The organism is Paenarthrobacter sp. YJN-D, from assembly GCF_015040335.1.
Lineage (GTDB): Bacteria > Actinomycetota > Actinomycetes > Actinomycetales > Micrococcaceae > Arthrobacter > Arthrobacter nicotinovorans.
The window spans coordinates 858467-1089152 of record NZ_CP053549.1 but is presented as its reverse complement, the minus strand read 5'-3'; the positions used below and the strand labels follow the sequence as shown (position 1 = coordinate 1089152).

Sequence of the window (230686 nt, the reverse complement as noted above, 5' to 3'; positions counted from 1 at the left end):
AACGAGGCCATGGAGAAGCTGGATGCCGCCGGCGACCTCGTCGCGATCTACAAGCTGGACCGGCTCCCCAAACGCGCCGCCGACCAGCTGGAGATCATCAGCCGGCAGGCCGAGCTGACGGTGGACGCAATGAGGAAGCTCGAGGACCTTGATGAACTCGAGGACTACTGGATTGAAATCCTCCGGCTCACCAAGCGTGCAGAACGCACCCATCGGATCTGGGTGGCCGAGATGCTCAAGGACATGAAGTCCGCGCAGTACGCGCGGCACCGGGACATCGCCAACCAGTTGGTGGAAGTGACCAAAGACATGCGGAAGGTCGCCACGCAGGTAGGCAGCATCATCGTCAAGGAATCATGACGTGACCATCGCCGCCCTGGTCCTGGTAGTTGCCTTGGCTGCCGGGTTCGCATTCCTCAACGGCTTCCGGGATGTCTCCAACGCCGTCGCGCTTTCCACCCGGACCCGGGCCCTTACGCCGTCCATCGCCGTGCTCCTGGCTGCCGTCTTCAACTTCGTGGGCGCCATGCTCAGCGGCACGTTCGTCCTCGCCTTCACGCAGTCATGGATCACCCTGCCCGATGGCACCAGCGGCCTCACCATGCTCGCCTCAGCCTTGGCGGCATCAATACTGTGGGGAGTTTATGCGTGGTGGCGTGGCATTCCTTTGTCTTCCACGAACTCGCTGGTGGGCGGCCTGATCGGCGCAGGCAGCGCGAGCATCCTGGTGGGCGGAAACTCCATCGGGGGCGTGGACGGCATCGTTGTCACACAGGTGGTCCTCCCCCTGGTGCTGTCGCCGTTGATAGCCTTCGGGGCGGCTTACCTCCTGGTGTGGCCGGTGACATGGGCCGCCCGCTACACGCAGCCGAACGTCGTCAACAGGCGCTTCCGGCGTGCGCAAGCCGTTTCCAGTGCGGCTGTTGCGTTCGGCCATGGCCTCCAGGACGGGCAGCGAACGGCCGCGGTCATTCTTCTGGCAATCGTGGCTGCCGGGTTCTCGGGCGGGGACGACGTCCCTCTGTGGATCCTGCTCCTCACCGCCGTCATGCTCACGGCGGGAACCCTGTTGGGTGGCTGGCGGATCTCCCACACGTTGGGGCACAAGCTCATCCGGGTTGATCCGCTGCGTGGATTCGTGGCCCAGACCCTGACGTCGGTGATGCTGTTTATCGGCGCGATCGGATTTCAGCTGCCGCTTTCCACCACGCACACACTCACGGCCTCGGTACTGGGCGGCGGCGTCAACCAACGCTTCCACACCGTCAACCGGCGCCTGGTCCGCAGGATCCTGCTGTTCTGGGTAGCAACGCCACTGGTCACCGCAATAGCGGCGTTCATCCTGGAGCTTGCGCTCTCCCCGCTCACACGCCTGTAACCCCAACTGGGAAGGACAACGGCCCAGTGAGCAGTCATTGGGTCGATATCTGCCCCCTCAGTTGGGCAACAAAAAACGACGGCGGCCGTACCCCCAAGGCGACGGCCGCCGTCGTTCTGTGCCGACTCCCCCCATAGAAAGCCGGAACCCGCGGAACCCTTATCCGAAGCGGCCGGACACGTAGTCTTCCGTGGCCTTCTGGGACGGGTTGTTGAAGATGCTGGTCGTATCGGCGAACTCGATCAGCTTGCCGGGCTTGCCGGTGCCTGCGATGTTGAAGAACGCGGTCTTGTCGGACACGCGGGCGGCCTGCTGCATATTGTGGGTCACGATCACCACGGTGTACTGGTCCTTGAGCTCGTTGATGAGGTCTTCGACGGCCAGCGTGGAGATGGGGTCAAGGGCGGAGCAGGGCTCATCCATGAGGATCACCTGAGGCTCAACGGCGATGGCGCGGGCGATGCACAGACGCTGCTGCTGGCCACCGGAAAGACCGGACCCCGGCTTGTCCAGGCGGTCCTTGACCTCGTTCCAAAGGTTGGCACCCACAAGGGACTTCTCAACGAGTGCATCGGCTGCTCCCTTGGAGATCTTCTTGTTGTTCAGCTTCACGCCCGCCAGCACGTTGTCGCGGATGGACATGGTGGGGAACGGGTTGGGGCGCTGGAAGACCATGCCCACCTGGGTACGGACGGTCACGGGGTCCACGCCGGGACCGTAAAGGTTGTCGCCGTCCAGCAGCACCTCGCCCTCGACGCGGGCGCCGGGAAGGACCTCGTGCATGCGGTTCAGCGTGCGGAGGAAGGTGGACTTGCCGCAGCCGGAAGGGCCAATGAAAGCCGTGACGGACTTGGCTTGGATGTTGATGTTGACGTCCTCGACGGCCAGGAAATTGCCGTAGTAGACATTCAGGTCTTTGACGTCGATGCGCTTGGACATGGTGTTCCTTTGTTCCTTGGGGGTTCTGGAAGTTTTGAGTGCCGGGCGTCCCGGCAGACCCGGCTAGCGGCCCGTCTTGGGCGCGAACATGCGGGCGATGAGGCGGGCTCCGAGGTTCAGGAGCATCACCAGGATGATCAGCACCAGCGCGGCGCCCCAAGCACGCTGGTCCGAGGGACCAGGGTTGGACGGCGACGTCGGGTTGAGGATCTGCGTGTAGATGAACGTGGGCAGCGAGGCCATCCAACCGCCGAACACGTTGTTGTTGATGGTGGTGGCGAACCCGGCGGTCACCAGGATGGGGGCGGTTTCACCGATCACTCGGGCGATCGCCAAGGTGACGCCGGAAGCGATGCCGGAGATCGCCGTCGGGATGACCACTTTGGTGATGGTGCGCCACTTGCGCACGCCCAACGCGTAGGAGGCCTCGCGGAGCTCGTTCGGGACGATCTTCAGCATTTCCTCGCTGGAGCGGACCACCACCGGGATCATCAGGACGGAAAGCGCGACGGCGGCCACCGCACCGGTCTTGGTGCCCGGGCCGACGATGGCGAAGAAGAACGCTGCCGCGAAGAGGCCGGCCACGATCGAGGGAATGCCTGTCATGACATCCACAAAGAACGTGATGGCGCGGGCCAGCGGACGGTCGTTGCCGTATTCCACGAGGTAGATCGAGGTGAGCAGGCCCACCGGCACCGAGATGACAGTGGCCAGGAGGGTTATCTGGATGGTGCCCATCAGGGCGTGGTAGATGCCGCCCAGCACGGGGGCGCCTTCTTCTGCCGCCTTGTTGTCGAACGCTCCGGTGACACCGTTCATGGAGGTGCCCAGGAATCCGGGTGTGATGAGCCCCGGGATGCCGTTGATCAGCACCGTGACGATCACCGAAATCAAGGGCAGGAGCGCGATCAGGAACGCACCCACCACCAGGCAGGTGGCCAGCTTGTCCTTGGCTTTGCGGGCGCCTTCAACAGCGCCGCTCCAGGAAACCAGGCCGACAGCGAAGAGGATCGCGGCGACAATGCCCCAGCCGAAGGCGTTGAAGCCGATCAGTGGCATGATGGCCGCTGCTACGACGAGTGCGACGGCCAGCACGATGTAGGGCGCGAACTTTGGCAGTTGGCCCTTGGTGAGTGCGGAGCGCTTGCGGGCTACTGTGGCGGTCATTTAGTTGGCTCCCGAGAATTCTTTGTGCCGTGTGATGATCCAGCGGGCGATCATGTTCACGCCGAGGGTGATGACGAAGAGCACCAGGCCGGCAGCGATCAGGGTGTTGACCTTCAGGCCGCTGGCTTCGGGGAAGTTCAGGGCGATCTCCGCGGCAATGGTCTGGTTGCCGGACTGGATGAGGCTCGCGGTGAGGACGCCCGAGGACAGCACCAGGGCAACAGCCATGGTCTCCCCCAGGGCCCGGCCAAGCCCGAGCATGATGGCGCTGATGATGCCGGGGCGACCGAACGGCAGCACAGCCATCTTGATCATTTCCCAGCGGGTGGCTCCCAGGGCCAGTGCTGCTTCTTCGTGCAGCTTGGGGGTCTGCAGGAAGATTTCGCGTGACAGGGAGGTGATGATGGGAAGGACCATGACGGACAGGACAATGCCGGCGGTGAGGATGGTCTTGCCGGTGGCCGAAGCGGGACCTTCGAAGATCGGGATCCAGCCGAGGTAGGTGGCCAGCCAGTCATAGGCGGGCGAGATTTCCTTGGCCAGAAAAGCCGCGCCCCAAGCGCCGTAAACAACGGAAGGGATGGCGGCCAGGAGGTCCACCACGTAGCCCAGGCCGGCGGCGAGCCTGCGCGGGGCGTAGTGCGAGATGAACAGGGCAACGCCGATTGCCACGGGGGTGGCGATGACCAATGCGATCACGGCGGCGATCAACGTGCCCACCACGATCGGGGCGATGTAGGCGAAGAAGCCGTGTCCGCCCTGGATGTCGGCGGGCGGTGCGGTGAGCGCGGGGATCGCCTGCACCACGAGGAACAACGCGACTCCGAAGAGAACCGCAAGAATAAGGCACCCTGCGGCCATTGCGGCCCCGGAGAAAACCTTGTCCCCGGCGCGTCCTGCGCCTTGGGAGGTTGTCAGGGAGTTGGTGGTCACTTCACGATCCTTCAGTCTGGAGTGAACTGGTCATACATGGCTAAGTTCCCTGCCCCGCCCGGGCGGCTCTGCGGCCACTCCGTGCGGGACAGGGAACTTCAGTGTTCAGCCGGGTTCAGCGAACCCGCCGGGAACCTTAGGCCTTGGCCTTGATGGATTCGATGGCGGTCTTTGCCTTGTCCTGCAGGGTCTTGGAGAGCGGTGCGGACTTCGCGGCGTCGGCAGCGGTCTTCTGTCCCTCATCCGAAACTACGTAGGTTTCGAAGGCCTTGACCAGGTCAGCAACTTCCTTGGTCTCGTAGGTGGTGCAGACAACGTGGTACGAGACGAGGACTACCGGGTAGGCACCCGATGCGGTGGTCTTGCGGTCCAGCTTGATGGCAACGTCGTTGCTGGCGCGGCCGTCAACGGGCTTGCCTGCTTCGACAGCCTTGGCAGCAGCGTCGGCAGAGATCTTGACGAACTCTTCGCCCACCTTGATGGAGGCGGTGCCCAGCTTGCCGGAAACTGCGGAGTCATCGGCGTAGGTCACGGCACCCGGGGTGTCGGTGACGGTCTTGACGACGCCGGAGGTTCCCTTGGCGTTTTCGCCCTTCAGGGATGCGGGCCATACGCCGGCAGCCTTGTCGGTCCAGACCTCGGGAGCAGCGGCTGCGAGGTAGTCGGTGAAGTTGGTGGTGGTGCCGGAGTCATCGGAGCGGTTCACCGGGGTGACCTTGAGGTCCGGGAGGGTGACGCCTGCATTGAGGGCTGCGATGGCGGGATCGTTCCAGTTGGCGATTTCGCCGCGGAAGATCTTGGCGACCGTTGCGGCGTCGAGCTTCAGTTCCTTGACGTCAGGGATGTTGAAGGCGACGGCGATCGGGGAGATGTAGACCGGGATGTTGATGGCACCCTCGGGGCCGCACTTGGCCTTGGAAGCCTTGAGCTCGTCATCCTTCAGGTAGGCATCCGAGCCGGCGAACTGTGCCGAGCCGTCGATGATTGCCTTGCGGCCCGCGCCGGAACCGTCCGGGGAGTACTGGACAGTGGCGCCCTGGTTTGCGGAGGCGAAACCGGCCTTCCAAGCGTCCATTGCTGCGCCGGTGGAGGAGGCGCCGATACCGGTCAGGGTGCCGGTTACCTTGGTGCCGGCTGCTGCGGACTGGGTGCCGCCAGTGGTGCCGGTTGCGTTGTCAGAACCGCAAGCGGTGAGCGCGAGTGCGCCTGCTGCGATGACCGCGATTGCCGCGTTGCGGCCGAAGCGAGTTGCCTTCACTTGGATGTACCCCTTCCAGGGATTTCTCAGATGCGTTCCGAACGGAGATTTCGGCGTGCGCGAGCTGTGGACCTTTTTGTTCCTTTACTGAAGGTAAGGAGCGCAGGTAACGGGATCTGCGGTGGCAGGTGAACGGAAGGTGAACGACGGCGGACCATTGGGTTATGTGGCGCGCGCCACCTTGAGTGGTTCCCCGGTTGCGCTCGTCGCTCCCCGGCAGATGGCGGGCGGGGAAATAGACTGAAGGACATGGCTGCCGCTAAGGGACTGAACGCAAGCAAGAGGTTTCTGCGGGCCAGAGTCAGGACCGGCCTGGTCCGGAGCCGGAACTCGTTGACGCCGGCCATCCAAATGACGGTTTGCGCGGTTGGCGCCTACGCTTTCGCCGAATACGTGTTGGGCCACCAGGGGCCTCTGTTCGCCGCAACGTCTTCCCTGATTGCCTTGGGTTTCTCACGCGATCCCAGGCTGCGCCGGGTGATAGAGGTAGGCCTGGGCTGCACACTGGGCATCGTGGTTGGTGATTTGCTGCTTCACTGGCTGGGCGCCGGGATCTGGCAGGCCGCCGTCGTACTTCTCTTCTCGATCCTGTTGGCCAGGTTCCTGGACAGCGGGACTATTTTCACCACCCAGCTGGGGCTGCAGTCGCTTCTGGTGGTGTTGCTTCCGGCGCCGGCCGGCGGGCCTTTTACGCGCAGCCTGGATGCCGTGGTGGGTGGCGTGTTTGCGCTGCTGGTGACCATCTTGGTGCCCAAGGATCCACGCCGGGAACCGCGGAAGGACATCCAGAAGATCCTGCACGAGCTCGCCGAGGTTCTTCGTGAGTGTGCCACGGCCATGATCGAAAGCGACTCCACCACTGCCTGGCACGCCCTGATCCGTGGCCGCAACTGCCAGCCTTTAGTGGACCGGATGCGGCAAACGCTGCGCGCTTCCGGTGAGGTGGCGACGCTGGCCCCGGCGCATCGCCGGCACCGCGATGAACTCGCCGGCCTGGAGCATTCGCTGGAGTACATCGACCTCGCACTGCGCAACAGCCGGGTGTTCGCACGCCGCCTCACCAGTGCCATCAACCACGCGGCTTTGTCCGACGAGGCGATCGAGAGCATCTCGGAGGTCCTGCAGGAAACTGCGGCCGCCATCGACGAAATGACCATCGGGTTGTCCGAGCAGAGCGAAGGTACGCGCAGGGTGCATCTGCGGCGGGCCAGGAACGACCTCTCGGACATCGCCGCCCGGCTGCACCCGAAGATGCTTGACGTCCAGCGGCTTGAAGGCGAAACCGTGGTGATGCTGTTCCGGCCGCTCATGGTGGACCTGCTGGAGGCCAGCGGGATGGAACCTGAGGAAGCCCGGGCGGTACTGCCCGCGCTGTAGCTTTCGCCCGGCGTTCCCAGCCAAGTCCCATTTACGCTGTGGATAATGGGCCGATGCTTTCTGCACCTTCTGCGCGTCTGGCCCTGCGCCCAAAACCTGCCCCTGCCCTTCGGGTGCGGCAGCGGGTCCTGTTCCTGTGGGCGGGCGGGTTGTTTGTTGCCGGGGACGTGGTCTTCTGGTTGATGTTCGCTTCCGTGTTGTCCTCGAGCGGCCTGGCGACGCTCGACGGAGCCGTTCACTCGGTGGTTGTCGATTCCCGCAACGCTTTGGCAACGGCCTTCCTGGCCGGCGTCTCGGAAGCCACCTCACCCACCATGATGTCCATCATCGGCGGCCTGGTCGCCGTGGCATGGGCCGTATGGAAGAAGGAACTGTGGCGTCCGGCCATCCTGATGGGCGCGATGGTGCTTTCCGTGGTGCTCGCGGCGGTCATCAAGCTGGACGTTTCCCGGTCGCGGCCGTCGTCGTCGGACTTCCTCCTGGGTCCCGATGACGCCCTGTCCTTCCCCTCCGGCCACACGCTCGGCGCCGCCGTCTTCACGCTTGTCCTGGCCTACTTGCTGGTGTCCCGTTCAGGAACACGCACGACGGCGGTGGCCGCCTACGCAGGGGCCGCCCTGCTGACGCTGCTGGTCGCCTACAGCCGGCTCTACCTTGGCTACCACTGGCTCACCGACGTGGTGGCGTCGATGGGTGTGGCACTGGGCGTGTTTGGCCTGGCAGTGTTCGTTGACGCGGTGCGCTACGGACGGGCTAATACTGTCAGTCCCCACGACTAGTCTGGAACGCATGGCTTCAAAGACATCGCGCGCATCCAAGACACCCGCCTACAAGTGCGCAGAATGCGGCTGGACAGCCATCAAGTGGGTGGGGCGCTGCGGTGAGTGCCAGGCCTGGGGAACCGTCGAGGAATACGGCGCCACTGTTGCGCGCACGACGGCGGCCGCCACCGTTTTGGAGCCGGCCCGCCGCATCGCCGAGGTCGACGGGACTACCGCCGCGTTCCTGCCCACCGGCGTGGACGAACTGGACCGCGTCCTGGGAGGCGGGCTTGTTCCCGGTGCCGTCATCCTGCTCGCCGGGGAACCCGGCGTCGGGAAATCCACTCTGCTGCTGGACGTCGCGGCCAAGTTCGCGCGGACCGGGCAGGACGTCCTTTACATCACGGGCGAGGAGTCGGCAGCCCAGGTGAAGCTGCGCGCTGAGCGGATCGACGCCGTCGCCCACACCCTTTACTTGTCAGCGGAGACCGACCTGGGGCAGGCGCTGGGCCAGGTGGAGAAGCTAGAGCCCAAGCTGCTGATTGTTGACTCCGTGCAAACGTTGAGCAGCGCGGATGTGGAGGGCGGCGCCGGCGGTGTTTCGCAGGTACGCGAGGTTGCGGCCTCCATCATTGCCGCGGCCAAAAAGCGCAACATGACCACCTTGCTGGTGGGCCACGTGACCAAGGAAGGCACCATCGCCGGTCCGCGTTTGCTGGAGCACCTGGTGGACGTCGTGTGCCAGTTCGAAGGCGAGCGCCATTCGCGTCTCCGCCTGCTGCGGGCCGTCAAGAACCGGTACGGCGCCACGGACGATGTCGGGTGTTTCGACCTCAACGAAACAGGCATCGAAGGACTGGCTGATCCCAGCGGACTGTTCGTTTCACGCACCCGTGAGCCGGTGTCCGGGACGTGCATCACGGTCACCATGGAAGGCCGCCGGCCTTTGCTCGCCGAGGTCCAGTCGCTCCTTGCCGAGAGCCCCAACTCCCAACCACGCCGCGCCACCAGCGGCCTGGAAAGCTCCCGCGTGGCAATGCTGCTGGCAGTCCTGCAGCAACGTGCGGGCTGCATGCTCCATAAGGACGATTCCTACGTGGCAACGGTGGGCGGCGTGAAACTTACGGAGCCCGCCACGGACCTGGCGGTGGCGCTGGCCGTTGCGTCGGCAAAGTCGCGGAAGGCCCTCCCCCAGCGGCTCATTGCGTTCGGCGAAGTGGGCCTGGCGGGCGAGGTCCGCCCTGTTCCCGGGATCAACCAGCGCATCCAGGAGGCCCACCGGCTCGGGTTCACCCACGCGATCGTTCCGGCGAGTCCTGCCGGGGCCGGGGTCATCCCGGATGGCTTCTCCGTGCGCGAGGTGGGGCACCTTGCAGAGGCACTGGAACTGCTGATCACTTAACACTTTCGGGGTGTCGGGCCACCCACCGACTTCCTTTGGGCAAGGATTGGCCCATGACCAAGAGAAATGTGCTTGTCGGGGGACGCTTCTTCTTTGGCCTTTTGACCTTGATAGCGGTGGGTACACAGCTGACGGTTCATTTGGGCATGGGCTACGACCTCTGGAACTTCTTCAGCTACTTCACCAATCTGTCCAACATCTTTGCTGCGTTGGTGCTCCTCATCAGCGGCTACCGGGTCCTGATCCGGAAACGCCCCTCGGAGGCCGACGACGTGACCCGCGGGACCGCCACCATCGCCATGGCGGTGGTGGGGCTGGTGTTCGGTGCCCTGCTTGCCGGCGAGGACCTCGGGTCCCTGCTCCCGTGGGTGAACTTCGTGGTCCACTACCTGATGCCTGTGGTGATGGTGGCGGATTGGCTGTTCCAGCCGCCCCGGACCACCCTCAAGCCCAAGCACATCTGGTATTGGCTTCTCTACCCCATCGGTTACCTGGTCTACAGCCTGATCCGGGGAGCCTTTGTGAACTGGTATCCCTACTGGTTCATCGACCCGGCGCGTGCTGGTGGCTGGACGGGTGTGGTGGTCTTCGCTCTGGCCATATCAGTCGGCTTCCTCGTAGTGAGCCTTGCGATGCTGTGGCTGGGAAACAAGCTCAAGCGGCAGGTTGAATACTGAGACCCATGGATGCACGGGCAGCTTCGGTCTCAGCCGGGCAATAAATACACCAACTTGTTATATGAGCCCACGTCAACGGGCCTCGTTCGTAAAGTGCGCCTGCCGGGCGTCGTCGAAAACCCGCCTCCGGAGCACTGCCGAACATAACGAAATGGCCCACTTTGGGGCTTGCTGGTGCGGTTAAGGGTGCGATGAAGCCCTATCATTGAGCTTGTCGTCACAAGGCCATTTTTCGGATGCGCCAACTGACACCGCATTCAGCATGTCTGCGAGCCATGGGCTTGCACCTTCGAAGGGAAACCCTATGGCCCGGAGCCCGGAAGAGTCGCTCAAGGCGACCCTGGCCAGAGTCGCACCCGGAACTCCGTTGCGTGACGGCCTGGAGCGCATCCTCCGAGGGCGCACAGGCGCTTTGATCGTGCTGGGATATGACCGCACCATCGATTCCATCTGCTCGGGTGGATTCGACATCGGCATCGATTTCTCCCCCACACGGCTTCGCGAGCTGGCAAAGATGGATGGGGCCATCATCTGCGACAAGGACGCCAGCAACATCGTCCGCGCCGCCGTGCAACTGGTCCCGGACTCGAGCATCGAAACCCAGGAATCCGGTACCCGGCACCGCACGGCCGAACGCGTCGCGATTCAAACAGGTGTTCCCGTCATCTCGGTGAGTCAATCCATGCAGATCATCGCGTTGTACGTGAACGGCCTGCGCCACGTCCTGGAAGGGTCGGAGAAGGTCCTGGCCCGCGCCAACCAGGCACTGGCGACCCTGGAGCGTTACAGCGCCAGGTTGGACCAGGTCACCAGTTCGCTTTCAGCCTTGGAGATCGAGGCTTTGGTCACGGTCAGGGACGTTGCCGTGACCCTGCAGCGCCAGGAAATGGTCCGGCGCATCTCTGAGGAAATTGCCCAGTACGTCCTGGAACTTGGCGAAGACGGCCGCTTGTTGTCCCTGCAGGTTGAGGAACTCACTGTGGGCCGCGGACCTGGCAGTGAAGTGATCATCCGGGATTACTCGGACCCCAACACCACACCCGAGGAGATTGAGGAAGCCGTGCAGGCGCTGCTCAACCTCGGACCCACGGAATTGATCGACCTCAGCCGCATCGCCCACATCATCGGGTTTGCCGGTGGCGTTGAGCAGTTGGACGCGGTGGTCCAGCCGCGCGGCTACCGTTTGCTGTCCGGTTTGAAGTCCGTGCCCAAGGCTGTCGCCGACCGTCTGGTGGACTACTTCGGCGGGCTGCAGAACCTGATGGCCGCCACTATTGACGATCTCATGACCGTGGACGGCATCGGCGATCAGCGTGCCCGTACGGTCCGCGAGGGTTTGAGCCGCATGGCCGAGGCGAGCCTGCTGGACCGGTTCCTCTAAGCCGCCGGCCGCCGTCGGACGCTTTCCGGCGGGTGTCAGTTCAGCTGGAAAACCGCTTTGGGACTGGCCTTGTTTCCCAGCCGCGCCTCAAATGTGTAGTAGGCGCCCCCGGCGCCGGGTTTGGCGTCGATCACGCCGCAGCCTTCCAGCGACCTGTTCCGCTGCCAGGGGAAGTTCGCAGTCTCGCTCTTGCCCGGTTGGATGGTCTTCACCAGGTCCTCCCCGCCGGTCTGGCAGTCCTTGGAGGAGAAAATGCGGTCGGATCCGCTCATCACCACGTATTCCATCTGGGACGTGCCCACGTTGACTTCGCAAGGTGCAGTGCCGCCGTTGGTGATTGTCATGGTGAGCAGCGGCTTTTCTTCCGCACCGTAGGCGGGCTTGTCGGTTTTCGCGGCGACGGTCATCAGGTTAAAGTCGCATACGGGACTGGGCGAAGCCGACGGCGACGGCGTCGTGGACGCTGCGCTCCCCTGCGTAGGCGCTTGCGCGGGTTCGGAGGTGGACACCGCTTGCGGCTCAGGACTCCCGGCGAAAGTCCCGGCAACAGCCAGCACCCCCACAACCACCAGGGCGATCACCAGCAGCAGGCCGCCGAAAACAACCTGCCGACGACGGCGGTACACGGCAGGGCTGGGCCGCCTCTTTTTCGCCGGGGTTCCGGAGGAGCCGCGGGCAGCACCCTTCGCCGGCGCTGTTGAGCGCGCGGTCGACTGCTGCTTACCGTTGGAGGCCATGCTTCTAGGCTAGGCTCGCGGTTGTCAGGGCACCTAACCTACACGCCGCAGGGCAGCAATCCGGGGCTGTGTGACGTCGGCCATGGGCGGGTGCGCGCGGTCGTTTCCACTACAGTGGATGGCAGTATGACACTTCCCGATTCCGTCCAGCTCGCCGGCCTCCACGACGCCCTGGACCAGTGGTTTTCCCGGACAGCCAGGGACCTCCCATGGCGCGAGCCCGACTGCAGCCCCTGGGGCATTCTGGTCAGCGAAGTCATGCTCCAGCAAACCCCCGTGGTCCGGGTCCTGCCCGTGTGGCTCGACTGGATGGAGCGCTGGCCCACACCCGCCCGGTTGGCCGCGGAGCCCTCCGGTGAGGCGGTCCGCCACTGGGGGCGCCTGGGTTATCCGCGCCGTGCGCTCCGGCTGCACGCTGCCGCCGTCGCCATCCGCGAGCAGCACGACGGCAGGGTTCCCGATACTTATCCGGAGCTCCTGGGGCTGCCGGGTGTTGGCAGCTACACAGCTGCCGCCGTCGCCGCTTTTGCCTTCGAGCGGCGGGAGACCGTGGTGGACACCAACATCCGCCGCGTCCACGCACGGCTGATCTCGGGGAATGCCCTGCCGGCGCCTGCGCTCACTGCGGCGGAAATGCGCCTCGCGGACTCGCTCCTCCCCGACGACCAGGCCATGTCCGTCCGCTGGAACGCCTCCGTCATGGAGTTGGGAGCGATGGTCTGCACGGCCCGCAATCCCAAATGCGCGGACTGTCCCGTCCGCTCCAGCTGCGCGTGGCTCGCGGCCGGTGAGCCGCCGCCGTCGTATACGCCCAAGGGGCAGTCCTGGCACGGCACCGACCGCCAGGTTCGCGGCGCCGTGATGGCCGTCCTGCGCGAAGCGTCACACCCCGTTCCGCGCGACATGTTTGAGCGGGCGCCCGCGGACCTTGGATTCGAGGCCTCGGGCATCGGCATTCCGCTGGCCGCCCTGCACCGGCTGAACTCGGCACCTGAGCAGCTTGAGCGGGCACTGGACGGGCTGTTGGCCGACGGCCTGGCGGAGATGCACGACGACGGCTTGCGGCTTCCGGCGTAGCGGTGCGGCCACCGCCGTCCTACTCTGAAGCATGGGGAAGATCGGAGTGGCTTTCACGCTGGCGGGGGCCGTGGCCCTGCTGACCGGCTGCGTTGCCGAGCCGGTCGCCTGCCCGGCGATTGGCCATGTGGCGGGAGTGTCCCTCACTGTGGTTGCCGAGTACGCGGACCAGGTCGGCTCCCTGCGGCTGAAGGCCTGCCAGGACGCCGCGTGCACGGAGAAGGACATCATGCTGAACCCAGGCGCCGTGACAGCGGACGAAAGCTGCACGCCGGACGGGGTGTGCTCGGCTACCTCATCTCCGGATGGCACCCTGCAGGGCTTCCTCGAGTTGCCGGCCCTGAGTGAGTCTCCCCTCGAAGTGACGGTGAACGGCACTTCCAAGACCGGCGCCCCGCTGCCCACCCGCACACTGGAGTTCACACCGAAGGGCGACTACCCGTACGGCGAGAAGTGCGGAAGGGTCATTGCGGCCGGCGTGTGGCTGGATGCGGCGGGGCTGCGGCAGCGCTGAGTCGGATTCAAATTGGGTTTCCGCATTGTGGAAACTTGCTTCCGATATTAAACATAGCGGGACCTTGGAATTAGCATCCCGGAAACAAGCCTTCCATAGCGTCTTATGTGATCCCGGACCGTGACCTTGCGCGGCCGTTTGCATAGATAGGCGCCATTGTGAAGATTCCAACATCCGCCACGGCTGTGAGCCCCGCGGCAAAGAAGCCCTTGTACAAATCCTTGTTCTTCCAGATCCTGGTGGCCGTGGTGTTGGGGATCGCCATCGGCTATCTCTGGCCGGACCTTGGTTCCGCTCTCCGCCCACTGGGCGACGGCTTCATCCAGCTCATCAAAATGATCATCGCCCCGCTGATTTTCCTGGTTATCGTCACAGGTATCTCCGCTGTGGGTGACGTGAAAGCCGTGGGCCGGGTAGGAGTGAAAGCGCTGATCTACTTCACTGCCGCCACGCTGTTCGCGCTGGCATTCGGCCTTGTAGTAGCCAACATCGTGCAGCCGGGTGCGGGCCTGAACATCGATCCCGCCACCTTGTCAGCGGATGCGGTGAACGCCAAGACCACCGCTGCTCCGCCCAAAGACGCGGGCCAATTCCTGCTCGGAATCATCCCCACCAGCGTGGTCGGGGCGTTCGCGTCCAACTCCTTGCTTCAGGTCCTGTGCTTCGCTGTGTTCTTTGGCGCCGCCATCGTGGTTGTCGGGCGCGAGAAGTGCAAGCCCGTCGTCGATGTCATGGAGACCACCCTGGAGCTCTTCTTCAAGATCATGGGCTGGGTCATGCGGGTTGCGCCAGTGGGGGCTTTCGGTGCCATGGCCTTCATCATCGGCCAGTACGGTCTCAGCTCGCTCAGTACCTACGCCCTGCTGATTGCGGCTTGCTATGGCTCAGCCGTGGTCTTCATAGCCTTGCTGTTCGTCGTCGCCTGGGTCTACCCTCGCGTCCCGCTGTGGCAGTTCATCAAGTACACCCGCGAAGAGTTCCTGCTGGCCCTGGGTACGGCCTCCACCGAATCGGTGCTGCCCCGCATCATGACCAAGCTGACCAACGCCGGCTGCTCCCGGGCGACTACAGGCCTGGTGGTTCCCACCGGATACTCCTTCAACCTCGACGGCGCCGCGCTCTACCTCTCAATCTCCCTCCTGTTCCTGGCGCAGGCCTTCGGACACAATCTGGACCTCGGGCAGCAGCTGGCCGCCCTCGGCATCCTGATGCTCACGTCCAAAGGCATGGCCGGCGTTCCCGGATCGGCCTTCCTGGCCCTCTCCGCGACGGCAGGCGCCCTGGGGATCTTCCCGGTAGCGGGAGTGGCCCTGCTTCTGGGTGCCGACCGGCTGATGGACTCCATGCGCGTCGTGGTCAACCTCCTAGGCAATTGTGTTGCCACGTTCGTCGTCTCCAAGTGGGAGGGGCAGTTCGATCGCGAGGCCATGCTGGCGGCATTCCGCGGCGAAACAACCAATACAGAGGTCAGTGAAGCCGCCGCTGAACCTTCCGTCCCGGCACTCACGACTCCCCGGCTGACCTCCGATACGTACTCGGCGTAAAGCCCAGATATTTCCGGAAGTCGTTCGTCAGGTGCGCATGGTCTGCGTAACCAAGTTCGACGGCGATCGCCGCAAGGTCCGCTGTTGGATCGGACCTTGCGCGCTCGGCGGCATCCTGCAGCCTGCGACGCCGGATAAGGGCCGAGGGGCTCAGGCCAACGTACTTCCTGGCAAGTCTTTGCAGGGTCCTCGGCGATACTGCCAGGCGGCGTGCTGCATCCTCAATCAGGAGCACGTCCGGTTCGGATGCGATGATGTCCACCATCCGGTTGGCGAGCAACGCCTCGTCGGACGGGACCACGTCCCGGGAAGCCAGCCAGCGAGCGAAAGCAGCCGCCGCACGCTCACGGCGGGCGCCGCCGTCGGGCTGAGCCTTTCCGGTAGGCGGCTCCATCGCTGCTGAGACAGCGGAGACAAGATCTTCCAGTGGCAAGGCCACTTCCTGGTCGCGCAAAGTCCCGGGATCGTCGGTGAAGAGCGGGACCGCAGCCGGGCGGAGCAGGGCGCCAACGGCCCAACCCTTGCCGGTGAGGTCCCGGAATGCCGCCCGGGTGGTGGGACCCGAAAACCCCGCAGCTCCGCTTTGCACCACCAGATTGGAGGCGGGGTAGGCGATCAGGTGCTGCCGGGAGGACCGGCCGGGCTCGATATCCCATTCGGGGATCCAGAACCACTGCACCAGATGGGACACCGCCTCGGGCGCTGGAACGCGATGGAAGGTGGGCAACCGCGCCGGATAGAGGACGCCCTTGAAGGAGCTCTCCACAGGACCTCCGTTCGGTGTGCTGCCGTCAGCGACGAATATACCGCCCCCGGCTGCCGACTGCAGGGGCCACCAGTGGTACTGCCATGGTGGAGCGCCAGAGTCCCGTCCCTCAAGACTGGAATTGCTGCTAGATTATTGCCGGAACTTTGGTACCAAGCGGCGGCCTGGGTGCTTTGCATCCCACGACTCTCCCGCACCGGAGTGTCCCGGGCTTCAGCGGGGAGGCCCCTGGTGCTTTGTTCTTGTTTGCGAAGGGCGGGTGGTTTTGTGCGTTCCGGGACCGCGGAGGACTGGTCGGATGACGCCAACAAGCTGGCTGATCTGATTGCCAGTGCCGAAGACATCAGGGCGTTCCTGAACGGGCTTACTGAACTGGGCGCGGCGGTAGCGTCCCGGTCCACAGGAACGGCAATTGAGTGTGCGGTGACGTTGGGTCGACGCAAACGTACTGCGACGATTGGAGGCAGCAGCGAACAGGCGATGCTGCTGGACCGGATCGAGCAGTCGCTGGAGCAAGGTCCCTGCATCGACGCCCTGGAGAGCGGGCGCCCCGTCCTTCTCGATGACGCGTTGTCCTCGCCGCAGTGGGACAAATACTGCCAGGAGCTGGCCGCCGTCGGAATGCGGAGCACTCTTGGCGTGCCGATGGAGCTGGAGCATGACTCTGCAGCTGTCCTGAACTTCTTTGCTCCCAAGCCCGGAACATTTACCCGCGAGGCCGTTGCTGACACGCTGACCTTCGCGGGAATCGCAGGCAAGGCCTTGCGGGTAGCAATCCGGATAACCACCCTGAACGAAACAGCGGAGAACCTTGACGCCGCCATGGAAACCCGGTCGGTCATCGACACTGCCAGCGGTGTGATTATTTCGCAGAACAGGTGCACCCCGGATGAAGCATTCCAGATCCTGAAGAAGGCCTCCAACGACCGGAACCAAAAACTGCATGAATTGGCCCGGGCCCTTGTCAACGGCGTCTCCGGCCGTCGACCATAGCCAGGACTGGACCCGCCGTGCACGGCGTCCTCAGCCGCCCTGCAGCCTCTCCGTGGCCCATCCAAGAAGAGTGAGCTCGAAGGCGGGAGGCCTGAGGGCTTCATGCACGTAGGCATCCAGCTCCAGGAGATCCGCGCTTCCACCTTCTGCCCAATACCGGATCCATAACCGCTCAATCGTCACGATATCCAGCTCAAGAAGATTCCGAGCTGATTGCCGTGGATCGTTCATCACTGTTCCCCCTAGGTCCGCGCGTATCGATCGTCGGTTCCGTCCTGCCGGCACCCGCAGGCGTGAAGCTGTCGCGAATCTGCAAGCGTCTCTGCCCGGCTGGCGCGTAGCGTCGTAGCCATGACCGACACAACAAGCACAGAACCAGCTACCGCAGCCAACGGCCATTACACCACCCATGGCGTACCCAACGGCCTGACCAGCCTCACGCCGTTCCTGGCCGTAACCAACGCGAGGGAAGCCATACGGTTCTATCGCGATGTCTTCGGAGCCCGTGTGGTGGGCGAGACGGAGATGGGTGGTGTTGTTGTCCACGCGGAGTTGGACTTCGGCCACGGCCATCTCCAACTCGGCGAGCCAAACCCCGACTACCACTTGGTACCGGCTCCGAATGGCGAGGACGATTGCTACTCCCTGGGCCTGTACTGCGCCGACGCGGACGGCCTGGTCAGAAAGGCCGAGCAAGCGGGCGCAACCGTCCGGGAACCGCTGGCCACCTTTCCTTCAGGTGACCGGTACGCCAGCATCCGGGACCCCTTCGGCGTTCGCTGGTCCATCATGACCCGTGTTGAGGACCTCTCCGAGGAGGAGAGCAACCGCCGGGTAGAGCAGTGGGCGGCCCGGCAGGGTTAGCTAAGGCAGAGGCAGAACGGGTGTCCGGCCGGGTCAAGGAGCACCCGGAATGTTTCCCCTGGCTGGTGATCCGCCTTGCTGGCACCGAGGGAGAGTGCAACTTCCTCGCTCTTGTCCAGGTCCTCCACAATCATGTCCAGGTGCATTTGCTGCGGGATGGTCTGACCGGGCCACACGGGAGCCTGGTACACGTCCACCTGCTGGAAAGAGATGCAGTTGCTGCCGTCACTTGGCCGGATATCGAACCACCCGCCCTTGTCCTCGACTTCCCAGCCGAAGAGTTCGGCGTAGAAGGCAGCCAGTGCGGCCGCATCGGGACAATCGATGACAACACTCGGGAATTTAGCTATAGCCATGGTTAAACCTCGTCAGCTGTCTTTTTCATGCGGGCCAGGGCACTCTTCGTGCCCCGTTGGGTGAGGACGTGGACAACTGCGCCAACGCCGGCGGACACAATGGCGAACACCAGGACGCCAGGCAAAGAGTCATTGAGGTCCGTGCCGTCCTTGGGCGCGGGCTTGCCGGTTTTCTTCTCCCAGAGGCCTTCCAGCGTCTTGTTGGCGAGCGCGCCAGCGCCCAGGCTCACGGCGAGTCCAAACAGCTTTACCAGTATGTTCACGAAGATCCTCCATCAAGTCAGCTCACTGCCGGAGCAGTATCTCGCACAACAAGACGGGGCCGCTGCAACAGCAGCGGCCCCGTCCACATTCCTAGTCCTTCTTGAAGGCGTCTTTCACCTTTTCGCCGGCACCCTTGAGGTCTGCCTTGACCTGGTCGCCTTTGCCTTCAGCTTCGAGGCCCTTGTCGTCAGTCAGCTTGCCGGCAGCTTCCTTGGCCTTGCCGCCGAGCTTCTCGCCGGCATTTTCCATCTTGTCGTCTGCACCCATGTCGCACCTCTTTCGTCGTAGGAACCTTGTACCTCTACAACATCACTAATCAGCATACTTAGCAATATTTGGCGGAAAATCCGCGCAAACTAAAGCTCACCGAAGCCCTCTTTCACCAGGCGGCCCACGTACTCGACCGCCTTCGAAGCATCCTTCCCCCGGGCTTCTACGTGGAGGCTGGAGCCCTGCCCCGCCGCGAGCGCCATGAGCGCCATGATGGACATGCCGTCAGCGCCGTTCACCGTCACCTCGGCGTCCAGCCCGGACAGTCCGCCTGCAATCTTTGCCGCCGGACGCGCGTGCATTCCCAGGGGGTTGATGAGTTCGAAGTCGCCGGTTGCATCCGGGTCGCCCAGGCCGCTGGCTTCGGCCGGCCCGTCGCGCCGGTCCGGCCCAGCCCCGCCGCCGCCGAAGCTGACCGCCTCGGCGGCCTTGCGCACATCGTCGACGCCGGCACCTCCTTGCGCAGCGACTGCAGCCGCCACGAGCCCTTCCACCAGCGGCGCATCCGCCAGCTGGACAGCGTCCGGATTGCTGGCGAACTCCATTGCCGACTCAGCCGTCATTACCGCCGAACCGAGGTCCGTCAGCACCACCACACCGTCACCACCGGAATCCACCAGGGACTGTTCGACGGCGGCCAGCACCTTCTCCAGGCTGGTCCCGATCCGGTCGTCGTCAGTGCCCCCGGCGGCGGCGAGCTCGACGTCGGGCGCCATCTGGGCGGCGAGTTCAACGGCCCCTTCAGCGATCTTGCTGCTGTGCGAAACAACCACGATCCCAACCGTCATCCGTCACCTGCTCCCGCGCCGTCGACTGGACCGGCCGCTGCTTCAGCGGCTGCCCGCAGCAGCAGCGCGGTTGACGCCGCGCCGGGATCACGATGACCGGCACTGCGGTCGCCCAGGTAGCTTGCCCGGCCTTTACGCGCCACCAGAGGGTCCGTTGCCTTGGCCCCGGCCTCCGCTGCGTCCGCGGCAGCTTCCAGCACAGCCAATGCTTCCAGGCCGCTGGCCGCAGCGTTACTTGCTGCCTCCACGGCAGGAGTCCAGGCATCGATCATTGTCTTGTCGCCAACTTCTGCCTTGCCGCGTGCCACGATGCCATCCCGCGCAGCGATGAGGGCCGCTGCGAGCGCGTCGGGATCGACGTCGGTGGCCTCACCCAGCGAGGTGGCCGCACGCAGGTACGCGGTGCCATAGAGCGGGCCGGCAGCACCGCCCACCTTGGACATGAGAGCCATGGCCGCAGCCTTCAACGCAGCTCCGGCGGTTTCGGGCGGGCTTTCATCGAGCTTCTGCAGCACGGCTTGGAAGCCGCGGTCCATGTTTTCGCCATGATCCGAATCGCCAATGGGCCGGTCCAGCTCAATCAGCTCCACCCTGTGCTCCGCCATCGCTTTCGCGGACAGCCTCAACCATTCCTGCGCCCATTTGACGTCAAGGCCCATGCTCAGGCTCCCCATCGCAGGGCGGCGGTGTGAACAGGGGCGTCCCAGAGCCTGGTCATTTCATCGTCAAGGCGCAGCACCGAGACGGAACAGCCCTGCATTTCCAGGGACGTCACATAGTTGCCCACCAAGGAGCGCTCCACGGTGGCACCACGCTCGGCGAGGACGTGCGCCGCCCGCCGGTAGACGATGTACAACTCACTCAGCGGCGTCCCGCCCATGCCGTTGACGAACAACAACACCTTGTCGCCGGAGGCCAGGGAAAGGTCCTCCAACACAGGTTCAAGCAAGCGGTCCGTGATGGCGTCGGCGCTTTCCATGGCGATCCTGTGCCGGCCGGGCTCCCCGTGGATGCCGATGCCGATCTCGATCTCGTCATCGGCCAGTTCGAAGCTCGGCGTTCCCGCGTGGGGCACCGTGCAACCGGACAGGGCGACGCCCATGGTACGGACGTTGGCAACGACACGTTCGGCGATGGCCGTCACGGCGTCGAGGTCGTCTCCGCGTTGCGCGGAAGCTCCCGCGATCTTCTCCACCAGGACGGTTCCGCCAACACCGCGGCGCCCGGCCGTGTACAGCGAGTCCTCCACGGCAACGTCGTCGTTGACCAGCACCGACCGGACGCGCACACCTTCGGCCTGCGCCATTTCGGCTGCGGTTTCAAAGTTCAGGACGTCACCGGTGTAGTTCTTCACGATATGCACGACGCCGGCACCCGAGTCGACGGCGACGGTCGCCGGAATGATCTGGTCCGGTGTTGGTGAGGTGAAGACAGCGCCGGGGACAGCGGCGTCGAGCATGCCGAGTCCGACGAAGCCTGCGTGGAGGGGCTCGTGGCCGCTGCCACCGCCGGAGACGAGGGCAACTTTGCCCGCAACCGGTGCACCTTTCCGGACGACGAACTTGGGGTCGGGGTGGACGTCCACGATGTCGGCATGCGCCATGCCGAACCCGTCAACGGACTCGTCCACCACGGCGCGTGGATCATTGATGAGCTTTTTCATTGGATGCTCCTGGCGTGCTGTGGCTGGTGCTCTGACCCTACTACCGGCAGCCGGGGCCCCGGTAGGCCTTACCGGGTGGGAAACAGTACTTAAATAGCGGCAGGAACAGCCCTGATAGCTGTCCCTGCCGCTGTCGATGACGAGCCCCTAGTCCTTGGTGGGCGGAGCCGTCACTCCGTCCGCCTCCGGCCTGGGATTGAACTCGGGCCAGAACGCCGAGTAGAGGTCCGGGTCCGAATTCCTGTCGCCGGTCCAGTGGACTTCATGCGGCCACGGCCCGTGGGGGAGGTCGATCTGGAAGGCGGAGAAATCCGGGAACGTGACCCTATGGTCCATTGTCCGCATCCCCTTCAGCTGTTCAGAACGGCGTCGCCGCCGGTGGCAACGTCTTCCAGCAGGACGGTCTGGTCGATGACCGGCAGCCCTACGACGTGCCCAAAGCTGAACATGTTGTGCGGATCCAATTCGGCCTTGGCCTTGCGGAGACGCTCACGGACGCTTGGTCCCCACGGACGCTCCCTGTCCTCGGCGTCCACGAAGTGTCCGTGCAGGTTGACGAACGTCCCGCCGCTGGAGGCGTCGCGCAGGTCCTCGCGAACGGCGTCGAACACGCCCGGAAGCAGCTCCGCCACAGGCGGGACAGCCATGCCCGCCATGAAGAAACTGAACGCGGCGTCGCGGGCTCCCACCATGTCTTCCCCGTCAGCGCAGACAGCCAAAGCCCCACCCAGGAGCCGGATTTCGGCCATCAGCACGGGACTTGGGACGTCGGGACCGAAGTGCCGCAGGATGGCATCCTTGGCGCCCTGGTCCAGTCGGTCCAGCAGGAAGCCCCGTTCCCGCACGGGCACTGGCTGCTCCGGATCCTGATGGACCATGTCCATTTGGGTGGATTCCAGGGGGCCCGTTCCGTCCATCATGAACGGAGCGCTCTTGCGCATTGGCTCCAGGAGCTGCGTGGCCACAGCGGCATCGCCTTGGTAGGCGTAGCGAAGGTGCACGACGAACTTGCCGCGCAGGGGCTCGGGGACGATGTCCATATCCGGCAGCCGCAGGAACGCCAACGACGCCGATGCTTCCGGTGGCAGCTCCGGTACCCATTCGCTGAACTGCTGCAAGACAGCGGCTGCATGGGCGCCGTCGTAGTAGAGGCCGCCGGCAAAGAGGTCCGAACTTGGGAACAAATGGAATTCCATGGCAGTGACGATGCCGAGATTCCCTTTGCCTCCGCGCAAGAGGTAGAAGAGTTCGGAGTTCTCGTCCTTGGTCACCCTGCGCTGGGTGCCATCGGCGGTGACGAGCTCAAAGGCAATGACGTGGTCCGAGGCGAAACCGTACTTGCGGCCGAGGATCGGCAAGCCGCCGCCCAGCGTGTAACCCACCACGCCGACGTCGGTGGTGGAACCGCAGAGTCCCATCAATCCGAAGGTCGCGGCGTGGTCCACCACCGCCCTCCAGCGGACGCCCGCACCCACGCGGGCCGTCTTCTCGATGGGATCGATGCTGAGTTCCAGCATGCGGCGGGTGCTGATCAGCAGCCCGCCTTCAATGGCGTTGGTTGCGCCGTGCCCGGTGGACTGTACGGAAACGGGCATTCTGCGTTCTGCAGCCCAACGGACCGCCGCCGCAACGTCCTCTGCGTCGAGGGCGCCGAAGGCAAGATCCGGTTGGTGCTGGGTGGACAAATTAAAGGCCGCTACTTCTGCGGCGAAGCCGGGATCGGCAGGCGTGAACACTGGACCGCGCACGCTGAGTTGGAGTTCTGAAACATCTGAAAAGGACGCGTGGGACTGCATGATCTTCTCTCAAATTGACCGAGTGGTGGAAGCTTCCCCAGCAAGCCTTGACCAGTTTATCCATCAACTGGATATATGAGAAGAGTTAATAAATCACCCATAATCGGGCAGGGTTGATCGCACGCCAAGTTGCGTGGATTTTTTTGTGGATCTTTTCGCCTGGATTTTTTCGGGAAGTGCCCCGTACGCCCTAAAGCTGCTTGATCATGCGGGTGTTGCCCAGGGTATTGGGCTTGACCCGGGCGAGGTCCAGGAATTCTGCCACACCTTCGTCATGCGAGCGCAGCAACTCGGAGTAGACCTGCGGGTCAACGGCCGACTGGTCCGCCATGACTTCGAATCCATGGCGCTTGAAGAAGTCCACTTCAAAGGTCAGGCAGAACACCCGGCTGACACCCAGCGCCTTCGCCTCTTCCAGCAGGTTCTCCACCAGCACATGACCCACGCCGCGGCCACGCCAGGAGTCAGCTGCGGCCAGAGTGCGGATCTCTGCCAGATCCTCCCACATCACGTGCAGGGCTCCGCAGCCGATGACCTCGCCGGCATCGGACTCGGCAATCCGGAATTCCTGGAGACTCTCGTAGTAAGCCACAGTCTCCTTGGCCATCAGGATCCGCTCCTCGGCCAAGGGTGCCACCAACCTCTTGATGGCTGCCACATCGCTGGTGCGGGCAGGGCGAAGGCTGAAGGACGAATTCACTCCCCCATCCTAACGAGGTGCGCGGAAGTGGGAGCTTCGTGACCACAAACGTGGGCGCCGCGGTCCTGCGCCAAGACTTATTGGCCTAAGAGTTGGTACGACAGCAATCCTCTTACGCACGGAATCGGCTTCCAGTCCGCAAAGTTCATCCAACGCCAGGCCACGGCCGCAAGCGCATCTGGCAGCACGGCGGAATACTGGAGATTCCCGACGCCTATGCCCCCGGCATCCGGCGGTTGCGCGGAAGCTGATCCGTCAAGCTGCCGGCCTGCATCAGACCCCCAGCTCCTCCGGCAGCGCAACGTCCTCACCCAGCACCTGCTTGGCCAGGAAGTGTTCCACCACGCCGTACCAGACCTTCGCGTGCTGCGGCTGCAGCACCCAGTGGTTTTCGTCCGGGAAGTACAGGAAGCGGTGCGGGCTCTGGCCATTCTCATCAGCGGGCAGCTGGGAGGAGGACAGGAGCTCGTACCAAAGACGCAGGCCTTCACCGATCGGCACCCGGTAATCCTTGTCTCCATGGATCACCAGCATGGGCGTTTTGATGTTGCCCACGTTCAGGTGCGGGGAATTGGCCATGGCCATCTCCACGGTCATTTCCTTCAGCCAGTACTGGGCCGCATCGGTGGTGGGGCCGAACTGGTCCAGCGCCCACAGGCTGGCGTGGGTGACGATCGCCTTGAACCGATCCGTCTGGCCGGCCACCCAGTTGGCCATGTAGCCGCCGAACGAGCCGCCCATGGCCGCAGTCCTTGTTTCGTCAATGTCCTGCCTGGCCACCACTGCGTCAGTGATGGCCATCAGGTCCGTGAAGGGCTTCTTTCCCCATTCACCCCAGCCGCGCTGGATGAATTCCTGCCCGTAGCCCGTGGACAGGGCGGGATCCGGCAGCAGGACGGCGTAGCCCTTGGCAACCAACAGCCACGGGTTCCAGCGCCAGGTCCAGGCGTTCCACGAGCCCAGGGGGCCGCCATGGATCCAAAGGAGCAGCGGTGCGGGGCTGTCTGCGGAGGCCTTGTCCGGGAGCGCCAGATAAGCGGGCACGCGTGAGCCGTCTTCCGCCGTCGTCTCCACACGCTCCAGCCTGCCCTTGTAGGCGGGACGTTCCGCCGGCGCCGGCAGCCGGACCACTTCTCCGGTGGCGAGGTCGATCCGCACGGCCTCGGGCGGGAACCCGTACGAGCTGCGCAACGCATACGCTGTGGTTCCGTCGGGTGAAACCACGACGTCGGTGTACGCCGCACCGTCCTTCGTCACCTGGGTAACGCCACCGTCGGCGACGTTGATCCTGAAAATCGGCGACGCGCCGTCGTCGTCCGCTTTGGCAAGGATGGCAGAGCCGTCCGGCAGCCAGGCGAGCGCAGTTGCCCATCGGTCCCACTGGTGGGCGAGGGGCTCCAGATCACTGGTTTCTCCGCCCGCAACGTTCAGCAGGTGAAGCTTTACCTGGGGCGCCTGGGTGGGCGTCGTGTCGCTTTCGCTCTCCACCACCAGCGTGCGGTTGTCCGGGCCGACCGGCCCAGGGAAGTAGCTCATGCCCTCATGGTCCAGCAGCACCTTGATGGCGCCCGTGGCGACGTCGACGGCGGCGAGCACCTCGCGGCTGTCTGCTTTCGCAAGCGCTTTGGTCATGCTTGTGTAGATGGTCTTGCCGTCGGGACTCACCACGGTTTTGGCCTCACGCAGCGAACCGCCGACACCGGGCGTCAAGTTGCGAAGCGTGAGCGGCGCGCTGGCATCCACGGTGGAAGGTTTGCCGGGCTCCTTCGCCTCGCCCGGCTCCACGGCGAAGAGCCGCGGCTCTGCGGGACCGAGGTCAGCATCCCAGTAGCGTACGGGGTAGCCCGTGTGCAGAATGGCGGAAACTTTTTTATCCTTGCGGGCCTTGCGGCGTTCTTCGTCGTTGTCCTCGTCCGTGGAACCGGCCAGGACCTCGGCATTGACGAAGGTCGCGTCTGCGTCCTTCGCGGCCATGACGGAACTGATCCCGCCGGCCCGGGAGTGCACCACGCGGGCTTCTCCTCCGTCCGCGGGGAGCAGCCATAGTGCGTTGACGGGGTCGGCGTCCGGGCTTTCCGGATCCGGGCGCGCCGAGGTGAAGTACAGGTCGCCATTGGCGGCGAAGACGGCGCCGGCCTCACCTTTGGCGCTTCGGGTGATGCGGCGTGCGTGGTTCCGGCCGCTGGGGTCGAGCTCCCAGAGGGCCGTAGCGAATTCTGTCGCCTTGCCGTTCAGCGTCGTCACGGTGGTGACAAGGCGCTTGCCGTCCGGGCTTAGGGTGAGGCCGGCAACCCGTGGAATGGAGAGGTAGTGGTCCAGATCGTGGAACGGTGTTTCGGGCTGTTCGCCCGAGGCATGAGTGTCAGCAGAGTCCATGCTCTGATTCAACACGAAATGTGCTCCTGATCACACATGTTTTCACTCAGAGTGAAACAGTACTTTCAGATATTCCCCAAGGTCTCAGAGGCGCCGCAAAGCCTCGACTACTGCGACGGTTCCATCTTCGGTAGCTATGCGCGCCGCGAGTTCCTCCGCCCGCTGTGCATACGACGGGGTGTTCACGGCTAGATTGATGGCCTCTCCGAGCCGTTCTGCAGTGAGCTTCTTGTACGGGATTGGCCCGGGTCCGGCACCGAGGGCGGCCACCCGGGAAGCCCAGAGAGGCTGGTCCGTGTAAACGGGCACGCCCACGGTCGGCATACCGGCACGCAAGCCGGCGGCGGTGGTTCCCGCCCCTGCGTGATGAACCACGGCAGCCATGCGCGGGAACAACCACTCATGCGGAACACTTCCGATGCCGATCGCGTCCGGACCCAGGGAACCCTCCACACCCTGCACCACAGCCCTCACCCCGGCGCGGCGCGTGGCTTCGAGGATGAACTCCGGGTCAATGCGTGCACTGCTGCCAAAGCCCACGAAAACAGGCGGCGGACCGTCGGCCAGGAAATCCACCAGGCCAGCAGGCGGTTGCCAATCCTGTTTGACGGCGGGCCACCAATACCCGGCCATCACCAAGCCGGAATGCCAATCGGCGGGCCTCGGGAGAACGGTCGGGCTGACGCCGTGCAGGACAGTGGCCGACGCCTTCCTCCGCCTCCGCTCTCCGGCCGCACGGCTTTCCTTTTTCAGCCCCAGCGCCTTTCGAAGGCGGGCGCTGGGGGCGTCATAGGGCGCCGGGCCAGCGGATGCGCGCTCACCAATGATCCTGTTCCCCAGCGAACCAAGACTGCGTGCCGAGTTCATCAGCACAGGCGGATAGGCGGCGCTTGGTTCGGTCGGCTGCAGGTGTGCCCCGAGGGCGGGAATGCCGAATGCCTCCGCAACGTCATACGCGTAGGGCGCCACCGAATTGGCCAGAATCACGTCGGCCCCAGCCTCGGCCGCCGCGAGAGTGCCGGTGGCGGCATCGTCCATGTACTCCCGGAGGTTTCTCCAGAAATCGAGCACGCTTGCACCCGGGGCCTTTGCCCCCGGGGTCGGGTGCCTGATCAAAGCCGCCAGGTCACCGGGCAGGAGCCTGAATTCGCACCCCGAATCCACCACCAAAGGCGCATAGGCAGGGTTGGCCGCAATCGCAACCTCGAAGCCCAGGCCCTGCAAGCGGCTACCTAGCCCGGCCATGGGGGCAACGTCACCCCGCGTGCCCGGAGCCACCATCAAAACGCGCATGAATTCCTTTCTCGGATTGCACAAAGCCCCGCCTGCTCCTTGCGGAGCGGGCGGGGCTTTGTGCTGTGAGGCTATGTGCCTTACGCGGTGGGAGCGATCTCCGGGATGCGCGGCTTGGCGTTCCCTTCGAACGTGAACTTGGCGTCGTCACCTTCGCCATCCACATCCACCACGACGATGTCGCCGGAGTGGATCTCACCGAACAGGATCTTCTCGGACAGCTGGTCCTCGATCTCGCGCTGGATGGTCCGGCGCAGCGGTCGGGCACCCATGGCGGGATCGTAACCACGCGTGGCCAAAAGTACCTTGGCTGCGGGCGTGAGCTCGATGCCCATGTCCTTGTCCTTGAGGCGGCGCTCCAGGCGGGTGACGAACAGGTCCACGATCTCGATGATCTCGTCCTGGGTCAGCTGCGGGAACACCACGACGTCGTCAACGCGGTTGAGGAACTCGGGGCGGAAGTGCTGCTTGAGCTCTTCCGTGACCCGGGCACGCATCCGGTTGTAGCCCGTCTGGGTGTCCGTGCCGGACTGGAAGCCCGTGGCCACGCTCTTGGAGATGTCGCGGGTACCAAGGTTGGTGGTCATGATGATCACGGTGTTCTTGAAGTCCACCACGCGGCCCTGGGAGTCGGTCAAGCGGCCGTCTTCCAGAATCTGCAGCAGGGAGTTGAAAAGGTCCGCGTGGGCCTTCTCTACTTCATCGAACAGGACCACGGAGAACGGACGCCTGCGGACCTTCTCGGTGAGCTGGCCGCCTTCTTCGTAGCCGACGTAGCCCGGAGGAGCACCGAAGAGACGCGAAACCGTGTGCTTCTCGGAGTACTCGGACATGTCCAGCGTGATGAGGGCGTCCTCTTCACCGAACAGGAACTCGGCAAGAGCCTTGGCGAGTTCGGTCTTTCCGACGCCGGTCGGGCCGGCGAAGATGAACGAGCCACCGGGACGCTTGGGGTCCTTCAGGCCTGCACGGGTGCGGCGGATGGCCTGCGACAGAGCCTTGATGGCCTCGTCCTGGCCGACGACGCGCTTGTGCAGTTCGTCTTCCATCTTGAGCAGTCGAGAGGACTCTTCCTCGGTGAGCTTGAAGACAGGGATGCCGGTGGAGTTCGCAAGAACTTCGGCAATCAGGTCTTCGTCAACCTCGGAAATGTCGTCCATGCCGCCGGACTTCCAGTTGCGTTCCTTCTCCGCGCGCTCGGCAATGAGCTTCTGCTCCTTGTCGCGCAGTGAGGCAGCACCCTCAAAGTCCTGGGCGTCGATGGCGGATTCCTTCTCCATCTTCACTTCGGCAATGCGCTCGTCCATGGCCTTGAGCTCCGGCGGAGCCGTCATCCGACGGATGCGAAGGCGTGCACCGGCTTCATCGATAAGGTCGATCGCCTTGTCCGGCAGGAAGCGGTCCGAAATGTAGCGTTCGGCCAGCTGCGCGGCTGAGGCGAGGGCGCCGTCGGTGATCGTGACGCGGTGGTGTGCCTCGTAACGGTCGCGAAGGCCCTTGAGGATCTCGATCGCGTGCGCGACTGAGGGTTCCTTGACCTGGATCGGCTGGAAGCGGCGCTCAAGAGCGGCGTCCTTCTCGATGTGCTTGCGGTACTCGTCCAGGGTGGTGGCACCAATGGTCTGGAGTTCGCCACGGGCAAGCATCGGCTTCAGGATGGACGCAGCATCAATGGCGCCTTCGGCAGCACCTGCACCAACGAGGGTGTGGATCTCGTCGATGAACAGGATGATGTCGCCGCGGGTGCGGATTTCCTTGAGGACCTTCTTCAGGCGCTCTTCGAAGTCACCGCGGTAGCGGGAGCCGGCAACCAGTGAGCCAAGGTCCAGCGTGTAGAGCTGCTTGTCCTTGATGGTCTCCGGGACATCGCCGCGGACAATCGCCTGGGCGAGGCCTTCGACGACGGCGGTCTTGCCGACGCCCGGCTCACCGATCAGCACGGGGTTGTTCTTGGTGCGGCGGGAGAGGACCTGCATGACGCGTTCCATCTCCTGCTCGCGGCCGATCACAGGATCGAGCTTGTTTTCGCGGGCAGCCTGCGTCAGGTTGCGGCCGAACTGGTCCAGCACCACTGAGCCGGCGGGGGTACCTTCGGGCTGGCCCTGACCGGAGCCGCTGCCTGCGGTCTCCTTGCCCTGGTAGCCGGAGAGCAGCTGGATGACCTGCTGGCGGACCCGGTTGAGGTCTGCACCAAGCTTGACCAGCACCTGTGCGGCAACGCCTTCGCCTTCGCGAATGAGGCCGAGCAGGATGTGCTCAGTACCGATGTAGTTGTGGCCGAGCTGCAGTGCCTCGCGGAGCGAAAGCTCAAGCACCTTCTTGGCGCGCGGCGTGAAGGGGATGTGACCGGACGGGGCCTGCTGGCCCTGGCCGATGATCTCCTGCACCTGCTCGCGAACGCCATCGAGCGAAATGCTCAGGGACTCGAGCGCCTTGGCTGCAACGCCTTCACCCTCGTGGATCAGACCCAAGAGGATGTGCTCGGTACCGATGTAATTGTGGTTGAGCATCCGTGCCTCTTCTTGGGCAAGGACGACCACGCGACGGGCACGGTCCGTAAATCTCTCAAACATTTCGCCACACTCCTAGCTACGACGTACTTTGATGCTACGTGCCCGGGCAACACTTTTGGAGCGTGTTCGCCACAGGGGAAACATGACGTCGTTGCGGAATAAATCCAGTTAGCAGCCTTGACCGGAAGCGCCGGCGGTGACACCCTGCCGCCCTGCCCGCAGGAGGAACCCGGGCTGTGGGTTTTCGGACCCGGGCCCCTTGGAATCGCGGTGAATCAAAAATGGGCTCTAAGGAGCCTTTCCACCCGGGCAGGGGATTCACAGAATATTCCCAGCCATGGGCTCGCCGGAGCCTAAACAAACCCCGCTTAAACAACGAATGCCCCGGCAGCATCTGCCGGGGCATTGAAGTGATGAATCAGGAATTGGCCTTTTGGTAAGCTTCCTGAATTTCTGCCTGAATACGACCACGGCTGTTGACCGTGTAACCGTTGTCACGGGCCCATTGCCGGATCTGCGCGGAATCCTGGTTACGGGCTGCAGTAGCGCGGCCCCGCGTTGCACGACCGGAAGTCTTCCGGGCCTTGGCTACGTATGGTTCCAGGGCCTTCCGGAGGGAAGCTGCGTTAGCGGTGGACAGGTCCATCTCGTAGCTCACGCCGTCCAGGCCAAAGCGGACAGTTTCGTCCGCGGCCCCTTCATCCAGGTCATCGACGAGGATGATTTTTACTTTCTGTGCCATGAGTTGCCTCTCATTCGGAGGGTTGGATAATCAGAAATTCCCCGGGTTTCTTTCTTGATTATCTGTCACGGCAAGCATGCACGTCAAAGCACAATTGGATTCCTCCGTTAGCGGAAGCCAATTGCGGGCTTATTTAGCCGCTGGACCTTCCGGAGCCGGACCCTGATTTCTCAAATTGGCCTCCTCCTGCGCGCGGGCTTCCGCTTGGCGCTCGGATTTATCCGCGTTGAAGATCGACTTCATGGCGAACCAGAAAATCAAACCGACCACCACGGACGGCGCCAGGACTGCGATGTACTCCATGATCAGTGCCCTTCAGGCTTCAACAAGGGGAAAAGAATGGTTTCGCGGATTCCGGCACCGGTGAACAACATGACCAGGCGGTCGATGCCAAGTCCGATTCCACCCATGGGCGGCGCGCCATATTCGAGTGCGCGGAGGAAGTCCTCGTCCAGCTGCATGGCTTCTTCATCGCCGGCGGCAGACCTGCGGGATTGCTCCGTAAGGCGTTCGCGCTGGATAACAGGGTCAATCAACTCGGAGAATGCAGTACCGCGCTCCATTCCGCCAATAATGAGGTCCCAGGCCTCAATCAGGCGGCCATCCTCGCGGTGCGGGCGGGCCAGGGGCTGGGCCGACGGCGGGTAGTCATAGACAAAAGTCGGGTTAAGGAGCGTGGGCTCGACGATTTCGCCGAAGAGTTCCACCACGATCTTCTCGGCATCCCATTTCGGGTCCACCTTGACGTCGTGCTTGGCGGCAATCGCCAACAACTCCTCCACGGTGGTATCCGGCGTAATTTCCACGCCCACTGCTTCGGAAATACCGGGGTATACCGCAAGCCAGGCCCACTCGCCGTCGAGGTTTATTTCCCCGGCTTCGGTCTGGATGGTGCGGGTACCCACAACATCTGCCACATTCAGGATGATTTCCTTCATGCGATCGGCCATGACGAACTGGTCAGCCCATGCCTCGTAGCATTCAAGCGTGGTGAATTCCGGACTGTGGGTGGAGTCCACGCCCTCGTTGCGGAAGACCCTGCCCATGTCGTAAACACGATCAATTCCGCCCACCACTGCGCGCTTAAGGAAAAGCTCCGTGGCAATGCGGAGGGTCATTTTCTGGTCGAATGCATTCATGTGCGTTTCGAACGGACGGGCCGTGGCGCCGCCGTGGACCAGCTGCAGGATGGGGGTTTCCACCTCCACGTATCCGTGGCGGTCAAGGGTGTCGCGGACCGAACGGGTGATGGCGGCACGCTTGTAAACCATCTCGCGGGCTTCGTCACGGACCATGAGGTCCACGTAGCGCTGGCGGACGCGGGTTTCTTCGTTCAACTCTGCGTGCAGCACGGGAAGCGGGCGCAGGGCCTTGGAAGCCATGGACCAGGAATCGGCCATCACGGACAGCTCACCGCGGCGGGAGGAGATGACCTCGCCCTTGATGAATACGTGGTCGCCGAGGTCGACCAGGGCCTTCCAATCGGCCAGTGCTTCTTCGCCTACGTTCGCGAGGCTCAGCATGGCCTGCACACGCACGCCCTTACCGTCCACGCCGCCTTCCTGGAGGGTGGCGAAGCAGAGCTTGCCGGTGTTGCGCACAAAGACCACGCGGCCGGTGATGCCTACGACGTCTCCGGTGGTCTCGTCGGCCTGGAGGTGCCCGTATTTCTCGCGGATTTCGCCGAGGGAATGGGTCCGTTCGACACCCACCGGATAAGCCTCTGTGCCCCGCTCGATCAGCTTGGCGCGCTTCTCCATGCGGATGCGCATTTGCTCGCTGGCATCGACGGGCTCTGCTGGGGTGTTCGGGGCTGGGGTGTTTGCGGAAGTCACAGTCCTTAAGTTTACCGGTGATTGCGGACCTTCATTTCCGGACTTCGCCCGACGGTGAAAAGCATAGACTCGGACGGTGGAGACATGGACAGTTGAAACGAACGACGGCGGCGGGCACCTTGAGGTGCACAGCTTCAGGCCCGCGTCGGCTGCCACAATCCCCGGTTCCAAAGCGCCCGCGGAAACGGCCGGCGTCGTGCTTGTCCACGGCACCCTGGTGACCGACGCCCTCTACTGGCCGTTCGCGCGTACCCTCAGCGTGATGCTGGGCCGCCCGGTCCACAGCTACAACCGCCGCGGCCGTGGCCATTCGGCCCCGCAGCCCCCGGGCTATTCCGTCGACACTGAGATCGCGGACCTCCAGGCAGTCATGGAAAAGAGCGGATCCACCGACGTCGTAGCGCACAGCTACGGTGGGTTCGTGGCGCTCCAGGCCGCACGGCGGACCACCATCAACCGGTTGGTCACCTACGACGCCGCGGTGTCGTTGTCCGGCAACCTGAGCAGCCGGTGGCGGCCGGAGCTGGAGGAAGCAGTCACCGCGGGCCAATTGGACCAGGCCTGGGCACACCTTGTACAGGGGTTGGGAACGGCCGGCCCGATTTCCTATCTTCCGATGCGGGCCCTGCGGACTTTGAGCGTGCTGTCCGCCCAAACCAGGCTGGGACTGGAGATGCGTTCCCTGCTGCCCACCGCCGTCGTGGAAATGCGGGCGGTCCTTGACGCCGACGCGCACATTGGGGACTTCACAAAAATCTCCACTCCAACCCTCATGCTCAGCGGCGGCTGGAGTCCGTCATACTTCGCCGAAACGGCCCGGGCGCTGGCCGGCGCGGTGCCCGCGATCGCATTCGCGCAGGTACCGCTGCAATTCCACGAAGGCCCGCTGCGCCCGGGACGGCGGCTTGCCGCACGGGTGGCCCGGTTCCTCTCGGGGAACCACCTCCCCGTAGGACAGGCAGAAGCCACCTAAGATGTTCCGGTGAAGGAACGCGGGATCAGGACACACGACGGCGGCAGGCTCGCCTTGTACAGCTACGGCGCCGAAGAGGCGCCCGGGGAGCGCAGGGTGGTGCTGATCGGGGGTGCGTTTCTGACGGCCCTCATCTACCGGCCGTTTTCCATCGCTTTGGCCAAGGGCCTGGGTGACGGCTGGGCCGTGGACGTCTACGACCGTCGTGGCCGGGGAAAGTCCACAGGGCAGCCGGACAACTACTCCATGGCGACGGAAGTAGAGGATGTCCGCACCGTCATGGACGCCACCGGTGCACGGAACATCCTTGGCCACAGCCTGGGCGGATCCGTCGCGCTAAATGCGGCACAGGACTTCGCCGGGACCGGCCACGAACCCGGCAAACTCGCTGTCTACGATGCCGCCGTCAACATCGACGGAAGCATGGACCTGGATTGGCTGCCCGGCTTCGCGGACGCTGTGGACAAGGGCGACATCAACCGCGCGATGGCACGGATGCGGCGTGGAATGGAGCCCGGAACAGCCTTGGCACGAGTACCCGAGCCCATCCTGGCAGGACTCATGGCAGTGGTTTCACGCACCAAGGTGAACAAGGTCTTCCGGGAACTCCTGCCCTCCGGTGTCGGCGAGCTGAAGGCCGCCTTCGAGGACGCTGACACGCCCCGGGACTTCGCTGTGCTGCCGTCGAACACACATTTCATGGTGGGCAAGAAGAGCCCGCAGTTCTACAAAGTCGCCGCAGCCAGGTTGAACAGGGCCGTCCCCGGGAGCACGTTGGAAGTCTCCCCCAAAGGCTTCCATGGCTCAGTACCCGCGGCAGTGAATGAACTGGTTTCGGATATCTCGGAGTACTTCAAGAGCTGATTCGGTATCCACATACGGGGTTGCCATGCGGCCGGCTGTCGGGTGGCTCGGCTAGGCTCAAGACATGACGCGCGACATCATCATGACCCACGACGGCGGACACCTCGAACTCCTCACCACAGGTGGTGACCTGGCAGCGGCAGGCTCCGGCGTAGTCGTCGTTCCTGCCTCCATGGTGACCGCCTCCGATTACACGCGTTTCGCCCAGAAGCTCAGTGAGGCGCTCGGCCGGCCGGTCCACACGTTCAATCGGCGTGGCAGGGGCGACTCATCGCCCCAAGCCGAGGACTACACGTTGGAAGCCGATATCCGGGACCTTCAAACGGTTATGGAGCACACGTCCAGCACCGACGTGTTCGGCCATAGCTTCGGCGGTGCGGTGGCGCTGCATGCAGCACGCACGCTCCCGGTGGAGCGGCTGGCCGTCTACGATCCCGCCGTGTCGGTCAACCACAGCGTCAAAGCCGACTGGACGCCCGATTATGAACGCGCGACGGCGGCAGGAGACTACGACCGCGCCCTCGCCGTCCTCATCAAGGGAGTTGAGACAGGCGGCGCTTTCGCGCGAATGCCGCTCTCGATGCTGACGCTGGCCAACAAGCTGGCCGCCGGCACCCCTGTCGGCAAGCAGATGCGGGAGCTCATGACCTGTGGCGTCCGGGAAATCAAGGCCGTCATTGCTGCCGACATGCCCGCCGAGCCGTTCCTGGCACTGCCGCTGGAGACCTTGATCGTGGTGGGTGAAAAGAGCCCCGCCTACTTCGGTGTTGCCTGCGGACAGATCCACGATGTCCTGTCCGGGTCCAGCTACACCATCCTTCCCGGCTTCGGGCACGACGGCCCCAACAAAGCCCCGGACAAGCTGATCTCAGAATTGTCCGAGTTCTTCTCCGGCTAGTTTCAGCGGGCAGTCCGGCTGCAGCCCCGTTGGGGCCTGGCTGGTGTGTTAAATGGAAGAGCCCCAACCGTGGTTGGGGCTCTTCGTTAATGGTTGTCCGGCGGTGTCCTACTCTCCCACACCCTCCCGGGTGCAGTACCATCGGCGCTGTGGGTCTTAGCTTCCGGGTTCGGAATGGGACCGGGCGTTTCCCCCACGCTATGACCGCCGTAACTCTGTTACCCGTCCCGACCCCCTGGTGTGGGGGTGGGTGGGAAGCTTTGTGGTTACAACTGTGGTGTTATGTAGTTGTTGTTGTTGTTGGTTCCTGGAACGGTTGTTGTTCGGGAACCACATAGTGGACGCGTGCAGTGTTTTGTGTGTGGTGTAAGTTGTTGGCCTATTAGTACCGGTCAGCTTCACGAGTCTTTAGTCCTCGCTTCCACATCCGGCCTATCAACCCAGTGGTCTGGCTGGGGGCCTCTCACACGTAATGTGTATGGAAATCTCATCTTGAAGCGAGCTTCCCGCTTAGATGCTTTCAGCGGTTATCCCATCCGAACGTAGCTAATCAGCGATGCACTTGGCAGTACAACTGACACACCAGAGGTTCGTCCGTCCCGGTCCTCTCGTACTAAGGACAGCCCTTCTCAAATTTCCTGCGCGCGCAGCGGATAGGGACCGAACTGTCTCACGACGTTCTAAACCCAGCTCGCGTACCGCTTTAATGGGCGAACAGCCCAACCCTTGGGACCTACTCCAGCCCCAGGATGCGACGAGCCGACATCGAGGTGCCAAACCATGCCGTCGATATGGACTCTTGGGCAAGATCAGCCTGTTATCCCCGAGGTACCTTTTATCCGTTGAGCGACGGCCATTCCACAATGTACCGCCGGATCACTAGTCCCGACTTTCGTCCCTGCTCGAGATGTCTCTCTCACAGTCAAGCTCCCTTGTGCACTTACACTCGACACCTGATTGCCAACCAGGCTGAGGGAACCTTTGGGCGCCTCCGTTACTTTTTAGGAGGCAACCGCCCCAGTTAAACTACCCATCAGGCACTGTCCCTGACCCGGATCACGGGCCGAAGTTAGATGTCCAAAGTGACCAGAGTGGTATTTCAACGATGACTCCACCCGAACTGGCGTCCGGGTTTCAACGTCTCCCACCTATCCTACACAAGCCACTCCGAACACCAATACCAAACTATAGTAAAGGTCTCGGGGTCTTTCCGTCCTGCTGCGCGTAACGAGCATCTTTACTCGTACTGCAATTTCGCCGAGTTTATGGTTGAGACAGCGGGGAAGTCGTTACTCCATTCGTGCAGGTCGGAACTTACCCGACAAGGAATTTCGCTACCTTAGGATGGTTATAGTTACCACCGCCGTTTACTGGGGCTTAAATTCTCAGCTTCGCCACAAGTGGCTAACCGGTCCTCTTAACCTTCCAGCACCGGGCAGGAGTCAGTCCGTATACATCGTCTTGCGACTTCGCACGGACCTGTGTTTTTAGTAAACAGTCGCTTCCCCCTGGTCTCTGCGGCCCACACCCGCTCACGGAGAGCAAGTCTCCATCACGGGGCAGGCCCCCCTTCTCCCGAAGTTACGGGGGCATTTTGCCGAGTTCCTTAACCATAATTCTCTCGATCGCCTTGGTATTCTCTACCTGATCACCTGTGTCGGTTTGGGGTACGGGCGGCTAAAACCTCGCGTCGATGCTTTTCTTGGCAGCATAGGATCACCGGATCCCCCCTTACGGGAGTCCCATCAGATCTCAGGAACGTGCTCGAAGCACACAGGAACGGATTTGCCTATCCCTGACCCTACATCCTTAGACCGGGGCAACCATCGCCCGGCCCGGCTACCTTCCTGCGTCACACCTGTTAATACGCTTACCTCCCGGGATCAGGTCCCGCGCTCGGCCAAAACCCACAACACCACAAGGGTGAGCGGGCAGGCTCCGGGCGGTTAGTATCCCCCGCTTGGCATGGGCGGTTTTTCGCCGGTACGGGAATATCAACCCGTTGTCCATCGACTACGCCTGTCGGCCTCGCCTTAGGTCCCGACTTACCCAGGGCAGATTAGCTTGACCCTGGAACCCTTGATCATTCGGCGGACGGGTTTCTCACCCGTCTTTCGCTACTCATGCCTGCATTCTCACTCGTGTAGGCTCCACCGCTGGTTTCCACCGCGACTTCACTGCCCACACGACGCTCCCCTACCACTCCACACCCCTGAACCACGAAGGCTAGGGTACTGTGTGAAATCCACAACTTCGGCGGTGTACTTGAGCCCCGCTACATTGTCGGCGCGGAATCACTTGACCAGTGAGCTATTACGCACTCTTTCAAGGATGGCTGCTTCTAAGCCAACCTCCTGGTTGTCTTCGCAACTCCACATCCTTTCCCACTTAGCACACGCTTAGGGGCCTTAGTTGGTGGTCTGGGCTGTTTCCCTCTCGACTATGAAGCTTATCCCCCACAGTCTCACTGCTGCGCTCTGACTTACCGGCATTCGGAGTTTGGCTGACGTCAGTAACCTTGTAGGGCCCATCGGCCATCCAGTAGCTCTACCTCCGGCAAGAAACACGCAACGCTGCACCTAAATGCATTTCGGGGAGAACCAGCTATCACGGAGTTTGATTGGCCTTTCACCCCTACCCACAGCTCATCCCCTCCATTTTCAACTGAAGTGGGTTCGGTCCTCCACGACGTCTTACCGTCGCTTCAACCTGGCCATGGGTAGATCACTCCGCTTCGGGTCTAGATCACGCCACTACACTCGCCCTATTCAGACTCGCTTTCGCTACGGCTACCCCACACGGGTTAACCTCGCGACGTAACACTAACTCGCAGGCTCATTCTTCAAAAGGCACGCCGTCACAGTAACAAGACTGCTCCGACGGATTGTAAGCACACGGTTTCAGGTACTGTTTCACTCCCCTCCCGGGGTACTTTTCACCTTTCCCTCACGGTACTGGTCCGCTATCGGTCATTAGGAAGTATTTAGGCTTATCAGGTGGTCCTGACAGATTCGCACGGGATTTCTCGGGCCCCGTGCTACTTGGGATACTCTCCAGGCGGCACACAACATTACGGTTACGGGGCTCACACCCTCTCTGGCCGGCCTTTCAAGACCGTTCACCTATGCACGCACTCTCACCTCACTGGCCCGGCAGAACCAGAACGGAAAGTCCCACAACCCCGCCCATGCAACGCCCGCCGGCTATCACACATGGAAACGGTTTAGCCTGATCCGCGTTCGCTCGCCACTACTAACGGAATCACTCTTGTTTTCTCTTCCTGCGGGTACTGAGATGTTTCACTTCCCCGCGTTCCCCCCACGCACCCTATGTGTTCAGATGCGGGTCACACAATCACCATGACAGCGTTGTGCGGGGTTTCCCCATTCGGACATCCTGGGATCAACGCTCGGTTATCAACTCCCCCAGGCTTATCGCAGATTCCTACGTCCTTCTTCGGCTCCTAATGCCAAGGCATCCACCGTGTGCCCTTAAAAACTTGACCACACAAACATGATCAAAAACTTACTCGAGAGAACCACGAGCCACTACGGCCCAAGGTTCATTCATAAGAAATTGCTGTATGGAACACACACACCAAAGCGTGTATGTCCCAGATGCTCGCGTCCACTATGTAGTTCTCAAACAACAACCCCATCAACCAACCCCCCAACCCGCCACAACCCACACACGCAGGCCGCAACACAAAGACCGGAGGAACCGGCTGCAGGAACAAAAGAAACACCAGAAGTGCCCCCCTGCATTGCTGCAAAAAGGTCCTGTTGCCTCAGGACCCAACAGTGCGCCAAACACAACCCCCACCAGCCGCACCCCGGACACGTTCCCAACAACCCACACCCCCACACAAAGCAGGAGCACGAACCGCCGTACTAGCACCAGGACACAACCACGAAAGCCATGCCAAAAAAATGATTCGTTGATATTCCACCCATGAGCACCCACCGCAGAACAAACGCCTGCGCAATGGGCAACACTGACAACAACCAGACACCCCATGCAGGGCACCAATCATTGCAAGCAGCTCCTTAGAAAGGAGGTGATCCAGCCGCACCTTCCGGTACGGCTACCTTGTTACGACTTAGTCCCAATCGCCGGTCCCACCTTCGACGGCTCCCCCCACAAGGGTTAGGCCACCGGCTTCGGGTGTTACCAACTTTCGTGACTTGACGGGCGGTGTGTACAAGGCCCGGGAACGTATTCACCGCAGCGTTGCTGATCTGCGATTACTAGCGACTCCGACTTCATGGGGTCGAGTTGCAGACCCCAATCCGAACTGAGACCGGCTTTTTGGGATTAGCTCCACCTCACAGTATCGCAACCCTTTGTACCGGCCATTGTAGCATGCGTGAAGCCCAAGACATAAGGGGCATGATGATTTGACGTCGTCCCCACCTTCCTCCGAGTTGACCCCGGCAGTCTCCTATGAGTCCCCGGCCGAACCGCTGGCAACATAGAACGAGGGTTGCGCTCGTTGCGGGACTTAACCCAACATCTCACGACACGAGCTGACGACAACCATGCACCACCTGTAAACCGACCGCAAGCGGGGCACCTGTTTCCAGGTCTTTCCGGTTCATGTCAAGCCTTGGTAAGGTTCTTCGCGTTGCATCGAATTAATCCGCATGCTCCGCCGCTTGTGCGGGCCCCCGTCAATTCCTTTGAGTTTTAGCCTTGCGGCCGTACTCCCCAGGCGGGGCACTTAATGCGTTAGCTACGGCGCGGAAAACGTGGAATGTCCCCCACACCTAGTGCCCAACGTTTACGGCATGGACTACCAGGGTATCTAATCCTGTTCGCTCCCCATGCTTTCGCTCCTCAGCGTCAGTTACAGCCCAGAGACCTGCCTTCGCCATCGGTGTTCCTCCTGATATCTGCGCATTTCACCGCTACACCAGGAATTCCAGTCTCCCCTACTGCACTCTAGTCTGCCCGTACCCACTGCAGAACCGGAGTTGAGCCCCGGTCTTTCACAGCAGACGCGACAAACCGCCTACGAGCTCTTTACGCCCAATAATTCCGGATAACGCTTGCGCCCTACGTATTACCGCGGCTGCTGGCACGTAGTTAGCCGGCGCTTCTTCTGCAGGTACCGTCACTTACGCTTCTTCCCTACTGAAAGAGGTTTACAACCCGAAGGCCGTCATCCCTCACGCGGCGTCGCTGCATCAGGCTTGCGCCCATTGTGCAATATTCCCCACTGCTGCCTCCCGTAGGAGTCTGGGCCGTGTCTCAGTCCCAGTGTGGCCGGTCACCCTCTCAGGCCGGCTACCCGTCGTCGCCTTGGTAGGCCATTACCCCACCAACAAGCTGATAGGCCGCGAGTCCATCCAAAACCACAAAAGCTTTCCACCCCCCACCATGCGATGAGGAGTCATATCCGGTATTAGACCCAGTTTCCCAGGCTTATCCCAGAGTCAAGGGCAGGTTACTCACGTGTTACTCACCCGTTCGCCACTAATCCCCCAGCAAGCTGGGATCATCGTTCGACTTGCATGTGTTAAGCACGCCGCCAGCGTTCATCCTGAGCCAGGATCAAACTCTCCGTTGAAGTGAAACAAAATCAAACAGACACAACCACACCCACCGGAAATAACGGCAAACACGGCTGCACAAAATTCGAAACCAGCTGAAAACCAGACCACCACACACGGGGGTGCGCAGCAACCTGGCAAAAATTCAACCAATCAATAAAACAATCGGTATCAACAAACTTGGCACACTATTGAGTTCTCAAACAACAGACCCCCCAAAACATCACCCCACCGGAACACCACACAAAGCAGCGCACCACAACAGGGCCATTGGAAAAGAAGAGTTATTTTTGGCCGCCTACCGAACCGTACACACCTTCCGGCTTTCCGTTTCGCACCCGGCGACTCAGAAAACAATACACGCCCCACAACCCCAACGCAAATCCACCACCCAACACCCCCACACCAACCCCCAAAACCCCACCAAACCGCCGTCGAACACCACCTACAACACGGCCGTGACGACACCGCCGGTGGGTGGGAGGATGGGACGCATGGAACTCCACATCACAGGCGAAGACGCCGCCGACCAGCTGCTCAGTCAAGACGCCTTTGCATTGTTGACGGGCATGCTGCTCGATCAACAGGTCACCATGGAATCGGCCTTTGCCGGCCCGGAGAAGATCCGTACGCGTCTGGGCACCCTCGATCCGGGCGTCATCGCTGGCCAGGATCCGGCCGGCTTCGTGGAGCTCTTCAAAGAGAGGCCCGCCGTCCACCGCTTTCCGGGCTCCATGGCAGGCAGGGTCCAGGCCCTCGCTGCCACGGTGCACAGTGACTGGGACGGAGATGCAGCAGCGATCTGGACGAAGGGTAACCCTGACGGCCCCGAAGTGCTCCGCAGGCTCAAGGCACTGCCCGGTTACGGAGAACAAAAGGCGAAGATCTTCCTGGCGCTTTTGGGCAAGCAATGCGGTCTCAAAGCCACCGGATGGCGTGAGGCCGCCGGCCACTACGGAGAAGACGGCTCCTACTTATCCGTGGCCGACATCGTAGACCCTGCATCCCTGGCCAAGGTCCGCGCCAGCAAGCAAGCAGCGAAAGCCGCAGCAAAGGCTGCAAAGACAAGCGGCTCCTGAACCCGCCGCCCGCCCGGCATATTCAATGTCGGGTGGGTTGTGTGGGTGGCCGTCTACGGCATTGCCATAGATTACGTTGACGCACGCCCGACTCTCCGCAGCAATAGCGGCCTCCGAGTTGGTGACGCGAAGCTCCCAGGCAACCGCAGGCGTGAGCCAGGAACGACTCCCGGCAATGCCCTAACGCGCATACTGCCATGAGAGGGCAGGGCCGGGTCCTGGCTTCCCGGTTGGCCGGCTTCTGGGCTGCGCGTTAGCGTTACGTGCTTTGTTAAATGGAAGAGCCCCAACCGTGGTTGGGGCTCTTCGTTAATGGTTGTCCGGCGGTGTCCTACTCTCCCACACCCTCCCGGGTGCAGTACCATCGGCGCTGTGGGTCTTAGCTTCCGGGTTCGGAATGGGACCGGGCGTTTCCCCCACGCTATGACCGCCGTAACTCTGTTACCCGTCCCGACCCCGCGTTGGTGTGGGGGTGGGTGGGAAGCTTGTGGTTACAACTGTGGTGTTATGTAGTTGTTGTTGTTGTTGGTTCCTGGAACGGTTGTTGTTCGGGAACCACATAGTGGACGCGTGCAGTGTTTTGTGTGTGGTGTAAGTTGTTGGCCTATTAGTACCGGTCAGCTTCACGAGTCTTTAGTCCTCGCTTCCACATCCGGCCTATCAACCCAGTGGTCTGGCTGGGGGCCTCTCACACGTAATGTGTATGGAAATCTCATCTTGAAGCGAGCTTCCCGCTTAGATGCTTTCAGCGGTTATCCCATCCGAACGTAGCTAATCAGCGATGCACTTGGCAGTACAACTGACACACCAGAGGTTCGTCCGTCCCGGTCCTCTCGTACTAAGGACAGCCCTTCTCAAATTTCCTGCGCGCGCAGCGGATAGGGACCGAACTGTCTCACGACGTTCTAAACCCAGCTCGCGTACCGCTTTAATGGGCGAACAGCCCAACCCTTGGGACCTACTCCAGCCCCAGGATGCGACGAGCCGACATCGAGGTGCCAAACCATGCCGTCGATATGGACTCTTGGGCAAGATCAGCCTGTTATCCCCGAGGTACCTTTTATCCGTTGAGCGACGGCCATTCCACAATGTACCGCCGGATCACTAGTCCCGACTTTCGTCCCTGCTCGAGATGTCTCTCTCACAGTCAAGCTCCCTTGTGCACTTACACTCGACACCTGATTGCCAACCAGGCTGAGGGAACCTTTGGGCGCCTCCGTTACTTTTTAGGAGGCAACCGCCCCAGTTAAACTACCCATCAGGCACTGTCCCTGACCCGGATCACGGGCCGAAGTTAGATGTCCAAAGTGACCAGAGTGGTATTTCAACGATGACTCCACCCGAACTGGCGTCCGGGTTTCAACGTCTCCCACCTATCCTACACAAGCCACTCCGAACACCAATACCAAACTATAGTAAAGGTCTCGGGGTCTTTCCGTCCTGCTGCGCGTAACGAGCATCTTTACTCGTACTGCAATTTCGCCGAGTTTATGGTTGAGACAGCGGGGAAGTCGTTACTCCATTCGTGCAGGTCGGAACTTACCCGACAAGGAATTTCGCTACCTTAGGATGGTTATAGTTACCACCGCCGTTTACTGGGGCTTAAATTCTCAGCTTCGCCACAAGTGGCTAACCGGTCCTCTTAACCTTCCAGCACCGGGCAGGAGTCAGTCCGTATACATCGTCTTGCGACTTCGCACGGACCTGATGTCCCCGGAATACTGCCATGGCGGCGAGCCTCTCCGGCACGGTGAGGTCATCAACGCGGGGGGAGTGGAAATCCGTGTGCTGGCAACGCCCGGCCATACCTCGGATTCGGTGTGTTTCCATCTCCCCGACGACGGTCCCCGAGGATCGGTCCTTACGGGTGACACCATTCTGGGCCGGGGCACCACTGTGTTGGACTACCCGGATGGCCGGCTGGGGGACTACCTTGCCAGCTTGGATAAGCTTGAGGCCCTTGGCGGGGCAACACTGCTCCCCGCCCACGGCCCTGTTCTTCCAGCACTGGACGGGAAGTGCCGCGAGTACCGTGAACATCGGCTGCAGCGTCTTGCGCAGATCAGGGCAGCCCTGGAACAGGTGGGCCAGGACGCAACGATCGCCCAGGTTACGGACGTGGTGTACGCCGACGTCGACCCCTCCGTCAGGTGGGCCGCTGAGACCTCCGTGGCCGCGCAGCTGGAATACCTTCGAAGCTAAGCCGTGACGGTAGGCTTGGGCCCATGCGTATCGCCCGGTTTGTAGTTGATTCTGATCCCCTTTACGGCGTTGTCGAAGGCGAGCCCGGCAGTGAGGAAATCACTGTCATCAACGGCGACCCTTTCTTCAACGGCGTTGAACGTACCCATGTGAAGCACAAGCTGGAGGACGTGCGGCTCCTTGCCCCCATCATTCCCCGCAGCAAGGTCATTGGCGTGGGCAGGAACTTCGCAGAACACGCTGCGGAACTCGGCAATGAAGTGCCGCAGCAGCCGCTGCTTTTCCTCAAGCCGAACACCTCGGTGATCGGTCCGAACGATCCCATCATTCTCCCTGAGTTCTCCGAGGAGGTCTCGTTCGAGGCTGAGCTGTGCGTCGTCATTGGCCGCATCTGCAAGGACGTTCCCGAGGACCGCGCGGATGACGTCATCTTCGGCTACACCTGCGGCAACGACCTCACTGCCCGCGATGTCCAGAAAACGGATCTCCAGTGGGCCCGCGCCAAGGGCTTCGATACCTCCGCGCCGCTGGGACCGTGGATCGAAACCGAACTGGATCATGAGGACCTCTCCATCCAGGGGCGCCTCAACGGTGAGCTCCGGCAGGACGGCAGCACCAACCAAATGATCCGTGGCGTTCGTGAGCTCGTATCGATCGTTTCCCACGCGTTCACGCTTCTTCCTGGCGACGTCATCATGACCGGTACCCCGGCAGGTGTCGGTCTCGTCAGCGAAGGCGACCGTTTTGACGTCGAGATCGAAGGCATCGGACGCCTCTCCAACCCCGTCGTTCGCCGCTAGGCGAGCGGACTGAGCAAAACCACGACGGCGGTGCTTGCCTTTCGCACGAAAGGCAAGCGCCGCCGTCGTGCGTCTTCGCCCGGGAAACCGAAGCAGTGGCAAGCGGTAAAGTTGGAACTACTATGACTACTGCTTCTGCGTCCACCGCTGCCTCCAGCGCCATTCCTGCCGTCAACGCCGAGACTCCGGTCCGAGTCCGTTTCTGCCCGTCACCCACAGGCACCCCGCACGTTGGCCTGATCCGCACGGCCTTGTTCAACTGGGCTTACGCGCGCCACACCGGCGGCAAGCTGATCTTCCGGATCGAGGACACCGACTCTGCCCGCGACAGCGAAGAGAGCTACCACCAGCTGCTGGATGCGCTCAAGTGGCTCGGCATCAACTGGGATGAAGGTGTGGAGGTCGGCGGCCCGCACGAACCCTACCGCCAGTCGCAGCGCGGCGACATTTACCAGGACGTCATCGCCAAGCTCAAGGCCGGCGGACACGTCTACGAGTCGTACTCCACCCCGGATGAGATCGAAGCCCGCCACCGGGCCGCAGGACGCGATCCCAAGCTGGGCTATGACGGATTCGACCGCCACCTCACGGAAGAGCAGCTCGCGCAGTTCAAGGCCGAGGGCAGGGAAGCCGTCCTGCGCCTCCGCATGCCGGACGAGGACCTGACGTTCAACGACCTGGTTCGCGGCGAGATCACGTTCAAAGCCGGTTCCGTCCCGGACTTCGCAGTGGTCCGCGCCAATGGTGCCCCGCTGTACACATTGGTGAACCCGGTGGACGACGCGCTCATGGGAATCACCCACGTCCTGCGTGGCGAGGACCTGCTGAGCTCCACCCCGCGGCAGATCGCCTTGTACCGGGCGCTGTACGCCATCGGTGTCGCCGAGTACATGCCGGAGTTCGGCCACCTGCCCTACGTCATGGGCCAGGGGAACAAGAAGCTGTCCAAGCGCGACCCCGAGTCGAGCCTGTTCCTCCACCGCGAACGCGGCTTCATTCCTGAGGGCCTGCTGAACTACCTGTCCCTTCTTGGCTGGTCCCTGAGCGCTGACGAAGACATCTTCACGGTGGAGCAGCTGGTGGCCAACTTCGACATCCACGATGTCCTTGGCAACCCTGCGCGCTTCGACATCAAGAAAGCCGAAGCCATCAACGGCACGCACGTCCGGATGCTTGCCCCCGCGGACTTCGAAGAGCGCTTGGTTCCGTACCTTCGTGCAGCCGGTTTCGTGGGGGAGATCCTTACTCCGCGCCAGGAAGAGATCCTCGCCGAGGCAGCCCCGTTGGTCCAGGAACGCATCACCCTGCTGGGCGAGGCTCCGGAGATGCTTGCCTTCCTGTTCAAGGCCGACGACGCCATCGACATTGCGGACGACGCCCGCAAGGGCCTCCCTGCCAACCTGGAGGAAGTTCTGGACGCGGCCCTCGCCGCTCTGGAACCCATCGAAGAGTGGACGGCGGAGAACATCCAGACCGCGCTCAAGCAGGCTTTGGTGGAGGACCTGGGCATCAAGCCCAGGGCTGCGTTCGGACCTGTCCGCACGGCCATCTCCGGTCGTCGTATTTCCCCTCCGCTGTTCGAGTCGATGGTGATCCTGGGCAAGGATTCCTCGTTGGCCCGCGTTCGCGCTTTCCGCGGCTAGGAGAGGCTCCTGTCATGGCGATTGCAACTGCTTTCGGCGCTATCCGCGGTGTCTTGTTCGACATTGACGACACTCTGGTGGACCTGGAATACGCCATGACGACAGCTTTGCGTGACGTCAGCGAACATCTCCTGCCCGGCCTTGACCAGGCCGGGTGGGTGAAGTTCGGCCGGATCTTCACGCACGAAACAACGCATTTCTACGACCGGTACCTTGCCGGTGAGCTGACCTTCAATGAGCAGCGGCTGCTGCGGGGCAGGGCCGCCCTGGGTCACTTTGGCGTGGAACTCGACGACGGCGAGGACGCGCAAGCGTGGGTGGCCGAGTATCACCAACGCCAGACAGCGTACGTTCGCGCCTTCTCTGATGTTGAAGGCGTGCTGGACGCGCTCGATGCTGCCGGGATCCCTTATGGGGCTGTCAGCAACAACGTGCACGATTACCAGCGTGCCAAGTTGGACGGCGCCGGCCTGTCGCGGATCGGGATCCTGGTGGGGACGGACACTGTGGGTGTCGCCAAACCTGACCCGGCAATCTACCTTGAGGGCGTGCGCCTTCTCGGCACGGAACCGGGGGAGACACTCTACGTAGGCGACAACCGGCTGCTTGATGCCGATGGTGCCGACGCAGCAGGGCTGGTGGGAGTCTGGCTCAACAGGACCGGCGAAGTGGTGGAAGAGTTCACCGGGCGCCAGGTGGATTCCCTCGCGCAATTGCTGGCCAAGACCCCGACGGCCGCCTGAGTTTTCCGTGTGATGCAGGTAACGGCCCGCCGATTTGTGCAGGTGGCGAGACTCCGGTAGAGTCATTACTCGTGCTGAGGGGCACGGAGGGAAAAGCTGAGGGAAACCAAGGCAAGGAACTCCGGTCCGAAAGTCACTTTGGGATATGGTGTAATTGGCAACACTACGGTTTCTGGTACCGTCATTCTAGGTTCGAGTCCTGGTATCCCAGCTCTGAAATTCCGCGTAAATACAAGGAAAATTCGGAACCTCCGATCCGCGAAAGCGATTTGGAGCGAAGCTGAAAGTATGAAATACTCATTCAGCTTGATCGCCGGAAACGGTGACAAAAAAGTGCAAGGCCCCATCGTATAGCGGCCTAGTACGCCGCCCTCTCACGGCGGTAACGCGGGTTCGAATCCCGCTGGGGTCACAATGAATCCCCCGGAACATGTGTTCCGGGGGATTTCTTTTTGCCCATTGAGCCTGCCCGGCGCTCGTGAACGGGACGGGGCTGGCATGATGATGCTGTGACCGAACACGCAGACCCGCCGGCAGCCCGGAGCAGCCCTGTGCCCCCGAGTGCGGCAGCCGCCGTCGAAACCCTTGAAGCTGCACGCGCCGGACTTGCGGCCACCACCCTTCCTTTGGCGGTGCCCGAAGTGCAGGAGGCCCGCCGATGGATACGGGAGTCCCTGGCGCAGCTCGATGATTACATCATTCCCCGCTACCGCAGCCTGGACGCGCCGCTGCTGGCCGTCGTCGGCGGTTCAACCGGGGCCGGAAAGTCGACGTTGGTCAATGCCCTGGTGGGGTTTCCGGTGACCCGCTCGGGAGCGATCAGGCCTACAACGCGCCAACCGATCCTTCTGCACCACCCCAACGATGCGGAATGGTTCGAAGGACAGAGGATCCTTCCGAACTTGCAGAGGATCCGGGGAACGGTCTCGTCAGTCCCCGTCCCGGCGAACCAGGCCGGCGCGGCCCCCGACGCCCAGGCGATCACCTCGCTGGTATTGCTGGGGCACCCTGCTGTGGCGCAGGGCATTGCCCTGTTGGATGCCCCGGATGTCGACTCCATTTCCGACGACAACCGCAGACTCGCGGGGCAGCTGCTCGCCGCGGCCGACCTTTGGATCTTCGTCACCACCGCCAACCGCTACGCCGACGCCGTTCCATGGCGTCTGCTCCTTGATGCGGCTTCGCGGGACATCACCGTGGCCGTGGTCCTGGACCGTGTGCCGCCGGCAGCTGAGGACGAAGTCCGGACCGACCTGCAGGCGATGCTGGACCGGCAGGGACTTGGGGAGGCGAAACTCTTTGTCGTGTCCGAAAGCGCGTTGGACGGGCTGGGAATGTTGCCGGAGGGAGCGGTGGAGCCCTTGCGCCTGTGGCTCGGTGCCTTGGCCGCCAATGCCGCCGGCCGTGCCGAGGTTGCCCGACGGACACTCAACGGTGCCGTCAAGGCCGTGAGTCTTCGCCTGGAGGCTGTAGCGGTCGCCACGGCGGCACAGGACGCTGCAGCCCGTGACCTGGAGGGCTCGTGCTCCGAGGAATACGGGCACGCACTGACCCGCATCCTGGAAGCCACCAAGGACGGGGCACTCCTCCGCGGAGAAGTATTGGCCCGTTGGCAGGATTTCGTGGGAACGGGGGAGTTCTTTCGGGCCCTGGAGCAGAACATCGGCCGGATGAGGGACCGCATGGGCGCCTTTTTCCGAGGCGAACCGGCACCGGCTGTAAAGGTGGAGACGGCGATCGAAACAGGGCTGCAGGCAGTGATCCTCGATGAAGCGGCCACTGCTGCTGAAAACGTTGACAGGCGCTGGCGGGCGGACCCGGCTGGCCGCCAACTACTGGGCCACGACGACCTCTCCGGAACCAGCGAAGGCTTCGATGCCAAGGCGGCCGCGGCAATCCGTACTTGGCAGGAAGGCCTGATGGAGATGATCCGGACCCAAGGACAGGGGAAGCGGACCCAGGCCAGGTGGCTGTCCTTCGGGGTCAACGGGCTTGGTGCTGCGCTCATGGTGGTGGTCTTCTCCATGACGGCTGGCCTGAGTGGTCTGGAAATCGGCATCGCGGGCGGCACAGCGGTGGTTGGGCAGAAGCTGCTCGAAGCGGTATTCGGCGAGGATGCTGTCCGTCGCCTTGCCCAGCAGGCCAGGCAGGACCTGCACACGCAGTGCCAGCGCCTGCTGGATGAAGAACGGCTCCGCTTCCTCACCAGGCTCGAGACCGTTCAGCCGGTCTCGGGTCCTGATCTCGCTCTGCACGCCAAGGCCCTCCGCCGGCTGGCAGGGACTGCATGAGCCGCCACAGTCTGGTCCGTGAGTCGTCCGCATTGCAGCGCAGGCTCGAAGCCCTCAATACCGCACGCGAGCTGGCCGAAGGCGTTCTTCCCGATCAGGAACTCCAGTCCGTCTACGACGTTCTGGAGCGGGCAACTTCCCGGCGCTCGTTGTCGGCAGGACATACCGTGGTGGGCTTTTTCGGAGCCACCGGGAGCGGCAAGTCATCCCTGTTCAACGCAGTTTCCGGCAGCGAATTGGCCACCGCGACTGCGCGGCGGCCCACCACCTCCGAGCCTTTGGCGGGTATCTGGGGTGAGGACGGCAGCGGACCCCTGCTTGATTGGTTGGACGTGAAGGACCGTCATGTACTTCCGCCGGTTACCGGCTTTGCCGAAGAGGACAGTGGGCTGGTGCTTCTGGACCTGCCGGACTTCGATTCCACCCGGGTGGAGAACCGGGAGATTGTCCAACGGATGGTTGGCATGGTGGATGTCCTGGTGTGGGTGATGGACCCGCAGAAATACGCCGATGCCGCGGTGCACAACGACTTCCTCCGGCCCATGGCTACCCACGGCGCCGTCACCTTGGTTGTCCTGAACCAGATCGACAAACTGGGCGCACCGGACGCCGCCGCGGTTCTGGACTCCTTGGAAGGGATCCTTGCACGCGACGGCCTGGGGACCGTCCGCGTGCTGGGCGCGTCGGCGCTGACGGGCGACGGCGTCTCCGCCGTCCGCGGGGCCATCAGGAACGTCGTGGTCCAGCGGGCAGCGACCACGCAGCGCTTGGCAGCCGACGTCGCCAAAGCTGCTGCCGGGTTGTCGAAAGCGTCGGGCGACGGTGAAGCACGCGGGATCAAGGCAAACGCACGGGCCCGCCTTGCATCGGAACTGGCGACGGCGGCGAACGTCCCTGTGGTGGTGGACGCGGTCCAGCGTTCGTTCCAAAGGGAGTCGGCGCGCAGGACGGGGTGGCCGGTCACACGGTGGTTGTTGCGATTCCGTCCCGATCCCCTGCGGAGGCTGAATCTGGGGCGGAGCGACACCAGGCCCGAATTGAGCCGCACGTCCTTGCCTCCGGCCGGTGCCCCTGAGCGTGCCCGCACGGATGCCGCCGTCCGGGAGTTCGCCGATGAGGCCTCGGCCGGCGCTCCGGGTCCTTGGCGGGCAGCCATTCGCGGGGCAGCGAGGGATGGCCGGGACCAATTGCCCGATGCCTTGGACCAGGCCATTGCCGGAGCGGACCTGAAAACGGCTAAACGTCCCCTCTGGTGGTTGTTGTTCAACACCCTGCAATGGTTGGCCCTCCTCTTGGCGGTCGGCGGGCTGGGCTGGCTCGGAGTCCTGGCAGTCTTGGGCTACTTCCAGATGCCCGTGCCTGAGGTTCCGCGCACGGAGGGGTGGCCGTGGCCCACGTTGATGGTGGCCGGGGGAGTGGCGTTGGGAGTGCTGTTGGCCATTACCGGCCGCATTTTGGGCGGCTGGGCGGCACGCATCAGGGCAGCCGGCGCGGCGAAGCGTCTGAAAGCGGCCGTGGCCGTGGTGGCGGAGCAAAGGATCGTGGAGCCCGTGGGAGTGGAAATCACGCGGTTGAAAGCCTTCAACGCTGCACTGAAAGCCGCGCGCCCGGACTAAGGTGCGCCCGGACTAAGAAGCGCCCGGACTAAGATGCGCCCGGCTAGAGAGCGGCCGCGGCGTCCCTGACTTTGACCAGCGTACGGAGGTTCCGGGTGGTGGTGCTTGCCTTGTAGCGTGGCTTGGCGGAGAGCTTGCTGAACGGGCTGTCCAGGGTGCCGCCTGCAGGTGCCAACCAGGCGGAGGCTTCAGGGCCCAGGCGCACTTGCGTCACGCCCCCCAGTTCTTCGGCTGCTGCAAAGAGCTCGTCAAGCATCGCGGTGTTCGAGGCCAAGGTGATGTAGCTGTGCGTCGACTTGTCATCCGCGGGGTACGGGCAGGCCTCCACAAGTTCGGCGACCCTCTGCGCTGTCAGGACCACCACCCAGGCGTCGTAGCCGAAGGAGTCCCGCAGGCACTGTTCGAACCGGGCCTTGACGTCCTTGGCGCTGAGGTCGCTTTGCAGCACCACGTTTCCGCTTGCCAACAGGGTCTTGACCTTGGTGAACGGGTAGTCGTGGAGCGCTGCCTTGAGGTCGGCCATCTTGATGTTGATGCCGCCCACATTGATTCCGCGCAGGAATACTGCGTAGCTTTCCATGGCTAGTCGTTGTTCTTCCGCAGCGCCTCAGTCAGGACCCGTGCGGCATTGCACACGACTTCGGCGTGCAGGCGTCCGGGCTGGCGGGTGAGTCGTTCTATCGGACCCGAGATGGACACTGCGGCGATGACCCTGCCGGAGGGTCCGCGCACCGGCGCGGAAACCGAGGCGACTCCGGGCTCGCGTTCGCCGAGGCTCTGACCCCAGCCCCGGCGTCGTACTCCTGCCAGGACGGTGGGCGTGAAGCGGGCGTTCTGCAGTCCCTCAAGGAGCCGGTCGTGGTCTTCCCACGCCAGCAGTACTTGCGCTGCGGAACCGGCTTTCATGGACAGCTGCGTGCCGACGGGAATGGTGTCGCGCAGGCCGATGGGACGTTCTGCCGAAGCCACGCATACGCGCCAGTCACCTTGGCGGCGGAAGATCTGTGCGCTTTCGCCTGTGGCGTCGCGAAGCTGGATGAGGACCGGGCCGGCCGAAGCAATCAACCGGTCTTCGCCGGCGGCGGAAGCAAGCTCGACGAGCCTGCTGCCCAGGACAAAGCGCCCTTGGATGTCGCGGCTGACGAGCCTGTGGTGAACCAGTGCCAGGGCGAGCCGGTGAACCGTGGGGCGGGCGAGCCCGGTGGCTGCTACAAGCTGGGCAAGTGTCGTTGGCCCGGCCTCGAGGGCATCGAGTACCTGGGCCGCTTTATCAATGACACCGACTCCACTAGAATTGTCCATGTAATGATATTGCCGTCTCAATATCTGAGATGCAAGTTGTTTCACTGGCCTATTTCGCAAGCGTGCTGGTTCAGTGGATGAAGAACAGTTCAGTGGATGTAAACCATCCGACCGCAGTGAAGGGAGCAAGGCCGTGGGAAAGACACTGGCCGAGAAAGTCTGGGACGCGCACGTTGTGCGCAAGGGTGAAGGCGAAGGAGCCAATGCCCAGCCCGATCTTCTCTTCATCGACCTTCACCTGGTTCACGAGGTAACATCCCCGCAGGCATTCGAGGGCCTGCGCCTGGCCGGCCGCAAGCTGCGCCGCGTGGACCTGACCATCGCCACGGAGGACCACAACACTCCCACGCTGGACATCGACAAACCGATCGCCGACCTCACCAGCCGCACCCAGATCGAAACCCTGCGCGCCAACTGCAAGGAATTCGGTGTGCGCCTGCACTCCCTGGGTGACAAGGAACAAGGCATCGTCCACGTCGTGGGTCCGCAGCTGGGCCTGACCCAGCCCGGCATGACCGTGGTCTGCGGCGACTCGCACACCTCCACCCATGGCGCTTTCGGTGCACTGGCCATGGGTATCGGCACGTCGGAAGTGGAGCACGTCATGGCCACCCAGACACTGTCCTTGAAGCCGTTCAAGACCATGGCCATCAACGTCGAGGGCACCTTGCGTCCGGGCGTCACTGCCAAGGACATCATCCTCGCAGTCATCGCCAAGATCGGTACCGGCGGTGGCCAGGGCTACGTCCTGGAATACCGTGGTTCGGCTATCCGTGCCCTGTCCATGGACGCCCGCATGACCATCTGCAACATGTCCATCGAGGCCGGCGCACGTGCCGGCATGGTCGCGCCGGACCAGACCACGTACGACTACATGCAGGGCCGCCCCCACGCGCCGGAAGGCGCGGACTGGGATGCCGCCGTCGAGTACTGGAACACGCTGCACACCGACGCCGACGCGACCTTCGACGTCGAGGTGGACCTGGACGCTGACACGCTTGAGCCGTTCGTGACCTGGGGTACCAACCCGGGGCAAGGTGTTTCCCTCTCGGCCAAGGTTCCGTCTCCCGAAGACTTCGGTGACGAGAACGCCAAGGCTGCCGCTGAGCGTGCCTTGCAGTACATGGGCCTGGAAGCCGGAACGCCCATGAAGGACATCCGCGTGGACACCGTGTTCCTGGGGTCCTGCACGAACTCCCGCATCGAGGACCTGCGCGCCGCAGCGGATATCATCCGGGGCCGGGAGAAGGATCCGAAGGTACGGATGCTGGTGGTTCCCGGATCGGCGCGCGTCCGCCTGGAAGCCGAGGCCGAGGGCCTGGACAAGGTCTTCAAGGACTTCGGTGCCGAATGGCGCTTTGCCGGCTGCTCCATGTGCCTGGGCATGAACCCGGACCAGCTGGAACCGGGGGAGCGTTGCGCCTCAACGTCCAACCGCAACTTCGAGGGCCGCCAAGGCAAGGGCGGCCGCACACACCTGGTCTCGCCCGTGGTGGCTGCAGCGACTGCCGTCCGCGGCACGCTGAGCTCGCCGTCGGACCTTGAGTCCGCCGCCACAGGCACTTTGACCGGAATCGCAGTCTAGGAGGATCCCATGGAAGCTTTCACAACCCACACCGGCATCGGGGTCCCGCTGCGCCAAAGCAACGTGGACACCGACCAGATCATCCCCGCCGTGTACCTCAAGCGAATCACCCGTACCGGGTTCGAGGACGCCCTGTTCGCCGCGTGGCGCAAGGACGAGTCCTTCATCCTGAACCAGGCCCCGTTCAACGCCGGTTCCGTGCTGGTGGCAGGCCCGGACTTCGGTACCGGCTCATCACGTGAACACGCCGTTTGGGCCTTGAAGGACTACGGCTTCAAAGCGGTCCTCTCGTCCCGTTTCGCCGATATCTTCCGCGGCAACTCCGGCAAGCAAGGACTCCTCGCAGCGCAGCTTGCGCAGGACGACATTGAACTGATCTGGAAGGTCCTGGAGAACGCTCCCGGTACCGAGGTGAAGGTGGACCTGGTCAGCAAGACGGTCGAGTGCGGCAATGTGGTGGCGCCGTTCGACATTGACGACTACACCCGCTGGCGCCTGCTGGAAGGCCTGGACGACATCGGCCTGACCCTCCAGCACGAAGAAGACATCACTGCGTACGAAGCCACCCGGCCGTCGTTCAAACCCCGGACGATCCCGGCAAAAGTCGATGCCCGTTAGCCGCTGACCCTTCATCGGAATTTCCGCTGGCAGAGGACCGCCGGACCCCCTTGTGAGGGTCCGGCGGTCCTTTTTTGCGGGAGTTCGGCCTGGGCCGGATCCGTACGGCGTGGGGCGGGTCCATTTCGGTTCGGTTACGTGAGCTTCTATGCTTAGCTGGAGCCTTTGTAAGTTTGGGGGGCGAGTAGTCGTGAGGAAACCGGTATAGATGAGTAGTGTTCTGACAATCCGCGGTGGGGTCCCGTTAACTGGACGAGTGACCGTTCGCGGTGCCAAGAACCTGGTGCCCAAGGCGATGGTGGCCGCGTTGCTGGGCAGCGAGCCATCGGTGCTGAGGAACGTGCCGGAAATCAAGGACGTCGAGGTCGTCACCAGCCTTCTGAAGCTGCATGGTGTGACTGTCGTCAAAGATCCGGAGTCGGGTGACCTCACCCTGGATCCGAAGGACGCCAAGACGGCCTCCAGCACTGCAATCGACGCACACGCCGGCGATTCAAGGATCCCCATTTTGCTGTGCGGACCGCTGATCCATGCGATCGGTGAGGCCTTCATCCCGGATCTCGGTGGTTGCAAGATCGGTGACCGGCCCATTGACTACCACCTGAATGTCCTTCGCCAGTTTGGTGCCGTGGTGGAAAAACGCCCCGGCGGCATCCACATTTCGGCCCCCCACGGCCTGCACGGCGCCAAGATTTCCTTGCCCTACCCGTCCGTGGGGGCTACGGAGCAGGTTCTGCTCAGTGCAACGCGGGCCGAAGGCATCACGGAGCTTATTGGTGCGGCAACCGAGCCGGAGATCATTGACCTCATCGCTGTCCTCCAAAAGATGGGCGCCATCATCAGCGTCCAGACTGACCGGACCATCCGCATCGAGGGCGTCAAGGACCTGCGCGGGTACAACCACCGTGCACTCCCTGACCGCAACGAGTCGGCTTCCTGGGCCTCGGCTGCGTTGGTAACCCGCGGCGATATCTTCGTTGAAGGTGCTTCCCAGCGGGACATGATGACGTTCCTGAACACCTACCGAAAAGTGGGCGGCGGAATGGACATCGGCGACGACGGCATCCGTTTCTACCACCAGGGTGGAAAGCTCAGCCCGCTTGTCCTGGAGACGGACGTGCACCCGGGCTTCATGACCGACTGGCAGCAGCCGCTGGTGGTCGCGCTGACCCAGGCCGATGGCGTGTCAATTGTCCATGAGACCGTTTACGAGAACCGGTTTGGTTTCACCGAGGCTTTGGCCCGCATGGGGGCAAACATCCAGGTGCACCGCGAATGCCTTGGCAGCGTGCCCTGCCGCTTCGGCCAGCGGAACTTCCTCCACTCCGCGGTGATCTCCGGCCCCACGCCCCTGAGGGGCACCGACATTGACATCCCGGACCTTCGCGGCGGCTTCAGCCACCTCATTGCAGCGCTGGCAGCAACAGGAACCTCCAAGGTCACCGGGATCGATATCATCAACCGCGGTTACGAGCGCTTCACCGAAAAGCTGGCCGCCCTGGGCGCCGATTTCGACATCACCACCATCAAGTAGCGGGGGATCCTTTGAAGGAATCGGCCACGAGCCGTGCCATGTTCATATTGCTGGCGGGCCTTGCCCGTCCGGCGATGAATATGTTGATGGCAAAGAAGTGGGAAGGCATCGGGAAACTTCCCGCGGGCGGTTTCATCGCCGTGCCCAACCACTGCACCGAGATTGATCCCATTGTTGTGGGGCACCTGGTGTACAACCAGAAGCGGCCACCCCACTTCCTGGCAAAAGCGGGGCTCTTCAAGGTGCCCGTATTGGGCAGCCTGCTGCGGGCCACGAAACAAATCCCGGTTGAACGCTCGACGGCGGGTGCGAACCGCTCGCTGCAACTGGCCAAGGAGGTGGTGGACGCCGGTGGCGCCATCATCATCTATCCCGAGGGAACCCTGACCAGGGATCCCGACCTGTGGCCGATGAAGGGCCACACCGGGGCGGCCCGCCTTGCCCTGCAAACAGGAGCACCGGTAGTACCCATGGCCCATTGGGGCGCACAGGAGGTCTTCCCCCGGTACGCCAAGCGCTTCCATGTCTTTCCCCGGAAGACCGTCCGCGTGCTGGTGGGTGAACCTGTGGACTTGAGTTCCTTCGCCGACCGGCCACTCGACCGGGCCACGCTTACCGAGGCCACGGACGTGATCATGGACGCCATCACAGCCCTCCTGGAGACGCTTCGTGGCGAAAAAGCGCCGGCTGAACGCTGGGACCCCGCGCTCCACAAACAAAGCAAGCATGGCCGTTTCGTTGAGGGGGCACCCTCCGAGACCCAGGATCCGGAGGCCGGCAAGTGACCGTGATCGAAAGCGCCGGTTTCGTTCCCGGCACTGTGGCCGTTCTGGGTGCAGGGTCCTGGGGTACTACGTTCGCGAAGATCCTGGCTGACGCAGCCATTGCGGCCGGTGTCGAGCGCAGCATCCGCATCTGGGGGCGCCGCGCCGAAGTAGTGGAGCAGATCAATACACTTCACCGCAACGAGCAGTACCTGAAGGACATTGACCTCCCGGCCTCCATCACGGCGTCCACGGATGTGGCGGAGGTGCTGAAGGATGCCACCCTCGTGGTGCTCGCTGTACCTGCACAGTCGTTGAGGCCGCAGTTGGGTGACTGGAAACCGCTGTTGTCGTCCGACGCCGTGGTTGTTTCCCTCATGAAGGGCCTGGAACTGGGCACGGACGCCCGCATGAGCGAAGTCATTGCGCAGGAACTTGGACTTTCGGATACCCGCGTCGCTGTGGTTTCCGGACCCAACCTCGCCATGGAAATTGCCAGGGAACAACCGACTGCCTCCGTTGTTGCTTGCAGCGACGCCGATACGGCGGCTGCTATTGCCCTGTGCTGCACAGCGCCCTACTTCCGCCCCTACACCAGCACGGACGTGGTGGGCGTCGAGATCGGCGGCATCGTCAAGAACGTGATTGCCCTGGCGGTCGGAATCTGCGAGGGCCGGCAAATGGGCGACAACACCAAGGCGTCAGTGATAACCCGTGGACTCGCGGAAACGTCCCGGCTGGCTCTCGCCCTGGGCGGCGAAGCCCACACCATGGCCGGACTTGCCGGACTCGGAGACCTCGTGGCCACGTGCTCGTCTGCGCTCTCCCGGAATCACACTGCCGGCCGCCTGCTGGGTGAAGGCCTCAGCCTGGTGCAAGTGGCCGAACAGATGACCCAGACCGCTGAAGGCATCAAGTCCGGCCCCGCCGTGCATGAACTGGCGGGGAAACTGAATGTAGAAATGCCCATCACCGCAGCCGTAGTGGCCGTGCTTGAAGGCAGAATGTCCGTTGATGACCTGGGGCCGCGCTTGCTGGCCCGGGCACTGAAGTCCGAAGGCGACTACTGATGGTGACTGAAGAACCCACACCCGTGAAGGCGAAACCCCGCGTGGCGATCCTCTTTGGGGGCCGCTCAAGTGAACACGCTGTCAGCTGCGTCACGGCAGCTGGCGTCATGGGAGCCATCGACACCAACAAGTACGAGGTCATCCCTATCGGCATCGCGAAGTCGGGCCAGTGGGTTTTGGCTTCGGGAGATACCAGCCAGTGGTCCTTGAGCTCCAGGTCGCTTCCCGAGGTGGCAGCGTCAGGGCAGACTGTGACGTTGGCCGAAGTCGGCGGTGAGCACCAATTGATCGTCACAGAGCCCAACGCCGTCCCCCGGGAGCTGGGCTCCGTTGACGTCGTGTTCCCATTGCTGCATGGCCCGTGGGGTGAGGACGGAACAATCCAGGGCCTCTTGGAGTTGTCCGACACGCGCTACGTAGGCGCAGGCGTACTGGCCTCCGCAGTGGGCATGGACAAGCACTTCATGAAGGTTGTCTTCGAAGCCGCCGGGCTGAAGGTGGGTCCCTACGTAGCCGTGACGGACCGCGAATGGGTGACCGACGCCGAGGCCGTGCGCAAACGCGTGGACAAGCTTGGTTTCCCGGTCTTCGTCAAGCCCGCCCGTGCGGGTTCTTCCATGGGAATTTCGAAGGTTGACTCCCTGGACGGCTTGGATGCCGCCGTCGAGGAAGCCCGCCGCCATGACCTGAAGCTCGTTATCGAAGCCGGGATCGTGGGACGCGAAATCGAGTGTGCCGTCCTGCAAGGACGCGGCACCGACGCTCCCCGCACGTCAATGCCCGGTGAAATTGCCGTGGCGGCCGGGGAACACGATTTCTACGACTTCGCTGCCAAGTATGTGGAGGACGGGGCCGCCGCACTCAGCTGCCCGGCCGACATGCCCGACGAAGCCATTGCCCGCGTCAGGGAACTGGCCGCCGTCGCTTTCGACGCCGTAGGCGCGGAAGGCCTCAGCCGTGTGGACTTTTTCTACACCCCGTCCGGCGAGCTGATCATCAACGAGATCAACACCATGCCTGGCTTCACTCCCAAGAGCATGTACCCGCAGATGTGGGCAGCCTCCGGACTGTCCTACGCCGAATTGATCGATGAACTGATCCACTTGGCGCTGACCCGGAAGACGGGCCTGCGCTAAGCTCACGATGCTTGGGCACTGCCTGCCTCGGCAGGCGGCGCCCAAGCATCGGCTATTTGCCTGTCGGCAGGTTCTGCAGGTCTTCCTGGCCTACGCACTTGCCGCTGGCCTTGATTTTTCCGACGGCGGCGGCGAGCTCGGTCAGGACAGTTGCGGAGCTGATGTTGGCAGCCTCCAGTTTGACCGGGTCGACCAGGATTTCCGTGGCGGGCTCGCGGCCGAACGTGGTCAGCGTGTACACGGGGTCGCCTTCCTTAATGACCCAATCGATGTTATTGACGCTGACACAGCGGTCCGTCGTGGGTCCGGGGACATTCACACCACAGCGCAGGATGATCTGGGACGGATCGCCCCATGCTGCCGTCGCCTGGCTGTTGGTCTTGCGGAGGGCGGCATCGCCGATCTTGTCGGGCAGGGCCACCATCATGGGGGCGCAGGCAGGGTTGGCGGCGTCCGCGGCAGCAGTGACGTCAACGGCAGGTGAACAGGCCGACAAAGCGAGCACGGATGCAGAGGCCAGGGAAATGGCCATGGCAGTCCTGTGGAGGGTCTTTCGATGCATCCTTCCAGCCTATCCCGCATGGACTGCCTGCCCGACGTGGGTAGCGCGGGTCACATTCCCGCGAAGCCGCCGCAGGGGCAGCCCGTCATTATTGTGTCGGTGGATCGCGATAGCGTAGAACCGTGCCCGCAGAACAAGTGACCGTCCAAGACCTTTCGGAGTCCGAGCTCCTCGCCCGGATCTTTCCCCGGCTGAATAGCAGCCCCGGCGTCCTGCTGGGACCCGGTGATGATGCAGCCCTCGTAGCGGCCCCGGACGGCCGCACCCTGATTTCCATAGATACCCAAACGCAGGACCAGGACTTCAGGCTGCAGTGGAACAACGGCTACAGGACAAGCGGATACGACGTCGGCTGGAAGGCCGCGGCGCAGAACCTCAGTGACATCAATGCCATGGGAGGCACTGCCACCTCGCTGGTGGTGAGCCTGACCATGCCGCCGTCCACTCCCGTCGATTGGGTGGAGGCTTTTGCGGACGGCCTCACTGCAGCCATCGTCGAGCTGGGGGCACCGGACTGCTCTGTTGCCGGAGGGGACCTCGGCCGGGGCCGGGAACTCGCCGTGACGGTCGCCGTCGTCGGAACTCTTGCCGGAATGGCGCCGGTGCTGCGCTCCGGCGCCCGGCCAGGGGATGTGGCGGCGGTTGCCGGCACGCTCGGCCGGGCAGCCGCAGGCTGGGCGTTGCTTGAAAGCGATGTCCCGCTTGAGAAGCTTGACGAGGAGCTGAGGGGCTTCGTGGGGAACCAGTGCAGGCCTCTGCCGCCGCTGGCAGCAGGACCGCTTGCTGCGAGGGCCGGCGCCACTGCAATGCTGGACATCTCCGACGGTCTGTTGCGCGACGGCGCCCGGCTGGCCACCGCCAGTGGTGCCGTGCTGGACTTCGATCCCATCGCGTTGAAAAAGTATGCCGCCGTGCTGGAACCGGCAGCTGCCTTGCTGGGTGCCGACGCCATGGCATGGGTCCTTGGCGGGGGAGAAGACCATGGCTTGCTGGCCACGTTCCCAGCCGGTATTCAGCTGCCGCAGGGCTTCACTGCGATAGGCTCAGTTCAAGCCGTTGTCGAGCCGCCAGGCAGCGGCGTCCGGATTGCCGGGCATGCTGCTGACACCGTTGGATGGGATCACTTTGCAGACTAAGATCGCCGCGAATGCGCACGCCATGAAACGTTGGCTCGGCAAGGCGGAGGTGGTCCTCGGAAACCACAGCGACCGCCTTAATGCGATCAACATCTTTCCCGTCGCCGACGGCGACACGGGCACAAACCTGTATCTCACGGTCCGTGCTGCCGTTTCTGCGTTGGATGGACCCACCGTTGCGGCGTCAGAATCAGGCCACGATGTTGGCGCGGTTCTGTCAAAGGCCGGCCAGGCAGCCATGGAGCAAGCGCGGGGGAATTCGGGAACGTTGTTCGCGGTCTTCCTGTGCGCGGCCGCTGAACCTTTGGCAGGCAAAACACGCCTTAGTGCCCCGCTCCTGGCTACCGCACTGAACAGGGCCCAGATACGTGCCTGGTCCGCGCTCAGCGAGCCCGTGGCCGGAACCATGCTTTCAGTCCTGGAAGCCGCCGCCCATGCCGCACAGCGGGTCGACGCAGAGCAGGACGGCGACGACAGCAACCATGCGCTGGGGTTGTCGCTCGATGCCGTGGTGGAAGCTGCCTACCAAGCCGTTCTTCGCACCGAGGATGAGCTCGCCCAGTTGCAGGAAGCGCACGTGGTCGACGCCGGCGGCGTGGGCATGCTCCTGGTATTGGACTGTCTTCGTTCCGCAGTGCTCGGCGAGGAACTGCAGGACGAAATGCTGGACAACCTGCACGGCTACAAGCTGCAGGATCCACACATCCATGAGCACATGCCGGCAGATGACGGCGTGGAGGTCATGTGCACCATCAGCCTTTCCCCGCTCAACGCTGCCATCCTGCGGCAAAGGCTGGATGAGATAGGCGACTCCGTCATCATGAGCCAGGTCGGGGGTGCCCGGAACGACGACGACGATGACGAGGAATCGCCGATGGAGGCCAGTTACCGTTGGCGTGTCCACGTCCACGTTCCGGATCCCGCTCCGGCCGTGGAACTGATCCGTTCGCTCGGGGAACCGAGCGATATCGCCGTCAGCCAGCTTGCCCTGCCCCGGCATGATTCAGACCAGCCACGGCATGATTACTGAACTGGAACTGCCCCTCGAACGCAGGATCGGTAAGCGGTCCGCGGCAGTTATCGATAAACACCTGGGCCTCAAATCAACCGGCGCCCTGCTGAACTACTTCCCGCGGCGTTACCTGAGCCGCGGAGAGCTGACGCCCATCAGCAACCTGCCGTTGGACGAGGAAGTCACGCTCATCGCCCGCGTCCTGTCCAACAGCACCCGCCAGATGCGCGCCCGCCGTGGTTCCATCACAGATGTCGTCGTCACCGATGAGGCCGGCGGAAGCGGTGTCGCGGGGACCCTGAAGGTGAGTTTCTTCAACGGGTTCCGCGCCAAGGCGGAGCTGCTGGCCGGTCGCCGGGCCATGTTTTCGGGGAAGGTGACACGCTACGGTGGGGCTCTTGGCCTGACCAACCCCGACTTCCTGTTGCTCGATGAGGACCCTGAAGCCGAAGGCTCCGTGGACCCTGCGAAGCTGGCCGCCATGCCTATTCCGGTGTACCCGGCGACAGCCAAACTGACCAGTTGGTCCATTCACAAAGTGATCACTGCGCTCCTGCAGACCATGGACCTTGACGGGCTGGAGGACCCGATCCCGGCGCATCTTGCCGGGAGGGACGGTTTGCTGAGCGTCGCTGAGGCGTATCGGCTGATCCACTCGCCGGAGACCCCCAAGGACTGGCAACGGGCGCAGGAACGATTCCGATACCAGGAAGCTTTGGTCCTGCAGACTGCCTTGGCGAGGAGGCGCGCCCAGCTTGCGGCCGAGGAAGCCACAGCCAGGCGACCGCTGCCCGGGGGCCTCCTCAGCACCTTCGACCGGAACCTTCCGTTCACGCTGACCGCCGGCCAGTCCGCCGTCGGAAAGACCCTGGCCGAGGAGCTGGGCCGGGATACGCCCATGAACCGGCTCCTGCAAGGCGAAGTGGGTTCCGGCAAAACAATCGTTGCCCTGCGCGCCATGCTCCAAGTCGTGGATGCCGGAGGCCAGGCCGCGCTCCTCGCACCCACCGAGGTCCTTGCCGCCCAGCATTTCGATTCAATCCGCCGGACCCTGGGCCCACTTGCCCGCGACCATATTTTTGGCGGGGCAGGCATGCTCGGCGGAGACTCCGGGCAGCAAGCCGTCCAGGTAACCTTGCTGACCGGTTCCATGCCCACCGCGGCACGAAAGCAGGCAATGCTTGATGCGGCGTCCGGAAATGCCGGGATCGTCATCGGCACGCATGCCCTGCTGAGTGACAAGACGAGTTTCCAGGATCTCGGCCTGATTGTGGTCGATGAGCAGCACCGCTTCGGGGTGGAGCAGCGCGATGCCCTCCGGGCAAAAGCACAACGTCCTCCCCACTTGCTGGTGATGACGGCAACTCCCATTCCGCGTACCGTCGCCATGACTGTGTTCGGTGACCTTGAGACCTCCATCCTCGACGAGCTTCCCGCCGGACGAGCCCCTATCTCCACGCATGTGGTGGGGCTCTCGGAAAACCCGGGTTGGGCTGACCGCATCTGGAAGCGGTCGCGCGAGGAAGTCGACGCGGGACACCAGGTCTATGTGGTGTGCCCCAAGATCGGATCGGACGACGACGGCGACTTCAGTCCCGGCGAATCGGAACCGAGCGAAGCGGAACTCCAGGACGAGGGCGGGGCGAGGGAGCTCGCGTCGGTGACTGCCGTCGTCGAGGGCCTCCTGCAGGAGCCGTCCCTGGCTGGTGTTCCAGTGGCACCCCTGCACGGAAGGCAGGACCCGCAAATGAAGTCTGAAACCATGGCCTCATTTGCGTCCAATGAGACCAAGGTCCTGGTTTCCACCACTGTCATCGAAGTGGGCGTGGATGTCCACAATGCCACGTTGATGGTGATCCTTGATGCTGACCGTTTCGGCATTTCCCAGCTCCACCAATTGCGGGGACGTGTGGGGCGCGGCGGGCTTCCGGGCACGTGCCTGCTGGTGACCACCCTGGAGCCCGGGCATCCGAGCCGGCGCCGCCTGGAGGCGGTTGCGTCCACTACCGACGGTTTTGAATTGTCGCAGGAGGACCTCAAGCTGCGCCGTGAAGGTGACATCCTGGGGGCTTCACAGTCCGGCGGACGCTCCACTTTGAAGCTGCTCCGGGTCCTTGAGCACGAGGACATCATTGCCCGTGCAAGGGCCGACGCCCAGTCCCTGGTGGCGGACGATCCCGCGTTGGCGGACCAGCCCGCGCTTGCCGCCGCGATAGATCAGTACCTGAACCCTGAGAAGGAGGCGTTCCTTGAACGCGGTTAGAAGCCCCGGCAAAGGCCCGCAAGGAGTATGCCTGTGAGCCGCATCATCGCCGGAGTTGCCGGCGGAAACCCTCTGGCAAGCGTCCCCGGCAATGCCACCAGACCCACGACGGACCGCGTCAAGGAGGCCCTGTTTTCGCGTCTGGAATCGTTGGCGGTGATCGACGGCGCGCGGGTCCTGGATCTCTACGCGGGCTCGGGTTCGCTGGGTGTCGAGAGCGCCAGCCGGGGCGCGCGCAGCGTGGACCTGGTGGAGTTCGATGCCAAGGCAAGCGACGTCTGCCAACGGAACGCGGACCTGGTCAACCAGACCCTGGGGTCCAAGAAGGTTTCCGTCCACCGTTCCAAGGTGGAATCGTTCCTGGAGCGTGCAGGCGATGCTTCGGTGTGGGACCTGGTCTTCCTTGACCCGCCCTACCCCCTGGACGAACCGGCGCTGGCTGCGGTGCTCGAAAAGCTGGCACTGCACCTGGACGATGCCGCCGTTGTGGTGGTGGAGCGCAGTTCCCGCAGCCCCGAACCGTCGTGGCCGGATGCCTTGGAGTGTTTCGCCGACAAAAAGTACGGGGAGACCAAGCTGTGGTTCGCTGAACCGGCGTGAGCACTGGTTCCGTTTAGCCGGTGATCCGGTCCAGGTCCACGCCCGTCAGGACGGCAGCCGGGTGGGGGCCGCGGGCCAATAGTTCAGCTGTCCATTCCGCGGGCCATGGCGTACGTGTGCCGACCAAAATTATGTTGCCCGGATAGCGGCCTTCAAACATGCCGGCCTCCGCGAACGCAGCAACATCCGGCATGGCCTCGCGCAGCGCTGAGACCTGGCTGCGGACAAGCGTGAGCGCCGGCTCGTCGCCCACATTGACGATGAGGACGCCATCGGGAGCCAGCCGGGCTGCTGCCTCTTCATAGAACTCCCGGCAGGCGATATGGGAAGGGGCCTCGGGCCCGGAAAAGATGTCAAGGATGACGACGTCGAACCCTGCCTCGGCGGGAAGCTGCGCCAATGCGTCGCGCGCGTCGCCGATATGGGAGGTCAGCCTTGTACCGTCGGGCATCGGCAGTTTCTGGAGGACAAAGTCCAGGAGTTCACGTTCCAGTTCAACGGCGTACTGTTCGGAGCCCGGTCGGGTGGCCTGGATGTAGCGGGCCAGTGTAAGTGCTCCGGCGCCCAGATGAAGGGCCCGGATGGGGCGGCCAGGTTCTGCGGCCAGGTCCACCACGTGCCCGATCCTGCGGAGGTATTCATAGAAGATCTCACCGGGCGCCGCCAGGTTCACGTGTGACTGTTCGGCTCCGCCGATGCTCAGGATGAAGCTGCCCTCCACGAGGGGGTCTGTATCGATCGTGGCGTGCTGGCCGCTGGTGCGGAGGAAGCGGGCGGCATGGCCGGAATCCAGGGAATTCACAGGCGTTCCTTGAGCGTAGCCAGGCGCCCGGCAGCTTCTTCCAGGACGTCGATCTTCTTGCAGAAGGCAAAACGCAGCAGGCTGCGGGTGCGTTCGGCGCCTTCCGGATGACAGAAGACCGGAACAGGGATGGCAGCCACTCCGACGAGTCCGGGCAGGTGCCTGGCGAGATCAACGGAATCCCTGATGCCCAGCGGCGCGGTATCGACGTTGATGAAATACGTGCCGCTGGGGTTGAAAACGCCGAAGCCCGCGGCGCGGAGGCCTTCGGCGAGGATGTCGCGCTTTTGCCGGAGGGTATCGGCAATGCCCTGGTAAAACGCGTCGGGAAGGCCCAGTCCGACCGCGATGGCGCCCTGGAAGGGCGTGCCGGAGCTGTAGGTCAGGAATTGCTTCACGGTGCGTACAGCTGCCACCAGGTGTGCCGGTCCGGTGAGCCAGCCGATTTTCCATCCGGTTAAGGAGAACGTCTTGCCGGCGGAGGAGATGGTGATGGTTCGTTCGGCGGCGCCGGGCAAGGTGGTCACCGGGATGTGCGGCACTCCGAAGGTGAGATGCTCATACACTTCGTCGCTGAGGATGATGGCATCGTATTTGACGGCCAATTCCACGATCCTGGCGAGGACGCTCTGCGGAAATACGGCACCCGTGGGGTTGTGCGGGTTGTTCAGTAGGACAATTTTGGTGCTGCTGCTGAAGGCTTCTTCCAACGTTTCGAGGTCCGGCAGGAAATCAGGGGCCAGCAGGGGAGCGGTGACATGCTTGGCGCCGGACATCCCGATGATGGCACCGTACGAGTCGTAGAAAGGCTCGAAGGTCAGGACCTCGTCGCCGGGTTGGACGAAGGCGAGCAGCGCCGCTGCGATGGCCTCGGTTGCTCCCGTAGTGACAAGGACTTCATTGTCGGGATCCGGGTCCAGGCCGTAAAACCGTTGCTGGTGGGTCGACACGGCTTCCCGCAATGCGGCAACCCCCTTGCCTGGCGCATACTGGTTCGCTCCTGCCGCAATGGCCGCCTGCGCTGCGTCCTTGATCTCTACGGGGCCGTCCTCATCGGGAAAGCCCTGACCGAGGTTGATGGCTCCGGTGGACACAGCCAGTGTGGTCATTTCTTCGAAGATGGTGACTCCCAGGTCCCCGGCAGGTGAGAGCAGGTTGGCTCCCATAGCGGCCCGTTTCCAAGGTGCCGGAGCGTCGGCTGAAGTTCCAATAAGGGGAGCGCTGCTGCCTGCTGATGCCATGGCAGCCATGGTATCCCGGCGAAGCCATGGGGTAGGTTCGTCTCATGAGACGCGCGGTATGCCCTGGATCCTTTGACCCCATCCACAATGGACATCTCGAAGTCATTGCCCGGGCCGCCGGCCTGTTCGATGAAGTCATCGTTGCCGTGTCCACCAATTACGCCAAAAAATACCGGTTCAGCCTCGAAGACCGGATGGAGATGGCACGCGAAACGTTGGCTTCCCTGCGCGGAATCATCGTGGAGCCCATGGGTGAAGGCCTGCTGGCCGAGTATTGCCGCCACAGGGGCGTTTCGGCGATCGTCAAAGGCCTGCGCTCGTCCTCGGACTTCGACTACGAGTTGCCGATGGCCACGATGAACCGCCAGTTGACCGGCGTCGAAACCGTCTTCCTGCCCGCCGAAGCGCACTACGTCCACCTGTCCTCCACCCTGATCAAGGAAGTCAATGTCCTGGGCGGGGACATCTCTGATTACGTCCCCAAATCTGTGTTGAAGCGGCTCCTTGCAGGCGAGCCGCCCACTGAAGCGCCCCGCAAGGGGTAGGCTTGTCGGGTACCTGCGCCCTCACGCAGAGTTCCCCAAGCTTAAACCAGCGTGCTTCTGTGCGCGCCCGGTGCCGGTTTGAGTCCTCAAGCGTGATCAGGCTAAGATGGTACGTCGGTCATATGTTCTACAGGAGTTCTCATTAAGCGAGATGCAAGTTCGCCCTTGGCGCTGGTAGTCAAGGACCTTGGACGCAGTCCAGGGACCATGCGGACACTCAACGAGCATGTACCTGCGCCAAGTGACCTTGGTGTGGCGCTCATTGGCGTAAAGGAAGGCTCGGATATCGAGCTGGATCTTCGTCTTGAGGCCGTACACGAAGGAATTCTGGTATCCGGATCCGCGATCGTCGAAGTAACCGGCGAGTGTGGGCGATGCCTGGATCCCCTTGCGTATGACCTTGAGGTCAATGTGCAAGAACTTTTCTTCTACGAAGGTGCTGAGCTTTCGGCCGAAGAAGACGATGAAGAGCAACGTCGAGTCGAGTACGATCTGATCGATCTTGAGCCGGTGTTGCGGGACGCAGTTGTCACTATGCTGCCGTTCCAGCCGGTGTGCCGGGAAGACTGCCAGGGTCTGTGCTCCGAATGTGGAGCGCGCCTGGAAGACGAGCCGGGGCACCACCACGAGGTCATTGACCCTCGCTGGGCTGCCCTAGCTGATCTGGCTAAGACTGACCGGCAAACCGATTAGTAAGTGTTCGTCTAAGAGAGAAATGAGATAGCCGTGGCTGTTCCCAAGCGGAAAATGTCTCGCGCAAATACACGCGCCCGCCGTGCCCAGTGGAAGGCAACTGCCCCCAACTTGGTCAAGACCATCGAAAACGGTCAGGTTACCTACAGCCTGCCGCACCAGGCAAAGGTCATTACTGACTCTGCCGGCACCGCGCTGTTCCTTGAATACAAGGGCCGCAAGGTCGCAGACGCCTAATCTGCCGTAGAGGCTGACTAAGGATGTCTTCAACTGAAGAGCTTCTGAAGCGTCTCGGTGTCTCCATTGACACCGAGACGCTTCGTCTTGCTCTCACACATCGCTCATACGCGTATGAGAACGGCGGGATCCCCACCAACGAGCGCCTTGAGTTCCTCGGCGACTCCATCCTGGGTTTCTCCGTGACCGATTCCCTTTACCGTGAGAACCCCACGCTGCCTGAAGGCGAGCTTGCCAAGCGCCGCTCCGCCGTCGTCAGTACGCGCGCCCTGGCCGGAATCGGCCGTGAGATCGGCGTCGGCGAGTTCATCTACCTCGGCCAAGGCGAAAAGCTTACTGACGGCAAGAACAAAGCCTCCATCCTGGCTGACACCATGGAGGCGCTGATCGGTGCCACTTATCTGTCAAACGACATCGAAACCGCACGCCAGCTGGTCATGCGGCTCGTGGGACCCCTCCTGAAGGACGCAGGTGCCCTGGGCGCCGGCACGGACTGGAAGACCAGCATCCAGGAGCTCACCGCCAGCCGGCAATTGGGCGCCATCCACTATGCGGTGGAAGGCTCCGGGCCGGATCACGCGCGAACTTTCGAAGCCGTACTGAACATTGGCGGAACACCCTACGGACGCGGTTCCGGGCACTCCAAGAAGGAAGCAGAGCAGGAAGCGGCCGCCGATGCCTGGCGTGCCCTGACTGCCCTGGACACGACCCCGACTGGTCCGGCGTCCGCTTGATCCATGCCTGAGCTTCCCGAAGTAGAAGTGGTGCGCCGTGGCCTTGCCCGATGGGTCAGGGGCCGGACCATCACAGCCGTCGAGGTGCTGGACCCACGCTCGATCAGGCGCCACGCCCTTGGGACCGAAGACTTCGTGGGGAATCTGGAACACGCCACGGTGCTTGACGTCGTGCGGCGGGGAAAGTTCCTGTGGATGCCTCTCTCCATGGACGGTGTGTCCGCCACCGGTGACGGGACCCTTCCCGAGGTCGCGACCCTGCCCAAGGTCGCGCTTATGGCCCATCTGGGAATGAGCGGACAACTTCTCATGCAGGATCCGGACGTGCCGGACGAAAAACACCTTAAGGTCAGGATCTCGCTGAGCCCGGTGGAGGGCATGCCGGAACAACTCAGGTTTGTGGACCAGAGGATCTTCGGCGGACTCTTCGTGACCTCCCTTGTGCCCACCCCGGACTCCGGGCCCGGTGGCCTGGGCGAGACGCCGCTGCCGGAGATCGCCGAGGAAGCCTCGCACATAGCAAGGGATCCGTTGGATCCGTGGTTCTCATTCGACGCGTTCTACCGGAACGTCAAGAAGCGGAAGACGGGCCTGAAGCGTGCCCTGCTGGACCAGGGAGTTATCTCCGGTATCGGCAACATCTACGCCGACGAGGCCCTGTGGAAGGCGCAGCTCCACTACGCACGGCCCACCGATACCTTGCGACGGGCAGATGCCGAGCGGCTCATCTCGGCCGTTAAGGATGTCATGGACGCCGCCTTGGCCGCCGGCGGGACCAGCTTCGACTCCCTCTACGTTAACGTCAACGGCGATTCCGGCTACTTCGCGCGCTCCCTCAACGCCTACGGGCGGGCCGGTGAATACTGCCTGCGTTGTGCCGGGAAGGGGCTTCAGAGTGTCATCAAACGGGAACAATTCATGAACCGTTCCTCCTACACCTGCCCGGTTTGCCAGCCCCGCCCACGGAATGGGCGCTGGTAGCGCCAAAACTGTTCCGGAATCGTGGCGTGAATGGCAGACTGTCCCCATGAAACGCTTGGTGCGGTACATCGCCATCGCACGGCCGAACGCCACCTCGTCGCAGGTGGCGTCACTTCTACCCGCCGCCCCTGAGTCCCACGCCGTAAATCCGCGGCCGGGCGGGGCTGTTCTTCCGGTCATGCCATGATGGCGCGGCGGCTGGTCATCGCAGGCATATGCCTTGCCGTGCTGATCGCCGCCGTCGCAATACTCTTTGACCAACTGGCGGTGAAGCCGGCCCCTTCGGCGCAGACGACGTCCTCGTCGTCGCCAAGCCCGGGCTCGACTGTCCCCGGGTCAACAGCTTCGGCGGGAACCACGTCGCAAGGCGCCGAGGTAACCGGCTCCGGTAGTTCGCCGTCGGATGCTTCAGCAAGCGGAGGTACTGAAAACGGTGACGACGGCGGTTCGTCACCGTCCGCCGGCCAGCCACTGGAAGTCCTTCCCCCTGTGACGGCAACACCGACAGGGCTGCCCGCGCCAACTGCTCCCGCTCCACTGATCACCGGAGCCTTGCCGGAGCCTGGTACCGCAGCCGGTGAAATGGTGGACGGCTGGCCCGCAGGGATCCTCACCTTGCCAGCGGGCTCGACCATCGGTTCAACCTCCGTGTCGACCTCGAGCAACACGCTCCAGGTCGCAGCTGACGGCATCATCGACAAGCCCCGTGCAGAGGTGCTTGGTTCCTTCCGGGACTCTTTGGTGTCCCATGGATTCTGGTCCGAAGACGCTCCGGCAGCGGAAGGATCCTCGGCTGCCCGGTTCGTACGGGGAACGGATACGGTCACTGTTTCGGTATCAACCACAGGGACCGGCAGCTCGCGGTTCCAGCTTCTGGGCAGCCTGCACACGGCGGCGGATTAGGGCACCCATGTATATTTCCCTTTCTGACCGCAGCGGCGGTAAGCGGGATAAACCGCAGGGCATGGGGACGGCACTATCCAGCGAGGTGCCGTTCCGCTTGTCCCCGGTGATCCTGTGGCTGGGCATTGTCAGTATGGTCACCGATGTGTCCTCGGAGTCGGTGTCGGCCATCCTGCCCCTGTACGTGACAGGTTTCCTGGGTTTGTCCACCATCGCCTTCGGCGTCATTGACGGCATCAACCAGGGTGCCAGTGCCATCGTCAGGATCGCAGCCGGCTGGGCTGCCGACCGCACCGGCCACCCTAAGCGGATAGCTGTGGCGGGCTATGGCTTGTCTATGCTTGCCAGGATCGGATTCCTTGTCGCCGGGAGTTTTTGGGCGATCGCGGCAATCGTCACAGCCGACCGCATCGGCAAGGGCATCAGGACGGCTCCGCGTGATGCGCTGATTTCAGTTTCGGCGCAGCCGCAGCATCTGGCGAGATCGTTCGGCGTGCACCGGATGCTGGACAACATCGGCGCGGCAGCGGGTCCGTTGATCGCCTTCTTTGTGCTGTTGATGATTCCCAACGGATTCAGCACAGTGTTCGTGGTGTCACTGGCTTTCGCGGTGATCGGTGTTGCCGTTCTTGCCTTGGTGGTGCCCGATGTCCAGGCCAAGGCCTTGAGAGGGGCCAGCGAACGGAAGGACCGCAGGCTTTTCGCATTTTCCTGGAGCCATTTGAGGGAACCGGGTTTGGGCAAGCTGCTGATCGCGGCGGGGATGTTGGGCCTGATCACGATTGGCGACGGTTTCATCTACCTGGTCCTGCAGGACAGGGATTCGTTCGCGGTCCAATGGTTCCCGCTGCTTTTTGTGGGCACCAACGTGGTGTTTCTTGCTTTGGCCATTCCGCTGGGACGGCTGGCGGACCGGGTGGGGAAGATCCCGGTGTTCGTCGCCGGGCATGTTGCCCTGCTTGCCACGTATTTGCTGGCGGCGGCACCTTTTGGCGGCCTGTGGGCGACGGTGGGCTGTTTGGTCCTGCTGGGTGCCTTTTACGCAGGCACTGACGGGGTCCTGGCCGCGCTGGCAAGCCAGCTGACGCCGTCGGGAAAGCTCGCCACGGGAATCGCCTCCGCGCAGACTGTGGTGGCTCTGACCCGCATGCTGGCCTCGGCCGGATTCGGTGTGTTGTGGTACGCCGTTGGTGCTTCCACCGCGATGCTCTTGGCAGGGGCGCTTTTGGCCTGTGCCGTTGTGGCTGTGGTTTTCATCCTCCGAGGTGCCAAGCGCGATGTCCCGGCCGACGTGAGCGACGGAGCATGAGGGAACGCGCCTCCGGGGGAGCTGCCGCGGGGAAGGTGCGGTGGGGTGTCCTCCTGATGGTCACTGTACTGGTCCTGGTCGCAGCGGGCGTCTACGCGGTGGGGGCCTACCAACGCTTTGAAGAAAGCCGGACGGCGGCCTCGTCCGTGGGGACCTCAGCCGGCGGACAGCTCCCCGGTGCTCCGTTCGTGCTGTTCCGGAACACCGCGTCAGGGCAGGGGTACGGGAACGCCGCAACTGTTCCGTTGTCGGATCCCGGCGGTAGCCGGGCCGTGAGCGGCCAGGAATGCGACCGGGTCTACGGCTCGCCGGAGCAGGTGGTGTGTTTGCGCACCAACCGAGGGCTGGTGACCTCTTTTGAAGCCGAGGTGTTCAACCGTAACTGGGAGCAGCAACGGGCCTGGCCGCTTCCCGGGATCCCCAGCCGGACCCGGATCAGCCCCGACGGCTCCAATATCGCCACTACGGTGTTCGTCACCGGCCACTCCTATGCGACAGCAGGATTTTCCACCGCCACCGAAATCAGCCTCCCAGGCGGTTCCACCGGCAACCTCGAGGACTTCGCCCTGCTGGTCAACGGCGAACGGTTGCAGGCTACCGACCGCAACATCTGGGGGGTGACCTTCGCACCGGAGCAGGCTGATGTTTTCTATGCCACTGCGGCCGCCTCCGGACGCATCTGGCTGGTGCGGGGGAGCCTGTCAGCAAGGACTTTGACGGCTGTCCATGACAACGTGGAGTGTCCTTCGATTTCCCCGGACGGGACCCGGATCGCGTACAAGAAGAACGACGGCGGCGCGCTGGCAGCGCACTGGAACGTCGCGGTTCTTGACCTCGCCAGCGGACGCGAGACCGTCCTTGCCGAAAAGCGCAGCGTGGATGACCAGATCGAGTGGCTCGATGACCGGAGCCTTCTCTACGGCTTGCCGGACGAGACAACGGACGGGGACAGCAACATCTGGAAGCTGGAAACGGAACCGGGCGCCCAACCAAGCATGTTCATTGCCCATGGTTGGTCGCCCAGCGTCGTTCGCTGACGTTGTTGCTTCAGCAGATCCTGAGCAAGCCGCAGACGAGTCCAGTCTGGGTCGGGCTGGGTGATGGACTCGGTGACGGGGTCGCTGTCGGTGACGGGGTCGGGGTCGCTGTCGCTGTTGCTGTTGCTGTTGGGGTTGCTGTCGGCGTGGCAGTAGGTGATGGTGACGGCGCCGCCTGCTGCTGGGCTGGAGCTGCGGTGGAGTACACCACATCCACGAAGTAGTTCGTGGCGTTCCAGGAACTGGTGGGCATCACGCCGCCTGAGCCGTACCGGTAGCGTCCGTTGTTGGGGCCCGAGGCCGTGAACACTCCGCTCGTCCATGTCTGGTTAAAGAATCCCTGCGTTGAGGAGTAGCGGCCGTTTGGCGCCCGGTAGGAGACCACATAGGTCTGTCCGGTAGACAAGGCAACCGGGGTTGCCAAGGTGGCGGTTTGCCAGCCGGTGGCCGTTTCGTTGGTGAAGGTCACCTGTGCCAGCCTGGTGCCTGCGGCGTTCCACAGCGAACCAACATGGGTGCCTGTGTTCCCGGTTCCCTTGTAGAAGCGGATCCCTGTGACGTTCCCCGCCTGGGACACCGTGAAGGCAGTTCCGAGCTCCACCGAAAGCGGGTCGGAGTTGGCGGCAACCTGGGGAAGCAACGAACCGAAGATCGTCGATTGCTGGACCGCTGCCGCCGCCGTGGTGAACTGCCAGGTGGTCGGGGGCAGGGATTGCCCCTGCGGGGTGGCCACGCCCGAGACGTTGGCGGATATCTGGGTGTTGGCGGGAAGGGCGGCCGTCGGCGTGAACGTGATGGTGCGGGCGTCAGCTGACAGTGCTGCCGTTCCTGCGACAGAGGATCCGTTCGCGGTCAAAGTGAACGTGGCGCCCGGATTGATGGCGGTGGAGAACGTGATGGATGGTTTCACGTCCGTGGGAATGGCGGCGGCTCCTGGAGCGGGCACCTGGGCACTGATGGACAGGGGAGGTGCGGCTACGGTGAAGACCAAGTCCACCAGGTAGCTGGCCGTGGACGCCGTACTCGGGAAGTCACTGGTGTAGGAGTACGCCCCCGAATCCGGCTGGGTCTTCAGCGGTCCCCTCGTGAAGCCTTCACCGAAGCCACCGGAGGTGTAGGAGTACTTGCCTGTGGGCGTCTTGTAGGCAGCTACATACTCGGTGTCCGCCTGGATGTTCACGGGCTGGCTGAACGTAGCAGTCTGCCAGCCGGTGCTGGATTCGTTCGTGAACGTCACGGTCGCCAGGACCTGGCCGCCCACCGTGTAGAGGTATCCGGTGTGGGTCCCGGTGTTGCCGGCCGACTTGTAGAAGCGCACACCGGTCACCTGGCCCGCAGTGTCGCTGGTGAAGCGGACACCCAAGGTCAAGGGCACGCCATCATCTACTTCGAGGGTCGTTGGCGTCACCGTGTCCTCGTACAGGGTGCACGGGCACGAACCGGGTGTGCCCGCGGCCTGTACTGTGGTGAACTGCCACGTCCCACCGGATGACATTGGTTGTCCGGAAACGGCCGTAGCAGTCACCGTGGCCGTGTAGGAAGTAGCCGCCGCCAAAGGTGCCGAGGGCGTGAAGGTCACCTTGCGGGTGTTGCTGTCATAGACAGTGGTCCCGGCAACGGCGGCACCTGCGGCCGTCTTGAGTGACAGAGCGACGCTTGAGGACACGGCTGCTTCCGAAAGAACCGCGCTGACCGTTGTGTTGAGCGGAACGCTCGAGGCGTTCGGAATGGGGGAGTGGCCACCAACGGTGAACGGAGGCGCCGAGACCACCACCACTACGTCCACCAGGTAACTGGTGGAGGACCTCGAAGCAGGGAAGTCCCCGCTGTAGCTGTAGGCCCCCGCGTCCGACACAGTCCGCAACGGTCCAACGCTCAGTCCGGCCCCAAAGCCGTTGGCGGTTGCCGAATATGCGCCCGTGGTTGACTTGTAGCTAGCTATGTACTCGGTATTGGCAGCCATTTGGACCGGCTGGCTGAACATGGCCGTCTGCCACCCGGAACTGCTCTCATTGGCAAAGGTGACCGTTGCCAGCTGCTGCCCGCCCGCTGTGTAGAGCGCGCCTGTATGGGTGCCGGTGTTGCCGGCTGACTTGTAGAAGCGGACCCCGGTCACCTGACCGGCGGAGACACTGGTGAACCGTACTCCCAAGGTCAGCGGGACTCCGTCCTGGATTTCCGCGATGCCGGGAGTGACGGAGTCGTCATAGAGGCTGCACGGGCACGATCCCGGCACGGACGCCGTGGCAGCGGTGGTGAAGGTCCACGTGCCGCCCGAGGTGACCTGGCCTCCCGTGCTGTCAGTGCCTGACAACGTTGCCGTGTACACGGTGCTGAAGGCCAGCTGGGATGCCGGAGTGAACGTTGCCTTGCGCGTGGTCGCGTCATAGCTCGTAGTGCCCGTTACCGTTCCGGCAGAAGACTTCAGGACCAGCTGGACGCTGGCTGGGGTCACTGGCTTGGAGAAGGAGGCGCTGACCTTGGTGGTCACGGGGACGCTGGACGATGACGGAATGGGGGACTGCCCGGACACCGTCAGCGGCGAAGTATCCACGGTGCTGAAAACTGCATCAACGAAGTAGTTGCCACCGTTGAAACTGGTGGTCGGGAAGCCTTGCGAGGTGTTGTACACGCCCGCAGGCTCCGCCCCGAAACCACCGGTGACCTTCAACGGCGGATCATTGAATCCAAAGCTCGCCCACTGGTAGTCCTTGGTGGCATAGTGCCCCCTGGGTGCCCAGTACGAGACCGTGTACTTTTGGCCCGCGGAAACTGCTACCGGCTGGCTGAACAGCACGCTCTGCCAGCCCGAGGCGGTTTCATTGGCAAAAGTGGCGGTAGCCAGGCGGGTGCCGGTGGAGCTCCACAACGAACCCGTGTGGGTTCCGGTATTGGCCGAGCTCTTGTAGAACCGGACCCCCGTCACGAAGCCATTCACTGAGGGCGTGAACCGCAGGCCCATTTCGTAGGCTCCGCCGTCTCCGGAGTCGGTGATGGCAGGGACAGTTTGGCCAAAGACGCTGTAGGGTCCGGTGAGGCCAAGGTTCCTCGTAGCCACGGCTCCGATGTTGGCGCTGTCATCCACGGCCCGAACCTGGATCGCGGCGGTGTCCAGGCCCTTCTGGATGTAGGTGTAGGTCCAGGAAGCCTTGCCCTGGGCCGGGTGCCAGGTAGTACCGCCGTCGGTGGAAACCTCGACGCCGGCCACAACACCGCCGGTGTCCGTGGCAGTTCCGGTGACCGTCACGCTGCTTCCGTGCGCGATGGTTGCGCCGTTGGCTGGAGCGGTGATGGTCGCCGTGGGGCCGGTCAGATCCGAGCTCGCGCTCGCAGCAACAAGCCCGGCCGCGCGGGTTGCCGGCTGAACGCCCATGTCCGCAAACAGGTTCACTTGAGCCTGCCGCATGCGCATATCGGCAGCGGCGCCGTCGCCGTCGTGCTCCTGATCCAGGCCCCAGGTCCACTGGACGCTGCCGGCCGAGAAGACAAGAGCCCCGCTGGCCGCCCGGTACAGGGTGATGTGATGCGTGGTTGTGCCGGGCTTGACCGTATTTCCGTAATCCTGGAGGTACTCGCTGACGCTGCCGACTGTTGTGGACAGCTGGATCAGACCTGACGGCCGGAAACCGTTATCGAGGTCCTCGTCGGATTCATAGCCCACTGTGTGCGGCGCCAAGGCAGCAGTGGAACCTGCGGGCAGGGAAGCCAGTGAGGTATTGCGCCACAACCGCGACTTTCCTTCAGCGGCTGACACCGTCACTGGAAGGTCGGTGTAGTTGGACATATACAGCGTGCCCGTCAATCCGTTTTCGGGCAGACCACCGCCATTGGCCTGGGATGCGTAGCGCGGATCCCGCCATGTTCCGGTCCATTGGCTGGTGGGGTCGATCTTTCCGTTGCTCCACGTCTCCTTGTAGCAGGTCAAGGTGCGGCCCGCGGCGCCGTCCACGGAGGAGGGCTCGAACCGCGTACGCCAGTACATTTCATTGCCCGAAAGGAACTGGAGGTTGACGCCCGCGTCGCGGGCCGCAGTAACGTTGGCCCTTTGGGGGCCGGACCAGTATTCGTCGTGGCCGACGGAAAGAAATACCTTGTGGTTCAGCAGCTCCGCACCATTGCGGTCAACGTCAAGGCCGCTGACGTAGCTGACGTCATAGCCGTTTTGTTCCAGGAACCGCACCATCGGATATTCGTTGGCGAAGTAGAAGTCCCGGCCTCCGATGCCGCCCCGGGTGTTCACGGGGCGGTTGTAGCTCACTTTGTAGGCGCGCCCGTTGACGGCCCCCTGGTAGAAGTCGGCGCCGCCATACGTGTTGTAGGCCTGCCAGGTCTGGTCCGCTGTTTGGAAAACGATCGATGAACGGTTTCCGTCGTTCCTGACGATGAAGGTGATGTGGCTCTGGCCGCCCGTATCCGGTCGAGTGAGAAGGGCGATATAGACCCCGGAGACCGCGGTCGCAGGTACCTGCCAGGTGGCCGAAACAGCCCAGGTACCGCAGTCATAGAGTTCGGTTGTCAGATCGTTCCTGCATGCGGGCTGCGTCTGGCGCAGGACCGATGGAGTGACGTCGGCAATCTTCCGCGCACCGTTGCCTCCATACCAGCCCGTGCGGTAGATCGCGATGGTGTAGCTGGGGGCCTTCGTGTCGATCTTGAAGCGGATGGGTTGTCCGGCATTGACGCTGATCTCGGTGGAGAAACCCTGGATTGTGTCATCCCCGGCCCCGTCAATGTCCCATTCCGAGGGCGGGCTGCCCGGTTTGGAATTCTCACACGCCACAGCGTTCACTATGGGGTCGCAGGGGCCCGCCGCCACAGCCGCGGGGGCGGTCAGGGGCAGCAACGCTGCCACCATTGCCAGCACCAAAGTGAAGAGCAGCCCCTTGAGGGCCCGCTGAGGTGGGGTTGCTGAAGGACCGGGCATGAGAACTCCTGGAGTGGTACGCCAATTGCTACGACGGGTCTGCGTCTTCACACAGCCCCTGCTTGCCGCTCCCCAGCCAGGGTCAAACCAAGATCTTCAGTTATGGAAACCACGGTGCCTTGTGGATAGGCGTTCCTACTACGGGACCGGATCCAGCCAAAGCCGAACAGAAGTTCAAGCCGAGGCCGGATCACCGGAACGAATCCACCAAGTAACCCTTGGCAGGAGTGTAGGGGTGCGGCATCCCTGCCGCAAGGCTTTCCCGCTGCAGATCCGCGGATTTCACGTAAACGGCAGTAGATTTAGGGGGACACAAACACCCGGGCCACCCAGGAGAACCGAAGCGCCTTGCATTTGAAAAGTTTGACCGTCCGCGGATTCAAGTCGTTTGCGTCGGCCACGACGTTCGACTTCGAGCCCGGCGTCACTGCCGTCGTCGGTCCCAATGGATCCGGCAAATCCAACGTGGTGGACGCGCTGGCCTGGGTCATGGGCGAGCAGGGCGCAAAAACACTGCGCGGCGGAAAAATGGAAGACGTCATCTTCGCCGGAACCTCGGGCCGCCCGCCACTTGGCAGGGCACATGTGTCGTTGACCATCGACAACGCGGACAACGCGCTTCCCATCGAGTACAGCGAAGTAACCATTTCCCGCACCCTCTTTCGCACCGGTGGTTCCGAATACGCCATCAACGGTGCGCCGTGCCGGCTGCTGGACATCCAGGAACTCCTCTCGGATTCCGGTCTCGGCCGGGAAATGCACGTGATTGTTGGCCAAGGCCAACTGGACCGCGTCCTGCACGCTACGCCCGAAGACCGCCGGGGCTTCATCGAAGAAGCCGCAGGCATCCTCAAGCACCGGCGGCGCAAAGAAAAAACAGCGCGCAAGCTGGAGGCCATGCAGGCCAACCTGGCACGGCTCAGTGACCTCACCGCCGAAATCCGTCGGCAACTGACCCCCTTGGGGAAACAGGCCGAAATCGCCCGCCGCGCACAAACCGTCCAGTTCGACGTACGCGACGCCCGCGCCCGTCTCCTTGCCGACGACCTCGTACAACTGACAACAACCCTGGAACAGGACGTCGCCGACGAAGCCGCGCTCAAGGAACGCCGCCAGGTAGTCGAAGCCGGGCTGGGCGTGGGACGGCGACGGCAAGCAGAGCTGGAACAGCACGCCGCAGAAGCAACCCCCCGCCTCAATGCCGCCCGCGATACCTGGTACCAGCTCTCCGCCGGCAGGGAGCGTCTGCGTTCGCTGGGTTCGCTGGCCGCTGAACGGCGGCGCCTGCTGGGCTCCTCCGAAACCGCACCCGAATCGGGGCGCGATCCGGAACACCTCGCGCGCCAGGCCGCCAGGGTCCGCGAGGAACAAGCAGCCCTGGAACACGACATCCTGGCAAAACAGGCCGCACTGCTTGAAGCCACTGTCGCCAAGGACGCAGCCGAAGCGCTCGCAGCCGCCGAAGACAAGCGCCTCACAGTCATGTTGCGAGCTGCAGCCGACCGCCGCGAGGGGCTTGCCCGTCTCGCCGGCCAGCTTGCTGCCGCACGGTCCCGGGCAGAGGCAGCCGAGGCCGAGCGCGGCAGGTTGCGGGAGTCGCTGGGGGCCGGAGATGAGCGGCGTAGAAAGGCGCAAAGCGAGTTCGCCGCCCTTGAAGCGCAAGTAGCCGGCGTCGAGGACGGCGAGGAAAGCCTGGATGCCGAATACGAGGAAGCAAGCGCGGCGCTGGACGGAGTACTTGCTGAAATTGAGGAACTCAAGGCTTCCGAGCGGGAGGCAGTCCGTGAGCGGGACGCCCTGACGGCCCGGCGGGATGCGCTTCAGCTCGGACTCAACCGCAAAGATGGCTCCGGGCACCTGCTGACGACCGAAGGAGTACTCGGTCCGCTGGCGGGTTTGATCAGCATCGAGCCCGGCTGCGAGGCCGCCATTGCCGCGGCCCTGGGCAGCGCCTCGGATGCCCTGGTGGTTGCCGGTGCCGACGCCGCCGTTGCGGCCTTGGGTCTGTTGAAGAAGGACGACGCCGGTCGTGCGGCGTTGCTCTTGGCCGGCGGTTTCGCCGAAGAAGACGACGCCCGGACCGCCGTCGAACTGCCTGCGGGATGCCGCCGGGCTGTCGACGTCGTAAAAATAGCCGACCCGGCGGGCCACGGTGCCCTCGGACTCCTGGCCAATACCGTCGTGGTTGATGACCTCCGCACGGCGGCGGCGCTGGTCGCGGACCACCCTGAAGTGAAGGCAGTCACCATCGACGGTGACGTTTTTACGGCCGTGACTGTCCTTGGCGGCTCAGCCACCGCACCATCGCTTCTTGAAGTCCAGGCCGCAGTGGACGACGCCGATGCCCGCCTTCATGAGGTCACCGCCCGGCTGGAGCGTGGCCGTTTCGCCCTCGCCGGGGCCCAGGCCCGCCGCGCCGAAGCGCAGGAACGTGCCGATGCCGCACTGGAAAGACTGCATGAGTCCGACGCGCGGCTTGCTGCTGTCGCCGAACGCCTGGGCCACCTGAATTCTGTTCTGCGCAGCGCAGTGGGCGAAAGCGATCGTCTGGCGGCCTCCATGGCCAAGGCTGAAGCAAATATTGCGGAGGCGCAGCTGGATCTGGAAGTTGCTGCCGAGCGCCTTGCTGCCGCCCAGGAAGTCCCTGACGAGGAACCCTCCACCGACCAGCGGGATGAACTTGCCGCTGAGGCGAGGACGGCCCGCGCCCTGGAGACGGAAGCCCGGCTGGCGCTTCGCACTGCCGAAGAGCAACTGGGCGCGGTCAGCAACCGGGCTGCCTCCCTGGAGCGGGCTGCAGCCACCGAACGCCGTGCGCGTGAGGAGGCTGCACGACGGGCCCAGCGTCGCAGGTCACAGGCCCAGCGTGCTGCCGCTGTTGTTTCGGCGGTCGAACAGACTCTGCGCTACGTGGACGTCTCGGTGGAGGTGGCTGCCGATGAACGGGACCAGGCCGAGCAGAAACGCGAACTCCTTGAAAAAGAGCTTTCGGACGTCCGCTCGGGCAACGAGGCCCTGGCACGCGAGCTTGCCGAACTGACCGATTCGGTGCATCGGGATGAGATGGCACGGACACAACAGCGGCTGCGGATCGAGGCCTTGGAAAGCCGGGCAATCGAGGAACTGGGACTTTCCGCTGAGCAGCTCATTGCCGACTACGGCCCGGACCGGCCGGTTCCGCTTCCCGCCGGATCCACCACGGACAAATGGGCCGAACTGCGGGCCCCCGTCGACGAAAACGGCGAACCTGTGGTGGAAGGTGTTCCCTTTGTCCGGGCGGAGCAGGAGAAGCGGCTGAAGAAGGCCGAGCGCGAGCTGGCAGCCCTGGGCAAAGTGAACCCGCTGGCGCTCGAGGAGTTTGCAGCCCTGGAAGAGCGGCACCAGTTCCTCAGCTCGCAGTTGGAAGATCTCAAGTCCAGCCGGAAAGACCTGCTGGACATCATCAAAGAGGTGGACAAACGCGTCCAGCAGGTCTTCACGGAAGCTTTCGCGGACACCTCAGCCCAGTTCGACCACGTCTTTGCCAGGCTCTTCCCCGGTGGCGAGGGAAAGCTGGTGCTTACTGATCCGGATGACATGTTGACCACGGGCATCGAGGTAGAGGCCCGTCCCGCCGGGAAGAAGATCAAGAGGCTTTCACTGCTTTCAGGTGGTGAGCGCTCCCTGACTGCTGTCGCACTGCTGGTTGCCATCTTCAAGGCGAGGCCTTCACCGTTCTATGTCATGGACGAAGTCGAAGCGGCGCTGGATGACACCAACCTGGGCCGGCTCATCACCATCTTTGAAGAATTGCGGGAGTCCAGCCAGCTCATCGTGATCACCCACCAAAAGCGCACCATGGAAGTGGCCGATGCCCTCTACGGTGTGACGATGCGCGGTGATGGCGTGTCAACCGTCATCAGCCAGAGGCTCGGTGCCGGGGCTTAGCTTTATGAGAAGGTAGGGGAGTGAACGATTTCCTACCCATAATTCTGTCCATTCTCGCTGCGCTCGTAGTGGTCGGCGGACTCGTGCCGGTATTGATGAAGGCCCGCAAATCGGGCGCAAAATACCCCGGAACGCGAGATGCGAACGATCCTTTGCAGTCGTCGGCAGCAGGCGGCGGAACCCTTGTGGAGGACCGCCCGGATGCGGCGAAGGCACCGGCCCCGACCTTTGACGGAACAGTCGAAGGCACGGATGTTCCGGACGACGCCGCAGGGCTCGAAACCATCGCCATCGACACCCCGGCGCCGGTCGAAGGGCGCCTGACCCGCCTGCGCGCCCGCCTGGTCAAGTCCAACAACATCCTCGGCAAGGGCCTGCTGGCCTTGCTGTCCGGCGACAAGATCGACGAGAACGTCTGGGATGAGGTGGAGGAAACCCTTCTCCTGGCCGATCTCGGCACCGAGCCCACCATGCAGTTGGTTGATGCATTGCGTGAGCGTGTCAAAGTCCTGGGCACCCGCAGCCCCGAAGACGTCAAGGCAATGCTCAGGGAAGAGCTCATCAAGCTGGTTGATCCCGGGATGGACCGTTCACTGAACGTCGAACGCAAAGGCGACCGTCCCGCCGTCGTGCTTGTTGTCGGTGTGAACGGCGTCGGCAAGACCACCACCGTGGGCAAGCTGGCGCGTGTCCTGGTGGCCGAAGACAAGGACGTGCTGCTCGGTGCTGCTGACACCTTCCGTGCCGCCGCGGCTGAGCAGCTGGCCACGTGGGGACAGCGCGTGGGTGTGCCCACGGTCAAGTCCGACATCGACGGCGCGGACCCTGCCTCGGTTGCCTACGAGGCCGTGAAGGCAGGCATCGACCAGGAGGTCGATGTTGTCATGGTGGACACGGCAGGACGCCTGCAAAACAAGACCGGCCTCATGGATGAGCTGGGCAAGGTGAAGCGGGTCATCGAGAAGCTGGCGGAGGTGGACGAGGTCCTGCTGGTACTGGACGCCACCACCGGCCAGAACGGACTCAACCAGGCACGGGTTTTTGCTGAAGTGGTCAACATCACCGGCATCGTGCTGACCAAGCTCGACGGCACGGCCAAGGGCGGCATCGTTGTCGCCATCCAGAAGTCCCTCGGCGTTCCGGTGAAGCTGATCGGCCTGGGTGAAGGCCCGGACGACCTTGCACCCTTCGAAGCGGAAAGTTTCGTTGACGCACTGCTCAACTAAACAGCGGAACAGCTGAAGAGCTCCAGCCAAACAGAACTCCCACTGGACTGGCCGGCAGCAGTGGTTGACCCGAAACCGGGCAACCTCGGCCGCCGGTCAGTTCCTGGGTTTAAGGGGTTCCCTTGCAGGCAGCCACGCTGCCGCGGTGACCAACAGCACCGCACCCGTCAGGCCGAACGCCCAGCCATAGCCCAAGCGGTCGGCGATCAGGCCGGCAACCACCGGGCCGATGATTGCGCCAGTATCGGCAGCCATCTGGAAGACGGCAAGCACCTTGCCGCCCGAGCGTCCCCTTCCAATGACATCGGCGACGGCGGCCTGCTGCGCCGGCCCCAGCAATCCGGAGCCGAAGCCTGCTATGGCGGAGGCGATGAAGAAAGCAGCCAGATCCGTGGTCAGGCCGATGAGCCCTGTGGCCAGTCCAGTGATGACCAGGCCAGGGATCAGCAGGCGTTTTCGTCCCCAGGCATCTGCCAGGCGGCCGGAGAACGTCAGGGCAAGTGCATTTCCGACGGCGAACACGGCCAGTGCCCATGCCGCGGTTTCCGGACGTGAATCCAGGACGGCCACAGCAAAGAGCGGGATGGTAGCCATGCGGACGCCGAACGTAACCCAGCCGTTGCCGAAGCTGGAAAAAACCGCGGCGCGGTAGGCGGAGTCGGACAGCGCCTCCTTCAACGCCATTGCGGGTGCCGGTCCGGCCTCCTGGGCGGCATTGCCGTCACCTCGGAGCATTGTCCTGACCACCAGGGCAGCAACAAGGAGCGCTCCGGCATAGGCCAGGAAGGGAACCCTCAGCCCGAAACCTGCCAGCAGGCCACCCACCACCGGCCCCAGGACGCTGCCAATCAGGAACGCCGAAGCATAGGCGCCGGATACCCGGCCACGCCGTTCCGGCGGGGCCAGCCGGATGAGCAGTCCCATGGCCGCAACGGTAAACATCACCGAGCCGGCCCCGCCGAGTCCGCGGAAAATCAGCAACTGCCAGTAGTCCTGGGCGAAGGCGCAGGCCGCCGTGGATACGGCAACGATCAAAAGGCCGGAGACGTACACGTTCCGTTCCCCGAACCGTCCGATCAATGCCCCGCCCGCCGGTGCGAAGACCAGCCGCATGAAAGCGAAGATGCTCACGATCACGGCAGCCGCGGTGGCACCGACGTCGAAGGTCGTGGCGAATTGCGGCAGAACGGGAGCGACCAGCCCGAATCCCAAGGCGATCAGGAACGCGGCAGCCAACATCACCTTGATGTCCCGTGGCAAGGGCGCCTTTTCCTGCCGGATCCTTGGAACTTTGGTGGATCGGGACGACTGGGTCATTCGGGGCTGGTCCTTCTGGTGGGTTTTTGGCACTTCTGCGCTGCGACGGGGTTGAGCTGGGCAATTCCTGTGAAGTCTGACGCCTGAAACATATCCGTAACATCGGAGATATGCACCATTTACGTTGGGGAGGTTGTTGTAACCGGCCCGCAATATAAATCCAGCGCAGGTGAAACACGGCGGCACAAAACTCTTAAGCAGGACGCAAAAGGCGTCAGGACAGCGGTTGAACCGCAGATCTAGCAAGAGAGGAACGTGCACCATGGAACTTACCGCAGGTCACGTATGGGTCATGGTGGCGGCGGCGCTTGTGCTGTTCATGACACCTGGTCTGGCATTTTTCTACGGCGGCATGACACGCGCCAAGGCAGCCTTGAACATGATGATGATGAGCTTCATCTCCATCGGCATCGTCGGGGTCGTCTGGGTGATGTGGGGCGCATCGATGAGCTCCGGGGAAGGTTTCCTGGAGATCGTGGGCAACCCGTTCGCTTCGTTCGGTCTTATCGGAGTTGAAACCACCCCGGACGCGATGATCAAGATTGGCTACGCAGCTACCTTCGCCATCATCACCGTCGCCCTCATCAGCGGTGCGATCGCAGACCGTGCCAAGTTTGGTGCCTGGAGCATCTTCGTTCCGGTCTGGGTCACCTTGGTCTACTGCCCGCTGGCCTACATGGTCTGGGGTGGAGGCTTGTTCGGCCCCGAAGGCGCAATCGGCAAGGCCCTCGGCCCGGCCATCGACTTCGCCGGCGGCACCGTGGTTCACATCAACGCCGGTGTAGCAGCTCTCGTCCTGGTCCTCATCATTGGCAACCGCCGCGGTTTCGGCAAGGACCCCAACCACCGTCCCCACAACATCCCGTTCGTCATGCTCGGTGCTGCAGTTCTGTGGTTTGGCTGGTTCGGCTTCAATGGCGGCGCAGCTACCACTGCGGAACAGGCGGGCCTGATCTGGATCAACACCCTGGCAGCACCCGCGGCAGCCATGATCGGCTGGCTCATCACGGAACGTATCCGCGACGGCCACCCGACATCGCTCGGCGCAGCGTCCGGTGTAGTCGCCGGTTTGGTAGCTATCACCCCTGCCTGCGCAAACGTTGATCCCATCGGCGCCCTGGCGCTCGGTGTGGTTGCCGGTGTGGCCTCTGCCCTTGCTGTCGGCCTGAAGTTCCGCTGGGGCTTCGACGACTCTTTGGACGTCGTGGGAGTCCACCTCGTCTCCGGAATCATCGGCACCGTGGCCCTGGGCTTCATCGCCAAGTCCGTGGACGGAGTTGGAGGCGGCCTCTTCTACGGCGGAGGATGGACCCAGATGTGGGCACAGCTTGCTGCGGCCGGCATTGCCATCGCGTTCTCGGCTGTCATGACGGCCATCATCGCCTTCGCCATCCACAAGACCATGGGCTTCCGGGTTTCCACGGAACAGGAGAACGTGGGCGTTGACCTCAGCCTCCACGCTGAGACCGCTTACGAGTTCGGCATCAACGGCCACGGCGGCAGCTTCCAGCCGCTGCACGAGGCCATGACCGGCAAGTCGGAAACCACCGCAACCAAGGCACCCGCAGAGGGCAAGGAGAGTGTCCAGGCATGAAGCTCATCACAGCGATCGTTCGTCCCGAAAAGCTTGAAGCGGTCCGTGAAGGCCTCGAAGCCTACGGAGTCCAGGGCCTGACGGTCAGCGCGGCCAGTGGTTATGGCCGGCAGCGCGGCTATACCGAGGTATACCGCGGAGCTGAGTACAACGTGGATTTGCTGCCCAAGATCCGGATCGAGGTTCTCGCCACCGACGAGCAGGCGGACGACATCCTGGATGTCCTCATTGCCAGCTCGAATACCGGACGCGCAGGTGACGGCAAGGTATGGACCGTGGACGTTTATGAAGCGGTCCGGGTTCGCACCGGCGAACGTGGCGCGGCCGCAATCTAGGACAACAACACAGTAGCCAGGACAGCAGGACCGTCCAGGTGATGGCAAAGCGGGCCGGGTACCCTTCAAGGTATCCGGCCCGCTTTGCGCTGCGCTGACCTAGTTGTCGACGGCGGTGGGCCAGCCCGCCGGCCCCTCGCTCCCGGCGTCGTATTCTTCCAGCGGCACCTCGCCGTCCGCCCAGGCCCGAAGGACCGGCTCGATGATCCGCCAGCAGTCTTCGGCGGTGTCGCCGCGGACGGACAGCAGGGGATCGCCGGTGAGGATTCCTTCCAGGACTTCACCGTAGGGCAGCATTCCCGCTGCGCTCAGTTCTGCCATGAGGGTCGCGCGGTCCAGCGTGAAGATGTTTCCGGGCCCATTGACATCGACATGGAGCTCCAAGGTGTCCGGCCCGAAACCAATCCGTAGTTGGTTGGGGGAGTCCACGCCCGTAAAGCCCACCGGCAGCTGGGGAACCGGCCGGAAGGTGATGACAGCCTCCTTCCGGCGTTCTCCCATGGCTTTTCCGGACCGGAGGATGAACGGGACACCCTTCCACCGCCAGTTATCAATGTCCACCTGGACTTCGGCCAGGGTTTCGGTGTTGCGCCCGGGATCCACGCCTTGTTCAGTGGCGTAGTCGGGGACTGTACGTTCGCCGAGGGTTCCGGCGGTGTACCTGGCCCGCCGTGTGGAGGCATCGAAGGGGGCTTTGACGCTGCTGGCGCGCAGCACGGTAGCCACAGCGTCACGGAGATCGCGTTCTTCGATGGTGGCCGGGGCATCGATGGCCAGGAAAGCCATGATGTGCAGGAGATGGCTTTGGATCATGTCACGCAGGGCTCCGGCAGCGTCGTAGTAACGCGCCCGTCCTTCGAGGGCCAGGTCTTCGTCGAAGACGATTTCCACCTTTTCGACGTGCTCACGGTTCCAGACGGGTTCCAGGAATCTGTTGGCGAAGCGTAGGCCCAGGATATTCAGGACTGTCGCCTTGCCCAGGAAGTGGTCCACGCGGTGGATGTGGTCCTCGGGCACCAGGGCCGCCAGGGTCTTGTTCAGTTCACGCGCTGATTCAGTGCCCGAGCCGAAGGGCTTCTCCATCACCAGGCGCGTGCCGGCCGGCACCTGCTCACGCCGCAGTATTTCGCAGGCCTTCTGGCTGACGTGGGGAGGCAGTGCAAAGTACACGGCGACCGGCCCCTCCAGCTGCGCCAGCAGTTCGGCCAAGGGGCCATCCGCTGTCACATCCACCTGGTGGTATTCGGTACTTTCGGCAACTGCGGCCAACGCCGCGCGTCCGGCAGTATCGGCGGACTCCGACGCCGCCTCGAAGGCGCCCTTGACCCGTTCCTGCCATTGATCCGGTGACCACGGGTCCGAACCGGCGCCCACCAGCCTCAGTCCGGGGGCACGGCCGGCCGCCAGGAGTCCGGCTAGTCCGGGCAGGAGCAGCCTGCCTGTCAGGTCCCCGGACGCGCCGAGGATGAGCAACGTTTTTACAGTTGTTTTACTGGTCACTGTGCCAGCATGCCACCTTGCCAGCGTGACTTGGTACCCTAGATAGTCGAGTCCCGTGGTTAACGCCGGACCGGCCACCATTCGTAGACCATCGAAAGAAGTGCGCGGCGCGTGTTCAATTCACTCTCTGACCGGTTGACAGCAACCTTCAAGAACCTCCGTGGCAAGGGCCGCCTCACCGAGGCTGACGTCGATGCCACCGTCCGGGAGATCCGCCGTGCCCTCCTGGACGCGGACGTCGCAGTGTCCGTGGTCCGCGAGTTCACAGGCCGCATCCGTGAACGCGCCCTGGGTGCCGAGGTTTCGGGAGCGCTGAACCCGAGCCAGCAGATCGTCAAGATCGTCAATGAGGAACTCAAAGAGATCCTCGGCGGCGAGACCCGCCGCATCCGTCTGGCCAAAACCGGCCCCACCATCATCATGCTGGCCGGCCTTCAGGGTGCCGGTAAGACCACCCTCGCAGGCAAGCTTTCCAAGTGGCTCAAGGCCCAGGGCCACAGCCCCATGCTGGTGGCGTGCGACCTTCAGCGCCCTAATGCAGTGACCCAGCTCCAGGTAGTTGGCCAGCGCGCCGGTGTCCCGGTGTTCGCCCCGCACCCGGGTGCCACCTCCGAACTTGAGCACCCCGCCGGTGACCCGGTTGCGGTAGCCAAGGCCGGCGTCGAGGAAGCCCGCCAGAAGCTTCACGACGTCGTGATCGTGGACACCGCCGGCCGCCTCGGCGTGGACGCCGAGATGATGGACCAGGCCCGTCGCATCCGCCAGGCGATCATTCCCAACGAAGTCCTTTTTGTCATCGACTCCATGATCGGCCAGGACGCCGTCAACACGGCGATGGCGTTCGATGAAGGCGTCAACTTCACCGGCATCGTGCTCTCGAAGCTCGACGGCGACGCCCGCGGTGGTGCCGCACTTTCCGTTGCGTCGGTCACCGGTAAGCCGGTCATGTTCGCGTCAACGGGCGAAGGCCTTGACGATTTCGAACTCTTCCACCCGGACCGGATGGCTTCCCGCATCCTGGACATGGGTGACGTACTTACCCTGATCGAACAGGCTGAGAAGGCGTGGGACAAGGACGAAGCAGCCCGGATGGCGAAGAAATTCGCCGACCAGGAAGACTTCACCCTTGACGACTTCCTGGCCCAGATGCAGCAGATCCGCAACATGGGCTCCATGAAGAAGATGCTCATGATGATGCCGGGTGCGCAGAACATCCGCCAGCAGCTTGAGAACTTCGACGAAAAAGAGATCGACCGCGTCGAAGCGATCGTCCGTTCCATGACCCCGCACGAGCGTGTGGCTCCCAAGATCATCAACGGCTCACGCCGCGCCCGTATCGCCAAGGGTTCAGGTGTCCATGTTTCCGAGGTCAACGGCCTGCTGGAGCGTTTCGCCCAGGCCCAGAAGATGATGAAGAAGCTGGCCCAGGGCGGCGGCATGCCGGGCATGCCCGGAATGCCCGGCCTCGGTGGTCCCGGTGGAGGACGAAAGAACGGGAAGAACGCGCCCAAGAAGAAGGCACGGTCGGGCAACCCGGCCAAGGCTGCCCAGGAGCTGCGTGACGCAGAGGCCAAGCGGGCCAATGCGGCCTCGGCGGCTCCCACAGGCGCGGCCTTCGGCCAGGGCGCAGCGGACTTCGACCCGTCCTCGCTCAACCTTCCCAAGGGTTTCGACAAGTTCCTCGGTAAATAACCGTGCCGACATCCCGGCCCCGCGTCGGAGCCGGGATGTCAGAGCCGTCGAATAGGCTGAACCAATGCATAAGCAGCGCGTAGTCTTCCTTCACGGCCTGGGCAGTTTTGGTGCTGCGGCCTGGCCGAAGCAGCACGGCATGGCGCTTGGCTATGATGCACTTTTTCTCCGGAGGCACGGTTTTGATCCGGTCGCGGAACCGGCGGAATCCAACGTCGCTGCCGACGTCGCCATCGTGATTGGTGCCTTGGCTGATTCAGGGGGCGGCCACGTCGTAGCGCACGAGCAAGGCGCGATCTCCGCCATGTTGGCGGCCGTTGAGCGCCCTGATCTTGTGCATTCGCTTTCCTTGGTGGAGCCCGCCTGTTTGTCCTTGACTGCTGAGCTTCCCGCTACCGCTTCATATCGGGCGCTGATGGAACCGCTGTTTGAGGTGCGGGGCCAGCTCAACGACGCCGATTACCAGCGTGAGTTTTTCCTCCGCGCGTTTTCCGCCGAAACGGGAGGGCTCGACTCTCCCGAGGCCCGGCGTTCTGCCCGCAGGCTCCGGCTCCAAGCTCCGCCGTGGGAAGCTCCGCTGCACATTGTTCCTGGTGTTCCCACCTTGGTTCTTACTGGTGGTTGGGAGCCGCTGTACGAGGAAATCGCCGCGTACCTCCAGGAGACCGGTGCCCTCCGCCGTGTGGCAGCAGGCGGGCACCGGCCCCAGGACTCACCCGACGGCGATCACATCATCCGTTCGTTCGTCGCAGAGGTGCGACGGGCCAGGTCAGTTCAGGCTTCCTGACTGCGTGGTCCCATCGATCGGCTCCGGCGTCCGTGCGGAGGCCACCTGGAGCTCCGGCAGGTAGACCTTTCCACCGGAGGCGAGGAACTCCGCACTTTTTTCCCGCATCCCGCTGTACATTCCTGCGATCGCCGCTTGGGATTCTGCTGAACCGTATTCGTCGCGGATGTCCTGGCTGATGCGCATCGAACAGAACTTGGGCCCGCACATTGAGCAGAAGTGCGCCGTTTTGGCGGGTTCGGCCGGCAGCGTTTCATCGTGGAACGACTCGGCCGTCACAGGATCGAGGGACAGGGCAAACTGGTCCCTCCACCGGAACTCGAAGCGCGCCTTGGAAAGTGCGTCGTCGCGCTCGTGTGCGCCGGGGTGCCCCTTGGCAAGGTCCGCCGCGTGCGCCGCGATCTTATACGTGATCACCCCTGTTTTGACATCGTCTTTGTTGGGTAGGCCCAAGTGTTCCTTGGGCGTGACGTAGCAGAGCATGGCCGTACCGTAGCGGGCGATCTCCGTGGCACCGATGGCTGAGGTGATGTGGTCGTAGCCGGGGGCGACGTCGGTGACCAGCGGACCCAGGGTGTAGAACGGTGCCCCTTTGCAGAGTTCCTGCTGCCGTTCCACATTTTCGCGGACCAGGTGGAACGGGATATGCCCGGGACCTTCCACCATCACCTGCACGTCGAATTCCCAGGCGCGCTGTGTGAGTTCGGCCAGGGTGTCCAGTTCCGCGAATTGTGCGGCGTCGTTGGCGTCAGCGGTAGCGCCGGGACGCAGGCCGTCGCCGAGGGAAAACGCGACGTCGTACTTGGCAAAAATTTCGCACAACTCGTCGAAGTGCGTGTACAGGAAGTTCTCCTGGTGGTGGGCCAGGCACCACCCCGCCATGATGGACCCGCCACGGGAGACTATGCCTGTCACGCGGTTGGCGGTCAGCGGTACGTACCTGAGCAGTACACCGGCATGGATCGTCATGTAGTCCACGCCTTGCTCGCACTGTTCGATCACTGTGTCACGGAAGATTTCCCACGTGAGCTTGTTGGCTTCTCCATTGACCTTTTCCAGCGCCTGGTAGATGGGAACGGTGCCGATCGGAACAGGGGAGTTGCGGATCAGCCACTCGCGGGTGGTGTGGATGTCGTCGCCGGTTGACAAGTCCATGACGGTGTCCGCGCCCCACTGCGTAGCCCACTGAAGCTTGTCCACTTCTTCGGCAATTGAACTGGTGACGGCCGAATTGCCGATGTTGGCGTTGATCTTCACCAGGAAGGCCTTGCCGATAATCATGGGCTCGGATTCGGGGTGGTTGATGTTGTTGGGAATGATCGCGCGGCCGGCGGCGACTTCGCTGCGGACCAGTTCGACATCGCAATTCTCGCGCAGCGCCACGAAGCGCATCTCAGGCGTCACCAGGCCTTGCCGTGCGTAGTGCATCTGGGTGACGGTCTTACCCTCGACGGCGCGGCGAGGCACCGGTTGCGCGCCCTTCCACTCGGCTGAGGCGGCCCCGCGGCGAACAGCCGACTTGCCGTCGTCGAGCAGGTTCCGTTCGCGGCCGGAATAGGCCTCAGTGTCGCCGCGGGACTCGATCCATGCGGCCCGGAACGGTTCCAAGCCCACGACGGGATCGCTGCCCGGGCCTGCCGTCCGGTACACCTGCAGTGGTGCGTTGGCTTGGCCATTGGGGGAGGGCTCCAGCGCGATTTCCGTCACGGGGACGCGGATTCCGGCGTCATGGTCTTCAAGCCATGCCAGCGAATGGGACCTCAGGGACTGCGTAACAGGCTCGTTTTGGGCAGGGCTGGACTCGCTTTGGGCAGGGCTGTGCTGTGTTTTGGTGGTGCTCAAAGGATTACTCACTTCCTTCGCCGGCATTACCCGGACAGGTTCAACGGTCGCAGGCTGCCTCAGCCCGATCTCAGCCCCTGCAAGGGCACCCGTGTGGTCGTAGACGAAGCTACCACAGCTGGCAGGGGGCGCCCAGTCACATCAGTCCGCCGAAGCCTGCCGCCCCCCAGCGGATTAGGCTTTTGCCATGGCCAACATCATTGAATTCAGCGGACCCGTGCTCGTGGCAGCAGATGACGTGCGCCAAGGAATGTGGTCTGTTGGGGGAGCGCTGACGTTTGAAAAGCCGTCGTCCCCTCCAGACAAGGTACTGGACGGTTGGGTCCTGCCGGGTTTCGTGGATGCCCACTGCCATATCGGCTTGGGCGCCGGTGGGGCCGTGGACGACGCCACCACCCTCGCGCATGCCCAGGCCGACCTCGCTTCGGGAACCCTGCTGATCCGCGACTGCGGATCTCCCAGCGACACACGTTGGGTGCAGCAGCGGACGGACTTGCCCCGCCTTATCAGGTCCGGCCGCCACATCGCCCGAAGCCGTCGGTACCTGCGCGGATTGGGCCATGAGATTGAACCGGAACAGCTGGTGGAGACCGTCCGTAAGGAGGCCCGCGACGGCGACGGTTGGGTGAAGCTCGTAGGCGACTGGATCGACCGGGGCATTGGCGACCTGGCGCCCTCTTTTCCGGCAAAGCTGGTCAAGGACGCCGTAGCTGCCGCCCACGAGGAAGGTGCCAGGGTCACGGCGCACTGCTTTGCGGAGGACACAATCGACGACATGCTGGATGCCAACATCGACTGCATCGAACATGCCACTGGCCTTCTGACCCGGCACATCCCACGGCTGGTGGAGCAGTCAGTGCCGATCGTTCCCACGTTGGTGAACATTGCGACCTTTCCGGAGATCGCCGCCCAGGCGGCGCCAAAGTTCCCCGGGTACGCGGACCACATGACGCGGTTGTGGGAGCGCCGGCGTGAGCGGGTCCTTGAGGCTTTCGAGGCCGGGGTGGCGATCTACGCGGGAACGGATGCGGGCAGCGTGATCAAGCACGGCCGCATCGCGGACGAAATGCATGAACTGCACGATGCCGGCCTGCCGCCCGCCGCGGTCCTGGATGCCGCTGCGTGGGGCGCCCGGAAGTGGCTGGGAGCCGACGCCATCAGCGAAGGCGCCAGTGCCGACGTCGTTCTCTGCCATGACGATCCCCGGCACGACCTACGGACGGTATCCGGGCTCAAGCACGTGGTCCTTCGCGGTGAACTCATGGGATGAGCGTCAAATGGTTGGGAATAAATTGAAGCTTCAAGTAATTTAGAGAAGTAGAACCTGCCGAAAGGCGGACACTTCAACACCGGGAGCTTCACATGTCCACATCATCCGCACGGGACCTTCTTCCTGCCGACCTCGCCATGGGCACTGTCATGCTCAAGGTCGGCGACATGAAAGTCATGAGTGACTACTACCAGCGTGCTTTGGGCCTTGTGGTCGTGGCCGAACAGGACGGCGGCCTCTACCTGGGCCGGGCAGGCAAGCCCGTGGTTCACTTGGCGCCGGCTGCGGGGCTCCAGATTCCGGGGCGGGGGGAAGCCGGGTTGTTCCACACCGCCATACTGTTCCAGGATCAGCCCTCACTGGCGGCCACCATCGCCACCGCTGCCGGATACGAACCCCGGGCGTTCGTGGGCAGCGCAGACCACCTGGTCAGCGAAGCGTTCTACTTCACCGACCCGGAAGGCAACGGCATCGAGCTTTACTACGACAAGCCCCGTGAAACCTGGCAGTGGGACGGCAAGAACGTCGTCATGGACAACGTGGCCCTCCCGCCGCAACGTTTCCTTCAGCAGCACCTGAGCGAAGAAGCCGTCACTGGCCAGCATCAGGCAGCGGCCGGTGTCGGGCACGTCCACCTTCAGGTAGGTGACGTCGCCACCGCCCAGGACTTCTACGTCGGGACCCTGGGCTTCGAGCGGACCGCGGGCTGGCACGGCCAAGCACTGTTCGTATCCGCCGGCGGCTATCACCATCACATGGCCATGAATGTCTGGAACAGCCGGGGTGCCGGCCCCCGCAAGGACACTCTTGGGCTGGGGGAAGTGTTGATCGAGGTTCCATCCAGCGAGGATGTCGGGGCCTTGGCGGACCGTTTGCGCGTTGCCGGGGTGCAGAACCATCACACCGGCGCTGAACTGCAGTTCGAAGATCCGTGGCGGAACAAGCTGCGGGTGGCTGTTCGCTAGGCAGCATCCCGCCGGAGTGCCCGTCGGTGCCCCATGCTGCACTAGGCTGGGCAGTGACGGTTCGGGACCCTGGGGGGCCTGCGCCGGACGTCCCGTCAGCACGAAGGATTGAGAGTACTTTCCATGGGCTTTGCCGAAATTTTTGTAGCCACCCACGATGAAGCACTCAAGCGGGCGGCAGCCCTGGGTAAAGGTGCCGATGCCGCAGGCCCTGCAGTCCGCATCAACGGCATAACGGACTTCGAGGTGGAACAACTGGGCGACCTCGCCGGCCAGGCCGTCCATGCCGCAGGCGCTGACTACGAACTCGCGCTGGTGGACGTCACCAGTGACGCGCTGCTTGGCGTTCCCGAAGCGATGGTGAGGGCCTTGGCCGAGTTGCTCACGTATGAGAGCGAAGGTGAAGCCAATGTCCTGGATGACGTTGCTTCCGCCTGGGCGGAACAAGAAGACATGCCGTTCGACGCCGCCCAGTCCCGGCAGTACGTTCAGCAACTTGCCGCTCTGGCCACGGACGCGGAAAAAACGGAGCGCGCCGGGCTTTACGTCTGGTCCGAATAGCCACCTCTCCGGCTGGGTCCTGTCACTGACCGGGCCTTGGTGTGACCAAGAACTCACCGACCCGGAGGGCTTGAGTCGTAATCTACCCGGGCATCTGGCACAATAGACAGGTACTCGATCGGTGCGGCCCCTCTCTCCGTGCTCGTATCTTGTCCTTCGAACCGTCTAGTATGGCCCGCCCCACGGGTGCAAAACGTCGGGTTCAACCCCGTTTCAGAAACAGGAGTGACCACAAAAGTGGCCGTAAAGATTCGCCTTAAGCGCTTCGGTAAGATGCGCGCACCGTACTACCGCATTGTCGTCATGGATGCCCGCGCCAAGCGCGATGGCCGTGCCATTGAAGAAATCGGCAAGTACCACCCCACCGAAGAGCCGTCGTACATCGAGGTCGCTTCCGAGCGCGCCCAGTACTGGCTTTCCGTTGGCGCCCAGCCGACTGAGCAGGTTGCTGCGATCCTCAAGATCACCGGTGACTGGCAGAAGTTCAAGGGCCTCCCGGGCCAGGAAGGCACCCTGAAGACGAAAGCTCCCAAGGAAGCTTTCGTAGCACCGGAGAAGGGTTCCGTCATCATCCCGGAAGCCATCACCAAGAAGGCCAAGAAGGACGACGCTGCCGAGGCTCCGGCCGAGGCTGAAGCAGAGACCACCGAGGCTGAGTAAGTTGCTGGCAGAAGCGCTCGAGCACTTGGTTCGTGGGATCGTTGACAGCCCTGAGGATGTCAAGGTCAGTGCCAAGAACAACCGCCGCGGGGAATCCCTTGAGGTGCGCGTTCACCAGGAGGACCTCGGACGGGTGATCGGCCGTCAAGGACGGACCGCACGCGCACTGCGCACTGTGGTTGCCGCCTTGGCTGGTGGCGAGCAGGTCAGGGTCGACGTCGTCGACACCGACCGCCGCCGGTAACGCGCTCAGCACTGCTTGTCTTAGATCCGGCCCCTTCACCGAATATGGTGGAGGGGCCGGATTGCTTTGTCCAACACTTCACACCGTGGCTGCCCGGCGGCGCGGAACAACAGGAATTCAGAGGAACCCATGCAGCTCCAGGTGGCCCGGATCGGTAAACCCCATGGCATTCGCGGCGAGGTAACGGTGCAGGTACTCACTGACGCACCCGCAGAGCGCTTCGTCGCCGGAACCGAGTTCGTCGTGGAGCCGGCGTCCGCCGGACCCCTGACCGTCCGCAGTGCCAGGTGGAACAAGGACATCCTGCTGCTCGGATTCGAGGAGATCGCGGACCGAAATGCCGCCGAGGCCATCCGCGGCGCCAAGCTGTACATCGAAACCGAGGAACTCGACGACGAAGACGACGACGAGGGCTGGTACGAACACGAACTCGTTGGGCTGGAAGCGCGCGTTGGATCCCAGGTCGTGGGCAAGGTGGCAGCGCTGACGACGTTGCCTGTCCAGGACCTGCTGACAATCACCACGGACGAGGGAAAGGAAATCCTTGTTCCCTTCGTGGATGAAATCGTTCCCGAGGTCAACATCGAGGACGGATACGTCCTCATCACCCCGCCTGCGGGACTCTTTGAGCTCAATGACGACTCCTCTGACGACGCAAAGGATGCAGCGGGGGATGACGCCTGAATGAGGATTGATGTCGTCAGTATTTTCCCCGAATACCTGGCCCCCCTTGAGCTCTCCCTCATAGGTAAGGCCCGGCAGGACGGATTGCTGGAGCTCAACGTCCACGATCTCCGCAGCTTCACCACCGACAAGCACCGGACGGTGGACGATACCCCGTACGGCGGGGGTGCCGGGATGGTCATGAAGCCTGAACCCTGGGCCCAGGCCCTTGAGTCGCTGGCGCCTGCGCACGAAGGTGCCAAGCCCGTATTGATCGTTCCGTCACCGGCAGGACAACGCTTCAACCAGGCGCTGGCCTACGAACTCGCTGAAGAAGAGCAGCTGGTCTTCGCCTGCGGCCGATACGAAGGCATCGACGAACGCGTCATGGACTGGGCCCGGGACCACTTCACGGTGCGCCCCGTCAGCCTCGGGGACTACGTTCTCAATGGTGGCGAGGTAGCTGTCCTTGCCATGGTTGAGGCAATCGGCCGCCTGCTTCCCGGGGTGGTCGGAAACCCGGAATCCCTGATCGAGGAGTCGCACTCCGACGGCCTCCTGGAGTATCCCGTCTACACCAAGCCCTCGTCGTGGCGGAACCACGATGTTCCGGAAATCCTGCTCAGCGGCAACCACGGAAAAATTGCCCAGTGGCGCCGCCACGAGCAGTTCCGCCGCACCGCAGAGCGCCGGCCTGACCTCTTGGCGGATTTCGACGCCGGTGCTTTGAGCCGCGCCGACCGCAACGCGCTGACGGAACTCGGCTACGACGTGGTGGATGGACGCCTGCAGGCCAGGCACGGCGGCGACGCCGCCAAGTAGCGCTGCCCGCCGCCGTCGGGAGTTCCAGTCCCGCCAGTTGGCTGGATGGCTGCGCTTATGGCAGAATTAACCCTTGTGTCTGCTGGGCTGACACCTGCCACAGGGGGAGTTCAGCCAACAGTCGGACAACCCGGTGACGCCAATCAGTGGCGGAACCGGACACTAATAAAACTTCGGCGGAGATTTCCGGTAGGCCTTCGGGCTGCGGGCTTGTTCGCCGTAACCCAAAGTGAATGACCTGTGGCGTTCACCAGGAGTGGATTAATGCATATCCTCGATAGCGTAGATGCAGCCTCGCTGCGTAACGATGTTCCTGAGTTCCGCGCGGGTGACACCCTCAAGGTTCACGTCAACATCATCGAAGGCAAGAACTCCCGTGTCCAGGTTTTCCAGGGCTTCGTCCTTGGCCGCCAGGGCGACGGCGTTCGCGAAACCTTCACCGTGCGCAAGGTTTCCTTCGGTGTCGGCGTAGAGCGTACCTTCCCGGTACACTCCCCGATCATCGACAAGATCGAGGTCGTCACCAAGGGTGACGTCCGCCGCGCCAAGCTTTACTACATGCGCGCACTGCGCGGTAAGGCTGCGAAGATCAAGGAAAAGCGCGACTTCGCCAAGTAAGTCCTGCGACTTACGCAACGGGTCCAGGATTCGTGCCCGGTTGTATCCGGAGCAATCCGCAACGCAACAGGGATACGAGTCATGGACACATCAGAACGCCAGCCCCGGAAACAGGGATGGCGTTTTGTTTTGCTCGCACTGGTCCTCGCGATCGCCATCAGCGGATTGGTCCGTTCCCTGTGGCTTGATGTCTACTACATTCCCTCGGAATCGATGGAGCCGCTCCTGATGACGGGCGACCGGATCCTGGTATCGCGGACCGACTTCAGTGCCGAGCCGATCCGCCGGGGCGATGTTGTGGTCTTTGATGGGCGGGGTTCGTTTGCTCCGCGGAGCAGCGGGCGCGGTCCATTCGTTGACGCCGCCTCTGCAGCAGCCCAGTGGTTCGGGCTGACGGGCAGCGACACCACGTACGTCAAGAGGGTCATCGGGGTGCCGGGTGACCATGTCCAGTGTTGTGATGCCGGCGGCCGCCTCACAGTGAACGGTCAGGTACTTGAGGAACCCTATCTGTACCCGGGAGACGAACCCAGCAAGCAGAAGTTCGACGTCGTGGTGCCTCCGGACCGGCTCTGGTTGATGGGCGACCATCGCTCGCGGTCTGCTGACTCCCGTGGCTTGCTTGGTGCGCCCGGCGGAGGAATGGTTCCGATGGACCGGGTTATCGGCCGGCCGGTCCAGATCATCTGGCCACTTGATAGATTTGCAGAGATGCCTCGCTCCACGCAGGCCGAAACACCATCGAAGAACGGACAGTAGATGCCGGACAAAGCTCCTGGGAACCCCGAGCGGTACGACGACGACTCGCGGCTCCCGGACGGAACGGCAAGTGCCGCTGGTGTAGCGGAGCCGGATGCTGGTGCAGCAGAGCCTGAAGAGGATCAAAAGAAGCCCCGCAAGAATCCCGCCCTGGTGTGGATCAAGGAAATCGCCACTGTCGTGGCCATTGCACTGGTGTTGTCCTTCCTGCTGAAAACCTTCCTCTTCAAGGCTTTCTATATTCCCTCGGAGTCCATGGAGAGCACCCTGGACGTTTACGACCGCATCTTCATCAATTTGCTCGTTCCCGGACCCTTTGACCTTTCGCGGGGAGACGTCGTGGTCTTCAAGGACACGCAGGCCTGGCTGCCGCCCGTGGCACAGAAACCCGCCGGCCCCATGGACTGGGTAGGGGACACGCTCGAGTTCGTGGGCTTGGCTCCGGATGCCAGTGAGCAGCACCTGGTGAAGCGCGTCATCGGACTGCCGGGCGATCATGTCACGTGCTGTGACGCCCAAGGCCGCGTCAGCGTCAATGGCGTCGCGCTCAATGAAAGCTATATCAACCCCGCGGAACTGCCTTCCCCGCAGTCGTTCGACGTCGTCGTGCCGGAAGGTAAAGTGTGGGTTATGGGCGATAACCGCAACCACTCGGCTGACTCGCGGGCCCACCAGGAAGTCAACGGTGGATTCGTCAACATAGAGGACGTCGAAGGCAAGGCAACCGTCATCGCGTGGCCGATCAACCGGTGGACCGTCCTCGATAACTATCCGGACGTTTTCCGTAATGTCCCTCAAGGCACCCCGGCGAAGTAATGGCTACCGCAACAGCCCGGAAGAAGACCCCCGCCACGGCGAAGGCCAAAGCCAAGGCCCAGGCAGGTTTTCCCACCCTCGACGTTGAGCGTTCCTTTCTGTCCTCCGGGGTGCGCTTGCTGGCCGGTGTCGACGAGGTGGGCCGTGGAGCCTTGGCTGGCCCGGTCAGCGTTGGCATCACAGTGGTCGACCTTGCCGATCACGGCCTGCTGGCTGATGTCCGCGACAGTAAACTCCTCAAACCAGAGGACAGGGACAGACTGGAACCCCTGGTCCGTGAATGGGCCCTGGCGTCAGCTGTAGGTCATGCCTCGTCCCGGGAAATCGACGAGATCGGCATTATTGCGGCTTTGCGCCTGGCCGGCACGCGTGCGTGGTGTGACATCCTGGACGGCGGAGTCAGGCCTGACCTGGTCCTGTTGGATGGGAGCCATAACTGGCTCTCACCCGAGGTCCAAGCATCTCTTTTTGATCCTGCCCCGGCGGGCGCCGGCTGCGAGGCACCGGTCCACACCAGGGTAAAGGCGGACATGAGTTGCCTGAGTGTTGCTGCGGCCAGCGTATTGGCCAAGGTGGCTCGTGACCGCATCATGGTGGACCTTCACTCCGAGCTGCCGGCTTACGGCTGGAACGTGAACAAGGGGTATGCCACCGCCGCACACAGGGACGTCATCCGCCTGCACGGTCCCAGCGCGTACCACCGGACCAGCTGGCACCTGACCGGGCCCGACCACGAGTAGAGCGATCCTGTAGCTTTCTGTTGCAGGTCTGGCGCATGGCACCTTGCAGATGGTGCAAGATGGAACCATGAGTGCCGAGGACCTTGAGAACTATGAAACCGACATGGAGCTGCAGCTCTACCGTGAGTACCGGGATGTAGTCGGTCTGTTCAGCTACGTTGTAGAGACGGAGCGGCGGTTCTATTTGGCCAACCATGTTGATCTCCAGGCCCGCAGCGCAGACGGGGAAGTTTACTTCGATTTGACCCTGCAGGACGCCTGGGTCTGGGACGTTTACCGTTCGGCCCGTTTCGTCAAGAACGTCCGCGTGATTACGTTCAAGGACGTCAACGTCGAGGAACTGCCCCGCAGCGAAGACCTGGCCTTGCCGAAGGACGGCGGCCTGGGCGATCTCGGAGATCTCGGCAACTAGTCCGCTTCACTGCACTGTTCCTCCACAGCGCTGATTCCGGCAGGTTTACGCACATAGCCTCCTAAGCCCCTGCCGCTCACCCCCTCCAGCCGGAAGGCTGGACAGCGGAGGTGATGGTCATGAGAGCAAAAGACCGGCTTGGCCAAAATGGCGAGGCATTGGCTGCGGATTTCCTGACGGATCAGGGGATGCGGATCATTGATCGCAATTGGCGGTGTGCGGAGGGTGAGATAGACATCGTCGCGATCGACGGTGACACCTTGGTGGTTGCCGAGGTCAAAACCCGGAGCAGCCTGGACTACGGGCACCCCTTCGAGGCTGTTGGAGCGGCAAAGCTCGCCCGTTTACACCGGCTCCTTTCCTGTTGGTGCCGGACCCACGAGTTCAAAGCGTCGCGTCAGCGTGTCGATGTCGTCTCGGTGGTGGACGGCGGCGTCGGTGATCCTGTGCTTGAGCACCTGCGGGGTGTCGGCTAGGTGGGGGTGGGTCGCAGCTACTGTGTTGCCCTTGTGGGCCTGAACGGTTACATCGTGGAAGTGGAGGCCGACATTGGGCAGACGCTTCCGAACTTTGTGATCCTGGGGCTCCCTGACGCCGCCTTGAACGAGGCCAAGGAACGTATCCGATCAGCCGCGCAGAACTCCGGAATACCTTTGAGCCGCCGGAAGATCACGGCCAACCTGATCCCAGCGTCACTGCCTAAACGGGGATCGGGCTTCGACCTCGCCATCACAATGGCAGTGCTTCGTGCTGCCGAGGACATCCGTTCCATCGATGGAACAGTCTTTATCGCCGAGCTTGGCCTGGACGGCAGGCTGAGGCCGGTCCGGGGAATGCTGCCCGCCGTCATGGCTGCCGTGCAAGCCGGGTATCCGGACATCGTGGTGGCGGAGGCGAATGTTGCCGAGGCTGCCTTGGTGCCCGGCGCGAACGTCCGAGGCTATAAGACGCTGGCACGGCTCGCCTATGATTTTGGCGCAGACCCGAAGGACCTAGCCCTGGACTACGATCCCATGGACGAGGATGTCCCGGAGATTGACGCCGTTGAAGTGCCGGTGGTGCCGGACCTTTGCGACGTTTCAGGGCAGGAGGAAGCCCGGCAAGCGTTGGAAGTCGCTGCTGCCGGCGGACACCATATGCTGCTGACGGGGCCGCCGGGAGCCGGAAAGACCATGTTGGCCGAGAGGTTGCCTGGTTTACTTCCGGATTTGGCGGAGACAGCAGCAATGGAAGTGACGGCCATCCATTCCTTGGCAGCCGTCCAGGCATCCGCCGTGCGGCTCATTCACAGGCCGCCTTTTGAGAATCCCCACCACAGCGCCACTGCCGCGGCGATCATCGGCGGCGGCTCGGGACTTCCCCGGCCGGGCGCGGCATCGAGGGCGCATCGGGGAGTGCTGTTCCTGGATGAGGCTCCCGAGTACGAGCGACGGGTCCTGGATGCCCTTCGCCAGCCCCTTGAAAGCGGTGAGCTTGTCATCCACCGGTCGGCCGGCACGGCGGCGTACCCCGCGCGCTTCCAACTCATTCTGGCGGCGAATCCCTGTCCCTGTGGCAAAGCAACCGGCAAAGGCCTGGACTGCACGTGTACGGCGATGATGCGGCGTCGCTACATCGGCAGAATGTCCGGCCCGTTGCTGGACCGCGTTGACATTCAACTGAACGTGGAACGGGTGTCCTTGGCGGATTTCGGCCATGCCGGGCAGGAGGAGGACACACGAACCGTAGCGGAACGGGTGCTGGCGGCCAGGGAGCGGCAGTTGATGCGCCTGAAGAACACCGGGCTCGAAACCAACTCCCAAGTACCGGGAAGAATCCTGCGAGGACAGCTGCGGTTGCCTCCGGGAACCACGAGGATCCTGGACACCGCACTCGAGCGGGGAGTGCTGACCGCTCGCGGCTACGATCGCGTCCTTCGCCTCGCGTGGACACTCGCTGACTTGGACCGCAGCGAGCGACCGGATGCTGACCATATTGGGCAAGCGCTCGGCCTGAGGCAGGCCGCGGCGGCGACATGAGCGAACGACACGAACGCAATGAACGGAAAACGGCAGGAGTGGCAGGAATGAGCGTGCACGACAAAGAACGGGTAGCCCGGGCCGCGTTGGCCCGGCTGATGGAGCCGCAGGACTCAGTGGGACTGGCCCTGGTGCAGGTGGTCGGCGCTGTGGATGCGTTGGGGGTTGCCACGGGGGAGCTCGGGACCGGTCCTGGTATGGAGCAGGAGATTTCTGCGGTCCTCCGCGACGGGGGCGGACCCGCAACGTGGGCAGGTATGCAGGATAGCCTCAGGCGCTGGGCTCCGCGTGTTGCTGACCTGGCCCCTGACCGGGACCTGGAGACCATGCGGCGGTTGGGTGGCCGGTTGATTGTTCCCGGAGATGATTTGTGGCCGGCACAACTTTCGGATCTGGGCCTTCAGGAACCGCTGTGCTTGTGGTGGAGGGGGCACGAACAGGAGTTGCCGTCGGCAGGTCGGGCCATTGCACTTGTGGGTTCAAGGGACAGTACAAGCTACGGCGCGTCCGTCACGGGCGACTTCGCCTTCGGGCTTGCCCAGCGGGGCTTCAGTGTGGTCTCAGGCGGCGCCTACGGCATCGACGCGCACGCGCACCGCGGAGCACTCAATGGAGGCGTAGCCGGGCTGCCTACCATCGCCGTGATGGCAGGGGGAGTAGACCGCTTTTATCCCTCCGGCAACGAGGATCTCCTTCGGGCGGTGGCCGCGCAGGGAGCGGTGATCTCCGAAGTTCCTCCGGGGTCCGCGCCCACGCGTTACAGATTCCTGCAAAGAAACCGCCTCATTGCAGCCTTGTCCTCGGTCACTGTTGTGGTGGAGGCGCGTTGGCGCTCCGGCGCCCTGAATACCGCCCATCACGCCGAGTCGATAGGCCGGGTCGTGGCTGCGGTTCCAGGATCCGTTCACAGCGCCAATTCCGCCGGTTGCCACCGCCTGCTCAGGGACGGGGGAGCCGTTTGCGTCACGGATGTCGGTGAGGTCGCTGAGCTTGCGGGGGCCATCGGTGCATCCGGCGCCCAGGACGAGGGGAACCAGCAATACCAGGAACGCGGCGCAAACCAGGAATCCAGCGCCGCGGTGCACGATGGATTGTCCCTGGAGGATTTGATTCTCCTGGACGCATTGCCCCTTCGATCCACCAGTTCGGTGGAGAAGCTCACGGTGGTGGCAGGTTTGAGTCCGGAGTCCGTTCGCGCTGGACTCGGCCGGCTGGGGCTGCTGGGACTGGCAGTCTCGGACCGGGGCGCCTGGAAGCGTGGAAAGAATGCCTGACCCTCCCGCGAAAAGCATGTTGGTGCGGGCGCTGGGGGACGACTGCTGGCACAGTTGGAAAGATGGACGGACAATCACTACCTACAGCGCTGGCCGGCGCCGTCGAGGGCTTCCGGCGCTACTTGGAGGGGGAACGGGCGCGGTCCACCCATACCGTTCGTGCCTATATCGCGGACGTCGAGAGCCTGCTGGGTTTTGCTGTCCGGGAGGGGGTTGAAGAACTCCCGCAATTGGAGCTCGGATCGCTTCGGCGTTGGCTCGGCGCGCAGAGCGAAGCGGGGATGTCCCGGGCCACCTTGGCCAGACGCGCAGCAACTGCCCGGGCTTTCACCGGCTGGGCACTCCGGGAAGAACTGATCCCAACAGACCCGGCAATACGTCTGCAAGCGCCCAAACGCAGCAAGTCACTTCCCGGGGTCCTTCAGCAACAGCAGGTCACCCGCATGGTGGAGGACCTGAACATCGCTGCGGAGGATGGCGGCCCGATGGCTATCCGCAACCGGGCAATGGTTGAGCTTCTCTATGCCACAGGAGTCCGGGTCGGCGAGCTTGCCGGGCTGGACATCGATGACCTGGATCCGGACCGAAGGACCCTGCGCGTGTTGGGCAAGGGAAACAAAGAACGCACGGTGCCGTTCGGGGTCCCGGCTGCCGTGGCTGTGGACGACTGGCTCAGGCGTGGCCGCCCGGCCGTCGTGACCGCAGGCAGCGGCCCCGCCTTGTTTCTGGGTGTCAGGGGCAACCGCGTGGATCCGCGACAGATCCGCGCCGTGGTGAGCGATCTGCTGCATGCCTTGGGCGATACCTCAGCCACCGGACCACATGCGCTAAGGCACAGTGCGGCTACGCATCTGCTGGACGGCGGGGCAGACCTTCGCGCAGTCCAGGAGATCCTCGGTCACAGCAGCCTCGCCACTACCCAGATCTACACCCACGTTTCCGTTGACCGGCTCCGCAATAGCTATCAACAGGCGCACCCACGGGCTTGATCATGACCCTTACAAACCCCGCACTGGCGGAAACCGGCAGCGTACGGCAAAATGAAAGCACCACGGGGAAACCTTCAATGCACGCTTGAGGGTTACTTCTGTGCCAAGATCGTCAAAAGGACCTACACAACTGAATAGCCTGTCAGGGCCATCATGAGATTCATGACATCCGGCAGCACAGGCAGACCATCCAAGCAGAGGTCGTTGGGGAAGACGTACCTACAGCTATGGAGGATGGAATGTCTGTTGCAACAACCCGCGGTGTCCTGTTCGTGCACTCGGCCCCTACGGCGCTTTGCCCGCACGTCGAGTGGGCCATTGGATCGGTCGTGGATAAGCGGACCGATCTTGAGTGGACCCCTCAACCCGCCGCGCCCGGAATGTTCAGGGCCGAGCTTTCGTGGACGGGCGCCCCTGGAACCGGTGCCCAGTTGGCGTCGGCCCTGAGGGGCTGGGCCCACTTGCGCTACGAAGTCACCGAAGAACCAAGCCAGGGGGTGGATGGCGCCCGTTGGTCCCATACCCCTGAACTCGGTATTTTCCACGCCGTCACGGACGTGCACGGAAACATCATGGTGACCGAGGACCGCATCCGCTATGCCTATGAGTCCGGCGCCGGGGATCCCTCAGCGGTCTACCACGAGCTGTCATTGGCCCTTGGCGAGGCGTGGGACGAAGAACTCGAGCCGTTCCGCCACGCCGCAGAAGGTGCTCCGGTGCGCTGGCTGCACCAGGTCGGCTGACAGCGACCCACGACAAATACCCCATAGCAATGAAGAGGGCCCCACCAACTGGTGGGGCCCTCTTCATGTCGCACGTTGCGGCAGCTGCAGATCCTGCTTAGACGTTGCGTACCGCGATGACTGCGTTGTGTCCGCCGAAACCGAAGGAGTTGCTCAGCGCGACGATATCGCCGGCGGGCAGGTCCCTGACGGAAGTTACGACGTCGAGCGGGATCTCCGGATCCTGGTTCTCGAGGTTGATGGTGACCGGTGCCTTGCGCTCGTAGACGGCCAGGACCGTCAGAACGGCTTCAACTGCGCCTGAAGCACCCAGGAGGTGTCCCATCTGGGACTTGGTGGCGGAGACCGCTACGTTGTCCACGTGGGTCCCCAGGGCGGCACGGAGGGCCGTGTACTCGGGCTTGTCACCAACGGGGGTGGACGTAGCGTGTGCGTTGACGTGCACCACGTCCTCAGCCTGGATCCGGCCGTCGAACATGGCAGCCTTCAGCGCCCTGGTGGCACCCAGGCCTTCGGGGTCCGGTGCTGTGATGTGGTAGGCATCCGCGGTCACCGATGTGCCGGCAAGCTCGGCGTAGATGCGCGCACCACGGGCGATCGCGTGCTCCTCGGCTTCAAGGACAAGGGCACCGGCGCCTTCACCCATGACAAAGCCGTCGCGGTCGATGTCGTACGGGCGGGATGCGCGTTCCGGTTCATCGTTGCGGCGGGAGAGGGCCTGCATCGAGGAGAACGCTGCCAGGGGCATCGGGTGGATTGCTGCTTCCGCGCCACCACACACCACAACGTCAGCCTTGCCGGACCGGATAAGATCCAGTCCCAGGTGAAGTGCTTCGGTGCCGGATGCACAGGCAGAAACCGGCGTATGCGCTCCGGCACGTGCGCCGAGGTCGAGGCTGACCGCGGCAGCAACGCCATTGGGCATGAGCATGGGAACCGTCATGGGCAGGACCCTGCGGGGGCCCTTGTCCCTGAGGGTGTCCCACGCATCCAGGAGGGTCCAGACGCCGCCAATGCCGGTGGCGAAGGCCACAGCCAGCCGGTCGTGGTCGATGTCCTCAATCCCGGAGTCGGCCCAGGCCTCGCGGGCGGCGATGACGCCAAACTGCGTGGACGGGTCCATGCGCTTGGCCTCAACGCGGCTCAGTACCTCAAGTGCCGGGGTGGAGCACCGGGCAGCAAAGTGGACGGGGAGGTCGTACTTGGCCACCCACTCGTCGTCGAGCGTGTGGGCGCCGGAGACGCCTTTCAGCGCGTTCTGCCACATTGTGGGTACGTCGCCGCCGATGGGAGTGGTGGCCCCCAGACCGGTTATGACTACTTTGCGTGCCATGCGATCACTCTCTGTCGGATCAGCCATCCCGCCTGCAGGGTTCACAGGGGTAGGCAGGAAAATCTTTGGGCGTTATTGCGGCTGTGCCGGGCGCAGGGACTAGCGCCCTGGCCCGGCACAGCTGGTGTCAGGACTAGGCCTGTGCGTTGGCGATGAAGCTGACGGCGTCGCCGACGGTCTTGAGGTTCTTGACCTCTTCGTCGGGGATGCGGACGCCGAACTTCTCTTCAGCGTTGACAACGATGGTCATCATCGAGATGGAGTCGATGTCCAGGTCCTCGGTGAAGGACTTGTCGAGCTCTACGGCTTCGGTGGCGAGGCCCGTCTCTTCGTTGACGATTTCAGCCAGGCCGGCCAGGATCTCTTCGTTGCTAGCCATTGTTGGCTCCTTTTCTTGTTGTACCGGCTGCTGCCGGAAAGGGGGCAAACCGCGGTTACGGTTTGGGTTTTCAAGTCATATTCAGTTGGCTGGAGGCCACCGGGGCCGGTCCAGGTCTATGGCAGGACGACAACCTGGGCGCCGAAGACCAAGCCCGCGCCGAAGCCGATCTGCAGGGCAAGGCCGCCGCTCAGGCCAGGGTTCTCCTGGAGCAAGCGATGGGTTGCGAGAGGGATGGAGGCCGCAGACGTGTTTCCGGCCTGCGCAATATCGCGGCCGATCACAACAGACTCGGGAAGCTTCAGCTTCTTCACCATCTCGTCGATGATGCGCATGTTCGCCTGGTGGGGAACGAACGCAGCGAGGTCACTGGCTTCGATGCCGGCAGCATCCAACGCCTGCTGGGCCACCTTGGCCATCTCCCAGACCGCCCAACGGAAGACGGTCTGGCCGTCCTGGCGCAAGGTCGGCCAAACATCCTGTGTTGCGGAAAGGATGGCGGGGTCGTCAATTTCGTCGGAATGCCTGGCGGATTCGCCAAGCTTCTTGACGTCTTCCAGCGAGTGGGTCATGCCGATTGCATCCCACTTGCTGCCGTCGGAGCCCCACACGGACGGGCCGATGCCCGGCGTGTCAGACGGACCCACTACGACTGCGCCGGCTCCATCGCCCAAGAGGAAGGAAATGGTGCGCTCGTGGTTGTCGATGACGTCCGAGAGCTTCTCAGCGCCGACTACCAGGACGTACTCGGCCGCGCCGGAGCGGACCAGCGCATCAGCCTGGGCCACGCCGTAGCAGTACCCTGCGCAGGCGGCGGAGATATCAAAGGCCGGTGCCGGCGTCGCGCCGAGGCGTTCGGTGAGTGCAGCGGCGGCGGATGGCGTCGCGTAGGGGTGCGTGACGGTGGAGACGATCACGGCACCCAGCTGGGACGGTTCGATGCCGGCCTGCTGGATGGCCTCCCTCGCCGCGCCTTCGGCCATGTCGATGACGCTCACATCGGCGGCTGCGCGGTGGCGGGTGATGATGCCGGTCCGCTGGCGGATCCATTCATCCGAGGAATCGATCCACTGGCAGACGTCCTCATTGGTGACGATGACGTCCGGGCGGTAGGCCCCGATGCCGAGAATGCGGGCATTCTCGTTGACGGTGGCTTTCTTCAGTACCGGCGTGCTCATGCCTGTCCCTCCAGTTCAGCAAAGAGTGCGAGTGCCGCGGACAGGTCATCCGGGGTTTTGACTGCAACAGTCTTCACGCCGGGCATGCCGCGTTTTGCCAGACCCGCAAGGGTTCCGGCGGGAGCAAGTTCGATGACGCCGGTGACGCCGCGCGCCACCAATGTCTCCATGCACAGGTCCCAACGGACGGGCCGGGAAACCTGGGCGATCAAGCTATCGACGGCGGCAGGGCCGTCGGTGACTTCCTGGCCGTCGTAGTTGGACAACAGCGGGACTGTCGGTTTTTGGGGCGACAGTGACGGCTTCAGCGCTTCCAGTGCGCTGACTGCAGGGGCCATATGCGAAGTGTGGAATGCGCCCGCAACCTTGAGCGGAATGACACGTGCCTTTGCCGGCGGGTTCTCTGCAAGGGCCTTGAGCTGTTCGAAGGTACCCGCGGCGACGGTCTGGCCGGCACCGTTGACGTTGGCCGGCGTTGCGCCGGCAGCTTCGATGGCTGCCAGGACCTCAGCTGGGTCGCCGCCAACCACGGCGCTCATTCCGGTGGGGGTGACGGCAGCCGCTGCTGCCATGCTGTTTGCACGCTCCCGCACGAAGGTCATGGCCTCGGACTCGGTGAGGACGCCGGCAAGGGCGGAGGCGGTGATCTCGCCGACGGAATGGCCGGCGAGGATAACGAGAAGGGTGCTCAGCTCAACGTCGAACAGGGACTTCGCGGCCACAAGGCCGGCAGCAACAATCAGGGGCTGCGCAACCGCGGTGTCCTTGATGGTCTCTTCGTCCGAGGTGGTGCCGTGGGCCTTGAGGTCAATGCCTGCGATCTCGCTCAGGGCGGCCAGTTGGCCTTCGACGGAGGGGAGTTCCAGCCAAGGGGCCAAAAATCCGGGGGTCTGGGAGCCCTGTCCAGGGCAGACGATTGCAAGCACGTATCCAGCTTTCCAAATTGCCACGTGATCCACTGGTGTTTTGGTACACCAAGCTCACTGGGTCAGTTTGTAGGAAGTCTACAACGGTTCAGCTCTGCGAACGTGACGCATGACGTTCCGGAACGGCTTTCGGCGGAGCCGAAAGGCGGCCCACCACCAGGGCGGTTTGCAGAACAAACGCCTCCCGCGGAAGGAGGGGATCCCAGCCTGTCACGTCGCAGACACGCTTCAAACGGTAGCGCACCGTATTGGCATGGACGAACAGTTCCCGGGCCGTAGCCTCCAGTGAATGACCCAGTTCAAGGTAGGTGCCCAAGGTCTCCACGAGGCCGTTTGAGGCGGCCAGGAGCGGCCTGTAGATGTTCTTGATCAACGATCGCCTGGCTGCGTCATCGCCCGAGACCACGCGCTCCGGTAGCAGATCGTCTGCTGCGACGGGGCGGGGCGCCGAGGGCCACGCACGGGCGGCCGTGAGGCCGGCGAAGGCGGCCTGGGCGGAACTGCTCGCTTCCAGCAAAGATCCGGCCTCCGGACCGTAAACCACGGCACCGGGGGCAAAGAGTTCACTGAGTTTGAGGTAAGCGGTGTCCCGGTCCTGGACGCCACCAAGGATCAGGATGAGCCGGTCGCCTTGGATTCCCACCAGCGCATCCTCGGCAAATCGCCCGGCAGTACGGCGCAGTTCGCTGACGTAGCTTGCACTGGGTTCCGACGGAGAGTTGCCCACCATCACGGTGAAGCGTTCCTGTGCTTTCCAGCCCAGCGCCGCGATCCGTGACCGCAAGGCATCTGTATTTTCCCCACGGAGGATGGCATCCACGATCAGCGCTTCCAGCCTGGTGTCCCACGACCCGCGGGACTCGGCGGCACGTGCGTAAACATCGGCAGCGGCAAATGCGACCTCGCGCGAATAGCGCAGGACGGCTTCGCGCAACGACGGCTGGTCGGACTCCGGGGCGATCACCGGTACCTGGTCCTCCACCACTTCCACCACGATGCGGATCAGCTGCAGGGCCTTTTGGAGGCTGATTGAGCGGGTGAGCTCGGTGGGGGCATTGCCGAAGACGTCCGTGAGGATCCAGGACGGTGAACTGGGGCGCTCATACCAGGTCACGAACGCCGCGATGCCGTTTTGTGCCACGAGGCCGAGCGCCGATCGTTCATCGGAGCTCAGGCGGCTGTACCAGGGGAGCGATTTCTCCAGTTGGCGCATGGTGCTGGTGGACAGTTGCCCTACGTTCGCGCGGAGCTGCCGGAGAGTTTCCGCCTTTTCCGGCGACAATGCCGGGGTTGCTGCCTTGCGCTTTGACGTTGTTTTGGTGGGCTCTGCCATGGAATGAGCATACGGCCCAGCCCGGGGAACCTCCATTTGTGCGAAGGCTACAACTAGCCTTGTTGCCCGTCACGTCCCGTCGAGCGCCTGCGTACAGCTTTAAACGCCCGACGGCGGCCCCCACCTTTTGGTGAGGACCGCCGTCGCGGATGGTGCTGGTGACGCGTGACGTCCCGGAAGAAGCCTAGGCGTCGCCGCCTGCTCCGCCGGTGGTGCCGGCGTTGACATCCAGGAGCCGGTACTTCTCGATCGCCTTTTCCAGTGCGCCTTCTTCAACCTCGCCCTTGGCGGCGAGGAGTTGGAGGGTTTTGGCGACGATGGAGTGGGTGTCGTTTTTGAAGTAGCGGCGTGCGGCTTGGCGGGTGTCGGAGAAGCCGAAGCCGTCTGCTCCGAGGGAGGCGAAGTCGTTGGGGATGAATTGTCGGATTTGGTCGGGGACGGCTTTCATGTAGTCGGAGACTGCGATGACTGGTCCGGTGTGGCCGTGGAGTTGTTCGGTGATGAAGGGTGTGCGGGTGGGTTGGCCGGGGTTGAGGAAGGCGTGTTCTTCGGCGTCGAGTCCGTCGCGTCGGAGTTCGTTCCAGGAGGTCACGGACCAGACGGTCGCGGCGACGCCCCAGTCGTCGTTGAGGATTTTTTGGGCTTCGAGGGCCCAGGGGACGGACACGCCGGAGGCGAGGATGTTCGCGGTGGGGCGGTTTCCGTTTCCGGTGGTGGCCTCGGGGGCGTCGGCGAGTTGGTAGATGCCTTTGAGGAGCCCGTTGGTGTCGAGGTTTTCGGGTTCGGCGGGTTGGGTGATGGGCTCGTTGTAGACGGTGAGGTAGTACATGACGTTTTTATCGTCACTGGCCTCGCCGTACATTTGTTCGAGGCCGTGGCGGATGATGTGGCCGATTTCGTAGCCGTAGGCGGGGTCGTAGGTGCGGACGGCGGGGTTGGTGGAGGCCAGGATGGGGGAGTGCCCGTCGGCGTGTTGGAGTCCTTCGCCGGTGAGGGTGGTTCGTCCTGCGGTCGCGCCGATGATGAAGCCGCGGGTCATTTGGTCCGCGGCGGCCCAGAAGGAATCTCCGGTGCGTTGGAAGCCGAACATGGAGTAGAAGACGTAGATCGGGACCAGGGGTTCGCCGTGGGTGGCGTAGGCGGTGCCGGCGGCGGTGAATGCTGCGACGGCGCCGGCTTCGTTGATGCCGGGGTGGATCAGTTGGCCTGCGGGTGATTCTTTGTAGGCCAGGACGAGGTCGCGGTCCACGGAGAGGTAGTTCTGGCCTTTGGGGTTGTAGATTTTCGCGGTCGGGAAGAACGCGTCCATGCCGAAGGTGCGGGATTCGTCCGGGACGACGGGCACGAACCGGGCGCCGAAGTTCTTGTCGCGCATGAGGTCTTTGAGGAGCCGGACGAAGGCCATGGTGGTCGCGGCTTGTTGTTTGCCGGATCCGCGTTTGGCGACGTCGTAGGATTTGGCTTCGGGCAGGGTGACCGGGGTGTGGGTGCGGCGCCGTTCGGGCACGAACCCGCCGAGTTCGGCGCGGCGGTCCATGAGGTATTTGATTTCCGGGGCGTCCATGCCGGGGTGGTAGTACGGGGGCCGGTAAAGGTCGGCGTCGAGCTGGTCATCGCTGATCGGGATGCGCAGGTGGTCACGGAAGGCTTTGAGGTCTTCCATGGTCAGTTTCTTCATCTGGTGGGTCGCGTTGCGGCCCTCGAAGTGCGGGCCCAAGCCGTAGCCCTTGACCGTTTTGGCCAGGATCACGGTGGGTTTGCCCTTGAACTCGGTCGCTGCCTTGTACGCGGCGTAGACCTTGCGGTAGTCGTGACCGCCGCGTTTGAGGCCCCAGATCTGCTCATCGTCCAGGTCCGCGACCATGTCCTTGGTCTGCGGGGATTTACCGAAGAAGTGCTCACGGACGAACCCGCCGGACTCGGCCTTGTAGGTCTGGTAGTCACCATCGGGGGTTTCGTTCATGATTTTCACCAACGCCCCGTCCTTGTCCGCTTCCAGCAGGGAGTCCCATTCCCGGCCCCAGACGACCTTGATCACGTTCCAGCCCGCACCGCGGAAGAACGCTTCGAGTTCCTGCATGATCTTGCCGTTGCCACGCACCGGCCCGTCCAGGCGCTGGAGGTTGCAGTTGATCACGAAGTTCAGGTTGTCCAGGTTCTCGTTCGCTGCCAGCTGCAGCAGACCACGGGACTCGGGCTCGTCCATTTCCCCGTCACCAAGGAACGCCCAGACCTGCTGGTCCGAGGTGTCCTTGATCCCACGGTTCTGCAGGTACCGGTTGGACTGGGCCTGGTAAATCGCGTTCATCGGGCCGATACCCATCGACACGGTCGGGAATTCCCAGAAATCAGGCATCAACCGCGGGTGCGGGTACGAGGACAACGCATGCCCGGCCTTGGACTTCTCCTGACGGAACCCGTCCAAATCCTCTTCGCTCAACCGGCCTTCCATGAACGCCCTGGCGTACATCCCCGGAGACGCGTGACCCTGGAAAAACACCTGGTCCCCGCCACTGGGGTGGTCCTTGCCGCGGAAGAAATGGTTGAAGCCCACCTCATACAACGTCGCAGCACCGGCATAAGTGGAAATATGCCCACCCACACCAATATCGGAGCGCTGCGCACGATGGACCATCACCGCAGCGTTCCACCGCATATACGCCCGATACCGGCGCTCGAACTCCTCGTTCCCCGGGAACGGCGCTTCCTGATCCACCGGGATCGTGTTCACATAATCAGTGGTCGTCACCATCGGCACACCCACCGACCGGGCACCAGCACGCTGCAACAACGAACGCATAATGTACTGAGCCCGCTCGGTACCCTGCTCAGCGATCAACGCATCAAGGGACTCAATCCACTCCGCGGTCTCTTCCGGATCACGATCAGGCAGCTGGGCAGTCAACCCGCTGAGGATGTGTGAGGTCTCTTCTCCTGCAGCCACGTCCAACCTTCCTTTAGGCGCATGCATCGGCGCCTCAGGTCTGGCAGGGTGACTGCCCGTCGTGAACGCGTCGTGTGCGACATCTCGGTTTCAACAGCCCGGTCGGATGCGCCGGGCAGGTCTTGTGAGCGCTTGGCTGCCCAGTAGAATTCTGCGGGGCGATCGCCCTGCAGCCAGAGCGCTCATGGCCACTCTAGCTTTCGCGGCGCTGCTATGCGTAGCCGCAGCCCCCGCAGGGCGTTGTATGTCACATCTGAACGGCTTCCGTGACGTAAAGCACGCATGTGCCACGGGCCCGAAACACCCCAGGTGGTGCGGAATGTGCCTCGGTGCAGGGAGAATGGCTTGAAGCAGGCGCCCAAAGGGTGTTGGCTGTTAGTAATGGAAGTCACTTCAAAAGGAGGAAACGTGAGCGAGGCCGACGCCGCCACATCGGTAAATGTGGCGGAACGAATGGGTTTCAAAGATGGGGATCTGATTCAGGAGCGCGGCTACGACGATGACGTCGACTTCGACTTGCGTGATGATATTGAAGATGTCACCGGCTCGGAATTGCTCGATGAAGACGATCATGACGTCGTTGATGCGGTCATCTTCTGGTGGCGCGACGGCGACGGTGACCTCGTTGACGGGCTCATGGATTCGCTCACTACGCTGAAGGAAGGCGGAGTTGTCTGGGTACTGACGCCCAAGTCAGGAAGGGATAACTACGTGTCTCCGGCCGATATCCAGGACGCAGCCCCTACTTCGGGACTTCACCTGACTACCTCCGCCGGGGTATCCAAAGACTGGAGCGCCACACGGCTGGTGCCCAAGAAGAACAAATGACGGAAGTCCAGCAGGCACCTGCTGCGGTCCAGGGCCCCCGTACAGGTGAGCCTGCACCTGATTTCGAACTTCTGAACCAATACGGTGAGCCTGTCCGGTTGTCGGACTATCGCGGCCGAAACGTCGTCGTTGTCTTTTTCCCTTTTGCCTTCTCAGGCATCTGCACCGGCGAGTTATGTGAGATCCGCGACAACATGGCGCAGTTCAACGACGCTGATGCAACGGTGCTGGCAATTTCCGTCGACAGCAAATTCGCTCAACGGGCCTACGCCGAACATGAGGGCTTCGACTTCGATCTCCTGGCGGACTTCTGGCCGCATGGAGCTGTTGCCCGGGATTACGGAGTCTTCGATGAAGCCAGCGGAATGGCCCTGCGGGGAACTTTCATCATCGATGCGGCGGGCGTTATCCGTTACGTCGTGGTCAATCCGCGGGGCCAGGCGAGGGACTTCAACGAGTACCGGAGGGCCCTATCGGCCTTGGTGGAACAACAGCCATGAGCAACCGGGGGCCAGGCGTGGGGATGACGGGGTTCGCCAGCATGGCACCTGCGGCCGCAGTGCAGCTTGAACCCTCGGAGCTGGAAGCCTTGGATCCTGCGGTGCGCGTCCTGCAGGGCCAGCGCCTGGCTGTCCTCACGGGAGCCGGATTGAGTACCGACTCCGGGATACCGGATTACCGGGGACCGGGTTCTGCGCCACGAAACCCCATGACTTACCAGGAGTTTATTGGGAGCGAGGCGAACAGGAGGCGTTACTGGGCCCGCAACCACATCGGCTGGTCCCACCTCCGGCATGCCGACCCCAATGCCGGCCATGCCGCCGTCGCGCTGATGGAACGGCGAGGCCTCCTGACGGGGCTCATCACCCAGAACGTGGACAGGCTCCACGAGGATGCCGGAAGCGTCAACGTGGTGGATCTGCACGGGCGCTTCGACCAGGTGATCTGTCTTTCCCACGGACACACCTTCAGCAGGCAGCTGATCGCGGCCATCCTGGAAGAGATCAACCCAGGCTTCGTTGAAGCTGCCGTGGAGTCCGGCCTGGTGGAGATGGCGCCGGACGCCGATGCCACGGTGGAAGACCCCGAACTCATCACGTCGTTTGTCATGGCAGTGTGCCCGATCTGCGGCGGAATCCTGAAGCCTGATTTCGTGTACTTCGGGGAGAACGTCCCCAAGGACCGCGTAGCCCGTGCCTACGGCATGGTTGATGACGCGGAAGCTCTGTTGGTTGCAGGCTCGTCGCTGACGGTGCAGAGTGGCCTGAGGTTCGTCCGCCATGCGTCAAAAGCTGGCAAGCCTGTGGTCATCATCAACAGGGGGATCACCCGCGGGGACGAACTTGCTTCAGTGAAACTTGAGCTGGGCGTCAGCGGTGCATTGGACTACCTTGCGCGGGCTTTGCCTGATCTTCCGGCCGTTCCAGACTCGATTGGTGTTTCCGGCAGTTGATCATGTAGAGTCATTGTTCGTTGGTTGAAGCGCTGAGGAAGTCAGAGGCTGCTGAAACCGTAATATGGGTCTTTAGCTCAGCTGGTAGAGCGCCACGTTTACACCGTGGATGTCATCGGTTCGATCCCGGTAGGACCCACCAGGAAGCCCCGTCACTCACGGCCGCAAGGTTCGAGAGGGCGGGGCTTTTTCGTACTCAATTCACGTTGTTGTTTCACGCCCGGAGCCTTTGTCCCCTCGGTGCCGTCACTTGGAGTCTGGTGATCTGCCGTCAGTGCCTCCTTCCGCCGGTAGCGACCTCTCATTGTCGTAGCCTCCTCCTACGGTTGACTCCATGGAGCACGTTTACATCCGCACAACCGCCCAAGGCGAGCCGGCCGTCGTCGTGAGAGGAGGCCGGGAGTGGAAGATCGCAGTGGAGCCCGTCCGATGGTTCGAAAGGGTTGCCTGGTGGGAGGTATCGAAGCGGATGCCGCGCGGAACCGGCCGCGTGGATGTTGAGGTCCTGCAGGTCCAGGTGCGCTTGGGGAACAACGCCCGTTCCGCTCTCGCCACATGGCAACTGGTGCGCGATGGATCAGGAGGGGGCTGGTGCCTTCGGGGTGAGGACGCCGCGGCAGCATAGGGAGCCTGTGCCGGCAATCAGCAGCAGACAGGAAATGGATGAGCTCTCCACCGCGACTATTGGGGGATGCCGCGGTGGAGAGCTCGAAAATGAATATACAGCCAACTTTTGGGTTTGGAAAGCCGGACAGGTCAGCGACACCTGCTTGCCACTATGATGGGTATTGTTCAGCAGATTGAACACTGAGTTGCAATGACGAAGGAGAATCATGGCCGATTCCCGCACCACCCGCTCCGAAGGGTTGGGCGCTTCGTCGCCGGCCCCCGCCGTCACGCGCGCCGCCGCCGTCCTGGAAGCCCTGGCTGATTCCCCGTCCGGCCGCTTGACCCTCAGCGATTTGTCCCGTGAGCTGGGCATACCGAAGTCATCAACATCGAACCTGCTGCTGGCGCTCGAGGAAGCGCGCCTCATCACCAGGCAGGGCGCAGATTTTGCGCTCGGGCGGAAGCTGGTGGAACTCGGAGCTGCGTACCTCAGCCGCCTCGACGAAGTGCAGGAGTTCTACAAGTACTGCGAGCAGGCTCCAACGCTCTCCGGCGAAACGGTCCGCATTGCGATGCTCGACGGCGACCACGTCATCTACCTGGCGCGTTACGAAGGGCATCCTGCCGTGCGGTTGACGTCCAATATCGGTGACAAGATGCCGGTCTCGCTGTGCAGTGTGGGCAAGGCGTTGCTGGCACAGCTGCATGACCACGACATCGAGGCCATGTTCCCGGACGGTATGGAATTGCCCACGATGACTGCCAACTCACTCCGGACGGCCGAGGAACTCAAGGCCCAGATCACCACCATCCGCCAGCAAGGCTTTGCTTTCGAGGATGAGGAGTCCACGGTAGGTGTCGTTTGCCTGGCCGTCCCTGTACCCACCCACGGCGCGCATGGGCCCAGCCTTGGTCTCTCCGTGACCGCATTGAAGGCCACATATTCTGAAGAGCAGGGAGCTCTCATGGTGAAAGAGCTCAAGGAGTTGGCGCGTTCGCTGGGCAACCCTATGGGCTGATTTTCATAAATCTGATTTTAACCTTGGCATTGCGTTCAGCAAGCTGTACTCTGTTCATCATAGTGATCTTGGCGGTGCTGCCATCACTATCTCACTGGGCCAACGGGGGCCCGGGGTGATTTTGAGGGAGTGCTTGTGACAACTCGTACTAAAACAAACTTCGCGGCGGAAGCTGACGAGGCCGTCGTTGAACCGGAGCAGCTCCGGCGGGCGACGCTGGCCAGTTCCGTGGGCTCCGCCCTGGAATACTACGATTTCTACATCTACGGCCTCGCTTCGGCGCTGATCTTCGGGCCACTGTTCTTCTCGCCGCTCGGTCCGGACGGGGCATTGATCGCCTCCTTTGCCACGTATGGTGTCGGATTTGCTGCCCGTCCCTTCGGCGGCTTGATCTTCGGCTACATCGGTGACCGGTTCGGCCGCAAGATGGTCCTGATCCTGACGATTGCCTTGATGGGCACGGCAAGCTTCGCCATTGGCCTCCTGCCGACCTTTGAGCAGGCCGGGATGCTGGGTGCGGTGCTGCTCGTGACCCTGCGTATCATTCAGGGGCTCGGTGCCGGTGCCGAGCAGGCCGGCGCAACCACGCTGATTTCCGAAGTCGCGCCGCGTCGTCGTCGTGGTTTCTTCGCTTCCCTGCCGTTCGTCGGCATTCAGCTCGGTACCCTGCTTGGCGCCGGCACGTTCGCGCTGATCACCATGGCGGACAAGTCGGTCCTGCAGGGCTGGTTGTGGCGGGTACCGTTCCTCGCCAGCTTCATCCTGATCGTGATTGCCATCTTCATCCGGCTCAAGCTCAAGGAAACTCCTGCCTTCCAGGAACTCGAAAAGCACAAGAACGTAGTCAAGAACCCCATTGGCGCTTTGTGGAAGCACTCCAAGAAGAACGCATTGATCGGCATTGGCCTCCGCATGGGCGAAAACGGGAACTCGTCAATCTACTCTGCCCTGCTTGTCTCGTTCATGAGCATGCCCGCAGGAGTCTTCGCGGGCAACAACTCCATCGGTCCTGTCGGTCTGTTGATCGCCGCTGGATTCGCAGCAGTCATGGTGGTGACCTTCGGTGCGTTGTCCGACAGGTACGGTCGTGTTCCGGTTTACCGCTACGGCGCGTTGTTCCAGGCGATCATTGCCGTACCCGCCTTCTACCTGGTCACACTGGGCAACGTCACCTTGGTATGGGTAGTCATGGCCGTGGGAATCGCCATCGGCGTCCAGTCGATGCTTGGTCCGCAGTGCCCCCTGCTGCCTGAGCTGTTCGGATCGCAGTACCGGTTCACCGGTGTGGCCATGAGCCGTGAAATTTCAGCGGTCCTCGCCGGTGGCCTTGCGCCGCTGCTCGGAGCGCTGATGCTGGCCGCCACCAACCACTCCTGGCTGGTGCTCGCCATCTACTCCTTGGTCCTCGCGCTCATCTCCTTCGTGACCACCTTCTTCACCCCCGAGACGGCAGGCCGCGACCTCGTCAGCACGGAAGACGCCAAGTAGTCGCCGAAACCGCTGCTACAACACGCCTCAGGACGGCGTCCCTCCACAGGAGGGGCGCCGTCCTGTTTTCTTTGCGGCGTCCAACCCCGGAGTGCTGGAAATTCGCGGACCGCGGTGCAGAATTGGTGCAGCGATAGAGGAGCGTGTCCATGACGGCAACCAAGGGCGTGGCATCGCCGGAAAGCCCCGGCCAAATCCGGGGCTCCAGAGGCACCAGATTTCGGCCCGAGATCCAGGGGCTCCGTTCACTGGCCGTGCTCATGGTGGTGTCGTATCACATCTGGTTTGGCAGGGTTTCGGGAGGCGTGGACGTCTTCCTGCTGATTTCGGCTTTCCTGATGACCCTCCAGTTCGTCAGTCGGTATGAGGAGTCCCGGCCGGTGTCGCTGGTCCGGCACTGGCTGCACCTGTTCTGGCGGCTGCTTCCCGCCGTCGTCGTAGTGCTGACGGGTACATTGGCAGCAACGTTCGTTATCGTCCCCCGGACAAGGTGGACTGAGATCGTCAACCAGGCCTGGGCTTCCCTGTTCTACGTACAGAACTGGCTGCTGCAAAAGCAGGTGGTCAATTACTACGCCGCTGACCACAGCCTGGCGAGCCCCATGCAACACTTCTGGTCGTTGTCTATCCAGGGGCAGGTCTTCATCCTCTGGCCGGCGATCTTCGTCACTACCGCGTTGGTGTGCCGGAGGTTCGGCTTGCGATACCGGTCAATGTTGCTGGGAATCTTCGGGCTGATCTTCGTCGCGTCGCTGAGCTACTCGATCTACTTCACCAGCGCCCACCAGGAACTGGCCTACTTCGACACTCTTGCCCGGCTGTGGGAGTTTGCGCTGGGTACCCTGGTTGCCCTGCTGCTTCCCTTCCTGCGCCCAGGGCGTGGCCTGGGTACCGTACTGGGTTGGGTGGGAGTTGCTGCGATGCTCAGTTGCGGTGTGCTCCTCCAGGTCCGCTCGGCGTTCCCGGGCTTCGTGGCGCTGTGGCCCACCCTCGCGGCTGTGGCTGTCATCGTGGCAGGACAGACGGGAAGCCGTTTCGGGGTGGACCGTATTCTTTCCTCCAGGTTGCTGGTGGGGCTCGGGTCTACCTCATATGCCCTGTACCTGTGGCACTGGCCGCTGTTGGTCATCACCCTTGTGTGGATCGGCGAAGACCACGCGGACGCACTGACGGGCGCGGCGATCGTGGGTGTTTCGTTGCTGCTGGCCTACCTCACCACCAGGTTCGTGGAGCAGCCGCTGCGGTCATGGCGCTGGCCGGAGGCAAAGCGTCGCCGTCTGGCCGTAGCGGTATTGGTTTGCCTTGCTGTGGGAGCGACGCCGATGACGGTGTTCGGGTTCCAGCAGCAGCAAGAGAAGAACGCCATTGCCGGCCAGGACATGGATGACAACCCGGGCGCAAGGGCGTTGCTGCCAGGCTATGTCAACCGGGTGGGCAAGGACGCCAGGACGCTCCCGACGCCTGAGCAGCTTCCGGCGGACTGGGGCAAGCTTGACGGCCCCTGTACCGGGGAGCTGCGTCCCCAGGACCCGGTCCTGTTCGCGGAGTGCCAGCAGAACGACGTCGGCGCGGATGCCGCCAAGACCATCTTCGTTGTCGGGCAGTCACATTCCCTGCAGTGGCTCGGCGCCATCGGCCCCATGGCGAAAGAGCGCAACTGGCGGGTGCAGGCCATTACGTTTGGAGCCTGTCCATTCATGACTCAGACGGACGAGGTTGGCGACGAATGCAATGCCTTCAACCGGAATGTCCGCGAACACATTCGGCGCTACCGCCCGGATGCTGTTTTCCTTGTCGGGACCGCGGCTGTCCCGGATTCTCCGGATGAGGACCTTACGTGGGGACTTGATGAACTGGTGGGGGAGATCACCGATCAAGGTGTGGAGGTCATCGCCATGCGGGACAACCCACGGTTCTCCTTCAGCCCCAGCGAATGCGCCATGGCTTCGGGCGTCGACGATCCCCGTTGCCGTCCCGCCCTGTCCTCTGTGCTGGCCGCCGACAATCCGCTGGATCAGCTGGAAGGAAACTTCACCGGCCTGTCCATCCTGGATATGACCGACCTGATCTGTGATGGTGCCAGCTGTCCGGGGATCATTGGCAACGTCTACGTGTACCTGGACGACAACCACCTCTCGAGCACATACACCGGGAGCATGGCCGATGCATTGTCCGAGAGGTGGCTCAGCGCCACAGGTTGGTAGTCCGGTTTAGTAGAAGTGGACCGGGTCCACCAGGTGGGGGAGTTCGCCACCGTCCAGGAAAATGCGCAGGTTGTTGCGGAATCGTTCGGCGATGAGCCTGTTTTCCGCCGCGCTCAATGCCGAGGTGTGCGGCGACACCAGGACCTTGGGGTGGTTCCACAAAGGGCTGTCCTGAGGCAAGGGCTCCACTGCAAACACGTCCAGGCATGCGTATCCAACCTGTCCGTTGTCCAGTGCCGCGAGCAAGGCCTCCTCGTCCACTACCGTGCCGCGCCCCACGTTGACGAAAACTGTTCCTGGCCTCATGGCAGAGAAGATGTCCTTGTTGAACAGCTTTTCCGTGTACGGCGTGCCGGGCAGCGTGTTGACCACGGCGTCGGCGTCGGCGAGGAGGCCGGCCAAGCCGTCGTTGTTGGTGACTTCGTCGATTCCCTCGATGGCTTCGACGTTGCGTTTGGTTCCGCTGACCCTCATGCCCAGGGCGCGCGCGATGCGGGCCGTTTCCATGCCGATTTCACCGAGGCCCGCGATGACAACCTTGGAACCGTTGGCCAGCTTGGTGGGCGTCCGCAGTTCCGGCCAGAACCTGGCGGCCTGGTCCTGTGCCATCTCGGCGCTGCGCTTGAAGCCGTTGAGGATACCGAATGCCGAGAATTCCGCCAGCGGCAGGGCGTGGACGCCGGCAGAGGTGGTGACATGGAACTTCCGGAGCGTTTCGGTGTCCAGGCCTGAGGCCTTGACCGCTCCACCGGCACCGGCTGCCATGGCGTGGATCCACTGCAGGTGCGGGTTGCTTTTTGCGATGCGCGCAAGGCCGGCGGGACTTTCGTTGGGGAAGCCATAGAGGACCTGTGCGCGGTTCAGCATGGCCCAATAGCGTTCTTCCTGTTCCGGCGACCTTTTGAACGCGGGGTCGCCCGCGTGGTCTGCCGGGAACCGTTCCGGAGGAAGCAGCTCCGGTTCGTAGAGAACTGTTACGGAGGGATCTACAGCGCGGATCTGCTCTACGTGCTCAGCTTCGAGCGGTACAGCGATGGCGATGGTAAGTTCATCAGTCGTCATGGTGTTCATCATACTGAATGGCGGCTAGGATATTGAACAGAATTTACGTAAATGACCACGACGAAGTGAGGTGTTACCTGCCATGACCACCAAACGCGTGGGTTTTGTCGGGCTGGGTCTGATGGGCGCGCCGATGGCCTCCAACCTGGCCGGCGCCGGATGGAACGTCACCGCCTGGAACCGCTCCGACGCCGCGTTCGAAGCTCTCCCCGGCATCAACCGGGCCGCCAGCGTGGCCGCGTTGCGTGACGAGGACGCCATCATTTTCATGCTTCCCGACCTTCCGTTCATCGAAGAAGCGGCAGCGGAGCTGCTCGAATCCTGGGGGAGTTCGGCGCCGCGCCCGGGGACCGCCGTCGTCGTCATGAGCAGTGTCTCCCCAACGGGTGTCCAGCGGTTCGGCGAACTGGTGCACCAGGCAAGCGGCGGCAACGCCGTGGTAGTGGACGCGCCGGTGAGCGGCGGAACTGCCGGTGCACAAAGCGGAACCCTTGCCATCATGGTGGGGGCCGATGAAGGAACCTTCGAGCAGCTTGGGCCGCTCTTCCAGGCCATGGGCACCACCGTGCGTCGGATGGGACCCCTGGGGTCGGGGTCGCTCGCCAAGGCGTGCAACCAACTGATTGTCGGAACCACGACGGCGGCCCTCGCCGAAGCTGCGGAACTCGCCGAACGCTCCGGGATGGATGTAGGGGCTCTTTTCGAGGTGCTGTCCGGAGGACTGGCGGGAAGCCGGGTGCTGGACAACGTCGGTCCGCGCTTGGCAGCCAAGGACTACACACCAACTGGACCGGCAAAATTCATGCACAAAGACCTCGGGTTCGTACTCGCCAGCGCTGCGGCAGCCGGCTCCGCCACGCCGATCGCTTCGGCGGCACATGACCTGTACGCCGAACTCAAACGCCAAGGGCTCGGCGACCGGGACCTCGCCGTCGTCCGGCAGGCCATCGCAAACCTGGGCCGGACGCCTGTCCCCATCACGTCCAACAGCAACTGAACCGTCGCAACTGAAGAAGGAATGACGAACAAACCATGAGTGCACTTTTCGATCTGACCGGGCGGGTTGCCTTGGTCACTGGTTCAAGCCGGGGGATAGGCAACGCCCTTGCCCGCGGCCTCGCCGATGCCGGCGCCACGGTTGTGCTGAACGGCATCAACACTGAACGGCTTGAGGCATCACACCGGGCGATGGCCGCAGAGTATCCGGATGGGAGAGTCCACAGCCGGGCTTTCGACGTGACGGACGCCGACTCTGCCGCTGAAGGGGTCGCCTGGGTGGAGCAAAACGTTGGGCCTCTGGACATCCTGGTGAACAACGCCGGCATCCAGCACCGGGTGCCCATGCTGGACCTTGATGTCAAGGACTGGGACCGGGTCATCACCACGGACCTCACCAGCGCTTTTCTTGTGGGCCGGGAAGCCGCCCGGCACATGATCCCCAGGGGCCACGGCAAGATCATCAACATCTGTTCTGTCCAGACGGACCTGGCCCGTCCCACCATCGCGCCGTATGTTGCCGCGAAAGGCGGCTTGCGCAACCTCACCCGGGCCATGACCGCCGAGTGGGCCGCATCCGGCTTGCAGATCAACGGAATCGCCCCAGGCTACATCCACACCGAAATGACGCAGAACCTGGTCGATGACGCCGACTTCAACTCCTGGATCCTGGGCCGCACCCCGGCCAACAGGTGGGGAACCACTGCGGACCTTGCCGGCCCCACGGTATGGCTCGCATCGCAGGCATCGAACTTCGTGAACGGCCAGACGATTTTCGTCGACGGCGGAATGACGGTGGTGGTCTGATGAGCATCATCCTCCCTGCATCCGGTCCGGCAGTTGTAGCCCATGGCAAAGGCGATCTTCGCATCGAGGACATCCCCCTGCCAGCACCGCAACCCAACGAGTCCATCGTGGAGATTGCCTATGGCGGGATCTGTGGTTCGGACCTCCATTACTGGCTGCACGGCGCCGCGGGCGAGTCCATTCTCAAAGAACCGATGGTCCTCGGCCACGAGATCGTTGGTGTTGTCCTCCAGCAGGCAGCCGATGGTACGGGTCCTGCAGCGGGCACGCCTGTGGCTGTCCACCCTGCCACCCCGGCACCTGGCGACGTCCGGTACCCCGAGGACCGGCCAAATCTCTCGCCGGGGTGCACCTACCTTGGAAGCGCGGCACGCTATCCGCACACCGACGGCGCCTTCAGCCGCTACGCCAATCTGCCCGCCAGGATGCTCCGTCCCTTGCCGGAAAATCTGGACCTTCGCACGGCGGCGCTTGTGGAACCGGCCAGCGTCGCATGGCACGCGGTCTCCCGCGCCGGCGACGTTCGGGGGAAAACGGCACTCGTGATCGGCAGCGGTCCGATCGGAGCCCTGGCGGTGGCCGTGCTGAAGCGCGCCGGCGCTGCCCGGATTGTCGCCGTCGACATGCATGACAAGCCGTTGGAGATCGCCCGGTCTGTCGGTGCCGACGCCGTCCTCAAGGGTGATGACGCGGACGCCATCGCGGCGGTGGACGCCGACGTCGTCATTGAATCCTCAGGGAGCCACTACGGATTGGCCTCGGCCATCAAGGGTGCCACCCGTGGCGGCAAGGTGGTGATGGTGGGTCTTTTGCCGTCGGGACCCCAACCGGTGTTCATTTCCCTCGCCATAACCCGCGAGCTGGAGCTCCTGGGCTCATTCCGCTTCAACGACGAGATTGACGAAGTCATCGCGGCCCTGGCTGACGGATCCCTGTTTGCCGACCCCGTTGTGACGCACGAATTCGATCTCGCCCACGGCCTGGAGGCTTTCGAAGTGGCGAAGAATTCGGCCGAGTCCGGCAAAGTTTTGCTGAACTTCCGGAACGGCTAATTCCTGGCCACAGGGACGAAGACGCGGGGCTGGTCGTCCCAGCTGGGTGCCAGCTCCGCGATCGTCTGGCGCATGATCCTGGCAGCGGCGTCGCGGGCTACCGCACCGTCGCCGGCGTCGATGGCGTGGGCCACGTCCATGTGCCATTGGAGGGCTTCCTTCTGGGGATGCTCGGGCATGAGGCCGTGGACGGTCCGGCCCGTGAGGGTTTCGGTGACCTGGCCAATGAGGTTGGCGAACATCTCGTTGCCCGATCCGGACAACACCAGGGCATGGAAGCGGATGTCGAGGTCAAGGAATCTTGCCATGTCCCCGGCGTCTCCCGCTTCCTTCATGGCGAGGGAAATGCCCACCAGTTCCTGCCGCAGGCTCTCGGGTGCGTTGCCGGCGGCGAGTTCGGCGGCTACGGGTTCGACGGCGGAGCGCAGCTCGGCCAACGACCGCAACTGCGCGCCGCGGCCTTCGCCCGCGAGGCGCCACCGGATGACCAGGGGATCGAAGGGATTCCAGCGATGGGCAGGAAGGACACGGATGCCCACCCGCTTGATCGTTTCCACAAGCCCGAGTGATTGGAGGACACGCACGGCTTCACGCACCACGGAACGGGAGACGTTGAGTTCGTCTTCCAAATGCTCAGCCAACATCACGTGTCCCGTGGGAAGGGCGCCACCCACAATCCGGGTCCCCAAATGCTCAACGGCGCGGTGGTGAAGGCTGGTTGACATAGAGGTAAGCATAGTGGCGCGGGGCGACCGGGGATGCCGGTATCCGTGCCGGGAACGCATTCCGCGCCGCCTCAGCAGCCGCCGGGCATCATAGACTGTTTATGACGCGGCAGCTTCCACAACGTGGGCGCCGCTTTCCCGCCCAAGGTTTATATACGTATGGTTTATTACAGCCCCTGGTTTTGAAATCGCTTCCCGCGTGCCCCCATGGCTACGTCGGGACTGTTTGCACACGAACGAATTGGAGTTTTGATGTCAGCACACATCGGTGTCACCGGCCTTGCGGTGATGGGCGCCAACCTGGCCCGCAACCTCGCACGCAACGGCTTCACCGTGGCTCTCCACAACCGCTCCGTGGAAAAGACTGACGCCCTGCTGGAAAAGCACGGCACGGAAGGCGACTTCATCCGCACGGAAACGCTGCAGGAACTCGTCGACTCCCTCGAAAAGCCCCGCCGCGTCCTCATCATGGTCAAGGCAGGCGCCCCCGTCGACAACGTCATCGAGCAGCTGGAACCGCTGCTCGAGGCCGGCGACATCATCATCGACGCCGGCAACTCGCACTACGAGGACACCCGCCGCCGCGAAGCAGCGCTGGCCAAGAAGGACCTTCACTTCGTCGGTGTCGGTGTCTCCGGTGGTGAAGAAGGCGCGCTGAACGGCCCCTCCATCATGCCCGGCGGCTCCCGTGAGTCCTACGACGCGCTCGGCCCGCTCCTGGAAAAGATTTCCGCCAAGGTCGACGGCGAACCCTGCTGTGCTTGGATCGGCACCGATGGCGCCGGCCACTTCGTCAAGATGGTCCACAACGGCATCGAATACGCCGACATGCAGGTCATCGGCGAAGCATTCGACCTTCTCCGCTCCGGTGCAGGCATTGAGCCCGCCGAACAGTCCAAGATCTTCGCTGAGTGGAACAAGGGCGATCTGTCCTCGTTCCTGATCGAAATCTCCGCTGAGGTTCTCGGCCACGTCGATGCCAAGACCGGCAAGCCGTTCGTTGATGTCGTCGTTGACGCTGCCGGCCAGAAGGGCACCGGCCGTTGGACGGTCATCTCCGCCCTTGAACTCGGCTCACCGGTCTCCGGCATTGCAGAGTCCGTGTTTGCCCGCGCACTGTCCTCCCAGACCGAGCAGCGCAAGCTCGGCCAGGAGCTGCTCGCCGGTGAAGAGGCTTCCGTGGAAATCCCGGAGACGTTCGTCGAGGACGTCCGCCAGGCACTCTACGCCTCCAAGCTTGTGTCCTACGCACAGGGCCTGGACATGCTGACCTCCGCAGCCAAGGAATACGGTTGGGACCTCAAGCTGGACGAGATCGCTTCCCTGTGGCGTGCAGGCTGCATCATCCGTGCAGAGCTGCTCAAGGACATCACCAAGGCCTACGCTGCCGATGAGAAGCCCGCGAACCTGCTGTTCGCACCGGCCTTCACGAAGGCCATCGCAGAGGCACTCCCGGCCTGGCGCCGCGTTGTGGCCACCGCCGTGCAGCTGGGCATTCCGGTACCGGTGTTCTCCTCCTCCCTTGCTTACTACGACGGCCTCCGCCGCAAGCGGGTCGCCGCCGCCCTGATCCAGGGACAGCGCGACCTCTTCGGTGCACACACCTACGGCCGAGTAGACACCGAGGGCACGTTCCACACCCTGTGGGGCGAAGACAAGTCCGAGATCTCGGCTGTCGACACCCACTAGCGGCCACGTGGGTCAGTAACACCACCGCGCAAAGGCCGGTTCCTTCCTATTACGCTGGAAGGAGCCGGCCTTTGCCGTAACGGAGCTCCCGTTCAGGTGCTGGGCCACCAGCAAAGGACAGACAATGCCAGCCAGCATCGCACTTGTTACAGGCGCCTCCACGGGTATCGGATTCGCGACGGCCCTTGCCCTGGCAGGGGCGGGCTTTACTGTCTACGCAGGTGCGCGTCGCGTCGACATGATGGAGCCCCTGAAGGACCACGGGATAACCGTACTGTCGCTCGACGTGACCTCCGAGGAATCGATGATGTCAGCGGTGGCGCAAGTGGAAGCCGCCCACGGACGCGTGGACGTGCTGGTCAACAACGCAGGCTATGGTTCCTACGGCTCCCTTGAAGAGGTCCCCCTGGCCGAGGGGAGGCGGCAATTCGACGTCAATGTCCTGGGCCTTGCAAGGATGACCCAGCTGGTTCTTCCGCAGATGCGGGCGGCAGGGAAAGGCAGGATCATCAATGTCACATCCATCGGGGGAAAGATCTACGAGCCCCTGGGCGCTTGGTACCACGGCACCAAGTTTGCCGTGGAGGGGATGAGCGACTCGCTGCGCCTGGAACTGAAGCCGCACGGCATCGACGTCGTCATCATCGAACCGTCAGGGACCGACACCGAATGGGGCACCATCGCCGGCGAGGGGCTGCTGGCCACGTCAGGCGATGGCCCGTACGCCGATCAAGCGCATATTGTTGCCGCAGCGCTGGCATCCACCTCGGGTGACGGCCACGTGCTTTCCACTCCGGCAACGGTGGTGGCAAAAGCCATCGTCCGGGCAGCAAAGGCAAAACGCCCCAGGACCCGCTACCCGGTAGGGCGGGGGGCCTGGAGCGTTCTGGCAATGCGAAGGATTCTTCCGGACAGGGCGTTCGACGCCGTGTTCCTGAACTTCTACAAAGGACTGGCCGGCTAGATGCGGTATTCGATGTAATACTCGGCCGGATCCACTGCAGGCTTCGTCTCTGACCTGGCGTCCCGGTGCCGCCAGGTCGCCGGAATTCCAGTGATGATCGACTCTGGTGGAGCGTCCTTCACTACTACGGCATTCGCACCAACAGCACTGTCTGCTCCGATGGTGATGGGGCCCAATACCTTCGCGCCGGCACCAATGGTCACCCTGTCACCGATGGTGGGGTGGCGCTTGACCTTGGCCAGGGAGCGGCCGCCGAGCGTGACACCGTGGTAGATCATCACGTCATCGCCGATTTCCGATGTCTCACCGATGACGACGCCCATGCCGTGGTCGATAAAGAACCTGCGGCCAATCGTGGCCCCGGGGTGGATCTCGATGCCCGTCAGGAACCTCGCGAGCTGCGAAATCAGGCGCGCCGGAAAACGGAGCGCCGGGTTTTGCCAGAGCTTGTGGGTCAGGCGGTGCGCCCAGATGGCATGCAATCCGGAGTAGGCGAAAAAGTTCTCAAAAGAACCTCGCGCCGCCGGGTCGTGGGACCGGGCGGCGTCGAGGTCTTCCTTAAGTCTTGCGAAGAAGCTCACAAAGACCTTTCTACAGGAAATGAAGGTGTGCAGGCGTTGTGTTAGCCGCGGATGTCATCGAACAGCACGGTGGAGATGTAACGCTCCCCGAAGTCACAGACGACGGCCACGATCAGCTTGCCGGCATTCTCCGGACGCTTTGCGAGTTCGAGCGCGGCCCACACGATGGCACCGGAGGAGATGCCGCCGAGGATGCCTTCGCGGGCACCGAGGTCCCGGGCAACCCGCACGGAGTCCTCAAGGGTGGCGTCAAGGACTTCGTCGTAGACGTTGGTGTCCAGGATCTCCGGCACGAAGTTGGCGCCGATGCCCTGGATCTTGTGGGGACCGGGAGCGCCACCGTTGAGGATGGCCGAATCCTTGGGTTCGACGGCAACAATCTGGACTCCGGGCTTGCGTTCCTTGAGGACTTGGCCCACGCCGGTGATGGTGCCACCGGTTCCTACGCCTGCTACGAAGATGTCAACTTCGCCGTCGGTGTCGTTCCAGACTTCCTCGGCCGTGGTGGCGCGGTGGATCGCCGGGTTGGCCTCGTTGGCGAACTGCTGGGCCCAGATGGAGTTCTCCGTGTTGGCGACGATCTCCTGGGCCTTCTCGACGGCCCCACGCATGCCTTCGGAACCCGGGGTCAGGACGATTTCGGCACCGTAAGCGCGCAGCATGACACGGCGTTCGGTGGACATGGTTTCGGGCATGGTCAGGATGACCTTGTAGCCGCGTGCCGCGCCCACGAGTGCGAGGGCAATGCCCGTGTTGCCTGAGGTACCCTCGACGATCGTTCCGCCCGGCTTCAAGGCACCGGACTTTTCGGCGGCGTCAATGATGGCTACACCAATGCGGTCCTTGACGCTGTTGGCGGGGTTGTAGAACTCAAGCTTGACGGCAACCTGGGCGTCAAGGCCCTCGGTGAGCCGGTTCAATCGAACCAGCGGGGTGCGGCCGACCAGCTGAGTAACGTCGTCGTAGATCCTTGCCATGAAAATTTACGCCTATCTCTGAAGAGGGATTGCTGAGGTCAGCCTAACCAGCCGGATCGAAACCCTGCTAAGCAGTAAGCCATGCAGAGTAATATTTCCTGGCCTTTGCCAGCTTGGGGTTAATGATCACCTGGCAGTATCCCTGGTACGGAAACTTTGCATAGTAATTCTGGTGGACTTCCTCGGCCTCGTAGAAGTCCGGGAGCGGCACCACTTCAGTCACAATCGGGTCGGACCACAAGGCCTGGGCGCGTTCGATGGCTTCCTCGAACAAGACCTTCTCCTCGGTGGTGGTGTAGAACATCGAGGACCGGTACTGGGTCCCGACGTCGTAGCCCTGCCGGTTCAGGGTGGTGGGGTCGTGCAGGGCGAAGAACATGTCCAGGATGACTTCTTCCGGAACAACAGTTTCATCGAATGTCACCGCAACCACCTCCGCGTGACCGGTGGTCCCGGAGCACACTTCGTAGTAATCGGGATTGCGGACGTGGCCGCCGGTGTAGCCGGAGACAACCGAGCTGACCCCGCGGGTTTTCTGGTAAACGGCATCCAGGCACCAGAAGCAGCCGCCGCCAAGTACGAAAGTTTTCATGTTCTCTTCAATGGTTGGGATGGCCTGATGATTCCCGCTTCACCTTACGGGAGAATTACGGCACCGGGCAGCTGCACAAGTGACCGGGACTGCCTGAACCGGCCCGGTAGTGAAGAATAGGGATATGGAAGCAGTGAACACTGGCATTTCTGATGCGGATTCCGTCGAAGATGACGAAACAGAACACGAAGAAACAGTTGGGGCCAGCGGCGAACCTACCCTCGGCCAGGTGTTGTTGGCTGTTGAAGAACTCTGGCCCGAGTCCCTCGCCGAGGATTGGGACGAAGTCGGCCTGGTTGTCGGGCGACCCACGGCCCCGGTGACCAAAGTCCTCTTTGCCGTGGATCCCACCCTGGCCGTTATCGATGAAGCCATCGAATGGGGTGCCGGGCTCCTTATTACCCATCACCCCCTGTTGCTCAAAGGGGTGAACTCCGTTGCCGCAACGTCGGCCAAGGGCCTCGCTGTCCACCGATTGATTGAAGCGGGCACCGGCCTGCTAACCGTGCACACGAATGGTGACTCAGCCGTTGGCGGAGTGTCGGACGTCCTGGCAGATGCCTTCGGGCTGGAGAACGTGGCGCCCCTGACCCAGGCATCCAACGGATTGCCGGAAGAAGGAATCGGCAGGGTGGGCGATCTTCCGGAGCTTGAAACCCTGGGCGACTTTGCGGCCCGTGTCTTTGAAATGCTGCCCGCCGTGGCGGGCGGGGTCCGGGTTGCCGGCGACAAAGACGGCCTGGTGCGGCGTGTTGCCGTCTGCGGCGGCGCCGGGGACAGTTTGTTCGACGCCGTCCGGGCCAACCATGCCGATGTGTACGTCACAGCGGACATGCGGCATCATCCGGCCTCCGAAGCGCGTGAGGGGGCCACCAACGGGCGGCCGTACCTGATTGACGTATCGCACTTTGCGAGTGAATGGCTGTGGCTTCCAGCCGCCGCAGAAGCGTTGGGCAACGTGCTCGCTGACCAGGGCTACGACGTCGATATCCGCGTCAGCAGTACCAACAGTGACCCTTGGGACTTCATACTGACTCCCGGCGGCGACTAGAGTCTAGGAAAGGGGCCGGACCTGATCTCCAGGACCGGCGGCGACAAGCGGAGGTAAGCGTGGCGAAAGCAGCACCGGCAGAACAATTGAAATTGCTTGAACTGCAGGGGCTGGATGCCAAGCTCAAGTCGTTGGCGGGCCGCCGGAAGGTGCTGGAAAACGATCCCCGCATTACTGACCTGACGGACGCCCTCAGTGTGGCCAACGGTGAACTCGGGGCGGCCAAAATCGCTGTCCATGACGCCGAAGCCGAACTGCGCCGCGCGGAAGCCGACGTCGAACAGGTTGCGTCCCGCATCGAGCGCGATGAAACCCGGCTGAACAGCGGAACCGGGTTGTCCAAGGACCTGGTGGCGCTGCAGAACGACATCGCCTCGCTGAACAAGCGCCGTTCGGACCTTGAAGACGTTGAGCTTGAGATCCTGGAGCGCCTGGACACCCTGCGTGAACGCCAGGCTGCCCAGCAAGCCATTGTTGACGACATCCAGGGTTCGTTCGGCAGCATCCGCTCTGAACTGGACGAAGCGATCGCGGAGATCGCGGCCGAGGAGACAGTGGTTCGCGGGCAACGGGCTGTATTCGCCGAGGCGCTGGACCCGGGGATGCTCGCGGTGTACGAAAAGACCATCGCCAAGCGTGGAGTCGGTGCTGCCCGGCTGTTCCACGGAAAGTCCGAAGGCTCGGGGATGATGCTCAGCCCAGGTGACCTTGCCGAGGTCAAAGCCGCAGCGGAGGACGACATCGTTTTCTGCCCGGACTCCGGCGTCATCCTGGTCCGTTCAGCGGAGTGGAACTGACCTGACCCGGGCACGGCCTTAGTTGGACAGAATGATGTTCAGGGCGTGTGGCTTCCGGGCGGTGCCCTCAACCAGTTCGGCGGTCCGGATTTCGCTGGCGGCCTTCAGGAGCTGATCCGGAGTTTCCGGAGCCTTGCCGCGCCTGGTCAGCAGATGCCGTGCCAACTCACCCCTGGTGTGCTTGGCGAAGTGGCTCACCACGGTGCGCTTGCCGTTCGCCTCGTTGAACACATTGACGTTCACCGTCTGTGCGGCCGGGGGAGCCCACGCTGCGGCGTAGGTGCTGGAGCGGCAGTCCACCAGCAGTTCGCCGTCGACCCGCTGGGCGAGGGCGGCGTTCAGCTGCGGCTTCCAATAGGAGGCGAGGCGTCCGACGTCGGGCAGTGCGGTTCCCATCGACAGACGGTAGGCGGGCACGTGGTCACCAAAGCCAATGGCTCCCCACAAAGCGGAAACAACCAGGATGGACTCCGTCGCCTTGCGGCGCTGGGCCGGCGTCATGGTCTTGAAGCCGAGGGCGTCGTACAGGACTCCCGAATAGACCTGGTGCGCGGGAGCCGCGGGTTCGGCGTGCAGCCGGGTATTACGTTCGACGTCGTCCCGCAGCGAGGCGCCGACGCCCAGTAACGCCAGGGCGTCCTCGTGCGCGCTCACTGTCCCCAGAGCTTCAAGGACCTTGGCCCGGTACGGGTTCAGTTCCGGGAAGCTCAGCGACTCCCATTCGATGGCAGGTCCTTTGAGGGCGGGGGTTTTGCCTTCTGAGGGCGGCAGGAGAATCAGCACCAGTCGATATTACCGGTGACTTGGGCCGTCCTGGACGCCGGTAGACTGTACGGCGGATGGGTTGACCAGGCGGCCGCGCGTCACGAAAGTGGCTCGAGGAACGTCCGGGCTCCACAGAGCAGGGTGGTGGGTAACGCCCACTCGGGGTAACCCGCAGGCCAGTGCCACAGAGAACAGACCGCCTGCGTCCCGGTATTGCACCGGGGCAGCAGGTAAGGGTGAAACGGTGGTGTAAGAGACCACCAGCTCCCTGGGTGACCGGGGAGGCTAGGTAAACCCCACCCGGAGCAAGGCCAGACAGGACACGTTCGAGGGCTGCTCGCCCGAGTGTCCGGGTAGGCTGCTGGAGGGCGTCGGCAACGGCGTTCGTAGATGGATGGCCGCCTCTCCCTTTCCGGTAACGGAAGGGGATGACAGAACCCGGCGTATCGGTCAACCCATCCATTTATGACTCCCTGAATGACGGGCGTGTGAGTGATTTCACGCCTCCGGGACGACCATGCCCCGGCCTTCCCGCCTAGAATGGTTACTGAACGTAGATGTTCTGCCGCCGGGACTGCGTTCGCAGCCGGCGGATTTTCTTTGCTCTCGTTCAAGGCGCTGTGGGTGGACCGAAGCCCGCCGGCGCATGTGCCGCAGGACTACTCCGGGCGGCCGCCGCCATCCGCATACGAGGACGTATGTGGTTGACCCAAGGAAGGTAGTTCTGTGAGCCAGACGTCAGATTCTTGTCTTGATAAGTGGATGGGCCGGGAGGCTCTCGCCGAGGCCATGATTCCGGTGATCGGCCGGTTGTACCGGGAAAACAACGTGGTCACCAGCATCCACGGCCGGAGCTTGATCAACAAGTCCACCATGAACATCCTCAAGGCCCACCGCTTTGCACGCCGGATGAGCAACCACGAGCTCCTGCTCGAGGAGACGGCACCCCTGCTGAACGCCCTTTCCGAGCTGGAGCTCGGCGCAGCAGCCATTGATATTGCACGTTTGACCGAAAAGTACCGGGCAGAAGGCAATGGCGCCTCCCTGGACGAGTACTTGCGCTCCGAGCTCGCCGAGATCGTTGGCAAGCGCGGCGCTGACGACCGCACCAGCACCGACGTCGTTCTTTACGGTTTCGGGCGTATCGGCCGTCTGCTGGCCCGCATCCTGATCGAAAAGGCCGGTGGCGGCCACGGCCTGCGCTTGCGCGCCATCGTGGTCCGCAAGGGCGCCGACAACGACCTCGTGAAGCGCGCGAGCCTGCTGCGTCGCGACTCCGTTCACGGTTCCTTCGAAGGCACCATCCGCGTGGATGAGGAAGCCAACACCATCACCGCCAACGGCGTCCAGGTACAGGTCATCTACTCGGACAACCCCGCAACTGTTGATTACACCGAGTACGGAATCAAGGACGCCCTGGTGGTCGACAACACCGGACGCTGGCGCGACGCCGAAGGCCTCTCCCAGCACCTGCAGAGCAAGGGCGTTGCCCGCGTCCTGCTGACGGCGCCGGGCAAGGGTGACCTCAAGAATATTGTTCACGGCATCAACCACCGCGACATCAGTGACGACGACAAGATCGTCACCGCCGCATCCTGCACCACGAACGCCATCACTCCGGTGCTGAAGGCCATCAACGACAAGTTCGGCATCATTCACGGCCACGTCGAGACGGTTCACTCGTTCACCAACGACCAGAACCTGATCGACAACTTCCACAAGGGTGACCGCCGCGGACGCTCCGCTGCGCTGAATATGGTGATCACGGAGACCGGTGCCGCCAAGGCAGTGGCCAAGGCCCTTCCCGAACTCCAGGGAAAGCTGACAGGCAACGCCATCCGTGTACCCACCCCGGACGTCTCCATGGCCATCCTGAACCTCAACCTGGAGAAGGGCACCACGCGCGACGAGGTCAACGACTTCCTGCGTGAAATGTCGCTGCATTCCGATCTCCGCAAGCAGATCGATTACATCGATTCTCCCGATGTAGTCTCGACGGACTTCGTCGGCTCCCGTCGGGCCGGCATCGTCGATGGCCTCGCCACGATCTCCAACGACAAGAACCTCGTGCTGTACGTCTGGTACGACAACGAGTTCGGCTACTCCTGCCAGGTTGTCCGTGTGATGGAAGAAATGGCCGGCGTGAACCCGCCGTCGTTCCCGGCCCGGGATGTCATCGCTCCCATTGCCGTACTCGAAACGGCCGGCGCCTAGGTCCGCAGCAGTTAACACGGGTTTCCCGGCCGGGTCACTGGAAACGGCCGGGAAACCTGACCAGAATGGGTCTCATGGAAAACGAATCAACGATGGAACATGAGACCACCCTGGAGCACGCCCTGGACGTCGCCAAGGCCAACCATAAGCAAGCCCAGAAGCTTCTGGACCAAGCTGTTGCGGCCAATGCTGCCGGGGACGTCACCGACGAGCGCGTGGAACAACTGCGGGGCCTGCTGGCTCTTGCCGCCGAGGACCTCCAACGCGTGACGCGCGAGCAATAACCGGCTCTTTCACCCTCTGTGTAGTGTGACTTCTCCTACACATTGTGGATACCGACTCTGACTGTCGGGGCCGTGTCCTACGCTCGTAAGACACTGCCTGCCCCGTTGGATGGAGTCCCTTGAGCATCACCTGGTCCGCCTATAAACGCGCCCGCCGCCGTTCCCGTCAAGCGTGGGCGGTTCTGGCACTGGCTGCCGCTACCATTGTCGCCGGGCTGTCCTGGTTCTTCACCGTGGGCCAGTTTGAAGCAGCTCAACCTCCGCAGTCCGGCCCCAGCGAAGCTCCGGTTTACAACCCCGAATGGATGAAGCCTGTGCGCGGCGCGGCGGCGGTCGTACCCGAAAAGGCCTCCGAGGCCCTGGACCATCTGCCGGTCAAAGGGCGGGCACCGAAAACGGACTATGACAGGGCCGCCTTTGGACAAGCGTGGGCCGATGCGGACCGGAACGGTTGCGACACCCGCAACGACATCCTCCGGCGCGACCTGAGTGCAGTCAAGTTCATGGACGGCTCCTCCTGCAAGGTGGCCTCCGGAACGTTGGACGAACCCTACACGGGAAGGCAAATATCCTTCACTAGGGGCCAGGACACCAGCTCCGCCGTGCAAATCGACCATGTGGTGGCGCTGGCCGACGCGTGGCAAAAAGGCGCCCAGCAGCTGACCATCCAGCAGAGGCAGACCCTCGCCAACGACCCGCTGAATTTGATTGCGGCGGATGGTCCGGCAAACGTCAAGAAAGGGGCCGGCGACGCCGCGACGTGGCTGCCGGCCAACAAGAACTTCCGCTGCCACTACATTGCCCGGCAGATCTCGGTGAAGACGGCCTACCGGTTGTGGGTCACCCAAGCGGAGAAAGACGCCATGAAGAGCGTTCTATCTTCCTGCCCGGATCAGCAGACGATCTACAACGCCAGGTGACCATGCCCGAGTTGCCAAGTGCCGCCGTCGTCGATTCTCTCCAGAACTACGCGCTGAAGTGACGTTTCCCGCGGGAGCTTCTCCAGGTCGTGCATGCCGCGCTGCCGGAAGGTGAAGTACACGGCATCCGTGGCTGCGTCCGTGCAGCGGTCCACGGTAAAGCGGCGGGCAAATGAGGCGATGTTGCTCTCTGGCAGCTGCTTTGCCAGATAGGGATCGAGCATCCACGAGTCACAGGTGGCCACTGCCACCGGCTTGTCAGGAAAGTGGCGTGCGAAGAAATCCCGGGCCTCTGCGAAACTCTCGTCCACCAAAGCGGGGGAGAGCCCGCCGTCTTCGGGGATATGCACACCCAGCACCCAGCCCGAGGCGTAACCCTCATCAGGCACCAGATGGAACTGCAGCCTGCCGAGCCTGAAAAGATTGCCGGCCATGTGCAGCGTCAGCCAGGACCAGGTGTCGAGCCCAAAACGCCCATGGACCCGGCGGTTGATCCGCATTTGCAGTCCGACGTCTGCCAGGGACGCAGCGGAGACGTCCACGCCGATTCCCAGGCCGGCATGATAGTCGTGGACCGACGGGGCGAAGCGAAGCAGTGCTTCTATCCAGGTCGCTTCCGATGCACCCTCTGCCGTGATGCTGTGCAGCGGAAAAGTTCCCAGCCTGCCCTGCAGGGCGTCCAACGCGCGGACGACGTCCGCGGCCGGGGGAGTGGCCAGCAGACGGGCGCACTCCGGCGCGTCCTCGGCGCTGATGTCCAGGAGTTTGAACAGCTCGGCGTGCGCGCTGGTGTCCATGGCCCTAGTGTCCGAAGGGATCGGGATCGACGCCGGGCATCCAGGTCAGGCCGGGCTTGCCCCAACCGTTCTTCTTGGCCTGCTTCATCGCTTTCCTGGCATAGCGGTCCACCAGGCGGTTGACGTAGAGCTTGCCGTCCAAGTGATCGTATTCATGTTGAAGAATCCGGGCGAACCAACCGGTCGCTTCAAATTCCACGGGGTTGCCGTCGCCATCAAAACCCTGGACCCGGGTCCAATCAGCACGTTGCAAAGGGTAGTACTCGCCAGGGAAGGACAAGCAGCCTTCAACGTCCTCGTCAGGATCCGGAAGGGCACCGGAAACTTTGGAAAGCGTCAGGACCGGGTTCACTACGACGCCTTGAGGCGGGACGTCGTCGTCGTTCTCGTACTTGTAGACGAAGATGCGTTTGCCAACGCCGATCTGAGGGGCGGCGAGGCCCACACCGTTGGCGGCATCGTTCGTCTCGAACATGTCAGCGATCAGGGTGCGCAGTTCGTCGTCGAAAATTTCGACTTCGCTGGCCCGGCGGTGCAAAACAGGTTCGCCCCAGATAGTGACTGGCAGGACGGTCATGTCAGTTCTTCCTTAGTGATCGCTATGGTCCGGGGCGTACCGGATCGGGTTAAAAGCAAAGGCCGCACCGGGTTACCGGTGCGGCCTTTGTGGAAACCGGCTCTGCAGCCAATCTCGGTGGGGTGAGCTACGGGGGTTGAACCCGCGACCTCCTGGACCACAACCAGGCGCTCTGCCAACTGAGCTAAGCCCACCATGTGCCTTTTCGGGCTAGTCCGTTGGACCGGCTTTCCTCGAAGGCAACGACAAATAGCTTACCTGCTGTTTTGGGGTGCAAAGTCCACTTTTGCCGGTTTTGGCGAAAAAACCTTCAAAAATGGCGCAGATCACACCGGATTGCTGGATCCCAGGGTTTCGGCGCTGGCCATGATGTCCTTGGAAATGCGCTGCGCCGTTGCGGTATCGGGCCCCGGAGCGGCGACGAACACTGCCTCGCGGTAGTAGCGGAGTTCGTCGATGGAGTCCTTGATGTCACCCAACGCGCGGTGCCCACCGTGTTTTGCGGGCGACTGGAAGTAGGCGCGCGGGAACCAACGCCGGGAGAGTTCCTTGATGGTGCTGACATCGATAACTCGGTAGTGGAGGTGCTCAACAATGTTCGGCATGTCCCGGGCCAGGAACATCCGGTCCGTTCCCACGGAGTTTCCACCCAAGGGGGCTTTGCGGGGATCCGGGACCCACTTCTCGATGTACTCCAGAACCTGGGCTTCGGCCTCAGCCATGGTCTTTCCGTGCGGGAGCTCATCAAGGAGCTTGGATCGGGTATGCATGTCCCGCACAAAGTCATTCATTTGTTCCAGTGCGGCATCATCCGGCTTGATCACGACGTCCACGCCGTCGCCAAGGATGTTGAGCTCGGAATCCGTCACCAGGGCGGCAACCTCGATCAGGGCGTCGTTCTTGAGGTCCAGGCCGGTCATTTCGCAGTCGATCCAGACGATGCGTTCATTAGTAATAGGCACGCGCCTAGCCTATCCTTCAGCCGGTTCCAAGTGCTCCGATGGTACGATTTTTGAGCGCAGCAGTGTCGTTTCTTCCTGCTGCGGAAGCCCCGAAGACGCAGAACTTTTGTCCCGAATTTACCGGGCGAACGATTGGATGACGACTACATGACGGTGCCCGTACCCGCCGCCCAGAAGGCAGGGACAGCAGCGCCGACGGCGGATGCTGCAGCCAGCGAGGTAGATAACGCACGTTCGCCGCTGATTGCCGGGTTCATCGGTTCGATGTTCATGGTGTTCGGTTCCTTGGGCGTTGGTTGGCTGGCTCCGGTATCCGAACTCAGGCGACTGCCGCTTTTTATTTGGATGCGTACCGAAGGCGCGGGCGTCGCTCTCTCCATCGTTCTGCTCGCCATTGGTGGAATGCTGCTGGTCCGGGCCTGGCTGCGTCTGGGCCAACGGGTCCGGGTGTGGGGGCTGGAAGCGCGCAAGGCCACGCTCCAGGCCGTTGTGGCGTGGGGACTGCCCATGATGTTCACGGTTCCGCTTTTCAGCAGGGACGTGTACGCCTACATCGGCCAGGGGCGTCTGATGGTGGAAGGCATGAATCCGTACAAGAACGGGATCTCGGCCCTCCCTAATTATTTCCAACTGGGTGCCGACAAGATGTGGACGGAAGCGCCGGTCCCTTATGGGCAGCTGTTCTTGTGGATCGAGCAGTTCGTGGTGTGGGTGACCAATGTCCAGCCCGAAGCCAGCATCATGCTTTTCCGGATGGTGGCTTTGGTGGGCATCGTGCTCTGCATCATCTACGTACCCAAGCTGGCTGAACTCCACGGTGTAAATCCGCATCGGGCACTGTGGCTGACAGCGGCGAATCCGCTCTTCCTGACCAACTTCATTGCCAGCGTCCACAACGACGCCCTGATGATCGGTCTCGCGCTGGCAGGTCTCTACTACTGCGCTACGCGTCGTGTGATTCTTGGCATCGTGCTGGTCACGCTCTCGATTTCGGTCAAACCGATAACCATTGTTTTCCTGCCGTTCATTGGACTCTTGTGGGCCGGCAAGGGCGCCTCCTGGCCGCGGAAATTCCTGTACTGGTTCCTGACGGCCGGCATCAGCTTCGGGCTGCTGTACGCCCTCAGCCTGGTCAACGGTTTCGGATTCGGCTGGATCAACGGTCTTTCCGCTCCTGGCAGCATCTGGATCTGGTACGCCCCAGTGGGGCTGATCGGCTTGGTTGTGGCCTCGATTTTCAATGTCTTCGGCCTGGACGGTTGGGGCATGGCGAAATGGGTTTACGACGCCGGCAAGGTCCTGATGGTTGGAGCCGTCGCCTGGCAGATCTTCCGCGGCGACTACGACCGCTTGATGCGTCGCCTCACGCTGGCGTTTGCAGCCATCGTTATCCTGGCACCCATGATCCAGTCCTGGTACGTGGTGTGGTTGATACCGCTCTTTGCCGTTACGGGTATCCGCAACGACTGGCAGGTCAAGGCCGTCTACTTTATCGTGTCGTTCTTCATGGTCTACGCCATCTCCGACCAATTGGACGTCTTCCCCTACCTGCAAAGCGAAGACCTGGGCCTGGCGCTCACGCTGGCCAGGAATGCGGCGGCCATTATTGCGCTCCTCTTTGCCGTCTACCTGATCTTTGTTGACCCGAAGACCAAGAGCCTGTTCCGCAAGCGCGACGAGCCGGGGCTGCGCCCCATCATTTGAGCAGCCGAGTGGCCTCCCTGGCGGACAAGGGGCTCAGGGCTTGCGCGTTCTCCTGGACGAATCCACGGACCCAGTCCGCATCGGTCTTGCTGAACTCCCGTAGTGCCCAGCCGATGGCCTTGCGAACGAAGAATTCTTTGTCCGCCAGGTTTGCCGTGATGGCTTGTGCCAGCAGGACCCGGTCAGTAGCTGATTTCGCGCCGAGCTGGGAAGTGATGGCTGCTCTGCGGATCCACATGTCTCCGTCTTCGGCCCACCTAAGCAGCACCGGGGTCATGGTGTCCCGATGGGCCAACAGCAGGGCGCAGATCCGGTGCGATACGCCATCAACGAGGTCCCACCAGGCACCCGTCCGGATGATTTCTTCGTACACGGGCAGCATGAGCAGATCTTCCTTGACCATCCGCAAACCGGTGAGGTCAATGGCCGCGTAGCGCTCCTCACGTGCCTCTGCTTCCCGCCACAGTGTCAGGGCAGCACTGCGCAAGTCTTCCGGTGACGTCGGTGGGAATGCCTTGGCAGCCGCTTTTACGATTCTGCGCACCCCAGGCACTGTGACGCCGTATGAGGGCATTTCTGACTTCATGTACGCCTGTGCGCCACGTGCGCGCTCCGGGTCGGCCTCGGAACGCAGCTTTAAGCGAATGGACTCAACGAGTTCAGTAGTGGACATGCCCCAACTTTAGGGTCGTTGGCGGCAAGGGCGAACCTTTGGTACCAACCCCGCAGGTTCAGTACAACCAGTACCACCACGACCGGTACCGGCACTGTCGGGGCCCGCCCTTGTCCGGAGCACTTGGCCGGCATCCGCCTGGACGGCCGGATGCCGGGCGGACATTTCAAGCGCCGGCACCCACCAGTTCGCCGGTTGTTGTGTTGACCAACAGGGAACTGTCGCCACCCGTACCGTCAAGCCCTGCGGGTACAGTTTCTTCCTCCGGGGGAGACTGCTCCTCGTCTTCGCCCTCCCAGTCGCTGCGATTCGCGGGATTGCCGGAGTCATCCACGGAGGGACCCGAATCTACAGGTGCCGAGGCTCCGTTCATCCGGGTGAAGTTGGCAGAGCCCCACATGAGGTCGTGGCCAACAGATTCGGCATCGATCTCGGCCACATGGTAGACGCGGCCCTCGTGCTCCCACTGCCGTAGCCGCAGCTTCCCGACGACCAAGACCCGCTGGCCTTTCTTGATGCTGCAGCCCACGTGGCCGGCAAGGTAACGGAACGACTGCACTGTGTACCAGTTGGTGTTGCCGTCCACCCAGGTGTTGCTCGCGCGGTCGTATCGGCGCTCAGTGGTTCCGAGGCGGAACGACGCAGTAGCGGTACCACGGGTAGTCGTGGAACTTTTCACGTCCGAGGCCACAAAGCCCCTGACGGTGATCATGTCATTCATTGGTGGTCCTTCACGATGTAGGGAAGTGCCTGTCCGGCATCTATAGCCTTGTCCAGCGACGTTCCGGATGGGAGTGCGGTCCTGCGCTATGTGAATAACTTCGGGCCCAGGCCCGTTGTTGAGGAATGGAGGCAGCCAGCGTGGAGATGGCGGATGACCCAGCGATCGCATGTAAACTCTTTGTGGCGCGAGCGGCCCGGGTGGTCATCGAGCCAGTGCGCCCCAGTAGCTCAGGGGATAGAGCAGCGGCCTTCTAATCCGCCGGTCGGGGGTTCGATTCCCTCCTGGGGCACCATTCACCCTCCTTGGATACTTTCCAGGGAGGGTGTTTTTTCAGGGGGTGGACTCCAGGAACTCCTTGAGGTTTCCCAGCACCAGTTGCCAGGTGGCGGTGGAAGACGCCACTTCTTCTTCGCTTGAGTTGTTCCCCTGGGTGATGGTCACGGTGGTTCCATCCGGTGTTCCCGCCAGGAGGTACTCAACGGTGTGGTGGTTTTCCGGTATATCGGCAAGTCCGGAGGCGGGACTGAAGTGCGTAGTCTTGAGCCTGACAGGAGGGTCGAAGACCAGGATGGTTCCTTTGTCTTCGTAGGTCTTGCCGTTGTACTCGCCTTCGTAGGTAATCGGCTCGCCCACGCGCCAGGACGTAGTGACGTTGGTCCCCAGGAAGTACTGCCTGATGAGGGCCGGATCAGTCAGGGCGTCCCAGACCTTTTCAAGCGGCGCGTCGATCGTGGCAGACGCAACGGCCTCTGAAGCTTGTCCGCTCATAATGTGCACTCCATTTCCGCGTCCCGCCGTCGGGAACCCTTCCGGTGCACACGGTACGCCCGTCGAGGTCGCCTGTGAATGGCACAATGACTAGGTGATAAGCAGGGGAAGCACTTCGAAGTATCGCGGGCCGGCGCCGGCGTCCACCACCAAGGTCCGTCTGGCGGGGTGGTCAATGCTGGTCGCCGCTCTTGTCCTGGTTACAGGCTGCACGGCCACACCCGGGCCTCCAACCACCCCGGTGGGGTCCACCGCTCCGGGCGCCAGCAGTGGCGCAAGCTCGCCCGTCAGCCCTGGATCCAGCGCGTCCGCCAGCGCCGCGGAGGCCCCTTCCAACACTGCAGATCCAGCTGTGGCTGCAACGACATCAACCGTCGAGTCCACGCTTAAGAACCTTGTGGCCGGGAATCCCAAACCGGACAGGGAGGCGCTGCGTGCCGCATTGGTATCTGCAGGAATTCCCCAGGAGAATATCGAGGTATCAGTCAGCCGCACACCCACCGGCCTTGACGTTGACGCCATGGAAGCGGCCACCCTGGCCGGGAAATCCTGCGTTATGGGGCAGATACGCGATGGCGGCGTTGTGGTCACGGTGTTGCCCGTGCTCTCAACCGGAAAATGCTTCGTAGGAGACGCCCGCTAGCCCGGCCTCAGGCAGCGAATGTGAGTTATGTACGCCTACCCATTAGATTTAAGGGCATGGCGGAATTCATTTACACGATGACCAAGGCTCGCAAGGCCGTTGGCGACAAACTTATTCTGGACGACGTCAGCATGTCGTTCTACCCTGGCGCGAAGATCGGCGTCGTGGGCCCGAACGGTGCTGGCAAGTCCACCATCCTGAAGATCATGGCCGGTTTGGACACCCCTTCCAACGGCGAGGCCCGCCTGAGCCCCGGTTACACCGTGGGCATCCTCCTGCAGGAACCGCCGCTGAACGAGGAGAAGACCGTCCTGGGCAACGTCCAGGAAGGCGTTGGCGAGATCTACGGCAAGATCCAGCGCTTCAACGAAATCTCGGAAGAGATGGCCAACCCGGACGCGGACTACGACACGCTGCTTGATGAAATGGGCAAGCTCCAGGAAGCCATTGACGCTGCTGACGCCTGGGATATCGATTCCCAGCTTGAGCAGGCTATGGACGCCTTGCGTTGCCCGCCTGCAGACGCCGACGTCACCGTCCTTTCCGGTGGTGAGCGCCGCCGCGTAGCACTGTGCAAGCTCCTGTTGCAGAAGCCGGACCTCCTGCTCCTTGACGAGCCCACCAACCACCTGGACGCCGAGAGTGTGCTGTGGTTGGAGCAGCACCTTTCCCAGTACCCCGGCGCAGTACTTGCCGTCACCCACGACCGGTACTTCCTGGACCACGTGGCTGAATGGATCGCGGAAGTGGACCGTGGCCACCTTTACCCCTACGAGGGCAACTACTCCACCTACCTGGAGAAGAAAAAGGCCCGCCTCGAGGTCCAGGGCAAGAAGGACGCGAAGCTCTCCAAGCGTCTTAGCGAAGAACTTGAGTGGGTGCGCTCCAACGCCAAGGGCCGCCAGACCAAGTCCAAGGCCCGTCTTGCACGTTACGAGGAAATGGCCGCAGAAGCGGAGCGGACCCGCAAGCTGGACTTCGAAGAGATCCAGATTCCGCCGGGACCGCGCCTGGGCTCTTTGGTCATCGAGGCTAAGGACCTGAAGAAGGGCTTCGACGACCGTGTCCTGATTGAAGACCTCTCCTTCTCCCTTCCGCGCAACGGCATCGTCGGTGTGATCGGTCCCAACGGTGTGGGCAAGTCCACGCTCTTCAAGACGATCGTCGGCATGGAACCCCTGGACGGCGGTGAGCTCAAGATCGGCGAGTCCGTGAAGATCTCCTACGTTGACCAGTCCCGTGGCGGCATCGATCCCAACAAGTCACTGTGGGAAGTAGTCTCCGAAGGCCACGACTTCATCCAAGTCGGCCAGGTGGAAATGCCCTCACGCGCCTACGTTTCGGCGTTTGGTTTCAAGGGCCCGGACCAGCAGAAGAAGGCCGGTGTCCTCTCCGGTGGTGAGCGCAACCGCCTCAATCTGGCACTGACGCTCAAGCAGGGTGGCAACCTCCTGCTCCTTGACGAACCCACTAACGACCTCGACGTCGAAACCCTCAGCAGCCTGGAAAACGCGCTTCTCGAATTCCCGGGCTGCGCCGTGGTGGTCTCGCACGACCGCTGGTTCCTGGACAGGGTGGCAACGCACATCCTCGCCTACGAAGGTGACGATGAGAACCCGTCCAAGTGGTACTGGTTCGAGGGCAACTTCGACTCTTACGAGGAGAACAAGGTGGAGCGCCTGGGCCCGGATGCCGCCAAGCCGCACCGCGTGACGCACCGCCGCCTGACCCGCGACTAACCACCGCCGCTGGCAGTACAGAACAGCTGGCAGTACAGAACACAGGAAGGCCGGTCCCACGGGACCGGCCTTCCTGCGTGTGATTCCGAACTGCGTGAGCGTCCGAACGCTATGGAATCCGCACCATACCCTCCTGCGCCACGGTGGCAACATGCACGCCGTCGCGGTTGAAGATCCTGCCCGTGGCCAAACCCCGGGCACCCTGGGCGCTGGGGGACTCCTGCACGTAAAGCATCCATTCGTCCACCTTGACCGGCCGGTGCCACCACATGGCGTGGTCCAGGCTGGCTACGCTCATGCCCGGCGTCATCCAGGACAGACCGTGTTTGCGGAGGATGGGCTCCAACAGTGTGTAGTCGCTGGCGTAGGCCAGGGCTGCGATGTGCAGTTTGGGGTCGTCAGGGAGCGGACCCATGGTCTTCATCCACACCGCATTGGTGGCCACATGCTCGCTTGGCGGGGATACGTAAAGCGCGGGGTCGATGTGGCGGACGTCGAAGGGCCGCTCGGAGGACATGTGCCGGGCCAGCGGGTGGTCGAAGTGGGACAAGAGCTCGGCCGTGCTTGGGAGGGTTTCCGGATCCGGGATGCCTTCGGGCATGGTTGCCTGATGGTCCAGGCCGTTGTCCTCCACCTGGAACGAGGCGATCATCGAAAGGATCGGGACGCCGTCCTGGTAGGCGTGCACGCGGCGGGCGGAGAAGGAACGGCCATCACGCAGCCGTTCAACGCCGAAGGTGATGGGCTTGTTGGCATCCCCGGGACGCAGGAAGTAGCCGTGCATGGAGTGCGCCACCCTGTCCGGCTCCACGGTGCGCATGCCGGCCATCATCGACTGCGCCAGCACCTGGCCCCCAAAAACACGGTGCCGGGGCTGCTTTTGGGACGGACCAAGGAAGATGTCCTCATTGGTCCGGGCTCCGTCGAAGTCACCGAGGTCCAGCAGGCCGATAAGCACTTCCATGGGGTCTTCTGCGGGTGCTGCCACCTGGAGGCCAGTGTTCGTCTCAGTCATGGTTCGACTTTAGACGCCACCCCGACCCCTCTCAACCGGGGACATGCCGGTAGAGTCGATCATGTGACAGACGTCTTGACCCAGTCCTTCCGCTTCGCCGATCCCCGTGACCTCGCCGATTTGCGGACCTTCGCCACCCGGGCAAAAAGCATCGACGACGGCGCTATCCGCCTCCAGGCGGCAGGCAACGTCCTCGCTGCCTATGTATGCGTCCTGCGGCCGCGCATCCTGGGTGAATCCACGCCGACGATCCTTGGCTTGAGGACAATGGCGCTGGCTGAACCGGCTCACGCGGATGTCACCGTAACGCTCGCGTCCGTCATGGACCGTTTGGCCCGCTCCGGTGCCGATGATGTGGAACTTCCCATCCCGCCGTCGACCGTTTCGGAGTCATGGGCCGGAGTTGGTGCGCCACGCAGCGGCTGGGAGGCGCTGGGGACATTGTCCGACGCCGACCTCAAGTCAGCCGCGGAAGCAGGCATCGCGGAGGTGGCCGGCGTCATTCCGACCGCGGCAGGTGCTGCGGTGGTCAATACTGCAAGGGCTGCTGTCTGGGGCCGTGAGCTTCCCGACGGCGGGGGCCTGCCTGCCGGGTCCGCGTTTGCGGCCTTCGCCCTTGGATTCCTGGGCGATGGTGCGCAGCAGGTCTTCAGGAATGGTCGGTGGTACCGGCTCAGCGGACCCCGCGGCCATGTGCTGGTACGCACAGGCGCGGGGCTCGGCCTCGGTTTTCCGGGCTAGTTCCGGGGAGCTGCCGAAGGGCTGTTGACCATGGTCAGTGCGGCCCGTTCCATGTAGTCCCACAGGGTTCCCTCATGAAGGGGCGACAGGTCCAGAGCGTCCACGGCCGTCCGCATGTGGAACAGCCAACGGTCCTTGGCTTCGGGCGTCACTTGGAAGGGCATGTGGCGCATGCGAAGACGCGGGTGGCCGCGCTCCTCGCCGTAGGTGGTGGGCCCACCCCAGTACTGTTCGAGGAACATCAGGAAGCGGCGCTTCGCCGGCCCAAGATCCTCTTCCGGGTACATGGGGCGCAGGAGCGGATCAGTGGCCACACCGTCGTAGAACACGTCGATGAGCTTCACGAACGTTTCATGGCCGCCGACGGCGGCATAGAAACTGTCCGTGTACGCAGGCTGGCTGAAAGGGTCGTTTTGCATCAACTGGCGTCGGGGACCCGCCTGCGCCGGCTGGGGCTCCCCGCCTGCAGTGTTACTCATTGGACTTCTCCTCGGCTTTGGTGACGCGCGATGCGCCAGCTGTGACGGGCGCTGCTGAGGCGCCTGGTTCGTCGCTGTTGTCGGGTGACTCCAGCGGCACGTAGTCCCCTTGGGAACGGTTTCCGACCCTCAGGATCTCACCGTTCCGCAGGTACCAGATGGCTCCGTCTTCCGCGCGGACGCGGGTGATCCTCAGTCCAACCGACTCAACGGTACCAACCACTTCGCTGGTGACGATCACGTCGCCGATCCCGTACTGGTCCTCGATGGTGATGAAGATGCCGGCGAGGAAGTCGCGGATGAGCTGTTGGGCGCCGAAGCCGATGGCGACACCCAGGATCCCCACGCTGGTCAGCAGGGGCGCGACGTCCACATTCATGAACTTGAGGACGTAGATGATGACGATCACCACCACCACGACGCTTACCAGGCTGGTGAGCAGCGAGCCGATGGTCTCGGCGCGCTGGGAACGCCGCTCATGGTCCAGGGCGCGGATGGCGGGCTGGACCCATTTGAAATGCGGCTTCTTGAAGAAGGAACTGCCGGCAGATACGCGCCGCGTGATGCGCAGGATGATGAAGCGCGCCACGATCCACACCAGCAGGCCGATGCCTACGGTAATGAGGATCGAAACGAGGTCGATCTTTTCGGGTTCGATGTTGATGGCTTCCGCAAGGGGGATAAAGGTCAAAGTGGAATAACTCCTTGTGGTCGGCCCGTGTTCGCCGGGCGCGGAACACTCTGTCCACGTTTAACCCTAGCGCCGTAGCGTGACGGTATGCGCATCCTGGTCCTGGGCGGCACCGCCTTCCTGTCAGCAGAAATCGCCCGGCAGGCCGTTGCCGCCGGTCATGACGTCACCTGTTTTGCCCGGGGTACTTCATCCAACCCGCCCGATGGCGCCACGTGGCTGCGGGGGGATCGCACCTTGGGTGCCGCGGCCTATGCGGAGGTGGCAGACAGCTGGGACGCGGTGGTGGACGTTTCCAGGGATCCGGTCCAGGCACGCGAGGCCTTGGAGGTGCTGGGACCTGTCGCGGAGCACTGGACGTTCGTCTCCAGCTGTTCGGTGTATGCGAACCACTCAGTACCTGGCGCGGATGAAAGCGCGGCCCTGCTGGAGCCGCTGCCAGAGGGGCATACGGCCGGCCCGGAAAGTTATGGCGAGTCCAAATCAGCCATCGAGCACCTGACACTGGGCCTGGTGGGGGAGAAGGCGCACATCGTCCGGTCCGGACTCATCGGCGGCCCAGGGGACGGTACGGACAGATATGGCTACTGGCCGGCCAGATTCGCTGCGTACAGTGACACGGTGTTGGTTCCGGACATTCCCACCGCCGCAACCCAGATCATTGACGTCCGGGATCTCGCAACCTGGATCCTGCGTTCGGCCGAAGGCGGGCTGACGGGAACGTACAACGCCTTGGGCGATGTTGTTCGCTTCGGTGACTACATCACCGAATCCCAACGGATTGCCGGGGCCGAAGAGAGTGATGTTATCCGTCCCTCCGAGCACTGGCTCGTTGAGCAGGGCGTGGACTACTGGGCGGGACCGGACTCACTGCCCTTGTGGCTTCCCCCGGGGCACGATGGCTTCCAAGCCCGCTCCAACCGTGCGGCACGGGATGCGGGAATGACCTTGCGCCCATGGCAGGAAACCCTGGCCGCGACGCTTGACGACGAGCGGATGCGGGGACTGGACAGAGAGCGAAAAGCAGGCCTTGGCCGCGCGACCGAACAAAGGCTCGTGGCGCTCTGGCGGGAGCTGCAGCGTTAGGCCGCGACCGCCGTCGTGATCGGTTCATGGAGGACCGGGAAGTTGACGCTTCGCGCAATGAAGCAGACCTGGTTGGCCTCATGGTGAAGCTGCGGCATCAAAGCAGTGTGCGCGGCATCCACGATGGTGACATGGGGCCGGAGCGTCACATTCTCGAATTGCCCGCTGCCGTCACGGTTGAGTTTCATGAGCCCTTCGGCGTTGTCCTCATAGCCGGTAACCACCACTCCGTGCTTGACGGCCACGTGCAGGAAGGACAGCATGTGGCACTGCGAGAGCGCAGCAAGCAGCAGTTGCTCCGGGTTGTAGCGCGTCCGGTCGCCATGAAACGTGGGATCGGCCGACCCCTTGAGTGTGGGAAGTCCGCGGATCTCGACGTCGTGGTCCCGTGAATATGAGCGGTAGCCCGCTGTGCCCTCTCCGAGGTTCCCGGTCCAGCGGACAGTCAGCGCGTAGTGGTGTTCGTTCAGGCCCATGCGGACAGTCTAGTCAGGCACAACCGACTGTCCGCATGGACCCCGCGGGCTGGTCCTAGACGTCGGCCGCCCTGGCGCGAAGGGCGCGTGCCACTCCGTCACGGTTTTCCAGCATCATGCGGCGCAGGGCTGCGTTTTCTTCGGGAAGTCCGGCCAGGAACGCGTCGGTGCGGTCCACCGTAGCCTGCGTGGTGAGCTGGGCCGGGTAAAGCCCCACCACGATCTGCTGGGCCAGTGCGTGGGTGCGTTCCTTGACGATCCCGGGCACGGCCTGGAAGTACTTCTCCGCGTAGGGTTCCAGCAGGGAAGTGTCCGGGACGCGCATGAAGCCCGCCACCGCTGACGACTGAAGTGCGTTGGAAAGTTCTCCCTTGACCACGATCGACTCCCAGGCCGCTGCCTTGGCTTCCGGGGTGGGAATGGCCGCCTTGGCCTGCGCGGCAGCGTTCTGGCCGTTGGAGGTGTTGTCGCGGGCGAGTTCTTCGTCGATGCGTTCCTGGCCTTGGCGTCCGCCAGCCACCAGCGCGGTCAGGAGCTCCCAGCGCATGTCCTGGTCCACGGTGAGCCCTTCCAAGGTTTCGATCCCGTCCAGGAGGGCTTGGAGACGGTCCAGTTGTGCCTCGCTGCGTGCCAACTGGGCGTAGGACTTGGCGAATTGCAGCTGGGCGTCGGAGCCGGCTTCCACGCTCGAAGCAAGTTCCCAGAGCCTGTCCGCTGCTGCGATGGTGGTCGCGGCTTTATGTTCTGCGGCGACGTAGTAGGTCAGGGTGGTGGCGAGCTGGCGGAGCTGGACCAGGATGACCGAAGAGTCGGTCTCGTGGGCAATATTGGCCAGGATCAGGTCCACATAGCCGCGGGCCGGGGTCTCACCGTCGCGGGCTGCATCCCAGGCTGAGCCCCACACCAGGGTGCGGGGCAGGCTGGCTGCGAAGTCCTTCAGGTGTTCCTTGGCTGTGGCGAGGGAGTGCTGGTCCAGGCGCACCTTTGCATAGGCGAGATCGTCGTCGTTGAGCAGGATCAGGTCCGGGCGAGCTTTGCCCACCAGTGCGGGCACGTCGGTCCTGGGGCCGTCGACGTCGAGTTCTTCGCGATGGGTGCGTTCCAGCTTGCCTTCGCCGGAGAGCGTGTAGAAGCCGACGGCGAGGCGGTGCGGACGCAGGGTGGGTTGCTCATCGATGGCGGTCTGCTGGATGGAGAAAGCAGTGATGGTGCCTTCAGCATCGATGGTTACCTCGGGTGCGAGGGTGTTCACGCCTGCCGTTTCGAGCCAGAGCTTGCCCCATTGGTCGAGGTCACGGCCCGAAGCGGCTTCCAGTTCCACCATGAGGTCTGCGAGCTCGGTGTTTTTCCAGGCGTGCTTGGCGAAGTAGGTCCGGACACCGGCCATGAACTGTTCCGGGCCTACCCAGGCCACCAGCTGGCGAAGTACAGATGCGCCCTTGGCGTAGGTGATGCCGTCAAAGTTGACCTCGACGTCTTCGAGGTTGTTGATCTCGGCGAAGATCGGGTGCGTGGTGGGCAGCTGGTCCTGCTTGTAGGCCCAGGACTTCTCCACCGAAGCGAACGTGGTCCAGGCCCGGTCGAATTCGGTGTTCTCCACGGCAGCTAGGTGCGACATGTATTCGGCGAAGGACTCGTTGAGCCAGAGGTCGTTCCACCAGCGCATGGTCACCAGGTCACCGAACCACATGTGGGCCAGTTCGTGCAGGACAGTGATGGCGCGCCGTTCGATCTGCGCGCCGGTGACCTTCCCGCGGAAGACGTAGCCTTCGAGGATGGTGACGGCGCCGGCGTTTTCCATGGCGCCGGCGTTGAATTCCGGCACAAACAACTGATCGTACTTCTCGAACGGGTAGGGGCAGCCGAACTGGGCCTCGAAGAACTCGAAACCCTGGCGGGTCAGTTCAAAGATGTTGTCGGCGTCGAGGTACTGCATCAGGGATTTGCGGGCGAACACTCCCAGGGGAATGACCCGGCCGTCGGAGCTGGTGACCTCTGAACGGACCGACTGGTAAGGCCCTGCGATCAAGGCAGTGACGTAGGAGGAGAGCCGGGGAGTCGGCGCGAATTTCCATACGGAGCGGGCGCTGCCATCTTCCGCGGCAGGAGCCTCAACGGGAACAGGAGTGGGGGAGTTGGAAACTACGTCCCAGTGCGACGGCGCCGTGACCGTGAACGTGAAAGCCGCTTTCAGGTCGGGCTGCTCAAAGACGGCGAACATGCGCCGGGAATCCGGAACCTCGAACTGCGTGTAGAGGTACGCTTCCCCATCCACGGGGTCCACGAAGCGGTGGAGGCCCTCGCCGGTGTTCATGTAGGGCGCATCTGCCACGATCGTCAGTTCATTCTCAGCAGCAAGCGCCGGCAGCTGGATGCGGACGCCGTCGGAGACCTCCGCTGGGTCCAGGTCAGTGCCGTTCAACGTCACGCTGTGGACGGTGTGCGTGATGGCATCGATGAACGTCGAGGATCCCGCCTCGGCAGAAAACCTGACCACGGTGGTGGAGCCGAAAACCTCCGGGCCGCGGGTCAGGTCCAAGGTGACGTCGTAGGAGTCGACAGTGAGCAGTTCGGCGCGGTTCGCGGCTTCATCGCGCGTGAGGTTCAGGCCTGGCAAAGTAGTGCCTCCGGAGATCGGGATGACCGGCCGGTGCGCCGGCCGCTGGTATGAAGTTATTCTTTCACTCCCACGACGGAAGGCAAGGAGTGGACACCACAGTGTCGCTCCCACGGAGTAGCGTTGGAATATGGGATCGATCCGGGAAAACCTCGACGTCCGCGCCTTAAGGTTCGCGGTGGCCTTTCCTCTGCTGCTTGCCATCGGCTTCGTGGTGTGCGCCCAAATGCTCCGCAATGATCTCCCCAACCCCGTGGCGGTCATGTGGAGTGCCGACGGCGGCACGTCCTTCGCGCCGTTCGGCGCCTATGTGGCAGTCGGCGCGGCGCTCATCACCTTGTGCGGTTGGGCAGTGTTCCTGCAGGCTGTCCCGATTTCCCGGCCCGTGATCATGCGGCGCGTCATGATGGGTATCGGCCTGATGGTCAGCCTGTTCATCACCACGGTCCTGGCGGCCGGCCTGGTGGGCCAAAGCGGGGCTGCCGACGCCCACGAGTCCCATGTCGACCCGATCGTGCTGGCTATGGGCAGCGGAGCCGCGTTGGCCCTTGGAGTCGTCATGATGTTCGCTTTCAAACCGGACCCCCGGTGGACGCGGGAAGATGACGTGGCCCTCCAGAAAGAGCTGCGCCTCCTGGCGGATCCGGAGCTGGCCCACGACAGCCTCAGGATGTGGGTCCACGCCCGAAGTTCGGTGTTCGTCATGATCATCGTTTCGGCAGTGTTCCCTGCTGCTTTGATTGCGGTCGCAGTGCCATGGCTCGGCGCCCTCGTGGCCGCGGCGGCGCTGGTTGGGGCCTGTTTCCTGTTTGCCAGGGTGCGGGCGGACAGGGGAGGCCTGCAGGTCTTCGCAGGAGGCATCGTACGGGTCCTGACCGTTCCCGCCGTCGAGATCGCTGCGGCTGCTGCCGCGGAGGTCAAAGCCGCCGACTACGGCGGCTGGGGCTGGCGGCACCATGACGACGCCACCGCCATGCTGGTGGGAAGCGGCCCGGCCGTGGTGGTAAAGAAACTTAACGGTGGCCGCGTCGCTTTAAGCGCAGGTACGCGTGCCTCAGCCGACAAACTTGCCGGAATTCTCAACAGGGCTGCCCGTCGGGCCCACGATGACGGGCAGGCCCAACAACCGCGGTAGCGGTAACCTAGGTAGCGCATCCCTCAACGCCGCGCCCCGGCATGTGCTGTGCCGCTGCCCAGTGCCGAACCGGCGCGCCAGATAAGAATGGACTTCCCGTGACTACACCCCGCGTCCACATCGCTACGGACCACGCTGGAATGGAACTGAGCGCCCACTTGGTCAACCACCTCACTGCGAAGGGCTACGAACTAGTGGATCACGGGCCCAAGGAATACGACGCACTGGATGACTACCCGTCGTTCTGCATCAACGCCGCCCTTGCGGTCGTCGCTGACCAGGAGGCCGGGGTTCACGCGCTTGGCATTGTCCTGGGTGGTTCGGGAAATGGTGAGCAGATTGCCGCCAACAAAGTGAAGGGTGTCCGCGCAGCCTTGGCCTGGAACCTCTCCACCGCAAAACTGGCCCGGGAACACAACGACGCCAACGTCGTTGCCGTCGGCGGCCGCCAGCACACTGTGGAAGAGGCCACGGAGCTTATTGAAGCCTTCCTGCAGGAACCGTTCAGCAACGACGAGCGCCATGTCCGCCGCATCGGCAAGATCGCTGTGTACGAAACCACCGGCGAAATCGTCCAGTAGTGCCGGAAGGACATTCGGTCCATCGGCTGGCCCGCCAATTCCAGGATGTTTTTGGCGGGCAGCGCCTGGAAGTCTCCAGTCCCCAAGGACGTTTCGTGGCCGGCGCAAGCCTGTTGACGGGACACACCTTGGAGGAAGCTACGGCCCACGGGAAGCAGTTCTTCCTCCGCTTCGACCACGGCCTGTTCCTCCACGTGCACCTGGGCCTGTACGGAGCCTGGAGTTTTGGCGGAGACAGCACATTCACTGGTTCCTCAAGCATTGGAGCTCCGCGCCGCATCGGGGAGCGGGAGAGCGGTTCAGGCGCGGACGGTGGTGACTACGCCGGTCCGCCGGAGCCCGTGGGTGCCGTCCGAGTCAGGCTTGTCTCAAAACACGGCTGGGCTGATCTTCGTGGTGCCACCACATGCGCGGCGATCACTGCTGCCGAGGCGGAAGCCGTGCTGGACCGCCTGGGGCCCGACCCCCTCCAAAACCGGCCCGGGGACCGCGAGGAGTTCATCGCGCGCCTGCGCCGGCGCAAGACCGCTGTAGCACTGCTGCTGATGGACCAGTCCGTGTTGGCCGGGGTGGGAAACATCTACCGCGCCGAAGTGCTGTTCCGGCAGGCGGTGGACCCATGGACGCCCGGAACAGGTGTTGATGTCGAGACCGCAGGCCGGCTGTGGGACGACACAGTGGCAACCATGTCCGATGGCGTCCGCGATGGCCGGATTGTTACGACACCCCCGTCACTCTGGACCGGCGGCGGCGTCTTGGCGCCCGACGCCGATGCCCACTTTGTCTATAAGCGCGAGGGAATGCCCTGCCGCGCTTGCGGGACGCTGGTGGGTGTGACGGAAATCGGTGCCCGCAAACTCTATTGGTGCCCCGGCTGCCAGGTCTAGGTTTCTGCCGGATCCGGACAGAAACAAAGCTGCACAGAAACGATCCGGAACAGAAACGACTCTGAACAGAAGAAAGCGCCCCCGATCCGTGGATCGGGGGCGCTTTGCCTGGAGGGGACGACGGGAATCGAACCCGCGTAATCAGTTTGGAAGACTGAGGCTTTACCATTAAGCTACGTCCCCAGGAGGAATATCCTGCTCGAGGACAACTTCCCGGTGGCTGTTGAAGCCGGGTACAACTAAACCTAATTCCGGCGGCGGTGTCAAATGTGCATTCCCGGCCCGCTTGCCCGTAGACTGTCCTGTGCGTTCGGGGTGTAGCTCAGCTTGGCTAGAGCGCCTGCTTTGGGAGCAGGAAGTCGCAGGTTCAAATCCTGTCACCCCGACTCTGTGTTTTGTGTCCGATTCCGGGACACGACAGAACCCCATACCCACAAAATCAGGAGTACTTAGACTGTGAAGAGCGCTGTCGAGAACCTCACCGCAACGCGGGTCAAGCTCAACGTTGAGGTTCCCTTTGAGGAACTGAAGCCGAGCATCGATGCCGCGTACAAGACCGTTGCTTCGCAGATCCAGGTTCCCGGATTCCGCAAGGGCAAAGTTCCCTCCAAGCTCATCGACCAGCGTGTCGGCCGAGGCTACGTCCTGGAGACGGCCATCAACGATGGCCTCAACGGCTGGTACCAGGCTGCAGTCCAGGAAACCGGCGTCCGCCCGCTGAGCCGTCCTGAGGTTGAAATCACCGAGGTTCCGGATCCGTCCGCAACCGACGGCGAGCTCAAGTTCCAGGTGGAGATCGATGTCCGCCCCGAGATCGAACTGCCGGACTACGCCGGCATCAAGGTTGAGGTTGCTGCTGCTGAGTCCTCCGACGCCGACGTTGACAAGTCCCTCGACGAACTGCGCGGCCGCTTCGGCACGCTGAAGACCGTTGAGCGCCCTGCCAAGAACGATGACTTCCTCACCATCGACATCACCGCCACCATTGACGGCGAAGAGATCGATTCCGCTGCCGGCCTGTCCTATCAGGTAGGCGCCGGCACCATGCTCGAAGGCCTGGACGAAGCCGTTACCGGTCTGTCCGCCGACGAAGAAGCCATCTTCGACACCACGCTTGTTGGCGGCGACCACGCCGGCGAAGCTGCCCAGGTGAAGGTCGTTGTCAAGGCCGTCAAGGAGCGCGAGCTTCCCGAGGCCGACGACGACTTTGCCCAGCTCGCTTCCGAGTTCGACACCCTTGCAGAGCTCCGCGAGGACCTCGCCAAGCAGGCAGCCGACTCCAAGGTTGTGGAGCAGGGCGTCGAGGCCCGCGACAAGGTCCTGGACAAGCTCGTTGAGCTCGTTGAGGTTCCGGTTCCGGACTCTGTCGTCGAAGAGCAGATCGAGGCCCACTTCAACCCGGAGAACGCCCACGGCGAAGGTGACCACGACACCGAGGAGCACCGCGCCGAGGTCAAGGCCAACACCGAGCGCGCCTTCCAGAACGAAATCATCCTTGACGCCATTGCCGACAAGGAAGAAGTAGAAGTCAGCCAGAACGAGCTGATCGACTACATCGTCACCACGGCAAGCCAGTACGGCATGGACCCCAACCAGTTCGCCCAGATCATTGATCAGAGCGGCCAGGTGCCCATGATGGTTTCCGAGGTTCGCCGCCGCAAGGCCCTGGCCGTTGTACTGGGCCAGGCCGAGGTAGTCGACACCGAGGGCAACAAGGTTGACCTGACGGACTTCGTCCGCCCCGCCGGAGAAGCTGCAGCTGTTGAAGCTTCGGAAGAAGCAGACGCTCCTGCCAGCGACGACCCCGCAGCAGTGAAGTTCTAATTCACGACGCAGGCCGACCCCGGATCAGTTGATCCGGGGTCGGTTTTCTTTAAGGCCGAACAGTGGCGCTGAAAGCAAACGTGCGCCGTCAGCGAACAGCGTGATTCCGGCGAACAAATCACCCCGGAAAACGGTTAGTGTCCAAGTAGTGAAGTTCAGTGAGGTCACTGGCACCAGCGAGAGGTAAGTACTTATGTCACAGCAATCAGAGGCTCCCCGGATGGCAACTGTCGATCCCGCAGCCCAGGACAACTACATCTACAACCGCCTGCTGAAAGAGCGCATTATCTGGCTCGGCTCTGAAGTGCGTGACGAGAACGCCAACGCCATTTGCTCCCAGCTCCTCCTTCTCTCGGCCGAAGACCCGGAGAAGGACATCTACCTGTACATCAACTCGCCGGGTGGTTCCGTGACGGCCGGTATGGCCATCTACGACACCATGCAGTTCATTCCGAACGATGTTGTTACCGTGGCCACCGGCCTGGCAGCTTCAATGGGCCAGTTCCTCCTTTCCTCCGGAACCAAGGGCAAGCGTTACGCAACCCCCAACGCCCGCATCCTGATGCACCAGCCTTCCGGCGGCATCGGCGGAACGGCCTCGGACATCAAGATCCAGGCGGAACTGATCCTGCACATGAAGAAGGTCATGGCGGAGCTTACGGCCGAGCAGACCGGACAGACCGTGGAGACGATCCTCAAGGACAACGACCGCGACAAGTGGTTTACGGCCCCAGAGGCATTGGAATACGGCTTCTTCGACAAGATCTCGGCGCACGCCGGTTCTGTGGCCGGTGGCGGCGGTACGGCCAACCAGTCGAACTCCGAAAACTAATCCGGCACCAAAGAACCACTGAAACCCCAGGAGTAAGAACATGAACTACAACTTCGGATGGTCTGCCGGTAACCTCCCGTCCAGCCGCTACGTCCTGCCCCAGTTCGAAGAGCGCACGCCCTACGGCTTCAAGCGCCAGGATCCGTACACCAAGCTGTTCGAGGACCGCATCATCTTCCTCGGCGTGCAGGTTGACGACGCATCTGCCGACGACATCATGGCCCAGCTGCTGGTCCTTGAGTCGACGGATCCGGACCGCGATATCACCTTGTACATCAACTCGCCGGGCGGCTCCTTCACGGCCATGACGGCCATCTACGACACCATGCAGTACATCCGTCCGGAGATCCAGACGGTCTGCCTGGGCCAGGCAGCCAGCGCCGCCGCGGTCCTACTCGCGGCCGGAACTCCCGGCAAGCGTCTTGCATTGCCGAACGCCCGGGTCCTGATCCACCAGCCTGCCCTCTCCGGCGGCCAGGGCGGCCAGGCCTCGGACCTCGAGATCCAGGCTGCGGAGGTCATGCGCATGAGGACCTGGCTTGAAGACACGCTGGCCCACCACTCGGGCCGCACCTCCGAGCAGGTCAATAACGACATCGAGCGTGACAAGATCCTGACGGCGGCCGAAGCCATGAACTACGGCCTGATCGACCAGGTTCTTGACTCCAGGAAGATCAAGCCGCAGGCAATCGCCCGGTAGCACACGGAATACGACGCCGGTGCGGTTCGCGAAATATGGACCGCACCGGCGTTCTGTTTCCACGCAAGCAGCCCATTGTGACCTAGAGTGGATGGTGTCACGGTGGTGTCAACCGCGGCTTGGCCGCACACTTGAGTACGGCGCGGAGCCGCATCACCCGCATGCAACGAAGGGATTCCCACATGGCTCGGATTGGTGAGAGCACGGATCTGCTGAAGTGTTCTTTCTGCGGAAAGAGCCAGAAGCAGGTGCGGAAGCTGATTGCCGGGCCCGGTGTGTACATCTGCGACGAATGCATCGAGCTGTGCAACGAAATCATCGAAGAGGAACTGGCCGAGGTCTCCGATCTCGGAAGCTTCGAGTTGCCCAAGCCCCGCGAAATCTTTGATTTCCTGCAGGAATATGTCATCGGCCAGGAACCCGCCAAACGGTCGCTCGCGGTAGCGGTATACAACCACTACAAGCGCATCCAGGCCGGGCATGCACCCAAGACCGGCAGTTTGGGCGAAGGGCCCCATCACGAGGATGTGGAGATCGCCAAATCCAACATTTTGCTGATCGGTCCCACCGGCTGCGGTAAAACCTATTTGGCCCAAACCCTGGCCCGCCGGCTGAACGTCCCGTTCGCTGTCGCAGACGCCACGGCCTTGACCGAAGCAGGCTACGTCGGCGAGGACGTTGAAAACATCCTGCTCAAGCTCATCCAGGCCGCCGACTACGACGTCAAGAAGGCCGAGCAGGGCATTATTTACATCGACGAGATCGACAAGATCTCGCGAAAGAGCGAGAACCCTTCGATCACCCGGGATGTGTCCGGTGAGGGTGTGCAGCAGGCCCTCCTGAAAATCCTGGAAGGCACTGTGGCCTCTGTACCTCCCCAGGGTGGCCGAAAACACCCGCATCAGGAGTTCATCCAGATCGACACAACCAATGTTCTCTTCATTGTGGCGGGCGCCTTTGCCGGCCTGGAGGACATTATCGGCTCCCGGTCCGGCCGGAAGGGCATTGGCTTCGGTGCACCACTGAACGAAGCCAGGGACAATGTGGACACCTACGGGGAAGTCATGCCCGAGGACTTGCTGAAGTTTGGACTTATTCCGGAATTCATTGGCCGGTTGCCTGTCATCACCACCGTGTCCAGCCTTGATCGTCCGGCGCTGATCCAGATCCTTTCCACGCCCAAAAACGCGCTCGTGAAGCAATACCAGAAGATGTTCCAGCTGGACGGCGTGGAATTGCAGTTCGACCAGGACGCCCTGGACGCCATAGCGGACCAGGCGCTCGAACGGGGCACCGGCGCCCGTGGTTTGCGGGCCATCATGGAAGAAGTGCTTCTCCCGGTCATGTTCGATCTGCCCAGCCGGGACGACATCGCGACGGTGGTCATCACAGCGGATGCAGTATCCAAGAAAGCCCAGCCCACCATGATCGCCCATGACGTGGTGGCAAAGCGGCGGAATAAGTCTGCCTAAACTGCCGTTGGCAAAAAGGAGCGGCTTGGTTGCGAGCCGCCTTGAAAAGCCACGTTTCCACTCTTCCGAGGAGTTCCCCTGTGTCCGAACAGCTTGTGTCTGAAGTGACCGCGTCCGACAACACCGTCAACAAGGCAGATTTCTGGTTCGACCCGGTCTGCCCGTTCGCGTGGATTACGTCGCGCTGGATCGGGGAAGTCGAACAGGTGCGCGGTATCGAGACCGAATGGCACGTAATGAGCCTTTCCGTCCTGAACGAAGGCCGCGATCTACCTGCCGACTACAGGGCCATGATGGACGACAGCTGGGGACCGGTCCGCGTGATCATTGCTGCGCAGGAGCTTCATGGCAGCAGCTACGTCAAGCCCCTCTACGACGCCATGGGGGAGCAGATCCACCATGAGGGCAATAAGGACCGCGCATCCGTGATCCAGAAAGCCCTGGCCGACACCGGGCTTCCCGCGGACCTGGCACGTTTTGCCACTTCCGATGAATACGATTCCAAGCTGCGGGCCAGCCACGAGTCCGGAATCTCGTTGGTAGGGCAGGACGTCGGAACCCCCGTGGTCGCTGTCAACGGCACTGCGTTCTTCGGCCCCGTACTCACCCGCATTCCGCGTGGTGAGGAAGCCGGGAAGATCTGGGATGCAACCGTGACCCTGGCCGGCTACCCGCACTTCTTCGAGTTGAAGCGCAGCCGCACCGAAAGCCCTGAATTCAACTAACCGCTTGTTGCCCTCCAGAGGACACGGCCGGGCTACTTGAGGAATCGTGAGGTCCGGCGGTCGGCCAGGATCTTACCGTTGGTCTGGCAGTGGGGACAGTATTGGAGGGAGGTGTCCGCGAAGGACACCTCCCTTACTGTTTCTCCGCACACAGGACACGGCAGGCCCGTCCGGGCGTGTACGCGGAAGTTGCTGCGCTTGGTGTCCTTGAGTTCGCTGGATGGCTTCCCGGCTGCCGCGTTGACGGCGCCGACCAGGACCTCCTGCAGTGACTGATACAGCCGCGCCACGGTCTCTTGGTCCAGCGACTTCGCTATGGCGAAAGGGGAGATCCTGGCGGCGTGGAGGATCTCGTCACTGTAGGCGTTGCCGATTCCGGCTATGACACTTTGGCTGCGCAACAGACCTTTGATCTGCTGTGGACTGGACTTCAGAATCGCGGCGAATGCAGCCTCATCGAAGTCCGGGCTCAGCGGCTCGGGACCGAGTGTTGCGATGCCTGGAACTTCCTGTGGGTCCCTGACCACATAGATGGCCAGGCTTTTCTTCGTCCCGGCTTCGGTGAGGTCCATTCCGATGTGGGCGTCGTCGCTGGCGCGGTGGAACAGCAACCTTGCCGAAATGTTGCTCTTGCCCATCCGCAACCCTGCCGAAGACGGGTGCTCCGTGTAGCGGACCCAGCCCGCCTTGGCCAGGTGGAACACGAAAAACAGTCCGTCCAGGTCAACGCAAACGAACTTTCCGATCCGTTGCACCCCCTGGACTGTCCTGCCTTCGAGGGCGGTGTAGGGCGGGTCGGCGGTCTTGAGTGCCGAGAAGGAGTTGATGCGGACCTCAGTCAGCGTGGCTCCGTGGAGTTGGGTGTCCAGGTACATGCACAGGCCGTGCACTTCGGGCAGTTCCGGCATGGACATTACTTTGCCACAGGTGGTTCCGGATCGGCAGGATAACTACAGGATTGTAGTTATCCCGGAGCCCTTGCGTGTTGTCATTTGCGGTACAACAATGGTTCTTACCCACTTCGAAAGAAGAGGGACACGGAAACCAAAGATTCAGTGATATGCAACCAACGCAGCCTTTGGCACAGTTGGAAGCAAGCTACCAGTGACGAGGTAGGAAGACCTGAAATTCCAAGGATTCCGCCAGACTGTCAAGTCGTCACCAGACAGCCGAAAAGTCGAAGCCCCACCAACGGCAAAACGCTGATGGGGCTTCCCCTTTGCCCGGATACTGCCGGGCTCACCTTGGCCTTAAGAGGCTGGAGTCTCCTCGGCAGGTGCCAGGACAACGTCGCTGACTGTCAGTTCACCTTCGCCGGACTGCAGCGTGATTTCCTGCGCGTTAGCGGCCGCCTTCAAGTCGCCCAGACCCGCCTTCAGCTGCGGGACCAGAATCTCCGAAGCTGTAATGGATGCTGAGAGAACCTCGGTGCGCTGCTTGACCTTGGCCTCGGACTTTGCCTTGCGGATGCCGCTCAAAGCGATTCCGACCGTGCCCAGCATGGTGGTGTCGCCGTCGGTGATTTCCAGGGCGGCGGGCCATTCGGCGCGGTGGACCGACCCTGTCCGCCACCAACCCCACACTTCTTCAGTGGCGAAGGGCAGGAAGGGGGCGAAGAGACGAAGCAGGGAGTCCAGGGCCGTTGCCAGCGCGGCCAGTACGGAAGCCTGCTCGGACTCGCCGGCCGCCCCGTAGGCGCGGTCCTTGATCAGTTCGACGTAGTCGTCCGTGAACTGCCAGAAGAACGATTCCGTGATCTGGAGCGCCCGGGCGTAGTCGTAGTTGTCGAACGCCTTGGTGGACTGCGCGACGACGTCGGACAGCTGCGCCAGCAGCGCACGGTCCAGGGGGTTCGTCAGCACCGCGAGATCGGTGGTCACCACGGAGTTCTCGGTGGCCCCGAGGTTCAGCACGAACTTGGAGGCGTTCAGCAGCTTGATGGCCAGACGGCGACCAATCTTCATCTGGGCAATCTCGTATGCCGTGTCGGCGCCGAGCTTTGCCGAAGCGGCCCAGTAACGCACAGCATCCGAACCGTACTCGTTCAGCACGTCCGTGGGGACAACGACGTTGCCCTTGGACTTGGACATCTTCTTCCGGTCCGGATCCAGGATCCAGCCGGAGATCGCTGCGTGCTTCCACGGTGCGCTCTTCTGCAGGGCGTCAGCACGCACTGCCGAGGAGAACAGCCAGGTACGGATGATGTCGTGGCCCTGGGGGCGCAGGTCGAAGGGGTAGACCTTGGAGAACAGTTCCTCGTCACGGCTCCAGCCGCCCACGATCTGCGGTGTCAGCGATGACGTTGCCCAGGTGTCCAGGACGTCCGCATCGCCGGTAAAGCCGTTGGCCTGGTCGCGCTGCGACTCGTCGAAACCGGGTGCGGCGTCGGCTGCCGGATCCACGGGGAGCATGTCGTCCGAGGGCAGGATCGGGTGGTCGTAGTCCGGGTTGCCTTGCGCGTCCAACGGGTACCAGACGGGGATGGGCACACCGAAGAAGCGCTGGCGCGATACGAGCCAGTCGCCGTTCAGGCCGGCGATCCAGTTTTCGTAGCGGGAGCGCATGAAGGACGGGTGGAAGTTGATTTCCTGGCCGCGTGCGATCAGGCGCTCACGGCGTTCCTCGTCGCGGCCACCGTTGCGGATGTACCACTGGCGGGAGGTGACAACTTCGAGTGGCTTGTCGCCCTTTTCGAAGAAGTTCACCGGGTGGGTGATCTTCTTCGGTTCGCCATCGAGCAGGTCTGCTGCCTTGAGCAGTTCTACTACGGCTTCCTTGGCGGAGAAGGCCGTCTTGCCCGCGATCGCGGCATACGCTTCCTTGCCGGCGTCGGTAGTGATCCATTCCGGGGTGTCGGCGATGATGCGGCCGTCGCGGCCCATGATGGCGCGTGTGGGCAGCTGGAGTTCGCGCCACCAGGTGACGTCGGTCAGGTCACCGAACGTACACACCATGGCGATGCCGGAACCCTTGTCCGCCTTGGCGAGCGGGTGGGCCTTGACCTCAAGTTCCACGTCGAAGACCGGGGACTTCACGGTCTTGCCGAAGAGCGGCTGGTAGCGCTCGTCGTCGGGGTTGGCCACCAACGCGGCGCAGGCAGCCAGCAGTTCCGGACGGGTGGTCTCGATGAAGATCTTTTCGCCGTCTTCGGTGAAGAACGGGTAGCGGTAGTAGGCGCCGGCGACTTCGCGGTCCTCGAGCTCGGCCTGCGCCACAGCGGTACGGAAGGTCACGTCCCACAGGGTGGGTGCCTCGGCCATGTAGGCGTCGCCCGCAGCCAGGTTGGCCAGGAAGGCGCGCTGGGACACGGCACGGGAGGTGTCGTCAATGGTGCGGTAGGTCAGGTCCCAGTCCACGGACAAGCCGAGGGTCTGGAACAGGTTCTCGAAGACCTTCTCGTCCTCAACGGCGAGTTCCTCGCACAGTTCGATGAAGTTCTGGCGCGAAACGACGTCGAAATCGCGCTGGTTCTTGGCCGGCTGTGCCGGGGGAGTGTAGTCCGCCTTGTAAGGGATGGCGGGATCGCAGCGCACACCGTAGTAGTTCTGGACGCGGCGCTCGGTCGGCAGCCCGTTGTCATCCCAGCCCATGGGGTAGAAGACGTTCTTGCCCGTCATCCGCATGTAACGGGCCTGGACGTCGGTCTGGGTGAAGGAGAACATGTGGCCCACGTGGAGCGAGCCTGAAGCCGTCGGCGGGGGAGTGTCGATCGAGTAGACCTGCTCCCGGGTGGTGTCCGGATTGAACTTGTAGGTTCCCTCTTCAAGCCAGCGCTGCGTCAAGGCAGCCTCAAGGCCTTCGAGGGCCGGCTTGTCGGGAACGTTAATGGGGGCGGTGGCGGGCGTGTCTGTACCCTGCGTTGATTCAGCCATGGACCAATTGTTTCATGGCCTGGCGTTACAACCCGCCGCCCCGGAACCTTGCACCCCGGATAGGGTAGTGCCATGACTTTGGCAGCGCACAATATCCCCGCAGGACAGAACAAGACGGCCGTGGTAACCGGAGCCAGCACCGGCATCGGCGAGGCCACCGTGAGGGCCCTGGCCGCCACGGGATGGAAGGTCTTCGCCGTAGCGCGCAGGGCTGACAGGCTTGGTGCCCTGGGTGCCGAAACCGGCGCCGTGCCGTTCCCGGCAGACATCACCGACGACGACGACGTCGCCGCCTTGCTTGCGGCTGTCACGAAAGCCGGGGGTGCTGACACGCTCATCAATATCGCCGGCGGTGCGCGGGGCGCTGACACCATTGCGAATGCCGATACCGAAGACTGGGAGTGGATGTACCAGGTGAACGTCCTGGGCACCATGAAAATCACCCGCGCCTTCCTGCCGATGCTGCGCGAAAACGGCGAAGGAACGGTGCTCAATCTCACCTCGACGGCCGGGCTGTCCGCCTATGAAGGCGGCGGAGGGTACAACGCGGCGAAGTTCGCCCAGCACGCCATGACCAATGCGCTCCGCCTTGAAGAGGTGGGCAATAACGTCCGGGTCATCGAAGTGGCTCCCGGCCTGGTGTACACAGAGGAATTCGCACTGAACAGGCTTGGAGACAAGGAGGCGGCAGCCAAGGTCTACGCCGGCGTGGAGAAGCCCCTGACAGCCGACGACGTTGCGGACGTCGTCAAATACGCGGTCTCACTGCCGCACCACATCAACCTGGACCAAATCGTGGTTCGTCCGGTGGCCCAGGCAGCCAACCACAAACTGGTCCGCAAGCAGGACTAGCCCGCAGGGACCTCCAACGTGGCGAGCACAGCTGCGTGGTCCGAACCGGGAACTTTGCGAACCAGGTAGCCGCTGCTGCCGATCCGTGGTGATGTGACCACATGGTCCAACACCGTTCCCGGGAGCTGCGGCCCTTCCATAGGCCAGGTGGGGGATAACCGCCCCGCCGCTGCCGTTCCCACGTCCACCAGCTTCGCTCCGTCCCTTCCGGAATCCAGCATCGCCCGGAACTCCGGGTGGTCGTAGGAGGAATTGAAGTCGCCCATGAGCAGATGGTTTCCCGGAGTCGAGGCCTGACGGCCGATCTTCCCAAGATCGCTCCGCCATTGTTCGATCCTTTCGTCCACCGGGGGCAGCGCATGGACGTTAGTGAGGTTCAAAGCCGACCTGGCACCGGAGGCCTGGTCCGACACGAGGACCCTCGTGACGGCCATGCGGAACGGGGTATCCGGCAGGAGACCATCCGGTTCAAGCGGGAACACGGAGTAGACGGCGCCGCCCGACGCGTCGTCGCTGGGCTCGCTGACACGGTGTTGAAGGATCGCCTCCAAGCCTTCCGCGCGGAGGCGGTCCTCCAAACCCTGGGTATGTTCCTGCAACGCCAGGATCTGGATGCCGTTCTCACGGACCAACTGCACAATGGTCGACGCATCGGCCTCGCCATACTCGGTGTTCAGGCTCATGACCTTCACCGGAACTGTGACCGTTCCCGCGGGCAGTTCCATGGGCTTCCCGGCGTCCAGCGGAAAAAGCCAGAACAGCTGGACCGCCAGCAGGGCCGTCGTCGTGATGATGACCCAAATCCGCCGCCCCACCACAGCGAAAAGCAGCGCCACGGCAGCCGGGATGACAAGCCATGGAGTGAACGACAACAGCTGGACCACCGGCAGGGGCCACTCGGCAGGAATCGCGCGGAACAGTGAGCTGCCTGCCGTTGGCACCGCTAAGAGAAGTGCGAATACGGTCCATGCAAGGGAAGGCCGACGATGTGCTTTGCTGGCAGCCGGGACGGCAGGAGCGGGGTTGGACATGGACCCGAGTCTATGCAGCCCTCCCGCCCGGGCCCGTCCTCCCCAGGGATGACTCTGCGAGTGGAGCAGGAGCCCCGGCTGCCGCTAGACTGTATGGACCAGCATTGACCCGGCCATCACCGGTGAGCTTCCGGAAGAAAAGCACCGAATGCCCTCAACGGCAAACAGTGCCCAGTAGAACCGGGCGGGTAAGCCCGTCACAGCAGTAATGAGAGGCCGGAACATCACGTTCCGGTAAGTGAGGTGGTACCGCGGTACCTGCGCAGCCGACAGGCAGCACAGAAGCCGTCCTCGCATCCTGACAGTCAACCAGCTATCACAGGATATGAGATGACCCACTACCCCAAGGCCTCAGCGTCTTCGTCCGGCACGCATGGCGTGTCCGCTTCCGTGAAGTTCCCGGAAATCGAAGAGCGCATCCTCAAATACTGGGATGAAGACGGCACCTTCCAAGCCAGCATCGACCAACGGGATGCGGGCACGGACGGCAGCAACGAGTTCGTCTTCTACGACGGCCCTCCCTTCGCCAACGGACTGCCGCACTACGGCCACCTGCTGACCGGCTACGCCAAGGACCTCGTCGGCCGCTACCAGACCCAGCGCGGCAAGCGCGTGGAGCGCCGCTTCGGTTGGGACACGCACGGCCTGCCGGCTGAACTCGAAGCCATGAAGCAACTGGGAATGACCGACAAAACCCAGATCGAAGCCATGGGCATCGACAAGTTCAACGACGCCTGCCGTGCCTCCGTCATGAAGTACGCCAACGAGTGGAAGGCCTACGTCACCCGCCAGGCCCGCTGGGTGGACTTCGAGAATGACTACAAGACGCTCAACGTCGAGTACATGGAGTCGGTCCTCTGGGCCTTCAAGCAGCTGCATGAAAAAGGCCTGACCTACAACGGCTACCGCGTGCTCCCGTACTGCTGGAAGGACGAGACGCCGCTGTCCAACCACGAACTCCGCATGGACGACGACGTCTACAAGAACCGCCAGGACCAGACCGTCACAGTCACCTTCCCCATCAAGGCCGGTGCCTCCGAACTCTCCAAGGAGCTCGAAGGCGTCCAGGCGCTCGCCTGGACCACCACACCCTGGACGCTGCCCACCAACCTGGCGCTCGCCGTAGGGCCGGAGATCTCCTACGCCGTCCTGCCAGCTGGACCCAACGGCGTGAAGGCCGCTTCCGCGGAAGCTCCGGTGAGGGGCAGCTTCCTGCTGGCAGCAGACCTTCTGGGTTCGTACGCCAAGGACCTGGGATACGACGACGCCGCTGCCGCGACTGCCGCAGTGGTGTCCACCCACAGCGGTGCCGAGCTGGAAGGCCTCGAGTACCAGCCTCTGTGGAACGACTTTGCCGATGCTGAGAAGTATGGGACGCAGAACGCCTGGCGTTTCCTGGTGGCCGATTACGTGACCACCACCGACGGCACGGGCATTGTCCACCAGGCTCCTGCCTACGGTGAAGATGACCAGAAGGTCTGTGAAGAGGCCGGCATCCCGGTGGTCCTGTCCGTGGACGAGGGGGCCAAGTTCCTGCCGCTGTTCGCCCATGGCGAGCTGGCATCCATCGTCGGCCTGCAAGTCTTCGATGCCAACAAGCCCATCACGCAGGTTCTGCGCGCCGACGGCCGCCTTGTCCGCCAAGCCAGTTACGAACACAGCTACCCGCACTGCTGGCGCTGCCGTAACCCGCTGATCTACCGCGCTGTCTCCTCCTGGTACGTCGAGGTCACCAAGTTCAAGGACCGCATGTCCGAGCTGAACCAGGAGATCAACTGGATCCCGGGCAACGTCAAGGACGGCCAGTTCGGTAAGTGGCTGGACAACGCCCGCGACTGGTCCATCAGCCGCAACCGTTACTGGGGCTCACCCATCCCGGTGTGGCAGTCGGACGACCCCGAGTACCCGCGCACCGACGTTTACGGTTCGCTGGCCGACCTCGAAGCCGATTTCGGCCGCCTGCCTGTCAACAACGAAGGACAGGTGGACCTGCACAGGCCCTTCATCGATGAACTGACCCGTCCCAACCCGGACGATCCCACGGGCAAGTCCACCATGCGCCGCGTCGAAGACGTGTTGGATGTCTGGTTCGACTCCGGTTCCATGCCGTACGGGCAGGTGCACTATCCGTTCCAAAACCAGGAATGGTTCGACACCCACAACCCCGCCGACTTCATCGTGGAGTACATCGGCCAGACGCGTGGCTGGTTCTACATGCTCCACATCCTGTCCACGGCCCTGTTCGACCGCCCGGCGTTCCGCAATGTCATCAGCCACGGCATCGTCCTGGGCTCCGACGGACAGAAGATGTCCAAGAGCCTGCGCAATTACCCGGACGTCTCCGAGGTCCTGGACCGCGACGGTTCTGACGCCATGCGCTGGTTCCTCATGTCCAGCCCCATCCTCCGTGGCGGGAACCTGATCGTCACCGAGCAGGGCATCCGCGACGGCGTCCGCCAGGTCATCCTGCCGTTGTGGAACGTGTACAGCTTCTTCACGCTGTACACGAATGCCGCCAACGGAGGGGAGGGATACGAGGCCAAGCTGCGCTATGACGGTTACGCCGACACCCTTGACCAGTACCTGATGGCGAACACAGGTGACCTGGTCCGCAAGGTCACCGCCAGCCTGGACAGCTACGACATCTCCGGTGCCTGCGACGAGCTGCGCAGCTACCTGGACATGCTCACCAACTGGTACGTCCGGCGCAGCCGCCAGCGCTTCTTTGACGAGAACGTCGACGCCTTCGATGCGTTGTACACCGCCCTCGAAGCTGTGTGCCGCGTGTCGGCATCGTTGCTGCCGCTGGTGACCGAAGAGATCTGGCGCGGCCTGACCGGTGGCCGTTCCGTGCACCTGGCCGACTGGCCTGAGGCTTCGCTGTTCCCGTCCAACCCCGGCCTGGTCGAGTCCATGGACCGCGTGCAGCAGATCTGCTCGACCGGTTCCAGCCTCCGCAAGGCAGCGAACCTGCGTGTCCGCCTGCCCTTGCAGGAGCTGACTGTCGTGGCACCCGGCGCGGACGCGCTGGAAGGATTTGCCGCCGTCGTCGCTGATGAACTGAACCTGCGGTCGGTGCGGCTGCTGGATGCCGCCACGGCTTCGCCCGAGGAGTTCGGCATCGAGCAGAAGCTCGTGGTCAACGCCCGGGCCGCCGGCCCGCGGCTCGGCAAGAATGTCCAGCAGGCCATCAAGGGTTCCAAATCGGGGGATTGGTCGGTCAACGACGGCGTCGTTGTGGCCGGTGGCTTGGAACTTGAGCCGCAGGAATACACGCTGGAAACCGTGGTTTCGGAATCGGCCGACGGCGGTTCAGCATCGGTTGCAGTGCTGCCGGGCGGCGGATTCGTGGTCCTGAACACCGAAGTGACTCCCGAGCTGGCCGCCGAAGGACTGGCCCGCGACATGGTCCGCGCCATCCAGCAGGCCCGCAAGGATGCCGGATTCAACGTCAGTGACCGCATCCGGACCACTGTGTCAGCTGCCCAGGATGTCGTGGACGCGCTGGAAGCCAACGCTGAATTGGTGAAGACCGAAACACTCACCCTGGAACTGGAGGTTCTTCCGGCCAGCGTCGATGAACCGCAGGTTACCGTTGCAAAGGCAGGGGCCTGAACCATGACTGACGAATTTTCCGTTGAGAGCGTCTACGCCGAACTCCTTGGCAGGGCGCCGGAAAACAAGATGGAACCGCGCCTTGCGCCGCTTTTCCGTGCCATGGACGTGCTGGGGGAGCCGAACAAGGCTTTCCCGATCATCCACATCACGGGCACCAACGGCAAGACTTCCACTGCCCGCATGATCGAAGCCGGTTTGCGCGCCCACGGACTCAGCACGGGCCGCTACACCAGCCCGCACCTGTCAAAGGTCACTGAGCGCATCAGTATTGATGGCGAGCCGGTACCGGACGCGACGTTCGTACGCATCTGGGATGAGATCCGCCCGTACCTGGAAATCGTTGACAACGAGCTCGTTGCGGAGAACCAGCCGCGCCTGACGTACTTCGAATGCCTGACCATTCTTGGCTTCGCGGTGTTCGCGGACCAGCCCGTGGATGTCGCAGTGATTGAAGTCGGCCTGGGAGGCATCACCGATGCCACCAACGTCGGAGACGGCCAGGTCTCGGTCATCACGCCGATCTCGCTGGACCACACGGACCTCCTGGGCGACACCACCGAGGACATTGCCTACGAGAAGGCCGGAATCATCAAAGCCGGCGGCTTCCTGGTAAGTGCGGCCCAGCCGGTGGACGCGGCCCAGGTCCTGCTGGAAAAGGCCCGTGAAGTGGACGTGCCCTTCCGCTTCGAGGGCGTCGAGTTCGGCGTCGAGTCCCGCAGTGTGGCCGTGGGTGGCCAGGTCCTGACCATCCAGGGACTCGCCGGGCGCTACGAGGATCTTCTGCTGCCGTTGCACGGTGCCCACCAGGCCGAGAACGCCGCTGTTGCCGTGGCCGCCCTTGAGGCATTCTTCGGCGGGGGAGAGAAGGAACTGGACGCCGAGGTGCTGAAGGAAGCATTCGGCACCGTGACATCTCCCGGCCGGTTGGAAGTCGTGAGGACCGCACCAACGGTAGTGGTTGACGCGGCCCACAACCCGGACGGCATTCGTGTCACGGCAGAAGCAATCCAGGAGGCATTCACCTTCAGCAAACTGGTGGTGGTGGTTGGGGTCCTGCGCGAGAAAGACGCGGAGGAAATCCTGAAGACCCTCAAGGAATCCCTCGGCGGACTCGCCGAGGAGTTCTGTTTCACGCAGTCCAACTCGGCGCGCGCCGTTCCGGCAGCGGAACTGGCTGAACTCGCCATCGACCTTGGCTTTGGCGAGGACAACGTGCATATCGCCGAGAAGCTCGACGACGCCATTGAGTGGGCTGTCGAGCGTGCCGAATCCAACGATGACCTGGCGGGCGGTGTCCTGGTGACGGGTTCCATCACGGTGGTGGCCGAGGCCCGGATCCTGCTGGGAAAGGCGAGTGCCTAGCATGGCGAAAATGACCAAAGCGCAGCGCGAATGGCGTCCCGGCATGCCGAAGAAGCGCCGGTCCACCAAAGTGATGTTTGCGTCCACGGTGCTGCTGCTCGAAGCCTTCGTGGCTTTCTTCGGCACCTTGGCTGTGTTCGGCCTGAAGCGCGGCGAAGTCGATCCGGGCATCATCCTGGGCGTCGGAATTGCCCTGAGCGTGGTGCTGGTCCTTGCCTGTGCCGTGCTGTCCAGGCCGTGGGGCATCGGACTGGGATGGGTGCTGCAGGTAGTGCTGATCCTGACGGGATTGGCCGAGCCCATGATGTTCATTGTCGGCATCCTCTTTGCCATCTGCTGGTGGTACGGGATCCGTGCCGGCATGAGGATCGACCGTGAGGTGGCCCAGCGCGACCGTGAACAGGCGGAATGGGACGCTGCCCACGGTGAAGAAGCCGGCCCGCAAACCCCGTAAACTGGCTGGGAAAACCACCGAACGTAAGTCACTGAACACATCACATTGGAGCAACTGTGAGCATTGAACGGACCCTCGTCCTGGTCAAGCCCGACGGCGTCGCCCGCAACCTGGGCGGGAGCATCCTCGCCCGCATCGAGGCCAAGGGCTACACCCTGGCCGAACTGAAGAAGGTCAACGCCACCCGTGAGCTGCTGGAGCAGCACTACGAGGAACACGTGGGTAAGCCCTTCTACGAGCCGCTGGTTGAGTTCATGCTGAGCGGACCGGTCATCGCTGCCGTCTTCGAGGGCCACCGCGTCATCGAAGGCTTCCGCTCACTGGCCGGAACGACGGATCCGACGACGGCGGCTCCGGGCACCATCCGTGGCGACTTCGGTCGCGACTGGGGCCTGGCGGTCCAGCAGAACCTCGTCCACGGCTCCGACTCCGTTGAATCGGCCGAGCGCGAGATCAAGATCTGGTTCGCCGGCTAACCACGCCGCACCGACCTGACAGCTAAGGCCAATGTTCGAGTCGAACATTGGCCTTAGCTGTCACCCCGCGGAGGGGTTTAGTAGCCGGACGTCCCAGCGAAAACGTGGATGAAGGCGAAGAAGATCGTGGCGATGACCGCGACATACAGCAGGGCCACAATGATCCACCCGGAATCGCCCAGCAACTTGGTCAAGCCCGGCGGTGCCTTGATGACGCCGTGGGAGATGTTCCGGATGGTCACCCAGACAAAGAGGGGGATCATGACGGCCCACACCACCATGCAGAACGGGCACAGTACATTGATGACGTACAGGGCCTGGGACCACAGCCAGACAACGAACACGAAACCGAGGGTCACGCCCGCCTGCAGTCCAAGCCAGTAGCCGCGCGAGAACCGGGCGCCGGCGAGAAGGCCCATGGCCGTGGTGATGATGACGGCAAAGGCCACAATGCCGATGAACATGTTGGGGAATCCGAACACGGAGCTCTGTGGTGTTTGCATCACGGCGCCGCAGGAAATCCACGGGTTCACATCGCAGACCGTTACATGGTTTGGGTCCTTGAGGACTTCCAGTTTCTCCAGGACCAACGCCCCGGACGCCAGCCAACCGATGACGCCGGTGACCAGGAGGAGCCAGGCGAAGGGCTTGTCGCGGACAGTCCTCGGCAACTTCTCCTGTTGTGCGGACGACTCTCCCGCAGTGGTGGAGGTATTGATGGCCAGGTTTTCCCTGGCGGTGCTCGGCATCGCGGATCGGATCCTTTTCGACGTTGTGCCCCGGCGGGCCGGGAAGGGTTCTTGGGAGGATTCTAACGCCGCTGGCTGTGGGCTGCGCCCAGCTTGTGCCGATCCGGACGACACAGCGTCCTAACGGGCGATGTCGCGCGGGTGTGAGAGAATGAACATGGCTGGAAGCCGACCCACATTCGGATTCCGGTCCGGTGACTTGTTCCCAAGACCGCCAGTATGAGCTGGGCATGCCCGGATCACGTCGATCCTCGGTAGGCCCGCCATAACAATGGACGGCACCTGGTTGTGGCAGCAGAACAACGGGTTTCAGAACTAAGCCGCCGGCCTTCCAGGGCTGCCGCACCCCAATGATGGTGCGAACCGGAAGGCATACTACCGACTTCTGTCAACGCCTGCGGGTTTTGACAATATTTGCCCCTCTGGGCGCCGGATGTGGCGGTGTCGCTGGGGCAGGAGTGTTGCCACATATGGATAATGACCAGGTTGTAGCCGTTAATGATGAGGCAGCTCCCGCGGAAACTGCGGAAGCGCCCAAGAAAACCACCCGGACCCGGCGCAAGGCTGCGCCCAAGGCAGTTGCTGAGGCAGAGGCAACTGAGGCCCCTGCCACTGGGACGCCCGCAGTTGCGGAAACTCCCGAGGCTGACGCCAAGCCCGTACGCCGCACCCGGTCCCGCAAGAAGGTTGAGCCAACCGAGCCCTTGCCCGGCCTCGGCGATGAAACCGCCGCAGGCCAGGAGCCTGCCGCCGAAACCCAGCCCGAAGCCGTCCCTGAAGCTGCCCCCGAAAAGCCGGTCCGCCGTCGTCGTGCTGCCAAGCCCAAGGTGGAGGCAGAAGAGACGCCCGCAGCTGCTGAAGTTGTTGAAGAAACCACGACGCCGGAGGCCGGCACCCAGCCGGAAGAACCTGCCGCTGAGGAAGAGGCTCCGGCCGAGGAAGCTGCTCCTGCCGCTGCCACCTCGCTGTTCATGGAGCCGGTTTCCATCACGTCGATGATCTTCCAGGCCCCTGACCTCACCACTGTCCCGCGCGTTGCGGCCGTGGAAGAGACGGACGACGAGCCGGAAGACGACGCTGAAGCAGCCGCAGACGGTGAGCTGGACGAGGGTGGCAGTCGTCGCCGTCGCCGGAGCCGTGGCCGCCGCGGGCGCCGTGGCACTGAACGCGACGAGAACGACACCGAAGACGGCAATGACTCCGGCGACGAAGAAACTCCCGCAGCTGAAGCCCTCGAGGAAGGCGTCACGTCGCGTCGCCGTCGTCGTCGGCGTCGTGGAGACCAGGACCTTGAACTGACGGGCGGCTCGGATGACGACCCGCCCAACACGGTAACCCGCGTTCGCGCCCCCCGGCCCATCACGGAAACGGCTCCTTCCAACCGGGTCGCAAGCGTCAAGGGCTCCACCCGGCTCGAGGCCAAGAAGCAGCGTCGCCGCGAGTCCCGCGAGACCGGACGTCGCCGCCAGGTGATTACCGAAGCCGAGTTCCTGGCACGCCGCGAATCCGTGGACCGGCAAATGATCGTCCGCCAGCGCGACGACAGAATCCAGATCGCAGTCCTTGAAGATGGCGTCCTGGCCGAGCACTTCGTGTCCAAGACCCAGCAGGACTCCCTGATCGGCAACGTCTATCTCGGCAAGGTCCAGAACGTACTGCCATCCATGGAAGCTGCATTCGTTGATATCGGACGCGGCCGCAACGCGGTGCTGTACGCCGGTGAAGTCAACTGGGATGCAGTGAACCTGGAGGGCCAGCCGCGCCGGATCGAGAATGCGCTGAAGTCCGGCGACTCCGTCCTGGTCCAGGTGACCAAGGATCCGGTGGGTCACAAGGGTGCCCGCCTCACAAGCCAGATCTCACTTCCGGGCCGCTACCTTGTGTACGTGCCGGGTGGATCCATGACCGGCATCTCCCGCAAGCTGCCCGACGTCGAACGCAACCGCCTCAAGCGGATCCTGAAGGACCGCCTGCCGGAAAACGCCGGAGTCATCGTCCGTACGGCCGCTGAAGGTGCCTCGGAAGAAGAACTGACCCACGACATCAACCGTCTGCGCGCGCAGTGGGAAGGTATCGAAGGGCAAGCTTCCTCCACGAAGGTGCTGGCACCGGAACTGCTTTACGGCGAACCGGACCTCACCATCAAGGTTGTCCGTGACGTCTTCAACGAGGACTTCTCCAAGCTGATCGTCTCCGGTGACGACGCCTGGGACACCATCGAGGCCTATGTAACCTATGTTGCCCCCGACCTCGTGGGCCGCCTTGAAAAATGGACCAAGGATCAAGACATCTTCGCTGCCTGGCGCATCGATGAGCAGATCCACAAGGCCCTGGAACGCAAGGTCTTCCTGCCATCCGGTGGCTCGCTGGTCATTGACCGCACCGAAGCCATGACGGTGGTGGACGTCAACACAGGTAAGTTCACCGGCAGTGGTGGAAACCTGGAAGAGACAGTTACCAAGAACAACCTTGAAGCTGCCGAGGAAGTCGTTCGCCAGCTTCGCCTGCGTGACATCGGCGGCATCATCGTCATCGACTTCATCGACATGGTCCTGGAATCCAACCGCGACCTCGTTCTCCGCCGCATGGTGGAGTGCCTGGGCCGTGACCGTACCAAGCACCAGGTTGCTGAAGTAACGTCACTGGGCCTTGTCCAGATGACCCGCAAGCGCATGGGCACCGGTCTCCTTGAAGTCTTCGGTGAGCAGTGCGAGCACTGCGCAGGCCGCGGTGTCGTGACGCATGACGAGCCCGTGGAGCACCGCCGCGCCAACACCGTGGCAGCCGAGCAGCACCGTCCGCACACCGAGGCACAGCAGTCCACGGCCCGCACCGAGCGCAAGCGTCGCCGCGGCAAGGGCGGCGCCCAGGGAACGGTCGAAGCGCCGGCCCAGGTCCATTCGACGCCGTCCGCCCCTGTTGCGGCACCGGCAGCACACCCGGAAGCCCAGGACCCTGCCCGTCAGGCAAAAGCCGAAGCAACCCGGGCTGCACTGGCGACGATTGCAGCGGCCGCGCATGCCGCCCACCTTCACGATGACGAGCTCCACAAGGCAGAGGAGCAAACCCGGGCGGCCGGGGAGCATGGTCCCGACGCCGGTTCGGTCTCCGCTGCCCCGACGGCCCGGGAAGCCGCGGCGCACGACGCCGCTGTCCGCGAAGGCCGGGCTACTCCAGTGCTGCGTTTTGGCGGCGAAGAGGTTGCCTTGCCTTTCGTTGAACACCACGATGAGCCGCAGGCAGCCCAGCCGGCCATGAGCCTGGATCGTCTGGCCGAAGCTTTCTCCCACCTTGGCGCGGCACCGTCGCCTGAGGATCAGAAAGCCAAGGAAGCTGTCGAAGCCCCGAAGGCTGCGGACACCCCGACGACTGAAGCTCCGGCTCCGGCCGGAGACGAAGCCCCCTCAGCATCGCGGGGTCGTCGTAGCCGCCGGAACCGCAGTGCAAGCAGGGCCCAAGGCGCGGCCAACGAGACCACTGTTGAGCACCACGACGTGACCGCTACGGCCGCGAAGGGATCGGCGCACGAGTCCAAGGCGCCTGCGGAGCCGGTCAGGAGAGCGGCCCCGGACGAACCCATCATCCTGGGCGTCGGCGTACCGGCCTCCGAACTCTAACCGTTTGTGACCGCACCAAGGCCCCGCAGTTCCGCTACCAGCGGCAACTGCGGGGCCTTTTGCTGTCTGCCGGTGCGCTAGGCTGGGGGACTGACACGGGGTGCCAGGCGATGGGCCAGGCTGAGATCCAAACCCGTTGAACCTGTCCGGTTAGCACCGGCGAAGGGATGTCCTCATGGCCGCATTGTCATCTTCTGCTGTTTATCCGCTGGCGGAGGACCGCAGACGAACCCCCCGGGTACTGAGCATCGCGGGCTCAGACCCGTCCGGAGGAGCCGGAATCCAGGCTGATTTGAAGAGCATCGCCGCCCACGGTGGATATGGCATGGCTGCCATTACGGCTTTGACGGCCCAGAACACCCTGGGTGTCAGCGGTGTGCACGTACCACCCGTGGAGTTCCTGCGCCAGCAACTGGACGCCGTCAGTACCGATATCGTCATCGACGCGGTGAAGATCGGGATGCTCGGCGACGCGGCTGTTATTGACGAGGTGCGCAGTTGGCTCGAATCGGTGCGCCCCGCCGTCGTGGTTCTTGATCCCGTGATGGTGGCCACCAGCGGTGACCGCCTGCTGACCGAATCCGCAGGGGAGGCCCTTCGTTCCCTGCTTCCATTGGCGGACCTGATCACGCCGAACCTGCCCGAGCTTGCCATTTTGCTGGGGGAAACCGAGGCTGCTGATTGGGCATCGGCATTGGAGCAGGGCAAGCGACTGGCAGCTGAGTGCGGAAACACGGTCTTGGTCAAGGGCGGTCATCTGGCCGGCTCGGAATGCCCCGATGCCTTGATCAACACCAGCGGGCTGTTGCGGCAGGACGTCATCGAAGTGGCAGGTCCAAGGATTGCGACCCGGAACAGCCATGGCACTGGATGCTCGTTGTCGTCCGCCTTGGCTACCGTCCAGGCGCGCACGGGCGACTGGGAGGCCTCACTGCGCGAAGCGAAACCGTGGCTGCTCCAGGCCCTGAGGAGCGCAGGGGAGCTGGAAGTGGGCCGGGGCAACGGGCCTGTGGACCACTTCCACCACCAGCGCGTCCTCCAGCCTGGCGGATTTGCTGCCACTTTGTGGAAGGAAGCCATCCCGGAGCTTGAAAAAATCCACGGCCTCAACTTCATCCAGGAACTGCAGTCGGGGCATTTGCCGGAGCCGGCGTTCAGCTACTACCTTGCGCAGGACGCCATCTATCTCAATGGCTATTCCAGGGTCCTTGCCCGTGCAGGTGCGTTGGCGCCCACCGAGGAAGAACAGCTGTTCTGGGTCAAGAGCTCACGGCAGTGCCTGGAAGTTGAATCGGAACTGCACAGGAACTGGTTGAGCTCCCGTGAGGCTTCGGGCGTCACCGGACCGGTCACCAAAGCCTATGTGGACCATCTGCTGGCAACGTCGGCATCCGGCAGCTATGCGGTGGTCCTCGCGGCGATCCTGCCCTGCTACTGGTTGTATGCGGAAGTGGGTCAAAAGCTCCACGCCGCGTTCGTCGATGCCGGGGCCTCCGGCGGGCATCCCTATGCGGACTGGCTGCGGACGTACGCCGACGAGGACTTTGCCTCCGCCACAAGGATGGCGATCAACTTCACAGACGCGGCGGCCGTTGCCGCTTCCGGGCGTGAACGTGCGGAGATGCTTGAGGCTTTCAGGCAGTCCTGCCGCTACGAGACGGCGTTCTTTGATGCTCCGCGGCTCTACGCCCAGGGTGGCCCGGCCTGTTGAATCGGGACTGAACCGGGATGAAAAGCATGGCTTGTCCCGCGCGTCGCGGGCGTGATCACGTTAATCGCCGCCAAACCCTGTAGGCTGTATGGGCACGGTGCCGGGAGAGTCCGTTACACCTCGTGATGCAAGTCACGGGGCAGCCTCCGGTCCCGGCCTCATTTGCAGCTGAGGGTCAAACTAGCGTAATCTTGATCTTCGGTGCTTACGCCAACACTTGGGTTATGCCCCTTGGAATTGTTCATGGGATGACTCGCGGACTTCGAACAGAAGTCCACGGCGTTGAGGCACAGCGCGAACCAAGCCTGATTCCGGTGACAGGTTCCGCACGCAAATTTAGTTATAAACGTCGAGAGAAGTGAGTACCCAAGTGGTGTACGCGATTGTCCGCGCAGGCGGCCGCCAAGAAAAAGTTTCCGTTGGAGACTACGTAACGCTTAACCGCGTCCCCGGTGGAGCCGGTAGCACGCTTGAGCTGCCCGCCTTGCTCCTGGTTGACGGCGACAAGGTCACCTCCGCAGCAGCGGAACTGGCCAACGTCAAGGTTACGGCTGAGATCCTCGAAGACCTCCGTGGTCCGAAGATCGTCATCCAGAAGTTCAAGAACAAGACCGGCTACCGGAAGCGTCAGGGTCACCGTCAGGAACTGACCAAGATCAAGATCACCAGCATCGCGTAACTTTCGTTACCCGCTGTTCAGGTTTTTCAGTTTCCCCAGAAATTTAGAGGCAGGCATTTCACATGGCACACAAAAAAGGCGCGAGTTCCACTCGCAACGGTCGTGACTCCAACGCACAGTACCTGGGCGTCAAGCGCTTCGGTGGTCAGGTAGTCTCCGCCGGCGAAATCATCGTTCGCCAGCGCGGCACCCACTTCCACCCGGGTGCAGGCGTCGGTCGCGGTGGCGACGACACCCTGTTCGCCCTGCAGGCCGGTGCGGTTGAGTTTGGTACTCGCCGCGGCCGTCGCGTAGTGAACATCGTTGCTGCTGGAGCTGCAGAGTAACAACAAGTTCTGAACCGGTGGAGCGGGCCAAGCGGCCCGCTCCACCGTTCTTTTAACCGCATTACAATCGACTAGGGCGCCCTCAGGCGCGCTGGTTTTTGCAACAGCGCTGGCAACAGCAATAGAGGAGATCCACGTGGCGAGCTTTGTAGACCGGGTAGTCCTGCACGTATCCGGCGGAACCGGCGGCCACGGCTGTGTCTCCGTTAAGCGGGAAAAGTTCAAGCCGCTCGGCGGTCCCGACGGCGGCAACGGCGGCAACGGCGGCGACGTCATCCTCCGCGTGTCAGCCCAGACCACCACTTTGCTTGATTACCACCACGCACCCCACAGGCACGCCACCAATGGTGGCCCCGGCATGGGCGACTGGCGTGGAGGCAAGAACGGCGAGACCCTGATTCTTCCGGTCCCTGACGGCACCGTGGTCAAGACCAAGGACGGCGAAGTCCTGGCAGACCTGGTGGGCGAAGGTACTGAATACATTGCGGCCGCCGGCGGCCAGGGTGGCCTCGGCAACGCTTCCCTTTCTTCGCAAAAGCGACGCGCCCCGGGCTTTGCGCTCCTCGGCATCGAAGGCGAATCCAGTGACATCGTCCTGGAACTGAAGTCCATTGCCGATATTGCCTTGGTCGGCTTCCCCTCCGCGGGCAAGTCCAGCTTGATTGCTGCCATGTCCGCTGCCCGGCCGAAGATCGCCGACTACCCGTTCACCACCCTCATCCCCAACCTGGGCGTGGTCCAGGCAGGAGACGTCCGCTTCACCATTGCCGACGTTCCGGGCCTCATCGAAGGCGCCAGCGAGGGCAAGGGCCTTGGTCATAACTTCCTCCGCCACGTGGAGCGCTGTGCTGCCCTGGTCCACGTGCTTGACTGCGGAACCCTGGAATCGGACCGCGATCCGCTCTCCGACCTCGCCATCATTGAGGCCGAACTGGAGAAGTACGCCGTCGATATGAGCTACGCCGGCGTTGACGGTGAAGTTGTCCCGTTGAACGAGCGCCCCAAGCTGGTAGTCCTGAACAAGGTCGACCTCCCCGACGGCAAGGATATGGCCGAGTTCGTACGTCCGGACCTGGAGGCGCGGGGCTACCGTGTCTTCGAAGTGTCGGCAACCAGCCACGAAGGCTTGCGCCAGCTCGGCTTTGCCATGGCAGAAATCGTCAAGGCTGCGCGCGACGCCGTCCAGGCTGCACCCCCCAAGGTGGCTCCGCCGGTCCTTCGCCCGCGCGCCGTCAACGAGTCCGGTTTCAAGATCCGCCGTGAAGAGAAGAACCTCGAGCCGCTGTTCCGCGTACTGGGCGAAAAGCCCGTGCGCTGGGTCAAGCAGACCGACTTCACGAACGAGGAAGCCATCGGCTACCTTGCAGACCGCCTCGCCAAGCTTGGTGTTGAGACGGAACTGTTCAAGGTTGGCGCCAAGCCCGGCGATACCGTCGTCATTGGCGAGGATGACGGCGTCGTCTTCGACTGGGAGCCCACCATGATGGCCGGTGCCGAACTTTTGGCAACTCCGCGAGGCACCGATATCCGTGTTGCTGACATCGGTGACCGTCCCACGCGTTCGCAGAAGCGCGAAGAGCAGATCGAGCGCCGCGAGGCCAAGGCTGCTGCGCGCGCCGAACTCGAAGCCGAGCGCAAGGCGGGCATCTGGACAGAGTCCGTCAGCGGGCGCCGCGCCCAGACGGTGAGGGAAAGCACCCTGGATTCCGGTGATGACGACTAGGACCATTGACGTTTCCGAGGACGCTGCCGGACTGGAGCGCCAGGGGATAGCCACCGCCAAACGGATCGTGGTCAAGGTGGGTTCATCCTCCCTGACCAGCATCAAGGGTGGCATCTCCGAGAAGTCCCTGACACAACTCGTCAACGCACTCGCCGGAAAGCGAAACGCCGGAACCGAGATTATCCTCGTTTCTTCGGGCGCCATTGCGGCCGGGCTGGCACCGTTGGGCCTGGCAAAGCGGCCCAAGGATCTTGCCACCCAGCAGGCGGCAGCAAGTGTTGGCCAGGGTCTCCTGATGGCCCGCTATACGCAGGCGTTCAATGCACACGGGGTAACTGTGAGCCAGGTCCTGCTGACCGCCGACGACCTCATGCGCCGGACCCAGCACACCAATGCCTTCCGGGCCTTGGACCGGCTGCTGAATCTTGGCGTGGTGCCGGTGGTCAATGAGAACGACACCGTGGCAACCCATGAAATCCGTTTTGGCGACAACGACCGCTTGGCTGCCTTGGTGGCGCACTTGGTCCGCGCCGATGCGCTGGTGCTGCTGTCCGACGTCGACGCCGTTTATGACGGTCCGCCGTCCCAAGGCGCCCGGCGCATCCCGCTGGTGCGCGGACCCCAGGACCTGGAGGACGTCACCATCGGCAAGGCCGGCAAGGCCGGTGTGGGAACGGGCGGCATGATGACCAAGGTCGAGGCCGCGTCGATTGCCGCAAGTTCCGGGATCCATGCTTTGGTCACTTCCACGGCCAATGCCGCAGCAGCACTGGCGGGGGAGGACGTGGGAACCTGGTTCGCCGTGAACGGCAACCGCAAACCCGTCCGCCTCTTGTGGCTCGCGCACCTGGCGACCGTGCAGGGACGATTGGTGCTCGACGACGGCGCCGTCAAGGCTGTGCGCGACAGGCACCGCTCATTGCTTCCCGCCGGCATCTCGGAGGTCGGGGGCGAATTCGAAGCCGGTGATCCGGTGGAGATGGTGGCATTGGACGGAAGCATCGTGGCCCGTGGCTTGGTGAACTACTCGTCGGAGGAACTTCCCCGCATGCTGGGCCGCACTACCCAGGAGCTTGGTCAGTCGCTGGGGCGGGGCTATGACCGCGAAGTTGTTCATGTTGACGATCTGGTGCTTCTGCGCGGGCCGCGCTCATCTAAACTGGGTGCATGACTGAAGCGCTGACCCCTGACGCCCCTGTGATTTCCGACGCTACCGGCACTGCCGGCACCGCGCCGGAGAACCCTGCGGCAGGACGCGTTCCATTGACTCCGGAGGAACTCGAAGCTGCTGTCCACGCCATTGCCGACCGTTCCCGGAAAGCAGCACGCCGCCTGGGACAGGCCAACCGTGCGTGGAAAGACCGTGCGCTTCGTGCAATCGGGGCAGCTTTGCTTGAGAACCGGAAGCATGTCCTTGAAGCCAATGCCAAGGATGTTGCCGTAGGCCGCGCCAACGGCACGTCTGCAGCTCTCCTGGACCGGCTCACCCTTACTCCGGAGCGCATCGACGGCCTGGTGGCCGCATTGGAGAACCTGGCCGGCTTGCCGGACCCCGTGGGCAACGTGGTCCGTGGGCAGACCCTGCCCAACGGTCTGCGCCTGCGCCAGGTCAATGTGCCGATGGGTGTTGTTGCCGCCATCTACGAAGCGCGCCCCAACGTCACTGTGGACATTGCCGGCCTCGCCCTCAAGAGTGGCAACGCCGTGATCCTCCGCGGCGGTTCCGCTGCCGCGAACACCAACGAGGCCTTGGTCCGGATCCTGCGCGACGCCTTGGACTCGGTGGGACTTCCTGCTGATGCCGTGCAGACAGTTGACCAGTATGGCCGCGAAGGTGCCAATGTCCTGATGCGTGCCCGCGGGCGGGTGGACGTCCTCATTCCCCGGGGCGGACGCGAGCTTATCCAGACTGTCGTGACCAACTCCTCGGTGCCGGTTATCGAAACAGGTGAGGGCAATGTCCACATCTTCATTGATGAGTCGGCGGGTGAAGAGATGGCCGTGGAGATCCTCCTCAATGCCAAGACCCAACGTCCGAGTGTCTGCAATACCGTGGAGACACTCCTGGTGCATTCAGGGTCGACGGCCTTGCCCGCAGTAGCGGCCGCACTGCGCAAGGCGGGCGTGACACTTCACGTCGATGACAGGATCGCGGCTGCCCTCGGCAGCGCAGTCGAGACTGTTCCCGCGGACGACGACGACTGGGCCACTGAGTACATGGACCTCGACCTGGCTGTGGCCATGGTGGACAGCCTGGATGACGCGGTGAAGCACATCCGCAAGTGGACCACCGGGCACACAGAAGCCATCCTGACGAACAACCTCGCCAACGCGGAGAGGTTCATCGCCGAGATTGACTCGGCGGCTGTGATTGTCAACGCTTCAACACGGTTCACCGACGGCGGTGAGCTTGGGCTTGGTGCTGAGGTTGGTATCTCCACCCAGAAGCTCCACGCCCGAGGTCCCATGGGCCTCACCGAACTGACCACTACAAAGTGGATCGTGCAGGGTGAAGGCCAAGTCCGCAGCTAGCAACGCGGTAACATAGAACAGAAGTCCGGAACGGCGGGGAGTCCCGCCGTCGAAATCCTTTGAGAACCAACTAGGGGAGAAGATGCTGTTTCAGCAGATCGCCACGTCCATTGCCGCCGAGACAGAAGGCGGCCACGAGGAACTCGCCCCGCTGTGGGCCGAGCCGTGGGTCTTCGGCGTCTCGATGTTTGCCCTGCTGCTGGTTCTCATGTTCGTAACCCTGTCCTACACCAACCTGGGTAACCGCCACGAGGCAGTGGAGGAGCACGCTGACCCGCACCGCCAGCACCCGAACAAGCACACCCACGGCCAGGGCCACTAACATTATTGCCGCAACACCTCGCGGGGAGTCGGAGCGCAGGCTTCGGCTGGGCGTGATGGGTGGAACCTTTGACCCCATCCATCACGGCCACCTTGTGGCTGCAAGCGAAGTCGCAGCCAAGTTCGACCTCGACGAAGTTGTTTTCGTGCCCACCGGTCAACCGTGGCAGAAGTCGCACAAGCTGGTCAGTGAACCCGAACACAGGTACCTGATGACCGTCATCGCGACGGCATCGAACCCACGGTTTACTGTCAGCCGCGTTGACGTGGACCGGCCCGGCCCGACTTTCACCATCGATACCCTTCGGGATCTTCGGGCCCAGCGCCCCGACGCCGACCTCTTCTTCATCACCGGCGCGGATGCCCTGGCCCAGATCCTGTCCTGGAAAGACGTGGACGAGCTCTGGTCCTTGGCCCACTTTGTTGGGGTGACCCGCCCCGGACACGAGCTGAACGACCTCGGCCGGACTGACGACGTAAGCTTGCTCGAAGTCCCGGCCATGGCCATATCCTCCACGGATTGCCGTATCCGCGTGGGTGCAGGCAACCCGGTGTGGTACCTGGTCCCTGACGGTGTGGTGCAGTACATCGCAAAGTATGGACTGTATGCACCTGACGCTGTACCAGGAGAACTGTCGCCGGCACTATCCGGATCAGACGACCAAGCACGTACTGAATGAGTTTGTAAAATGAGCAGCCAGGAACAGCGACCCATCCGCAGCAGGCGTGAGCTTCGCCGTGCCCGGGAACAGAACCCGGAAGTCCAGGCGGAGCCTACGGCCCCGCAGGAGACAGAGCCTGCTGACGGTGCAGAGCGCTCCAACGGACGCAACCGTCGCGCGGCGGATGCGCCTGTGGATGCGGTGGGTGCTGCGGCCCAGGAACGCTCGTCCCAGATCCGGGCGCGTGACCGCGCCGCACTGCGCACCATCAAGGAGCTCGCCGATAAGGAAGAGCAACTCTCAGGTGGCGGTCCGCCCACCCGGCGCCAGCTTCGGCTTCAGCAGCTTCAGGCAGAAGTCGCCACGTCCATGAACCCGGTTGTTCCCATGCCCGGCGCCAAGCCGAAGGCTGCGGACAAAGACGGGGAAAAGCCGCCGACGCGGGATGAGCCACAAGAATCCCCTCAGTCGAAAACACCGGCACCCACCGGGTCTGGCGGTGTGCCAGCGGCCGAATCAGAGATGTCCGTGGAACAGGCCCTTGCTGTTCGCGAACTGATTGCCGCGCAGGTCCAAAACCAGACTTCCAAGCTCGAACACATTGCCGAGCAGGATCCGCTTGCTGTTGATCCCGAGGTCCTGGCCCAGCAGATCGCCCTGGCCGAACGCGCCGCGGTGCTGAACAAGCGCGCTGCTGCCAAGCAAAAGCTGGCAGAGCAGAATCAGGCCGAACGGAACCAACCCGGGCAGAGCGGGCCTGGCCAGAACCAGCCCGGGCTGAACCATCCCGGGCAGGGTAAGGAGCCTTCTACATCGGCCGGTCCTTCGACGGCGAACAACCTCGCCATGGTGACTCCGTTGGAGTTCGTCAAGGTTCCCGGCGTCGAACGCCCGGTGATGAAGCGTCCCAGCACTACCTTTGTCCCGTTGGTCACCTCGTCCGGCCCCAAGCTTGATCCGGTACAGGCACCGGCGAAGGAACGTGCTCCGCGTGGGCGTGCGGGGGTTCTTGCCCGCGCCGAGGCGGTTGCCCGGTCATCCAGGAACAAAGCCACCTCCACGGCAGAAACAAGCGAAGAAACACAGCGGCCTCCTGTGTCTGCCAGTACCGCCTATGGACTGGATCCGCTGGATGCCAGTACTGCCGGCCTGGCCAGGGCCCAACGGAGCCGCTTGCTGCAATACGGCGTCCTGGCATTGGGCCTGTTTGCCCTGATCGTCGGCATCATCATGATTACCAGCGGATAGTTCCGCCCCAACGGCTCACGCCATTTCCCGGCCACACGCCATAACTAGGAGTTCCCTTGTCTGCACATGAACAATCCATCACCCTCGCCCGTCACGCTGCCCGTGCCGCGGCGGACAAGCTCGCAGAAGACATCGTCGCGCTGGATGTCAGCGAGCGTTTGGCGCTGACCGACGTCTTCCTGATCGCATCAGCTCCCACGGAGCGCCAGGTCAACGCAATCGTGGACGGGATCGAAGAGGAACTGCTGAAGCAGGACCTTCGGCCCGTGCGCCGCGAAGGCCGCTCCGAAGGCCGCTGGGTCCTCCTGGATTACGCCGACATTGTCATCCACGTCCAGCACGCGGAAGACCGCGTCTTCTATGCATTGGAGCGCCTCTGGAAGGACTGCCCCGTGGTAGATCTTGAACTCGGTGATGACGCTTCCGCCAAGGCTGCAACCTCGGAGGATTCCGAGGCCTAGGACGCTGCGGCAAGCGAATATGCCCGATTTGGAATTATCGGAAATGCTGTTCTAAGATATTTGAGTTGCTTCGGCGCGGATGGCTTCCAAAGCTAAGCGTGAAGCAGCAAGAATATGGGGCTGTGGCGCAGCTGGTAGCGCACCTGCATGGCATGCAGGGGGTCAGGGGTTCGAGTCCCCTCAGCTCCACCCTATGAGGCTCCGCTTCTCTTCCTGGATCATCCGGTGAGGGAGGCGGGGCCTTTTTCGTGTCCGGATTCCCGGCACGAAGCTGCCGACCCTGGGGTGGGCTGAAAGACCCGCCCGGTGCCGGGCTAGTCCGGTGAGCCCGGTCGGACGGGAGACAGAGCCGGCAGCATGAATTCCCACATTTGCTCTATGCGCTGCAACACGTCGTCACGTCCGGTCAGTACGTCGGAAACCAATTGGACGCCGGTGAAGGAGGCCACCAGGTACCGGCCGAAGGCGGCGGCATCCAGGTCCGCGCGGACCGCGCCCTCAACCTTGGCCTGCCCCAGAAGGCCCTCTACCGTGGCGATCCAGTCCTCGTAAGGCCCGGACACATCTGCCTCGAACGCTGAAGCTTCAAAGGTAAGGCGTATGCCGGCCCGGACGATCGGTTCGTCCAGGAGTTGCCGGCCAAACATCCTGCAGAGCGCGATGATCTTGTCCAACGCAGGTGCGCTGGTGCCCAGGATGTCGGAACCTGCAGCCAGGACCTTGGAATGTTGTTCTTCGATCACTGCAAGCGCCAGGTCCCGCTTGGACGTGAAGTGAAAGTACAGTGCCCCCTTTGTCACCTCGGCGTGCGCGATGATGTCAGCCAGGCTCGCCTTCGCATAACCGATCCCGGCGAAGACCGATGCCGCCCCTTCGATGACGGCCAGCCGGGTTTCCTGCGCGCGTTGCTGCATCCGTTGTGAGGACCTCTCATGGTGGGCTGGCGGCGGAAGTAGCCGCCGTCGGGATTTCACAACGCTATCACCGCGCAAGTGCGGAAAGGCAGGGAAACCGACTGGACGGTTTTGTTTTCTGGCGCGGGGATCCTAGACTCCTTGGAGCACGTCATTTTGGGAGACTCCGCACGGCCCGTTTTTGGGGGGAGGTGCAGTGGTTCGTTCCACGCACCTCGGTCGTGCGGGTCTCCCGAAGGACGGGCGCCCGACGTGATGCACCTCACCTTCCGGCGATTTCTCTTCCGCTGGGATTGTGGTTAGTATTGACGAGTTGCTTCGACGGGAAGAGAAATACTTCCTGATGAAGTCAGCAAATCCGGGGCTGTGGCGCAGCTGGTAGCGCACCTGCATGGCATGCAGGGGGTCAGGGGTTCGAGTCCCCTCAGCTCCACTCCGGTAGAAAGACCCCGCTCAATCGAGCGGGGTCTTTTGCTTTCGGTCTGAACCGCAGCTCCAGCCCGGACGCCTACTTGAGGGCTTCGGCAAATTCGGCTCCGCTGACGAACTCGATGCCCTGGAATGGCTGATCTCCTACCACCCGGGCATTGTGTCCAGGAGGGATGGAGTAGGAGGATCCCGGGGAAATGCTGATCTTGCCGCCGTCGTTTGTTTCGACTTCCAAGGAACCGGAAACGCAGAACCCGACGTGGCTTAACTGGCACGAATCGGTGCCAGCGGCAGGCTTGATGCAGTCTGCCCACGTCCAGCCTGGTTCAAACGTCATACGGGCGATGGTGTAATCTCCCACAGTGACCAGGTCCACTACGGTTTTGTCCGCACGCCGGGTTTCGTCGGGAGAGTTGTGGGACTTTGCGTCCAGGTTCGTGACAACATTGACGCTCATGGCTTCTCGCAAGGGAAAGGGGAGCCCAGTGACGGGTGGTCCCGGCGCCTGGCTCCTGGGGTCGCCGTGACGAATGCCGGCCACCTTCGGGGTCTTCTCACCGCGCGGAGGAGGGCAGGTGTTTGCGTAGTGCCAGCTTAAGCTTCCTCCGAAGCACCCATAAAGTCGAGACGCCGGCAGCGGCCGGTTATTGAAGCAAAGAAAGCGGGAACCTCCTAGTGGCGGTATTGGATCTTGGGGCGCTCTTTGACTCATTGAGCAGGTTGCCGGACGTAGAGGCCGACAACTTGCAGGCCTACGACGCCACGGACAAGCTGCTCTTGGAAACCGCCGTCGAATTCAGCTCTCCCGATACCAGGATTGCCGTCATCGGCGACCGGTACGGTGCGTTGACCCTCGGCGCTTTGGCGGGGCTCGGCGTCGAACATGTCCGCGTCCACCAGGACCTTTTCTCCGGGAGGCTGGCCCTAAGGCGCAATGCGCAGGGGACCGGTGCCGAGGGGAAATTCAGCCCGCTGGAGCTCGGCAGGGAACTGCTTGAGGATGCGGAGCTGGTGCTGCTGCAGTTGCCTAAAGCCCTGGCGGAGTTGGAGGAGATCGCCGACGCCGTTGCACGGTTTGCTGCCCCGGGTGCTGTTTTGCTCGCCGGTGGTCGCGTAAAGCACATGACAATCGGCATGAACAGTGTGCTGGAAAAGTATTTTGGCTCCGTCCAGCCACAGTTGGCCCGCCAAAAGTCCCGGGTCCTGGTGGCGCGGGACGCCAGGCCGGTCAATGCTGCCCCGCCCTTTCCTGTGGTTGAGCCCTTGCCCGAACTGGGAATCACCGTCAGTGCCCAAGGTGCAGTCTTTGCGGGGGCACGCCTCGATATTGGGACGCGCTATCTGCTGACATTCCTTGACCGCATGCCCCAGGCACGGTGTGTGGTGGACCTGGGGTGCGGGACGGGTATCCTCGCCACCATGGTTGCCTCGCGGCAAAAGAAAGCACGGGTTATCGCCACCGACCAATCTGCCGCGGCCGCTGCCTCGGCAAGGGGCACCGCTATGGCAAACGGACTGGGGGAGCGGATCACCGTACTCCACGACGACGCCATGTCGTCGCTCCCACCGGCCAGCGCCGATCTCATCTTGCTGAATCCTCCCTTCCACTTGGGCGCCAGCGTGCATGCCGGTGCCGCGATGCGGATGTTTGAAGCAGCCGCCCGTGTCCTGGCGCCGGGCGGGGAGTTGTGGACGGTGTACAACAGTCACCTGCGCTACCGGCCGACGCTTGAACGGCTGATCGGTCCCACCGTGGAAGAAGGCCGGAATCCAAAGTTCACGGTGACGCGCAGCAGGAAGCCTTGAGGGCTGTTCGTGACGTGTCAATGAACTGTGCTCGCATACAATGCAGTGTCATCGTTACCAACCCCTGACTTCCGAGCCAGCGTGTGCTCGTATCCGTGGGAGCAGTGGTGTCGTACGATGCACACAGAGACCAAATTCGACGAAGATTTTCCGAATGACTAGGGGCATCAGTGACTGAGATCCGGCAGCCGACACCGAGGCGCGGAACCAACCTACCCCGCATGGGGGACTTCAACCTGACCGTCATTCTGGAGGCGATCCGGCGGTCTTCGGGCGGACTCAGCCGTGTGGAACTGGCGCAGATCGTGGGGCTGTCGCCGCAAACGATTTCGAATATCTCCCGACGACTCCTTGACCAGCAGCTCATCGTCGAGGCAGGCAAAGAAGGGTCCGGTCCGGGAAAGCCGCGCACTATCCTCCGCCTCAACCCTGCGGGAATGTACGCCGTGGGAGTGCACCTGGACCCTGCAGTCATCACTTTCGTCGTACTGGACCTGCTGGGCGATGTCGTCAAGCACTCCCGGATGGCTACTCCCGGTGGCGACCCCGCGGGGGTGATCACCAGCATCGCCGAACAGATCCAGTCACTCATCGAGGAGTCGGGTGTCGACGCGTCAAAGATTGCCGGGCTGGGTGTTGCAGTTCCGGGTCCGATCGACCTCGACGAAGGTTCCGTGGTGGAGCCGCCACTGCTGACGCGTTGGAACAGGGTGCGGATCCGGGAAGCGTTGGCAGATGCCACGGGCCTGGAAACGCTGGTGGACAAGGACGTCACCAGTGCGGCGGTGGCCGAGACCTGGGCCGGCGGCGCGAGCGGCGCGGGAAGCTTCGTTTTCATGTACATGGGAACCGGCATCGGTTGCGGCATCGTCCTCAACGATGAGGTAGTGCGCGGGACCTCCGGCAACGCCGGCGAAATAGGCCACATCGTCGTTGACCCGGGAGGGCCGCAATGTGATTGCGGGCTTCAGGGTTGCGTCAAGTCATCCTGTATTCCGCAGGTGTTGGTGGCGGAAGCCGAAGCGGCAGGCGTCCTGGACGGGAACCGCCACGGGGCGGACGGTCCTGAAGTGCAGGAACGTTACGCGGAGTTGTGCGACAAGGCCGACGCCGGCGATGAACGCGCCATAGCGATTCTGGATAAGTCGGCAACGCTCGTGGCGCGGGCGGTCTCCGTGGTGACCAACACCCTGGACGTGGAGCGTGTGGTCTTCGGGGGACCGTTCTGGGGCCGCATGTCACCTTATTTCCTGGATCGCGTTCCCAGCCTCCTGGACAAAAACAACGCCGCCCGCATGATCCACGGGCTCGAAGTCGTGGGGACCGGCGTAGGCGAAGACGTCGGTGCCATCGGTGCTGCTTGCCTGGTCCTGGAGCACATGCTTGCCCCCCGCGCCCAACGGCTTCTGCTGGAGGGCTGACCCAGCAGCGCACGTTTGACTGATTGGAGCACCATGCGCCCAATGAAGACCATGCGATCCATGAAGATGGTGGCCGCAATTGCCGTAGCTGCCATTCTTGCCGGGGTGACGTCGTGTTCGTCCACGCCGGACGCAGCCGGGAAAACGACCCTGAAGATCGTGTACCAAAAGACCGATGCTTTCACAGCGCTCGATGCCGTGATGCAGGATGCCAAGAAGGAATTCGAGGCGGCCAATTCCGGCGTGACGGTTGACCTCCAGCCCATCCAGGCCAACGATGACGACTACGGGACGAAACTCGCCCTGGCGCAGCGGTCCCCGGACACAGCACCGGATGTCTTCTACGAAGACACCTTCAAAGTACGCTCCGACGTCGACGCCGGCTACTTGCTCAAGTTGGACAGTTACCTTGGGAAATGGGAAGACTGGGCGAAATTCAGCGAAGCCGCGAAGGCGGCCGGCCGTGCAGACGACGGGGGAATCTACGCAGTGCCGCTGGGCACGGATACGCGTGCGATCTGGTACAACAAAGCCGTGCTGCAGAAGGCCGGGATTGCTGTTCCGTGGCAACCGGAAAGCTGGGACGACATTCTGGCGATGGCCCGGAAGGTCAAAGCCGCCGATTCCACAGTGATTCCCTTCACCATGTACGCCGGCAAGGGTACGGGCGAAGGCACAGTGATGCAGAGCTTCTATGAGCTCCTCTACGGGACCGGCAGCACCCTCTACGACGAGGACCAAAGGAAGTGGGTGGTCGGTTCCCAGGGTTTCACTGACTCCCTGGCGTTCCTGAAGACCCTCTATGACGAGAAACTCGCCGTCAGTCCTGCGGAAGCACTGGATGCCAATGTCTGGAAGAAAGTCTTCGGAGAGTGGTTCCCGCAGGGCAAACTGGCGGCCACCGTGGAAGGTTCCTACGCGCCGTCGTGCTGGAAAAAAGGCGGCGCATACGAGTGGGCCGGCTATGAACAGGACATGGCTGTGGCCGCCTTCCCCACCCAGAAGGGCCAGGAACCAGGCAGCGTCAGCATGTCGGGCGGTTGGACTTTGGCTGTGGGTGCTGGGACCAAGAGCCCCGAGCTTTCCTTCCAGTTCCTCGCCACCGCGCTGAACAAGAAAAACGCCTTGGCGTACGACATCAATAACTCGCAGATCGCCGTTCGAACGGACGTGGCCGCTGAGGCGGGTTATCTTGCAGCGAATCCTTTCGTCAAGGACGTGTCCGCCTTGGTGGACGTGACGCGCTACAGGCCGGCGACTGCTGACTATCCGCGGATTTCCACCGCTGTCCAGGTCGCCACGGAATCGGTCATCACAGGCAGGCAGAGCCCCCAGGAGGCCGCCGCGGAGTACGATGCCACTGTCCGCAAACTGGTAGGTGAGGACAAGGTCCTGCAGCGATGAAGATTTGCCGCCTCTCGCGGCTCCTGCCAGTAGCCCCGGCCATTCTGCTCCTCCTGGTTTTCCTGCTCGCTCCCGTGGCCTGGTCGTTCTACGCCTCCTTCACGGACGCGGCCCTGACCGGAAAAGCGGCAAGGGAGCCGCAATGGGTGGGCGCGGAGAACTACGTCCGGATGTTTACCGACGACGCCTTTCCCATGGCTACGTGGCTCACCGTCGTTTTCGTTGCTGCTTCGGCCGTGCTGGGCCAGAATCTCCTCGGCCTGCTGATCGCCCTGCTCATGACACGCTCACGCAAAACCGTGTCGGACTGGGTGGGCACAGCCGTGGTGGCTGCCTGGGTTCTCCCTGAAATCGTGGCTGCGTTCGCGGCATACGCGTACTTCAACCGCGACGGCACTTTGAACCAGATACTGGCTGCACTGGGAACCCACGGCTTGGATTGGCTGTATTCGTTCCCGCTGGTGGCCATCATCCTGGCCAACACCTGGCGCGGTACGGCCTTCTCCATGCTCGTGTACCGTGCAGCGCTGGGGAATGTTCCCCGGGATGTCTCCGAGGCCGCGCTCATGGATGGTGCCCGGGGGTGGCAGCGGCTCACGTTCATCACCCTTCCGCTGATCAGGAACAGCATCGCCACCAATCTGATGTTGATCACCCTGCAGACACTGGCCGTGTTTACCCTCATCTGGGTAATGACAGCGGGGGGACCCGCCAACGCCAGCACAACCTTGCCTGTTCTCGCCTACCAGGAAGCATTCAAGTTCGGGGACATCGGTTATGGCACAGCGGTAGCATCGGTCCTCATCCTGCTGGGAATGGTCTTTGGTGCGGTGTACGTGTGGCTGCTGCGGGAGCGGCGCGCATGAAGGGCTCCAGGGCCAGGCTTGGTGCCGACGTCGCTTTGCTGGTGATTGGCCTGTGCTTTGCGGCGCCGCTGCTGTGGTTGGTGCTGGCCGCCGTCGACCCTCAAGCGGGGTACCAGACCAAGGTGCCATCGGCGCCGTCGATGATTAACTTCAGCGCCGTCCTGACACCAGAGCTCTTGGGCCGTCCGCTGCTCAACAGCTTCGTCTTATCGGCCGGTACTGCCCTGGTGAACGTACTTGCAGCCGTCCTGGCCGCCTACCCGCTGTCCAGATACCAGTCCCGGTTCAACAAGCCCTTCATGTACACGGTGCTGTTCGGCACTTCACTGCCAGTGACCGCCATCATGGTCCCGGTCTACGGCTTGTTCGTTCAATTGCAGCTCCTGGACTCCATGGCTGCGACCATCTTCTTCATGGCCACCACGACGTTGCCCATGGCGATCTGGATGGCCAAGAACTTCATGGACTCGGTTCCCCTGGAATTGGAAGAGGCGGCGTGGATGGACGGGGCATCGAACCTGACGACGTTACGGACCATCGTTCTGCCGCTCATGGGACAGGGGCTTGGAGTGGTGTTCATCTTTGTGTTCATCCAGGCGTGGGGGAACTTCTTCGTCCCCTTCATCCTGCTGCTGTCCACGGCAAAGCAACCGGCGGCCGTGTCCATCTTCAGCTTCTTCGGCCAGCATGGCGCCATCGCCTACGGCCAGCTGGCTGCGTTCTCCATCCTCTATTCCGTCCCGGTGTTGGTTCTTTACGCGGTGGTATCACGGGGCATGGGGAACTCGTTTGCGATGTCCGGGGCCATGAAGGGCTGACCCGCGGGTAAGTGCGACGGTTCAGTCGATGTCTTCGATGATCTCGCCGAAGGGAATTGACTCGTCCACGTGAGCCTGGTGCCCAGTAGGTCCCCGGTTGAAGGTGATGCGGACACCGTGCCGCTGGTCGGCTGCTGACTGGAGGAGAACGGGACGTACGGCATCGATGACGTGCTGGTCCTGCGATGCCAGATAATTCTGATAGGCGGCTGGTAGCTGATGCATGGCAAAAGGATAGACCTCCGGCGCCCCCATGGGGAGGGGTACCCATTGCGGCCTTGACCGGGGGCCGTTTGGATAGAGTGGCCGATGCAGGCGGAAACACAAAGCCCACCGCTTGCGGCACGACTCATAACGCCAGCGAGGGGACCCCAGTGCACCAGACCACAGCCACGGCCGGAATCGATGCACCGGACATGGCACGCGCCCAGCAACTAGTGGGCAGCATAGTCCGGAGCTTCGAAAACAAGGTAGTGGGCCAAACCCGGCTGCGTGAGACCCTGGTGATCGGCTTGCTCACCGGAGGGCATGTGCTGTTGGAGAGCGTTCCCGGACTGGCCAAGACCACGGCAGCCCAGGCCATCGCGGAATCGGTCAGTGCCGACTTCCGCCGGATCCAGTGCACGCCGGACCTGCTTCCCAGCGACATCGCGGGAACCCAGATTTTCGACGCCGCCAAGGGCACCTTCGTCACGCAGCTGGGGCCGGTCCACGCCAACATCGTCCTGCTGGATGAGATCAACCGATCCAGCGCGAAAACCCAAAGTGCCATGCTCGAGGCCATGCAGGAACGGCAGACCTCGATCGGCGGGGAATCCTATCCGCTGCCGCAGCCGTTCCTGGTGCTCGCTACGCAAAACCCGATTGAGCAGGAGGGCACCTACCGCCTTCCCGAAGCGCAGATGGACAGGTTCATGCTCAAGGATGTCCTGGACTATCCCAGCCCTGCCGAAGAAGCCGAGGTCATCCGCCGGATCGACGCCGGCGTGTTCAGTGCCGGGCAGAAACCGCCGGCGGCCGCGTCCCTCGATGCGGTGGTTCAGGTCCAGGAACTCGTGCGTCGGGTCTACATCGACCCGGCCATCGTCCGGTACATCGTTGGTCTGGCCTATGTCACCCGCAACGCGTCACAGTACCTGGAACCCCACCTTGCCAACCTCGTGGAGTTCGGGGCCAGCCCGCGGGCCAGTATCGCCTTCAGCCAGGCGGCACGCGCCTTGGCCCTGCTCAACGGACGCGACCACGTCATCCCCGAGGACGTGAAGAACCTCGCCCACCGCGTCCTGCGCCACCGCATCATCCTCGGCTTCGACGCCGTCGTGGAGGGCGTTGCCGTGGAGACCGTCATCGATGCCGTCCTGGCGTCCGTGCAGACGCCGTAACGGGGCGGCAGGTGCCCAGCCTCCTCAGACGCGTTAAGTCGAAGATGTTCATCTTCGCCCACCGCAGGACCCTCACCCTGCTCGACGGCGAGTACGGTTCGGTTTTCAAAGGCCGAAGCCTGGATTTCGATGAGCTGCGCGCCTACGTCCCCGGCGACGAAGTCAGGGACATTGACTGGAAAGCCACAGCAAGGCATGGCTCGCCCCTCGTCAAGCGCTACGTGGCCATTCGACGCCACTCAGTGCTGTTGCTGGTGGACACCGGCAGGAACATGGCAGCAGAAGCTCTTTCCGGGGAGAACAAAAGGGACATCGCTGTTCATGCGGCGGGAGTCATTGGGTACCTCGCCTGCCGTCACGGCGACGACGTAGGCCTCGTGCACGGAAATGAGGGCGGCTCCCGGTACAGGCCTCCCAAAAGCGGCGAGGAACACCTGGAGAGGCTGCTGCGGGAGATCGACTCAAGCATCAGTCCGGACGCCCGTCCCAGTGACATAGCAGAGCAGATGGACTACGTCCTGCGGTTCATCAAAGGACGGATGCTGGTGGTGGTTGTTGCCGACGAGGTTCTGCCTGATGCCCGTACCGCGGACCTGATGCGCAGGCTACGGGCACGGCATGAACTTCTTTGGCTCACGGTCCGCGACGCCGACCTCGCACCAGGGCCGGATGCACCGGGTCAAGAGGACAGGATGGACATCGGTACCGGCTCCGGCATACCGCTCCCGCTTGCCGCAGACCGGGCAGTACGGGCCGCTTACAAGCGGGCGATGACCCAGCGTGCGGACCAGCGCAGGGACCTTTTCCGCCGCTTGGGTATAGCCGAACAACAAACTACCGGCAGCGATGACGTCGTAACGACGGTCTTCGCCCTCCTGGAAAAGCACCGCCAGGGAGCACTCGCTTCCCGGGGCGGGCCGAAAAGGGGTCAGGGTGCCGGCTGAAACCACGTTCTACGCACCATTTCAATACCAGGCCCAGTGGATGTGGCTGGGGATCCTCCTCCTTGTGCTGGTCGCAGGATGGTACGGATGGCTTTTCCGGCCACGACGGGCACCCGGGCCCGCCGGGCAGACGGGTGGACAACCGGACCTGGAAGCACTGCGGTCATCCTGCCTGGACGCGATAGAGGCAACCGCAAGGGATGCCGACGCCGGGCGGGTGCCGGTGCGCGACGCCCACCAGAGGCTCAGCTTCCTCGTGAGGGAGTTCGCGGGAGCTGCCACAGCACTGCCCGTCACCTCAATGACCCTGGCTGAGCTGCGCCGTCAGGGCTTGCATGGCCTGGCCGACGGGATCGCGGAAATCTATCCCAGTGAATTTTCGGCCCTGCCGGTTCAATCAGTAAGCCACTCTGCCGATATTGCCCGCCAGGTGGTTCAGGCATGGAACTGACCTACTGGTGGATCCTGCCGCTGGCAGCCGCAGCGGTGGCGGTCAGTACCCTGCTGTACCTCCGGCGCCGGCGGCCAGTGCTGACCCGGGCTATTGCCCATGGCGACCGGCTCACCGGCCTGCCCGAATACCAGCATGCCCTCCGCCGCTACCGGGTCCGGCTGGTCCTCGCCGCACTGCTGGCAGGCCTGTTCCTGGCAGCAGCGGCGATCACTGCCGCCCGCCCGGCCCAGCGCTCCACCGAACAACCGGAGATCCGCAACAGGGACATCGTCCTGTGTCTGGATGTCTCCGGATCAATGACCAGCACCGATGCGGCCTTGGCAGCTGTGTTCAAGGACCTCGCCAAGGAGTTCGACGGGGAGAGGATCGGCATGGTCATCTTCGACAGCAGCAGTGTCCAGCTGTTTCCCCTCACCGATGATTACGACTATGCCGAGGAGCAGCTCACCCAAGCCGAAAAAGCCTTGGCGGACGGTGCGGGCTCGTTCTTCGACGGCACCTGGAACGGGGAAGGCTCATCACTCATCGGTGATGGACTCGCCTCCTGTGTCCAGAGCTTCCCGGACACAGCCGGCAATGGCGTCACCGCGGAGGACACCAAGCGCTCGCGGTCCGTGGTGCTAGCCACCGATAACTTTGTTTCCGGTGCGTCGATCTTCTCCCTGTCCGAAGCGGGCGCCTTGGCCGCCGGCAAGAACGTGAAGGTTCACGCCCTCAATCCCAGCGACATGGACTACGGGGATGATTCCGGACAACCTGGTGCGCAACTCAAGGCGACCGCGGAGGCGACAGGCGGCACCTATTCCACCCTGGATAGCCCAGATGCCGTGCCGCGTATCGTCCGGCAGGTCCAGGAGACCGAGGCCACCGCCTACTTGTCGGCCCCGCGCTCCGTTGTTGCCGATGCACCCGCCTGGCCCCTGGGCGTCGCGCTGTTGGCCGGGCTGGGAATGCTGGTACTGGGAAGGAGGCTCGATCGATGATGAACAACGCCCTGACCTTGGCCCCGATCCTGCCCTGGCCTGTCCTCGCAGCCCTCGGCCTGGGCGCCATCGCGTTCACTGTCTGGACGGCCTTCCCCCTTATCAGGGACAACGGCGGCAGCCCGGTGCAAAGCCGGTCACGGCGCGCCGTGCGCCAGGCGGTGATCCGGTGCGTCGTCGTCGTGCTCCTCCTGCTTGCCGCCCTGCGGCCGGGCTGGGCCGGCGGGCAGGCCAACACCACGTCCGCGGACCTGGACGTCTTCTTTGTCGTGGACAGCAGCACCAGCATGGCAGCCGAAGACTACAACGGAACCGGCACCCGGCTGGCGGGAGTCCGCCAGGACGTCATGGCGATCGCAGAGGAGCTCGCCGGAGCCAAATTCTCCCTGATCACCTTCGATGACAAAGCCACCGTCCGCATGCCGTTGTCCCAGGATGCCAGTGCACTGCAAACCAGCATGGCTACGCTCCAGCCCCAGAATCCCCGCTACGCCAAGGGCAGCAGCGTGAGCGGAGCCGGTCAACTCCTCAAGGAAAGGCTCGCCGCCGCGCAGGAACAGCACCCGGGGCGGCCAGCCCTGGTCTTCTATGCAGGCGACGGCGAGAACACCAGTAATACGGCTCCGTCGCCCATGGATGGAGCCAACGTGGCCGGGGGAGCAGTCCTTGGATACGGGACTGCCGCCGGAGGGCGCATGAAGGACTCCTCAAAGAGCGCCCCCACCTACGTAAAGGATCGAGGCTCCGGCGGAGGCCAGGACGCGATCTCGACAATCGACGAAACGCAGCTGCGCACCATCGCAGGTCAACTCAATGTCCCCTACACCCACCGGACTGGCACCGGACCCGTATCCGACATGCTCGAAAAAGCGCAGCCCGGAGCTGTCTCCGCGGGTGACGCGGATGTGCCGGGCAGGATCGAGCTCTACTGGCTGCTCGCACTGGCGGCTTTCGTCCTGGCCCTCCCGGAACCATTCAGGCACCTGGGCGCGCTTCGGGCGGCCAGGAGTCCGCAGTCGAAAGAGCAAAGCTGATGACCGCCATGAATTCACGACGCCGAAACCGTCGCCTCGCGCTCTGGTCGGCTCCTGTTGCCCTCCTGGCGTTCGCAGCCGCTGCGAAACTCCTGAGCGTGGGCATATTGGGTGGCGCGGCGGAAAGCTCCTTCACGGCAGGAATGCAGGGCGGGGTGGCGCAGGCGGCATCGTGGCTTGGGGTGGCCAACGTGCTTGAATCCCATAAGGCCCCGTTCGCTGCCGGAGATGCAAAGGTCCTGGCCGGCGACTTTGCTGCTGCACGGGCGGACTTCGAGGCTGCGTTGAGGGCCGGCGGCGGAGTGGACGAGTGCAGGATCCGCGTGAACCTCGTGCTGAGTGTGGAGAAGCTCGCGGATTCGGCACCTGATCCGCAGGCCAAGGACAGGCTTGTCCGCGAAGCCTTGGCGGTGATCGACGCAGCGCCCGCCCAATGCCAGCAGCCCGGACCTGCGAATGCGGCGGGGGAGGGGGACGCCCTTGCGGCAGCCAAGGACCGGCTTAACGGACAGAAGGACCGAGGCGACGAGTCGAAGGACAACGCACCGCAACAGTCCACGCCGCAATCGTCCGCGCCGCCGCAGGACAAGCAACTCCAGCAGCTCGAAGAGAGTGCCCGGAAGGCCCAACTCGAGCGGGGAGAGGGCCAGGAGCGTGACGAGTATCTGCGCGGACCCGACGACAGTACCGGTGTGGAGAAGCCCTGGTGACCGATCCGGCGTCGAGGATTCACCATCCGCAGGACCGGTGTCGTTAAACTGCCATCGGCTCCTACCCGCCGTCGGGCGTCAAACGCCTCGTGCTACTCCCACAAAATCTCGTCGTCCACCACGCCGTCTTCGTCCGCGGCGGCCACCAGCAGTTCGTCCGTGAAATGCGAGCCGAGGGTGAAATCGAGGACGAAATAGCGCTCGGGCTGTCCAGGATAGATGGCTACATGGCCGAGCTTGAGGGCTTTAAGGAAGACATCGTTGGTGAGCTGGTCCTTTTCCCGGACACCAAAGACTGACTCGAGCTGTTCCTCTTTGAGCTGGGAACAGTGGAAATGGAGGAACTGCTGGGGATTGGTACCGTCCTGGTCAAGTTCGTCGGCGATCATCTCGCGCACCTGGTCCACCAGTTCGGGCAGGAAACGCAAACGGTAGTCCACCTTGCGCAGGGCCGCCTCGTCGAAGTGGTCATGCGCAGTGACATTCAGGTCCAGTTCCAGCTGGTTGCCGCCGAGCTCATGTCTGGCGACGAAGCAATGGTCGCGCCCGTGATTGAGTTCTATCTCCCCAAAATGTTTGCTCGCTACCTTGCCCATGTGATCAATCTAACCCCTACATCCAGTGCGTTCCAGCACTTGGGGATATTTCACGTGCGCCGTTGCGGGCCCTTGACAGGAGTGGTTTTCAGGGGGTGGAGACCGCTCTTGCCTGCCGTGCCACGGAGGGTATCAGCCAGTAGCTGGGTGAAGAGTTGGACCTGGGCAGTCCGCTTTTCGTTGATCAACAAGGCGAAGACGTTTCGTGCCAGCCGGATGTCCGGAACATCAAGAACCACGACGCCGGCCGGCCGGTTCCGCAGTGCCAGTTCCGGTACCAGCGAGGCACCAAGCCCCGCCGCGGTCATTTCAAGGCTCGCGTGGAAGTCGTCGCTGTAGGCCACCACCCGGGGATGCAGGTTGCAGCTGGCGAACAGGCGCTCAATGACCAATGCATCGCTGGTGCCGGGGTGGTGGACGATCCACGGCATGTCGGAGAGGTGGGCGGCTTCGATCTCTGCATCCTCGCGGATTTTCCAGGAGGCCGGCAGGACCACGCGGAAGTCGTCGTCGCCGATCCACTGCCGTTCGAGCGAATGCGGCCACGCCAAACCGGACTGTCCCACCTGGTACACGAGGGCCACGTCGAGCTCGCCACCGCTCCGGAGTCCCTGGATGGTTTGCGCCGGTTCGGCTACGGACACTTTGAGTTCGATGCCCAGCCCGTTCCATCTTTCATTCCTGAGGATGTCCGGCAAGACATAGGTTGCCAGGCTGGGGAAGATGCCCAGGCGCAGTTCCTGGGCGGGGGAGTCGTTGGTCCGGGACGCTGCAGCCATGAGGGCTTCCACGTCTGTCAGCACCTTCGAGGCGTGCCGCGTCATGGTCACTGCGGCTTCCGTCGGCACCACGCTTCGTGCTGAGCGCTGGAAGAGCTCGACGCCGGTATCGCGTTCCAGCGCGGCCATCTGTTGGGAGACTGCCGAGGCTGTGTAGCCCAGTTGGGCGGCGGCGGCTGCGAAGGAACCCAGCCGGGTTACCTCCATCAGCGTCCGGAGGTGGAGAAGGTTGACCATCAGCAGATTTTAGCTGTTCGCCACGCCACATTTTCAAAGTGTCACGACACGCCGGACGGGGGCGACACGCTGAAGATTAAATGTGGCTAAGTAGTCCACAGGGTGTGGATGACATCTCTCAGTTTGGCGGAATTGCGGACATTTTGAACCCCTTGCCCTGTGGACGAGCGGTGGATTGAATGACATACTTGTAATACATCATCTTGGGGTTCCGGCGAGGCGCTTGCACTACATGTAGTATCGATTTACGGATTGAGCGGGAAACCAGCACAAGACTAAATAAGAGCGTGTTGGCTGTCACGGCAGCCTGCGGGCCGGTATCGGATTCAGTAGTTAGTTCCGGTTGAGCCCGCCAGATACGAAGAGAATCAGACTTCAACTTAGGGGACAGGGATCATGACCGTAACGGTTTACACGAAGCCGGCCTGTGTTCAGTGCAACGCAACCTACCGGGCACTCGACAAGAAGGGCATCGCCTACCAGAGTGTCGATATCTCCCAGGACGCCGAGGCCCTTGAACGCCTCAAGGCGCTGGGTTACATGCAGGCCCCGGTTGTCGTAACCGAGCAGGACCACTGGTCCGGTTTCCGCCCGGACAAGATCGAGGAACTGGCCCAGGCCGTTTCCTCCGTGGCCTAAGTTTCCATTCAAACTTCGCCACCACGCCACACCAAGAATTCCTATGTAGTTGAGGTGACTCCCATGGCACCGCTGGCCGCGGCTACCGCACGCAGAGCTGTGGAAGCTGTCACCACGAGGAGTCACCTCATCTACTTTTCCTCAACCTCCGAGAACACCAAACGATTCGTCCAAAAACTGGGCAGGGACGCAGCCCGCATCCCGCTTTATGCCCAGGACGCTCCGCTTCAGGCGCTGGAGCCCTTCGTCCTGGTACTTCCGACGTATGGAGGTACCAACGGTGAAGGTTCCGTACCGAAGCAGGTCATCAGGTTTCTGAACGATCCCCGGAACAGGGAACTGATCCGCGGTGTTATCGGAGCAGGGAACACCAATTTCGCGGACAACTACTGCGCAGCCGGAGACATCATCTCCGTGAAATGCAAAGTGCCGCATCTCTACAAATTTGAACTCATGGGGACGCCGGAAGACGTCCAACGGGTCAACGAAGGGCTGGAAAAGTTTTGGACACAACTGTCGCAGAAACAGAAGTAACCGGGGGCGCTGTGGACACGGCCAAGAAGCCGCTGCCTGAGGCCTATAAGGGCCTGGGCTATCACGAGCTCAACGCCATGCTCAATCTGTATGGTCCGAACGGTGAGATCCAGTTCGAAGCCGACCGCGAAGCTGCGCACCAGTACTTCCTGCAGCACGTGAACAACAACACCGTGTTCTTCCACGATCTCGAAGAGAAGCTCGACTACCTGGTCAAGAACCAGTACTACGAGCGCGAGACCCTCGACCAGTACACGATGAACTTCATCCGCGAGCTCTTCAACCGCGCCTACAAGAAGAAGTTCCGCTTCGAGACCTTCCTTGGCGCGTTCAAGTTCTACACGTCCTACACGCTGAAGACTTTTGACGGCAAGCGTTTCCTGGAGCGCTACGAGGACCGTGTCTGCATGGTTGCCCTGCACCTTGCCCGCGGCAATGAAGAGCTGGCCAACCGCCTCGTCGACGAAATCATCGACGGCCGCTTCCAGCCTGCTACCCCGACGTTCCTGAACGCCGGCAAGGCCCAGCGTGGCGAGCTCGTCTCCTGCTTCCTGCTCCGCATCGAAGACAACATGGAGTCGATCGCCCGCGCCATCAACTCCGCCCTTCAGCTGTCCAAGCGTGGCGGCGGTGTAGCACTCTCGCTCACCAACATCCGTGAGCACGGTGCCCCGATCAAGCAGATCGAAAACCAGTCCTCCGGTGTCATCCCCGTCATGAAGCTCCTCGAAGACAGCTTCTCCTACGCCAACCAGCTCGGCGCCCGCCAGGGTGCAGGTGCCGTGTACCTGCACGCGCACCACCCGGACATCCACCGCTTCCTGGACACCAAGCGCGAGAACGCTGACGAGAAGATCCGCATCAAGACGCTCTCCTTGGGCGTCGTCGTTCCGGATATCACGTTCGAGCTCGCAAAGAAGAACGAGGACATGTACCTCTTCTCGCCGTACGACGTCGAGAAGGTTTACGGTGTTCCGTTCTCCGACATCTCGGTGACCGAGAAGTACTACGAGATGGTCGACGATTCCCGGATCAAGAAGACCAAGATCAGCGCCCGCGAGTTCTTCCAGACCCTCGCGGAGATCCAGTTCGAGTCCGGCTACCCGTACATCATGTTCGAGGACACCGTGAACCGGGCCAACCCGATCGACGGCAAGATCACCATGAGCAACCTGTGCTCGGAGATCCTGCAGGTTTCCTCGCCGTCCATCTACGCCGAGGACCTCAGCTACGAGACCGTGGGCAAGGACATCTCCTGCAACCTGGGCTCGATGAACATTGCCAAGACCATGGATTCGCCGGACTTCGGTCTTTCCATCGAGACGTCCATCCGCGCCCTCAGCGCTGTGTCGGACATGTCGTACATCAACTCGGTGCCTTCGATCGCCCAGGGCAACGCCCAGAGCCACGCGATTGGCCTCGGCCAGATGAACCTCCACGGCTACCTTGCCCGTGAGCACGTCCACTACGGTTCCGAAGAGGGCCTGGACTTCACCAACATCTACTTCTACACGGTGCTGTTCCACGCCCTGCGCGCGTCCAACCGCCTGGCCATCGAGACCGGCCAGAAGTTCGGCGGTTTCGAGAAGTCCACCTACGCAAGCGGCGAGTTCTTCGACAAGTACACCGAGCAGGAATGGGTTCCGGCAACGGAGCGTGTCCGCGAGCTCTTCGCCGGCCACCACATCCCCACCCAGGATGACTGGCGCGAGCTGAAGGCATCCGTCATGGAGCACGGTATCTACAACCAGAACCTCCAGGCCGTTCCGCCTACCGGTTCCATCAGCTACATCAACAACTCCACCTCGTCGATCCACCCGGTGGCCGCCAAGATCGAAATCCGCAAGGAAGGCAAGATCGGCCGCGTCTACTACCCGGCTCCGTACCTGACCAACGACAACCTGGAGTACTACCAGGATGCCTATGAAATCGGCTACGAGAAGATCATCGACACCTACGCCGCTGCCACGCAGCACGTGGACCAGGGTTTGTCCCTGACGCTGTTCTTCAAGGACACCGCCACCACGCGTGACATCAACAAGGCTCAGATCTACGCATGGCGCAAGGGCATCAAGACGCTCTACTACATCCGTCTCCGCCAGCTCGCGCTGGAAGGGACCGAGGTTGAGGGTTGCGTCAGCTGCATGCTGTGATCGACCTTCAACGGTTGATAAATTGCGGCAGTTGCCGCGCTCATAACTGAAAAGCACGACGGCGGGTCACCACCCGCCGTCGTACGCTTACCTTAAGAACCCAACGCTAAAAGGGGATGAAATGACCGAAAAGGTCAAGCTGCTGACACACGTCGAGGCCATCAACTGGAACAAGATCCAGGACGACAAGGACGTGGAAGTCTGGAACCGGCTGGTCAACAACTTCTGGCTTCCGGAGAAGGTGCCGCTGTCCAACGACGTCCAGTCGTGGCACACGCTCACGCCGGATGAGCAGCAGCTCACCATGCGTGTTTTCACCGGCCTCACCCTGCTGGACACCATCCAGGGCACGGTGGGCGCTGTCTCGCTGATCCCGGATGCGATCACTCCTCATGAAGAAGCCGTGTACACCAACATCGCTTTCATGGAATCCGTGCACGCGAAGTCCTACTCGTCCATCTTCTCCACCCTGTGCTCCACCAAGGAGATTGACGACGCTTTCCGCTGGTCGCTCGAAAACGAGAACCTGCAGAAGAAGGCGCAGATCGTCATGGATTACTACCAGGGCGACGATCCCCTGAAGCGCAAGGTGGCGTCCACACTGCTGGAAAGCTTCCTGTTCTACTCGGGCTTCTACCTCCCGATGTACTGGTCTTCACGCGCCAAGCTGACGAACACGGCCGACCTCATCCGCCTCATCATCCGTGACGAGGCCGTGCACGGTTACTACATCGGCTACAAGTTCCAGAAGGGCTTGGAGAAGGTTTCCGAGGCCCGCAAGCAGGAAATCAAGGACTACACCTTCGAACTGCTCTTTGAGCTGTACGAGAACGAAGTCCAGTACACCCACGACCTCTACGACGGTGTTGGCCTGGCCGAGGACGTCAAGAAATTCCTGCACTACAACGCCAACAAGGCCCTCATGAACCTTGGCTACGAGGCCATGTTCCCGGCTTCGGTCACCGACGTGAACCCGGCCATCCTGTCGGCCCTGTCCCCGAACGCTGACGAGAACCACGACTTCTTCTCCGGCTCGGGCTCTTCCTATGTGATCGGCAAGGCCGTCAACACGGAAGATGAGGACTGGGAGTTCTAGTTCGTCCAAGTGATCGGAAATCTGCTCGGGATCAGCTGCGGAAGCGGCTGGTCCCGAGTCTTTTTGTGCTCTGAGCGGCCCGGTGACCGCCAAGCGTTTGAAGTATTAGGTCATGTAAGACTTGCGTAATTATGGTGATACTGATCACTTTTAGGCCATCCGGCTTTGCAGGTAGGCAAGCCTTACCTACTCTTACAGAAGCGCGCCTTCCCAACACTCAGGCCTGCACGGACGAAGGTCCCCCAAGAGTTTTTGTTCGCAGAAAGAAGTCCCCCAATGAACATCCCCAAGAAAGCGCTGGCCGGAATCGCCCTCGCGGCAACCGCAGCACTTGGCCTCAGCGCCTGCGGCTCCAACGCCGGCAGTGCCCCCGCTTCTTCCGGTTCCGCCTCCGGAGGCACAGTCTCCGGTGAAATCACCGTGTACAACGCCCAGCACGACACCCTGACCAAGGAATGGGTGGATGCCTTCACCAAGGAGACCGGCGTTAAGGTCACCATCCGACAGGGCTCGGACACGGAATTGTCCAACCAGATCGTCCAGGAAGGCCAGGCTTCCCCGGCTGACGTCTTCCTGACTGAGAACTCTCCGGCAATGGCGCAGGTAGAGAACGCAGGGCTTTTCGCCGACGTGGACAAGGCAACCCTTGACCAGGTCCCCGCTGAATTCCGTCCGTCCACCGGCAAATGGACCGGCATCGCTGCCCGCTCCACCGTCCTGGTGTACGACAAGAACAAGATCAGCGACGACCAGCTGCCCAAATCGATGCTCGATTTGGCCAAGCCGGAGTGGAAGGGCAAGTGGGCAGCGTCGCCGTCCGGCGCCGACTTCCAGGCTATTGTTGCCGCGCTGCTTGAGCTAAAGGGCGAAGCAGCAACCGAGGAATGGCTCAAGGGCATGAAGGAAAACTTCAAGGCCTACAAGGGCAACAGCACGGCCATGAAGGCAGTCAATGCCGGTGAAGTCGACGCCGCGCTGATCTACCACTATTACTACTACGGCGACCAGGCCAAGACCGGCGAAAACTCAAAGAACGTAACCCCGTACTTCTTCAAGAACCAGGACCCGGGAGCTTTCCTTTCCGTCTCCGGTGGCGGCGTCCTCAAGTCCGCCAAGAACGCGGCCGCTGCCCAGGCATTCCTGAAGTTCATCACCGGCAAGCAAGGCCAGGAAGTCCTGAAGAACGGCACGTCCTTCGAGTACGCCATCGCCTCTCAGGTGGATGCCAACGCCAAGCTCGTCCCGATCAAGGACCTGCAGGCTCCCACCGTGGACCCGGCCAAGCTGAACTCCGCCAAGGTCACCGAGCTGATGACCAAGGCAGGGCTCCTCTAGTTCTGTGATCACCGACCTCCCGGCTTCCCGACCACAAGGAACGGAAAGCACGACGACGGCGGGCAAGGGCAAACGCCCTCGCCCGCCTTTCGGCGTTTCCACCGTGTCCATCCTGGCAGTGCTGATAGCCCTGTTTTCGCTTCTTCCGCTGGGCTACGTCGTCTACATGACCGTCGCGACCGGCTGGGACACCGCCGTCCAGCTCATCGTCCGCCCGCGCGTGGGTGAGCTGCTGCTCAACACGATCCTGCTGACCGTCATCACCATCCCGCTGTGCTTGCTGCTGGGGGTCGGTGGTGCGTGGCTGGTGGAGCGGACAACGCTCCGGGGGCGCCGCTGGTGGGCCGTTGCATTGGCTGCCCCGTTGGCTATCCCTGCATTCGTCAACAGCTACGCCTGGGTTTCGGCCGTGCCGTCCCTTGAGGGGCTGTGGTCCGGGGTGCTGATAGCGACCCTTTCCTACTTCCCGCTGGTGTACATACCCGCCGCTGCCACGCTTGGCCGCCTGGACCCGGCGATCGAGCAATCCGCCGCCTCCCTTGGGCTGGGTCCGTGGGCAGTGTTCTTCCGGGTGGTCGTGCCCCAGCTCCGCATTGCCATGACGGGCGGGGCCCTGCTCGTTGGACTGCACCTCCTGGCCGAGTACGGCGCCTTCGCCATGATCCGCTTCGACACCTTCACGACGGCGATCATGGTCCAGTTCCAGTCGACGTTCAACGGTGCCGCCGGCAACATGCTGGCCAGCGTCCTGGTGGTGCTCTGCCTGTTCCTGCTCCTTGCTGAAGTGAAGAGCCGCGGGACGGCGCGCTATGCACGCATCGGATCGGGTGCCCAAGGCAAGACCACGCAGCTGCCGCTGGGTGGTTACCAGCTGCCGGCCCAACTGAGCCTCTTGGCGCTCACTGCGCTGGCGTTCGGTTTGCCGCTCTGGTTTGTCCTGAAGTGGGTGATCGCAGGAGGCGCCGAGGTCTGGGAGGCGGAGGAATTCCTTCCGGCACTTCTTCAGACCCTCCTGTACGGGGCTGTTGGAGCGGCTGTGACCACTGTGGTTGCCTTCCCCATGGCTTATCTGGCTGTCCGGCACCCCAGCTGGTTCAGCAAGCTGCTTGAACTCTCCAACTACGTCACCAGTTCCCTTCCGGGAATTGTCGTTGGCCTGGCCTTTGTGACCGTCAGCATCCGGGTGGTGCCAGGTGTCTACCAGACGGCAGGAGTCCTCGTTGCGGCCTACGTGTTGCTGTTCCTTCCCCGGGCGTTGGTCAACCTGCGCTCCGGCCTCGCGCAGGCTCCCAAGGAACTCGACGAAGCTGCGCAATCCCTGGGCAAGGCCCCCTTGGTGTCGTTCTTCAAGGTGACGCTGCGGCTCACGGCCCCGGCCGCTGCCGGGGGAGCGGCCCTGGTATTCCTGGCCATTGTCAATGAACTGACGGCCACGCTGCTCCTGGCGCCCAACGGTACACGGACCCTGGCCACCGAATTCTGGAGCAAAAGCAGCGAGATCGACTACACCGGGGCAGCTCCCTATGCCTTGCTGATGATCCTGCTCTCGGCTCCCATGACGTACCTGCTTTTCCAACAGTCCAAGAAAGTAGCCGGACAGTGACAGAACAAGCCCCTTCCCGACTTCCGTCGCCCCGGGTGGCACCCTCCGTGGCCCCGACCACGAACTCACACCTGGACATTTCCGAGGTCACCAAGAATTTCGGTTCCCAGGCTGTCCTTAAAGGAGTGAACCTCTCGGTCGCCCGCGGCGGGACCACCGCCATCGTTGGCCCGTCCGGCTCCGGTAAAACCACGTTGCTTCGGCTCATCGCGGGCTTCGAACATCCGAACACCGGTTCCATCAGCTTGAACGGCCTTCCCGTGGCGGGAGAAGGAGTCAAGGTCCCGGCGCATAAACGCCACGTCGGGTACGTTGCCCAGGACGGTGCACTGTTCCCGCACCTGACCGTTGGACAGAACGTCGCCTTCGGTTTGGATGCCGGCAAGCTCGACGGCGGCCGCCGGGCTGTGCGGGCCCGTGTGGAAGAACTGTTGGACATGGTCTCCTTGGACCCCGCCATGGCAAAGCGACGTCCGCATCAGCTCTCCGGCGGGCAGCAGCAACGCGTCGCCTTGGCCCGTGCGCTGGCTCGTGAACCGGAACTGATGCTCCTGGACGAGCCCTTCTCGGCCCTCGACGCAGGCCTGAGGGTGGCCACCCGCCGTGCCGTGGCGAAAGTTCTCAACGCCGCAGGAGTGACCACCATCCTGGTCACCCACGATCAGGCAGAGGCCTTGTCCTTCGCCGACCAAGTGGCCATCATGCGTGGCGGGCGGCTGGCCCAGATCGGCAACCCCTTCGTGGTGTACACCCGTCCGGCAGACCGGGCCACGGCAGAATTCCTGGGCGAAGCAGTCATTCTCGACGCTTGGATGGAGGGCTCCCTGGCGACGTGTTCCCTCGGTGGCATTGCCGTCCGGCGACCACCGGCCCAGGGGAAGGTCCAGCTCATGCTGCGCCCGGAACAAATCCGGATTGCCCCGGATGGCCCGATCCGTGGCGTTGTGGTCGATACCGACTACTTCGGCCCCGAAACAACGGTGCGAATCAAGCTGGGCGCTTACACGGCCCTGGATGGGGCCGGGCAGGGCCAAAGCCATCGCTACCCGGGCGGTGGCGAGATCATTACCATCCGGCACTGGAACGCGTCGATCACCAGGCCGGGCACGGAACTTTGCCTCCGTGTGGTGGGTGAAGGAGTGGCTTTCCCTGTAGGGGAGTAGCCAGCTCAGGTGCCAGCTGCCGTGACACGCAGGTGGCCCGGCAGGGGAGGAGCCTGGGAACGGTAGCTATGCCCGGTGGGCGTCCGGACTTCCAAGGTATGGACGGAGTCGGTGTCGTTCCGGCCCGGCTCTGTTTTGCTGCTCCAACCCGGGTTTTCTTTAGTGTGGTTGCAAGCCTCGCAAAGTCCGGCGCCGTTGTCCAACGAGGTGGATCCGCCACGACGCCAGGGGACTATGTGGTCGATGTGCCGAATGGGCGCGTCGCAGTACGGTGTCCGGCACAGGTTGTCACGAACCTCTCGGCGCATTCCCTGCGGAAAGAAGCGGGACCTCGAGTCCTCGGCGATGAGCTCCCCGGTGCCGGGGGCTGTGTAGAGGCGGCGAAGCCAAACATGGAAATCACTGTCGGGATCGCCGAGGGTCTTCGTTGTGGATACAAGGTCTCTGGCCCACTGGGCGGGGACAACCCCATAGCCGGTCAGCCGCGCCGGTTCTGAGTCGTTGGCCAGGAGGGTGCGGTCTGTCATCACCAGCTGCAGGTCAATCCCGGAATAGCCGGCGGATGAACCTGTGATCCGCTCAACCAGGGTGTCGGCCATAACTTGGCCCCGACCGCGTTGCTCACCACCAGGACGGGACCGGGCTGAGTCGGCGGCCCGCGTGAGTGCCGCGTAGGCTGCGACGCCTTGGGCTACCGGAAGCAGGGCGGTCAGGATGGTCATCGTGTCAGGTGCCGACCGCAGACTCACGGTCCTCTCATTCGCGGCACGTGCAGCCCGCTGGGTTACCGAACGCGGATCACGGCGATAGGCTGCGGCTTTAGCAGCGGCAATGATGGCCTTGTCCCCGGCGCCTTCGAAGGTTCCGGTATCCGGCGCGAGCTCTTCATCCACGGCCGCCCGATCCTCAACGGACAAGCAGGCGGTCTCCTTGACGAGTAGGGTGGCTCTCCACTCATTCAACAGTCCCGCATCCACGGCGGCCATGGTGTGCGGCATCTCCGTGACCAATGCCCGGGCCAAGCCAAGGAGTCGGGAGCCACGGTTTGGGGATTCCCGCCGGGCGAGCGCCACTTGCGCGGCTACACCCTTGCCACGCTCGGAAGCCGGGACTCCGGCCTCAGCCTGCTCAGCGCGTTGGGCAAGGTCGAAGGCCACAGTGATTTTGGCCTGAAGTCCCGAGATGGCCGACTTCATGTCTGCCAGTACCCGCAGTTGGTTGATCAGATCCCTGCTTATCGAGCTGGGAGTGGCTGAGCCTGGAACGGCGGGAAACTCCCGGTCAGACGGAACCGGCATCAGCGCGGCGCTGACTCCTGCACCCACTGGTCTCTCCGGCTTTCGTCCCACGTTCCTACTTTGACAGGAGGCTCCGACATTATTAGCCGACGGGCTAACCCCGTAGCCGGGCAGCCTCACTCGCCAGCTCGGCTTCCAAGGCCTCAATGCTGGGCAGGCTCGCAACCAACTCCTCGGGCAACGAGTCGGCCAGGGAAGTCCGCCACTCCGCGATGCCCACAGGTGCGTTGAAGCCGCGTAAGGCGTACTCGGCCACGACGCTGTTCTTCTCCTTGCACAACAGCAACCCGATCGTGGGTTTGTCGTCAGGGTGCGCCATGAGGTCATCCACCGCTGCCATGTACATACCCAACTGGCCGAGGAAGCCGGGCTCGAACTTCACGGCCTTCAGCTCGATCACCATGTAGCAGCGCAGTTTCAGGTGGTAGAACAGCAAGTCGGCGAAGAACTCGTCGCCGGCAATCTCCAGCCGGACTTGCTCGCCCACAAAAGCAAAACCCTGGCCCAGTTCCAAAAGGAATTTCTCCACGTGCTTCACCAACTGCAGCTCCAGGTCCCGTTCGGTGTGACGGTCAGTCATGGATAGGAAGTCAAAGACGTAGGGGTCCTTGGTTGCCTGCTGGGCGAGGTCCGAGTCGGCGGGGACCATGGTGGCCTTGAAGTTGGTGATCGCTTGCCCTGACCGCTCGTGCAGGCGGGTGGAGATCTGGTGCGTCAGCACGTTGCGCGACCAGCCATGCCGGGCAGCCGCCGCTGCGTACCAAAGCCGCGTTGCGGCGTCGTCGAGCTTTTCGAGCAAGGCGATCTGGTGGTACCAGGGCAATGTTGCAAGCGGCGCTTGCAACATTGGAAAGTCGGGCCATGCCTGGGCGAAGCTCTTCATGTAGCGCAGGTTCCTGGGGGAGAAGCCCTTGGCTTCAGGGAATCTGGTGCGGATGTCGGCGGACAAGCGGGTGACCACCTTTGCTCCCCAGCCTTGCTCGGATTCACGCTCGGCGAGCTGGCGTCCGATGCTCCAGTACGAGTTCAGCAACTCCGAGTTGGCAGCGGCCTGGGCGCGGGTCCTGCCCACCCGGATTTCCCGGGCCACGGTGTTGAGCAGCGTGGGGTACCAATCGGGCATGGAGGACGCAGCCGGCACGCCTGGAAACGAGGCCTCGGTTGCGAGCTCTTTGGACGGCATGTTGCTCCTGTCGATTGCTGGTGTCATCACGCTAAGACCGGGCACTGACAAAATAGACGGGTGAGTGAAGCTGGCGAATTCGTGGACTACACACTGCAGATGGAATCGACGTGGGAGCGGGCAGAAGAGGCCAGTGCGCGTCTCGGCGAAGCCTTGAAAGTGTATGGCGCCTCCGTGGGGGCTGTTCGCGGGACAATCCGGGATGCGCTGAAGCGTTACAAGAACCTCGGGCATGACGAGATCACGGCGCTCAGCTCTGAATTGTGGGAACAGCCGGTCTTTGAGCGCCGTCTGGCCGCGGTGGTGTTGCTGCAGAGCAAAGTCGGTGTCCTCATTAACACAGACCTCACCCGGATCGAAGGCTTTATCAGGCAGTCCGGCACCAGGGAGCTGGTGAACCCGCTTGCCACTGATGTGGTGGGTCCGCTGCTGGCACGGCTGGAAGGCCGGGCAAGGGAACGCGCTGAACGCGTGCTGGAGCGTTGGGCTGAAGATCCCGACCCTGAGCTTCGGCGAGCAGCGGCATTGGCCTCAGGTGCTGCCACCCCTTGATAAGCATCAGAGACCGGCCTAGCGTTTCCCTACCGCGTACCAGCGGAATCGAGAGGCAGGTCGATCCATGAAATCGCTGTGGTTGGACAGGGAGTCCCGCTTCACATCCGATGCCGTCCCCGAAGAAAAGCACTTTGACACGATAGTTGTGGGTGCCGGGTTGACGGGCATGGTGGCGGCATTGTTGTTGTCCCGTTCCGGTCAGCGCGTGGTGGTCTTCGAGGCGCGCACCTTGGGGGCGGTGACCACCGGCAACACCACGGGCAAAGTGAGCCTCCTGCAAGGTGGGGCGTTGTCGGCCCTGCGCGGCCAATATCCGCTCAAAGTGGTCCGGGCCTATGTCGAAGCCAACAAGACGGGGCAGGCGTGGCTCACCCAGTACATGGAGCAGCAGGGCGTCCCCTTCCAGCGCCGGACCGCGGTCACCTTCGCCACCACGGACGACGGCGGCCAGCGGCTCCGGAAGGAAGCTGCCGTTTCGAGGGACGCGGGTTTGGATGTCCATTTCAGCCGCGATCCCGGATTGCCGTTCCCGGTCGTGGAGGCGCTGGAGCTGGAAGACCAGGCCCAGATCCATCCCATGGATGTCCTGGAGACCCTCGCCAATGATATCCGGGAACACGGTGGCCTGATCGTCGAAGGCGTGCAGGTCCGGAATGTGGGCTCAGAACTGCCCCTTGGGGTTTCCACCAGCCGGGGCACGTTTACGGCCGACACTGTTGTGGTGGCCACGGGAACGCCCATCCTTGACCGCGGCCTGTACTTCGCCAAGCTGGAACCCAACCGTTCCTACGCGGCCGCCCTTCGCATGCCAGGCCACATACCCCAAGGGATGTACCTGTCCGTCGACGCGCCCACCCGGTCCCAGCGTACCTATCCCGCTCCTGACGGCGAGTTGCTCCTGGTAGGCGGGTACGGCCACACCGCGGGCCGCGCGATGTCGCCGCAGTCGCATCTCGATGACCTGCTGGGATGGGCCAACCAGCACTACCCCGGCGCCGAGGTCACCCACAGGTGGTCGGCACAGGATTATCAGGCAACCAACCTCATGCCGTTCTTCGGCAAGCTGCCCCGGGGGCGCGGAAGGATCTTCTTCGGCACCGGCTACAACAAGTGGGGGATGAGCAACGGCGTCGCCGCAGCGTTGTCCATCACCTCTGACATTCTGGGCGGCCAGTCCGACTGGGCCACCACCATCCATCACCGGGTGACGTCACCCCAAGGGGCCTTTCAAGCCGTGAGGCTCAACGCCAGTACCGCGAAACGAATGATCGAAGATAAGGCGAAAGTCAGGAAGAACCCCGAAATTACAGACGAGACGCATCCACCCGAAGGGACCGGCGTCGTCGGGTTGTACAAAGGCGAACCCGCCGCGGTTTCCACCGTCGACGGCAAGGTCTGCATGGTCTCCGCCAGCTGTGCCCACTTGGGCGGCCTGCTGACCTGGAACGACGCCGAGAAATCATGGGACTGCCCGCTTCACGGTTCAAGGTTCACGCCCGAAGGGACATATCTTGAGGGGCCGGCAACCCATGACCTGGACAAGACGGTGGGCAAGAAAGCGAAGGACTAGCCAAGCCGGTCGACGCGGCGCTGGGCCTGGTCTGCGCTGCGTCGGAGTTGGGTTGCTGTCCTGACTGCGAGCTTCTTGCCGGACTCCGCGGAGTCCGCATCACGCGCAAGGCCAATGAGGTCGGCTTCCAGCGACGCCAGGCGTTTCTTCACCTCGGCAATTTCCGCCTCGACGTCCGAGCGGCGGCGAGCCAGTTCGTTAACGGCCTCCCAAGCCTCGGAAGCTTTCTTCTCGGCGTCCTGTGCCTCCCTGTCGGCGGCCTGGAATTCGTCCTGGGCCTGCTTCAAGGCAGCCTGACGTTTTGCCGCGCGGCGATCGGCCAGGGAAGTTGCTTGTTCCTTGGTTGCTTGTTCCTTGGGTGCTTGTTCCTTCGGTTCCTTTTCCTTGTTTGCCGCTTCCTTGGCAGCAGCTGCTTTCTTCCGGACTGGCTCCGCGGCCGGCCCTGCTTCGGTCCCCGCCGCGCTGCCGGAGCCAGCGATGTCCTCCGCAGAGGCCGCTGCGACGGCGTCCGTCAGGTCTACGGACTCGAAGCCACTTCCGCTCAGCCCCCGCACCAGTCTCCCCGTGCCTACGGCCCGCGCAGCTCCGGCGTCGGCCATGGCTGCCCTGAGCGTTTGTTCCACGTCCGATGCCGCGGCCGCGCTCAGTGGCGCGCCCAATTCACCGGCAAGATCCTTTGCGGCGTGGACGGCGGACGTCAATTGCCCCTGCCGCTGCTGGCTGAGTTCTCGGAACGCCGCGGCATCCGATTCTTCCTGGGCGGCGCGCAGGGATGCGCCGAAACGCACGACGCCGTCAATCACCTCCGGCCTGTGGGCCGCCAGCATGTTGATGGCCCAGGCGCCGGCGGCCGGCTTGGGCAGGCGGCCAATCTCTTGTGCGAGTTCCTTATTACCGTCTTCTTTGGCCGCGCGCACCAACGACGTTCGTGCGGAGGTGAAGTCGCGAGGCAGCACGGCGTACAGCTCCTGGGCGGCCTCATGGAGATCCATGGATCCATCCTAGGGTTCCGTTACTGCCGTTGCCGTGAGCGAATCTTCAAAGCGCCGGGGCTTAGGGTAGCCTAAGTCGAGTGGACCAGATCATGAGTTTGCCCTTCGGCGTCGCCTTGGCAGCGCTGTTCGCCATCGTCATGATCCGTGTCAATGTCACGTACTGGATTGGTCGTGGGGCAGTTACCGGCTTTTCCCATACCCGTTTGGGGGCATCGCTGGAGCGGCCCAAAGCGGCCCGCGCCCAAGTCCTCATACAGCGATGGGGACCCTACGCCGTCGTGCTTTCTTTCCTGACCATCGGCCTGCAGACGGCCATCAACCTGGCCGCCGGAGTGGCGCGCATGCCACTGAGGCGTTACCTGCCGGCCGCCATAGCGGGATCGGTGATCTGGGCTTTCCTCTATGCGACCATTGGGCTCGCAGCGCTTGAGGCATGGCTGGCTGTCGCCGCAACATCGCCGCTTGGAGCGGCCATCGGCTTGGTTGTGGTGGCTGCCGCGGTTGTCTGGGTAGTTGTGATCCGCAGGCGTCGGGCAGCACGCAAATCAGCGGATACAGTGGTCTGAGTTCTACTGCTGGATCGGCGAAAGGCTCGGATTGACTACTGCATTACCGGAACTGGCGGACGGTGATTTCTACTACGAATCATTGGGTGATGGCCGTTTCCGCTCGACGATCCACGCCCAAGGCGCCTGGAATCCGCACGAACAACACATGGCACCGGCCTCGGGCATCCTCGCCGATGCCCTGGTTCGGCATGAGCCCAGGGGCGATGTCCGTCTTGCCCGGATCAGCTATGAAATCCTGGGCCTCATCCCCGGTGGCGAGTTTCAGGTCACCACCTCGACGCTGAGGCCGGGAAAGACCATCGAACTGATTCAGGCTGAACTTTCAGCAGCCGGTCGCGTGGCCATTCGGGCTGCGGCCTGGCGGATGATCACCAGCGATACCAGCGCGGTTGCGGCGGTGGAGGACGAACCCCTGCCTGCTCCGGACGAATGCAAGCCCTGGGATGGTGCCAGCGTTTGGCCAGGCGGGTATATCCGGTCCCTGGAGATGCGTCTTGCCGAGGGGCACCGACCGGGCTCGGGAAAGGTCTGGATCCGGACGTCCCATCCGCTGACGGACCAGGCGGACAGCACGGACCTGGCCAGGCTGATGGGCCTCGTGGATACTGCCAACGGTATTGCGGCACGTGTTCCGCCGGGCGAAGACAGCTACATCTTCCCGAACGTTGACCTGCAGATCCACATGTATCGCTCGCCCTCCGGCGAATGGCTGGGCCTGGACAACAAGGTCTCGTTTGGCGCCGATGGAATCGGGTTGACCTCCACGGTCCTTCATGACGTCCACGGGCCCTTCGGCAGGGCCGAGCAGATCCTGACGCTGAGGAAAAGCTGATGCAGGCAGCCGCCGAAACCCGCAAGCAGCTCACGGTTTACCGGCAACAGGAATCCCTCGGAGCTGCCGGCGACCTCGATTTTGCCCTGGAACTGTTGAAGCGTGCCCGCGGTGGCCAGCTGGGCCCTTCCCTTCGCTTGTACCGTCCCGAACCCACGGTCGCGTTCGGTCAGCGGGACGCCAACCTGCCGGGATTCGCCGCTGCGGAAACAGCCTGCCGGGAGCTGGGTTTCGAACCACTCATACGCAAGGCAGGCGGCCGTGCTGCCGCGTATCACCAAGGCAGCCTGGTGATAGACCACATCGAGCCGCATCCGGACGCCATTGTCCGTGCAAAGGCGCGCTTCGCGGAGTTCGGGGAGCTGCTGGCCAGTGCCCTTCGCAGCGTTGGCGTCCATGCCGCCGTCGGCGAGATCCCGGGGGAGTACTGCCCGGGTGAGTTCAGCGTGCACGGCGAGGACCCTGATTTTCCCGCCCACCGGATCAAGCTCATCGGCACCGCCCAGCGGGTGGTCTCCGGCGGCTGGTTGTTCAGTTCGGTGATCGTGGTGGAAAACTCCGGGCCCATCCGGGACGTGCTCACAGCCAGTTACGGCGCACTCGGCCTGGAGTGGGACCCGGCAACTGCCGGCGCTGCCAATGATCTGGTGCCGCATCTGGATGTCACCACCGTGGAGGCCGCCGTCGTCGAGGCTTACCGCGGTTATGCGGACGTGGTCGACGGCGACTTCCGCAGTCTTGCGGGTTGACCGCCTCAGCTTCGTTGAGCCTGTTGCACGCCGGGTTTAGGCTGGGGTGATCAGTTACCCAATCACGCGAATCGCGGTGTAGCGATGGGCCGGAAACAGCATCCCATAGAGGATTCCGACGCGGAACTCAGCGTCGGTCCACCCAAACGGTCCGCTGGTGGTTTGCCGAGCTTGACTGAGACACTGCCGCACGCCATGTCGTCCATGGGGCCGGTGAGGGCCTGGAAGACACTCCGGGCTGTCAACCAAAAAGACGGCTTTGACTGCATGAGCTGTGCGTGGCCCGATCCCCCCGAACGCAAACGTGCTGAATTTTGTGAGAATGGCGCCAAAGCCATCGGCTGGGAGGCGGAGCCGCTCAGGATCCCTGCCGCTTTCTGGGCGGAAAATACCTTGGCTTCTTTGGCGCACCGGCCGGAGTATTGGCTCGGCCAGCAGGGCCGTCTGGTGGAACCGGTGTACAAAGCTGCAGGCGCGGACCGGTATGTGCCCATTGGCTGGGACGAGGCGTTCGGAATCATCGCACAGGAGTTGAACGCCCTTGAGTCGCCGGACCAGGCTACGTTCTATACGAGCGGGCGGACCAGCAACGAGGCCGCCTTCCTCTACCAACTGTTCGTACGGGCTTTCGGGACGAACAACCTTCCCGACTGCTCAAATATGTGCCACGAGTCCACTGGCGTTGCCATGGGCGAGACGATCGGTGTAGGCAAATCAGCGATTACGTACAAGGACTTCGCGGCATCGGACTTGATCATCATCATGGGACAGAACCCGGGCACCTGCCATCCACGGATGCTGACCGCGTTGGAAGAGGCCAAACAGGCGGGCGCGAAGATCGTGGCCGTGAATCCCCTGCCGGAAGCGGGCCTGATCAATTTCCGGAACCCCCAGCGTCCCCGGGGCCTGGTTGGAAAGGGCACGGACCTGGCGGATCAGTTCCTGCAGATCCGCTTGGCCGGCGACATGGCGTTATTGCAAGCAGTATCCAAGCGGGTCCTTGATGCTGAAAGCGCGGCGCCCGGGACAGTCCTGGACAGGGCCTTCATCGATACCCAATGCCAGGGTTTCGTGGGTTTTGCCGCGCACCTGGCAACACTGGGCGAAAGCGAAGTCCTTGCCGCGACAGGGCTGAGCAGCGACGAAATCGATGAACTCGCTGAAAGCTACCTTCACGCCGGAAAAGTCATCATCACCTGGGCCATGGGGCTGACCCAGCATAAGAAGGCCGTGTCCACCATCAAGGAGATCATTAACCTCCTGCTGCTGCGCGGTAACATCGGCAAGCCGGGAGCCGGTCCGTCTCCCATCAGGGGCCACAGCAATGTCCAGGGCGACCGGACCATGGGCATTTGGGAAAAGATGCCACCACGGTTCCTTGCCGCCCTGCGGGATGAGTTCGGCTTCGATCCGCCCCGGAATCCCGGCGTTGACGCAGTGGACAGTATCCGCGGTATGCGGGACGGCAGGATCAAAGTGTTGGTGGCGCTCGGTGGCAACCTCGTCCACGCGATTTCGGACACCGCAGTGGCGGAGGAAGCCGTCAGGCGGACGCGCTTGTCCGTGCAGATCTCCACCAAGCTGAACCGGTCACATGTGGTGGTTGGTGAGCAGGCGCTGATCCTGCCCGCTTTGGGACGCACGGAGATAGACCGGCAGGGTGGGGTTGCACAGTTCGTCACTGTGGAGGACACGGTATGCGCGGTGCACAGCTCCGCCGGTACGTTGGAGCCGATCGCTGCCGGCGTGATGTCCGAGGTCGCCATTGTTACCCGTTTGGCTGAAGCGGTCCTTGGCGCCAAGGTGCCGGTTGATTGGTCGGGTTTGCGGTCCGACTACGACGCCATCCGCGACCATATCGCGCACGTTGTGCCAGGTTTTGACGGCTTCAATGACCGTATTCGCCAGAAAGATGGCTTTGTTCTGCCGCACGGACCCAGGGACAGCCGGACGTTCCCGACCCCCTCCGGAAAGGCCATGTTCACGGTCAATGATCTGGAGACCATCGAGCTGCCGAAAGGGCGGCTGATTTTGCAGACCATCCGGTCCCATGACCAGTTCAACACCACGATGTATTCGTTGAACGACCGCTACAGGGGTATCAGGAAGGGGCGCATGGTTCTGTTCGTCAATCCCCAGGACCTTGGGGAGTTGAGTCATGAGGACGGTTCCTACGTGGACGTTCACAGCGAGGCCGACGACGGCGTGGACCGGGTTCTGCGTCAACTGCGGGTGGTTGCGTACCCGACCGCCAGGGGCTGCGCGGCTGCGTACTACCCCGAAGCGAACGTTCTCGTCCCGCTGGACTCGACAGCAGACGAAAGCAACACACCTGCTTCGAAGTCGGTGATTATTCGCCTTGAGCCGGCCGCCGCCCCGGAGTTCGAGGGGGCGGCTGGCAAGGAGGGTTGAGGCGCAGGGTCAGTGGCCGCGAGCTATCCATTCATCCAGGTGCGGTTTCTCCGCGCCGATGGTGGTGGTGTCGCCATGGCCCGTGCGGACAACGGTCTCTTCGGGCAGTGTCAGGAGTTTGGTCCTGATGGACTCGATGATGGTGGGGAAGTCGCTGTAGGAACGCCCTGTTGCACCTGGTCCGCCCTGGAAAAGGGTGTCTCCGCTGAAGAGCGTGCCTTCGCTGGGCAGGTGGAAGGACACCGAGCCGGGTGAATGACCGGGCGTATGGATTGCCGTGAGCTGTGTACCGGCCACAGTGAACTCCTGGCCGTCCGTGATGGCAGCGTCAGGGTTCTGCCCGGGGAACACCGTTTCCCACAGCATCCAGTCGTCCTGGTGCAGGTGGATGGGTGCTTTGACCAGTTCGCGGAATTCGCCTGCCGAGCTGATGTGGTCGTCGTGTCCGTGCGTGAGCAGGATTGCTGTGACCGTGCGGCCATTCACGGCGTCCAAGATCGCGGCAGGGTTGTGGGCGGGGTCTATGACGATGCATTCGGAGTCGTCGCCGATGATCCAGACGTTGTTGTCCACGTCCCAGGTGCCACCGTCCAGGGAGAAGGTTCCGGAAGTGACGACGTTGCTGATGCTGAGGCTATCGGTGCTCACAGTTCAACCACCGATCGCAGGACGGCGCCGTGGTGCATTTTGTCGAAGGCCTCTTCCACCTGGTCGATGGTGATGCGTTCGGTGACGAAGGCGTCCAGGTCCAGCTTGCCTTGTTTGTAGAGGTCCACCAGCATGGGGAAATCGCGGGACGGCAGGCAGTCGCCGTACCAGGAGGATTTGAGGGACCCGCCGCGGCCGAAAACGTCCAGCAAGGGCAGTTCGAGGGTCATCTCCGGCGTGGGAACGCCGACAAGGACGACGGTGCCGGCCAGGTCGCGTGCGTAGAAGGCCTGCTTGTAGGTTTCGGGACGTCCGACGGCGTCGATCACCACATCTGCGCCGAAGCCGCCGGTGAGAGCACGGATTTCCTCGACGGGGTCCCCTGCGGAGGAATCAACGGTATGCGTGGCGCCCAGGTCCTTGGCGCGTTCGAGCTTCTTGGCGTCGATGTCCACGGCGATGATGGTGGTGGCGCCGGCGAGCGCGGCGCCGGCGATGGCTGCGACACCCACGCCACCGCAACCGATGACGGCGACTGAATCGCCGCGTTTGACTCCGCCGGTGTTCAGGGCTGCGCCGAGCCCTGCCATGACACCGCAGCCGAGCAGTCCAACGGCGGCAGCGTCAGCGTCGGGGTCTACTTTGGTGCACTGGCCCGCGGCGACCAAGGTCTTTTCGATGAAGGCTCCGATGCCCAGCGCCGGGGAGAGTTCGGTGCCGTCTTCGAGTGTCATCTTCTGGGTGGCGTTGTGGGTGTTGAAGCAGTACTGGGCCTGACCGCGTTTGCAGGCGCGGCAGTTGCCGCAGACGGCACGCCAGTTCAGGACAACGCGGTCGCCGGGGGCTACTTCCGTGACGTCAGGGCCGACCGCGCTGACCACGCCGGTTGCTTCGTGGCCCAGCAGGAAGGGGAAGTCGTCGCTGATGCCGCCGAGCTTGTAGTGCAGATCGGTGTGGCAGACGCCGCTGGTGAGGATGTCCACCAGGGCTTCGCCGGGGCCGGGTTCGGGCACAAGGATGGTTTCGAGGGTTGCGGGTGCGCCTTTGGATCGGACGACGACGCCTTTGACTGCGTGGACCATTGGAGTGGTTCCCTTCGGGCTCGCGGAGGGCGGGCCCGGTTAATGCAGCAGGGCCCGCTACGGATTCCCATTCTGTCTATCACAGGTGGCAGACAGTGTGCGGATTGTTCCGAGCGGGCCCAGCGGCCGTATGCGGATGGACCTAGGCGGCGAGGCGGCTTTCCACCTCGGACGCCGAGGGGTTGGTCGCGGCCGTGCCGTCCGGGAAGAGGACGGTGGGTACCGTGCGGTTGCCTCCGTTGAGCTGCTCGACGAGTTCGGCCGTGCCATCTACTTCTTCGATGTTGATCTCGGTGTAGCCGATGCCCTTGGCGTCCAGCTGCTTCTTCAAGCGGTTGCAGTAGCCGCACCAGGTGGTCGAGAACATGGTGATGGTGCCGGAGTCGGGAGTGAAATCCACAGAGCTCTCCTCAGTATTTGTCGTTTGCACGGAGTGGTTCGTTCGTAACAACGGTAACCCGGTGCCGAATAATTCCCGTCCGGCGACGAAGACGGGTTGCCTCACACGCCCACGCTGGTGCGTTTTCCCGGGAAAGGGCAGACTGTTGCCATGTGTGGACGTTACGTAATGGCCCGTGCGGTGGGAGACCTGCTCGCCGATTTTGATGCCGAACTTGAGAACGAGATCGCCCTGGAGAAGTCCTGGAATGTTGCCCCGACGGACGCGGTTCCGATCGTTTTGGAGCGGTTGGTCGATGACAACGTCAAGAGGCAGCTCCATGTAGCCAAGTGGGGGCTGGTGCCTTCTTGGGCAAAGGATCCCAAGGGCGGGGCACGGCTCATCAATGCCCGCAGCGAGACCCTTCTGGAAAAGCCTTCCTTCAAGAAGGCTGCTGTGGCCCGCCGGTGTGCGGTGCCGGCTGACGGCTACTACGAGTGGAAGAAGGGCGAGGGAAAGAACAAGCAGCCCTATTATGTTCATCCGGGCGACGCGCACGGTCTGGTGTTTGCCGGTTTGTATGAGTGGTGGCGGGACCAGGCGGCACCGGCGGACGATCCCGGCCGCTGGCTACTGTCGATGTCCATCCTCACCGCAGACACTCCGACGGCGGACTCGGCCCGAACACGGCGCAGCGCCTCCGTGTTCGACGAACTCACTGCGCTCCATGACCGTGTTCCGTTGCCGATGAGCACAGAGACAATGGAGGCATGGCTGGATCCGCGGGAGAAGGACGCCGCAGGGCTGGTGGACATGGTCCGTTCGAGGGCGCACGATGCTGCTGCTGACTGGACGCTGGACCCGGTGGGGACCGCCGTCGGAAATGTCCGCAACAACTCACCGGAACTTATCGAACCGGTGGAAGGACTCTTCTGAGAGTCAGAGTGCTTCGTTCACCGGTACGCCGGACTGGAATTCCCGGCCGTCAGCTTCGCTGAAGGCGGTCATGACGTGGCCTTTGCTGAGTCCGTGGATGGCGGACATGGGGAAGTTCCCGGTGATGACGTTGCCGGAATGCTCCACGCCTTTGATGTCGTAGTTTTCCTCCGCGCTGAGCGAGTGGTTGAAGGAATAGAACGAAATCGCTTCGCCGTTCATGAACTCGATGCCGAGCCGGCGCTGTGAGGAGTAGTCTTCGCTGGCAGCAACAAGGCCCACGACGTAAGCGCCGGAGCCTGGTATGTTGCCGTCAATTTCGAATCGGGCCACGAGGTGGTCGTCCGCGGCGGAGATGTTGACCTGCTTCAGGAGTGCGTCATTGGTGCTCATGCCACAATCCTGCTCTGCGGACCGGCTGCCGTCCACCCCTCCGGGTCATCCAGGGCCGCTCACCCTTCCAGGAGCAGTTGGATGTTTTTGGCGACAGCTGCCTTGTCGACGCCTTTGCCCTTGCGTGCGGTGAGCAGGTGCAAGGCCAGGCCGTCGCTGTAATCGGATACCGCTTCGGCGCGGGCCCGGGGATCGGATAATCCCAGGCGTTCGAGCAGCTGCGCCAAAGCGGAGACCAGCCGCTCATGACCGGCGGCCACTGTTTCGGGCTGGTCGAGGGCGAAGACGAATCGCGCCCTGGTGAGCGGGGCGTTCGTATCGGTGAGTCCCATGACCGCAGCGGCGAGCTGCTCCGCCAAGGCCGCCGTCGTCGTCGGAAGCTCCCTGTGGTCACCTTGCAGCAGGAGGCTGTCCAGTTCTTCAACGCGGTCGACGGCGGCACCCACCAGGGCCGCGCGGTTGCGGAAGTAGTTCGACGTGGTTCCGAGGGCGACGCCGGCCCGGGCATCGACGGCACGGTGGGTCAGTCCTTTGAGGCCCTGCTCGGCGACGACGGCGAGCGCGGCGTCGGCTAGCTGGGTTCGTCGGTCGGCCATGGCCAAAGTCTAGCTTCACTCCCTGTTGTTACTACAAATGTAGTAGTACAGTGTGGGCATGAAAAAGGTGAACATCATCGGTGGGGGCATTGCCGGCCTGGCGCTCGCAGCAAGACTGGACCCGGGCGCGTTCGACGTCACGGTGTACGAACAAAGGCCCCAGCTGCCAACCGTGGGGACAACACTGGCCATGTGGCCCGGAGCCCAGGATGCCTTGTCGAAAATCGGAATCCTCGGTCCTGTGCGGAGCCGGGGATCCGTCATCACAGCCGGAGCCCTGCGCAGCCCCCAGGGAGAAGCGGTGCTGTCCATGGAAGGGGGAGGGCTGGTGGGCATATCCCGGCCCGAGCTGCTGAGGCTGTTGAACACGGCGGTGCCGTCATCGGTAAGCCGCGTGGTGGGCAGGGTTGACAGTGTTCCGGGTGGAGCGTGGCTGACCGTGGGTGCGGACGGGGTCAACAGTGTGGTCCGGCGAAGCCATTGGGGCCAACGGATCGCCGCCAGGCCAACCCCGTACCTGGCCGTCAGGGGAGTGGTCCCAAGCATGCCCCAGGCCGGTGATGTCGGCGAGTACTGGGGCAGGGGAGAGATCTTCGGCCTGGCACCAGCGGTAGGCGGAACCAACTGGTATGCCTCCTACCGGTCGGATCTTGGACCGGACAAGGTGGATGTCCTCGAAGCCCTGGACGTTACCCGGCGCCGCTATGCCGGATACTCGGAGGCCGTAAAGGCTGTTCTTGCCCAGGCGTCACCGGAAACCTCCCTGGCCCAACGCATCTGGACAACCCCGCCATTGGCCCGCTACTCCCGGGGCAACGTGGTGTTGGTGGGGGATGCTGCCCACGCCATGACACCAAACCTGGGCAGGGGCGCCTGCGAAGCGCTCATCGATGCCGTGACGTTAGGGGACCTGCTCAACGAACAACCCCTGGATTCCGCGCTCGCCGCCTATGGCAGAAAGCGCGTCCTCCGCACCCAGCAGCTAAGGCTCGCCTCGGCCCTTATGGGAAGAGTCGCGCTGGCGCAAGGAATGCAACCGTGGCGTGATGGCTTGCTGAGGCGGGTTGGAAAGCGTGTCTCCAAGGCTTCTGCACAGGCGGGAACTTCGAAGTAGGTTTTGCCCGTACGTCGGCGTAAACTGGAATTATTCGAACATACTTTCGAATCAAACCGGACCGGCGTAACGAGGTGTGAAATGGGGCTGTTCAGCGAGTCCGTCGGAGTGATCTGCACGGAAACAGGCCAGCCACAGGAAGTTCAATGGAAAGGGGCGCATTACACCGTCACCAACGAGCCCGTCCGTTGGTTCGAACGCCGCCAATGGTGGGTCGAAGAAAACCGTGCACCCATCGGCGCCGGCGCAGGCCTGGTCGACCACGAGATCTGGCGGGTCCAGCTTCAACCACAACAGAGCGGCCAAGCCATCACACTGGACCTGGTTCGGCACCTCGGCAGCGGCCGGTGGAGACTGCTCCGCATCCACGACGCCGCCCCGGCCCGATCCGTCGAACCAGACGAAGCAGCGTGAACCTTGAGCTTTACCCACCTGCACGTCTCAACCGCCTTCAGCGCGCACTACGGCGTCTCCTGGCCTGACGAACTAGCCCAAACAGCCGCAGCCGACGGAGCAACGGCGCTCGCCTGCACAGACAGGGACGGCCTCTATGGCACCGTCAAACACCTCAAAGCCTGCATGGACGCAGGCATCGACCCCATCGTCGGCGTTGACCTGGCAGTCTTCGACGACGACGGCGACCACCGCACCCAGGTCGCGGGCCGCGTCGTCGTACTGGCCCACGGCCATAACAACGGTGCCGGATACCGGGCACTGTGCCGCTTGGTATCGGATGCCCACGCACGCACCTCGGGAAAAGCCGGAGGAGCAGTCCCCGTAGCAGTAACCAGGGGAGAACTTGCCTCCAGGACCCTGGACCCCACAACCCTCAAACCCGTCCTCACGGTCATGATCGGACCGGACTCCGATGTCGGAAGAGCCATGGGCGGACGAAAATACCTGAGGCCCAGAACCCTCTTCAAACAATGGATCGACGCCATGCCACCAGGCACCATCGTCGCTGAAACCGTGTCCCACCTCAGCGCACCGGGCGAACCCCTCAGCACAGCCCATGCCGTCCGCATGCTCAAACTCGCCCTCGAATACAACGTCCCGGCCATCCTCAGCAACGCCGTGCGCTATTGCGCCCAGGACGGCGCGGCAACCGCCGACGTCCTCGACTCAGCACGCACCCTGAAATCCCTCCCCGAGCTCTCCACCGCGCCCATGCTCCAACCCACCGGGCAGGGATGGCTGAAAAACCGCCACCACATGCTCCAGCTCGGCAAAGAAATCATGAACGCAGCAGGCCTTGGGCAAGCAGACTTGAACAAACTGCTCACCAACACTGAAGCGCTCGCCGACAAATGCCGGATTGACCCCGTTCCGGACATGGGATGGAAACAACCCGTCGTGCCCGAGGCCTCCATCATTGGCATCGACAACCACCCCATGGTGGAACTGACCCAACGCTGCGAAGCAGGAATCACCAGACGTTTCCCCGGCCTCAGCACGGAAGCGGAGAACCGGGTGCGCTCGCGGTTGGAGCACGAACTCGGGATCATTGGCAGGCTCGGCTTCGGGTCCTACTTCCTTACCGTGGCAGAGGTTTCCAAGATGATCCTGGACATGGGCGTCAGGGTTGCCGCACGTGGCTCAGGGGCCTCCAGCCTGGTCAATTACCTGATCGACATCAGCCAGGTTGATCCCATCCGCCACGACCTCATTTTTGAACGGTTTCTGTCCGGACGCCGGTCAACACTTCCTGACATTGACATCGACGTCGAGAGCGCGGAACGCCACAACGTGTACCGGAAGATTTTTGATCGGTTCGGGTCTGAACGGGTGACCCTCATGAGCATGCAGAACGGGTACAGGGCGCGTGGTGCTGTCAGGGATGCCGGTATGGCGCTGGGGATGGATGAGGGCGAAGTCAGCGATATCGCCAAGCAGCTCTGGAGATTCTCCGCAAGGAAATTCCGCGAAGCGCTGGTGGAAAAGCCTGAGCTTCGTGACTTTGCCGGCCGGGTGGAACGCGGAGGAATGGAGGAGAACCAGCAACTCGACCTCCTGGTGGACCTGACCGAAAGGCTGGACCGGCTGCCCCGGCACATTTCCATGCACCCTTGTGGCGTCATCCTGGGAGATGCCACCCTCCTTGACCGGACCCCTGTCCAGCCCAGCGGCCTTGGTTTGCCCATGAGCCAGTTCGACAAACACGACATGGATCCCATGGGCATGCTCAAACTGGATGTCCTGGGGGTACGGATGCAAAGCGCAATGGCCTTCGCCGTAAGGGAGGTAATCCGGCTGCATCCTTCCAAAGCCGAAGTGGTTGCTGCAGGAAGGCACCCGGCAGGACCGGAAGGCTCAGGGCCGGACTTCATTGACGAGGACGGGAGGATTGAGCTCAACGCCGTTCCTTTCGACGACGAGCCAACGTTTGAACTGATCCGCAGCACCCACACATTGGGGTGTTTCCAGATCGAGTCGCCGGGTCAACGGGAACTCATCGGGAAGATGGCCCCGCGTGAATTCAACGACCTCATCATTGATATTTCTTTGTTCCGGCCCGGGCCCATGAAGTCGGATATGGTGCGTCCCTTCCTGGAGCACAGGCACGGTTTTGCACCTGAGGTGTACCCGCATCAGGACCTCAAACCAGTTTTGGAGGAAACCCATGGTGTGACGGTGTTCCATGAGCAGATCCTGAAGACCTTCGATGTCATGACCGGGTGCGGACTGGCAAGGGCTGATGAATTCCGGCGGGCACTCGGTGATGAAGTCCGTGAACCCGAGGTGGAGAAGTACTTCCGTAGGGAAGCGATCAGGAACTACACCCCTGAAGTGGTGGACAAGGTCTGGGGCACGCTCAAGGCCTTTGGCAGCTTTGGGTTCTGCAAGGCACACGGGGCTGCCTTTGCTGTTCCTACCTACCAGTCGGCCTGGCTGAAAGCCCATCACCCCGAAGCCTTCCTGGCGGGCCTGTGGGAGCATGATCCCGGGATGTACCCCAAGCGGCTATTGGTGGCTGAAGCCCGCAGGCTCGGTATTCCCATCCTGCCGCTGGACATCAACCGGAGCCAGGCTGAGTACAGGGTTGAGAAAATCGTGGGAGGCCCGGACAACGGCAAACTCGGCATCCGGTTGAGCCTGTCGGGTATTTACGGGCTCTCAAAGGCTGAGCTGAAGAGGATCGTTGCCGGGCAGCCCTTCGATTCTTTGGCCGATCTGAGGACCCGGGCCAGGGTGAGCAAGCCAAACATCAAAAGACTGGCCCAACTCGGCGCCTTTGATGCCCTGCACAAAGACTCCGGTGGAAAGGCGAACCGTGCTGACCTTGTTCAGCATCTCCAAGCCATGCAGAACAATCCCTCAAAGAAACCGAACGGTGTCATCGAAGGGCAGTTGTCGTTTGCACTGGGAGATGTCGAGCTGAAGAACCTCGCCCCGGAACTTCCTCCCACCACAATGATTGAAAATGTCAGGGCAGAGCTTGACCTCATGGCCGTGGATGTCAGCGAACACTTGATGGAAAGCCACCGGCCCCTCCTGGCGAAATTGGGAGTGACGACGGCCGACCAACTCCTTGGCTTGCGCAACGGAACGGAGGTCCTGGTGGCCGGGGTGCGCGTTGCCACCCAAACCCCTCCCATGCGCGGTGGGCGGCGGGTGGTCTTCATCAGTATCGATGACGGCACTGGATGTGTGGATTCGGTTTTCTTTCACGAAGCCCAGGAAGAATCGGGACCGTTGCTGTTCGGCACACGCTTGCTGCTGATCCGGGGAACCACCAGGAGGACAGGTCCCAGGGGAATCAGCCTGAGCGCGAGCAAGGCCTGGGACCTTGGCCGGCCCGAATCGCTTCCTTATCCGGAACTCATCCGCGGCGGTGAAGTGCCGACGGACGAATACACGATTCCCGGCCCCCTCCACGGCATTTCACGGAACCTTGCCATTACCGGGCTGGGAAGCTGAACACCCTGAATCCCGGCCCGGCGTGCTGCTTTGGCCGCCCTCGCCGGAGCGGATACGATTGACGGTGGCTGGCTGTGGTCCCCGTACGCCACAAGCTATGAAGCCTTAACTATGAATAGGAGACACCCGTGTCAGATGCCCAACAGATCACCCTCATCGTCGATGGCGAAGAGACAAAGGTGACGGAAGGGACTACCGGCGCGGAACTCTTCTTCGAGCGCCGCGACGTCGTTGTAGCCCGTGTCAACGGCGAACTCAAGGACCTCGACCAGGTCCTCCCCCCCGACGCCGACGTCGAAGGTGTCACCATCGAATCTCCCGATGGCCTCAACGTCCTCCGTCACTCCACCGCGCACGTCATGGCCCAGGCCGTGCAGCAACTGCGCCCTGATGCCAAGCTTGGCATCGGCCCGTACATCACTGACGGCTTCTATTTCGATTTCGATGTCTCCGAGCCCTTCACTCCGGAAGACCTGCGCCAGCTGGAAAAGATGATGCAGAAGATCATCAACCAGAACCAGAAGTTCGTCCGCCGCGTGGTCACCGAAGACGAAGCGCGCGAAGCCATGGCCGGCGAACCCTACAAGCTGGAACTACTCGGCAAGAAGAACGACGCCTCCGACGCCGCTGAAGGCGTCAACGTCGAAGTCGGCGCCGGTGACATCACCATCTACGACAACGTGGACAGGAAGAGCGGCGAAAGCGTTTGGTGCGATCTGTGCCGCGGTCCGCACCTTCCGAACACCAAGATCATCGCCAACGCTTTTGCGCTGACGCGTTCTTCGGCCGCCTACTGGCTGGGCAACCAGAACAACCAGCAATTGCAGCGTATCTACGGAACCGCGTGGCCTACCAAGGAAGCACTGAAGGCCTACCAGGAGCGCATCGCCGAAGCTGAGCGCCGCGACCACCGCAAGCTCGGTGTCGAGTTGGATCTGTTCTCCTTCCCGGATGAACTGGGCTCAGGCCTCCCGGTGTTCCACCCCAAGGGCGGGATCATCCGCAAGGCGATGGAGGACTACTCCCGCCAACGCCACGTGGACGCCGGCTACGAATTTGTCTACACACCCCACATCACCAAGGGTCACCTGTACGAGGTCTCAGGCCACCTGGACTGGTACAAGGACGGTATGTTCCCTGCCATGCAGGTGGACGCCGAATTCAACGAGGACGGCACGGTGCGCAAGCCGGCCCAGGACTACTACCTGAAGCCGATGAACTGCCCCATGCACAACCTGATCTTCCGCTCTCGCGGCCGGTCATACCGTGAACTTCCGTTGCGCCTGTTCGAGTTCGGTTCGGTGTACCGGTACGAGAAGTCCGGCGTTGTGCATGGACTGACACGTGTTCGCGGCATGACACAGGACGATGCCCACATTTACTGCACCCGCGAGCAGATGAAGGACGAGCTCACTACCACGCTGAACTTCGTCCTCGGCCTGCTCAAGGACTACGGCCTGGACGATTTCTACCTGGAACTGTCCACCAAGAACGAAGAGAAGTTCGTTGGTGACGACGCCGCCTGGGAAGAAGCCACCCGTACTCTTTCCGAGGTTGCAGCCGCTTCCGGGCTGGAACTCGTGCCGGATCCGGGTGGAGCCGCGTTCTACGGCCCGAAGATTTCGGTTCAGGCGAAGGACGCGCTGGGCCGGACCTGG

210 protein-coding genes, 9 tRNA genes, 4 rRNA genes, 1 other RNA gene, 1 pseudogene, 2 riboswitches and 2 other annotated features (2 of these 229 cut by a window edge) are annotated in these 230686 nt (G+C 62.9%); of the genes and pseudogenes, 147 read left to right on the top strand and 78 right to left on the bottom strand.

Annotation, left to right across the window (positions count from 1 at the left end; genetic code table 11):
* Window positions 1-360 carry the 3' portion of a DUF47 domain-containing protein gene (locus HMI60_RS05110; RefSeq protein WP_018780233.1) on the top strand. The gene continues 258 nt to the left of window position 1, outside the view, so only the last 360 of its 618 coding nucleotides appear in the window; the start codon falls outside the window, past its left edge; the stop codon is at window positions 358-360.
* Between the two features lies 1 nt (window position 361).
* Window positions 362-1378 (top strand): inorganic phosphate transporter, encoded by a 1017-nt coding sequence (locus HMI60_RS05105; RefSeq protein WP_039239210.1) that lies wholly within the window; start codon window positions 362-364, stop codon window positions 1376-1378.
* 159 nt (window positions 1379-1537) lie between these two features.
* On the opposite strand, the gene pstB is transcribed toward HMI60_RS05105, so the two are convergent.
* From pstB to pstS, 4 genes are all read right to left on the bottom strand, one after another.
* A complete protein-coding gene (gene pstB, locus HMI60_RS05100) occupies window positions 1538-2317 on the bottom strand; it encodes a phosphate ABC transporter ATP-binding protein PstB (protein WP_039239203.1) in 780 nt (259 codons plus the stop codon).
* A 63-nt stretch (window positions 2318-2380) separates the two neighbouring features.
* Window positions 2381-3484 carry a phosphate ABC transporter permease PstA gene (pstA, locus tag HMI60_RS05095; RefSeq protein ID WP_193590671.1) on the bottom strand — a complete coding sequence of 368 codons (1104 nt, stop codon included), beginning with the start codon at window positions 3482-3484 and terminating at the stop codon, window positions 2381-2383.
* Window positions 3485-4417: a phosphate ABC transporter permease subunit PstC gene (gene pstC / locus HMI60_RS05090; RefSeq protein ID WP_018780127.1), complete on the bottom strand. Its 933-nt coding sequence runs from the start codon at window positions 4415-4417 to the stop codon at window positions 3485-3487. It abuts the gene before it with no gap.
* 136 nt (window positions 4418-4553) lie between these two features.
* Window positions 4554-5675 (bottom strand): phosphate ABC transporter substrate-binding protein PstS, encoded by a 1122-nt coding sequence (pstS, locus tag HMI60_RS05085; protein WP_193590670.1) that lies wholly within the window; start codon window positions 5673-5675, stop codon window positions 4554-4556.
* A gap of 249 nt (window positions 5676-5924) precedes the next feature.
* Here pstS and HMI60_RS05080 point away from each other — a divergent pair, with 249 nt between their 5' ends.
* The 5 genes from HMI60_RS05080 to disA all read left to right on the top strand — a co-directional run bounded on the left by HMI60_RS05080 (window position 5925) and on the right by disA (window position 11273).
* The gene (locus tag HMI60_RS05080; protein ID WP_018780125.1) at window positions 5925-7052 is read left to right on the top strand and encodes an aromatic acid exporter family protein; all 1128 of its coding nucleotides are present in this window, start codon (window positions 5925-5927) and stop codon (window positions 7050-7052) included.
* Window positions 7053-7105: 53 nt separating this feature from the next.
* Window positions 7106-7831, top strand: a complete 726-nt coding sequence (locus tag HMI60_RS05075; protein WP_193590669.1) for a phosphatase PAP2 family protein — start codon at window positions 7106-7108, stop codon at window positions 7829-7831.
* 10 nt (window positions 7832-7841) lie between these two features.
* Window positions 7842-9215 carry a DNA repair protein RadA gene (gene radA, locus HMI60_RS05070; RefSeq protein ID WP_193590668.1) on the top strand — a complete coding sequence of 458 codons (1374 nt, stop codon included), beginning with the start codon at window positions 7842-7844 and terminating at the stop codon, window positions 9213-9215.
* Between the two features lie 53 nt (window positions 9216-9268).
* The gene (locus HMI60_RS05065) at window positions 9269-9892 is read left to right on the top strand and encodes a Pr6Pr family membrane protein (protein ID WP_039239196.1); all 624 of its coding nucleotides are present in this window, start codon (window positions 9269-9271) and stop codon (window positions 9890-9892) included.
* A gap of 304 nt (window positions 9893-10196) precedes the next feature.
* Window positions 10197-11273, top strand: coding sequence for a DNA integrity scanning diadenylate cyclase DisA (disA, locus tag HMI60_RS05060; protein WP_018780121.1), 1077 nt, complete (start codon window positions 10197-10199; stop codon window positions 11271-11273).
* Between the two features lie 35 nt (window positions 11274-11308).
* On the opposite strand, the gene HMI60_RS05055 is transcribed toward disA, so the two are convergent.
* Window positions 11309-12010: a hypothetical protein gene (locus HMI60_RS05055; RefSeq protein WP_018780120.1), complete on the bottom strand. Its 702-nt coding sequence runs from the start codon at window positions 12008-12010 to the stop codon at window positions 11309-11311.
* Window positions 12011-12136: 126 nt separating this feature from the next.
* Here HMI60_RS05055 and HMI60_RS05050 point away from each other — a divergent pair, with 126 nt between their 5' ends.
* The 3 genes from HMI60_RS05050 (at window position 12137) to dctA (ending at window position 15145) form a co-directional block, all read left to right on the top strand.
* Entirely contained in the window at window positions 12137-13087 is a 951-nt protein-coding gene (locus tag HMI60_RS05050) for an A/G-specific adenine glycosylase (RefSeq protein WP_227453653.1), read from the top strand.
* Between the two features lie 31 nt (window positions 13088-13118).
* Window positions 13119-13601: a hypothetical protein gene (locus HMI60_RS05045; RefSeq protein ID WP_039239190.1), complete on the top strand. Its 483-nt coding sequence runs from the start codon at window positions 13119-13121 to the stop codon at window positions 13599-13601.
* 158 nt (window positions 13602-13759) lie between these two features.
* Window positions 13760-15145 (top strand): C4-dicarboxylate transporter DctA, encoded by a 1386-nt coding sequence (dctA, locus tag HMI60_RS05040; protein ID WP_018780117.1) that lies wholly within the window; start codon window positions 13760-13762, stop codon window positions 15143-15145.
* On the opposite strand, the gene HMI60_RS05035 is transcribed toward dctA, so the two are convergent.
* Entirely contained in the window at window positions 15105-15911 is an 807-nt protein-coding gene (locus HMI60_RS05035; protein ID WP_193590667.1) for a helix-turn-helix domain-containing protein, read from the bottom strand. The two genes, dctA and HMI60_RS05035, sit on opposite strands and share 41 nt — an antisense overlap.
* Before the next feature lie 267 nt (window positions 15912-16178).
* Here HMI60_RS05035 and HMI60_RS05030 point away from each other — a divergent pair, with 267 nt between their 5' ends.
* Entirely contained in the window at window positions 16179-16904 is a 726-nt protein-coding gene (locus HMI60_RS05030) for a GAF and ANTAR domain-containing protein (protein ID WP_193590666.1), read from the top strand.
* Between the two features lie 30 nt (window positions 16905-16934).
* On the opposite strand, the gene HMI60_RS05025 is transcribed toward HMI60_RS05030, so the two are convergent.
* Complete coding sequence (locus HMI60_RS05025) at window positions 16935-17135, bottom strand: hypothetical protein (RefSeq protein WP_018780114.1); 201 nt, start codon at window positions 17133-17135, stop codon at window positions 16935-16937.
* Window positions 17136-17255: 120 nt separating this feature from the next.
* Between HMI60_RS05025 and HMI60_RS05020 the strand changes: the two genes are divergently transcribed.
* Window positions 17256-17768 carry a glyoxalase/bleomycin resistance/extradiol dioxygenase family protein gene (locus HMI60_RS05020; RefSeq protein WP_193590665.1) on the top strand — a complete coding sequence of 171 codons (513 nt, stop codon included), beginning with the start codon at window positions 17256-17258 and terminating at the stop codon, window positions 17766-17768.
* Here HMI60_RS05020 and HMI60_RS05015 read toward each other — a convergent pair.
* From HMI60_RS05015 to lysS, 15 genes are all read right to left on the bottom strand, one after another.
* A complete protein-coding gene (locus HMI60_RS05015) occupies window positions 17765-18124 on the bottom strand; it encodes a VOC family protein (protein WP_193590664.1) in 360 nt (119 codons plus the stop codon). The two genes, HMI60_RS05020 and HMI60_RS05015, sit on opposite strands and share 4 nt — an antisense overlap.
* A gap of 2 nt (window positions 18125-18126) precedes the next feature.
* The gene (locus HMI60_RS05010) at window positions 18127-18387 is read right to left on the bottom strand and encodes a DUF4235 domain-containing protein (protein ID WP_018780111.1); all 261 of its coding nucleotides are present in this window, start codon (window positions 18385-18387) and stop codon (window positions 18127-18129) included.
* Between the two features lie 91 nt (window positions 18388-18478).
* Window positions 18479-18655 (bottom strand): CsbD family protein, encoded by a 177-nt coding sequence (locus HMI60_RS05005; RefSeq protein ID WP_018780110.1) that lies wholly within the window; start codon window positions 18653-18655, stop codon window positions 18479-18481.
* Window positions 18656-18744: 89 nt separating this feature from the next.
* On the bottom strand, window positions 18745-19446 hold the full coding sequence (dhaM, locus tag HMI60_RS05000) for a dihydroxyacetone kinase phosphoryl donor subunit DhaM (protein WP_018780109.1): 702 nt from the start codon (window positions 19444-19446) through the stop codon (window positions 18745-18747).
* Window positions 19443-20105, bottom strand: a complete 663-nt coding sequence (gene dhaL / locus HMI60_RS04995) for a dihydroxyacetone kinase subunit DhaL (protein WP_193590663.1) — start codon at window positions 20103-20105, stop codon at window positions 19443-19445. The genes dhaM and dhaL overlap by 4 nt, the downstream gene beginning before the upstream one ends.
* Window positions 20106-20107: 2 nt before the next feature.
* A complete protein-coding gene (gene dhaK, locus HMI60_RS04990; RefSeq protein WP_018780107.1) occupies window positions 20108-21109 on the bottom strand; it encodes a dihydroxyacetone kinase subunit DhaK in 1002 nt (333 codons plus the stop codon).
* 147 nt (window positions 21110-21256) lie between these two features.
* Entirely contained in the window at window positions 21257-21445 is a 189-nt protein-coding gene (locus HMI60_RS04985; protein WP_018780106.1) for a hypothetical protein, read from the bottom strand.
* Window positions 21446-21459: 14 nt separating this feature from the next.
* Window positions 21460-22905: an FAD-binding oxidoreductase gene (locus HMI60_RS04980; protein ID WP_193590662.1), complete on the bottom strand. Its 1446-nt coding sequence runs from the start codon at window positions 22903-22905 to the stop codon at window positions 21460-21462.
* A gap of 190 nt (window positions 22906-23095) precedes the next feature.
* Entirely contained in the window at window positions 23096-23605 is a 510-nt protein-coding gene (locus HMI60_RS04975; protein ID WP_018780104.1) for an amino-acid N-acetyltransferase, read from the bottom strand.
* A gap of 273 nt (window positions 23606-23878) precedes the next feature.
* On the bottom strand, window positions 23879-25981 hold the full coding sequence (locus HMI60_RS04970; RefSeq protein ID WP_193591127.1) for an alpha/beta fold hydrolase: 2103 nt from the start codon (window positions 25979-25981) through the stop codon (window positions 23879-23881).
* 84 nt (window positions 25982-26065) lie between these two features.
* Window positions 26066-27274 carry a glycosyltransferase gene (locus tag HMI60_RS04965; RefSeq protein WP_193590661.1) on the bottom strand — a complete coding sequence of 403 codons (1209 nt, stop codon included), beginning with the start codon at window positions 27272-27274 and terminating at the stop codon, window positions 26066-26068.
* 80 nt (window positions 27275-27354) lie between these two features.
* On the bottom strand, window positions 27355-29847 hold the full coding sequence (locus HMI60_RS04960) for an ATP-dependent Clp protease ATP-binding subunit (protein WP_018780101.1): 2493 nt from the start codon (window positions 29845-29847) through the stop codon (window positions 27355-27357).
* 358 nt (window positions 29848-30205) lie between these two features.
* Window positions 30206-30529, bottom strand: coding sequence for an Lsr2 family protein (locus HMI60_RS04955; protein ID WP_018780100.1), 324 nt, complete (start codon window positions 30527-30529; stop codon window positions 30206-30208).
* A gap of 129 nt (window positions 30530-30658) precedes the next feature.
* Entirely contained in the window at window positions 30659-30832 is a 174-nt protein-coding gene (locus HMI60_RS04950) for a hypothetical protein (RefSeq protein ID WP_018780099.1), read from the bottom strand.
* A gap of 2 nt (window positions 30833-30834) precedes the next feature.
* Window positions 30835-32364 (bottom strand): lysine--tRNA ligase, encoded by a 1530-nt coding sequence (gene lysS, locus HMI60_RS04945; protein ID WP_018780098.1) that lies wholly within the window; start codon window positions 32362-32364, stop codon window positions 30835-30837.
* A gap of 76 nt (window positions 32365-32440) precedes the next feature.
* On the opposite strand from lysS, the gene HMI60_RS04940 reads away from it, so the two are divergent.
* From HMI60_RS04940 to HMI60_RS04930, 3 genes are all read left to right on the top strand, one after another.
* The gene (locus tag HMI60_RS04940; RefSeq protein WP_018780097.1) at window positions 32441-33337 is read left to right on the top strand and encodes an alpha/beta fold hydrolase; all 897 of its coding nucleotides are present in this window, start codon (window positions 32441-32443) and stop codon (window positions 33335-33337) included.
* A 9-nt stretch (window positions 33338-33346) separates the two neighbouring features.
* Window positions 33347-34201 carry an alpha/beta fold hydrolase gene (locus tag HMI60_RS04935; protein ID WP_039239168.1) on the top strand — a complete coding sequence of 285 codons (855 nt, stop codon included), beginning with the start codon at window positions 33347-33349 and terminating at the stop codon, window positions 34199-34201.
* A 64-nt stretch (window positions 34202-34265) separates the two neighbouring features.
* Window positions 34266-35099 (top strand): alpha/beta fold hydrolase, encoded by an 834-nt coding sequence (locus tag HMI60_RS04930; RefSeq protein WP_018780095.1) that lies wholly within the window; start codon window positions 34266-34268, stop codon window positions 35097-35099.
* Between the two features lie 95 nt (window positions 35100-35194).
* Here HMI60_RS04930 and rrf (HMI60_RS04925) read toward each other — a convergent pair.
* From rrf (HMI60_RS04925) to HMI60_RS04915, 3 genes are all read right to left on the bottom strand, one after another.
* A 5S ribosomal RNA gene (gene rrf / locus HMI60_RS04925) occupies window positions 35195-35311 on the bottom strand.
* Between the two features lie 149 nt (window positions 35312-35460).
* Window positions 35461-38604: ribosomal RNA gene (locus HMI60_RS04920) — 23S ribosomal RNA — on the bottom strand.
* Window positions 38605-39149: 545 nt separating this feature from the next.
* Window positions 39150-40668, bottom strand: a 16S ribosomal RNA gene (locus HMI60_RS04915).
* Window positions 40669-41136: 468 nt separating this feature from the next.
* Here HMI60_RS04915 and HMI60_RS04910 point away from each other — a divergent pair.
* Window positions 41137-41730, top strand: a complete 594-nt coding sequence (locus HMI60_RS04910; protein WP_055975588.1) for an HhH-GPD-type base excision DNA repair protein — start codon at window positions 41137-41139, stop codon at window positions 41728-41730.
* 318 nt (window positions 41731-42048) lie between these two features.
* Here HMI60_RS04910 and rrf (HMI60_RS04905) read toward each other — a convergent pair.
* Window positions 42049-42165: ribosomal RNA gene (gene rrf / locus HMI60_RS04905) — 5S ribosomal RNA — on the bottom strand.
* The 16S, 23S and 5S rRNA genes sit together here, the layout of an rRNA operon.
* A gap of 164 nt (window positions 42166-42329) precedes the next feature.
* Window positions 42330-43203 (bottom strand) — a sequence feature (23S ribosomal RNA rRNA prediction is too short).
* A 38-nt stretch (window positions 43204-43241) separates the two neighbouring features.
* Window positions 43242-43457, bottom strand: a sequence feature (23S ribosomal RNA rRNA prediction is too short).
* Window positions 43458-43473: 16 nt separating this feature from the next.
* On the opposite strand from rrf (HMI60_RS04905), the pseudogene HMI60_RS04900 reads away from it, so the two are divergent.
* From HMI60_RS04900 to HMI60_RS04865, 8 genes and pseudogenes are all read left to right on the top strand, one after another.
* Window positions 43474-43932 (top strand): annotated as a pseudogene (locus HMI60_RS04900) (MBL fold metallo-hydrolase); the annotation flags it as partial.
* Between the two features lie 23 nt (window positions 43933-43955).
* Window positions 43956-44732 (top strand): fumarylacetoacetate hydrolase family protein, encoded by a 777-nt coding sequence (locus HMI60_RS04895; protein ID WP_018776247.1) that lies wholly within the window; start codon window positions 43956-43958, stop codon window positions 44730-44732.
* Between the two features lie 122 nt (window positions 44733-44854).
* The gene (gene gltX, locus HMI60_RS04890; protein WP_018776246.1) at window positions 44855-46375 is read left to right on the top strand and encodes a glutamate--tRNA ligase; all 1521 of its coding nucleotides are present in this window, start codon (window positions 44855-44857) and stop codon (window positions 46373-46375) included.
* A 14-nt stretch (window positions 46376-46389) separates the two neighbouring features.
* Window positions 46390-47118: an HAD family hydrolase gene (locus HMI60_RS04885; protein WP_018776245.1), complete on the top strand. Its 729-nt coding sequence runs from the start codon at window positions 46390-46392 to the stop codon at window positions 47116-47118.
* A gap of 139 nt (window positions 47119-47257) precedes the next feature.
* Window positions 47258-47329: transfer RNA gene (locus tag HMI60_RS04880), tRNA-Gln, on the top strand.
* A gap of 128 nt (window positions 47330-47457) precedes the next feature.
* Window positions 47458-47530: transfer RNA gene (locus HMI60_RS04875), tRNA-Glu, on the top strand.
* Window positions 47531-47627: 97 nt separating this feature from the next.
* Complete coding sequence (locus tag HMI60_RS04870) at window positions 47628-49409, top strand: dynamin family protein (protein ID WP_193590660.1); 1782 nt, start codon at window positions 47628-47630, stop codon at window positions 49407-49409.
* Window positions 49406-51025, top strand: a complete 1620-nt coding sequence (locus HMI60_RS04865; protein ID WP_193590659.1) for a GTPase — start codon at window positions 49406-49408, stop codon at window positions 51023-51025. The genes HMI60_RS04870 and HMI60_RS04865 overlap by 4 nt, the downstream gene beginning before the upstream one ends.
* Window positions 51026-51068: 43 nt before the next feature.
* Here HMI60_RS04865 and HMI60_RS04860 read toward each other — a convergent pair whose 3' ends face one another.
* Both HMI60_RS04860 and HMI60_RS04855 read right to left on the bottom strand, forming a co-directional pair.
* Window positions 51069-51605, bottom strand: coding sequence for a DUF1697 domain-containing protein (locus HMI60_RS04860; RefSeq protein ID WP_064723414.1), 537 nt, complete (start codon window positions 51603-51605; stop codon window positions 51069-51071).
* 2 nt (window positions 51606-51607) lie between these two features.
* Window positions 51608-52327, bottom strand: a complete 720-nt coding sequence (locus HMI60_RS04855; RefSeq protein WP_014922101.1) for an IclR family transcriptional regulator — start codon at window positions 52325-52327, stop codon at window positions 51608-51610.
* A gap of 133 nt (window positions 52328-52460) precedes the next feature.
* Between HMI60_RS04855 and leuC the strand changes: the two genes are divergently transcribed.
* The 6 genes from leuC to HMI60_RS04825 all read left to right on the top strand — a co-directional run bounded on the left by leuC (window position 52461) and on the right by HMI60_RS04825 (window position 59034).
* On the top strand, window positions 52461-53912 hold the full coding sequence (gene leuC / locus HMI60_RS04850; RefSeq protein WP_018776241.1) for a 3-isopropylmalate dehydratase large subunit: 1452 nt from the start codon (window positions 52461-52463) through the stop codon (window positions 53910-53912).
* Between the two features lie 9 nt (window positions 53913-53921).
* Window positions 53922-54530 (top strand): 3-isopropylmalate dehydratase small subunit, encoded by a 609-nt coding sequence (gene leuD, locus HMI60_RS04845; protein ID WP_018776240.1) that lies wholly within the window; start codon window positions 53922-53924, stop codon window positions 54528-54530.
* Window positions 54531-54738: 208 nt separating this feature from the next.
* Entirely contained in the window at window positions 54739-56064 is a 1326-nt protein-coding gene (gene murA, locus HMI60_RS04840) for a UDP-N-acetylglucosamine 1-carboxyvinyltransferase (RefSeq protein WP_026266908.1), read from the top strand.
* Window positions 56065-56075: 11 nt separating this feature from the next.
* A complete protein-coding gene (locus HMI60_RS04835; RefSeq protein WP_026266907.1) occupies window positions 56076-56849 on the top strand; it encodes a 1-acyl-sn-glycerol-3-phosphate acyltransferase in 774 nt (257 codons plus the stop codon).
* Window positions 56846-57898 carry an NAD(P)H-dependent glycerol-3-phosphate dehydrogenase gene (locus HMI60_RS04830; RefSeq protein WP_193590658.1) on the top strand — a complete coding sequence of 351 codons (1053 nt, stop codon included), beginning with the start codon at window positions 56846-56848 and terminating at the stop codon, window positions 57896-57898. The genes HMI60_RS04835 and HMI60_RS04830 overlap by 4 nt, the downstream gene beginning before the upstream one ends.
* Window positions 57898-59034 carry a D-alanine--D-alanine ligase family protein gene (locus HMI60_RS04825; protein ID WP_018776236.1) on the top strand — a complete coding sequence of 379 codons (1137 nt, stop codon included), beginning with the start codon at window positions 57898-57900 and terminating at the stop codon, window positions 59032-59034. Before HMI60_RS04830 ends, HMI60_RS04825 begins: the two co-directional genes overlap by 1 nt.
* 52 nt (window positions 59035-59086) lie before the next feature.
* Here HMI60_RS04825 and HMI60_RS04820 read toward each other — a convergent pair whose 3' ends face one another.
* Window positions 59087-59596 carry a DUF3515 family protein gene (locus HMI60_RS04820; protein ID WP_026266905.1) on the bottom strand — a complete coding sequence of 170 codons (510 nt, stop codon included), beginning with the start codon at window positions 59594-59596 and terminating at the stop codon, window positions 59087-59089.
* Window positions 59597-59718: 122 nt separating this feature from the next.
* Between HMI60_RS04820 and thiL the strand changes: the two genes are divergently transcribed.
* Genes thiL through rsmD form a run of 4 tightly spaced genes read left to right on the top strand, consistent with a single transcriptional unit; the run spans window position 59719 to window position 64607 of the window.
* Window positions 59719-60732, top strand: coding sequence for a thiamine-phosphate kinase (gene thiL, locus HMI60_RS04815; RefSeq protein WP_020608502.1), 1014 nt, complete (start codon window positions 59719-59721; stop codon window positions 60730-60732).
* Window positions 60733-60754: 22 nt separating this feature from the next.
* A complete protein-coding gene (locus HMI60_RS04810; RefSeq protein ID WP_193590657.1) occupies window positions 60755-61762 on the top strand; it encodes a DAK2 domain-containing protein in 1008 nt (335 codons plus the stop codon).
* The gene (locus tag HMI60_RS04805) at window positions 61752-64007 is read left to right on the top strand and encodes an ATP-dependent DNA helicase RecG (protein ID WP_193591125.1); all 2256 of its coding nucleotides are present in this window, start codon (window positions 61752-61754) and stop codon (window positions 64005-64007) included. Before HMI60_RS04810 ends, HMI60_RS04805 begins: the two co-directional genes overlap by 11 nt.
* A gap of 33 nt (window positions 64008-64040) precedes the next feature.
* Complete coding sequence (gene rsmD, locus HMI60_RS04800; RefSeq protein ID WP_193590656.1) at window positions 64041-64607, top strand: 16S rRNA (guanine(966)-N(2))-methyltransferase RsmD; 567 nt, start codon at window positions 64041-64043, stop codon at window positions 64605-64607.
* Window positions 64608-64620: 13 nt separating this feature from the next.
* Here rsmD and HMI60_RS04795 read toward each other — a convergent pair whose 3' ends face one another.
* Complete coding sequence (locus HMI60_RS04795; protein ID WP_193590655.1) at window positions 64621-65409, bottom strand: spermidine synthase; 789 nt, start codon at window positions 65407-65409, stop codon at window positions 64621-64623.
* Window positions 65406-66659: an aminotransferase class I/II-fold pyridoxal phosphate-dependent enzyme gene (locus tag HMI60_RS04790; RefSeq protein WP_193590654.1), complete on the bottom strand. Its 1254-nt coding sequence runs from the start codon at window positions 66657-66659 to the stop codon at window positions 65406-65408. Before HMI60_RS04790 ends, HMI60_RS04795 begins: the two co-directional genes overlap by 4 nt.
* Before the next feature lie 35 nt (window positions 66660-66694).
* On the opposite strand from HMI60_RS04790, the gene coaD reads away from it, so the two are divergent.
* From coaD to HMI60_RS04745, 9 genes are all read left to right on the top strand, one after another.
* Window positions 66695-67195 (top strand): pantetheine-phosphate adenylyltransferase, encoded by a 501-nt coding sequence (gene coaD, locus HMI60_RS04785; protein WP_018776228.1) that lies wholly within the window; start codon window positions 66695-66697, stop codon window positions 67193-67195.
* A 165-nt stretch (window positions 67196-67360) separates the two neighbouring features.
* Window positions 67361-67888, top strand: coding sequence for a DUF177 domain-containing protein (locus HMI60_RS04780; RefSeq protein WP_079582429.1), 528 nt, complete (start codon window positions 67361-67363; stop codon window positions 67886-67888).
* A 33-nt stretch (window positions 67889-67921) separates the two neighbouring features.
* The gene (rpmF, locus tag HMI60_RS04775) at window positions 67922-68125 is read left to right on the top strand and encodes a 50S ribosomal protein L32 (protein WP_193590653.1); all 204 of its coding nucleotides are present in this window, start codon (window positions 67922-67924) and stop codon (window positions 68123-68125) included.
* Between the two features lie 23 nt (window positions 68126-68148).
* Window positions 68149-68859 (top strand): ribonuclease III, encoded by a 711-nt coding sequence (rnc, locus tag HMI60_RS04770; protein WP_018776226.1) that lies wholly within the window; start codon window positions 68149-68151, stop codon window positions 68857-68859.
* Window positions 68860-68862: 3 nt separating this feature from the next.
* Complete coding sequence (mutM, locus tag HMI60_RS04765; protein ID WP_018776225.1) at window positions 68863-69840, top strand: bifunctional DNA-formamidopyrimidine glycosylase/DNA-(apurinic or apyrimidinic site) lyase; 978 nt, start codon at window positions 68863-68865, stop codon at window positions 69838-69840.
* A gap of 46 nt (window positions 69841-69886) precedes the next feature.
* Window positions 69887-70027 carry a hypothetical protein gene (locus HMI60_RS04760; RefSeq protein ID WP_155845886.1) on the top strand — a complete coding sequence of 47 codons (141 nt, stop codon included), beginning with the start codon at window positions 69887-69889 and terminating at the stop codon, window positions 70025-70027.
* Window positions 70024-70743, top strand: a complete 720-nt coding sequence (locus HMI60_RS04755) for a hypothetical protein (protein WP_193590652.1) — start codon at window positions 70024-70026, stop codon at window positions 70741-70743. The genes HMI60_RS04760 and HMI60_RS04755 overlap by 4 nt, the downstream gene beginning before the upstream one ends.
* A gap of 61 nt (window positions 70744-70804) precedes the next feature.
* On the top strand, window positions 70805-72052 hold the full coding sequence (locus tag HMI60_RS04750; RefSeq protein ID WP_227453652.1) for an MFS transporter: 1248 nt from the start codon (window positions 70805-70807) through the stop codon (window positions 72050-72052).
* Window positions 72049-73089 carry a PD40 domain-containing protein gene (locus HMI60_RS04745; RefSeq protein ID WP_193590651.1) on the top strand — a complete coding sequence of 347 codons (1041 nt, stop codon included), beginning with the start codon at window positions 72049-72051 and terminating at the stop codon, window positions 73087-73089. Before HMI60_RS04750 ends, HMI60_RS04745 begins: the two co-directional genes overlap by 4 nt.
* Before the next feature lie 10 nt (window positions 73090-73099).
* Here HMI60_RS04745 and HMI60_RS04740 read toward each other — a convergent pair whose 3' ends face one another.
* A complete protein-coding gene (locus HMI60_RS04740; protein ID WP_193590650.1) occupies window positions 73100-78013 on the bottom strand; it encodes a DUF4082 domain-containing protein in 4914 nt (1637 codons plus the stop codon).
* Between the two features lie 348 nt (window positions 78014-78361).
* Between HMI60_RS04740 and smc the strand changes: the two genes are divergently transcribed.
* Window positions 78362-81940: a chromosome segregation protein SMC gene (gene smc, locus HMI60_RS04735; protein WP_193590649.1), complete on the top strand. Its 3579-nt coding sequence runs from the start codon at window positions 78362-78364 to the stop codon at window positions 81938-81940.
* Window positions 81941-81960: 20 nt separating this feature from the next.
* Window positions 81961-83166, top strand: coding sequence for a signal recognition particle-docking protein FtsY (gene ftsY / locus HMI60_RS04730; protein WP_018776218.1), 1206 nt, complete (start codon window positions 81961-81963; stop codon window positions 83164-83166).
* Between the two features lie 96 nt (window positions 83167-83262).
* Here the strand turns inward: ftsY and HMI60_RS04725 are convergent, their stop codons facing one another.
* Window positions 83263-84483, bottom strand: a complete 1221-nt coding sequence (locus HMI60_RS04725) for an MFS transporter (RefSeq protein ID WP_193590648.1) — start codon at window positions 84481-84483, stop codon at window positions 83263-83265.
* 262 nt (window positions 84484-84745) lie between these two features.
* Between HMI60_RS04725 and HMI60_RS04720 the strand changes: the two genes are divergently transcribed.
* Entirely contained in the window at window positions 84746-86077 is a 1332-nt protein-coding gene (locus HMI60_RS04720) for an ammonium transporter (RefSeq protein ID WP_018776216.1), read from the top strand.
* Window positions 86074-86412, top strand: a complete 339-nt coding sequence (locus HMI60_RS04715; RefSeq protein WP_017199639.1) for a P-II family nitrogen regulator — start codon at window positions 86074-86076, stop codon at window positions 86410-86412. The genes HMI60_RS04720 and HMI60_RS04715 overlap by 4 nt, the downstream gene beginning before the upstream one ends.
* 99 nt (window positions 86413-86511) lie before the next feature.
* On the opposite strand, the gene HMI60_RS04710 is transcribed toward HMI60_RS04715, so the two are convergent.
* Window positions 86512-87912, bottom strand: a complete 1401-nt coding sequence (locus tag HMI60_RS04710; RefSeq protein WP_193590647.1) for a glucose-6-phosphate dehydrogenase — start codon at window positions 87910-87912, stop codon at window positions 86512-86514.
* Between the two features lie 111 nt (window positions 87913-88023).
* Between HMI60_RS04710 and ffh the strand changes: the two genes are divergently transcribed.
* On the top strand, window positions 88024-89604 hold the full coding sequence (gene ffh, locus HMI60_RS04705) for a signal recognition particle protein (protein ID WP_018776214.1): 1581 nt from the start codon (window positions 88024-88026) through the stop codon (window positions 89602-89604).
* Window positions 89605-89668: 64 nt separating this feature from the next.
* Window positions 89669-90391 carry an alpha/beta fold hydrolase gene (locus HMI60_RS04700; protein WP_193590646.1) on the top strand — a complete coding sequence of 241 codons (723 nt, stop codon included), beginning with the start codon at window positions 89669-89671 and terminating at the stop codon, window positions 90389-90391.
* Here HMI60_RS04700 and thiC read toward each other — a convergent pair.
* Window positions 90374-92233, bottom strand: a complete 1860-nt coding sequence (gene thiC / locus HMI60_RS04695; protein ID WP_193590645.1) for a phosphomethylpyrimidine synthase ThiC — start codon at window positions 92231-92233, stop codon at window positions 90374-90376. The genes HMI60_RS04700 and thiC overlap by 18 nt on opposite strands.
* Window positions 92229-92336: riboswitch (TPP riboswitch) on the bottom strand. Its footprint overlaps the gene before it by 5 nt.
* A gap of 84 nt (window positions 92337-92420) precedes the next feature.
* On the opposite strand from thiC, the gene HMI60_RS04690 reads away from it, so the two are divergent.
* The 17 genes from HMI60_RS04690 (at window position 92421) to HMI60_RS04610 (ending at window position 105787) form a co-directional block, all read left to right on the top strand.
* Window positions 92421-93503 (top strand): amidohydrolase family protein, encoded by a 1083-nt coding sequence (locus tag HMI60_RS04690; protein ID WP_193590644.1) that lies wholly within the window; start codon window positions 92421-92423, stop codon window positions 93501-93503.
* Window positions 93504-93595: 92 nt separating this feature from the next.
* Window positions 93596-94468: a VOC family protein gene (locus tag HMI60_RS04685; protein WP_110504003.1), complete on the top strand. Its 873-nt coding sequence runs from the start codon at window positions 93596-93598 to the stop codon at window positions 94466-94468.
* 123 nt (window positions 94469-94591) lie between these two features.
* Window positions 94592-95029, top strand: coding sequence for a hypothetical protein (locus tag HMI60_RS04680; RefSeq protein WP_193590643.1), 438 nt, complete (start codon window positions 94592-94594; stop codon window positions 95027-95029).
* A 237-nt stretch (window positions 95030-95266) separates the two neighbouring features.
* On the top strand, window positions 95267-95689 hold the full coding sequence (gene rpsP, locus HMI60_RS04675) for a 30S ribosomal protein S16 (protein ID WP_018776208.1): 423 nt from the start codon (window positions 95267-95269) through the stop codon (window positions 95687-95689).
* A gap of 1 nt (window position 95690) precedes the next feature.
* On the top strand, window positions 95691-95933 hold the full coding sequence (locus HMI60_RS04670) for an RNA-binding protein (protein ID WP_011775119.1): 243 nt from the start codon (window positions 95691-95693) through the stop codon (window positions 95931-95933).
* 129 nt (window positions 95934-96062) lie between these two features.
* Window positions 96063-96617 carry a ribosome maturation factor RimM gene (gene rimM, locus HMI60_RS04665; protein WP_018776207.1) on the top strand — a complete coding sequence of 185 codons (555 nt, stop codon included), beginning with the start codon at window positions 96063-96065 and terminating at the stop codon, window positions 96615-96617.
* Entirely contained in the window at window positions 96618-97418 is an 801-nt protein-coding gene (gene trmD / locus HMI60_RS04660) for a tRNA (guanosine(37)-N1)-methyltransferase TrmD (protein WP_193590642.1), read from the top strand.
* Between the two features lie 264 nt (window positions 97419-97682).
* A complete protein-coding gene (gene rplS, locus HMI60_RS04655; RefSeq protein WP_014922079.1) occupies window positions 97683-98036 on the top strand; it encodes a 50S ribosomal protein L19 in 354 nt (117 codons plus the stop codon).
* Window positions 98037-98117: 81 nt separating this feature from the next.
* Complete coding sequence (gene lepB / locus HMI60_RS04650; protein ID WP_193590641.1) at window positions 98118-98795, top strand: signal peptidase I; 678 nt, start codon at window positions 98118-98120, stop codon at window positions 98793-98795.
* A complete protein-coding gene (gene lepB / locus HMI60_RS04645; RefSeq protein WP_039241891.1) occupies window positions 98796-99611 on the top strand; it encodes a signal peptidase I in 816 nt (271 codons plus the stop codon). It begins immediately after the preceding gene.
* Window positions 99611-100351 carry a ribonuclease HII gene (locus tag HMI60_RS04640; protein ID WP_055972305.1) on the top strand — a complete coding sequence of 247 codons (741 nt, stop codon included), beginning with the start codon at window positions 99611-99613 and terminating at the stop codon, window positions 100349-100351. Before lepB (HMI60_RS04645) ends, HMI60_RS04640 begins: the two co-directional genes overlap by 1 nt.
* 67 nt (window positions 100352-100418) lie before the next feature.
* A complete protein-coding gene (locus HMI60_RS04635) occupies window positions 100419-100763 on the top strand; it encodes a DUF2469 domain-containing protein (RefSeq protein ID WP_018776202.1) in 345 nt (114 codons plus the stop codon).
* Window positions 100764-100873: 110 nt separating this feature from the next.
* Window positions 100874-101239 (top strand): YraN family protein, encoded by a 366-nt coding sequence (locus HMI60_RS04630; protein WP_181423256.1) that lies wholly within the window; start codon window positions 100874-100876, stop codon window positions 101237-101239.
* On the top strand, window positions 101240-102781 hold the full coding sequence (locus HMI60_RS04625) for a YifB family Mg chelatase-like AAA ATPase (RefSeq protein ID WP_193590640.1): 1542 nt from the start codon (window positions 101240-101242) through the stop codon (window positions 102779-102781).
* A 47-nt stretch (window positions 102782-102828) separates the two neighbouring features.
* On the top strand, window positions 102829-104055 hold the full coding sequence (gene dprA / locus HMI60_RS04620; protein WP_018776199.1) for a DNA-processing protein DprA: 1227 nt from the start codon (window positions 102829-102831) through the stop codon (window positions 104053-104055).
* 62 nt (window positions 104056-104117) lie between these two features.
* Window positions 104118-105044 (top strand): tyrosine recombinase XerC, encoded by a 927-nt coding sequence (locus HMI60_RS04615; RefSeq protein ID WP_018776198.1) that lies wholly within the window; start codon window positions 104118-104120, stop codon window positions 105042-105044.
* A gap of 239 nt (window positions 105045-105283) precedes the next feature.
* Window positions 105284-105787, top strand: a complete 504-nt coding sequence (locus tag HMI60_RS04610; protein ID WP_018776197.1) for a DUF3145 domain-containing protein — start codon at window positions 105284-105286, stop codon at window positions 105785-105787.
* A gap of 97 nt (window positions 105788-105884) precedes the next feature.
* Here the strand turns inward: HMI60_RS04610 and HMI60_RS04605 are convergent, their stop codons facing one another.
* From HMI60_RS04605 to aceE, 6 genes are all read right to left on the bottom strand, one after another.
* Window positions 105885-107120 carry a beta-ketoacyl synthase gene (locus HMI60_RS04605; RefSeq protein ID WP_018776196.1) on the bottom strand — a complete coding sequence of 412 codons (1236 nt, stop codon included), beginning with the start codon at window positions 107118-107120 and terminating at the stop codon, window positions 105885-105887.
* Between the two features lie 133 nt (window positions 107121-107253).
* A complete protein-coding gene (locus HMI60_RS04600; protein WP_011692310.1) occupies window positions 107254-107499 on the bottom strand; it encodes an acyl carrier protein in 246 nt (81 codons plus the stop codon).
* A gap of 116 nt (window positions 107500-107615) precedes the next feature.
* Window positions 107616-108677 (bottom strand): beta-ketoacyl-ACP synthase III, encoded by a 1062-nt coding sequence (locus HMI60_RS04595; protein ID WP_018776195.1) that lies wholly within the window; start codon window positions 108675-108677, stop codon window positions 107616-107618.
* Complete coding sequence (locus HMI60_RS04590) at window positions 108674-109603, bottom strand: ACP S-malonyltransferase (RefSeq protein ID WP_193590639.1); 930 nt, start codon at window positions 109601-109603, stop codon at window positions 108674-108676. Before HMI60_RS04590 ends, HMI60_RS04595 begins: the two co-directional genes overlap by 4 nt.
* Window positions 109604-109691: 88 nt before the next feature.
* Window positions 109692-110936, bottom strand: coding sequence for a CdaR family transcriptional regulator (locus HMI60_RS04585; protein ID WP_018776193.1), 1245 nt, complete (start codon window positions 110934-110936; stop codon window positions 109692-109694).
* A gap of 184 nt (window positions 110937-111120) precedes the next feature.
* Entirely contained in the window at window positions 111121-113907 is a 2787-nt protein-coding gene (gene aceE, locus HMI60_RS04580; protein ID WP_193590638.1) for a pyruvate dehydrogenase (acetyl-transferring), homodimeric type, read from the bottom strand.
* Between the two features lie 381 nt (window positions 113908-114288).
* Between aceE and HMI60_RS04575 the strand changes: the two genes are divergently transcribed.
* The 8 genes from HMI60_RS04575 (at window position 114289) to HMI60_RS04540 (ending at window position 121481) form a co-directional block, all read left to right on the top strand.
* Window positions 114289-114708: a DUF3052 domain-containing protein gene (locus tag HMI60_RS04575; RefSeq protein WP_018777877.1), complete on the top strand. Its 420-nt coding sequence runs from the start codon at window positions 114289-114291 to the stop codon at window positions 114706-114708.
* Window positions 114705-115208, top strand: coding sequence for a peroxiredoxin (locus HMI60_RS04570; RefSeq protein ID WP_018777876.1), 504 nt, complete (start codon window positions 114705-114707; stop codon window positions 115206-115208). Before HMI60_RS04575 ends, HMI60_RS04570 begins: the two co-directional genes overlap by 4 nt.
* A complete protein-coding gene (locus HMI60_RS04565; protein WP_018777875.1) occupies window positions 115205-116161 on the top strand; it encodes an NAD-dependent protein deacetylase in 957 nt (318 codons plus the stop codon). Before HMI60_RS04570 ends, HMI60_RS04565 begins: the two co-directional genes overlap by 4 nt.
* 66 nt (window positions 116162-116227) lie before the next feature.
* Window positions 116228-116303, top strand: a tRNA-Val gene (locus HMI60_RS04560).
* A 192-nt stretch (window positions 116304-116495) separates the two neighbouring features.
* Window positions 116496-116786, top strand: a complete 291-nt coding sequence (locus HMI60_RS04555) for a hypothetical protein (protein WP_018777874.1) — start codon at window positions 116496-116498, stop codon at window positions 116784-116786.
* A 208-nt stretch (window positions 116787-116994) separates the two neighbouring features.
* Window positions 116995-117789, top strand: a complete 795-nt coding sequence (locus HMI60_RS04550) for an IclR family transcriptional regulator (RefSeq protein WP_039241812.1) — start codon at window positions 116995-116997, stop codon at window positions 117787-117789.
* Window positions 117790-117924: 135 nt separating this feature from the next.
* Window positions 117925-119277, top strand: a complete 1353-nt coding sequence (locus tag HMI60_RS04545; RefSeq protein WP_193590637.1) for an MFS transporter — start codon at window positions 117925-117927, stop codon at window positions 119275-119277.
* A gap of 149 nt (window positions 119278-119426) precedes the next feature.
* Window positions 119427-121481 (top strand): acyltransferase family protein, encoded by a 2055-nt coding sequence (locus HMI60_RS04540; RefSeq protein ID WP_189075460.1) that lies wholly within the window; start codon window positions 119427-119429, stop codon window positions 121479-121481.
* A gap of 6 nt (window positions 121482-121487) precedes the next feature.
* Here the strand turns inward: HMI60_RS04540 and HMI60_RS04535 are convergent, their stop codons facing one another.
* Window positions 121488-122555, bottom strand: a complete 1068-nt coding sequence (locus tag HMI60_RS04535; RefSeq protein ID WP_079582142.1) for a D-2-hydroxyacid dehydrogenase — start codon at window positions 122553-122555, stop codon at window positions 121488-121490.
* 70 nt (window positions 122556-122625) lie between these two features.
* Between HMI60_RS04535 and HMI60_RS04530 the strand changes: the two genes are divergently transcribed.
* The 3 genes from HMI60_RS04530 to HMI60_RS04520 are packed head-to-tail and all read left to right on the top strand — an operon-like array spanning window position 122626 to window position 125398.
* Window positions 122626-123540 carry an NAD(P)-dependent oxidoreductase gene (locus HMI60_RS04530; RefSeq protein ID WP_193590636.1) on the top strand — a complete coding sequence of 305 codons (915 nt, stop codon included), beginning with the start codon at window positions 122626-122628 and terminating at the stop codon, window positions 123538-123540.
* 35 nt (window positions 123541-123575) lie between these two features.
* Complete coding sequence (locus tag HMI60_RS04525) at window positions 123576-124346, top strand: SDR family oxidoreductase (RefSeq protein ID WP_193590635.1); 771 nt, start codon at window positions 123576-123578, stop codon at window positions 124344-124346.
* Entirely contained in the window at window positions 124346-125398 is a 1053-nt protein-coding gene (locus HMI60_RS04520; protein ID WP_193590634.1) for an L-idonate 5-dehydrogenase, read from the top strand. The genes HMI60_RS04525 and HMI60_RS04520 overlap by 1 nt, the downstream gene beginning before the upstream one ends.
* On the opposite strand, the gene HMI60_RS04515 is transcribed toward HMI60_RS04520, so the two are convergent.
* The gene (locus HMI60_RS04515) at window positions 125395-126123 is read right to left on the bottom strand and encodes a FadR/GntR family transcriptional regulator (RefSeq protein WP_026267183.1); all 729 of its coding nucleotides are present in this window, start codon (window positions 126121-126123) and stop codon (window positions 125395-125397) included. The genes HMI60_RS04520 and HMI60_RS04515 overlap by 4 nt on opposite strands.
* Before the next feature lie 252 nt (window positions 126124-126375).
* On the opposite strand from HMI60_RS04515, the gene gndA reads away from it, so the two are divergent.
* Window positions 126376-127812 (top strand): NADP-dependent phosphogluconate dehydrogenase, encoded by a 1437-nt coding sequence (gene gndA / locus HMI60_RS04510; protein WP_018777865.1) that lies wholly within the window; start codon window positions 126376-126378, stop codon window positions 127810-127812.
* A gap of 124 nt (window positions 127813-127936) precedes the next feature.
* Entirely contained in the window at window positions 127937-128776 is an 840-nt protein-coding gene (locus HMI60_RS04505; protein WP_064722270.1) for an oxidoreductase, read from the top strand.
* Here HMI60_RS04505 and epsC read toward each other — a convergent pair.
* From epsC to msrA, 3 genes are all read right to left on the bottom strand, one after another.
* Entirely contained in the window at window positions 128773-129357 is a 585-nt protein-coding gene (epsC, locus tag HMI60_RS04500) for a serine O-acetyltransferase EpsC (RefSeq protein WP_018777863.1), read from the bottom strand. The genes HMI60_RS04505 and epsC overlap by 4 nt on opposite strands.
* A 41-nt stretch (window positions 129358-129398) precedes the next feature.
* Entirely contained in the window at window positions 129399-130334 is a 936-nt protein-coding gene (gene cysK / locus HMI60_RS04495; protein ID WP_018777862.1) for a cysteine synthase A, read from the bottom strand.
* Window positions 130335-130401: 67 nt separating this feature from the next.
* Entirely contained in the window at window positions 130402-130926 is a 525-nt protein-coding gene (gene msrA, locus HMI60_RS04490) for a peptide-methionine (S)-S-oxide reductase MsrA (protein WP_018777861.1), read from the bottom strand.
* A 124-nt stretch (window positions 130927-131050) separates the two neighbouring features.
* Here msrA and HMI60_RS04485 point away from each other — a divergent pair, with 124 nt between their 5' ends.
* On the top strand, window positions 131051-131977 hold the full coding sequence (locus tag HMI60_RS04485; RefSeq protein WP_018777860.1) for a Nif3-like dinuclear metal center hexameric protein: 927 nt from the start codon (window positions 131051-131053) through the stop codon (window positions 131975-131977).
* 59 nt (window positions 131978-132036) lie between these two features.
* Window positions 132037-132774 (top strand): zinc ribbon domain-containing protein, encoded by a 738-nt coding sequence (locus HMI60_RS04480; RefSeq protein ID WP_018777859.1) that lies wholly within the window; start codon window positions 132037-132039, stop codon window positions 132772-132774.
* Between the two features lie 18 nt (window positions 132775-132792).
* On the opposite strand, the gene HMI60_RS04475 is transcribed toward HMI60_RS04480, so the two are convergent.
* Window positions 132793-133557: a YaaA family protein gene (locus HMI60_RS04475; RefSeq protein WP_193590633.1), complete on the bottom strand. Its 765-nt coding sequence runs from the start codon at window positions 133555-133557 to the stop codon at window positions 132793-132795.
* A gap of 57 nt (window positions 133558-133614) precedes the next feature.
* On the opposite strand from HMI60_RS04475, the gene rnpB reads away from it, so the two are divergent.
* From rnpB to HMI60_RS04455, 4 genes are all read left to right on the top strand, one after another.
* An RNA gene (gene rnpB / locus HMI60_RS04470) (RNase P RNA component class A) lies at window positions 133615-134001 on the top strand.
* 264 nt (window positions 134002-134265) lie between these two features.
* Entirely contained in the window at window positions 134266-135753 is a 1488-nt protein-coding gene (locus HMI60_RS04465) for a glyceraldehyde-3-phosphate dehydrogenase (RefSeq protein WP_082499724.1), read from the top strand.
* Window positions 135754-135827: 74 nt separating this feature from the next.
* The gene (locus HMI60_RS04460; protein WP_026267182.1) at window positions 135828-136037 is read left to right on the top strand and encodes a hypothetical protein; all 210 of its coding nucleotides are present in this window, start codon (window positions 135828-135830) and stop codon (window positions 136035-136037) included.
* A gap of 119 nt (window positions 136038-136156) precedes the next feature.
* Window positions 136157-136957: an HNH endonuclease family protein gene (locus HMI60_RS04455; RefSeq protein ID WP_193590632.1), complete on the top strand. Its 801-nt coding sequence runs from the start codon at window positions 136157-136159 to the stop codon at window positions 136955-136957.
* Here HMI60_RS04455 and HMI60_RS04450 read toward each other — a convergent pair.
* The 4 genes from HMI60_RS04450 to orn form a co-directional block, all read right to left on the bottom strand.
* A complete protein-coding gene (locus tag HMI60_RS04450; RefSeq protein ID WP_193590631.1) occupies window positions 136942-137754 on the bottom strand; it encodes an acyltransferase domain-containing protein in 813 nt (270 codons plus the stop codon). The two genes, HMI60_RS04455 and HMI60_RS04450, sit on opposite strands and share 16 nt — an antisense overlap.
* Window positions 137755-137758: 4 nt before the next feature.
* Window positions 137759-138331: a peptide deformylase gene (gene def / locus HMI60_RS04445; protein WP_064722265.1), complete on the bottom strand. Its 573-nt coding sequence runs from the start codon at window positions 138329-138331 to the stop codon at window positions 137759-137761.
* 118 nt (window positions 138332-138449) lie between these two features.
* Window positions 138450-138525: transfer RNA gene (locus tag HMI60_RS04440), tRNA-His, on the bottom strand.
* A gap of 132 nt (window positions 138526-138657) precedes the next feature.
* Window positions 138658-139293 carry an oligoribonuclease gene (gene orn, locus HMI60_RS04435; RefSeq protein ID WP_079582149.1) on the bottom strand — a complete coding sequence of 212 codons (636 nt, stop codon included), beginning with the start codon at window positions 139291-139293 and terminating at the stop codon, window positions 138658-138660.
* Between the two features lie 147 nt (window positions 139294-139440).
* Here orn and mptB point away from each other — a divergent pair, with 147 nt between their 5' ends.
* Window positions 139441-140997, top strand: a complete 1557-nt coding sequence (mptB, locus tag HMI60_RS04430) for a polyprenol phosphomannose-dependent alpha 1,6 mannosyltransferase MptB (protein WP_018777851.1) — start codon at window positions 139441-139443, stop codon at window positions 140995-140997.
* On the opposite strand, the gene HMI60_RS04425 is transcribed toward mptB, so the two are convergent.
* Together HMI60_RS04425 and HMI60_RS04420 are read right to left on the bottom strand one after the other, a co-directional pair.
* On the bottom strand, window positions 140990-141670 hold the full coding sequence (locus HMI60_RS04425; protein ID WP_193590630.1) for a DNA alkylation repair protein: 681 nt from the start codon (window positions 141668-141670) through the stop codon (window positions 140990-140992). The genes mptB and HMI60_RS04425 overlap by 8 nt on opposite strands.
* A gap of 166 nt (window positions 141671-141836) precedes the next feature.
* Window positions 141837-142391, bottom strand: coding sequence for a single-stranded DNA-binding protein (locus tag HMI60_RS04420; RefSeq protein ID WP_193590629.1), 555 nt, complete (start codon window positions 142389-142391; stop codon window positions 141837-141839).
* A gap of 219 nt (window positions 142392-142610) precedes the next feature.
* Here HMI60_RS04420 and HMI60_RS04415 point away from each other — a divergent pair.
* Window positions 142611-142686 (top strand) — tRNA-Arg (locus tag HMI60_RS04415).
* Between the two features lie 38 nt (window positions 142687-142724).
* On the opposite strand, the gene HMI60_RS04410 is transcribed toward HMI60_RS04415, so the two are convergent.
* Window positions 142725-143162 (bottom strand): SRPBCC domain-containing protein, encoded by a 438-nt coding sequence (locus HMI60_RS04410; protein ID WP_079582166.1) that lies wholly within the window; start codon window positions 143160-143162, stop codon window positions 142725-142727.
* Between the two features lie 90 nt (window positions 143163-143252).
* The gene (locus tag HMI60_RS04405; protein ID WP_193590628.1) at window positions 143253-143501 is read right to left on the bottom strand and encodes a hypothetical protein; all 249 of its coding nucleotides are present in this window, start codon (window positions 143499-143501) and stop codon (window positions 143253-143255) included.
* A gap of 13 nt (window positions 143502-143514) precedes the next feature.
* Here HMI60_RS04405 and HMI60_RS04400 point away from each other — a divergent pair, with 13 nt between their 5' ends.
* Together HMI60_RS04400 and ettA are read left to right on the top strand one after the other, a co-directional pair.
* On the top strand, window positions 143515-143805 hold the full coding sequence (locus tag HMI60_RS04400) for a hypothetical protein (RefSeq protein WP_227453651.1): 291 nt from the start codon (window positions 143515-143517) through the stop codon (window positions 143803-143805).
* 56 nt (window positions 143806-143861) lie between these two features.
* Window positions 143862-145544, top strand: a complete 1683-nt coding sequence (gene ettA / locus HMI60_RS04395; RefSeq protein ID WP_018777845.1) for an energy-dependent translational throttle protein EttA — start codon at window positions 143862-143864, stop codon at window positions 145542-145544.
* Window positions 145545-145653: 109 nt separating this feature from the next.
* Here the strand turns inward: ettA and HMI60_RS04390 are convergent, their stop codons facing one another.
* Entirely contained in the window at window positions 145654-146559 is a 906-nt protein-coding gene (locus HMI60_RS04390; RefSeq protein ID WP_018777844.1) for an acyl-CoA thioesterase II, read from the bottom strand.
* Window positions 146560-146622: 63 nt separating this feature from the next.
* Between HMI60_RS04390 and HMI60_RS04385 the strand changes: the two genes are divergently transcribed.
* Entirely contained in the window at window positions 146623-147300 is a 678-nt protein-coding gene (locus HMI60_RS04385; RefSeq protein WP_018777843.1) for a hypothetical protein, read from the top strand.
* Here the strand turns inward: HMI60_RS04385 and HMI60_RS04380 are convergent.
* On the bottom strand, window positions 147297-147779 hold the full coding sequence (locus HMI60_RS04380) for a globin (RefSeq protein WP_018777842.1): 483 nt from the start codon (window positions 147777-147779) through the stop codon (window positions 147297-147299). The genes HMI60_RS04385 and HMI60_RS04380 overlap by 4 nt on opposite strands.
* Window positions 147772-148470: a mechanosensitive ion channel family protein gene (locus tag HMI60_RS04375; RefSeq protein ID WP_018777841.1), complete on the bottom strand. Its 699-nt coding sequence runs from the start codon at window positions 148468-148470 to the stop codon at window positions 147772-147774. Before HMI60_RS04375 ends, HMI60_RS04380 begins: the two co-directional genes overlap by 8 nt.
* A gap of 87 nt (window positions 148471-148557) precedes the next feature.
* On the opposite strand from HMI60_RS04375, the gene HMI60_RS04370 reads away from it, so the two are divergent.
* Window positions 148558-149556, top strand: a complete 999-nt coding sequence (locus HMI60_RS04370) for an NAD-dependent epimerase/dehydratase family protein (protein WP_193590627.1) — start codon at window positions 148558-148560, stop codon at window positions 149554-149556.
* Here the strand turns inward: HMI60_RS04370 and HMI60_RS04365 are convergent.
* A complete protein-coding gene (locus HMI60_RS04365; protein WP_193590626.1) occupies window positions 149553-150032 on the bottom strand; it encodes an OsmC family protein in 480 nt (159 codons plus the stop codon). The two genes, HMI60_RS04370 and HMI60_RS04365, sit on opposite strands and share 4 nt — an antisense overlap.
* A 55-nt stretch (window positions 150033-150087) precedes the next feature.
* Window positions 150088-152649: an aminopeptidase N gene (gene pepN, locus HMI60_RS04360; RefSeq protein ID WP_193590625.1), complete on the bottom strand. Its 2562-nt coding sequence runs from the start codon at window positions 152647-152649 to the stop codon at window positions 150088-150090.
* 130 nt (window positions 152650-152779) lie between these two features.
* Between pepN and HMI60_RS04355 the strand changes: the two genes are divergently transcribed.
* The 3 genes from HMI60_RS04355 to HMI60_RS04345 all read left to right on the top strand — a co-directional run bounded on the left by HMI60_RS04355 (window position 152780) and on the right by HMI60_RS04345 (window position 155252).
* On the top strand, window positions 152780-153784 hold the full coding sequence (locus HMI60_RS04355) for a hypothetical protein (RefSeq protein ID WP_193590624.1): 1005 nt from the start codon (window positions 152780-152782) through the stop codon (window positions 153782-153784).
* A 98-nt stretch (window positions 153785-153882) separates the two neighbouring features.
* Entirely contained in the window at window positions 153883-154365 is a 483-nt protein-coding gene (locus HMI60_RS04350; protein ID WP_193590623.1) for a ribose-5-phosphate isomerase, read from the top strand.
* Window positions 154365-155252, top strand: coding sequence for an Fpg/Nei family DNA glycosylase (locus tag HMI60_RS04345; protein ID WP_193590622.1), 888 nt, complete (start codon window positions 154365-154367; stop codon window positions 155250-155252). The genes HMI60_RS04350 and HMI60_RS04345 overlap by 1 nt, the downstream gene beginning before the upstream one ends.
* A gap of 109 nt (window positions 155253-155361) precedes the next feature.
* Here the strand turns inward: HMI60_RS04345 and HMI60_RS04340 are convergent.
* A tRNA-Gly gene (locus tag HMI60_RS04340) sits at window positions 155362-155435 on the bottom strand.
* Between the two features lie 128 nt (window positions 155436-155563).
* Here HMI60_RS04340 and HMI60_RS04335 point away from each other — a divergent pair.
* The 6 genes from HMI60_RS04335 to HMI60_RS04310 all read left to right on the top strand — a co-directional run bounded on the left by HMI60_RS04335 (window position 155564) and on the right by HMI60_RS04310 (window position 160805).
* A tRNA-Pro gene (locus tag HMI60_RS04335) sits at window positions 155564-155638 on the top strand.
* Window positions 155639-155708: 70 nt separating this feature from the next.
* Complete coding sequence (gene tig / locus HMI60_RS04330; RefSeq protein WP_193590621.1) at window positions 155709-157076, top strand: trigger factor; 1368 nt, start codon at window positions 155709-155711, stop codon at window positions 157074-157076.
* 220 nt (window positions 157077-157296) lie between these two features.
* Complete coding sequence (locus HMI60_RS04325) at window positions 157297-157908, top strand: ATP-dependent Clp protease proteolytic subunit (protein ID WP_305082345.1); 612 nt, start codon at window positions 157297-157299, stop codon at window positions 157906-157908.
* Window positions 157909-157948: 40 nt separating this feature from the next.
* Window positions 157949-158608, top strand: coding sequence for an ATP-dependent Clp protease proteolytic subunit (locus tag HMI60_RS04320; RefSeq protein WP_018777832.1), 660 nt, complete (start codon window positions 157949-157951; stop codon window positions 158606-158608).
* A 182-nt stretch (window positions 158609-158790) separates the two neighbouring features.
* Window positions 158791-160080, top strand: coding sequence for an ATP-dependent Clp protease ATP-binding subunit ClpX (gene clpX, locus HMI60_RS04315; protein ID WP_018777831.1), 1290 nt, complete (start codon window positions 158791-158793; stop codon window positions 160078-160080).
* A gap of 80 nt (window positions 160081-160160) precedes the next feature.
* Complete coding sequence (locus HMI60_RS04310) at window positions 160161-160805, top strand: DsbA family protein (protein WP_018777830.1); 645 nt, start codon at window positions 160161-160163, stop codon at window positions 160803-160805.
* 32 nt (window positions 160806-160837) lie between these two features.
* Here HMI60_RS04310 and HMI60_RS04305 read toward each other — a convergent pair whose 3' ends face one another.
* Both HMI60_RS04305 and valS read right to left on the bottom strand, forming a co-directional pair.
* A complete protein-coding gene (locus HMI60_RS04305) occupies window positions 160838-161713 on the bottom strand; it encodes an Fpg/Nei family DNA glycosylase (protein WP_039241866.1) in 876 nt (291 codons plus the stop codon).
* A gap of 342 nt (window positions 161714-162055) precedes the next feature.
* Window positions 162056-164677, bottom strand: a complete 2622-nt coding sequence (gene valS, locus HMI60_RS04300; protein WP_193590619.1) for a valine--tRNA ligase — start codon at window positions 164675-164677, stop codon at window positions 162056-162058.
* 72 nt (window positions 164678-164749) lie between these two features.
* Between valS and HMI60_RS04295 the strand changes: the two genes are divergently transcribed.
* On the top strand, window positions 164750-165529 hold the full coding sequence (locus HMI60_RS04295) for an SDR family oxidoreductase (protein WP_055972357.1): 780 nt from the start codon (window positions 164750-164752) through the stop codon (window positions 165527-165529).
* Here HMI60_RS04295 and HMI60_RS04290 read toward each other — a convergent pair.
* Complete coding sequence (locus HMI60_RS04290) at window positions 165526-166560, bottom strand: endonuclease/exonuclease/phosphatase family protein (RefSeq protein ID WP_193590618.1); 1035 nt, start codon at window positions 166558-166560, stop codon at window positions 165526-165528. The two genes, HMI60_RS04295 and HMI60_RS04290, sit on opposite strands and share 4 nt — an antisense overlap.
* 330 nt (window positions 166561-166890) lie before the next feature.
* Between HMI60_RS04290 and ileS the strand changes: the two genes are divergently transcribed.
* Genes ileS through ndk form a run of 4 tightly spaced genes read left to right on the top strand, consistent with a single transcriptional unit; the run spans window position 166891 to window position 172470 of the window.
* Window positions 166891-170175: an isoleucine--tRNA ligase gene (gene ileS, locus HMI60_RS04285; protein ID WP_039241768.1), complete on the top strand. Its 3285-nt coding sequence runs from the start codon at window positions 166891-166893 to the stop codon at window positions 170173-170175.
* 3 nt (window positions 170176-170178) lie between these two features.
* Entirely contained in the window at window positions 170179-171540 is a 1362-nt protein-coding gene (locus tag HMI60_RS04280; RefSeq protein ID WP_064722241.1) for a folylpolyglutamate synthase/dihydrofolate synthase family protein, read from the top strand.
* Between the two features lies 1 nt (window position 171541).
* Complete coding sequence (locus tag HMI60_RS04275; RefSeq protein ID WP_039241765.1) at window positions 171542-171994, top strand: DUF4233 domain-containing protein; 453 nt, start codon at window positions 171542-171544, stop codon at window positions 171992-171994.
* A gap of 56 nt (window positions 171995-172050) precedes the next feature.
* Window positions 172051-172470, top strand: coding sequence for a nucleoside-diphosphate kinase (gene ndk / locus HMI60_RS04270; RefSeq protein WP_018777822.1), 420 nt, complete (start codon window positions 172051-172053; stop codon window positions 172468-172470).
* 77 nt (window positions 172471-172547) lie between these two features.
* Here ndk and HMI60_RS04265 read toward each other — a convergent pair whose 3' ends face one another.
* Window positions 172548-173219 carry a vitamin K epoxide reductase family protein gene (locus HMI60_RS04265; RefSeq protein WP_018777821.1) on the bottom strand — a complete coding sequence of 224 codons (672 nt, stop codon included), beginning with the start codon at window positions 173217-173219 and terminating at the stop codon, window positions 172548-172550.
* A 470-nt stretch (window positions 173220-173689) separates the two neighbouring features.
* Between HMI60_RS04265 and HMI60_RS04260 the strand changes: the two genes are divergently transcribed.
* The 12 genes from HMI60_RS04260 to HMI60_RS04205 all read left to right on the top strand — a co-directional run bounded on the left by HMI60_RS04260 (window position 173690) and on the right by HMI60_RS04205 (window position 186688).
* Window positions 173690-176836 (top strand): Rne/Rng family ribonuclease, encoded by a 3147-nt coding sequence (locus HMI60_RS04260; RefSeq protein ID WP_193590617.1) that lies wholly within the window; start codon window positions 173690-173692, stop codon window positions 176834-176836.
* Window positions 176837-176922: 86 nt separating this feature from the next.
* Window positions 176923-177021, top strand: a riboswitch (TPP riboswitch).
* Window positions 177012-178547 (top strand): bifunctional hydroxymethylpyrimidine kinase/phosphomethylpyrimidine kinase, encoded by a 1536-nt coding sequence (gene thiD, locus HMI60_RS04255; protein WP_055976054.1) that lies wholly within the window; start codon window positions 177012-177014, stop codon window positions 178545-178547. (Overlaps the previous riboswitch by 10 nt.)
* A gap of 370 nt (window positions 178548-178917) precedes the next feature.
* Window positions 178918-179226: a 50S ribosomal protein L21 gene (rplU, locus tag HMI60_RS04250; RefSeq protein ID WP_018777818.1), complete on the top strand. Its 309-nt coding sequence runs from the start codon at window positions 178918-178920 to the stop codon at window positions 179224-179226.
* Between the two features lie 62 nt (window positions 179227-179288).
* Window positions 179289-179552 carry a 50S ribosomal protein L27 gene (gene rpmA, locus HMI60_RS04245; protein ID WP_193590616.1) on the top strand — a complete coding sequence of 88 codons (264 nt, stop codon included), beginning with the start codon at window positions 179289-179291 and terminating at the stop codon, window positions 179550-179552.
* Window positions 179553-179688: 136 nt separating this feature from the next.
* Complete coding sequence (obgE, locus tag HMI60_RS04240) at window positions 179689-181275, top strand: GTPase ObgE (RefSeq protein WP_018777817.1); 1587 nt, start codon at window positions 179689-179691, stop codon at window positions 181273-181275.
* On the top strand, window positions 181265-182446 hold the full coding sequence (proB, locus tag HMI60_RS04235) for a glutamate 5-kinase (RefSeq protein ID WP_018777816.1): 1182 nt from the start codon (window positions 181265-181267) through the stop codon (window positions 182444-182446). The genes obgE and proB overlap by 11 nt, the downstream gene beginning before the upstream one ends.
* Window positions 182443-183807, top strand: a complete 1365-nt coding sequence (locus HMI60_RS04230) for a glutamate-5-semialdehyde dehydrogenase (RefSeq protein ID WP_055976052.1) — start codon at window positions 182443-182445, stop codon at window positions 183805-183807. The genes proB and HMI60_RS04230 overlap by 4 nt, the downstream gene beginning before the upstream one ends.
* 82 nt (window positions 183808-183889) lie before the next feature.
* Entirely contained in the window at window positions 183890-184129 is a 240-nt protein-coding gene (locus tag HMI60_RS04225) for a hypothetical protein (protein ID WP_018777814.1), read from the top strand.
* A gap of 1 nt (window position 184130) precedes the next feature.
* Window positions 184131-184808 (top strand): nicotinate-nucleotide adenylyltransferase, encoded by a 678-nt coding sequence (gene nadD / locus HMI60_RS04220; RefSeq protein ID WP_079582179.1) that lies wholly within the window; start codon window positions 184131-184133, stop codon window positions 184806-184808.
* 9 nt (window positions 184809-184817) lie between these two features.
* The gene (locus tag HMI60_RS04215; protein WP_193590615.1) at window positions 184818-186038 is read left to right on the top strand and encodes a hypothetical protein; all 1221 of its coding nucleotides are present in this window, start codon (window positions 184818-184820) and stop codon (window positions 186036-186038) included.
* 56 nt (window positions 186039-186094) lie between these two features.
* The gene (rsfS, locus tag HMI60_RS04210; protein WP_018777811.1) at window positions 186095-186499 is read left to right on the top strand and encodes a ribosome silencing factor; all 405 of its coding nucleotides are present in this window, start codon (window positions 186095-186097) and stop codon (window positions 186497-186499) included.
* A 116-nt stretch (window positions 186500-186615) separates the two neighbouring features.
* Window positions 186616-186688, top strand: a tRNA-Ala gene (locus HMI60_RS04205).
* A gap of 125 nt (window positions 186689-186813) precedes the next feature.
* Here the strand turns inward: HMI60_RS04205 and HMI60_RS04200 are convergent.
* On the bottom strand, window positions 186814-187413 hold the full coding sequence (locus HMI60_RS04200; protein WP_018777810.1) for a ScbR family autoregulator-binding transcription factor: 600 nt from the start codon (window positions 187411-187413) through the stop codon (window positions 186814-186816).
* A gap of 360 nt (window positions 187414-187773) precedes the next feature.
* Here HMI60_RS04200 and HMI60_RS04195 point away from each other — a divergent pair.
* A tRNA-Ala gene (locus HMI60_RS04195) sits at window positions 187774-187846 on the top strand.
* Window positions 187847-187921: 75 nt separating this feature from the next.
* On the opposite strand, the gene HMI60_RS04190 is transcribed toward HMI60_RS04195, so the two are convergent.
* The gene (locus HMI60_RS04190) at window positions 187922-188299 is read right to left on the bottom strand and encodes a cupin domain-containing protein (protein WP_018777809.1); all 378 of its coding nucleotides are present in this window, start codon (window positions 188297-188299) and stop codon (window positions 187922-187924) included.
* 218 nt (window positions 188300-188517) lie between these two features.
* Here HMI60_RS04190 and HMI60_RS04185 point away from each other — a divergent pair, with 218 nt between their 5' ends.
* The 5 genes from HMI60_RS04185 to HMI60_RS04165 all read left to right on the top strand — a co-directional run bounded on the left by HMI60_RS04185 (window position 188518) and on the right by HMI60_RS04165 (window position 194157).
* Window positions 188518-189648, top strand: coding sequence for a methyltransferase (locus HMI60_RS04185; protein WP_227453650.1), 1131 nt, complete (start codon window positions 188518-188520; stop codon window positions 189646-189648).
* 221 nt (window positions 189649-189869) lie between these two features.
* Complete coding sequence (locus HMI60_RS04180) at window positions 189870-191069, top strand: ROK family transcriptional regulator (protein ID WP_018777807.1); 1200 nt, start codon at window positions 189870-189872, stop codon at window positions 191067-191069.
* A 33-nt stretch (window positions 191070-191102) separates the two neighbouring features.
* Window positions 191103-192473 (top strand): extracellular solute-binding protein, encoded by a 1371-nt coding sequence (locus tag HMI60_RS04175; protein ID WP_193590614.1) that lies wholly within the window; start codon window positions 191103-191105, stop codon window positions 192471-192473.
* Window positions 192470-193339: a carbohydrate ABC transporter permease gene (locus HMI60_RS04170; RefSeq protein ID WP_110504716.1), complete on the top strand. Its 870-nt coding sequence runs from the start codon at window positions 192470-192472 to the stop codon at window positions 193337-193339. Before HMI60_RS04175 ends, HMI60_RS04170 begins: the two co-directional genes overlap by 4 nt.
* Window positions 193336-194157: a carbohydrate ABC transporter permease gene (locus HMI60_RS04165; RefSeq protein WP_193590613.1), complete on the top strand. Its 822-nt coding sequence runs from the start codon at window positions 193336-193338 to the stop codon at window positions 194155-194157. The genes HMI60_RS04170 and HMI60_RS04165 overlap by 4 nt, the downstream gene beginning before the upstream one ends.
* 21 nt (window positions 194158-194178) lie before the next feature.
* Here the strand turns inward: HMI60_RS04165 and HMI60_RS04160 are convergent, their stop codons facing one another.
* Window positions 194179-194382 carry a hypothetical protein gene (locus HMI60_RS04160; RefSeq protein ID WP_227453649.1) on the bottom strand — a complete coding sequence of 68 codons (204 nt, stop codon included), beginning with the start codon at window positions 194380-194382 and terminating at the stop codon, window positions 194179-194181.
* Between the two features lie 149 nt (window positions 194383-194531).
* On the opposite strand from HMI60_RS04160, the gene HMI60_RS04155 reads away from it, so the two are divergent.
* The 6 genes from HMI60_RS04155 to HMI60_RS04130 are packed head-to-tail and all read left to right on the top strand — an operon-like array spanning window position 194532 to window position 199664.
* Window positions 194532-195539, top strand: coding sequence for a MoxR family ATPase (locus HMI60_RS04155; RefSeq protein WP_018777802.1), 1008 nt, complete (start codon window positions 194532-194534; stop codon window positions 195537-195539).
* An 11-nt stretch (window positions 195540-195550) separates the two neighbouring features.
* A complete protein-coding gene (locus HMI60_RS04150) occupies window positions 195551-196483 on the top strand; it encodes a DUF58 domain-containing protein (RefSeq protein WP_193590612.1) in 933 nt (310 codons plus the stop codon).
* Window positions 196473-196934 carry a hypothetical protein gene (locus HMI60_RS04145; RefSeq protein WP_039241741.1) on the top strand — a complete coding sequence of 154 codons (462 nt, stop codon included), beginning with the start codon at window positions 196473-196475 and terminating at the stop codon, window positions 196932-196934. The genes HMI60_RS04150 and HMI60_RS04145 overlap by 11 nt, the downstream gene beginning before the upstream one ends.
* The gene (locus HMI60_RS04140; protein ID WP_055976029.1) at window positions 196925-197920 is read left to right on the top strand and encodes a VWA domain-containing protein; all 996 of its coding nucleotides are present in this window, start codon (window positions 196925-196927) and stop codon (window positions 197918-197920) included. Before HMI60_RS04145 ends, HMI60_RS04140 begins: the two co-directional genes overlap by 10 nt.
* Window positions 197917-198954 (top strand): VWA domain-containing protein, encoded by a 1038-nt coding sequence (locus HMI60_RS04135; RefSeq protein ID WP_193590611.1) that lies wholly within the window; start codon window positions 197917-197919, stop codon window positions 198952-198954. The genes HMI60_RS04140 and HMI60_RS04135 overlap by 4 nt, the downstream gene beginning before the upstream one ends.
* Window positions 198954-199664 carry a hypothetical protein gene (locus tag HMI60_RS04130; protein ID WP_193590610.1) on the top strand — a complete coding sequence of 237 codons (711 nt, stop codon included), beginning with the start codon at window positions 198954-198956 and terminating at the stop codon, window positions 199662-199664. The genes HMI60_RS04135 and HMI60_RS04130 overlap by 1 nt, the downstream gene beginning before the upstream one ends.
* Window positions 199665-199756: 92 nt before the next feature.
* Here HMI60_RS04130 and HMI60_RS04125 read toward each other — a convergent pair whose 3' ends face one another.
* Complete coding sequence (locus HMI60_RS04125) at window positions 199757-200260, bottom strand: DUF2004 domain-containing protein (RefSeq protein WP_018777796.1); 504 nt, start codon at window positions 200258-200260, stop codon at window positions 199757-199759.
* A 50-nt stretch (window positions 200261-200310) separates the two neighbouring features.
* Complete coding sequence (locus HMI60_RS04120) at window positions 200311-201276, bottom strand: LysR family transcriptional regulator (protein WP_018777795.1); 966 nt, start codon at window positions 201274-201276, stop codon at window positions 200311-200313.
* A gap of 396 nt (window positions 201277-201672) precedes the next feature.
* On the opposite strand from HMI60_RS04120, the gene nrdH reads away from it, so the two are divergent.
* The 7 genes from nrdH to HMI60_RS04085 all read left to right on the top strand — a co-directional run bounded on the left by nrdH (window position 201673) and on the right by HMI60_RS04085 (window position 209799).
* On the top strand, window positions 201673-201915 hold the full coding sequence (nrdH, locus tag HMI60_RS04115) for a glutaredoxin-like protein NrdH (protein WP_011775022.1): 243 nt from the start codon (window positions 201673-201675) through the stop codon (window positions 201913-201915).
* 63 nt (window positions 201916-201978) lie between these two features.
* Window positions 201979-202449 (top strand): class Ib ribonucleoside-diphosphate reductase assembly flavoprotein NrdI, encoded by a 471-nt coding sequence (nrdI, locus tag HMI60_RS04110; RefSeq protein ID WP_018777794.1) that lies wholly within the window; start codon window positions 201979-201981, stop codon window positions 202447-202449.
* An 11-nt stretch (window positions 202450-202460) separates the two neighbouring features.
* Window positions 202461-204602 carry a class 1b ribonucleoside-diphosphate reductase subunit alpha gene (nrdE, locus tag HMI60_RS04105; RefSeq protein WP_018777793.1) on the top strand — a complete coding sequence of 714 codons (2142 nt, stop codon included), beginning with the start codon at window positions 202461-202463 and terminating at the stop codon, window positions 204600-204602.
* Window positions 204603-204723: 121 nt separating this feature from the next.
* Window positions 204724-205698: a class 1b ribonucleoside-diphosphate reductase subunit beta gene (nrdF, locus tag HMI60_RS04100; RefSeq protein ID WP_011775019.1), complete on the top strand. Its 975-nt coding sequence runs from the start codon at window positions 204724-204726 to the stop codon at window positions 205696-205698.
* A 276-nt stretch (window positions 205699-205974) separates the two neighbouring features.
* Window positions 205975-207033, top strand: coding sequence for an iron ABC transporter substrate-binding protein (locus HMI60_RS04095; protein WP_039241728.1), 1059 nt, complete (start codon window positions 205975-205977; stop codon window positions 207031-207033).
* Between the two features lie 4 nt (window positions 207034-207037).
* Window positions 207038-208636, top strand: a complete 1599-nt coding sequence (locus HMI60_RS04090; RefSeq protein ID WP_193590609.1) for an iron ABC transporter permease — start codon at window positions 207038-207040, stop codon at window positions 208634-208636.
* A 47-nt stretch (window positions 208637-208683) separates the two neighbouring features.
* The gene (locus HMI60_RS04085; RefSeq protein WP_055976093.1) at window positions 208684-209799 is read left to right on the top strand and encodes an ABC transporter ATP-binding protein; all 1116 of its coding nucleotides are present in this window, start codon (window positions 208684-208686) and stop codon (window positions 209797-209799) included.
* A 5-nt stretch (window positions 209800-209804) separates the two neighbouring features.
* Here the strand turns inward: HMI60_RS04085 and HMI60_RS04080 are convergent, their stop codons facing one another.
* Together HMI60_RS04080 and HMI60_RS04075 are read right to left on the bottom strand one after the other, a co-directional pair.
* A complete protein-coding gene (locus tag HMI60_RS04080) occupies window positions 209805-211097 on the bottom strand; it encodes an HNH endonuclease signature motif containing protein (protein ID WP_193591123.1) in 1293 nt (430 codons plus the stop codon).
* A 94-nt stretch (window positions 211098-211191) separates the two neighbouring features.
* Window positions 211192-212280 carry a YhcG family protein gene (locus HMI60_RS04075; protein WP_193590608.1) on the bottom strand — a complete coding sequence of 363 codons (1089 nt, stop codon included), beginning with the start codon at window positions 212278-212280 and terminating at the stop codon, window positions 211192-211194.
* A gap of 60 nt (window positions 212281-212340) precedes the next feature.
* Between HMI60_RS04075 and HMI60_RS04070 the strand changes: the two genes are divergently transcribed.
* Both HMI60_RS04070 and HMI60_RS04065 read left to right on the top strand, forming a co-directional pair.
* Window positions 212341-212832 (top strand): DNA alkylation repair protein, encoded by a 492-nt coding sequence (locus HMI60_RS04070; protein WP_039241721.1) that lies wholly within the window; start codon window positions 212341-212343, stop codon window positions 212830-212832.
* Window positions 212833-212899: 67 nt separating this feature from the next.
* On the top strand, window positions 212900-214405 hold the full coding sequence (locus tag HMI60_RS04065; RefSeq protein WP_193590607.1) for an FAD-dependent oxidoreductase: 1506 nt from the start codon (window positions 212900-212902) through the stop codon (window positions 214403-214405).
* Here HMI60_RS04065 and HMI60_RS04060 read toward each other — a convergent pair.
* Window positions 214402-215397 (bottom strand): hypothetical protein, encoded by a 996-nt coding sequence (locus HMI60_RS04060; protein WP_193590606.1) that lies wholly within the window; start codon window positions 215395-215397, stop codon window positions 214402-214404. The genes HMI60_RS04065 and HMI60_RS04060 overlap by 4 nt on opposite strands.
* 80 nt (window positions 215398-215477) lie before the next feature.
* Between HMI60_RS04060 and HMI60_RS04055 the strand changes: the two genes are divergently transcribed.
* The 4 genes from HMI60_RS04055 to HMI60_RS04040 all read left to right on the top strand — a co-directional run bounded on the left by HMI60_RS04055 (window position 215478) and on the right by HMI60_RS04040 (window position 219962).
* The gene (locus HMI60_RS04055) at window positions 215478-215966 is read left to right on the top strand and encodes a DedA family protein (protein WP_193590605.1); all 489 of its coding nucleotides are present in this window, start codon (window positions 215478-215480) and stop codon (window positions 215964-215966) included.
* Between the two features lie 31 nt (window positions 215967-215997).
* Entirely contained in the window at window positions 215998-216801 is an 804-nt protein-coding gene (locus tag HMI60_RS04050) for a thioesterase family protein (RefSeq protein ID WP_055976005.1), read from the top strand.
* Window positions 216801-217550, top strand: a complete 750-nt coding sequence (locus tag HMI60_RS04045) for a lipoate--protein ligase A (RefSeq protein ID WP_018777782.1) — start codon at window positions 216801-216803, stop codon at window positions 217548-217550. Before HMI60_RS04050 ends, HMI60_RS04045 begins: the two co-directional genes overlap by 1 nt.
* Window positions 217551-217634: 84 nt before the next feature.
* Window positions 217635-219962 carry an FdhF/YdeP family oxidoreductase gene (locus HMI60_RS04040; RefSeq protein WP_193590604.1) on the top strand — a complete coding sequence of 776 codons (2328 nt, stop codon included), beginning with the start codon at window positions 217635-217637 and terminating at the stop codon, window positions 219960-219962.
* A 9-nt stretch (window positions 219963-219971) separates the two neighbouring features.
* On the opposite strand, the gene HMI60_RS04035 is transcribed toward HMI60_RS04040, so the two are convergent.
* From HMI60_RS04035 to HMI60_RS04025, 3 genes are all read right to left on the bottom strand, one after another.
* Window positions 219972-220610 (bottom strand): MBL fold metallo-hydrolase, encoded by a 639-nt coding sequence (locus tag HMI60_RS04035; protein WP_055975996.1) that lies wholly within the window; start codon window positions 220608-220610, stop codon window positions 219972-219974.
* Window positions 220607-221692 (bottom strand): S-(hydroxymethyl)mycothiol dehydrogenase, encoded by a 1086-nt coding sequence (locus HMI60_RS04030; protein WP_018777779.1) that lies wholly within the window; start codon window positions 221690-221692, stop codon window positions 220607-220609. The genes HMI60_RS04035 and HMI60_RS04030 overlap by 4 nt, the downstream gene beginning before the upstream one ends.
* A 142-nt stretch (window positions 221693-221834) precedes the next feature.
* On the bottom strand, window positions 221835-222092 hold the full coding sequence (locus HMI60_RS04025) for a mycoredoxin (RefSeq protein ID WP_018777778.1): 258 nt from the start codon (window positions 222090-222092) through the stop codon (window positions 221835-221837).
* Window positions 222093-222260: 168 nt separating this feature from the next.
* Here HMI60_RS04025 and HMI60_RS04020 point away from each other — a divergent pair, with 168 nt between their 5' ends.
* Window positions 222261-223007, top strand: a complete 747-nt coding sequence (locus tag HMI60_RS04020) for an SOS response-associated peptidase (protein WP_018777777.1) — start codon at window positions 222261-222263, stop codon at window positions 223005-223007.
* A gap of 3 nt (window positions 223008-223010) precedes the next feature.
* On the opposite strand, the gene HMI60_RS04015 is transcribed toward HMI60_RS04020, so the two are convergent.
* Window positions 223011-223400, bottom strand: coding sequence for a hypothetical protein (locus HMI60_RS04015; protein WP_018777776.1), 390 nt, complete (start codon window positions 223398-223400; stop codon window positions 223011-223013).
* Between the two features lie 59 nt (window positions 223401-223459).
* A complete protein-coding gene (locus HMI60_RS04010; RefSeq protein ID WP_055975987.1) occupies window positions 223460-223996 on the bottom strand; it encodes a TetR/AcrR family transcriptional regulator in 537 nt (178 codons plus the stop codon).
* Between the two features lie 58 nt (window positions 223997-224054).
* On the opposite strand from HMI60_RS04010, the gene HMI60_RS04005 reads away from it, so the two are divergent.
* From HMI60_RS04005 to thrS, 4 genes are all read left to right on the top strand, one after another.
* The gene (locus HMI60_RS04005; protein WP_193590603.1) at window positions 224055-225110 is read left to right on the top strand and encodes an FAD-dependent monooxygenase; all 1056 of its coding nucleotides are present in this window, start codon (window positions 224055-224057) and stop codon (window positions 225108-225110) included.
* A gap of 81 nt (window positions 225111-225191) precedes the next feature.
* A complete protein-coding gene (locus HMI60_RS04000) occupies window positions 225192-225524 on the top strand; it encodes a DUF6504 family protein (RefSeq protein WP_064722223.1) in 333 nt (110 codons plus the stop codon).
* Window positions 225525-225527: 3 nt separating this feature from the next.
* Window positions 225528-229028: a DNA polymerase III subunit alpha gene (locus tag HMI60_RS03995; protein ID WP_193590602.1), complete on the top strand. Its 3501-nt coding sequence runs from the start codon at window positions 225528-225530 to the stop codon at window positions 229026-229028.
* Window positions 229029-229156: 128 nt separating this feature from the next.
* Window positions 229157-230686: the 5' portion of a threonine--tRNA ligase gene (gene thrS, locus HMI60_RS03990; protein WP_055975978.1), read on the top strand. The gene runs 480 nt beyond the window's last position; only the first 1530 of its 2010 coding nucleotides appear in the window; it begins with the start codon at window positions 229157-229159; its stop codon lies beyond the right edge, outside the window.

Bases quoted from the DNA above. Each gene is read 5' to 3' on its own strand.
- pstB (WP_039239203.1), bottom strand. From the start codon at position 2,317: ATGTCCAAGCGCATCGACGTCAAAGACCTGAATGTCTACTACGGCAAT.
- pstA (WP_193590671.1), bottom strand. From the start codon at position 3,484: ATGACCGCCACAGTAGCCCGCAAGCGCTCCGCACTCACCAAGGGCCAA.
- HMI60_RS05080 (WP_018780125.1), top strand. From the start codon at position 5,925: ATGGCTGCCGCTAAGGGACTGAACGCAAGCAAGAGGTTTCTGCGGGCC.
- HMI60_RS05075 (WP_193590669.1), top strand. From the start codon at position 7,106: ATGCTTTCTGCACCTTCTGCGCGTCTGGCCCTGCGCCCAAAACCTGCC.
- radA (WP_193590668.1), top strand. From the start codon at position 7,842: ATGGCTTCAAAGACATCGCGCGCATCCAAGACACCCGCCTACAAGTGC.
- HMI60_RS05065 (WP_039239196.1), top strand. From the start codon at position 9,269: ATGACCAAGAGAAATGTGCTTGTCGGGGGACGCTTCTTCTTTGGCCTT.
- disA (WP_018780121.1), top strand. From the start codon at position 10,197: ATGGCCCGGAGCCCGGAAGAGTCGCTCAAGGCGACCCTGGCCAGAGTC.
- HMI60_RS05055 (WP_018780120.1), bottom strand. From the start codon at position 12,010: ATGGCCTCCAACGGTAAGCAGCAGTCGACCGCGCGCTCAACAGCGCCG.
- HMI60_RS05050 (WP_227453653.1), top strand. From the start codon at position 12,137: ATGACACTTCCCGATTCCGTCCAGCTCGCCGGCCTCCACGACGCCCTG.
- HMI60_RS05045 (WP_039239190.1), top strand. From the start codon at position 13,119: ATGGGGAAGATCGGAGTGGCTTTCACGCTGGCGGGGGCCGTGGCCCTG.
- HMI60_RS05025 (WP_018780114.1), bottom strand. From the start codon at position 17,135: ATGAACGATCCACGGCAATCAGCTCGGAATCTTCTTGAGCTGGATATC.
- HMI60_RS05020 (WP_193590665.1), top strand. From the start codon at position 17,256: ATGACCGACACAACAAGCACAGAACCAGCTACCGCAGCCAACGGCCAT.
- HMI60_RS05015 (WP_193590664.1), bottom strand. From the start codon at position 18,124: ATGGCTATAGCTAAATTCCCGAGTGTTGTCATCGATTGTCCCGATGCG.
- HMI60_RS05005 (WP_018780110.1), bottom strand. From the start codon at position 18,655: ATGGGTGCAGACGACAAGATGGAAAATGCCGGCGAGAAGCTCGGCGGC.
- dhaM (WP_018780109.1), bottom strand. From the start codon at position 19,446: ATGACGGTTGGGATCGTGGTTGTTTCGCACAGCAGCAAGATCGCTGAA.
- dhaL (WP_193590663.1), bottom strand. From the start codon at position 20,105: ATGGGCCTTGACGTCAAATGGGCGCAGGAATGGTTGAGGCTGTCCGCG.
- dhaK (WP_018780107.1), bottom strand. From the start codon at position 21,109: ATGAAAAAGCTCATCAATGATCCACGCGCCGTGGTGGACGAGTCCGTT.
- HMI60_RS04985 (WP_018780106.1), bottom strand. From the start codon at position 21,445: ATGGACCATAGGGTCACGTTCCCGGATTTCTCCGCCTTCCAGATCGAC.
- HMI60_RS04980 (WP_193590662.1), bottom strand. From the start codon at position 22,905: ATGCAGTCCCACGCGTCCTTTTCAGATGTTTCAGAACTCCAACTCAGC.
- HMI60_RS04970 (WP_193591127.1), bottom strand. From the start codon at position 25,981: ATGGACTCTGCTGACACTCATGCCTCGGGCGAACAGCCCGAAACACCG.
- HMI60_RS04965 (WP_193590661.1), bottom strand. From the start codon at position 27,274: ATGCGCGTTTTGATGGTGGCTCCGGGCACGCGGGGTGACGTTGCCCCC.
- HMI60_RS04960 (WP_018780101.1), bottom strand. From the start codon at position 29,847: ATGTTTGAGAGATTTACGGACCGTGCCCGTCGCGTGGTCGTCCTTGCC.
- HMI60_RS04955 (WP_018780100.1), bottom strand. From the start codon at position 30,529: ATGGCACAGAAAGTAAAAATCATCCTCGTCGATGACCTGGATGAAGGG.
- HMI60_RS04950 (WP_018780099.1), bottom strand. From the start codon at position 30,832: ATGGAGTACATCGCAGTCCTGGCGCCGTCCGTGGTGGTCGGTTTGATT.
- HMI60_RS04930 (WP_018780095.1), top strand. From the start codon at position 34,266: ATGACGCGCGACATCATCATGACCCACGACGGCGGACACCTCGAACTC.
- HMI60_RS04910 (WP_055975588.1), top strand. From the start codon at position 41,137: ATGGGACGCATGGAACTCCACATCACAGGCGAAGACGCCGCCGACCAG.
- HMI60_RS04895 (WP_018776247.1), top strand. From the start codon at position 43,956: ATGCGTATCGCCCGGTTTGTAGTTGATTCTGATCCCCTTTACGGCGTT.
- gltX (WP_018776246.1), top strand. From the start codon at position 44,855: ATGACTACTGCTTCTGCGTCCACCGCTGCCTCCAGCGCCATTCCTGCC.
- HMI60_RS04885 (WP_018776245.1), top strand. From the start codon at position 46,390: ATGGCGATTGCAACTGCTTTCGGCGCTATCCGCGGTGTCTTGTTCGAC.
- HMI60_RS04865 (WP_193590659.1), top strand. From the start codon at position 49,406: ATGAGCCGCCACAGTCTGGTCCGTGAGTCGTCCGCATTGCAGCGCAGG.
- HMI60_RS04860 (WP_064723414.1), bottom strand. From the start codon at position 51,605: ATGGAAAGCTACGCAGTATTCCTGCGCGGAATCAATGTGGGCGGCATC.
- HMI60_RS04855 (WP_014922101.1), bottom strand. From the start codon at position 52,327: ATGGACAATTCTAGTGGAGTCGGTGTCATTGATAAAGCGGCCCAGGTA.
- leuD (WP_018776240.1), top strand. From the start codon at position 53,922: ATGGAAGCTTTCACAACCCACACCGGCATCGGGGTCCCGCTGCGCCAA.
- murA (WP_026266908.1), top strand. From the start codon at position 54,739: ATGAGTAGTGTTCTGACAATCCGCGGTGGGGTCCCGTTAACTGGACGA.
- HMI60_RS04825 (WP_018776236.1), top strand. From the start codon at position 57,898: ATGGTGACTGAAGAACCCACACCCGTGAAGGCGAAACCCCGCGTGGCG.
- HMI60_RS04820 (WP_026266905.1), bottom strand. From the start codon at position 59,596: ATGCATCGAAAGACCCTCCACAGGACTGCCATGGCCATTTCCCTGGCC.
- HMI60_RS04810 (WP_193590657.1), top strand. From the start codon at position 60,755: ATGAAACGTTGGCTCGGCAAGGCGGAGGTGGTCCTCGGAAACCACAGC.
- HMI60_RS04805 (WP_193591125.1), top strand. From the start codon at position 61,752: ATGATTACTGAACTGGAACTGCCCCTCGAACGCAGGATCGGTAAGCGG.
- HMI60_RS04790 (WP_193590654.1), bottom strand. From the start codon at position 66,659: ATGGCTGCCATGGCATCAGCAGGCAGCAGCGCTCCCCTTATTGGAACT.
- coaD (WP_018776228.1), top strand. From the start codon at position 66,695: ATGAGACGCGCGGTATGCCCTGGATCCTTTGACCCCATCCACAATGGA.
- rnc (WP_018776226.1), top strand. From the start codon at position 68,149: ATGTCTTCAACTGAAGAGCTTCTGAAGCGTCTCGGTGTCTCCATTGAC.
- mutM (WP_018776225.1), top strand. From the start codon at position 68,863: ATGCCTGAGCTTCCCGAAGTAGAAGTGGTGCGCCGTGGCCTTGCCCGA.
- HMI60_RS04760 (WP_155845886.1), top strand. From the start codon at position 69,887: ATGAAACGCTTGGTGCGGTACATCGCCATCGCACGGCCGAACGCCACC.
- HMI60_RS04755 (WP_193590652.1), top strand. From the start codon at position 70,024: ATGATGGCGCGGCGGCTGGTCATCGCAGGCATATGCCTTGCCGTGCTG.
- HMI60_RS04750 (WP_227453652.1), top strand. From the start codon at position 70,805: ATGGGGACGGCACTATCCAGCGAGGTGCCGTTCCGCTTGTCCCCGGTG.
- HMI60_RS04745 (WP_193590651.1), top strand. From the start codon at position 72,049: ATGAGGGAACGCGCCTCCGGGGGAGCTGCCGCGGGGAAGGTGCGGTGG.
- HMI60_RS04740 (WP_193590650.1), bottom strand. From the start codon at position 78,013: ATGCCCGGTCCTTCAGCAACCCCACCTCAGCGGGCCCTCAAGGGGCTG.
- HMI60_RS04725 (WP_193590648.1), bottom strand. From the start codon at position 84,483: ATGACCCAGTCGTCCCGATCCACCAAAGTTCCAAGGATCCGGCAGGAA.
- HMI60_RS04720 (WP_018776216.1), top strand. From the start codon at position 84,746: ATGGAACTTACCGCAGGTCACGTATGGGTCATGGTGGCGGCGGCGCTT.
- HMI60_RS04715 (WP_017199639.1), top strand. From the start codon at position 86,074: ATGAAGCTCATCACAGCGATCGTTCGTCCCGAAAAGCTTGAAGCGGTC.
- HMI60_RS04700 (WP_193590646.1), top strand. From the start codon at position 89,669: ATGCATAAGCAGCGCGTAGTCTTCCTTCACGGCCTGGGCAGTTTTGGT.
- HMI60_RS04690 (WP_193590644.1), top strand. From the start codon at position 92,421: ATGGCCAACATCATTGAATTCAGCGGACCCGTGCTCGTGGCAGCAGAT.
- HMI60_RS04685 (WP_110504003.1), top strand. From the start codon at position 93,596: ATGTCCACATCATCCGCACGGGACCTTCTTCCTGCCGACCTCGCCATG.
- HMI60_RS04680 (WP_193590643.1), top strand. From the start codon at position 94,592: ATGGGCTTTGCCGAAATTTTTGTAGCCACCCACGATGAAGCACTCAAG.
- rimM (WP_018776207.1), top strand. From the start codon at position 96,063: ATGCAGCTCCAGGTGGCCCGGATCGGTAAACCCCATGGCATTCGCGGC.
- trmD (WP_193590642.1), top strand. From the start codon at position 96,618: ATGAGGATTGATGTCGTCAGTATTTTCCCCGAATACCTGGCCCCCCTT.
- rplS (WP_014922079.1), top strand. From the start codon at position 97,683: ATGCATATCCTCGATAGCGTAGATGCAGCCTCGCTGCGTAACGATGTT.
- lepB (WP_193590641.1), top strand. From the start codon at position 98,118: ATGGACACATCAGAACGCCAGCCCCGGAAACAGGGATGGCGTTTTGTT.
- lepB (WP_039241891.1), top strand. From the start codon at position 98,796: ATGCCGGACAAAGCTCCTGGGAACCCCGAGCGGTACGACGACGACTCG.
- HMI60_RS04640 (WP_055972305.1), top strand. From the start codon at position 99,611: ATGGCTACCGCAACAGCCCGGAAGAAGACCCCCGCCACGGCGAAGGCC.
- HMI60_RS04635 (WP_018776202.1), top strand. From the start codon at position 100,419: ATGAGTGCCGAGGACCTTGAGAACTATGAAACCGACATGGAGCTGCAG.
- dprA (WP_018776199.1), top strand. From the start codon at position 102,829: ATGAGCGTGCACGACAAAGAACGGGTAGCCCGGGCCGCGTTGGCCCGG.
- HMI60_RS04615 (WP_018776198.1), top strand. From the start codon at position 104,118: ATGGACGGACAATCACTACCTACAGCGCTGGCCGGCGCCGTCGAGGGC.
- HMI60_RS04610 (WP_018776197.1), top strand. From the start codon at position 105,284: ATGTCTGTTGCAACAACCCGCGGTGTCCTGTTCGTGCACTCGGCCCCT.
- HMI60_RS04605 (WP_018776196.1), bottom strand. From the start codon at position 107,120: ATGGCACGCAAAGTAGTCATAACCGGTCTGGGGGCCACCACTCCCATC.
- HMI60_RS04600 (WP_011692310.1), bottom strand. From the start codon at position 107,499: ATGGCTAGCAACGAAGAGATCCTGGCCGGCCTGGCTGAAATCGTCAAC.
- HMI60_RS04595 (WP_018776195.1), bottom strand. From the start codon at position 108,677: ATGAGCACGCCGGTACTGAAGAAAGCCACCGTCAACGAGAATGCCCGC.
- HMI60_RS04585 (WP_018776193.1), bottom strand. From the start codon at position 110,936: ATGGCAGAGCCCACCAAAACAACGTCAAAGCGCAAGGCAGCAACCCCG.
- aceE (WP_193590638.1), bottom strand. From the start codon at position 113,907: ATGCATGCGCCTAAAGGAAGGTTGGACGTGGCTGCAGGAGAAGAGACC.
- HMI60_RS04570 (WP_018777876.1), top strand. From the start codon at position 114,705: ATGACGGAAGTCCAGCAGGCACCTGCTGCGGTCCAGGGCCCCCGTACA.
- HMI60_RS04565 (WP_018777875.1), top strand. From the start codon at position 115,205: ATGAGCAACCGGGGGCCAGGCGTGGGGATGACGGGGTTCGCCAGCATG.
- HMI60_RS04555 (WP_018777874.1), top strand. From the start codon at position 116,496: ATGGAGCACGTTTACATCCGCACAACCGCCCAAGGCGAGCCGGCCGTC.
- HMI60_RS04550 (WP_039241812.1), top strand. From the start codon at position 116,995: ATGGCCGATTCCCGCACCACCCGCTCCGAAGGGTTGGGCGCTTCGTCG.
- HMI60_RS04540 (WP_189075460.1), top strand. From the start codon at position 119,427: ATGACGGCAACCAAGGGCGTGGCATCGCCGGAAAGCCCCGGCCAAATC.
- HMI60_RS04535 (WP_079582142.1), bottom strand. From the start codon at position 122,555: ATGATGAACACCATGACGACTGATGAACTTACCATCGCCATCGCTGTA.
- HMI60_RS04530 (WP_193590636.1), top strand. From the start codon at position 122,626: ATGACCACCAAACGCGTGGGTTTTGTCGGGCTGGGTCTGATGGGCGCG.
- HMI60_RS04525 (WP_193590635.1), top strand. From the start codon at position 123,576: ATGAGTGCACTTTTCGATCTGACCGGGCGGGTTGCCTTGGTCACTGGT.
- HMI60_RS04520 (WP_193590634.1), top strand. From the start codon at position 124,346: ATGAGCATCATCCTCCCTGCATCCGGTCCGGCAGTTGTAGCCCATGGC.
- HMI60_RS04515 (WP_026267183.1), bottom strand. From the start codon at position 126,123: ATGTCAACCAGCCTTCACCACCGCGCCGTTGAGCATTTGGGGACCCGG.
- gndA (WP_018777865.1), top strand. From the start codon at position 126,376: ATGTCAGCACACATCGGTGTCACCGGCCTTGCGGTGATGGGCGCCAAC.
- HMI60_RS04505 (WP_064722270.1), top strand. From the start codon at position 127,937: ATGCCAGCCAGCATCGCACTTGTTACAGGCGCCTCCACGGGTATCGGA.
- cysK (WP_018777862.1), bottom strand. From the start codon at position 130,334: ATGGCAAGGATCTACGACGACGTTACTCAGCTGGTCGGCCGCACCCCG.
- msrA (WP_018777861.1), bottom strand. From the start codon at position 130,926: ATGAAAACTTTCGTACTTGGCGGCGGCTGCTTCTGGTGCCTGGATGCC.
- HMI60_RS04485 (WP_018777860.1), top strand. From the start codon at position 131,051: ATGGAAGCAGTGAACACTGGCATTTCTGATGCGGATTCCGTCGAAGAT.
- HMI60_RS04460 (WP_026267182.1), top strand. From the start codon at position 135,828: ATGGAAAACGAATCAACGATGGAACATGAGACCACCCTGGAGCACGCC.
- HMI60_RS04450 (WP_193590631.1), bottom strand. From the start codon at position 137,754: ATGGACACCAGCGCGCACGCCGAGCTGTTCAAACTCCTGGACATCAGC.
- def (WP_064722265.1), bottom strand. From the start codon at position 138,331: ATGACCGTCCTGCCAGTCACTATCTGGGGCGAACCTGTTTTGCACCGC.
- mptB (WP_018777851.1), top strand. From the start codon at position 139,441: ATGACGGTGCCCGTACCCGCCGCCCAGAAGGCAGGGACAGCAGCGCCG.
- HMI60_RS04425 (WP_193590630.1), bottom strand. From the start codon at position 141,670: ATGTCCACTACTGAACTCGTTGAGTCCATTCGCTTAAAGCTGCGTTCC.
- HMI60_RS04420 (WP_193590629.1), bottom strand. From the start codon at position 142,391: ATGAATGACATGATCACCGTCAGGGGCTTTGTGGCCTCGGACGTGAAA.
- HMI60_RS04410 (WP_079582166.1), bottom strand. From the start codon at position 143,162: ATGAGCGGACAAGCTTCAGAGGCCGTTGCGTCTGCCACGATCGACGCG.
- ettA (WP_018777845.1), top strand. From the start codon at position 143,862: ATGGCGGAATTCATTTACACGATGACCAAGGCTCGCAAGGCCGTTGGC.
- HMI60_RS04390 (WP_018777844.1), bottom strand. From the start codon at position 146,559: ATGACTGAGACGAACACTGGCCTCCAGGTGGCAGCACCCGCAGAAGAC.
- HMI60_RS04380 (WP_018777842.1), bottom strand. From the start codon at position 147,779: ATGAGTAACACTGCAGGCGGGGAGCCCCAGCCGGCGCAGGCGGGTCCC.
- HMI60_RS04370 (WP_193590627.1), top strand. From the start codon at position 148,558: ATGCGCATCCTGGTCCTGGGCGGCACCGCCTTCCTGTCAGCAGAAATC.
- HMI60_RS04365 (WP_193590626.1), bottom strand. From the start codon at position 150,032: ATGGGCCTGAACGAACACCACTACGCGCTGACTGTCCGCTGGACCGGG.
- HMI60_RS04355 (WP_193590624.1), top strand. From the start codon at position 152,780: ATGGGATCGATCCGGGAAAACCTCGACGTCCGCGCCTTAAGGTTCGCG.
- HMI60_RS04325 (WP_305082345.1), top strand. From the start codon at position 157,297: ATGGCAACTGTCGATCCCGCAGCCCAGGACAACTACATCTACAACCGC.
- HMI60_RS04320 (WP_018777832.1), top strand. From the start codon at position 157,949: ATGAACTACAACTTCGGATGGTCTGCCGGTAACCTCCCGTCCAGCCGC.
- clpX (WP_018777831.1), top strand. From the start codon at position 158,791: ATGGCTCGGATTGGTGAGAGCACGGATCTGCTGAAGTGTTCTTTCTGC.
- HMI60_RS04305 (WP_039241866.1), bottom strand. From the start codon at position 161,713: ATGCCGGAACTGCCCGAAGTGCACGGCCTGTGCATGTACCTGGACACC.
- valS (WP_193590619.1), bottom strand. From the start codon at position 164,677: ATGGCTGAATCAACGCAGGGTACAGACACGCCCGCCACCGCCCCCATT.
- HMI60_RS04295 (WP_055972357.1), top strand. From the start codon at position 164,750: ATGACTTTGGCAGCGCACAATATCCCCGCAGGACAGAACAAGACGGCC.
- HMI60_RS04290 (WP_193590618.1), bottom strand. From the start codon at position 166,560: ATGTCCAACCCCGCTCCTGCCGTCCCGGCTGCCAGCAAAGCACATCGT.
- ileS (WP_039241768.1), top strand. From the start codon at position 166,891: ATGACCCACTACCCCAAGGCCTCAGCGTCTTCGTCCGGCACGCATGGC.
- HMI60_RS04280 (WP_064722241.1), top strand. From the start codon at position 170,179: ATGACTGACGAATTTTCCGTTGAGAGCGTCTACGCCGAACTCCTTGGC.
- HMI60_RS04275 (WP_039241765.1), top strand. From the start codon at position 171,542: ATGGCGAAAATGACCAAAGCGCAGCGCGAATGGCGTCCCGGCATGCCG.
- HMI60_RS04265 (WP_018777821.1), bottom strand. From the start codon at position 173,219: ATGCCGAGCACCGCCAGGGAAAACCTGGCCATCAATACCTCCACCACT.
- HMI60_RS04260 (WP_193590617.1), top strand. From the start codon at position 173,690: ATGGATAATGACCAGGTTGTAGCCGTTAATGATGAGGCAGCTCCCGCG.
- thiD (WP_055976054.1), top strand. From the start codon at position 177,012: ATGGCCGCATTGTCATCTTCTGCTGTTTATCCGCTGGCGGAGGACCGC.
- rpmA (WP_193590616.1), top strand. From the start codon at position 179,289: ATGGCACACAAAAAAGGCGCGAGTTCCACTCGCAACGGTCGTGACTCC.
- proB (WP_018777816.1), top strand. From the start codon at position 181,265: ATGACGACTAGGACCATTGACGTTTCCGAGGACGCTGCCGGACTGGAG.
- HMI60_RS04230 (WP_055976052.1), top strand. From the start codon at position 182,443: ATGACTGAAGCGCTGACCCCTGACGCCCCTGTGATTTCCGACGCTACC.
- HMI60_RS04225 (WP_018777814.1), top strand. From the start codon at position 183,890: ATGCTGTTTCAGCAGATCGCCACGTCCATTGCCGCCGAGACAGAAGGC.
- HMI60_RS04215 (WP_193590615.1), top strand. From the start codon at position 184,818: ATGAGCAGCCAGGAACAGCGACCCATCCGCAGCAGGCGTGAGCTTCGC.
- HMI60_RS04200 (WP_018777810.1), bottom strand. From the start codon at position 187,413: ATGCAGCAACGCGCGCAGGAAACCCGGCTGGCCGTCATCGAAGGGGCG.
- HMI60_RS04190 (WP_018777809.1), bottom strand. From the start codon at position 188,299: ATGAGCGTCAATGTTGTCACGAACCTGGACGCAAAGTCCCACAACTCT.
- HMI60_RS04180 (WP_018777807.1), top strand. From the start codon at position 189,870: ATGGGGGACTTCAACCTGACCGTCATTCTGGAGGCGATCCGGCGGTCT.
- HMI60_RS04175 (WP_193590614.1), top strand. From the start codon at position 191,103: ATGCGCCCAATGAAGACCATGCGATCCATGAAGATGGTGGCCGCAATT.
- HMI60_RS04170 (WP_110504716.1), top strand. From the start codon at position 192,470: ATGAAGATTTGCCGCCTCTCGCGGCTCCTGCCAGTAGCCCCGGCCATT.
- HMI60_RS04165 (WP_193590613.1), top strand. From the start codon at position 193,336: ATGAAGGGCTCCAGGGCCAGGCTTGGTGCCGACGTCGCTTTGCTGGTG.
- HMI60_RS04160 (WP_227453649.1), bottom strand. From the start codon at position 194,382: ATGCATCAGCTACCAGCCGCCTATCAGAATTATCTGGCATCGCAGGAC.
- HMI60_RS04140 (WP_055976029.1), top strand. From the start codon at position 196,925: ATGGAACTGACCTACTGGTGGATCCTGCCGCTGGCAGCCGCAGCGGTG.
- HMI60_RS04135 (WP_193590611.1), top strand. From the start codon at position 197,917: ATGATGAACAACGCCCTGACCTTGGCCCCGATCCTGCCCTGGCCTGTC.
- HMI60_RS04130 (WP_193590610.1), top strand. From the start codon at position 198,954: ATGACCGCCATGAATTCACGACGCCGAAACCGTCGCCTCGCGCTCTGG.
- HMI60_RS04125 (WP_018777796.1), bottom strand. From the start codon at position 200,260: ATGGGCAAGGTAGCGAGCAAACATTTTGGGGAGATAGAACTCAATCAC.
- HMI60_RS04120 (WP_018777795.1), bottom strand. From the start codon at position 201,276: ATGGTCAACCTTCTCCACCTCCGGACGCTGATGGAGGTAACCCGGCTG.
- nrdH (WP_011775022.1), top strand. From the start codon at position 201,673: ATGACCGTAACGGTTTACACGAAGCCGGCCTGTGTTCAGTGCAACGCA.
- nrdI (WP_018777794.1), top strand. From the start codon at position 201,979: ATGGCACCGCTGGCCGCGGCTACCGCACGCAGAGCTGTGGAAGCTGTC.
- nrdF (WP_011775019.1), top strand. From the start codon at position 204,724: ATGACCGAAAAGGTCAAGCTGCTGACACACGTCGAGGCCATCAACTGG.
- HMI60_RS04095 (WP_039241728.1), top strand. From the start codon at position 205,975: ATGAACATCCCCAAGAAAGCGCTGGCCGGAATCGCCCTCGCGGCAACC.
- HMI60_RS04080 (WP_193591123.1), bottom strand. From the start codon at position 211,097: ATGCCGGTTCCGTCTGACCGGGAGTTTCCCGCCGTTCCAGGCTCAGCC.
- HMI60_RS04075 (WP_193590608.1), bottom strand. From the start codon at position 212,280: ATGCCGTCCAAAGAGCTCGCAACCGAGGCCTCGTTTCCAGGCGTGCCG.
- HMI60_RS04065 (WP_193590607.1), top strand. From the start codon at position 212,900: ATGAAATCGCTGTGGTTGGACAGGGAGTCCCGCTTCACATCCGATGCC.
- HMI60_RS04060 (WP_193590606.1), bottom strand. From the start codon at position 215,397: ATGGATCTCCATGAGGCCGCCCAGGAGCTGTACGCCGTGCTGCCTCGC.
- HMI60_RS04045 (WP_018777782.1), top strand. From the start codon at position 216,801: ATGCAGGCAGCCGCCGAAACCCGCAAGCAGCTCACGGTTTACCGGCAA.
- HMI60_RS04040 (WP_193590604.1), top strand. From the start codon at position 217,635: ATGGGCCGGAAACAGCATCCCATAGAGGATTCCGACGCGGAACTCAGC.
- HMI60_RS04030 (WP_018777779.1), bottom strand. From the start codon at position 221,692: ATGGTCCACGCAGTCAAAGGCGTCGTCGTCCGATCCAAAGGCGCACCC.
- HMI60_RS04020 (WP_018777777.1), top strand. From the start codon at position 222,261: ATGGCCCGTGCGGTGGGAGACCTGCTCGCCGATTTTGATGCCGAACTT.
- HMI60_RS04015 (WP_018777776.1), bottom strand. From the start codon at position 223,400: ATGAGCACCAATGACGCACTCCTGAAGCAGGTCAACATCTCCGCCGCG.
- HMI60_RS04010 (WP_055975987.1), bottom strand. From the start codon at position 223,996: ATGGCCGACCGACGAACCCAGCTAGCCGACGCCGCGCTCGCCGTCGTC.
- HMI60_RS04005 (WP_193590603.1), top strand. From the start codon at position 224,055: ATGAAAAAGGTGAACATCATCGGTGGGGGCATTGCCGGCCTGGCGCTC.
- HMI60_RS04000 (WP_064722223.1), top strand. From the start codon at position 225,192: ATGGGGCTGTTCAGCGAGTCCGTCGGAGTGATCTGCACGGAAACAGGC.